This window comes from Pseudomonas fluorescens (assembly GCF_001902145.1).
Lineage (GTDB): Bacteria > Pseudomonadota > Gammaproteobacteria > Pseudomonadales > Pseudomonadaceae > Aquipseudomonas > Aquipseudomonas fluorescens_BV.
This window is the reverse complement of sequence record NZ_MRST01000026.1, coordinates 229357-452516: the sequence shown is the minus strand read 5'-3', so window position 1 is coordinate 452516 and position 223160 is coordinate 229357. Positions and strand designations below refer to the sequence as shown.

Below are 223160 nucleotides of genomic sequence, written 5' to 3'. Positions count from 1 at the left end.
ACAGTTCTACCACCCGCCAGGAACGGTCCGGATCCCGAAGCATCGCGCGTATGACCTGCGCTGATTTCGGTTTGAAGAAAGACTTAAGTTCTCTGTGCTCCGAGAGCGGCTTGTCAGCTACCTGATGATCAATGAATACACCATCGAACGAGATCCAGGCATTACCTTCCAGATCCAAATATCCCACACCCTTTTCCCGACACAGTTGTCTTGCTACGGGTGAAAGATAGGGTGCTACCACGATAGGCGTAGCCTCTGGTCTTTGCTCGCTCACGTAGTCGCGAAGCTGAAGTATGGCCGCGTTTATGAATCGGGGCTGGCCGTTTGCTTTTACCTCGCACACCAGGGGATTTGATTTCCCTGCTGCGTCAGTCTCGATAATGAAGTCGGGAGTCCAGCCTTTTGAAGGCTGCATAGATTTGAGGCTTTTAATCTCGAGAATCGGTATTTTGCTCAGGAGGCTTCGCAGCGCATCTCTAGAGTGAGTTTCGAGTTCTTTCATTGATTAGGCCCTTTTCAGCGAATGTTGAAAATAGCTACCTCGATGAAAAATGTCGAGTAATTTCAGTGTTTATACATATTTCAGCGAATGTTGAAAGGCCAGTTAGTACTGAAAACCCCTCGGCCGCCTTTTCGTGATCACTGTTGGAGGCTGCGTTTCCATTACGCATAAAAAACCGCAGATTCTACTTTGCCTTACGAAGGTTCCGTACATGGGTACGTATTGTCGTAGGCACCGTAGAAAACTGCGGTCTTTTGGTGCTTTATAAATCAGGGACGCTTGCGGTTACTGATCAACGTACCCACACCGGTATCGGTGAAGATTTCCAACAGGATTGCATTTGGCACGCGGCCATCCAGAATCAGCGAGCTGCCGACGCCGCCCTGCACCGCTTCCAGCGCGCAGCGGATCTTTGGCAACATGCCGCCGTAGATAGTGCCGTCGGCGATCAGGTCATCCACCTGTTGGGTGGTCAAGCCGGTCAGTACCTTGCCTTCCTTGTCCATCAGGCCGGCGATGTTGGTCAGCAGCATCAGCTTTTCAGCCTTCAACGCTTCCGCCACTTTGCCCGCCACCAGGTCGGCGTTGATGTTGTACGACTCACCATTGGCGCCCACGCCGATCGGCGCGATCACCGGGATGAAGTCACCCTTGACCAGCAGGTTGAGCAGGTCGGTGTTCACGCCCACCACTTCACCCACCTGGCCGATATCGATGATTTCCGGCTGGGTCATCTCGGGTGTCTTGCGGGTAACGGTGAGCTTTTTCGCACGGATCAGCTCCGCATCCTTGCCGGTCAGGCCGATGGCGCTGCCGCCGTGGCGGTTGATCAGGTTGACGATGTCTTTGTTGACCTGGCCGCCGAGGACCATTTCCACCACGTCCATGGTTTGCGCGTCAGTGACACGCATGCCATCGATGAAGTGACTCTCGATCGACAAACGCTTGAGCAGGTCGCCGATTTGCGGGCCGCCGCCGTGGACGACCACGGGGTTGATCCCCACAGCCTTCATCAGCACGATGTCGCGGGCAAAGCCGGTTTTCAGCTCATCGCTTTCCATGGCATTGCCGCCGTACTTGATCACCAGCGTCTTACCGACGTAGCGTCGAATATAAGGCAACGCTTCGGACAGGACCTTGGCGGTGTTGGCAGCGGCTTCGCGTTCGAGGGTCATTCAGGGCTCCGGGCAAAAAATCAGAACGGTAATTGGAGATCAGGGGCAACACGTTTCAACTGGGCGTGGAACACGTCCTTGATGCGCTGCAACTCAGCCTCGGTATCCGCCTCGAAACGCAGGACCAGCACCGGTGTGGTGTTGGACGCGCGAACCAGGCCCCAGCCTTTGGCGTAATCGACTCGCACACCATCAATGGTGGTCAGGTTGGCGCCATCACCCCATTGCGCATCGTGCAATGCGTCAATGATGCTGAATTTGCTCTCCTCGGTCACATGGATATTGATCTCTGGCGTAGAAATATCATTCGGGAAGGTCTGGAACAGCTCTTCGGCCGTGGATTTCTCCTTGCTGAGGATCTCCAGCAGGCGAGCGGCACTGTAGATACCATCGTCAAACCCGAACCAGCGCTCCTTGAAGAACACGTGGCCGCTCATTTCACCGGCCAGCAGCGCGCCGGTTTCCTTCATTTTCTTTTTGATCAACGAGTGACCAGTCTTCCACATTAGCGGGCGGCCACCGTATTCCTTGATCAACGGCGTCAGGCGGCGAGTGCATTTCACGTCGAAGATGATCTCGGCGTTGGCATTGCGCGCTACCACGTCACGGGCAAACAGCATCAGCAGGCGGTCCGGGAACACGATCTCGCCGGTGTCGGTCACCACGCCTACACGGTCGCCGTCGCCATCGAAGGCCAGGCCGACGTCGGCGCCTACTTCCTTGACCTTGGCAATCAGGTCCACCAGGTTTTCCGGCTTGCCTGGGTCCGGGTGATGGTTGGGGAAGTTGCCGTCCACTTCGCAGAACAGGGGGATCACTTCGCAATTCAGGGCTTCGAGCAGTTGCGGGGCAATCACGCCCGCTGCGCCGTTGCCGCAGTCCACCACGACTTTCAAGCGGCGGGCGAGCTTGACGTCACCGGTGATTTCATCGGAGTAGCGCTGGAGGATATCGACCTTGGTGATGCTGCCGGCGCCGCTGGTCAAGTCGTTGGTCTTCAGGCGAGTGTGCAGGGCCTGGATCTGTTCATTGGCCAGGGTGTCGCCAGCGATGACGATCTTGAAGCCGTTGTAATCCGACGGGTTGTGGCTGCCGGTGAGCATGACCCCGGATTTGCCCGCCAGTACGTTGGCGGCGTAGTACAGCGCAGGGGTTGGCACCAGGCCGACGTCGCTGACATGGCAGCCGCTATCAGCCAGGCCCTGGATCAGTTGCTCGACCAATTCCGGGCCGGACAAGCGGCCGTCACGGCCTACCGAGACGTTGGGTTCGCCTTGGGCCAGGCTCTGGGAGCCGATGGCGCGGCCGATCCAGTAGGCGGTTTCGGCGGTCAGGGTCTTGGGGACCACACCACGGATGTCATAGGCGCGAAAAATGCTGTCGGGAAAGGTAGGGGCTACGCGGGCTGCGGTACTCATCGCGGGGGAAACTCCATCTGAAAGGGGGCAAGGCGGGCCTGATGTGGCTGGTCGGCAGGCTCAAACTGAAGGGTATGACGGCGTTTTCGGCAGAGAGTTCGTGGTGTAAAAATGCCATTGGCGCTTCGGCCTCAGTATTATTCTTGCGTAATCCTTTGATTTAATTACAGAAATATCGATGATTATTTCCGCGCATTCTTTATCTTGAAAGGCTGGGCGGCGGTACGTGGCCGGACGATTGCATCCGGCCACGTTCAGCTTAGTCAGTGACTGCCTGAATGCCCGAAACCGCCTGCACCACGTTGGGTTTCGTCGAATTCCTGTACCAAGTCGAAATGCGCCTGCACCACTGGCACCAATACCAACTGGGCAATGCGCTCGCCGACGGCAATGTTGAAAGCAGTCTGGCCACGGTTCCAGCACGACACCATCAACTCGCCCTGGTAGTCGGAATCGATCAGGCCGACCAGGTTGCCGAGCACGATGCCATGTTTGTGGCCCAGGCCGGAGCGCGGCAGGATCAGCGCCGCCAGGCCAGGATCGCCGACATAGATCGACAAGCCGGTGGGAATCAGGATGGTCTGGCCCGGCTCAAGGACGGTGTCTTGCTTGAGCATGGCGCGCAGGTCCAGGCCGGCGGAGCCCGGTGTGGCGTAGGTCGGCAGGGGAAAGTCGTTGCCGAGGCGTGGGTCGAGGATCTTGGCTTGTAAAGCGTGCATGGACATTAAACCTGGTTCAGCCGTTGGGCGATAAAAGAGATCAGTTGGCGGGCAATCTTGCCCTTGCTGGTCTGGGCGAAAAGGGTGGCGTGCAGTTCACGGTCGATCACGCTGCACGCATTTTCCTCGCTGTTGAAGCCGATGCTCGGGTTGGCGACATCATTGGCAACGATCAGGTCGAGGTTTTTGTCTTTCAGTTTGCGTGCGGCGTAGTCCAGCAGGTGCTCGGTCTCGGCAGCGAAGCCGACGCTGAACGGACGGTCCGCACGGGTAGCGATGGTGGCCAGGATGTCCGGGTTACGCACCATTTGCAGGAGCAGGCCGTCGCCGCTCGTAGGGTCTTTCTTGAGCTTCTGCGGGGCCACGACCTCCGGGCGGTAATCCGCAACCGCTGCCGAGGCGATAAACAGGTCGCAGGGAATGGCGGCTTCGCAGGCCGCCAACATGTCCCGGGCGCTGACTACGTCGATCCGCGTAACGCGATCAGGGGTCGGCAAATGTACCGGGCCGGTGATCAGTGTGACCCGTGCGCCTGCCTCGACCGCGGCTTCTGCCAACGCGAAGCCCATTTTTCCTGAGCTATGGTTGGTGATGTAGCGCACCGGGTCGATGTTTTCCTGGGTCGGGCCGGCGGTGATCAGCACGTGCTTGCCGGTCAGGGCCAGATGCTGGAAGCACTCGGCGGCGCACTGCGCGAGGTCCGTGGCTTCGAGCATGCGGCCCAGGCCGACGTCGCCGCAGGCCTGGCTACCGGACGCCGGGCCGAACACCTTTAGGCCGCGGGTTTGCAGGAGTTGGGTATTGGCCTGGGTGGCCGGGTCGCGCCACATGGCCTGGTTCATGGCCGGTGCGATAGCGACGGTGGCGTCGGTGGCCAATACCAGGGTGGTGAGCAGGTCATCGGCAATGCCCTGGGCCAGGCGGGCGATCAGGTCGGCAGTGGCCGGAGCTATCAGCACCAGGTCGGCCCATTTGGCCAGTTCGATATGGCCCATGGCGGCTTCTGCGGCCGGGTCCAGCAGGTCGAGGTGAACCGGGTGGCCGGACAACGCTTGCATGGTCAGCGGGGTGATGAACTCACTGCCACCACGGGTCATGACCACGCGCACTTCGGCGCCCTGGTCCAGGAGCCTGCGAACCAACTCTGCGCTCTTGTAGGCGGCAATGCCGCCGCCGACGCCGAGAACGATGCGTTTCCGATACAGACGCTGCATTGGTTTGCCTTTCCAGTTCAGTGATGCCAGTTCAGTGACGCCTGCGATGACCCCTCCCCAGGTGAAATCGCAGGCAAAAAAGAGGGCCCTACGATAACACAGCGCCCGCCGGGCAACAGCGGAGCAGATACAGGGAGGTGGGATGAGTATTCGTGATTGGCCCGTGGCGGAGCGTCCACGGGAGAAGTTATTGGAAGGCGGCGCGGCGAGCCTGTCCGATGCCGAGCTGTTGGCGATCTTCCTGCGTACGGGGGTGGCCGGCCGAAGTGCGGTGGATCTGGCGCGCCATCTGTTGGCGCAATTCGGTGGCCTGCGCCCGTTATTGGAGGCCAGCCAGACGCTATTCAGCCAGCATCTGGGGCTGGGGCCGGCGAAGTTTGCCCAGTTGCAGGCGGTGTTGGAGATGTCCCGGCGCCACCTGGCCGAGCGCTTGCGGGCTGACTCTGTGCTGGAAAGCCCGCTGGCCGTGCGCGAGTACCTCAAGGCACTGCTGCGCCATGAGCCCCATGAGATCTTCGGCTGCCTGTTCCTGGACTCCAAGCATCGGGTGCTGGGGTTTGAGGTCATGTCCCAGGGCACCATCGACGCTGCGATTGTCTATCCGCGACAAGTGGTCAAGCGCGCCTTGGCGTACAACGCGGCGGCGTTGATCCTGTGTCATAACCATCCGTCGGGGAGCACGGAGCCCAGCGCGGCTGATCGAAAATTGACCAAGTTGCTGCAAAAGGCGCTGGACGTGGTGGATGTGCGGGTGCTGGACCACATCATCGTGGGCGATGGTGACCCGCTGTCGATGGCTGAATACGGTTGGCTGTAATGGCCCTGACACTGTAGGAGCGAGCTTGCTCGCGAAAAACCTGAGAGCCCCGCAGGGCATCAGGTTTTTTCCACGTCATCGTTGACGATTTTCGCGAGCAAGCTCGCTCCTACAGGGGAGGCGTGTGCCTTAGGGCTTGCGGCTGACTTTCGAATAATCCTGGCGCCCGAACGGGCTTACCTGGTAACCCTCGATGTTCTTGCGGGTCAAGGCAAACGCCGTCGGATGCGCCAGCGGCAACCACAGTGCCTGTTGCTGGATCTGCGCCTGGGCCTGTTGGTACAGCTTGCTGCGCACACCTTGTTCGCTGGTGGTCTTGCCGGCGCTGATCAACTTATCCAGGGTGGGGTCGCAATAGCGGGAAAAGTTGGTGCCGGACTTCACCGCGGCGCAGGAGAACTGCGGCGTCAGGAAGTTATCCGGGTCGCCGTTGTCCCCGGCCCAGCCCATGAACAGCAAGTCGTGCTCGCCGGCCTTGGCGCGGCGAATCAACTCGCCCCATTCGATCACGCGGATGTCGGCCTGGATGCCAACCTTGGCCAGGTCGGCCTGCAACAACTGGGCGCCGAGGTTCGGGTTGGGGTTCAGCAGGCTGCCGGTAGGGCGGGTCCATATCGTGGTTTTGAAGCCGCCCTTGAGCCCGGCGCGGCCCAGCAACGCCTTGGCTTTGGCGAGGTCTTGCGGGTAGCCTGGCAACTCTCTGGCATAGCTCCAGGTGTTCGGCGGGTAGACACCGTTGGCCGCTTCGGCGGTGCCTTCGAACACGGCCTTGAGGTAGCTGTCCTTATCAAAGGCCAGGTTGATCGCCTGGCGCACTTCGGGCTTGTCCAGCGGTGGGTGCTGGCTGTTGATGGCGACGAACGCGGTCATGAATGCGGCGGTTTTTTCCACCTTCAGCGCCGAGTCTTTTTCGGCCTCGCCCACATCCAGGGGCTTGGGTGACAGGGCGATCTGGCATTCATCGCGGTGCAGCTTCTGCAGGCGTACGTTGGCGTCCGGGGTGATGGCGAAAATCAGGTTATCCACCGCCGGTTTGCCGGCGAAGTAGTCCGGGTTGGCCTTGTAACGCACCACGGCATCTTTCTGGAAACGCACGAACACAAACGGGCCGGTGCCGATTGGCTGGCTGTTCAGCTTCTCGGGTGTGCCGGCCTTGAGCAATTTGTCGGCATATTCAGCCGGATAGATCGAGGCAAAGCCCATGCTCAGTGCTGGTAGGAAGGTGGAATCGGCATGGTCAAGGGTGAAGCGCACGGTCAGTGGGTCAAGGGCGTCGATTTTCTTGACCAGTGCCGGCAATTGCAGGGATTGGGCGTGAGGAAAGCCGCTCTGGGCGATCTTGTGCCACGGGTTGGCCGGGTCGAGCATGCGCTCGAAGCTGAAGCGTACGTCTTCGGCGGTCAGGGTGCGGCTTGGGCTGAAATAGCTGGTGCGATGGAATTTCACATCGGGGTGCAGTTTGAAGGTGTACGTCAGCCCATCGGGCGACACTTCCCAACTATCTGCAAGGCTCGGTACCAACTTGCCACTGGCCGCGTCGAATTCCACCAAACGGTTCATCAGCACGTCGGCCGAGGCGTTGGTGGTGGTCAGTGAGTTGTACTGCACCACATCGAACCCTTCGGGGCTAGCCTCGGTGCATACGCTCAAATTGGTGGCCGCAACGGCCATCGGCGCAATAAAGAGAGGGGCAAGCAATAGCGGTAGGGCAGCGAGGCGCATATTCGGTTTCCTGTGCAGATCGAAGGCCCATCTGCGAGTGCAGTCTGGAAAAAGCCTACCGTAGAGGTCTGATTGATAAATGACTAGCCCATTTTTGCCTGTGCTTTTGGCCAAAATGCTGTTTTGATGGCGCCTGCGCGTGTTTCGCCGTGCACTTCCCTGTGACCGCAGGCGTTGTAAATCATTCTGTGCGACGAGCGGTCGGTTGTTACAGCGGCCCCTCCTGGCAGCGGTTCAGGCACTTGTGGTCACGATTTACGCTGCTAAAAGTACACAGGTTGTTGTTGCACTGGGGTCTTTCTGGTATAAAGCAGCGCTCTTTTCTAGGGGCCCGGTTCCTTCACTGTAGGTGTAGCCGGTAAGACCCTAAAGAAACGCGGCGCCTGGCGCCAAATGACTGAGAGATTAAGCGGCCAACCCATGCCGGGTTGGGCATGTGGTTTTAGAGGGCTGAGGCATGTCGAGAGTCTGTCAAGTTACCGGTAAGGGTCCGGTGACTGGGAATAACATTTCCCACGCAAATAACAAAACCCGTCGTCGTTTCCTGCCGAACCTGCAGCATCACCGCTTCTGGGTTGAAGAAGAGAAACGTTTTGTTCGCCTGCGTGTATCTGCTAAAGGCATGCGTATTATCGACAAGCGTGGCATCACTGTCGTGCTGGCCGAAATCCGCGCCGCTGGCAAGATCTAAGGAGCTCTATCATGCGTGAATTGATTCGAATGATCTCTAGCGCCGGTACTGGTCACTTCTACACTACCGACAAGAACAAGCGTACTACCCCGGACAAGCTCGAAAAGAAAATGTTCGACCCGCGCGTTCGCAAGCACGTGATCTACAAAGAAGGCAAAATCAAGTAATTGATTTTCTTCCTTGTGAAAAAAAGCCCGTATCTCACGATGCGGGCTTTTTTTTGCCTGGGGTTTGGTGATCAGGCTTTCTGTTCAAACACCACGTAGATCTTGCGGCACGCTTCCAGCACTTCCCAGGTACCGCTGAAACCTGCGGGAATCACAAAGCGGTCGCCGGCTCGCAGGGTCTTGGCATTCCCCTCGGCATCGCGCAGCACCGACACGCCTTGCACGATCTCGCAGTACTCATGCTCGGTGTAATTGACCTTCCACTGGCCCACTTCACCTTCCCAGACGCCAGCGTTCATCTGGCCGCATGGGCTGTTGTAGTGGTTGTAGAGTGTCTGTTCGGGATCGCCCTTGAGGATTTTTTCGGCGGCAGGGCGGTAGCGTTCGGGGGCGGTGTTGGCTTGGCTGAAATCGACGATGTCCTGGATGCTCATGTGCATTTCCCGTCTGGCCTGCGGTTGGAGAGTCCAAAGTCTATGTTTATTAAAATGAACATCGCAAGGGCGTTTACTGCCGTTATGTCAAATATATTGAAACATCCCCAGCCGCTGGTTTAGGGTGGCAGCTGCCTTGCGCCGAACAGATGGCTGGCGGGCAAGAATTCTTTGAGGCTGCCGGGGGGACATCCGCCTGGCCCTCTATTCAATAAGAGGAGGACACTCGCATGACCACCCTGACCCGTGCCGACTGGGAACAACGCGCCAAGGATCTGAAGATCGAAGGCCGCGCCTATATCAATGGCGAGTACACCGCCGCCGTTTCCGGTGACACCTTCGAATGCATCAGCCCGGTGGATGGGCGCTTGCTGGCGACTGTCGCCAGCTGTGATGCCAGCGACGCCCAGCGCGCCGTGGAAAATGCGCGTGCCACCTTCAACTCCGGTGTGTGGTCGCGCCTGGCGCCGGCCAAGCGCAAGTCCGTCATGATCCGTTTCGCCGCGCTGCTCAAGGCTAACGCCGAAGAGTTGGCGCTGCTCGAAACCCTGGACATGGGCAAACCCATCAGCGATTCCCTGAACATCGACGTCCCCGGCGCGGCGCAAGCCCTGAGCTGGAGCGGCGAGGCGATCGACAAGATCTACGACGAAGTCGCCGCCACGCCTCACGATCAACTGGGCCTGGTGACCCGCGAGCCCGTCGGTGTCGTTGGCGCCATCGTGCCGTGGAACTTTCCGTTGATGATGGCCTGCTGGAAACTCGGTCCGGCGCTGTCCACCGGTAACTCTGTCATCCTGAAACCGTCCGAAAAATCCCCGCTCACCGCCATCCGCATCGCCGCGTTGGCCGTTGAGGCTGGTATTCCAAAAGGCGTCTTCAACGTGCTGCCTGGCTATGGCCACACCGTGGGCAACGCCCTGGCGGTGCATATGGACGTCGATACCCTGGTGTTCACGGGCTCGACCAAGATCGCCAAGCAACTGTTGATCCGCTCCGGCGAATCGAACATGAAGCGTGTCTGGCTGGAGGCTGGCGGCAAGAGCCCGAACATTGTGTTTGCCGATGCGCCGAACCTGCAAGCGGCGGCCGAATCTGCCGCCAGTGCCATTGCCTTCAACCAGGGCGAAGTCTGCACCGCCGGCTCGCGGCTGCTGGTCGAGCGCTCGATCAAGGACACCTTCCTGCCGCTGGTGATCGAGGCCCTCAAGGGCTGGAAACCCGGCAACCCACTGGACCCAGCCACCACTGTGGGTGCATTGGTGGATACGCAGCAGATGAACACCGTGCTTTCGTACATTGAAGCTGGCCACGCCGATGGCGCCAAGCTGGTCGCGGGTGGCAAGCGTACCCTGGAAGAGTCCGGCGGCACCTACGTCGAGCCGACGATTTTCGACGGCGTGACCAATGCCATGAAGATCGCCCAGGAAGAGATCTTTGGCCCGGTCCTGTCGGTGATCACTTTCGACAGCGCCGAAGAAGCCATCGCCATCGCCAACGACACCCAATACGGCCTGGCTGCGGCGGTGTGGACGGCGGATATCTCCAAGGCACACCTGACGGCCAAGGCTCTGCGCGCCGGCAGCGTGTGGGTTAACCAGTACGACGGCGGCGACATGACCGCACCGTTCGGTGGTTTCAAGCAGTCGGGTAATGGCCGCGACAAGTCGCTGCATGCATTCGACAAGTACACCGAGCTGAAGGCGACCTGGATCAAGCTCTAAGCAACACTGCTGATCCCCTGTAGGAGCGAGCTTGCTCGCGAAGAACCTGAAGGCGCCGCGTTTATCCAGCATGAACGCGTCATCGTTAACGTTTTTCGCGAGCAAGCTCGCTCCTACAGTTCGTTTTGCGAACCAGAATTATCCACAGGAGCGTGGCAATGCGTTGGGGGACTTATTTCGCCGTGCTGGCCTCGGTACTCAGCGTTGGCCTGGCCCTGGGTGTCAGCATGCCGTTGGTATCCCTGCGTCTTGAAGGCTGGGGTTATGGCAGTTTCGCCATCGGCGTGATGGCGGCGATGCCGGCATTCGGCGTACTGCTGGGCGCCAAGGTCTCCAGCCGCATGGCGTCCTGGCTCGGCACTGCCAACTTGATGCGCCTGTGCCTGTGGGCCGGTGCGGTGTCCATCGGCTTGCTGGCGATCCTGCCCAGCTACCCGGTGTGGCTGGTGCTCAGGCTGATGATCGGGGTGATCCTGACCATCGTATTTATCCTGGGTGAAAGCTGGATCAACCAATTGGTGGTGGAGCAGTGGCGTGGCCGCCTGGTGGCGCTGTATGGCTGCACCTATGCCTTGAGCCAGCTGTCGGGTCCGTTGCTGCTGGGCCTGATGGGCACCGATCATGATTACGGTTTCTGGGTAGGCGTTGGTCTTTTGGTGGTGGCGCCGCTGCTGTTGCTGGGGCGATCCGGGGCGCCGACGGCTGATGCGTTCAGCGTCACGTTCAACGAGCTGTGGCGCTTTTGCCTGAGCCTGCCGGCGATTGCCTGGGCGGTGGCGTTATTCGCCGCGTTTGAAGCGATGATCCTGACGCTGTTGCCGGTGTACTGCCTGCAACAGGGATTTACCGCCGAGATCGCCTTGGCGATGGTCAGCACGGTGGTGGTGGGCGATGCGTTGCTGCAATTGCCCATTGGCGCCCTGGCCGACTACTTGCCGCGCCGCACGTTGTTCCTGGGATGTGCGCTGCTGTTGCTGGCGTCGAGCCTGGCGATTCCGTTATTGATGCACACGTTGCTGATCTGGCCGGTGTGGGTGCTGTTCGGCGCCAGTGCCGGCGGGTTGTTTACCTTGTCGCTGATTTTGATTGGCGAGCGCTACCGCGACGATGCGTTGGTGCGTGCCAACGCTCATGTGGCGCAGCTGTGGGGCATTGGCTGCCTGATCGGGCCGCTGGTGGCGGGGGCGGGCAGCCAGTGGATCAGTGGGCATGCGCTGGCGCTGCTGATGGCGGCCGGGGCGCTGGGGTTGGTGGTGCTGTTGCTGCGCCAGGGGGCTTTCGGTGTTACACAGCCGGCCTGACCTTGAAATGCAATCAATTGTGGGAGCTGGCTTGCCTGCGATAACGGTTTCTCAGCGGCTTATGTGTTGCCTGGCACACCGCTATCGCGGGCAAGCCCGGCTCCCACAGGTGATCTGGAGTGTTCTTAGAGCATGCGTTCCAGGCCAACTGAAGTAGCGAACCAGGCATTGAAGCGGCGCCACCAGCTGCCGGGCTCACGGGTCAGGGTGTGCAGTTGCCCGTTGTCCTCGGTCACCCACACCACATTGCCATCCTGCAATTTCGCCTCATAGCTCAGCGCCGGCGCCATACCTTCCAGCGCCAGGTTGCGCACGTGTTCCGCCAGTTCAGGGCTGTCCACCAGTACGCCGACTTCGGTGTTCCACAGCACCGAACGTGGGTCGAAATTGAACGAGCCGACAAATGACTTCTCGCGATCAAAGATCATCGCCTTGCTGTGCAGGCTGGAATCCGAACCATAGAAGCTGCCATGCCGAAACAGGTGTGGGCCGCTGCTGGCACTGGGGTCGCCCGGTTGTCGGCGCAGCTCATAGAGTTTGACCCCATGCTTCAGCAACGCCTTGCGATACGGTGCGTAGCCACCATGCACGGCCGGTACATCGGTGGCTTCGAGGGCGTTGGTCAGCAGGCGCACCGAAACACCCGCATCGGCACGCCCTGTGAGGTAGACCAGCCCAGGTTGGCCCGGTACGAAATAAGCCGAAATCATGATCAGTTCATGGCTGACCCCCGCCAGCTCTGGCGCCAGCTGAGTGGTCAGCAACAGTCGCGGGTCGGGGTCGGCCTTGGCCAGTACCTTGCTCGGCGCGTCCCACAGCGCCTGGTTCCAGGCCCAGATCAACTCGCGGCGCCAGATGTCCATGCGGGGCTGGGTCTGGTAAGTGCGCAGGCGGTTATACAGCGCGTGGTTCTGCTGACGGGACTGGGCCAGTGAGGCTTCAAGGCGCCCGCGGGCGATGGCGAGGTCGACCTTGGAGGGTTTGTTCGAGACGAAGTCATCGATAGGCTTGCTCAGGGCGCTGTTCCAGTACTGGTCGAAGCTGTGACCCAATTGCTCGGCCACCGGCCCGACGCTGAGCATGTCGATGTCGGTGAAATTCAAATTGGGTTCGGCGTCGAAATACTCGTCGCCCAGATTGCGCCCGCCAACGATGGCCACGCTGTTATCGGCCAGCCACAGCTTGTTATGCATGCGTCGGTGTTGCAGTGACAGGTTGAATACACGGCCCATGGCGCGTGTAACGCCGGTGCTGCGTCCCAGGTGCAGCGGGTTGAACAGGCGGATTTCGATCTTGGGGTGAGCGGCGAGAGTGGCGATGATCTGATCGAGGCCGTCGCTGGTGGTGTCGTCCAGCAGAATGCGCACGCGCACCCCGCGGTCGGCGGCCTTGAGCAATTCGTCCACGAGCATGCGTGTGCTGATGCCGTCGTGCACGATGTAGTACTGCAAGTCGAGACTGGTCTGGGCGTTGCGGATCAACTCGGCGCGAGCCATGAAGGCTTCACTGCTGTTGGGCAGCAAGCGGAAGCCCGAACGCCCTTGGTAGGGGGCCGCCTGGGCCTGGATCGAGCGACCGAACGAGGAGTCCGTCGCGGGCAGGGCATCGCTGGGGATGCGCGATGTGTCGACCGTGGCGCAGCCGCCCAGGGCCAGTGCGCCCAGCAGGCAAAACGGTAAAAGCCGTCGAATCATCAAGGAAACTGCTTCCAGGTCAGGTCGGTTGTGGCATATGACGGCAATTGCTCGGGAAAGGTCAGTCCGCCGTCTCTTTCAGCATCTTGCCTGCGGCCGCCCCCACCTTGCGCACAGCCTCTTCAATCTGCGGCGTTGGCTTGGCAGCGTAGTTCATGCGCAAGCAGTTACGGTACTTGCCGGAGGCGGAAAAGATACTGCCTACCGCCACCTGTACACCTTGTTCCACCAGCACGCGGTTGAGCTTCAAGGTGTCGAAGCCCTCCGGCAGCTCGATCCATAACATGAAGCTGCCCTGGGGCCGGCTGGCGCGCGTGCCAGCGGGGAAGTAGCGGCTGACCCAATCAAGCATCAGGTCGCGATTACGTTGGTATTGAGTGCGCATCCTGCGTAAGTGGGGCTCGAAATAGCCGCCTTTGAGAAATTCGGCAATGGCGATCTGCGGCTGCGTGGCTGTTGAACCGGTGCTGATGTATTTCATGTGCAGCACCCGTTCCAGGTAGCGTCCCGGTGCGACCCAACCAATGCGCAGGCCGGGCGCCAGGGTTTTGGAGAACGAGCTGCAAAGCAGCACACGGCCGTCTTCATCGAAGGATTTGATGGTGCGCGGGCGTGGGTAGCTGTAGGCCAGCTCGCCATACACATCGTCTTCGATTATCGCCACGTCAAAGCGCTGGGCCAGGGTCAGCAAGGCGCGTTTGCGCGCTTCCGGCATGATGTAGCCCAAGGGGTTGTTGCAGTTTGGGGTGAGCTGGATGACTTTGATCGGCCACTGTTCCAGCGCCAGCTCCAGGGCCTCCAGGCTGATGCCGGTGAGCGGGTCGGTGGGGATTTCCAGGGCTTTCATGCCCAGGCCCTTGAGGGTCTGCATGGCGCCGTGGAAGCTGGGCGAATCCACCGCGACGATATCGCCGGGCTCACAAATCGCGTGAATGCTGGCCGAAAGAGCCTCGTGACAACCGGTGGTGATCACGATGTCTTCGGCGCTCAGTTGGCAACCGGAGTCCAATGACAGCCGGGCGATTTGCTCACGCAGTTCCATACAGCCGAGGATATTGTCGTAATACAGCCCCGGCAGATCTTGGCGACGGCTGACACGGGCGAGGCTACGCAGCAGCGGCTTCAAGGTGGGTGACAGTACATCCGGCATGCCGCGGCCCAGCTGTATGACGTCCTTGCGTGGCACGGCGCGAATCAACTCCAGCACCAGATCCCATTGGGAAATTTCCACCGGCCGCTGAGCCGGGCGACCGACCTCGGGCAGCGCCGGCAGCTCGCGGCCGGCTGGCACAAAGTAACCAGACTTGGGCTTAGGCGTCGCCAGGCCGTTGTCTTCGAGCAACCGGTAGGCTTGCTGTACGGTGCTCAGGCTGACCCCATGTTCCACACTCAAGGCCCGCACCGAGGGCAGTCGATCGCCCGGACGATAGAAGCCCTGTTCAATGCGGGTGCCGAGCAATTCGGCGAGGTTGACGTAAAGGGTCATGGTGGTCGCTCCCGAGGGACCAGTACAGATAGGGGGAAAATACAGGATTCAGCCACCCAAAGACAGTATCTGTATGGGTCAAATAAAAGTAGGGTGAATCTGTAATGGTTCTGGCCGCCCGCGCATGCTGGTCACTCAAGGCAACAGGCCAATGAGGGGCAGTCAAATGAGTGGCATGAGCGATGTACGGCTGGCGTTACACAGTCAGGAACTGGAAGCGGGGCAGGAGCAGGTGATCACTGCCCCGGCGCCTGGCCGCTGGAGTCTGTTCTGGCGTCGTCGTCATACGCGCAAGACCCTGCTGGGCCTGACCCGCGAGCAGTTACGCGACATTGGGCTGACCGCCGAGCAGGCGCGCCGTGAGGGCTTGAAACCCTTCTGGCGCGATTGATCAGAGCAGTTCCTTGAGGCGATGCCAGAGCATCCCCAAGGCCAGCAGCGGCGAACGCAGGTGTTTGCCGCCGGGGAAGGTGATGTGCGGCACTTGGGCGAACAGATCGAAGCGCCCCTGTTGCTGGCCGCTGATGGCCTCGGCCAGCAGCTTGCCTGCCAAATGCGTGGCATTGAGGCCATGACCAGCATAGGCCTGGGCGTAATACACGTTGGGCTGATCGGCCAGGCGGCCAATCTGCGGCAGGCGGTTGGCACCGATGCCGATCATGCCGCCCCATTGGTAGTCGATCTTTACGTCGGCCAATTGAGGGAATACCTGCAGCATCTTCGGCCGCATGTAGGCGCCGATGTCCTTGGGGTCTCGACCGGAGTAGTGGCAGGCGCCGCCGAACAACAGGCGACGGTCGGCGGACAGGCGGAAGTAGTCCACCGTCACGCGCTGGTCGCACACGGCCATGTTCTGCGGTAACAGGCGGGTGGCTTGCGCTTCGCTCAAGGGCTCGGTGGCAATGATATAGCTGCCGGCCGGCAGCACCTTGCCGCTCAGTTGTGGGTTGAGCCCGTTCAGGTAGGCGTTGCAGGCCAGTACCAGGGTCTTGGCGCGCACAGTACCTTGGGCGGTATGCACCTTGACCTCAGGACCATAGTCGATGCGGGTCACTTGGGATTGCTCGTACAGCGCCACGCCCAGCTGCTGGGCAACGGCAGCCTCACCCAGTGCCAGGTTCAGCGGGTGCAGATGGCCGGAACCCATATCGATCATGCCGCCTACATAGCGATCAGAGCCGATTACCGTGCCCATCTCGCTGGCTTGCAACAGGCGCACTGGGTGGCGGTAACCCAGGCTGTGCAGCTCTTCGGCATCCTCGGCCAAGCCCTGCAGGTCGCGGGGTTTGTTGGCCAGGTCGCAGTAGCCCCAGGTCAGGTCACAGGGGATCTGGAAGCGCTCCACACGCTCGCGCACGATCTCCACGGCTTCCAGGCCCATCAGCTTCATCTGGCGCACGCCGTCGCTGCCGATTACCTGGGTGAACTGATCCAGCCCGTGGCCGACACCGCGAATCAACTGGCCACCATTGCGCCCGCTGGCGCCCCAGCCGATTTTGCGCGCCTCCAGCAACACGACGCGAAAGCCGCGCTCGGCCAATTCCAGGGCGGTGTTGAGCCCGGAGAAACCCCCGCCGATCACACAGACATCGGCGTTCACCTCACCCGTCAGCGTCGGGTAATCCGGTTGCGGCACGCTGCTGGCGGCGTAGTAGGAAGCGGTGTGCCGGGCGCTGGCGGTCATGGGGAACCTCCCTGTCTGGAAAATTTGACGCAGGATACAGTGGTCGCACGACGCTGTCTGCGCGGGGCGTTTTGCGTCAGAATCCACGTCTATTCGCCGTTCGGTATGGGTTTCGATGAGTTGCAACAGTCAGAAAATCAGCGCGCTGCGTCGCCAGATTCCTTCGTTCGAGTGCGTCCCCGGTTGCCACGACTGCTGTGGGCCGGTGACCACCTCGCCCGAGGAAATGTCGCGCCTGCCGCGCAAGACCGCTGCCGAGCAAGAGGCGGCGATGGACGAGCTGAACTGCGTGCACCTGGGCCCCAAGGGGTGCACGGTGTATGACGAGCGGCCGCTGATCTGTCGCCTGTTCGGCACCACCAAGACCTTGCCGTGCCCTAATGGCCGGCGGCCAGTGGAGCTGATTCATCCGCGGGTGGAGAAGCAGATTCATGAGTACATGGCGAGTACCCGGCAGGTGTTGGTCTGACGCGATCATCCTGTAGGAGCGAGCTTGCTCGCGAAGACCGTCAACGATAACGCAGCGCATCTGGTTTAACGCGGTGCCCTGCGGTTTTTCGCGAGCAAGCGCGCTCCTACAGGGTCGCATTCAGTCAGGGATCGGCAGGTTCAGGCTCTCTTTCACCTCTTCCATCACGATATAGCTCTTGGATTCCCGCACATGAGGGAGTTTGAGCAGGATATCGCCCAGCAATTTGCGGTACGAAGCCATCTCCGAGATTCGCGCTTTCACCAGGTAGTCGAAATCACCCGACACCAGATGGCACTCCAGCACATGGGGCAGTTTCAGCACGGCCCGGCGAAATTCTTCAAAGGTGTCACCCGACTTGTAATCCAGGCTGATCTCGACAAATACCAGCAGACTTCCCTTCAAATGCTGGGGATTGAGCCGTGCGTTATAGCCCATGATGATCCCTTCGCGCTCCAGGCGTCGCACGCGCTCGGTGCAGGGCGTGGTGGACAGCCCGACCTTTTCCCCCAGCTCCGTGAACGAGATGCGCCCGTCGGTTTGCAGGATGCGCAGGATATTGCGGTCGATCTTGTCCAGCTCCCGCTTGGTCTGGGTGTTGGTACGCATAGGGGATACGCCTCTGTCAAAAGGGTTTTTGCCAAGAATTGTCGCCAAATATAGGCATTTATATAGTGAAATGCACTGCTGATTGTTTTTTACACTGCGCCCATCATTGCTCGAATAACACACGTCAGCGGCTGAGCCCGCGATGAGGATATAAAAATGCGCGTTCTGGTCTTGGGTAGCGGCGTCATTGGGGTGACCAGTGCCTACTATTTGGCGCGGGCCGGCTTCGACGTCGTGGTGGTTGATCGTCAGCCTGCCGCTGCCATGGAAACCAGTTTCGCCAACGCCGGCCAGGTGTCCCCTGGCTACGCCTCGCCATGGGCCGCGCCGGGCGTGCCGCTCAAGGCGATCAAGTGGCTGCTGCAACGCCATGCGCCGCTGGCGATCAAGGCCACTGCCGATATCGACCAATACCTGTGGATGGCGCAGATGCTGCGCAACTGCACGGCCAGCCGCTATGCGGTGAACAAGGAGCGCATGGTGCGCCTGTCCGAGTACAGCCGCGACTGCCTCGACGAATTGCGCGCCGAGACCGGCATTGCCTACGAAGGGCGCAGCCTCGGGACCACCCAACTGTTCCGCACCCAGGCCCAGCTCGATGGTGCCGCCAAGGACATCGCCGTGCTGAAAGAGTCCGGTGTGCCGTTCGAATTGCTCGACCGCGTCGGCATTGCACGGGTTGAACCGGCCCTGGCCAGCGTCACCGATATCCTCGCTGGTGCCTTGCGCCTGCCCAACGACCAGACGGGCGATTGCCAGATGTTCACCACGCGCCTGGTCGAAATGTGCAAACAATTGGGCGTGGAATTCCGCTTCGAACAAGACATCCAGCGCCTGGACTACGCAGGCGACCGCATCAATGGTGTGCTGATCGACGGCAAGCTGGAAACCGCCGACCGCTACGTCCTGGCCCTCGGTAGTTACTCGCCCAAGCTGCTCAAGCCATTGGGGATCAAGGCGCCGGTGTACCCGCTCAAGGGTTATTCGCTGACCGTGCCGATCACTAACCCGGCAATGGCGCCGACCTCGACCATTCTTGATGAGACCTACAAAGTCGCGATCACCCGTTTCGACAACCGCATTCGCGTCGGTGGCATGGCCGAAATAGCCGGTTTTGACCTGTCGCTGAACCCGCGGCGACGTGAAACCCTGGAGATGATCGTCAACGACCTTTATCCTCAGGGCGGCGATCTGGCCCAAGCCAGTTTCTGGACCGGCCTGCGCCCGACCACCCCAGACGGCACGCCGATTGTGGGTGCCACGCCGTTCAAGAACCTGTTCCTGAATACAGGCCACGGTACCCTCGGTTGGACCATGGCCTGTGGTTCGGGTCGCTTGCTGGCCGACCTGATGGCGAAGAAAGCTCCGCAGATCAGCGCCGCAGGCCTCGATATTTCCCGTTATGGCAACCACCAGGAGTCCGCACAACATGTCAATCCAGCGCCAGCTCACCAATGAGCGCATGAGCCAGATCGTTGTCCACAGCGGTACCGTGTATCTGGCAGGGCAAGTCGGCGACGACATGAACGCCGGGATTGAACAGCAGACCCGTGAAACCCTGGTCAATATCGAGCGCTTGCTGGACCTTGCCGGTACCGACAAGTCCAGGTTGCTGTCGGTAACGATCTATTTGAAGGATATCGACGCCGACTTCGCCGGCATGAACGCGGTATGGGACAAGTGGCTGCCTAAAGGCGTCGCCCCGGCCCGAGCCACCGTGCAAGCCAAGCTGTGCGAACCCGAGATTCTGGTAGAGCTGTCCGTCGTGGCTGCGCTGCCTTGACAACGATCCCTCTCCCGGCGCCGACGTGGTTGGTCGGCACCGGTTTTTTCTTCACTTTGCTGCCTAGAAGCCTGCCTCCATGCGCCCAGCCCGTGCCCTGATCGACCTCCAAGCCCTGCGCCATAACTACCAATTGGCCCGAGAAGTCACCGGGGCCAAGGCCCTCGCCGTGATCAAGGCCGATGCCTACGGCCATGGCGCGGTGCCCGTGGCCCAGGCACTGGAGGCGCAAGCCGACGGGTTTGCGGTGGCGTGCATCGAGGAAGCACTGGAACTGCGCGCCGCCGGCATTCGTGCGCCGGTGTTGCTGCTGGAAGGTTTTTTCGAAGCCGACGAGTTGCCGCTGATCATCGAGCAGGATTTGTGGTGCGTGGTGCATTCGTTGTGGCAGTTGGAAGCCATCGAACAGGCGCGCCTGAACAAACCGCTGACGGTGTGGCTCAAGCTGGACTCGGGCATGCACCGTGTGGGCCTGCACCCCAAGGATTACCAGGAAGCGTATCAGCGCCTGCTGGCGAGTGGCAAAGTGGCGAAAATCGTGTTGATGAGCCATTTTGCCCGTGCCGATGAGCTCGATTGCGTCAGCAGCAACGAACAAGTAACGGTGTTTGAGGCGGCGCGCCAGGGGCTGGCGGCTGAGGTCAGCCTGCGCAACTCACCGTCTGTATTGGGCTGGCCGAGCGTGTCCAGCGACTGGGTGCGCCCGGGTATCATGCTTTACGGCGCAACGCCCTTTGGCGAAGACCAGGCCCTCGCCGCGCGCTTGCAACCGGTGATGACCCTGGAGTCCAAAGTGATCTGCGTGCGCGAACTGCCGGCCGGAGAGCCGGTGGGCTATGGCGCCAGGTTCGTCACGCCCAAGCCGATGCGCATTGGCGTGGTTGCCATGGGTTATGCCGACGGTTACCCACGTCATGCGCCGACAGGCACCCCGGTGCTGGTCGCTGGCCAGCGCAGTCATTTGCTGGGGCGCGTATCCATGGACATGCTGTGTGTCGACCTCACCGACGTGCCCCAGGCTGGCCTCGGTTCCACTGTGGAGCTGTGGGGCAAGCACATCCTTGCCAGTGATGTTGCCGTCGCCGCCGAGACCATCCCCTATCAGATTTTCTGCAACCTGCGCCGAGTGCCAAGGCTCTATTGCGGCGCTTAGCCGCCGGCAACGAACCGAGCAGGCCGGGATTTAGGCCCAAGTGTTGTAAATACTGAACGCTGTCGCCATGATAACGCTCAATTACAACAAAGCCTGAATCCTAGGAGGCTCCTGCATTGGACGTCGGCGAACGACTGCAATCCATCCGTAAACTCAAAGGTCTTTCCCAGCGTGAGCTCGCCAAACGTGCGGGCGTCACCAACAGCACCATTTCGATGATCGAGAAAAACAGCGTCAGCCCCTCGATCAGCTCCCTGCGCAAGGTGCTGGGCGGTATCCCCATGTCCATGGTCGAGTTCTTCTCCGAGGAGGTCCTCCAGGAAATACCGACGCAGATCGTCTATAAAGCCAATGAGCTGATCGACATCTCTGACGGTGCCGTCACCATGAAACTGGTGGGCCGGGCGCGCCCAAGCCGGGCCATCGCATTTCTCAACGAGATCTACCCGCCAGGTGCCGACACGGGCGAAGAAATGCTCACCCATGAAGGCGAGGAAACCGGGATTCTGGTGGAAGGGCGCCTGGAGTTGGTGGTCGGTCTTGAAACTTTTGTGCTCGAGGCTGGCGATAGCTACTACTTTGAAAGCACAAAGCCCCATCGTTTTCGCAATCCGTTCGACGTGCCGGCGCGACTAATCAGCGCAGCCACACCGGCGAACTTTTAAGAATAGAGGCGCCCTGCCAGCGTTGCAGAGGTTCCCGCAGCTGTACACCGTGAAGCCGAATCTCCCTTTATTTAATAGGGTTGTTTCGGCCTGGCGGGCTAACCGTTATACTTTCGCCGCCTGCGAAACCGTGGCCGCAGGCGTGAATAGCCACCATTGAGGGTGAACGCGTGAACCTAATTATGAAAATGCTGGCTGCACCAGCAACCGTACTGGCCCTATGGGCTGTCAGCGCTCAAGCTGCGACCAATGATGACATTGCCAAGCGCCTGGAGCCTGTGGGCCAGGTTTGCGTCCAGGGCCAGGAATGCAAGGGCATGGAAGTCGCCGTGACAGCGGGCGGCGGCGGTGCGAGAACCCCGGACGAGATCATCGCCAAGCACTGCAATGCATGCCACAGCACGGGCTTGTTGGGCGCGCCGAAAATTGGCGATACCGCCGCGTGGAAAGAACGCGCCGATCATCAAGGTGGCCTCGATGGCATCCTGGCCAAGGCCATCACCGGTCTCAATGCCATGCCGCCCAAAGGCACCTGCGCGGATTGCTCGGATGACGACCTCATGGGTGCGATCAAGAAGATGTCCGGGCTGTAATCGGCCGATCTTCGCCAAAAATGCCGCTTACGAGCGGCTTTTTTGTGCCCGCGATTTGCGTTTCGGCGCTGGTCTTTGCAGCAAAGACCCGGCAAGCTCGGTCCAACCCCTAATTCATGGAATGTTCGGGAGCAGTCGGATGGTGCAGTTGTGTTCAATCGAGCAAGCAGTTGACGACGTACTGGAGCGCCTGCCGGCGCATATCCATATGGGCATGCCGCTGGGGCTGGGCAAGCCCAACCTGTTCGTCAACGCGCTGTACCGGCGCATCGCGCAGTTGCCCGAACGGGCGCTGACGCTTTATACCGCGCTGAGCCTGGGTCGGCCTACGCAGGGTGACGGTCTTCAAAAGCGCTTTCTCGAACCCTTCATCGAACGGGTGTTTGGCGACTACCCCGAGCTGGATTTCCTCGCGGACCTGCACAAGGGCAGCCTGCCGAAGAATATCCGTGTGCAGCAATTCTTCATGCAGCCCGGCAGCTTGCTCCACAGCGCCGCGGCGCAACAGGATTACGTCAGCAGCAACTACAGCCATGCGGCCCGCGACATCAATGCCGCCGGCCTGAACCTGGTGGCGCAATTGGTTGCCAGTAGCAGCGAGCATCCAGACCGCCTGAGCCTGAGCTGCAACCCGGATATCACCCTCGACCTGATGCCCATGATCGCCAAGCGCCGCGCGGCCGGGGAGACCATCCTGGTCGTCGGCCAGGTCCATAGCGACTTGCCCTACATGCCCGGCGATGCGGAGCTGGGCATGGATGAGTTCGACTACCTGCTGGATGAAAAAGACAGCACCACGCTGTTCTCCACCCCGAACATGCCGGTGGGCTTCCAGGATCATTTTATCGGCCTGCATGCCAGCACCCTGGTACGTGATGGCGGTACGTTGCAGATTGGCATCGGCTCCATGGGCGATGCCCTGACGGCTGCCTTGCTGGCGCGCCAGGCCGACAACGAAGCCTATCGCCTGTTGCTCACTGACTTGGATGTGTACCAGTGGGCGCCATTGATCAGCCGCGAAGGCGGCGTCGAGCCGTTTGCCCGTGGCCTTTACGGTTGCAGCGAGATGTTCGTCAACGGCCTGCTGGTATTGGCCGATGCCGGGATCGTGAGGCGCAAGGTCTACCCGGATGTGGCGACCCAGATGCAGGCCAACGCGGGCACCCTGGACGACGCGGCGCAACCCGATGGCGTGTCGATCCATGGCGGTTTCTTCCTGGGGCCGCGCAGTTTTTACCAGCGCCTGCAGGAAATGACCCACACCAAGCGCCAGGCATTCAACATGACCCGCATCAGCTACATCAACGAGCTGTACGGCCAGGAAGAACTCAAGCGCCTGCAGCGCCTGGATGCGCGGTTTATCAACAGCGCCATCATGGTCACCTTGCTCGGTGCTGGCGTGGCCGATCAGTTGGAAGACGGTCGCGTGCTCAGTGGTGTGGGCGGGCAATACAATTTCGTGGCCCAGGGGCATGCGCTGGAAGGTGCACGCTCAATTCTGATTTTGCGCAGCTGGCGTGAGTCGGCGGGGGAGGTCAGTTCCAATATCGTCTGGGAATATGGCCACTGCACCATTCCCCGGCACCTGCGGGATATTGTCATTACTGAATACGGCATTGCCGACTTGCGCGGTCAGACGGATGCCAAGGTGATCGAAGCGTTGCTGAACATCACTGATTCCAGGTTCCAGCACGACTTGATTGAACAGGCCCAAAAGGCCGGAAAACTGCCCAAGGATTTCCAGCTGGACCCGCGTTTTGCCGACAACACGCCGCAGCGGCTCCAGGCGATTCAGGCCAGGCACCGTCGCTTGTTTCCCGAATACCCCCTGGGCAGTGACTTCACGGATGAGGAGCGGGACTTGTTGCGGGCGCTGAACTGGCTCAAGAGCAAATTCAAGCTCACGGAAATTCTGGAGTTGGGCAAGGCGGCACTCGACGCGCCGGAGCCGGAGGCGTTTCCCGAGCATTTGAAGCGGATGCGCTTGGATAAGCCGGAGGGCATCAAGGAAGACCTGTATCAACGCTTGCTGCTGGCCGGACTGCATGCCACCACGGATTGAAATTCAGTGCAAAACCAAGTGTGGGAGCGGGCTTGCTCGCGAATGCGGAGTGTCAGTTGATACATTTATCACTGACCCACCGCATTCGCGAGCAAGCCCGCTCCCACATGTTTAACTGTGTTCAGGCAGACGTTATTCGATGAAAGTGACGACCCCACCGGCCAGCGACTTCACCCGCGCCAGCGACTCAACCCGATAACCCTGCGCATCCAGCTCCGCACGCCCGCCCTGAAACGACTTCTCGATCACGATCCCCAGGCCCGCAACCGTCGCGCCGGCCTGCTTGATGATCGAGATCAGCGCCTGGGACGCCTTGCCGTTGGCCAAAAAGTCATCGATCACCAGCACGCGGTCGCTGCTGGTCAGGTGGCGCGGGGAGATCGCCACGGTGCTTTCGGTTTTCTTGGTGAAGGAATACACCGTGGCCGACAGCAGGTTCTCCGTGAGCGTCAAGGATTGCTGCTTGCGGGCGAAGATCACCGGCACACCCAGGTTCAGCCCGGTCATGATCGCCGGGGCAATGCCCGAGGCTTCGATGGTGACGATCTTGGTGATGCCCGAATCCTTGAACAGTGCGGCGAACTCATCGCCGATCAGTTTCATCAGCGCCGGGTCGATCTGGTGGTTCAGAAAGGCGTCAACCTTGAGGACCTGATCGGAAAGCACGATGCCTTCTTCGCGAATTTTCTTGTGCAGTGCTTCCACGGAAAGCTTCCTCTAATGGCGTGTTGTGCGCCGAAAGTAGATTAAAAAGTAGTCGATTCTAGCGCTTTAACATCGCGCGTATATCCGCCAAGGCGCTGTTGCCGCGAACGGCCTTCACCTCGGTGGGGGTGTCGTCATTGCCTTCCCAGGCCAGGTCGTCCGGCGGCAGCTCATCCAGGAACCGGCTGGGGGCACAGTCGATGATTTCACCGTATTGCTTGCGCTTGGCGGCAAAGGTGAAGGCCAAGGTCTGACGTGCGCGGGTGATGCCCACGTAGGCCAGGCGCCGTTCTTCCTCGATGGTGTCGGCTTCGATGCTGGAGCGGTGCGGGAGGATTTCCTCTTCCATGCCCATGATGAACACGTAGGGAAACTCCAGGCCCTTGGACGCATGCAAGGTCATCATCTGCACGCCTTCGGCGCCGTCTTCCTCTTCCTGCTGGCGCTCGAGCATGTCGCGCAACACCAGCTTGCCGATGGCGTCCTCGACGGTCATCTCGCCGTCTTCGTCTTTTTCCAGGGTGTTCTTCAGCGCTTCGATCAGGAACCAGACGTTGCCCATGCGGTAATCCGCGGCCTTGTCGCTGGAACTGTTGGTGCGCAGCCAGTTTTCATAGTCGATGTCCATGACCATGCTGCGCAGGGCGCTGATCGGGTCTTCGCCGGCGCACTGCTCGCGCACCTTGTCCATGAAGCGCTTGAAGCGTGACAGGCGATCAGTGAAGCGCGTGTCCAGGTGTTCGCCCAGGCCGATTTCGTCGGTGGCGGCGTACATCGAGATCTTGCGTTCGGTGGCGTAGTTACCGAGCTTTTCCAGGGTCGTCGAGCCGATTTCCCGGCGCGGCACGTTGATCACGCGCAGGAAAGCGTTGTCGTCGTCCGGGTTCACGATCAGCCGGAAGTAGGCCATCAGGTCTTTTACTTCTTGGCGTCCGAAAAAGCTGTTGCCGCCCGACAGGCGATACGGCACCTGGTGATGCTGCAGCTTCAGCTCGATCAGTTTGGCCTGGTAGTTACCGCGATACAGGATCGCAAAGTCGCTGTAGGGCCGGTCGGTGCGCAAGTGCAGGCTGAGGATTTCCACGGCCACGCGTTCGGCTTCGGCGTCTTCGTTGCGGCAGCGGATCACACGGATCTCGTCGCCATGGCCCATCTCGCTCCACAGTTGTTTTTCAAACTCGTGGGGGTTGTTGGAGATCAGCACGTTGGCGCAACGCAGGATGCGGCTGGTGGAGCGGTAGTTCTGCTCCAGCATCACCACTTTCAAGGAGGGGTAGTCTTCCTTGAGCAGCATCAGGTTTTCCGGGCGGGCGCCGCGCCAGGCGTAGATCGACTGGTCGTCGTCGCCCACCACGGTGAACTGGTTGCGCGTGCCGATCAGCAACTTCACCAGCAGGTATTGGCTGGCGTTGGTGTCCTGGTATTCGTCCACCAGCAGGTAGCGCACCTTGTTTTGCCACTTCTCCAGAATGTCCTTGTGCTCCTGGAACAGCTTGACCGGCAGCAGGATCAGGTCGTCGAAGTCCACTGCGTTGAACGCCTTGAGCGTACGCTGATAGTGGGTGTAGACGATAGCAGCGGTCTGCTCCTTGGGGTTGCGTGCAGCTTCCAGGGCTTCGGCGGGCAGGATCAGGTCGTTTTTCCAGGCGCCGATCATGTTCTTGATCTCGTCGACGCCGTCGTCGCCCGCGTATTCCTTCTGCATGATGTCGGTCATCAGGGCCTTGACGTCGGTCTCGTCGAAGATCGAGAAGCCCGGTTTGTAGCCCAGCCGCACATGCTCCTTGCGGATGATGTTCAGGCCCAGGTTGTGGAAGGTACACACGGTGAGGCCACGGCCTTCGCCACCCTTGAGCAGGGTGCCGACCCGCTCTTTCATTTCCCGCGCCGCCTTGTTGGTGAAGGTCATGGCGACGATGTACTGGGCGCGGATGCCGCAGTTCTGGATCAAGTGCGCGATCTTGCGGGTGATCACGCTGGTCTTGCCGGAGCCTGCACCGGCGAGCACCAATAGAGGGCCGCCGACGTAGTTCACGGCTTCTTGCTGCCGGGGATTGAGTCGGGACATACGGAAATTTCAGGGGTCGTAGTTCAAAAGGGCGGGCATTTTAACAGGCTGGAAAGATTCTGCTGCCATAGAACGACGGTGTGACGTACCACTCGATCTAAATTTGCCGGTTTTGCTACTTTGCCGCAGGATGTTAAGGATTATTCGAGACTAATATTTACAGTCTACGTGTTTGATAACACCTATCATTTGTCATCCTTTGTCATTGTCAGGCCGCACGTCATAATGGCACCGCTAATGAAATTTTGCAGAGTCTAGGGAGTTAGCGTGTCTACGCCTGTCGAACCCTTGCGTTTGCTGCTGCTGGCCGATGAGCCCGAGTGGGCAGCGTTGTTGCGCGAGTGCCTGGCGCCGATGGGCGAAGGGGCTGTGCTGATCAGTGCGCCCAACTGGGACTCGGTGAGCCGCCTGTTCGATGACGACCAGGGTGCTGTGTTATTGACCACGCCCAGCCTGCAGCCCGGCCCCGGCCGGTGCAGCCTGCCGTGTGTATTGCTGCTGGAGCAGGAGCCACTGGTGTCGCCGCTGGGTGTCAGCGATTGGCTGGTGCTGGATGCATTGGACGCCGACACATTGCGCCGCTGCCTGCGCCATGTGCGCGAGCGCGGCGTGCTGGAAAACACCTTGCAGCGCCTGGCCGAGCAGGACCCGCTCACCGGTATTGCCAACCGCCAGGGCTTCCAGACCTTGCTGGCCGCACGGTTGGCAGAAAACGAAGGCCGCGGCCTGGCCCTCGGTCACTTGGACCTGGACAACTTTCGTCACGCCAACGATGCCCTCGGCCATCAGGCGGGCGACCGTTTGATCCTGCAAGTGGTGTCGCGGCTCAAGAGCCAGCTCGAAGCCGGGGACCAACTGGCGCGCCTGGGCAGCGATGAGTTTGCCTTGTTGATCGATACCCGCCGGGCGCCCCAGCGCGCCGAATGGATGGCCGAGCGCATCACCGAAGTGATGGCCGAGCCCTACTGGGTGGATGGCGAAAGCCTGTTGATCGGTTGCAGCCTGGGCATGGCCCATGCTCGTGCCCGGGCTGGTGCCGACCCGTTGATGTGGCATGCCCACATCGCCATGCAACAGGCCAAAAGCACCCAGGGCTGCACCTTTCATATCTTCAACGAACGCATCAACCGCAACGCCCGCAGCCTGGCCGACCTGGAAAGTGAACTGCGCCGGGCCTTGCGTCGCGATGAGTTGGAGCTGCATTACCAGCCGCGACTGGACCTGGACGACGGTCATATCGTTGGCCTCGAAGCCCTGGTGCGCTGGCGCCACGGCGAGCGCGGCTTGTTGCCGCCCAGTGAATTCGTGCCGCTGGCCGAGCAGAGTGGCCTGATCGTGCCATTGGGCTACTGGGTGATTTCCCGAGCCCTGCGCGACATGCAAGACCTGCGCGAACGCGGCCTGCCGCCGCTGCACATGGCGGTCAACCTGTCGTTTCGCCAGTTCCAGGACAGCCAGTTGCTGTCTACCCTCAGCCGCCTGATTGCCGAGCGCGGTGTGGAAGCCCAATGGCTGGAGTTCGAACTGACCGAAACCGCAGTGATGCGTCGCAGCGACCTGGTCAAGCAGACCATGGACGCCCTTGGCCGACTGGGTGTGCGGTTTTCCCTGGATGATTTTGGCACCGGTTTTTCGTCGTTTGTGCACCTCAACAGCCTGCCGATTGCCTTGTTGAAGATCGACAAGAGTTTTGTGGGCGGCATGGAAGAGCGCGAAGAAAACCGCAAGCTGGTACACGCCATGATCAACCTGGCCCACAACCTCAACCTGGAAGTGGTCGCTGAAGGCGTGGAAACCCCTGAGCAGCTTGAGCTTTTGCGCTTGTTTGGATGCGATCAGGTCCAGGGTTACCTGATCAGCAAGCCGTTGCCGCTGCCAGAACTGGTGGAATACCTGATGTTCGGGCAAAGCCAGCAGGCGCTGTTGGGTTAAGCCTTCAAAGTGGTTCAAATGTGGGAGCTGGCTTGCCTGCGATAGCGGCCTGCCAGCCGACGCCTATCTACCTGACACCCCACAATCAAACTGTGGGAGCGGGCTTGCTCGCGAAGGCGGCCTGGCAGTCAACACAGTTGGATTGTGTGTATATCCATTGCTGCGGTAACGGCCACTTAGGGTTCCGCCCTGACGGCGGCTCACTTTTGAAAAGCGCAAAAGTAAGCAAAACGCTCTTGCCCCACCACTCGGCACCTCGCTCAGGCTCGGTGTGCCCGTAATCCGCCAGTGATTTGGGGGGCCGCCGCCACGCGCCATCCATGGCGCGGGGCGGCTAAACCGGCATCCCTGCCGGTTTACCCCCCAAATCCCTGTCGAATTCCGGCCAGCGTGGTTTAACGGGGCGCCTAAGATCAAAAGCAGATCAAGAGCAATATCAAGAGCGACTCGCTTCGCATCGTGGTTACCGTCTGCTGTTACAACCCACAAAGTTGTGTAGATCCTATGCTGCGATGGCGGTGTTGGATTCACTACCGCTATCGCAGGCAAGCCAGCCGCCACATGGACCGCGTGCATTCGCTAGTCAGGCAGGGCCGCTCGGAATCCAACAGGAGCATCCGGCTCCTGCCGAATCATCCGCTTCATCTTCGCCTCAAACGCCCAGGTCAGGCTCACCGCCGCACACGCCAGACCCAGTGCCAGTCCCCACCAGACGCCGGTTGGCCCCCAGCCCAGGGTGAACGCCATCAACCAGGCCGACGGTGCGCCAATCAGCCAATAGCAACCCAGGCCCACCAGGAAGGTGGTCTTGGCGTCCTTCAAGCCACGGATACAACCCATGGCGATGGTCTGCACGCCGTCGAACAATTCGAACCAGGCGGCGACGGCCAGCAGGCTAACGGCCAGGACGATGACGTCATGGAACGCCGGGTCGTCATGGTCGAGGAACAATCCGATCAGCGGGTCGGAAAACAGCCACAGCACCGCTGCAAACCCCAGCATCACCATGGCGCCGAATCCTATGCCGACCCGCCCGGCCATGCGTGCCATCAGCAACTGCCCGGCGCCGTAGTGCTGGCCGATGCGCATGGTCACCGCGTAGGACATCCCCGCCGGCACCATGAAGGCCACCGAGACAATCTGCAGGGCGATCTGGTGCGCAGCCAACTGCGTGCTGCCCATGGTGCCCATGCACAACGCCGCAAAGGCAAACAACCCGACCTCTACCGCATAGGTGCCGCCAATCGGCAGGCCCAGGCGCCACAGCTCGCGCAGGTAATGGGTATTCAGGCGCAGCAGGCCGGTGCTCAGGGGGTAGGCGGCGTAGGCGCGGTTGCTGCGGATGTACCACATCAATGCCAGCGCCATGCCATTGGCGACGATGGCAGTCACCAGGCCGATGCCCATCAGGCCAAGTTTCGGCAGGCCGAACATACCCTCGATCAACGCGTGGTTGAGCAGGTAGTTGACCACGGTGCCGCACAGGCTGATCACCATCACCGGAGTGGCCTTGCCGATGGCGCTGGTAAAGCCGCGCAGGGCCATGAAGCTCAGGTAGCCGGGCAGGGCAAAGGGCAGGATCGTCAGGAATTGCCCGGCCGCATGCACGTTGGTTTCGGTCTGGCCGAACATCAGCAGCACCGGCTTCAAGCTCCATAACAGCAGCGCCGCCGCCAGGGCCATCAACCACGCCAGCCACAGCCCGGCCTGGGTCAGGCGAGTGGCGCCGTCGATATCGCCCGCGCCATGACGAATGGCGACCAGGGTGCCCACGGCTGCGATCACACCGATGCAGAAGATCGCCACGAACGAATAGCTCGCCGCGCCCAGGCCTCCGCCGGCCAGTGCTTCGGGGCTCAAGCGCGCCATCATCAAGGTGTCGGTCAGCACCATCAGCATGTGCGCCAACTGTGAGGCAATCAACGGCCCCGATAGCCGCAGAATGGCCCAGAGTTCGGTACGTGCCGGATGTTGCATGATCATCACACTCGAATGGTCAGGAAGGTGGGGAAGGGTTGATTCTCGGCGCATTCAGCGCATTGCACAAAAGGATAAAAGCGATCGTTGGCATGATTAAAACTCATGCATGAGCGATTCTGGTAGGGTTTCCAGATTGCGCAGTCGGAGCTTGCAGAATGTCTCGTCGCCTTCCTCCTCTTTACGCCTTGCGGGCATTTGAAGCCGCCTCCCGCCACCACTCCTTTACCCGCGCGGCGGAGGAATTGTCGATTACCCAAAGTGCGATCAGCCGGCATATCCGTACGCTCGAAGATTATTTCGCCTGCCGATTGTTCCAGCGCAGCGGTCGCACGTTGCAGCTCACGGAAGCGGCGCGTTTGTTGCTGCCTGGCGTACGGGAAGGCTTCGCTGCCCTGGAGCGTGCTTGCCATACCTTGAATGCCGAAGATGACATCCTGCGTATGAAGGCGCCGTCTACCTTGACCATGCGCTGGTTGCTGGCGCGGTTGAGTCGCTTCCGCGCATTGCAGCCAGGCAATGAGGTGCAGCTCACAAGTGCGTGGATGAGCATTGATGAAGTGGACTTCAACCAAGAACCGTTCGACTGTGCGGTGTTGCTCAGCAACGGGCACTTTCCGGCGGACTGGGAGGCCAGTTATCTGTTCGCGGAAATGCTGATCCCGGTGGGAGCGCCGAATCTGTTGGACGACGGTCCCTGGGACGTGACGCGGCTGGCAACCGCCGAACTGCTGCACCCGACACCTGACCGCCGCGACTGGCGTTACTGGCTGCAGCGCATGGGGCTGTCGTCTCACGTTTCACTCAAGGGTGGGCAGGTGTTCGACACGCTTGAGCTGGGCATGATCGCCGCCGCCCGAGGCTATGGCGTCTCCATGGGTGATTTGCTGATGGTGGCCGAAGACGTGGCGCAGGCACGCTTGAGCTTGCCGTGGCCTACGGCGGTCGCCAGTGGGGAAAGCTACTACCTGGTGTGGCCGAAAACCCGCCCCGGCGGAGAGCGTTTGCGACGGCTGGCCGAATTTCTTCAAGGTGAAGTCAAGGCGATGGAATTGCCCCAGGTCGAACGCCTCGATTGAGTGGGGCGTTAGTGCAATCGTTTGCGGGATACCCCTGTGATTCGCTCAAGTATTGCCAAATTCCGCCGAAGAAGGGTGTTGGAACCCTCGTGCATCAACGTTTCCCACTCGATAATTTGCCGAGCAGCGCTATGAGATCAGGATGATCCTGGCCTCGGCCAGGAGCTGTCATGTCTCAACCTCGTGCCCGGATTGCCTCCCAGTTAGGCCTTGCACTCGCCGTGATTCTGGCTGTCGTCATCAGCGGCAGTACGGTCTTTGCCCTGCGTACCCTCGACTCCGCCAACCTCGCCACCCGCGAGGAACACTTGGCCAGCGAGGCGCGTTTGCTCGCCGACCAACTCAACACCTTCCACAGCACGTTGCGCGAAAGCACCCAGCGTTTGAGCGGGCTGTTTGAAAAGCGCTTCGGCGCCGGCTTGAGTGTGCGTGCGGACCAGCCCGTGGCCGTGGCCGGCGTGCAGACGCCGAGCCTCTACCTGGGCAACGAGGTGCTGAACAACAACTTCGAAGAAGTGGATGAGTTCAAGCAGATGTCCGGTGGCGTGGCCACGGTGTTCGTGCGCAGCGGCGACGACTTTATCCGCGTCAGCACCTCCCTGACCAAACAGGATGGCAATCGCGCCATTGGCACCGTGCTCGACCGTCAGGGCGCGGCCTACCAGCGCGTTGTGAGCGGCCAGACCTACATCGGCCGTGCCGTGTTGTTCGACCGCTCCTACATGACCCAATACAGCCCCGTACGTGACAGCAATGGGCAGGTCATCGCCGTGCTGTTCATCGGTTTCGATTACACCGATGCCCAGAACGCCCAGTTTGAAAACCTCAAGCGCTTCCGCATCGGCCAGACCGGCTCCCTCGCGCTGCTGGATGAGCAAAAGCACTGGCTGGTGCCGCCGGCTGGCGTGCAAGCGCCGGATCAGGCGATTGCGGTGATGCTCGACCTGGCGAAAAAGCCGGGTGCAGGCCATTTCTGGAGCGACAAGAACGAAGATTTCTATAGCGTCTCGGTGCCGTTCGAAGGCGGCCCTTGGGCGGTGGTAGCGAGCATGCCCAAGGCTGAGATTCGTGCAGTGACTTGGGAAGTCGGCATCCGCCTGGTGATCGGCAGTGTGCTGGCGATGTTGCTGGCAGTGGGCGCCACGGTGTGGCTGTTGCGCAGCAAGCTGGCGCCATTGAGCGAACTGGTGCGCCAGGCCCAGGCCTTGGGCGCGGGCGATTTGAGCGCGCGTCTCAACGTGTCCAGCCATGACGAAATCGGCCAGCTGGCGCGCAGTTTCAACCAGATGGGTGAAGCGCTGTCGACCATGGTGTCGCATATCCGTACCGCCGCTGAACAGGTCAACAGTCGCGCCCAGGCGCTGTCGGGCTTGTCCGGTGGGGCCTACGAAGGCATGGAACAGCAGTCCGGCGAGATCACCAGCATGGCCGGTGCGGTTGAAGAGTTCAGCGCTACCTCGCTGAATATCGCCGACAACATGGGTAATACCGAGCGCCTGGCTCAAGAGAATGCCCAGCAAACCCGTATCGGCCGCACCTCGATGCAAGAGGCGTCATCGTCCCTGGAGCATATCGCCACTGCACTGAACAGCACCGCGGCAGTGATCAACACCCTGGGCCAGCGTTCCCAGGAAATCGGCGGGATTGTCGGCGTGATTACCGCCATCGCTGAACAGACCAACCTGCTTGCGCTCAACGCCGCCATCGAAGCCGCCCGCGCCGGTGAGCAAGGCCGTGGTTTTGCCGTGGTCGCCGACGAAGTGCGCAACCTGGCTTCGCGCACCCGCCAGGCCACCGATGAAATCTCCGGCATGATTCAGAGCATCCAGCAGGAAACCGGCAACGCCATCAGCACCATGGAACACGGCAATGCGCTGATGCAGGAAGGCCTGAAGCGCAACGCCGACGTGGCCTCGGCCCTGGCGCGTATCGACGAGCAAAGCCGCTCGGCCGGCCAGCAATTTGCTGCGATCACCACCGCCACCCAGGAACAGAGCAGCACCGCGACCTTGCTCAGCAGTAACCTGCAGAGCATTGCGCTGGCCAACAGCGAGCAACGGGAAGTGGTTTCCAACCTGGCGGTTACCGCCAAGGAACTGGAGACCTTGGCGGCAGGTTTGCGCCATGAGGTGGATCGGTTTCGTTGAGGCTCAGGGTTCTCCAAGCCCTGGGTCTACGCGCTTGCCAATGTCCTTGAGCCGCGCCAGTTGGTCGACCATGCCTGGCGCTTCGTCCAGGCTGGTGACGAAGGTCCACAGATAGGTCATGACGGCGTAGATGTGGCCGGCCTTGACCGCTGGGGACATGGCCAATTGGCTGATCGCAACCACGAACAGTAAGGCCGCGGTCATGCCGATAAACAGGAACGCCGCAGCCTCGCGGTCTGACAGCCAGATGCGTAAGCGCGACAGCACCTGGTAGTGGCGTCGCAGGGTCGGCGCGCCGACCTTTTCGACCAGGCCGATTTCTTTTTCCAGGCGGTTGTTCAGACGTTCGTGCAGCGCCTGATTGCGCTGGGCAAAACGTGGCAACAAGGTGCTGCACAGCAACAGGGCAGCCAGGCACGCCATGCCTACCCATGGCTCAATCACGATCAGCATCACTGCCGCGCCCACAATCGACACCAACGCCGTGGCGATGATAGGCACGTGCTTTTCAAAGAAGTCGACAAACTCCCGAGCAAGTACCACCCGTGCCGCCGATTTCGAGGTGCTGTGGTTCTGCTGGCGCTGGTTGAGAATGACCGGCACCGCAAGGTCTGCGTAGATGCGCGTGAACGTGCGTGTGTCCAGCGCCCGTCGCGCGGCCCCGACGGCCCAGAACGCCATGACCACGGCGGCATAGAGCAACGCACTGGTGGTATCGCCACGGATAATCGAATCCACCGCGAACCCGGCAAACAGTGGGTAAGCCAACAACAGTGCGTTCTCCAGCGCCACCAGCGACAAGGTGCAAGACAGCTTGCCGGGATAGGCTCTGGCAATAGCCTTGAGGGTTTGGCTGGCAGACTGTTGGCCGATTTTCTTGCTTTCTTCGATCAGAATTTGTGGCGTGACGGATGTCATGGGTGCACCAGATGAGTAATAGACGCTATTATTGAGCGACTGCTCAAGTATCTTTGAGCGATCGCTCAAAAAGCAAGCGCCGCTTATCTGCTCGTGCTCGAAGGAATTGCTCATGTCGCGTATCGACCGTAAAGACCAGATCATCGCCGCCGCCCTGGAGCTGTTTCGCAGCAAGGGGTTCGCCGATGTATCCACCCGTGACCTCGCCGAACATGCCGGCTTGTCGCGCAGTCATGTCTATCACTACTTCAGCGACTGGAATGAACTGCGTCGCGAAGCTTTTGTGCGCTTTGCCAATGAGCAACTGGATGAAGTGCGCGGGCCGTTGGCCGATGCGCCTCCGCTGGAGGCGCTCGTGGGTTTTTTGCGCGACTGCCTGCCCAGCACCGCTGATGCCGGCTGGGCGCTGTGGCTCGACGCCTGGGACGAGGCCATGCACGACGCGCCAATGGCTCAGGCTTATCTGGTGATCAACGCCCAATGGCAAAGCATGCTTGCCGAGGTGATCGAGCGGGGCGTTGCCGATGGCGTCTTTCGCTGCGAGTCGTCTCAACGCGCTGCACGGCAGATCTTCGCCCTGGCGATGGGCTATGCCGATGACCTGATGCTCAAGCCTTCCGCAGAGTCCGCAGAAGCGGTGCTGCAAGAAGTGCTGGAAGTGGCGAGGCTGCTGCTGGATTTTGCCTGACAAGTGCTAGCCATTTGCGGCTGGTCGGTACTGCAAGGCCTCCGCCAAATGATGGCGGGCGATGCCTTCCACTTGCTCAAGGTCCGCCAGGGTGCGAGCCACCTTGAGCAATCGATGGGCTGCGCGCAGGGATAATGTCAGCCGTTCACATGCGCTTTCCAGCCAGCTTTCATCGGCTTTGGCCAACTGGCAGTGTTCGCGCAGCCGTGGCAGATCGAGGAATGCATTGGCACAACCCTGGCGCTGGTGCTGGCGTTCACGGGCTTGCGCCACTTGAGCGGACGCATGCGCGGTGGTGTCACCGGCTTGCTGGGCTGGGCTCAGCGCAGTGACCTCCCGCGCGACTGTCAGGTGCAAATCAATCCGGTCCAGCAGCGGCCCGGAGAGCTTGTTGCGATAGCGCTGAACCTGTTCCGGCGTACACCGACAACGCCCGCTGGGTTCGCCCATGTAGCCGCAAGGGCAGGGGTTCATCGCTGCGACCAGTTGAAAGCGCGCTGGGAAGCTCACACGGTCTCGGGCTCGGGAGATCACGATATGCCCCGACTCCAATGGCTCGCGCAGCACCTCCAGTACCTTGCGGTCAAACTCTGGCAGTTCATCCAGGAACAACACACCGTGATGGGCCAGGGTGATTTCCCCCGGTTGTGGCTTCGAGCCGCCACCCACCAGCGCCGGCCCGGATGCCGAGTGGTGCGGCTGGCGAAACGGGCGGTTTGGCCAATGGCTCAGCGGTGCCAGGCTGACCACGGATTGGATTGCGGCCACTTCCAGCGCTTCCTGCTCGCTCAACGGCGGCAGCAAGCCCGGTAGCCGGCTGGCCAATAAAGTCTTGCCGGTACCCGGTGGCCCGCTGAACAACAGGTTATGCGCGCCCGCCGCCGCGATCAGCAATGCTCGCTTGGCCGCGAGTTGGCCCTGCACTTCACTCAGGTCTGGGTAAGGCTTGTTTAAGTACAGCAAACCGTCGGACCTGTAGGGCTCAATCGGCACGTGCCCATTCAGGTGCGCCACCACTTGCAGCAGATGGTCCACCGCAATCACTTTGAGCCCCGACGCCAAGCACGCTTCCTCTGCATTGGCGCGCGGCACTATCACAGTGCGCCCGGCCTTGCGCGCCGCCAGTGCGGCCGGCAACACCCCCTTCACCGCACGCACCTCGCCGGACAGCGCCAATTCTCCAAGGCATTCCACGTCATCGAGCATCAACGCCGGCACTTGCACACTGGCTGCCAGGATGCCCAGGGCAATCGCCAGATCAAAACGCCCGCCGTCCTTGGGCAGGTCGGCGGGCGCGAGATTCAGAGTGATGCGGCGGGCCGGGTATTGCAGCGCCGAGTTGAGGATGGCACTGCGCACGCGGTCCTTGCTTTCCTTCACTGCGGTTTCGGGCAAACCCACCAGGGTGAGAGACGGCAGGCCATTGGCCATATGTACTTCGACAGTGACGGCGGGCGCTTCTACACCGACCTGGGCGCGGCTGTGGACGATGGCGAGGGACATGCTCGTTCCTTGAATGGGAGGGCCGCTTCCTGCGGTTTTTTCAAGGGTAGACGAGGTGGGATGGAGCGGGGCGGGGGAGGTTTTACAGAACGTATCCACCGTAGGAGCGAGCTTGCTCGCGAAAAGCGTCAACGATAACGCGTAAAGCCAGAATAAACGCGGCGCCCTTGAGATTTTCGCGAGCAAGCTCGCTCCTACAGGTATGCCGATTTATTCCTGATTTGGCGCCAACCGGGCTTCAAGCTCAGCCACCTTCGCCTCCAGGCTCTCCAGCCGCGCACGTGTGCGGGCCAGCACTACCATCTGGCTGTCAAACTCTTCCCGGCTGACCAGGTCGAGCTTGCTGAAGCCACTCTGTAGCAAAGCCTTGAACTGGCTTTCGATTTCATTGCGGGGCAGCGGGGTGTCGCCGCTGAACAGGCGAGAGGCGTGGCCGCTCAGGGCGTCGAGGAAGTCTTTGGGCGCGAGCATTGGACATATTCCGGAAAACAGTTGGCCGGCAGTGTATCACGCAGCGTCTATAGTCATTTTCACGCCCCGCTGTGCACGGTTTTCGCGCATCGGGGCGGGCGCCAGCGCACTGTTTTGATGCGCATTGCGGCCGCGCAGGCGCCCCGTAGATGGGCACAAGCGGGCAAAGGATTGATTTCGGTGGTTTTTACGGAGCTGGCAAGGTTTCTGCTTAGACGATCATGACCCATGCACTGATGCAGTCGCTGTGACGAATGCAGTGCGCCGACGGATCCGGGGTACAGGGCTCGTCACCAGTGGTTCGCTGGCGTCGCGACGGCAAATGCCGAGGCGACGATGCGTTACAAAGCCAGGCACTGCGCTTAGACTTGAGACGGGTTTGTTTTCCTGGGGCAAGTCCACCAAATTCGGGAGAGAGTTTTCATGAAGCTAGTCACTGCCATCATCAAGCCGTTCAAGTTGGACGATGTACGCGAGTCACTGTCCGAGATCGGCGTGCAGGGCATTACCGTTACTGAGGTCAAGGGCTTCGGTCGGCAGAAGGGTCATACCGAGCTGTATCGCGGCGCGGAATATGTGGTCGATTTCCTGCCGAAGGTGAAGATCGATGTCGCCATTGACGACAAGGATCTTGACCGGGTTATCGAGGCGATAACCAAGGCGGCCAACACCGGCAAGATCGGTGACGGCAAGATCTTCGTGGTCAATCTGGAACAGGCTATTCGCATCCGTACCGGCGAAACCGATACCGACGCAATCTAAGCCGCCAAACCCCAACGCCCCAGGAGAAAACAATATGACTCTGCGTAAATTCGCAGGGCTCGGAGCCCTGCTGTCCATCGTAATGCCAAGCCTGGCCATGGCGGCAGATGAAGTGGCTGCTCCAGTCCTCAATTCCGGCGACACCGCCTGGATGCTCACTGCCACCGCGCTGGTGCTGTTCATGACCATCCCTGGCCTGGCGCTGTTCTACGGCGGCATGGTCCGCTCCAAGAACATTCTGTCGGTGATGATGCAGTGTTTCGCCATCACTGGCCTGATCAGCATCCTCTGGGTCGTCTACGGTTACAGCATCGCGTTCGATACCACCGGTATGGAACAAGGCGTGGTCAACTTCAATTCCTTCTTCGGCGGCATGGGCAAGGCGTTCCTGGCGGGTGTCACCCCGGCCAGTATCACCGGGCCGGCGGCGCTGTTTCCGGAAGCCGTGTTCATCACCTTCCAGATGACCTTTGCCATCATTACTCCGGCGCTGATCGTCGGTGCTTTCGCTGAACGTATGAAGTTCTCCGCGATGCTGATCTTCATGGCTATCTGGTTCACCCTGGTCTATGCGCCGATTGCGCACATGGTCTGGAGCGGCAATGGCGGCCTGATGTGGGACTGGGGCGTGCTGGACTTCGCTGGCGGCACCGTCGTGCACATCAACGCGGGTGTGGCTGGCCTGGTGGCGTGTATCGTGCTCGGTAAGCGCAAAGGCTTCCCGACCACCCCGATGGCCCCGCATAACCTGGGCTATACCCTGATGGGCGCGGCCATGCTGTGGATCGGCTGGTTTGGCTTCAACGCCGGTTCCGCCGCGGCGGCCAACGGTACCGCGGGCATGGCGATGCTGGTAACTCAGATCGCTACCGCAGCTGCGGCCCTGGGCTGGATGTTTGCCGAGTGGATCACCCACGGCAAGCCCAGCGCACTGGGTATCGCCTCGGGTGTGGTCGCCGGCCTGGTCGCCGTGACGCCAGCGGCTGGCACCGTGGGCCCGATGGGCGCCCTGGTGATTGGCCTGGTTGCCGGTGTGGTGTGCTTCTTCTGCGCGACCAGCCTCAAGCGCAAGCTGGGTTATGACGACTCCCTGGACGCTTTCGGCGTGCACGGTATCGGCGGCATCGTCGGTGCGATCCTTACCGGTGTGTTCGCAGCTCCTGCTCTGGGCGGCTTCGGCACCGTGACCGACATCGCGGCCCAGGTCTGGATCCAGTGCAAAGGCGTGGGCTTCACCGTGATCTACACGGCGATCGTGACCTACGTCATCCTCAAGGTGCTCGACATGGTCATGGGCCTGCGTGTCACCGAAGAAGAAGAGGCGGTTGGCCTCGACCTGGCGCAACACAACGAGCGCGGCTACAACTTGTAACTACGCGAAAAAAACATGCCCGGCTTGCCGGGCATTTTTTTGCCTGGCGTTTGTCTGTGGCTAAAGGTGTGTGGGTTTTTGTCGACTTTGTGATGGGATCCACACAGCACTTTTAAGGGTGCAAATGTCTTACAGGCATGAAGGCGTATTAGGCACTTTGTTTTTTCCCAGAGCGCGCTAGAATGCGCGCCGATGGGCGGAGAACTGTATGTGGCAACAGACCCTGATTACCCTGCGGGCCAAGCCCCGGGGCTTTCACTTGGTAACGGACGAGTTGCTTGCCGGCTTGCCTGAATTGAAGGCGTGCCGTGTGGGCCTGTTGCATCTGTGGCTGCAGCACACCTCGGCCTCGTTGACCGTCAACGAGAATGCCGACCCGGCGGTTCGCCGTGACTTCGAGCGTTTTTTCAACCTGCTGGTGCCACAAGGTCGCGCAGGGTTTGAACATAACGACGAAGGTCCGGATGATCTGCCGGCGCACTTCAAGGCCAGTCTGCTGGGCTGCCAGCTGAGTTTGCCGGTCAAGGCCGGCCGCTTGGCGATAGGGACCTGGCAAGGTGTTTATCTGGGCGAGCACCGTGATCATGGCGGTGCTCGTAAAGTCCTCGCCACCTTGCATGGTGAAGGGGCATAAGCCACTGGTGATCCAGTGGATGTTGATTTTTTTCCGGCAACCTCGACAGAGGGTGAAGCTGGGCTATAACTAATCTGCTTTTCGCAAGTCATGAGGTAGAACATGAGCGACGATGATCTGGAACAAGACGACCTCGAAGTAGGTGATGAAGACGACACCGAAGAAGGTCTTGAAGTAGCGGCCGAAGACGTTGCTGACGACGCCGATGACAGTGTGGGCGACGACGCGGCTCCCAAAGCCAAAGGCAAAGCCAAGGCGGCTGTTTCGGTAGACGAGTTGCCGAGCGTTGAAGCCAAGAACAAAGAGCGCGATGCCCTGGCCCGTGCGATGGAAGAGTTCCTCGCTAAAGGCGGCAAAGTGCAGGAAGTCGAGGCCAACGTGGTGGCTGATCCACCGAAGAAGCCGGATAACAAGTACGGCAGCCGACCTATCTGAGGTCTGCATCCTGCTTGTAAGAAAAAGCCCGCCGTCGCTGCGGGCTTTTTCATGCCTGGAGCAATTTACCGGTTTGCTGCAATACCCTGTGGGAGCTGGCTTGCCTGCGATAGCGGTCTATCTGCGAGCCCTGTGTTAATTGGCCCACCGCTATCGCAGGCAAGCCAGCTCCCACATTGGGGTCAGTGTTAGCTCCAGCGACTCAGCAGTGGCGGTAACTCCGTCAGGCTGCGAATCTGCGCATCCGGGCGCTTGTCACCCTCCCAGGCCTTGCCCGTGGGGTTGAACCACACCGCCCGCAGTCCCGCCTGCTGCGCGCCGGCGATGTCATCCCCAGGATGATCGCCCACATGCACTGCCGCGCTGGCGTCCACACCGCCACGTTGCAGTGCTTCATGAAACAGCCGTGCATCCGGCTTGGCGATGCCGATATCTTCAGCGCGCAGGGCAAAGTGAAAGTAGTCCGCCAGGCCCACACGCTGCACATCGGCATTGCCATTGGTGATCACACCGAGCAGGAAGTGCTGGCGCAGCGCGTTGAGCATCGGCTCGGCTTCCGGAAACACGGTGAGTTGGTGGCGTGCGAGGATGAACGCTTCGAAGCAGACATCCGCCATCTCTGTGGCCTCAGGCTGGGGATAACCGGCTTCCTCGAACGCATGCATCAACACGCGATGACGCAGCAGGCTGATACGGTGTTTGAGTTCGGGATGACGCTGCAGCACCTGCTGGCGCAGGCTGGCAAAATGCTCAAGGGGCAGGTCGCCGACCTTGGACGCGTGGGTCACCAGCCATTCGCGCATCGACGCTTCGGCGCTGATGATGACGGGTACGTTGTCCCAGAGGGTGTCGTCCAGGTCGAAGGTGATCAGCTTGATACTCATGAGTCGCCGCCCTTGATGCGTTTGGCCCGTGGATGGGCGCTGTCGTACACCGTTGCCAGGTGCTGGAAGTCGAGGTGGGTGTAGATTTGCGTGGTCTTGATATCCGAGTGCCCGAGCAGCTCCTGCACGGCGCGCAGGTCCTGGGAGGATTCGAGCAGGTGGCTGGCAAAGGAATGACGCAGCATGTGCGGGTGCAGATTCTGCCCCAGCTCGCGCTCGCCGGCAGCCTTGACCCGCAGTTGAATCGCCCGCGGCCCCAGGCGCCGGCCTTGCTGGCTGACAAACACGGCGTCGTCTGCCGGGTTGGTCAAGAGACGTAGCGGCAGCCATAGCTGCAAGGCTTCGCGGGCTTTCCTGCCCACGGGCAGTACGCGGGTCTTGCTGCCTTTGCCGAGCACTTGCACCAAGCCATCGGCGAGGTCCAGCTGATCAAGGTTCAGGCCCGTCAGCTCCGACAGGCGCAGGCCCGAGGAATAGAACAGCTCGAGGATTGCCTGGTCGCGATGAGCCAGGAAGTCATCCTCGACGGCACCGTCGAGCAATTGCAGGGCGCGGTCTGTGTCCAGGGTCTTGGGCAGGCGCCGTTCGCCTTTGGGCGGTGACAGGCCATTGGCCGGGTCGTGGTCGCACAGGCCTTCGCGATTGAGGTAGTGATAGAGGCCGCGCACCGCCGATAGCAGGCGAGACAGGCTGCGGGAGGATTGGCCCTGCTGGTGCAACCGGGCGATCAGGCTGCGCAGGGCCTGGATGTCCAGGGCCTTCCAACTGCTGACGTGCTGTTTTTCGCAATAGGCCAGGACCTTGTTCAAGTCCCGCCGATAAGCTTCCAGCGTGTGGGACGACACCTGGCGCTCATTGCGCAGGTGAGCGCAGTAAGCGTCCAGTTGCCGCTCCATGATCAGCGCACCGCGCGCAGGGTGGTGGTGTGGCGTGGCAGGACGCGGCCCAGTACCTCGGCGATATAGGTCAGGAACAACGTGCCCACCGAGCTTTTGTAGTGCGCCGGGTCACGGCTGGCGATGGCCAGTACCCCGTGCAAGCCTTGATGGCTGAGGGCGATAACGGCCGTAGAGCCGATCTGCTTGCGCTGTTCGGCGCCAAACAGGAAGTCCAGCTCATGCTCGCGCAAGGTGCCGCTGACGGTCTTGCCTTCGGACAGCAGGCCGCCGATGGCCGTCTGCGCCTCGCCACCTGTGACCCAGCGGCCCACCGGCATCGGGTTGTCGCTGAACAGGATCAGGCTGACGAAGGGCACCTGGAAATCCTCACGCAGGCTGTCTTCCACGGCGATCACCGTTTCTTCCAGGCTGGTGGCATCCATCAGGGTCAGAATCAGGCGGCGCGTCTTGTCGAACAAGCGGTCGTTGTCGCGGGCCACGTCCATCAGATGAGAGAGCCGATGGCGCATTTCAATGTTGCGCTCGCGCAGGATCTTCATCTGCCGCTCCACCAGCGACACGGTATCGCCGCGCTGGTGGGGGATGCGCAGGGCCGGCAGCAGTTCTTCGTGCTCGACGAAGAAGTCCGGATTAGCCTCAAGGTACGCCGCGACAGCAGCGGCCTCCAGGCTTTCACTCGGGGTAGCGTGTGCGGGTACTTGAGGCTTATCGGTCATTAGCTTGGCTCACTCATAGACGGACCTGTCCTTCGTATACACGCGTGGCTGGCCCGGTCATCATCACCGGGTGGCCAGGGCCTGCCCACTCGATGGACAAACGTCCGCCGGGCAGGTCGATCAACAGTGGCGAATCCATCCACCCCTGGCTGATCGCGGCCACGGCAGCGGCGCAAGCACCGGTGCCGCAAGCCTGGGTTTCGCCGGCGCCGCGTTCCCATACGCGCAATTGCGCACGGTTACGGTCGATCACCTGCAGGAAGCCCACATTGACCCGTGCCGGAAAGCGCGGGTGATGTTCGATCTTCGGCCCCAGTTCATGCACGGGGGCGTTATTGATGTCGGTCACCCGCAGCACCGCATGGGGGTTGCCCATGGACACGGCGGCGATCTCCACGGTTTTGCCATCCACATCCAGCGGGTAACTGAGGGCCTGCTCGGTGGCCTGGAACGGAATATCCGCCGGCACCAGGCGTGGCGCGCCCATGTTGACGCTGATCTGGCCATCATTGCGGATGTCCAGTTCGATCACGCCGCCCTTGGTTTCGACGCGAATCTGGCGTTTGGCAGTCAGGCGTTTGTCGAGCACAAAGCGCGCAAAGCAGCGCGCGCCGTTGCCGCACTGTTCCACTTCGGAACCGTCGGAGTTGAAGATCCGGTAACGGAAATCCACCTCCGGGTTACTCGGCGCCTCGACCAGCAGCAACTGGTCGAAACCGATCCCGGTGTGGCGATCGCCCCACTGTTTGGCGTGCTTGGGCAGGATGTGCGCGTGCTGGCTGACCAGGTCGAGGACCATGAAATCATTACCCAGCCCGTGCATCTTGGTAAAACGCAGCAGCATGGCTTACTCCGGCAGCAGGCTTTCGCCAGCATACAACTCGGCTACCGTCTCGCGGCGACGCACTTCAAATGCTTGATCACCGTCCACCAGCACCTCGGCGGTGCGCCCGCGGGTGTTGTAGTTGGAACTCATGACAAACCCGTAGGCACCGGCCGAATGCACGGCCAGCAGATCACCTTCTTCAAGCGCCAACTCACGATCCTTGGCGAGAAAGTCGCCGGTCTCGCAGATGGGCCCGACGATGTCATAGGCGCGGGAGTCGCTTGTGCGCGGCGTCACGGCGGTGACATCCATCCAGGCCTGGTACAGCGCCGGGCGGATCAGGTCGTTCATCGCCGCATCGACGATGGCGAAATCCTTGTGCTCGGTGTGCTTGAGGTACTCGACCTGGGTCAGCAGCACGCCAGCGTTGGCGACGATGTAGCGGCCTGGCTCGAACATCAGCGTCAGGTCGCGGCCTTCGATGCGTTCGCGCACGGCCTGGATATAGTCGGCAATCAGCGGCGGCTCTTCATCGCGATAACGCACGCCCACGCCACCACCGAGGTCGATGTGGTGCAGGTAGATGCCACACTCGCCCAGGCGGTCGATCAAGGCCAGCAGGCGGTCGAGGGCATCCAGGAACGGTGGCAGGGTGGTCAGTTGCGAGCCGATATGGCAGTCGACACCCAGCACTTCCAGGTTCGGCAGTTGGGCGGCGCGGATGTACACGTCCTCGGCGTCGGCGATGGCAATGCCGAACTTGTTCTCTTTGAGACCGGTGGAGATGTACGGGTGGGTGCCGGCGTCGACATCCGGATTGACGCGCAGTGAGATCGGCGCACGCACGCCCATCTCGGCGGCGACCATTTGCAAGCGTTCCAGCTCGTCGGTGGATTCGACGTTGAAGCAATGCACGCCGACTTCCAGGGCGCGGCGCATGTCTTCGCGGCTCTTGCCGACGCCGGAGAAGACGATTTTGTCCGCCTGGCCGCCGGCGGCCAGTACGCGTTCCAGCTCGCCACGGGACACGATGTCAAAACCAGCGCCAAGACGCGCCAGGACATTGAGTACACCCAGGTTGGAGTTGGCCTTGACTGCGTAGCACACCAGGTGCGGCACGCCGTCTAGGGCGTCGGTGAACGAGCGGTATTGAGCTTCGATATGCGCACGCGAGTACACATAGGTCGGGGTGCCGAAGCGCTGGGCAATCGCGGACAAGGCCACGCCTTCCGCGAACAGCTCGCCGTCCCGGTAGTTAAAAGCGTCCATAAGGTTCCCTTAACTTAGTAGGTGTCGTGCTTATGGGCTTTTGACGGCTTTTGCGACGATTGCGCCTGTTCGTTTGGATCTTTGCTGTCATCCGGCAGGTACAACGGGCCTTTCTGGCCACAGGCACTAACGAGGCAAGCGACCGCGACGAGCGCAGCAAGGGAAGAGATCAGGCGCTTCATGGCGAAATCCTTGAATATGCATTAATTGCGCCCGAGTATACCGACCACCCGCCAGCTTGCCTATGCGCCGCACCACCCGTCCGGCGGGGGTTTGCCGAGACGGTAGGGAAGCAGGCTACGATGCCTGGGGATATTTCGTACCGTCATCCGTGATGAAATCAGTATCCTTTGCAATCGGCGAAGCTCGCCCGTATCGTGCGGCGCTTGAGCAAAACCAGACACTTTTGAGGTTGCCACAATGAGTTTGACCGAAGCCCGTTTTCACGACCTGGTGGATGCTACCCAGCAGGGGCTGGAAGATATTTTCGACGATAGCGGCCTGGATGTGGATCTGGAAAACTCGGCCGGTGTGCTGACCGTCAAGTTCGAGACTGGCCAGCAATTGATCTTCAGTCGCCAGGAGCCGCTGCGTCAGTTGTGGCTGGCGGCGCGCTCCGGTGGCGTTCACTTCGACTACGACGAAGAAAGCGGCAAATGGCAGTGCGACAAGAGTGAAGAGTTGCTGGGTGAGATGCTCATGCGCCTGGTTCAGGAATACGCCGGCGTCGAGCTGGATTTCGACGAGATCTGATGGTGAGTGAGCCTGTAGCCGTACGCCCGCCCAAGCCGCTGTTCAGCAATGTCAGCCCGGCGGTGCCGTCACCTTGTATCAGTTTGTGTCGCCTGGACGAGCAAAAAGTCTGCCTGGGTTGCTTGCGCCACGTGGAAGACATCCGGGAATGGCGTTCTGCCGACGATGCCAGGCGTCGCGTGATCTGCACTGAGGCCGAGCTGCGCAGGCGCCACAGCTGAGGCCATCTTGTTTATTTGTGTCGCTGTGGTAGTGTCCGGATACGCCTCCATTCATTGAGGTCCGTGAGAACCCCGCCTTTTCCTGGCGGGGTTTTGCTTTTCTGTGGAGAAAAAAGGAGTCCGCCTGAATCATGACCACCGCACCGTCCATCATTCTTACCCGTCTTGACGTGCAGCGTCTGGAGCAACTGATCGACCGCTTGGGCGACGAGTTTCCCGGCGCCCGAGCGTTGCAAGCCGAACTCGACCGCGCCGAAGACGTGGTTGGTCACGATGAAGTGCCTGCGGGTGTCGTGACCATGAATTCCAGCGTGCATTGCCGTGAACAAAGCAGCGGCAAGGACTATCACCTGACGCTGGTCTACCCCAAGGATGCGAACGCAGACGAAGGCAAGATTTCGATCATGGCGCCCGTGGGCAGCGCATTGCTTGGCCTGCAAGTGGGCCAGCACATCGACTGGCCGGCGCCAGGCGGCAAGACCCTTAAGCTGGAATTGCTCAGCGTCGAAGGCCAGCCCAAAGATGGCGGCGCCTTCCCGCTCTAAACCTGATCCAAGGCCGCATTGAGCGACTGTTCCAGTTCGGCTTTATAGCGCAGGTACAGATTGCTTGGGCTTTGCACATCACCGAGCAGTCCCGACAGATCCAGATCAGTGATATAGCAGCGGTAACGCTCGGTTTCCCGACGTTGCCCGACGATCTCCCGGGCGACCACTGCAAACAGCTGGTCGCCAAATTCCAGTTCGGAAAACTCCCGCTGATTACAGTACAGGGTGATCCCTACCTGGCCTGGCGCGCCTTTACCGATGATGGCCTGCACGTCATAAAACGCCTTGTTGGCCGGGTCTTGCGGGGCCGGCCGTGGCTCCACACCCCGCGCCCGGCCGTTGCCCGATGGCAACAGTTGGTAGTACAGGATCTGTACCTCGCCCGCGGGTTGCTGGGTGTCCAGAGACGCTAGCGCTTCCCGGCGGTACAGGATCGATTGCACAAAGCGTTGCAGCGGGGCCAAGAGGCTTTGCTCATCATGAAACGGCAAGCGCTGTTGCCAGAGCGCGTTGAATTCGTCGAGCACATAGACGTCGGCGAAGCCTTCATTGACCCGGTAGAACACCTGCACACACTCGGCTTGGCCCATGGGCAGCAGCAGCGCCAGGTCGTGGTCTTCCAAGGCCATGGCGTCCAGGTGCCACGGGCTGTAGCTGGCCAGCTCCTCGCTGAGGTAGGCGATCAGCGCGTCCTGAGTCGGCAGTGATACATGGGTGGCTTGGCCCGGTACCAGTTCCATGACGTGATAATGCTGCTGCACCTGGAGCAGGTAGCGATGATTGCCCTGGCCGAGCAGCAGATGCTGCGCGGTGTCGAATACCTCTTCCACCCGCTGGGCAATGAACTGTGCCCGGTTGTGACAAAAACAACGCACTCGCAGGCGTGGCAGATGGTTTGATGGCAGTTGGTTGAGGTAGTCGCGCAGGCAGTCGAGCAGGGCGTGTGGGCCGTCATAGCGGCTGACCATCACCTCGTTCCAGCTGTTGAGTGTGACTTGGTCCAGGGTCAGCACCAGGTTGTCGCGTACGCCGGCATAGCTCAGGGAGTCGGTGCGCTCCGTGGTCATCAGGATATTCAGGTCGCGATGATGCTTGAGCGGGTCAACCCCGACGTTGATCAGCAGCAGCACCTCTTCTGGCACTGCCGGTCGCAGCAAGCGGACCTCGTCGACACTGGACAGGGGCAGGGTGATGGTCTGTTGCAGGCTGCCCAGCAGGTTGAACAGCTCGAACTCGGTCATGTCGCTGGTGCCGGGGTGCAGCGCCAGGCGGGTGCTGCTGTCGATCACGCCGTTGCGATGGCACCAGGTGAGCATTTCCAGCAGGTCGCGGCTGCGTTTGATCGGTGCAAAGTGTTCCCATTCGAGAGCGGTAAGGTTGCCGTTATACAGGCCCCAATGGTGTTGGCCCGGCTCCTTGCGGTTGGGCGACTGCACCAGGGTCAAGGTATCTTCGGCCAGGTCTGGGGCGATGCCGGGGTTGATGAACTCGACCTTGCCGGCCTTGCGCTCGAACGCCGCGTACAAGCGGCGGCCCAGTACATTGAGTTCGCGCTTATTGACCGCGCTTGCGGTCTGTTCGCTGCGGGTGAACTGGGTGAGGAAGCGGTAGCTGTAGTTCAACTCATTGACTAGGGCGCGGCGCTCGGAGGCGACCTGGCGCACTTTCCATTGGCTGCGGCTGTCCAGCAGGGCCAGTTGGCGCGTGTCCCAACCCCATTCATGCGCCAGGCGTTCCAGCAGCTGCCGTTGCCAACCGGCGGTGCGCTGGCCGGCGCTGAGCTTGCGGTTGACCTTCAGGTACAGGCTGCGCCGCACCAGTTCCAGGCGCTCCAGCTCGTTGCGGGCCTTGAGGTATTCCTCGATACGGCGGTAGACCATGATGTACGGATCCAGCTCATCCAGGTCTACCTGATGGCTGAACACCGCCTGTTTGAAGCGCAGGCTCAGGCAGTGCACGTTCGGGTGTTCGCTGGCGTAGACCTCAGTCAGCAGCAGCTTGAGCACCGACTTGTAGGGCGACTCGATGCCCTTGAACAGTTGCCACAGCCCGGCACCAATAAACTCCCCCGGAGGAATATGAGCCAGATGGCCGAGGTCGAGGGTTTCATCGGCGCGAATAAAACGCTTGGATACCAGAGTGTGAGTAAATTCGGCGTAGCGGCTTTCTTCGTAGACCGGCACCAGCCACCAGATGGGCGTGCGCCCGGCCAGCCAGATCGCGGTGCGATAGAACTCATCCAACAGCAGGTAGTGCTGGGTGGTGCCGCAGTCGTCGGAGCTCAGTTGCGTATCGCGATCACCCAACACAAAGCGCGTCGGGTCGATCAGGAAGAAATGCGCCTCGGCGCCCATGCCCAAGGCCCAGGCTTCCAGCAGTTGGCACTTTTTGCGCAGCTCGGCCAGCTCGGTTTCGCTCAGGTCGGGAGCGTGGCACACCCACACGTCCATGTCGCTTTGGTCGGCCTGTGCCAGCGTGCCAAGGCTGCCCATCAGGAACAAACCGTGGATCGGCCGAGGCGGGTTGCCGTGGCGGGGTTTATAGGAGAACGAGCGGGTCAGGCGCTGGGCATCGGCCAGGACCTGGGCGTCCGGTTCGAAATTCGACAGCCCGGCCGGCGTGCTGCTAGAGACATAGCCCGGCAAGAGCGGGTGATTGACGTGGAAAAACAGCGGCAACAAGGCCAGCACGCTTTGCTGGCGCGGCGTCAGCCCCTCGACGGCCCGGGCCATGCGGCCTTGATTGAGGGTCATGAAACGCGCGCGCAGTTGGGTCAGCACCTTGCGGTCGATGCCTTCGTCCAGATCGGGGCGGATTTCATGGGTGCGGGTCATGTCGAACTCGTTGGCTCGCAGGGCCCGACGCGGGCGGCCATGCAGGAGTTTACAGACAGTAGAGTAGGAGTTTTAGAGGGAAATGGCTCTTTGGCGTCAGAATTCTGTATGCGGCGCAGCAATGCCCGCGGAATCCGCAGGCGGCGGACTCCATGGGCGGTAATCAGGTATCAGGCGGCTTCTTTGGTGCTGGCAGTGGTGAGGATGGTCAGCAGGGTTTGGGCTTGCTCGGCAGCGTCCCGGCCAAGGCTTGTCAGGTAGCCCCCGTCCGGTTGGTCGATCAGCCCTTTGGCATGGAGGCGCTTGGCAGCGGCGATGGCAGTAGGGGCGGCAGTCTGATGGACTTTCAAGCCTTCCTTGGTGCTGTCCAAGGGGAAGAGTACAAGGATTTCCAGTTCGGCAACCAACTCAGGGGTATACGACATAAGGACTCCAGACTTTCTAAAATTTATTAGAGGCTAGCAGGCCATAAGGTGAACGCACTTTGCCGAACTGTCCAGCGTGTTGCTGCGTGCCGGGGTTATTCCTTTTCCGGCGGCAGCTCGGGCAGTGCCCGCAGTGCCGTTTCATACCACTCGGTATTGAAGGCGCGGTCCTCGTCCAGCATGGCGTCGATCTCGAACGCCAGCACGTGAGCCATCAGATTGAGGATATCTTCGCGCTCGTAACCCACCAGGGTCAGTTTGTTGAACGTAGCCTTGGCCGCTGGCGGGTTATCGCTCTCGATCTGGTTCTCGATGGCTTCGATCAGCGTGGTCTCGGTAAATTCTTCTTCGTCGTTGTCGATATCGGTCGGCTCGCTCATGGCAGGCTCCTCAAGGAAAGGGCGTCAGTCTACCCCCATTCAGGTGGGTGATGCTGCTGGTCAGGGTGCCCCCCGAGGATCTATAACTCTTGCAGCCAACCCCACACCCGGCCTGGAGGCTTTGCGATGCTCAAGCTTTACGGATTTTCGGTCAGCAACTACTACAACATGGTGAAACTGGCGCTGCTGGAGAAAGGGCTGCCTTTCGAAGAGGTACCTTTTTATGCCGGGCAATCCCCCGAGGCCTTGGCGGTAAGCCCGCGAGGCAAAGTGCCGGTGCTGGGTGTGAAGCAGGGGTTCATCAACGAAACCAGCGTCATCCTCGAATACCTCGAGCACACCCAGGAAGGCCCTGCGCTACTGCCCGCCGACCCGTTTGCGCGGGCTCAGGTGCTGGCGCTGGGCCGTGAGATCGAGCTGTACATCGAACTGCCTGCGCGGGCGTGTTACGCCGAGGCTTTCTTTGGCATGACGGTGCCGGAGGCGATCAAGGAGAAATCCAAGGCCGAGCTGCTGCTTGGGATCGGTACGTTAGGTCGGCACGGTAAGTTCGCGCCTTATGTGGCGGGGGAGAATTTCACGATTGCGGATTTGTATTTCATGTACAGCCTGAACCTGGCCTGCGGCGTGGGCGAGAAGCTGTTTGGGCTGGACCTGCTGGTGCAGTTGCCGCAGGCGAAGGCGTTGTTGACGCGCCTGAATGAGATGCCCAATGCGCAGAAGGTAGAGGCGGACAGGCAGGCGGCGATGCCGGCATTCATGGCGATGGTTGCGGCCAAGAAATAACCAATGTGGGAGGGGGCTTGCTCCCGAAGGCGGTGGGTCAGCTAAGATTTTCTTGTCTGATCCACCGCCTTCGGGAGCAAGCCCCCTCCCACAATTTTAGCGGCTTGCGAGCAATGCCTTGCCGCGCACGACCGCTGCTTTGACCTGTGCCGGCGCAGTACCGCCCACATGGTTACGGGCGTTCACCGAGCCTTCCAGGGTCAGCACGGCAAACACATCCTGCTCGATCTGGTCGCTGAACTGGCGCAGTTCTTCCAGGCTCATTTCCGCCAGGTCCTTGCCGGTGTCCACGCCATATTTCACCGCGTGGCCGACGATTTCGTGGCAGTCACGGAACGGCAGGCCGCGCCGTACCAGGTAATCCGCCAGGTCGGTCGCGGTGGAGAACCCTCGCAGTGCCGCTTCACGCATGATCGCGTGCTTGGGCTTGATCGCCGGGATCATGTCGGCAAAGGCACGCAGCGAGTCGCGCAATGTGTCGGCGGCGTCGAACAGCGGTTCCTTGTCTTCCTGATTGTCCTTGTTGTAGGCCAGGGGTTGGCCTTTCATCAGGGTCAGCAGGCCCATCAGTGCGCCAAATACCCGGCCGCTCTTGCCACGTACCAGCTCTGGCACGTCGGGATTTTTCTTTTGCGGCATGATCGAGCTGCCGGTGCAGAAGCGGTCCGGCAGGTCGATGAACTGGAATTGCGCGCTGGTCCATAGCACCAGCTCTTCGGAGAAGCGCGACAGGTGCATCATCGCGATGCTGGCGGCGGCGCAGAATTCGATGGCGAAGTCACGGTCTGACACGCCGTCCAGGGAGTTGCCGCCCACGGCGTCAAAGCCCAGCAGCTGTGCGGTGTATTCACGGTCGATCGGGTAGGTGGTGCCGGCCAGTGCAGCGCTGCCCAGCGGCATACGGTTGGCGCGCTTGCGGCAGTCGACCAGGCGCTCGTAGTCGCGGCTGAGCATCTCGAACCAGGCCAACAGGTGGTGGCCGAAGGTCACGGGTTGTGCGGTCTGCAGGTGGGTGAAGCCGGGCATGATGGTGTCCGATTCACGCTCGGCCTGCTCCAGCAAGCCTTTTTGCAGGCGGGTGATTTCGCCCAGGATCAGGTCGATCTCATCGCGCAGCCACAGGCGGATATCGGTGGCGACCTGGTCGTTACGGCTACGGCCGGTGTGCAGTTTTTTGCCGGTCACGCCGATGCGATCAGTGAGGCGTGCCTCGATGTTCATGTGCACGTCTTCGAGGTCGACGCGCCAGTCGAACGTCCCTGCCTCGATCTCACCGCGGATGGTGGTCAGGCCGTCGATGATGCTGTCACGCTCGGCGTCGGTCAGCACGCCGACCTTGGCCAGCATCGTGGCGTGGGCGATGGAGCCCATGATGTCGTGGCGGTACAGGCGTTGATCGAAGGTGACGGAGGCGGTGAAGCGCGCGACGAAGGCGTCGACGGGTTCACTGAAGCGGCCGCCCCAGGACTGGTTGGTCTTGTCGGTGCTCATGGATTCGCTCGTGATCTGCTTAAAAGAGGCATGAAGGTGTGCCGGCGATCATAACAGGGTTGCCCGTGGAGGCGGTGCTGCGGGTGGTCGGCAATTTTATTTGTGTAAGAGATGGCTAAGTGCCTTGCCGCCGACCGCATCCGGGACGAGACTGGTGACAGGTACTTATTGAAACGATATTTGACGATTGAGCAATGTCGCCTCAGTGAGCGTCTACAGTTGGACTGATAGTTTGTGAATGCACCAAAGTCGGGTGATGCGGTCATAACCAGACTATCCATTAAACAGGGGGGTATTCGGATTGTTTATCAGTGAACCCTACGACGATGCCCGAAGGCAGCGGGTCTTGGGCGCTATTGAACAGGTCCGGGTAAATTTGGGTGCCATTCTCAGGGCACTTTTTGCCGCTCGCGCTAGTCTTAGCGTGGATCGCTGTGACGTCAGTCACCGCACCTGTCTACGCTATCCTTGTGCGAGACTCACGCAGGAATCCAGCGCAATATGAATGTCCTGATCGTTGATGACGAACCCCAAGCCCGCGAGCGACTGAGCCGTCTGGTCAGTGAACTCGAGGGTTATACAGTCCTTGAACCGAGTGCCACCAGTGGCGAGGAGGCGTTGACGCTGATCGACAGCCACAAGCCGGATGTAGTGCTGCTCGATATCCGCATGCCGGGCTTTGATGGCCTGCAGGTCGCCGCCCGCTTGAGCGAACGCGAATCGCCGCCTGCCGTGGTGTTGTGTGCGGCGCAGGATGAGTTTTCTGCACAAACGCTGGAAGACAGCGGTGTCAGTTTTCTCGTCAAGCCGGCCACTGCCGAAGCCTTGCTCAAAGCCTTGAAAAAAGCCGAGCGTCCCAGCCGCGCCCAACTGGCTGCCTTGACGCAGCCGGCTGCGCAAAGTGGTAACGGCCCACGCAGCCATATCAGTGCGCGTACCCGCAAGGGCATCGAGCTGATCCCACTCGGCCAGGTGGTCTACTTTATTGCCGACCACAAATACGTGACCTTGCGCCACGAGACCGGTGAAGTGTTGCTCGATGAGCCGCTCAAGGCCCTTGAAGACGAGTTTGGCGAGCGTTTCGTGCGCATCCATCGCAACGCGCTGGTCGCCCGTGAACGCATCGAGCGCCTGCAGCGCACGCCGCTGGGGCACTTTCAGCTATTCCTGAAGGGGCTCAATGGCGATGCGTTGATCGTCAGCCGACGCCATGTCGCCGGCGTGCGCAAGATGATGCAGCAGCTTTAGCCCAAGGGCTGCGGCGCGGTCTGCATTCCTTATCCCGGTGCGACGTGGCCAGGGAGGCCCCGCACTGCTGATTCAAATCAAAGCGTATTTGCCTGAGCTGTTATTATCCGCCGTATCTATTCAGTACGGATTGATCCATGTCCTCTCGCGAAATCCGCATCGCCACCCGTAAAAGCGCCCTGGCCTTGTGGCAGGCCGAATACGTCAAAGCACGCCTTGAACAGGCCCATTCCGGCCTCAAGGTCTCCCTGGTGCCCATGGTCAGTCGCGGCGACAAGCTGCTGGACTCGCCGCTGTCGAAAATCGGCGGCAAGGGCCTGTTCGTCAAGGAATTGGAAACTGCGCTGCTGGACAACGAAGCCGACATCGCCGTGCATTCGATGAAAGACGTGCCCATGGACTTCCCTGAAGGCCTGGGCCTTTTTTGTATCTGCGAGCGCGAAGATCCGCGCGACGCCTTCGTTTCCAACACTTTCGCGTCCCTGGACGAACTGCCGCTGGGCAGTATCGTTGGCACCTCCAGCCTGCGTCGCCAGGCCCAGTTGCTGACGCGGCGTCCCGACCTGCAGATCCGCTTTTTGCGTGGCAACGTCAACACGCGCCTGGCCAAGCTCGACGCCGGCGAATACGACGCGATCATCCTCGCCGCTGCCGGCCTGATCCGCCTGGGCTTTGAAGACCGCATCACCTCGGCCATCAGCGTCGAAGACAGCCTGCCCGCTGGCGGGCAGGGCGCAGTCGGCATCGAATGTCGCACCGCCGACAGCGAAATTCACGCACTGCTCAAGCCTCTCGATCACGCGGACACCGAAGTGCGTGTTACCGCCGAGCGTGCCTTGAACAAACACCTCAACGGTGGCTGCCAAGTGCCCATCGCCTGCTATGCCGTACTCGAAGGTGAGAATCTGTGGCTGCGTGGCTTGGTCGGTGATCCGGACGGCGGTAACCTGCTGACCGCCGAGGTGCGTGGGCCGCAGCGTGATGCCACGGCCCTGGGGATTCAGGTCGCCGAGGAACTGCTGAAAAAAGGCGCGGGTGCCATTTTGCAAAAAGTCTATGGCGAGGCCGGCCCGCAGTGACCAAATGGCGAGTGCTGCTGACGCGGCCTGCCGAGGAGTCGACGGCCGTGGCGGCGTTATTGGCCCAGAGCGGTATTCACAGCAACTGCCTGCCTTTGCTGGAGACTGAAGCCTTGCCGGTGACCGCAAAGCAACACGCGGTGTTCGGCGCGCTGCCGCGCTATTGCGCTGTCATCGTGGTGAGCAAGCCGGCTGCACGCCTGGCGTTGCAGCGGTTGGGGGGCAGTGTGCCGCCAATGCCCTGGTTCAGTGTCGGCGCGGCGACGGCACAGATACTGGCCGATCATGGCCTCAAGGTTCACTATCCAGCCACTGGCGACGACAGCGAGGCCTTGCTTGAACTGCCCGCCTTGCGCGAGGCTATTGCACTGCCGGGTGCCCGGGTGTTGATCCTGCGCGGCGAGGGCGGGCGTGAGTTGCTGGCAGAGCGTTTACGCGAGCAAGGTGCTAGTGTCGATTACCTGGAATTGTATCGGCGTTTTCTTCCGGTGTATGAGAAGGGCGCGTTGATGCAACGCATCCAGTTGGAACGCTTGAACGGCCTGGTGGTCAGCAGTGGGCAGGGTTTTTTACACCTGCACGCGTTAGCCGGCCCCGATTGGCCAGAGGTGGCACAGCTGCCGTTGTTCGTGCCCAGCCCGCGTGTATATGAAATGGCGCGGGCCGCGGGTGCAGAAAAAGTTGTGGATTGTCGCGGCGCGAGTGCCGCGGCTTTGTTAGTGGCGTTAGGGAGCTATCCCGTTCCCACTCTCTGATACGCAAAGGACGGATACGTGAGCGAAACAGCCTTGCCTAAAGATGAAGCTCAGCCCGCGCTTGATGCGCCGGTCGAGACACCGGTCAGCGCGCCACGCCGTGGCAATGGCCTGGCAGTCGTCGCCTTGCTGTTGGGCGCTGCGGGCGTAGCCGCCGGCGGCTGGGGGATCTGGCAGGTCCGTGCCCTGCAAGCCAGCAGCCAGCACCAACTGGGCCAGGTGCAGGCCCTGGATGACCAGTCCCAGAGCCTCAAGCAAGGCCAGCAACAGCTGGCCGCCCGCCTGGCGCAGTTGCCGGGTGCGGATGAGCTGGAAGAGCGTCGCCGCCTGGTCACGCAGTTGCAGGGTGATCAGCAGCGTCTCAACCAGCGTCTGGAAACCGTGTTGGGTGCCAGCCGCAAGGATTGGCGCCTGGCCGAGGCCGAGCACCTGATCCGTCTGGCCAGCTTGCGTTTGTCCGCCTTGCAAGACATCAACAGCGCCCAGTCGCTGGTCCAGGGGGCCGACGAGATTCTTCGCGAGCAGAGCGACCCAGGGGCTTTCGCCGCACGCGAGCAATTGGCCAAGAGCCTGGCCGCGCTGCGCAGCACCGAGCAACCGGACCGTACCGGCCTGTACCTGCAATTGGCCGCTTTGCGTGACCAAGTGGTGCAGTTGGCGGCGATTGCGCCGGAGTATCAGCTCACGGAGCCTGCCTCCCAGGGGCGCCCCACCAGCGATACGCAGAACCAGTTGAGCCAGTGGTGGGAACAGATCTCCCGTTATTTCCGCATCGACTTCAACCCGGATGACAACATCCGTCCCTTGCTGGCAGGCCAAGGCCTGAACCAAGTGCGCCTGGCCTTGAGCCTGGCGCTGGAGCAAGCCCAATGGGCTGCGCTTAACGGCGAGGCGGCCGTCTACAGCCGCTCGTTGGGGGAAGCGCGCAGCGTGTTGCAGGACAACTTCAACCAGGACAACCCGCAGAGCAAGGCGATGCTGGCGCGCATTGCCGAGCTTGAGCCCAAGGCCGTGTCCGTGGTCACGCCTGACCTGGCCGCGAGCCTGGCCGCTGTGCAGGCGTACCTTGAGCGTCGTCATCTGTCTGCCGACGAAGCCAAGGCCTCGGCTGGCAAACCGGCGACCCAGGAGTAGAGCTGATGAAGCGTTTCTATGTGATCCTGGTGCTCGCAATTGCGCTCGCCCTGGCCCTGGGTGTAGGCATTTCGAAGCACACCGGCTACGTGTTGATTACCTATCCTCACCTGCTGCATTACGAATCAAGCCTGTGGGCGACATTAGTGGCGGTGTTCGCCATCGGCCTGGCGATTTATCTGGTCCGCGTGTTGTGGAGCCTGGTCGCCACATCCGGTGGCGTGGTCAATCCCTGGTCGCGGCGCAATCGCAGCCGCCGTGTTCAGATCGCTATCGAGCAAGGCCAGATGGACCTCGCCGAGGGACGTTGGGCCAGTGCGGAGCGCCACTTGCACCGTGCCGCCGAAGCAGAGCGTCAGCCGCTGCTGTATTACATCGGTGCCGCCCGTGCGGCCAATGAACAGGGCCGTTATGAGGAATCCGACGGCTTGCTGGAGCGCGCTCTGGAGCGCCAGCCCCAGGCCGAACTGGCCATTGCACTTAGCCACGCGCAATTGCAGATGGATCGAGGTGATACGGAAGGCGCGCTGGTCACTCTTCAGGCGATGCATGAGCGTCACCCGCATAACGCGCAAGTGCTGCGACAGCTGCAACGCCTGCATCAGCAGCGTGGCGACTGGTCGTCTGTGATTCGCCTGCTGCCTGAGCTGCGCAAGGACAAAGTCTTGCCCGCCAATGAACTGGCCGAGCTGGAGCGTCGTGCCTGGGGCGAGAACCTGAGCCTGGCGGCCCAGCGTGAAGAGCAAGGCGAAGCAGGGTTGCAGTCCTTGGAACGCGCATGGGAGCAACTGACCGCTGCCCAGCGCCAACAGCCACAACTGGTGTTGGCGTATGCCGACCAACTGCGTCGATTGGGCGCGGATGCCAAGGCCGAAGAAGTGCTGCGTGGTGCCCTCAAGCGCGGTTATGACAGCCACTTGATCCGGTTGTATGGCCTGCTGCGCGGCAGTGATCCTGCGCGCCAATTGAAGTTTGCCGAAGGCTGGCTCAAGGACCATCCAGGCGATGCCAGCCTGTTGCTGACGCTGGGCCGTCTGTGCCTGCAAAACAGTCTGTGGGGCAAGGCGCGGGATTATCTGGAAAGCAGCCTGCACGTGCAGCGCAATCCCGAAGCCTGCGCCGAATTGGCTCGCCTGCTGGCCCAATTGGGCGACACCGAGCGCAGCAACCAGCTGTTTCAGGAAGGCTTGGGGTTGCTCGACAATCGTCTGCTGTCTTCGCCGCTGCCAGTGCCTGCGCGAGCTTGAAGTAGGAAAGGGTGAGTGGATTGGCTCGGACCGATCCGACACCCGCTCCTTCAAACCCTGAAAACACTCGGTTTAACTGGCCTTGTTACTAATTCCTACTTGTTGTAACTGAATTTCCTCGGGTCCGTGGCGGGATGTCCTTATGTTTTCGAGGAAATGTCTGCTCTAGGGCGTATTGAAAGGGGTTGGGCCTTTCCTCTACCGTAGCGACCTATCTCTTGCAGTGCGGATAAACAATGTCTTTGGCCCCTTTACGCTCTTTGTTTTTCCTGGCGTTCATGGCGGGTGCGCTGACGTTGGGCGCGTCTTTCTACCTTCAATACGGCGCGCTGCTACGACCTTGTTTTCTATGCCAGGTACAGCGCCTGTTCCTCGCGTCTTTTGCATTGATCAACCTGATTGCCGCGCTTCACAGGCCTGGGCGTTCCGGCCATTGCCTCTACGGGCTGGCGAGCATGGCCTGCGCGCTGCTGGGCGCCATCACCGCAGGCAGGCAAGTGCTGTTGCAGAACAGGCCGGCAAGTCAGGTCGGGGATTGCTGGCCCAGCGTGCAGCACATGCTTGAAAACCTGTCTGTCTGGCAGGCAATGCGCTCGGTGTTCAATGGCACGGTCGATTGTGTCGAAATCAACTGGACGCTGTTTGACCTGAGCCTGCCTGAGTGGAGCCTGTTGTTCTTCGTGGCGATGCTGATCCTGGGGTTCATGCAGGTGTCACGGTTGCTGTTCGGCAGGCTTTTGCGCCTCGCAACGCCTTGAAAACGAGACTCAGGTTGTAGGAGCGGATTAAACACTTGTATGAACATTCTCTCCTGCGTACCTTGAAGCCATAGTCATGCGGGCATAATCTGGCCCGCACGCGTTATCCAAACCGCTTGTCAGACGCGGCCTTGTCCGTCTGCTGCTTCATCCTTGAAGTGTTGCGCAGGTACAGAGCTGCGGCGCCCCAATAGGGAAGAGAGATCATCATGTTGGAAAGTTGTCAGAATGCTGAGGAACGCTGGGGTGGGGTGCACAAGCTGATCGACAGCTGGTTGAAGGCACGTCACGAACTGGTTCGGGCCTTTGATGCTCTCGGCGCCAAGCCCGAAGCGTTGGCTGAGAATCGCGAGACATTGCAAGATTTCTGCGCTGCGCTGGTTGACTACGTGTCTGCTGGGCATTTCGGCGTCTATGAGCAACTGACCAAAGAGGCGCAAGCCTTCGATGATCAGCGTGGCCTGAAGTTGGCCGAGACGATTTACCCGCGCATCGATGTGATCACTGAAAAGCTGCTGGCGTTTACCGACCTGTGTGATGCCGGGAAATGTGTCGCGGAAAAATTCAAAGAGTTGGGTGCGCTGTTGCATGAGCGTTTCGAGCTGGAAGATTGCTTGATCGAAGTGCTGCACAACGCTCATAAGGAAGAACCCGCCACCCAGGCTTGACGCTGATGGCGAGGTAAGAAAACGGTGCGCATGTCGCACCGTTTTTTTATGGGTCAGTGGCGAGTGCCGAGCAGTTCGATCTCGAACACCAGCGGCGTATAGGGGGGGATCAACTCACCTGCGCCGTCTGCGCCATAGGCCTGGGCTGAAGGAATCACCAGACGCCATTTCGCACCCACCGGCATCTGTTGCAATGCACTGCTCCAACCGCTGATCACGCTGTTGAGGCGAAACCATTGCGGTTGCGTACTTTTGTCGAAGACAGTTCCGTCAGGCAGTCGGCCCACGTATTTCACCTGCACTTCATCGCTGGCCAACGGCTTGTTGCCAGTGCCCGGTGCCAGCTCGGTGAGCAGGATCCCATCGGCCAACTGACGAACGCCGACGGCGGCTTTTTCCCTTGAGAGAAATTGCTGCTCGGCAGCGAGTGCTTTTTCGCTTTGAGGTCGTTGGGCGTCGGCGGCGTTCTGCGCTTCGTGCTGCGCGAGGATCTGTTCGATGCGCGCGTTATCCAGCGCTAGTGGCTTGCCTTGGTAGGCTTGCTTGAGTCCGTCAAGCAGCGCCTGTATCTGCAGGCCGGGGACTTCCTGGCGCAACCGTTCGCCAAGGCTTGCGCCCAGGCTATAGGCAAGATCGTGCGGGGTTGCGACGGTGGTGTTTGAAGAGGGTTGTTCGCTTGCATCGGCCACGCAGATCGCCAAGCTGAACACTAGAAAAAGGTAACGCGACATGGGCATTCTCCCGGCGAAAGTGCGACGGATTATGCCAGTGCGGGTGCGTAAAAAGTGACGTGGTTTTCCGTTATATCGATAAGAATTTTCGCACGTTGCAACGCAACGCAAAGGATACTGTCAACATGCCCTAGCGGCGGTAAGAGCAGAGGGCTAGTATGAGCCGCACCCACGTCAGCCAGGAGGTAAACCATGTCGGCCAAACAGAAGCCTGTAAATACCCCGTTGCACTTGCTCCAACAACTTTCGGGCAGCCTGCTCGAACATCTGGAAAGCGCGTGCTCCCAAGCCTTGGCTGATGCAGAAAAACTGCTCGCCAAACTGGAAAAGCAACGCGGTAAAGCGCAAGAAAAGCTGCACAAGTCCCGCACCAAACTGCAAGACGCCGCCACTGCCGGCAAGTCCAAGGCGCAAGCCAAAGCCAAAGGCGCGGTAAAAGAGCTTGAAGAGCTGCTGGATGCTCTCAAGGATCGCCAAGCCGAAACCCGCAGCTACATTTCCCAACTCAAAAAAGACGCTCAAGAAAGCCTGAAACTGGCCCAAGGCGTTGGTCGTGTGAAAGAAGCCGTAGCTAAGGCACTGGGCGCTCGTACGCCTGCAAAAGTAGCCGCTAAGCCAGTCGCTAAAACTGCTGCTTCCAAACCAGCCGCCAAGCCAGCTGCTAGAACCGCTGCTGCCAAACCAGCCGCTAAGCCAGCTGCTAAAACTGCTGCTGCCAAACCAGCCGCTAAGCCAGCTGCTAAAGCCGCTGCTGCCAAACCAGCTGCCAAGCCAGTTGCTAAAACCGCAGCTGCCAAATCAGCCGCGAAGCCAGTTGCTAAAACTGCTGCTGCCAAACCAGCCGCGAAGCCAGTTGCTAAAACTGCTGCTGCCAAGCCGACAGCGAAGCCAACTGCTAAAACCGCAGCTGCCAAACCAGCCGCGAAGCCAGTTGCTAAAACCGCAGCTGCCAAACCAGCTGCCAAGCCAGCTGCTAAAACCGCAGCCGCCAAACCAGCGGCTAAGCCAGCTGCTAAAACTGCTGCTGCCAAACCAGCTGCCAAGCCAGTCGCTAAAACTGCGGCCGCCAAACCAGCTGCCAAGCCAGTCGCGAAAACTGCGGCTGCCAAACCAGCTGCCAAGCCAGTCGCTAGAACAGCAGCTGCCAAACCGGCCGCTAAGCCAGCCGCTAAACCTGCTGCTGCCAAACCGGCCGCTAAGCCTGCTGCCGCAAAACCGGCCGCAAAGCCAGCTACTCCAGCAGCACCCACTACCACCCCGGCAGCAGCCACCGCTCCAACTGCATCGGCCAGCAGCACCCCTGCACCGGTAGCGCCAAGCACCACCCCAACCAGCGCTTCCTAAGTGTTGGTGGCCATGGCGCGCAATTGCAGCAGCGCGTCGTGGTCAAGGTTGGCGGCTTCGGTCGCCAGGCCTTCAAGCCATTCTTGCTGAGCCGGCACCTCCTTGATCGGCCATGTCTGCGCCAGCGCTTCCAAGCGCGCCAGCAGCGTTCTTTCGGCCTCCAGTTCCAGTGTCTGGACCTGCTCTCGTAGCGATGCCAATTGCGCATCCTGCTGGGCCAAGGCCCGCCATTGCACGCGCATTTGTCGCAAGGGTTCGACAACCTGCACCCGCCACGGTTGGGCAATCTGTTGCAGTGCCTGAACGCGTTCGGGCTTGTACGCCACACCTCGCCATTCCAGCCACGCACCACACAACAACAGGCACACGTCTGCCCCTTGCTCCTGCAAGCGCAGGCAAGCGGCCTCCACACCCGGGCGGGTATAGGTCGAAAGGGCAAAGCTCCACAGGTCAGCGCACATATTCACACCCAAGCCAGCGGCCAACGAAGCTGGTAGACTCCGCCGCCATTATGATCCGACTTCAAAGCCTAACATTACAGCGTGGCCCGCAACGTCTTCTTGAAGACGCCGAGCTGACCCTGCACGCCGGTCACAAAGCCGGCCTGATTGGTGCCAATGGCGCCGGCAAATCCACGTTGTTCGCCTTGTTGCTGGGTGAGCTGACTCCGGATTCCGGGGACTGCCTGCTGCCGGCCGACTGGCGCATAGCCCATATGCGCCAGGAGATCGACACCCTGGACCGCATCGCCATCGACTACGTGCTCGATGGCGACCTGCGCCTGCGCCAGGTGCAACACGACCTGACCGAAGCCGAAAAAGCCCAGGACGGTGCCGCCCTGGCGCGCCTGCACTCGGAGCTGGACAGCGCCGACGGTTACACCGCCGACGCCCGCGCTCGAAAGATGCTCGCCGGCCTTGGGTTTACCAACGAACAGATGGACCGTCCGGTCGCCGACTTCTCCGGCGGCTGGCGCATGCGCCTGAACCTGGCCCAAGCGCTGATGTGCCCCTCGGACCTGCTACTGCTCGACGAGCCGACCAACCACTTGGACCTCGATGCGATCCTGTGGCTGGAAGACTTCCTCAAGAGTTACCAGGGCACCTTGCTGCTGATTTCCCACGACCGGGATTTCCTCGACGCCGTGGTCGATAACATCGCCCATGTCGAACAGAAGAAAATCACCCTTTACCGTGGCGGCTATACCGCATTCGAACGCGCGCGTGCCGAACGCCTGGCCCAGCAGCAACAGGCCTTTGAAAAGCAACAGGCGCAACGTGCGCACATGGAAAGCTACATCGCAAGGTTCAAGGCCCAGGCGACCAAGGCCCGCCAGGCCCAGAGCCGGATCAAGGCCCTGGAACGCATGGAAGAGCTGTCGGCGGCCCACGTCGATTCGCCGTTCGACTTTGTCTTCCGTGAGTCGGTGAAGATCTCCAGCCCGCTGTTGGACCTCTCGGACGCGCGCCTTGGCTATGGCGACAAAACCATCCTGGAGAAGGTCAAGCTGCAGCTCACGCCGGGTGCACGCATCGGTTTGCTCGGCCCGAACGGCGCGGGTAAGTCGACACTGATCAAGAACCTCTCGGGTGAGCTTGAGCCGCTGGCCGGCCGCCTGACCCGTGGCGAGAACACGGTGGTGGGTTACTTCGCCCAGCACCAACTGGACTCGCTGGACGCCAAGGCAAGCCCGCTGTTGCACCTGCAACGCCTGGCACCGACCGAGCGCGAGCAGACCCTGCGCGACTTCCTTGGCGGTTTCGACTTCCGTGGCGCGCGTATCGACGAACCCGTGCTGAATTTCTCCGGTGGCGAAAAAGCCCGACTGGCCCTGGCCCTGATCGCCTGGGACCGGCCCAACCTGCTGCTGCTCGACGAACCGACCAACCACCTGGATCTGGAGATGCGCCTGGCGTTGACCATGGCCCTGCAGGAATTCAGCGGTGCGGTATTGGTGGTGTCTCACGACCGTCACCTGCTCAAGAGCACCACCGACAATTTCCTGCTGGTGGCCGACGGCAAGGTCGAAGAATTCGACGGCGACCTGGACGACTACGCGCGCTGGCTGACGGAATACCGCCTGCGCAATGCGCCGGCCAGCAACACACCGGTCAACCCGGACAAGACTGACAAGAAAGCCCAGCGCCAGGCCGCCGCCGCGCTGCGCCAGCAGTTGGCGCCGCACAAGCGTGAGGCCGACAAGCTGGAAGCCGAACTGGGCAAGGTGCATGAGCGCCTGGCCAAGATCGAAGCCAGCCTGGGCGACAGCGCCGTGTACGAGGCGGCGCGCAAGGACGAGCTGCGTGACCTGCTGGCCGAACAGGCCAAGCTCAAGGTGCGCGAGGGGCAATTGGAGGAAACCTGGATGGAGGCCCTCGAACTGCTCGAAACCCTGCAAGCGGAGCTGGAGGCGCTGTCCTGATGGAAGCTTTGCAACTGCCATTATCGGTGCAATTGATCGAGCTCATTTGGATCGGCGTGCAAATCCTGCTGATCCTGCTGGCCGGCTACCTGGCCCAGCGCTTCGTCGCCAAAGGCCTGACCCGCCTGGGTGAGCGCTACCCGTTCCCCCCGCAATTGCTGATGCCCCTGCGCGGCGGCTTGCGCTGGCTGATCATGGGCAGTGCGCTGATACTTGTGCTGGGCCGCCTGGGTGTGTCCGCCACGGTGCTGTGGACGGCCCTGTCGGGCTTTGTCGCGGTAGCAGCCGTGGCGTTCTTCGCCATGTGGTCGGTGCTGTCCAACCTGCTGTGCGCGATCCTGATCTTTACCGTCGGGCCGTTTCGCCTGGGTGATATCGTCGAGTTGGTGGACACCGTCGACAAGCCGGGCGTGAAGGGCCGGGTCGTGGCGATCAACTTGCTCTACACCACGCTGATCGAAGTCGAGGAAGCCGGGACCAACAGCGCGATGGTGCAGGTGCCCAATAGTTTGTTCTTCCAGCGTTCGGTCCGCCGTTGGCCCGGGTCTGGCACCAATATCCTGTAGGAGCGAGCTTGCTCGCGAAGACCGTCAACGATAACGCAGCGCTTGCAGTCAGCCCGCATCGCCTGTGCATTTTTCGCGAGCAAGCTCGCTCCTACAGAAATCTATAGCCAGCCTTTGGTCGCTGGAGTTAGCTTAAGGCACAACCGCTAACTCCCTTGCGAGGTGTGCAAATGGCTCTCGACACATGGCTGGCCTTTTTCCTGGCCAGTTGGATCATCTCCCTTTCCCCTGGCGCCGGTGCCATCGCCTCGATGTCCAGCGGCCTGCAGTACGGTTTTGTGCGTGGCTACTGGAACGCCATCGGCCTGCAACTGGGTTTGGCGATGCAGATTGCTGTGGTCGCCGGTGGTTTGGGGGCCATTCTGGCGGCCTCGTCTACAGCGTTCTATGCGATCAAATGGTTCGGCGTGGCCTACCTCGTGTACCTGGCCGTCAAGCAATGGCGCGCTTTGCCCATGGACATGACCGATGACGCCGCCGTACGTCCGATCGGCAAACCGATGGCGATGATGTTCCGCGGCTTCTTGGTCAACGCCAGCAACCCCAAGGCGTTGGTGTTCATGCTGGCGGTGCTGCCGCAGTTCGTGAACCCGCAGGCGCCGTTGTTGATCCAGTACCTGATCCTCGGTGCGACCATGATCAGCGTCGATATGATCGTGATGGCGGGCTACACAGGGTTGGCGTCGAAAGTCTTGCGCCTGTTGCGTACGCCTAAACAACAAAAACGTGTAAACCGCACCTTTGCTGGCTTGTTTGTCGGCGCTGCCGGTTTCCTGGCGAGCCTGCATCGCGCCACGGCGTAACTGAACAAGCCGGATCAAAATGTGGGAGGGGGCTTGCCCCCGATAGCAGGGTGACAGTCAGCTAATTTCTAGCTGAACCACCGCTATCGGCGGCAAGCCACCTCCCACATTGGTTTTGTGGCGATATTAAATAACACCTTGAGTCCAAGCTCTTTAAGCTCAACAATAGTGTTACTTCGTATTTCCACTTGAGATTCATTCATGACCGCCCCTTTCCGCTTTCTCGCCTGGCTGCTCTTGCCGGCATTGCTGTCGTGCAGCTTCAATCTGTCGGCCGCGACCGCCGAGGGCGCGCCACAAGCCCTGCATTTGCTCGACTACATTGGCGCCGACTACCCGCCGACGGTGGAAGCGGGCAAGGTGGTGGATGATTCGGAATACCGCGAACAAGTCGAGTTTCTCGGGGTATTGCAGGGGCTGGTGGCGGATTTGCCAGACAAGCATGAGCGCGCCGAGCTGGTAAAGGGCGTTGATGAGCTGCTGGCCGCGGTCACTGCCCACCAGGACGGTGCGAGCGTTGCCCGCCAGGCCCGTCAATTGGGCGCCAAGCTGGCCGTGGCGTATGAAGTGAGCCAGGCCCCGGCCATCACGCCGGACCCCACCCGAGGCACGCCGCTCTACGCCCAGCATTGTTCGGTGTGCCACGGCACAGCGGGCGCCGGCGATGGCCCGGCAAGCGTGGGCATGACCCCACCGCCGGCTAACCTGCGTGATGCCACGCGCCTGGATCGCCTGAGCCTCTACGCGATCTACAACACCCTCGGCCTGGGCGTCGAAGGCACCGACATGCCGTCGTTCGCTGACCAACTGGACGACCGCCAGCGCTGGGACCTGGCAACCTATATCGCCGGCTTCACGGCCGACCCGGCCGCTGCCAAAGGCGAGCAGACGTTCAACCGTGCCGACCTGGCCCGCCAGACCCCCAATGAAGTACTCGCCGCTGACGGCCCTGGCGCTGCGGCGACGTTCCGCGCCCAACGTGCGCAGCCGCCGCAGGTTCAGCGTGGCCCCGCGCAGTTGCTCGACTACACCGCCGCCACCCTGGACAAGAGCCTCGCGGCCTTCCGCAACGGCGACCACGAGCAGGCCTACGATCTGTCCGTCGCTGCCTACTTGGAAGGCTTCGAACTGGTGGAAAGCTCCCTGGATAACGTCGATGCCAATGTGCGCAAAGACACCGAGAAGGCCCTGATGGCCTATCGGCAATCGTTGCAGGACGGCTTGCCTATCGAGCAGGTGCAGCAGCGCTTGGACGCGGCCAAAGGCAAACTCGCTGAGTCGGCCGGTTTGCTGGGCGGCGATGGCCTGAGCTGGTCGTTGAGCTATATCTCCGGCTTGCTGATCCTGCTGCGTGAAGGCCTGGAAGCGATTCTGGTGCTGGCAGCGATCCTCGCCTTCCTGCGTAACACCGGCCAGCAATCGGCGGTGCGCAGCGTCAACGTCGGCTGGGGCCTGGCGCTGTTGGCAGGCTTGGGTACCTGGGCCTTGGCGGCCTATGTCATTGACGTCAGCGGTGCCCAGCGTGAGTTGCTTGAAGGCTGCACGGCGTTGTTTGCCAGTGTGATGGTGCTGTGGCTCGGCGTGTGGATGCACGACCGGCGTCACGCGGCGGCCTGGCAGGACTACATCAAGAGCAGCCTGGTGGGCGGCGGTGGGCGTTTCGGGTTTGCCGTGCTGGCGTTCTTCTCGGTGTATCGCGAGCTATTCGAAGTGATCCTGTTCTACGAAACCCTGTGGCTGCAGGCCGGCCCTGCCGGGCACAACGCGGTGCTGGCCGGTGGTGCCACGGCGCTGGTGCTGTTGGTGGGCCTGGCCTGGGTGATCTTGCGTGGTTCGGCGAAGTTGCCCCTGGCGCTGTTCTTCGGCATCAACGCCGCGTTGCTATGCGCGCTGTCGGTGGTGTTCGCCGGGCACGGTGTGAAAGCCTTGCAGGAAGCGGGCATCTTCGGCACGCGCCCGGTGGCGTTCTTTGACTTCGATTGGCTGGGCATTCACGCCGATGCGTACTCGTTGGGGGCACAGGCCGTGGCGATCCTGGCGATTGTGGTGTTGTATGGCCGTAGCCGCCTGACCGAAAAGCGCCGGGTGGCGGCGTAGCATGCGCGTGTGGATCGACGCCGACGCCTGCCCCAGGGCGGCCAAGGACCAAGTGCTGAAGTTCGCCCTCAAGCGCCAGTTTGAGGTGGTGCTGGTGGCAGGGCAAAGCCAGATCAAGCCCAGCTTTGCCTGTGTGAAGTTGATCGTTGTACCCAGCGGGCCGGATGCCGCCGATGATTACCTGGTGGAGCACGCCGTGCCCGGCGAACTGGTGATTTGCAGCGACGTGCCCTTGGCCGACCGCCTGGTGAAGAAGGGCGTGACGGCCCTTGACCCGCGTGGCAAGGAGTTCAGCCCGGCGAACATGAGCGAGCGGTTGGCGGTGCGTAACCTGTTTACCGACCTGCGCGAGCAAGGCCAGATGGGCGGCGGCCCGCCGCCCCACAGCGAAAAGGACAAGCAGGCGTTTGCCAATGCGCTGGACCGCATCCTCACCCGCTTGATGAAGCCAGCCTGACCTGTGGCGAGGGAGCTTGCTCCCGCTGGGCTGCGTAGCAGCCCCAAAGCCGTCGTCAGTGTTTTATCTGAATCACCGCGTCAGCTTAGATGGGGCGGCTTCGCCACCCAGCGGGAGCAAGCTCCCTCGCCACAGGTGCATCCCCCATCAGTCGTTCTCGTGGGTCAATTCCAATACCCGATCCACCAGCTTGTTGATGCCTGACGCCACCTCGCTGATGTTCTTGCCCAGCATATAGGCCGGTGTACTCACCAGCTTGCGCGCCTGGTCCTCGACGATGTCCTCCACGGTGCATTCGACGTGGGTGGCGCCCATCTTGTCCAAGGCTGCGGCGGTGCTGGCATCGTTGCCGATGGTGCAGGTCACGCCAGGGCCATAGATCTTGGCGGCCAGGGCCGGCGAGATGCAGATCAACCCCACCGGCTTGCCCGCCTCGGCAAAGGCTTCAGCCAGTGCCAGCACCTGGGGGTTGATGATGCAGCCGGCGCCTTCCACGGCAAAGTTCGACAGGTTCTTTGCCGCGCCAAAACCGCCGGGCACGATCAGCGCGTCAAAGTCTGCGGCGTTGGCTTGGCCAATATCCTTTACTGCACCGCGGGCGATGCGCGCGGATTCCACCAGCACGTTGCGCGATTCGGGCATTTCTTCACCCGTTAGGTGGTTGATCACGTGCAACTGCGCAACGTCGGGTGCAAAGCATTCCACTTGAGCGCCGCGCTGGTCCAGGCGCAGCAGGGTGATCACGCTTTCATGGATCTCTGCGCCGTCATACACGCCACAGCCGGAAAGGATCACTGCAATCTTTTTGCTCATGGGCATTTCTCCTGATTCATGGCGTTAAATGTCTACTAATTTGTAACCTGTTGCCAATGGGATCTCACGTCGCTGCACCTAATCTTGATGTAACAAAAATAGACCGGACTAGCCCATGGACTTTGTGCCTTACGCAGTACCGTTTTTTATTGCCCTGATCGTGGTGGAGTTGCTGGCCGACCGTTGGCGTGGCGTGCGCAACTACCGAGTGGCGGATGCCATCAACAGCCTCAGCACCGGAGTGCTGTCCACCACCACCGGCTTGCTTACCAAGGGCGTGGGCCTGCTGACCTACGCGTTCGCCCTCGAGCACCTGGCGCTGTTCGAATTGCCGGCCCAGAGTGCCTGGACCTGGGTGTTTGCCTTTGTGTTCTATGACTTCTGCTACTACTGGCTGCACCGCATGGGTCATGAGCGCAACATCCTGTGGGCCGCGCATTCGGTGCATCACCAGAGCGAGGACTACAACCTCAGCACCGCCTTGCGCCAGACCAGTACGGGCTTCCTGCTGAGTTGGATCTTCTACCTGCCGCTGGCGGTGGCCGGCGTGCCACTGGTGGTGTTTATCAGCGTGGCGTCGCTCAACCTGCTGTATCAATTCTGGGTCCATACACGCCATGTTCCCAAGCTCGGCTGGTTCGAATGGTTTTTCGTCACACCGTCCAATCATCGGGCCCACCATGCACAGAACGCTCTCTACATGGATCGCAACTACGGCGGGGTGTTCATTATTTGGGACCGACTGTTCGGCACCTTCCAGGAGGAAGACGATAACGAACCGGTGATTTTCGGCGTGACCACACCCCTGGCCAGCTGGAACCCGCTGTGGGCCAACCTGCAGTTTTATGCGCAACTCTGGAGTGACGCCCGGCGTACTGAGCGTTGGTGGGACAAGCTGCGTATCTGGTTCATGCGCACCGGCTGGCGCCCGGCAGACGTCAAGGCCCAGTACCCGATGGCCAAGCCGGACCTGAGGCAGTTCCGCAAATTCGAGGTGCCGCTGGATGTGCGCCAACAGGTCTACATCGCCTTGCAGTTTGCGGCTTATGTAGGGTTTGGCAGCTATCTGATGAATTTCGGTGAGGGCTTGCCCGCCACGGCGCTGGTCCTTGGCTGGGGCACGATGGCGCTGGGGTTGTTTACCCTGGGGGTGGCGCTGGAGAATCGCCCATGGGCACTGAAGGCCGAGCTGGCGCGCCTGGCGCTGAATGTTCCCTTGGTATGGCTGGCGCCGCTGGTGGGGTTGTGGCCCGCCAGCAACCTGGGCTGGCTGGGCCTGGCGAGCTACAGCCTGCTCAGCATCATCGGCCTCTACTGTTGCAGAAGCCGGCTTACTCGGTTGGCGTCTTAGTCGTTTCGACCGGGGCCGGCTCGTTAGCCAGCCGAGCCTTGGCCTCGGCACAGGCTTGGCGGGCGATGCGGGCATTCTTGAAGCGACGGCGCAGCCACAGGCCAAAGCCCAGCACCAGCAAGGCGCCCAATACCCACAACTCGTATTTCTTGACGCTGCCGAGCATCCCTTCAAGCACCGCGCCAAAGTGGTAGGCCGCCGCCCCCAGTGCCGCGGCCCAGATCGCCGCGCCAATACCGTTGAGGACCAGGTAGCGCAACGGTGGGTAGCCGGACAGGCCAATCGCCACGGGCATCACCGTGCGCAAGCCGTAGACGAAGCGGAAACTCAATACCCAGATATCCGGATGCTTGCGGATATGTTCCAGTGCCTTGTCGCCCATCAATTGCCAGCGTGGCTTGCGCGCCAGCAACTTGCGGCCGTGCTTGCGCCCCATGTAGTACCAGAGCTGGTCGCCGGCGTAGCTGCCAAAAAAGGCAACGACCACCACCAGGTTGATATCCATGTAGCCACGAAACGCCAGGAAGCCTGCGAGTACAAGGATGGTCTCGCCTTCGAAGAACGTGCCGAGAAAGAGGGCAAAGTAGCCGAAGTCATGCAGAAATTGTTGAAGCATGGTCTAGGGTGCTGGCGAAATGAACGCGCAGCCTACGCCTTCACGAAGATTCATGAAAGTATCGAGATGTGTCACGAAGTGAACAATTCCTACGCAAATGACGAATGGGACTACAGGTCGCGTCGATAAGCACAACTGTCATTCATTCGTCATAATGGCCGCTTATAACTGCAACGCTCGCCCGTAAATACGGGCTCAGGAGTCTGTCGTGAGCTTTACCCCTGCCAATCGCCTGTTCCCCGCCACCCGTCTGCGTCGCAATCGTCGTGATGATTTTTCTCGTCGCCTGGTACGTGAAAATGTACTGACCACGAATGATCTGATCCTGCCGGTTTTCGTGCTCGACGGTGAAAATCGCCGGGAAGCGGTGGCGTCGATGCCGGGTGTGGAGCGTCTGACCATCGACCTGTTGCTTGAAGAGGCGGCGAAGTGGGTCGAATTGGGCATCCCGGCGCTGGCGCTGTTCCCGGTGACCCCGGCCGAACTCAAGACCCTGGACGCCGCCGAAGCCTGGAACCCCCAGGGGATTGCCCAGCGCGCCACCCGTGCCCTGCGCGAGCGTTTCCCGGAGCTGGGCGTGATCACCGACGTGGCCCTGGACCCTTTCACCACCCACGGCCAGGATGGCATTCTTGACGAAGACGGTTATGTTCAGAACGACATCACCGTCGATGCACTGGTCAAGCAGGCGTTGTCCCACGCGGCTGCGGGCGCCCAGGTGGTTGCACCGTCGGACATGATGGACGGGCGCATCCAGGCGATTCGCGAAGCCCTTGAGCTGGCCGGTCACGTCAATGTGCGGATCATGGCCTACTCGGCCAAATACGCCAGCGCCTACTACGGCCCATTCCGCGATGCGGTAGGCTCGGCGCTGAACCTGGGCAAGGCCAACAAGGCCTCGTACCAGATGGACCCGGCCAACAGCCACGAAGCCCTGCACGAAGTGGCCGCCGACCTGGCCGAAGGCGCCGATATGGTCATGGTCAAGCCCGGGATGCCCTACCTGGACATTCTTTACCGGGTCAAAGAGGAATTCAAAGTGCCGACCTTTGTCTATCAGGTCAGCGGTGAATACGCCATGCACATGGCGGCAATCCAGAATGGTTGGTTGAGTGAAGGGGTGATCCTCGAATCCCTGACTGCCTTTAAACGTGCCGGCGCTGATGGCATTCTGACCTACTTCGCCGCCCGCGCCGCCCAATTGCTTAGAGAGCAACAATAGCCCTCACAGGAACACTCGATGAATACCGAAGGACTCTCAGAAGTTGCCGTAAAAGACGCTCATCCGGTGGTTGAACAAGTCGCCGAGACCCCGCCGGAGCTGGAGCCCGCACCGCCTGCGGTGGTTGCCGAAGCACCTGCGCCGGTGCCCGTGGTCACCAACCTGGATGACAGCAGCCTGTACATCCACCGCGAGTTGTCACAACTGCAATTCAACATCCGCGTGCTCGAGCAGGCGCTGGATGAGTCCTACCCCTTGCTGGAACGGCTGAAATTCCTGCTGATCTTCTCCAGCAACCTGGACGAGTTCTTCGAGATCCGTGTTGCCGGCCTCAAGAAGCAGATTACCTTCGCCCGTGAACAAGCCGGTGCCGACGGCCTGCAACCGCACCAGGCCCTGGCGCGCATCAGTGAGCTGGTGCACGGCCATGTGGACCGCCAGTACGCGATCCTCAATGACATCCTGCTGCCGGAGCTGGAAAAGCATCAGGTCCGCTTCATTCGTCGTCGTCACTGGACCGCCAAGATCAAGACCTGGGTGCGCCGTTACTTCCGGGACGAGATTTCGCCGATCATCACGCCTATCGGCCTCGACCCGACGCACCCGTTCCCCTTGCTGGTGAACAAGAGCCTCAACTTCATCGTCGAACTCGAAGGTATCGACGCTTTCGGCCGCGATTCTGGCCTGGCGATCATCCCGGCGCCGCGTCTGTTGCCTCGGATCATCAAGGTACCGGAAGAGGTAGGGGGCGCTGGCGACAACTATGTATTCCTGTCGTCGATGATCCACGCGCACGCCGATGACCTGTTCCAGGGCATGAAGGTCAAGGGCTGCTACCAGTTCCGCCTGACTCGTAACGCCGACCTGGCGTTGGACTCCGAAGACGTCGAAGACTTGGCCCGTGCCCTGCGCGGCGAACTGTTCTCGCGGCGCTACGGCGACGCGGTGCGCCTGGAAGTGGCGGACACCTGCCCGAAACATCTGTCGGACTACCTGCTCAAGCAGTTCAACCTGGCAGAATCGGAGCTGTACCAGGTCAACGGCCCTGTAAACCTGACGCGCCTGTTCAGCATCACCGGCTTGGACAGCCATCCTGAGTTGCAATACAAGCCGTTCACCCCGCAGATCCCGAAACTTTTGCAAAACAGCGAGAACATCTTCAGCGTGGTGAGCAAGCAGGACATCCTGCTGCTGCACCCCTTCGAGTCGTTCACCCCGGTGGTCGACCTGTTGCGCCAGGCCGCCAAAGACCCGCATGTCCTGGCCGTGCGCCAGACCCTGTACCGCAGCGGTGCCAACTCGGAAATCGTCGATGCGCTGGTGGATGCGGCGCGTAATGGCAAGGAAGTCACCGCGGTGATCGAGTTGCGTGCGCGTTTCGACGAAGAGTCCAACCTGCAACTGGCCAGCCGCCTGCAAGCGGCCGGTGCGGTGGTGATCTACGGCGTGGTCGGTTTCAAGACTCACGCCAAGATGATGCTGATCCTGCGCCGTGAAGCCGGTGAGATCGTGCGCTACGCCCACTTGGGTACCGGCAACTATCACGCCGGCAACGCCAAGCTCTACACCGATTACAGCTTGCTGACGTCCGATGACGCGCTGTGCGAAGACGTCGGCAAGTTGTTCAGCCAGTTGATCGGCATGGGCAAGACCCTGCGCATGAAGAAGCTGTTGCACGCGCCGTTCACGCTCAAGAAGGGCATGCTCGACATGATTGCCCGTGAGACCCAGTTTGCCCTCGACGGCAAACCGGCGCACATCATCGCCAAGTTCAACTCGCTGACCGACCCGAAGATCATCCGCGCGCTGTACAAGGCCAGCCAGTCCGGTGTGCGCATCGACCTGGTGGTGCGTGGCATGTGCTGCCTGCGCCCCGGCATTGTGGGCGTGTCGCATAACATCCACGTGCGCTCGATCATCGGCCGCTTCCTGGAGCACACACGCGTGTTCTACTTCCTCAACGGCGGCGAAGAGCAGATGTTCCTCTCCAGTGCCGACTGGATGGAGCGCAACCTCGACAAGCGCGTGGAGACCTGCTTCCCGGTGGAAGGCAAGAAGCTGATCATGCGGGTCAAGAAGGAGCTGGAAAGCTACCTGACCGACAACACCCATAGCTGGAGCCTGCAGTCGGATGGGCGCTACGTGCGTAATACCCCGACCGGCAACCAGAACCCGCGCAGCGCGCAGGCGACATTGTTGGAGAAGTTGGGTAGCCCGATTCTGACGGTGAACTAACACCCAACTCAGTTCAAAAAGTGGGAGCGGGCTTGCCCGCGATAGCGGTAGGTCAACCAAAGATGCATTGGCTGACACTCCGTCATCGCGGGCAAGCCCGCTCCCACATTTGTTTTGCAGAATGCTTTTAGGTTTGCTTAGCGCAGGTTCAGGCTGAACCCTACCCGCGTCAGCCACTCCGCTTCCTGGGCGAAGTCCGCCTGGGTCAGCTGGTTCTCATCCAGCCAGCCTTTGGGGAACATCACTTCCAGGCTGTCGCCATCGGCGTGCAGTTTGACTTGGGGCATTTCCTGGGTACCACGGATGTGGTGGAACAGGATTGCAAAGCGCAGCAGCGCACACAGGCGGATCAGCTTGATGCCGTCTTTACCGAACTCGGCAAACTTGTCCTTGGGAATATTGCGACGATGGCCGCGTACCAGCAGCGCGAGCATCTGTTGGTCTTCCCGCGAGAAACCGGCCAGGTCCGAGTGTTCGATCAGGTACGCGCCGTGCTTGTGGTAATGGTAGTGGGCGATGTCCAGGCCGACTTCATGCACCTTGGCTGCCCAGCCGAGTAACTCGCGCCAGACGCCGTCTTCCAGGTCCCAGTCCTCGGCCACCTGGTCGAAGGCGTGCAAGGCTTTGCGCTCGACGCGGGCGGCTTGCTCCAGGTCGACGTGATAACGCTCCATCAGCGAGCTGAGGGTGCGCTCTCGCACGTCTTCATGGTGGTGCCGGCCCAGCAGGTCGTAGAGCACACCTTCGCGCAGGGCGCCGTCACAGTGGTCCATGCGTTGCAGTTCGAGGGCGTCAAAGATGGCTTCGAGAATCGCCAGGCCCGCAGGGAAAATGGCGCGACGGTCGGGCTTGATGCCGTCGAAGTCGATTTTCTCTGCATCCCCTAGCTTGAACAGCTTGCGCTTGAGCCACGCCAGGCCTTCGGCGTTCACCTCACCGGTGCCATGGCCACCGGCCTTCAAGGCCAGGCCAATGGCACGGATGGTGCCGGACGAGCCGATGGCTTCATCCCAGGTCAGGCGGTGCAAGGCATGTTCGATGCTCATGATTTCCAGGCGCGCTGCGGTGTAGGCCTGGGCATAGCGCGCCGGGGTGATCTTGCCATCCTTGAAATAACGCTGGGTGAAACTCACGCACCCCATCTGCAGGCTTTCACGCAATAGCGGTTCGAAACGCTGGCCGATGATGAACTCGGTGCTGCCACCGCCAATGTCCGCCACCAGGCGTTTGCCGGGCGTATCGGCCAGGGTGTGGGACACGCCGAGGTAGATCAGGCGTGCCTCTTCACGGCCCGAGATGACTTCCACCGGATGCCCGAGGATTTCCTCGGCGCGATGGATGAATTCGTTGCGGTTACGCGCTTCGCGCAAGGCGTTGGTGCCAACGATACGCACCGCGCCAGGGGGCATGCCGTTGATCAGTTGCGCGAAACGCTTGAGGCAATCGAGCCCGCGCTGCATGGATTCTTCATTGAGCTTGCGCTCGTCGTCGATCCCGGCGGCCAGTTGCACCTTCTCGCCGAGCCGCTCAAGGATGCGGATCTCGCCGTTCTGGGCCTTGGCCACGACCATATGAAAGCTGTTAGAGCCCAGGTCGATGGCGGCGATCAAGGACAGATTCTTGGCTTGGGATTGCGGCATGGTTTGGGGGTCTCGGTCGATAACCTTGCCATCGTGCCACGATCGACGGCTGGCGCCAACGCGTAGTGCCAGAGGAATTTTCCCCAATCACTCATCAGAAATTGTGAATGCCGCTTGTAGGAGGGGGTTGCGATAGCTGTGTTATTTGGTCGCGAGTCGCTGTAGTTCATAACTTGCAGTGTGCGTAATTTCTGGGTGATCAACTTAATCCTACACATGTATGCATATTTGTCTTGGTTTTTTGTGTTTGCTCCTACAGTAAGCAATCTAAATGTAAGCCGTGTTTGCAGAGCTGTCTTACGTTGACTGAGGGGTTTTTCCGGCTTAATTATTTCTGTGTGGCACCGATACTGCCGATCGGCAATTAAGTCGTGGCGGTAATTATTTGTCGCTCAGGGCTTATGCAAGGGGGGTAGTTATGCGTGTGGGGTTTAAACAAGTTAACGCCTCACATAGCTGACTATAGGTGCTGTTTTTCTGAGTCAGGAAATTAAGATGGTCAGATGAAAAACAAAGTGTCAGTGCCGGCGGGATTGCTTCTGGTTGCTGTAGATTTAAGTGTCGAAGCAGCCAATCTACGAGTGAAGGGTATTGATGGCCCCGCCCGTTGCAGCTTAACACTATGAGCTCGATGGCAAGCAGCCTACGCTAGAGCTGTGTAATTTCCGATAGTTTTTGTGTCGGCAGTTTTAGTGATGAGCGATATTGGTTTTTTGCTAGCGAATCCATTTCTATGTCTATGCAGGATATAAAATCATGAAAATTAAGTTTGTTTTGGTGGCAAGTATGGTGCTTTCGGTGGCTAGTCTGAGTGCTCAGGCCTCAGAGTTGCGCGTAAAGGGGGCCATTGTTCCTGCCAGTTGCAGTTTTACAATGACTAACGCCGTTTTCGATTATGGTGATATCCGGCCGTCGAGCCTAAGCGAAACTCAGTATACGCGTTTGACGGCGAAGTCTACACCGTTCGCTATTAAATGTGAGGGAACTGCACTCACTGCGGTTGGGCTCAAGGCAGTGGACAATCGCTCATCCAGCAAAGTGCCAGGTATCGTTAGCTCAATAGACCAGGGCTACACTGATAACTACAACTATGGATTGGGTTTGTCGTCCAAAGGACAAAAAATAGGCGGTTATGCCGTACATGTCCAAAACTCTATTGCTGACGGGCGAGCCGTCCGTACATTGACTTCCGCAGACAATGGCAATACATGGAAGAACTATCGAAGCAACGCGTTGGGTCAAGGCGGCGATGTCATTGCCTGGTGGAGTGGTTCAGGCGCGCAAACACCACTTAAGGTTAACTCCGTATCGGGGAATATCCAGATTGTAACCTTTATTAATAAAAAGTCCGCGCTTGATGTGGGCAGCAAAGTCGAGTTGGACGGTCACGCAACCTTGGAGCTTCGTTACCTCTAGGCTCCTATTGTACTTCTTTGATCAGATAATTCGTATCGGTATGCGGGTGATAGCGCAGGCCTAATTATCATTGGGTTCGATCTGATATTTATCGTTATGTTGAGAGTACTAAAAGTGAATAAGACGATGTTTGTAATGAGTGTCGCGTGCTTGGCGTCCCTTGGTTTTCATGCTCAAGCTGCTGACCTGAGCGTGAAAGGGACGATTGCCCCCGTCAGTTGCAGTTTCACAATAACCAATTCGGTCTTCGACTACGGAAGGATTGATCCGAATTCCCTGAGTCCGACCCGTTATACACAGTTGGCTAAAAAGACAACGCCTTATTCGATCAAGTGTGCCAGCAATGTCAAGACAACGGTGGCAATCAGGGCGTCGGACAATCGCGCAAGCTCTCGAATTCCCGGCATGATGCTCAGTCTTTTTGGCAGTAACTATAAAGATTTTTATAACTTCGGATTGGGTGCTACGTCTCAGGGGCAAAAGATTGGTGGGTATCTGATCCACCTACGTAATTCGGTGGCGGACGGTGTAGCGGTGGGGATTGTTGGTTCCGAGAGTAATGGCGGATATTGGCATGCGAATAGCACCCAAGCCGTCGGCCATACCTCCAACCTTACGGCTTGGCGGGCAGGAAATGTCTATGCACCTATCAAGCTTAATACGGTGGCAGGCCAAATTGAAGTGTTGCCTGTTATCAATAAAACATCAGAGTTAAATATGAGTCATCAGATTAATCTGGACGGTCAGGCTACTTTAGAGCTGCGCTATCTATAACTAGGTGCGGAAAGGGGCCGAGCAGAGCCACGCTTTATTAAACGGGCTTTGTGTCGGCCAATATTTCTTTCGCAAAGCCTGTGCGCACAAGTGGGTAGTGAAGTGATGGTTAAAAGATTTCTTGAATCATGCTTGTTAATAGGTTTTTTCTTGCCGGCGATGCTGTTCGCCGACGGTATGCGTCCTGATACCACCGTCATTGTGCTACATGAGGCAGAAGGTGAAGTCAGCATTAACGTCACCAACACGGATAGCAGTCCGGCACTACTGCACTCGGTTATTGAGGATGTCCCGGAAGATACCGAGCAACTGATTGTTGTCACCCCACCGGTCACACGTGTGGATGCAGGAGAGCGTCAGATGGTGCGGTTTCTTTCAATAGGCACCGAACCACTCAAGACCCAGCGCCTGAAGCGTGTGTCCTTCGAAGGAATTCCTCAGGCGCAACCTGGTTCAGGTGCGACCATTGGTATCAGCCTTCGGCAGAACCTTCCGCTGATCCTGCATCCCAAAGGCTTGCCAAAAAACGATGCGCCTTGGGAACTACTGACCTGGCATCAGGCCAACGTCTTGAGTGTGCGCAACGACAGCCCCTACGTAGTTCGCTTGGCGGCAGACGTCCGTCTTAATCCGCAACGAGTGACGGCCAGCCTTGCTCGTACCTACGTGCTGCCTGGCGAAGTGTTGCAGGTGGCCTTGGACAAGCCTGTACCCGGTGCGACCTCGGTCACCCTTGAACCCGCGACCGTCTACGGCTTCGCTGTCGACAGCTACGATGCGCTGCTCATCACGAATGCGCCGTGACCGTTCATGAACACAGCCAATGGCAATTTCGGTGCAGTTCCCGACGACTTGAATCATGTACAAAAGCGTGAGGCGCTTTTCAGGCGAAGCGGGCTGAGCCTGTCGGTGTGCATGGCACTGATGGCGGGGGTGGCCACGGAGGCTTCTGCCGCCCGGGTATCGAGCATTTCCGGATTCGACTTGGAAACGCTGCAGGCGCGGGGTATCAGCCCTTCGGTTGCCCACTATTTTCGTCATGCGCCACGTTTCAGTGAAGGTGTGAGGGTCGTGGACCTGCACGTCAACGGTGAGCGGATAGGCTTGACGGATGCTCGGTTCGACAAAGAAGGCGAGCTATGCTTTACCCGTAGCTTGCTTGATCGTGGCAGCTTGCGGGTCCCTTCCTCGGTGATCGACAAAAGTGTCCCACCCGAGCAAGCCTGTCATGACTTCAAGGCCGACTACCCTGAGACAGTAACGACTTTGCGTCCCGGCAACGAAGAGGTGTCGTTGGTGGTGCCTACGCAAGCGCTGCGAGACCCTCAGCGAGGCTCCGGCAGCTATGCGCGCGGCGGCACCGCAGCACTACTCAATTACGACGTCCAGGCAATCAACAGTCATTCCAGGGCGGATACCTATCGCTATCTTTCCGCCTCCACCGAAGTGGGATTCAATTTTGGCGACTGGATTGCCCGCAGCCGCCAGCTTTATATTTCCAACGATCGCCGTACAACGGCCGAGCACCTTTTCGCCTATGCACAAAGGGATTTCTTGCCTTTGGCCTCAACCTTCCAGGTCGGTCAGATATCGAGCAATAGCCCGGTGTTCGGGGGAGTACAACTGACGGGCGCGCAGCTTTTTCCCGATGGTATTGAAAGCGGTGGCAGTCACAATGGCGTGGTGGTCGAGGGGCGAGCCCTGAGCCAATCACGGGTGGAAGTCCGGCAGTCCGGCGCGTTGATCTATACCACGGTCGTTCCTGAGGGGCCTTTTACGCTGACCAACCTGCCCTTGCTCAACGGCACCAGCGACCTTCAGGTCACGGTGATCGAGACTCAGGGCGGGCAGCGCAGTTTTGTCGTGCCGGCTGCTACGTTCCGCGCAGTGGTCCCAGTGAAGTCTGGATATACAGCTTCTTTGGGCAAGGTCCGCGAGGTGGAGGGGAGAGGTGCCAAAGAGCCCCTGCTGGCCATGGCCAGTGGTACGTGGGCAGTGGGCAAGGACAGCGCGGTCAGCGCTGGGGTACAAGGTACCGATAGCTACAATGCGGTGGGGCTTGCCCTGGACAGCAGCTTTTCCCAGCGCTTTTCCCTGGGGGTGCGTAACAACTTGTCCCGGGATCATTCAACAAACGTACAAGGCGCGCGCAACAGTGTGTCTGTGAGCGTCGGCCTGCCTGCGAATGTACAGATGTCCTTGAGTGCCACTGCGCAGACACCGGGCTATCGTGACGTCATCGATACAGTGACGCCTCATGTGAACGATGTGGATGGCTCGCGATTCAAGAACCAGTACACCGCAGGATTCAGTTGGGCGGACCCTCAGTTGGGTGGCTTCTCAATCGGTTATAACCGGGGGGCCGATTTCAAGAGCCGGATTACCCAGAATATCTACGGCACGTGGAACAAGAGCTTCAGATACGCCAGTGTCGGTGTGACCGTGGACTCTCAGATTGGCCAGTCCAACAGTGCGGATGACCGGAACGATGACGGACTGGGTATTCGACTGCAGGTCAGTGTTCCCCTGGGTCGTGATCGGAGCCTCAGCGCATTCGCTCGACGTCAGGGGGAGCGCTCCAGTATCGGCACTGCCTATGATGAACGTATCGACGAGACGCTGAACTACCAGATACGCAGCGACAGAGACTTCGCAGGGCACCGTGAGCACACCCTGGGCGGCACGCTCAACGCGTCTTCACGTTACGCGCAAGTGGGGCTGGGGCTGAATCGTGATTCATCCAGCACCAGTTACTCCGGGCAATTGCAAGGGGCGGTGGTCGCCCATTCTGAGGGTTTCACGCTGTCGCCGTATCGGGTTGAGGACACGTTTGGCGTGGTCTCGGTGGGCGAGGTTGCCGGTGCTCGTCTTACCACACCTCAAGGGCCGGTTTGGACCGACCCGTGGGGCAAGGCTGTGATCGCCAGTTTGCCGGCTTATCAGTCGAGCGTGTTGGAACTGGAAGGCAAAAGCCTACCTCGCCAGATGGATATCAAGAACGGTACCAAGGTCCTGGAAGCGGGCCGTGGGTCCTTCAACAGGGTCGATTTCGAAGTAATCAATGTGCGCCGGGTACTGCTGCGCGCTACGGATATACACGGCAAACCATTGCCTCAGGGCGCTGCCGTGCTGGGGCCAGAAAATGCATTGCTGACCACGGTGGTTGGGGATGGGATGATTTTTCTCAGCAACGTCGACGCGCCGCAGGCCCTGAAAGTCTCTTCCAACGCAGTGACCTGCGCGCTGCAGCTCGACCTTCCGGAGCAAACCTATGATGGCAAATTCTACGAAACCGCGTCGGCGGTCTGTCGGTGAGGCCGCCTGTATGAACGAGTGGGGTAGCGGGTGTCTCAAAGGCTTGGGGCTGTTGTTGAGCTGCCTTTTACTGGCAGCGCCGGCAAGTGCTGCGAACTGCCGCCTATCCCTGAGCCAGCCCGTCATCGATTACGGCCTGCTTCGCCCAGGCGAACAGCTCGAAAACCGGGGTGCTTCGCTGGGAAAGCGTATGGTACGCCTGAACGTGATCTGCGTGGAGGCTGCGGTGATTGCGCTACGTTTTCAAGGCGTGCCGGCCGATGAGACTGGCTACAGGTTTGGCCGCCAGGGCTTTTTCAACCTGACGCTTGAGCATCCTCAACTCGACGGTAAACCCATCGAGTTAGCGCAATGGCACAACCCTACCGAACGGGACGCCCAGCTACGCCCAGGCCAATCTCTGGTAGTGCTGGTCGGCGGAGTTCCTGGCAGAGGCCACGCTTTTTCGGCGCAGGTGCAAGTAGACACCTGGCTGTCGAGCGCAGCCACTGCTGTTGGCGATAAAACCACATACGAGGGCAATGGGCGTTTCGAGCTGGTGTCCGGTGGCTGAGTCCTCAGGCAGGTGATCCATGGCTGCCGATGAAGTTTGCCAGCTCGGCAGATTGCGGATGTGCAAACAGCACTTTCGGGTCGCCCACTTCATGCACCTTACCCTGGTGCATGAACACCAGCTTATCCCCAACCTCCCGGGCAAAACGCATTTCGTGGGTCACCATGATCAGGGTCATGCCGTCTTTAGCCAGTTGGCGCACCACGCTGAGCACTTCATTGACCAGCTCCGGGTCCAGGGCCGATGTGATTTCATCGCACAGCAGCACTTTGGGTGACATGGCCAGTGCGCGGGCAATGGCGACTCGCTGTTGCTGGCCACCGGACAGTCGATCAGGGAAAGCGTCGAACTTCTCGCCCAGGCCGACCCGTTCCAGCATCTGCTTTGCCAACTGCACCGCTTTGGCCTTTGGCACTTTCTGCACCACTTGCGGCGCCAGCATCACGTTCTCGCCCACGGTCAGGTGCGGGAACAGATTGAATTGCTGGAACACCATGCCGACCTTCTGCCGCAGGCTGCGCAGGTCGGCGCGGGCGGCGTCGAGGTATTCACCATCGACTTCAATGACGCCGTCGTTGATCGACTCCAAGCCATTGAGGGTGCGCAGCAAGGTGGATTTGCCCGAGCCGCTGCGGCCGATGATCGCCACCACCTGGCCTTCGTCCACCGTCAGGTCGATGCCCTTGAGCACGTGGTGATCGCCGTAATACTTATGCAGGGCAGAAATTCTAAGCAGAGGCATGCAGTCTCCTTTCCAGGTAGCGCGCACTGAGGGACAAGGGGTAGCAAAGCAGGAAGTAACCGAGGGCCACCAGGCCATAGACCATGAAGGGTTCGAAGGTGGCGTTGGCGAGCATGCCGCCCGTCTTGGTCAGTTCGGTGAAGCCGATGATCGAGGTCACGGCGGTGCCTTTGACCACCTGCACCGAAAAGCCCACTGTCGGCGCGACAGCAATGCGTAGCGCCTGGGGCAGGATCACATAGCGCAGTTGTTCAAGCGGGTTGAGGGCCAGGCTGGCCGAGGCCTCCCATTGGCCGTGGGCAATGGAGTCGACGCAGCCGCGCCATATTTCAGCCAGGTAGGCGCTGGTAAACAGGGTCAACGCAATCGCAGCTGCCAGCCAAGGCGATATGTCCACACCAAGCAGGGCAACGCCGAAAAACACCAGGAACAGCTGCATCAGCAGTGGCGTGCCCTGGAACAGTTCGATATAGGTGCGGGCAATATTGCGCGGGAACGCTTTGCGGCTGATGCGCAGGGTCATCACCAGCAAGCCGATCAGACCGCCGCCCACAAACGCCACCAATGACAGCAGCAACGTCCATTGCAGGCCGGTAAGCAGGTTGCGCACGATGTCCCAGAACGAAAAATCACTCATCGGCTGTTCCTCATGACAAACCGTCGGCCGATCCAGTTGAGCAACTGGCGAATCATCAGCGCCATGCACAGGTACACCAAGGTGGTCAGGGCATAGGTTTCAAAGGCACGGAAATTACGCGACTGGATAAAGTTGGCGGCAAAGCTCAATTCTTCGGTCGCGATCTGCGAACACACCGCCGAACCGAGCATCACGATGATGATCTGGCTGCTCAGGGCTGGCCACACCTTGCCCAGGGCCGGTAGCAACACCACATGGCGAAACGCTTCAAAGCGCGTCATTGCCAGCGCCGCAGCCGCCTCCAGTTGCCCCCGTGGGATGGCCTGGATGCCGGCACGGATGATCTCGGTGGAGTACGCCCCCAGGTTGATTACCATCGCCAGCACGGCGGCTTGCCACTCGGTGATTTTCAACCCGAGGGACGGCAGGCCGAAGAAGATGAAGAACAGTTGCACCAGGAACGGCGTGTTGCGGATCAACTCGACATACACACCAAAGAGCCACGCAAACGGCTGGATCTTCCACGCCCGTACCACGGCGCCGACAGTGCCCAGTGCCACGCCGAGGATGGCGCCAATGGCCGTCAGCTCAAGGGTGAACAGCGCGCCACGCAGGAGCAGGTCGGTATTGGCCAGCACCGGCACAAAGTCGAATTGATAGGCCATAGTTGAGCTCCGCGTCAGAGGTCGGCAGGCAGCGGTTCTTTGAGCCACTGCATGGCGTTTTTCTCCAGGCTACCGTCAGCCTTGGCCGCGACCAGGATCTGGTTGACCTTTTCCAACAGCGCCGGCTCGTTCTTGTTCACGCCCACGTACACCGGCGAGTCCTTGAGCTTCACCTTCAGCGCGGGTACGCGTTTGGGGTTGCGTTCGCTGATGGCCACCATGACCACGTTGCCGCTGGCGATCAGGTCGACCTGGCCGGCCAGGTAGGCGGCGATGGTGGAATTGTTGTCTTCAAAGCGCTTGATCGTGGCTTCCTTGGGCGCTACCGCTGTCAGCTCGATGTCCTCGATGGCGCCACGGGTCACGCTGATGGTCTTGCCCTTGAGGTCGTCGAGGCTGGCGATGGCGGCGTCAGGCGGCCCAAACACGGCGAGATAGAACGGTGCGTAGGCGCTGGAGAAGTCGATGACCTTTGCGCGTTCGGGGTTCTTGCCCAGGCTGGAAATCACCAGGTCGACCTTGCCGGTGGTGAGGAACGGGATGCGGTTGGTGCTGTTCACCGGGGTCAGTTCCAGCTTGACCTTGAGTTGGTCGGCCAGCAGCTTGGCGGTGTCGATGTCCAGGCCACGGGGTTGCATGTCAGGGCCGACCGAGCCAAACGGCGGGAAGTCCTGGGGGACGGCAACCTTCAGGGTGCCACGGGCGACGATGTCATCCAGACCATTCGCCTGGGCGGGTGCCTGGCTCAGCATCAGGCTGGCAAACAGGGCAGTGAGCAGGGCGCTGTAGCGCTTGGTCATGGCGACTCTCCGAAAAAGGCGAAGGAATTTTCTGAGTTTGCCCAGTGCACAGCCCATGCCAGCACCGTTTGGATCGTCTGCAAGGCTGATGTTTGTTGAGGTGCACAGGTCTTACTGGTCTGAACAGTTGCCAGGGTTTTCGCACCCTTTTCGAGCGTTGACAAAAAGCCGCGAGCCCCTTTGGGGCGTGGCTTGCAGCCGGCCGTAAATAGTTTTACAACGGGTCACGCAGCTATCGGGAACCTGAGCTTTTTATGAATTTCATTGCCCAAGCCGTACCGGAAGCGGCCTTGCAGGCCATCCGCAAATTGATCAAGGAGCAAGGCTTCGTGCCGGGCGACGCGTTACCGTCCCAGCGCGACCTGGCGCTGCAATTGGGGGTGAGCCGGGCTTCGTTGCGTGAGGCGCTGTCATCCCTTAGCGCCTTGGGCGTGGTCAGTGTGCAGCCGGGCAAGGGCGTGTTCGTGCAGGACGTGCAAGAAGCGCCAGGGTTCGCCTGGCCCTTCGGGGCGCAGGCTACGCCGCCGGATATCTTCCAGCTGCGCTACGCATTGGAGGGGTTTGCGGCGGGGTTGGCAGCAATGACACTGACCGTCGAGGCGCTGGACAGCCTGGAGGATAATGTCGAAGCCATGCACAGAGTGCTCAAGGCGGGCGACTTCGAAGCAGCCGCTCGCCTGGACTTCGAATTTCACCAGTGCATTCTGCTGGCCAGCGGTAACCAGGCAATGGTGAGCATCCTCAGTGCCAGTGCCGAAGTGTTTTTGGAGAGTCAGAAACTACCGTTCATCCGGCCGGAACGGGCCATGGAAACCTGGCAGGAACATCGCAGGATCCTGCGCGCCCTGGCCCGCCGCAGCAGTACGGCGGCGCAGAAAACCATGCAGGAACATATACGTAATGCTGCGTTGCGCACGGGCATTGCGTTCGTGACGCCCGTTACGCCTTGAGTGGGTCATGCCCACACTCATTCAACTTCATAGCAAGACTCAATCAGACGTGGCTTCCTGAACAGGGGAAGGGCGGCTATGATGGGCAACGTTTTTTTTGCTTACAATCCGGAGACATCCATGAGCAACGATCTTATCAAGCACGTCACCGACGCGACCTTTGAGGCCGAAGTACTCAAGGCTGCCGGCCCGGTGCTGGTTGACTACTGGGCTGAATGGTGCGGCCCTTGCAAAATGATCGCTCCGGTCCTGGACGACATTGCAACCACCTACGAAGGCAAGCTGACCGTTGCCAAGCTGAACATCGACGACAACCAGGAAACTCCGGCCAAGCATGGCGTACGTGGTATTCCTACGCTGATGCTGTTCAAGAACGGCAATGTTGAAGCGACTAAAGTGGGCGCGCTGTCGAAGTCCCAGCTGCAAGCTTTCCTCGACGCGAACATCTAAGCGTCGTCAAAAAAGCCCCGCAAATAGCGGGGCTTTTTCGTAAAGCAGGGCTAGACGCTCCGAAATCCAGGTGGTACATTCGGCCCCGCAGTGGTTTCTCCACTGCCCCCTGCAAGCCGTCGCCGACGCATTCCTTTTCGATTAGTACGCGATCCTGTCGCCTTCTCTGCGGCGCGGCCTCATTAAGCCAAAAGCTTAATTTCCCCCCTCCATAAATGATTACGTCATTCCTATATGAATCTGACTGAACTCAAGCAAAAGCCGATTACCGACCTGCTCCAATTGGCCGAAGAAATGGGCATAGAAAATATGGCCCGTTCGCGCAAGCAGGACGTGATTTTCTCCCTGCTCAAGAAGCACGCGAAAAGCGGCGAGGAAATCTCCGGTGATGGCGTGCTGGAGATCCTCCAGGACGGCTTCGGCTTCCTCCGCTCTGCAGACGCGTCCTATCTCGCCGGCCCAGACGATATCTACGTCTCGCCGAGCCAGATCCGTCGCTTCAACTTGCGCACTGGTGACACCATCGTTGGCAAGATCCGTCCTCCGAAGGAAGGCGAGCGTTACTTCGCCCTGCTCAAGGTCGACACGATCAACTTCGACCGCCCAGAGAACGCGAAAAACAAGATTCTCTTCGAGAACCTGACCCCGCTGTTCCCGACCGTGCGCATGAAGATGGAAGCCGGTAACGGCTCCACCGAAGACTTGACCGGTCGTGTGATCGATCTCTGCGCTCCGATCGGCAAAGGCCAGCGTGGCCTGATCGTCGCACCGCCGAAAGCCGGCAAGACCATCATGCTGCAGAACATCGCCGCAAACATTGCACGTAACAACCCTGAAGTTCATCTGATCGTGCTGTTGATCGATGAGCGTCCGGAAGAAGTGACCGAAATGCAGCGCACCGTGCGCGGCGAAGTGGTTGCCTCGACGTTCGATGAGCCGCCAACCCGCCACGTGCAGGTTGCCGAAATGGTGATCGAAAAGGCCAAGCGCCTGGTCGAGCACAAGAAAGACGTGGTGATCCTGCTCGATTCCATCACGCGTCTGGCCCGTGCCTACAACACTGTGATCCCGAGCTCCGGCAAGGTACTGACCGGTGGTGTCGATGCCCACGCCCTGGAGAAACCGAAGCGTTTCTTCGGCGCTGCGCGGAACATCGAAGAAGGCGGCTCGCTGACCATTATCGCCACCGCGCTGGTTGAAACCGGCTCGAAGATGGACGAAGTGATCTACGAAGAGTTCAAGGGTACCGGCAACATGGAACTGCCTTTGGACCGCCGCATCGCAGAAAAGCGTGTGTTCCCGGCGATCAACATCAACCGCTCCGGCACCCGCCGTGAAGAGTTGCTGACCGCAGACGACGAACTGCAGCGTATGTGGATCTTGCGCAAGCTGCTGCACCCGATGGACGAAGTCGCTGCCATCGAGTTTCTGATCGACAAGCTGAAAACCACCAAGACCAACGACGAGTTCTTCCTGTCGATGAAACGCAAGTAATACAGCGTTTCAGGTCCAAAAAAATGGCGCCCTTAATGGGGCGCCATTTTTTTTGCGTCGAGATTCTGCGATTTTTGTGGCATAAGTATCCGTTAAGTAACAAAAATTGACGCGTGACTTCGCTCATCCCTTTCGTCGCAGACTGACCACATTCTTATGACCACCCTTGCTTACCGCAGAGACATCGATGGCCTGCGTGCCATTGCTGTCCTTGCAGTCGTGTTGTTCCACTTTGGTGTCCCAGGCATTACTGGCGGTTTTGTTGGCGTTGACGTCTTCTTCGTCATCTCGGGTTTCCTGATCACGTCAATTATCTGGCGTGAGCGTCAAGCTGGACGCTTCAGCTTCATCGACTTCTGGGCTCGTCGCGCCCGGCGTATCTTGCCGGCCCTCTTTGTGATGATCGCCGCGACACTGGCAGTGGGTTGGTTTCTGTTGGCGCCCAAGGACTATGAGGAGTTAGGGCGGTCTGCGCACTATCAGGTGACCTTTACGTCGAACCTGTTGTTCTCGCGCCAGCATGGCTACTTTGATGCCTCATCCGACATCAAGCCCTTGCTGCATACCTGGTCGCTCGCAGTAGAAGAGCAGTTCTATATTTTCTTCCCATTGCTGCTGACGTTGCTTTCCAGTCGGTTGAAGCACTGGCGCCTGGCATTGTTCGCGATACTGTTGGTGTCGTTTGGCATGAGCGTCTGGGCGGTTCAGCATGAGCCGCAGAAAGCCTTCTTCCTGTTGCACCTGCGGGCCTGGGAGCTACTGGCCGGTGCAATGCTGGCAGTGCAGCCCAAGCGTGAATGGCGCGCCTCGCCGGCCTTGGCCCAAGGGGTCAGCCTGGTTTCCTTGGCATTGATCCTCATCGCTGTGCTGGGCTACGACGCGAAAACGCCGTTCCCAGGTGCGACCGCGTTGTTGCCCGTGCTGGGGGTGGTCGGGTTGATCTGGGCCAACGGTCAGCAACAGACCTGGGTCGCTCGCCTGTTGGGCACACGGATCATGGTGGGTATCGGGCTGATCTCTTATTCCTGGTACCTCTGGCACTGGCCGGTGTTCGTGTATGCCAACTATGCCGCGGTGGATGGCTTGAGCACGCTGGAGCTGGCGGGGCTTATGCTGCTTTCGCTGGTGCTGGGCTACCTGTCCTGGCGCTTCGTGGAAACGCCGTTCCGGGAAAAACGTTTGCTGGCTTCGCGTAAGGCGATTCTGGCGTCAGCCTTGGTCGGCATTCTGGGGCTTGGTTTCACTGGGCTGACGATCCGTGAGTTCGACGGCGTGCCTTCGCGCTTGTCCGAACAGGCGTTGCGCTTTGCCCAGGCCAAGAAGTGGAGCCCTGACCTGCTGGCGTGCATGGCCGACAAAGATACGCCCGATGAACGCTTGTTCTGCCATTTCGGCCCGAAAGGCCAATCTGTTTCAGCGCTGGTATGGGGTGACAGTCACGCCACCGCGCTGATACCCGCACTCAAAGAGGGTGCTGATCGCCACGATATCAGCCTGGTCGAAGCCAGTTTTGCCGGCTGTATTCCCCTCGATGGCCTGGAAAATATTGCCCGCTGCGCGCATTTCAATCGTCGCGTCGAGAAGGCCATGTCCGAGCAGACTTTCAGCGATGTGGTGTTGGCCGCCCGCTGGAGCCTGTACGTGTACGGGCAAATGTCCGGTGACAAGGAGCATGCGCTCAAAGACCCGGGCACCGGCCAGTATGTGCGTGCCGTCGCCGAGCAACGCTTTGCCCAGGGCCTGCGCGAGCGCATCCAGGGCTTGCGCGCTGCCGGGCACAAGGTCTGGCTGGTCAAGGAAGTGCCGCTGCAGGAAATCATCGTGCCTTACCGTCTCAGCCGCCTGGCCATGATGAACCGCCCCGTGGACGGTGAGGGGCTCGCCGTGGCCGAGCATGTAAAGCGCCAGGCCTTTATCACGCACTTGTTTGATGAGTTGGCGGCGGCCGACAGCGGTGTCGCGGTGCTGGACCCTGCGCCTTTGCTGTGTGGCACCGACGGTGTATGCCGGGTCGAACTCGATGGCCGAGCGCTGTATACCGACGATAACCACCTTTCAGACGTCGGCGCGCGACACATCGAAGCCTTCCTGGAGCCGTTGTTCAGTTCGTTGCAATCACGCGGATTGACGGCCAATTAAGCTGCCAGCCGCCCTCAGAGCAGGTAGGATGTACGCCTATTTTACGGGTGGCATGGTTAATGAAATTCAAGGATCTTCGGGATTTCGTGCAGCAACTTGAGCAGCGCGGAGAGTTGAAACGTATCCAGATGCCGATTTCTCCGGTGCTGGAAATGACTGAGATTTGCGACCGCACCTTGCGCAACAAGGGCCCGGCGCTGTTGTTCGAAAACCCGACCGGCTTTGATATCCCGGTGCTGGGCAACCTGTTCGGCACTCCCGAGCGCGTGGCCTTTGGCATGGGCGCCGAGTCCGTCAGCGAACTGCGCGAGATCGGCAAGCTGCTGGCCTTTCTCAAGGAGCCCGAGCCGCCCAAGGGCTTGAAGGACGCTTGGTCCAAGCTGCCGATCTTCCGCAAGATCATTGCCATGGCCCCCAAGGTGGTCAAGGACGCGGTGTGCCAGGAAGTGGTCATTGAAGGCGATGATGTCGACCTGGCCATGCTTCCGGTGCAAACCTGCTGGCCCGGCGACGTCGGCCCGCTGATCACCTGGGGCCTGACCGTCACCAAAGGCCCGAACAAGGACCGCCAGAACCTCGGTATCTACCGTCAGCAAGTCATTGGCCGTAACAAAGTGATCATGCGCTGGCTGAGTCACCGTGGCGGCGCCCTCGACTTCCGTGAGTGGTGCGAGAAGCATCCCGGCAAGCCGTTCCCGGTATCCGTGGCCCTGGGTGCTGACCCGGCGACCATCCTCGGCGCGGTCACGCCCGTACCTGACAGCCTCTCCGAATACGCCTTCGCCGGTTTGTTGCGCGGTAATCGCACGGAGTTGGTGAAGTGCCGCGGTAATGACCTGCAAGTGCCGGCCACCGCCGAAATCATTCTTGAAGGCGTGATTCACCCAGGTGAAATGGCCGATGAAGGCCCGTATGGCGACCACACCGGTTACTACAACGAAGTCGACAGCTTCCCGGTGTTCACCGTCGAGCGCATCACCCATCGGGTCAAGCCGATCTACCACAGTACCTACACGGGCCGTCCGCCCGATGAACCGGCCATCCTCGGCGTGGCGCTCAACGAAGTGTTCGTGCCGATCCTGCAAAAGCAATTCCCGGAAATCACCGACTTCTACCTGCCGCCCGAGGGCTGTTCTTACCGCATGGCCATCGTGACCATGAAGAAGTCGTATCCGGGGCATGCCAAGCGGGTAATGCTCGGCGTATGGTCGTTTTTGCGACAGTTCATGTACACCAAGTTCGTTATCGTCACTGACGACGACATCAATGCCCGGGACTGGAACGACGTGATCTGGGCCATCACTACGCGCATGGACCCCAAGCGCGATACGGTGATGATCGACAACACGCCTATCGACTACCTCGACTTCGCGTCGCCGGTATCGGGCCTTGGCTCAAAGATGGGCCTGGATGCCACGCACAAATGGCCGGGCGAAACCACGCGTGAGTGGGGCCGGGTGATCGTCAAGGATGAAGCCGTCACTGCGCGGGTCGATGCGATCTGGAAAGAATTGGGAATAGATTGATGCGTGTAACCCTGCAACCTTCCGGTGCTGTGCTGGAGCTGGCTCCTGGCGAGCGAATCCTCGAAGGCGCACGCCGCCTGGGCTATGAGTGCCCCCAAGCCTGTCGCAATGGTGTGTGCCATGTCTGTGCGGCGTTGCTGGTGGAGGGCCGCGTACAGCAAGCCGGGGAGGTGCGCGATCATGGTGAGTTCTACACCTGTATCGCCGAGCCACTGGAGGACTGTGTGGTGTTGTGGGATGGCGTTCTGGCGCCGGGAGAGCTGCCGTTGCGCAAATTGTCGTGCCAATTGATCGAGTGTCTGGAAGTGGGTGGCGATGTGTGGCGTGTGCGCCTGCGCGCCCCGGCTGGCAAGGCGGTGCGCTACCACGCCGGGCAATACTTGATGCTCGAGCGGGAGAACGGCGAGAAATCAGCGTTTTCCCTGGCCTCTGCACCCCATGCCGGGCGTGAGCTGGAGCTGCACGTGCTGGTCCGCGAGGACAGTGCACGCAACCTTATCGAACAATTGCAGCGCAACCAGATGGCCCGGGTGGAACTGCCGTTCGGTGACACCCATCTGGCCGAGTTGCCGGACGGGCCGCTGGTATTGATGGCCGCCGGTACTGGTATGGCGCAGATGCACAGTCTGATCGAGCACTGCCGGGCTTCGGGCTTCAAGCACCCCGTGCACCTGTACTGGGGCGTACGGCGCCCGGAAGATTTCTACCAGATCGAGCACTGGGATCAGTGGCAGCAACTGCCCAATCTGTTCCTGCACAAAGTGGTCAGCGACCTGTGTGGTTGGGAAGGGCGCTGCGGTTTGCTGCATGAGGTGGTGTGCGAAGACATTGCCGACCTCAATAGCGTGCACGTCTACGCCAGCGGTTCGCCGGCGATGATCTACGGCACCCTGGACGCACTGGTCAACGCCGGCATGGATGCGCACCGGATGCGCGCCGACGTCTTCGCCTATGCCCCAAGACCCTGAAACCTTACGCTGAATAATGTGGGAGCAGGCAAGCCAGCTCCCACAGGGGACGGTGTCGTGTCAGAAGCGTAAGCCAGTCGTCACCATCGCCGCGTTGAACCCCAGCAGCACCAACTCCGCCGCCACTGGCCCGTAATGAGCGCCCACCGACGGAATGATCACCGGCGCCACGCCGAATCGGTTCAACGGAATCTTGTCGCGGTAATCGCCGCGATAACCCTGGAGCAGCCCGCCGGTCAATTTTGCATACACCGGATAGTCGGCCATGTCATAGCGCTTGCCCGCATAGGCGTAGTACGAGCGCTGGCGAAACGAGTTGCGAAAAGTCACCCCGCCATACAACAGGCCCGACGCCTCGTTGCGTTCCAGGCCGATCAAGTCCTGCTTGTTGTTGTGCTCAGGGTCGGGTGCGAAGTGCCGGGTGTAGACGCTGGTCTGGGCGTACCAGAAGCCTTTGTCGTCGTTGGCGGGTGGGGTTTCGCTCGCCAGCGCGGTGGTGGCTTGGGCCAGGAACAACAGCCCAGGCAATCGAAATTTTTTCATGGGGCGACCTCGATAGTCGATGTGATGAACGGCTAAGTGGGTCGTTATGTGCGCGCTAGTTTGACGGCATGGCGCCCGCCCAGGCTGAACCGGGGCTGACAGTAATTGGATTAACCGTCCAGATCCTGACGAGTGGCGGCATTGATTAATGCCCAGTGGTACTTTTTCGCCGTACGGTTACAGCGCTGCGTTTTATTACGGTAAAGTCGCTCACAACTGGTAACACTCAGGAGGCGCACCGCATTTCGCCATGACCGCCATTGAAACCGATCTTCTGCAATTGGCTTACCCTCCGCGCCTCGATCTTGGGCCGCAACTCACACACGAACAGTTAATGAGCTCGATGCAAGCCACCATGGCGCGGCATAAGGGCGGGCCGGTGTGGCTATTTGCTTATGGTTCGCTGATCTGGCGTCCTGAATGTTCATCCACCGAGCGCGTACGGGCGCGGGTCCACGGTTATCACCGGGGCTTGTACCTGTGGTCCCATGAGCATCGGGGTACGCCGGAGTTGCCTGGGTTGGTGTTCGGGCTGGATCGTGGTGGTTCCTGCAGCGGATTCGCCTACCGTTTGCCGGAAGATCAGCTGGAGGCTTCGCTTTACGCCCTGTGGCAGCGCGAAATGCCTTACCCCTCTTACCGGCCGCACTGGCTCAGCTGCCGATTGGAAGATGGCAGCACCGTGCAGGCGTTGGGGTTTGTGTTGGAACGGCATTTGCCCAGCTATGCTGGCAACTTGCCCGATATCGTGCTTAATCATGTACTGCAAAGCGCTTGCGGGCGTTACGGTACCACTCGCGATTATGTCGAGCAGACCGTGAACGCCCTGCGTAGCCACGCCATGCCAGATAAAAACCTGGAGGCGCGGCTCAAGCGTTGTGCCAAGGGCCGCCCGGGCGATTAACGCGCCGAGCTGACACTGTTGGTGTGCCACAGCGTAGGGATGAGGAACGCGATCGCCAGCACACAGGCGCTGATCAGCAGTACGAACCCACCGTCCCAGCCGAAATGGTCGACCGTGTAGCCCATGGCCGCACTTGCCGCTACCGAACCGCCCAGGTAACCGAACAAACCGGTGAAGCCCGCTGCGGTGCCGGCGGCCTTCTTCGGAGCCAGTTCCAGTGCCTGCAGGCCGATCAGCATCACCGGGCCGTAGATCAGGAAGCCGATGGAGAACAGCGCAATCATGTCGATCATCGGGTTGCCCGGCGGGTTGAGCCAGTAAACCAGGGTTGCCACTGTCACCAGGGCCATGAACACGATACCGGTCAGGCCGCGGTTGCCACGGAAGATCTTGTCCGACATCCAGCCGCACAGCAGCGTGCCGGGGATACCTGCCCACTCGTAGAAGAAATACGCCCAGGACGACTTATCGACCGTGAAGTGCTTGGCTTCTTTCAAATAGGTCGGTGCCCAGTCCAGTACGCCGTAGCGCAGCAGATAGACAAACACGTTGGCGAAGGCGATGTACCAGAGCATTTTGTTGCGCAGCACGTACTTGACGAAGATTTCCTTGGCGCTGAACTCGTCTTCGTGGCTGGCATCGTAGCCTTCCGGGTAATCGTTCTTGTACTGCTCGATAGGCGGCAGGCCCACCGATTGCGGGGTGTCGCGCATGGTGATGAAGGCAAACGCCGCCACCGCCAGGGCCACGGTGGCCGGCACATAGAACGCCGCATGCCAGTCGTTGAACCACGCCATGCCCAGCAGGAACAGCGGGCCGATCAAGCCACCGCCGACGTTATGCGCCACGTTCCACACGGACACCACGCCGCCGCGTTCTTTCTGCGACCACCAGTGCACCATGGTCCGCCCACTTGGCGGCCAACCCATGCCCTGGGCCCAGCCGTTGATGAACAGCAAAATGAACATCATGGTCACGCTGGACGTTGCCCAAGGTGCGAAACCGAAAATGAACATCACCCCCGCCGAAACCAGCAAGCCGAAGGGCAGGAAGTAGCGTGGGTTGGAGCGGTCGGACACCAGGCCCATCAGGAATTTGGACAAGCCGTAGGCAATCGCGATCGCCGACATCGCCAGGCCCAGCTCACCGCGGGTGTAACCCTCGTCGATCAGGTAGGGCATGGCCAGGGAGAAGTTTTTACGCAGCAGGTAGTAACCGGCGTAACCAAAGAAAATACCCGCGAAGATCTGCCAGCGCAGCCGTCGGTAGGTACTGTCTATTTTTTCTTCAGGCAGGGGCGCCTGGTGTGCGGCAGGACGAAAGAAAGCAAACATTCAAGAGCTCCAAATTTCTTGTTTTGACTGCGGATGCGAATGTTACAGTTTCGTTACCGAAAATAGCATCGCCTCTTATCCGCAAACACAGGAAACGCGAGCAATTGCATGTTCTTTTACGAACATGTCGCTAATAGATAAGTTGTGGTCGTAACGAATTTTTCAGAGCCAACACAGATCAACTGTGGGAGCTGGCTTGCCTGCGATGGCGGTAGGTCAGACACCACATCTGCACCTGTCAGACCGCTATCGCAGGCAAGCCAGCTCCCACACTGAGCGCATTTCAAATCTGTCAGCGCGTTTGGACGACGACCTTGCCGACCGCCTTGCGCTGCCCCAGATCATTGATCGCCTGTGCTGCCTGTTCCAGCGGATACACTTGCGACACCAGTGGCTTGAGCTTGCCCTCGCCATACCAGGTGAACAATTGCTGGAAATTCGCTGCATTGTCCTGTGGCTGACGCTGGGCAAACGAGCCCCAGAACACCCCGACCACCGCCGCGCCCTTGAGTAATGCCAGGTTTACCGGCAGTTCAGGAATACGCCCGCTGGCGAACCCCACCACCAGCAGCCGACCATTCCAGGCGATCGAACGAATGGCCTGGTCAAACAGGTCGCCACCCACCGGGTCGTAGATAACATCGGCGCCATTGCCATCGGTCAGGCGCTTGACCTCATCCTTGAGGCTGGCTTCGCTGTAGTTGATCAACTCATTGGCGCCGGCCGCCTTGGCCACTGCGAGCTTGTCGGCGCTGCTGGCGGCGGCAATCACCCGGGCGCCCATGGCCTTGCCGATCTCCACGGCGGCCAGGCCCACGCCGCCGGACGCACCAAGCACCAGCAAGGTCTCGCCGGGTTGCAGGTTGGCGCGTTGTTTCAGCGCGTGCATGGAGGTGCCGTAGGTCATGCTGAAGGCGGCGGCGGTGTTGAAGTCCATGCTCGGCGGGATCGGCAGCACGTTATAGCCGGGCACCGCGACCTGTTCGGCGAAGCTGCCCCAGCCGGTCAACGCCATCACACGGTCACCGACTTTCAGGTGGCTGACTTTCTCACCCACCTCGCTGACCACGCCTGCCGCTTCGCCACCGGGTGAGAACGGAAAGGGCGGCTTGAACTGGTATTTGCCTTCGATGATCAGCGTATCCGGGAAATTCACCCCGGCCGCATGCACGTCCAACAGGACTTCATTCTTCTTGATCGCCGGGCTGGCGATCTCTTCCAGCACCAGGGTTTCGGCGGGGCCGAAGGCTTTGCACAGCACAGCTTTCATCGGACTATTCCTTTTGGCGTCGTGGCCGATAAGTGTAGGAGGGTACGCCCGTGGGTCAACGAGCATGCCCACGCCTGATAAGCCCCCATAAGCTTGTGCTCAGCCTTGCTAGCGTTATGCTACCCGGCAACCGAATTCGAGGAATGAACTGTGAAAGCGTGGATCTTGTTGATGCTGGCCCTGACCTTGCCGATGGCAGCCCAGGCCGAAGAGGCCAAAGAGGGCGAGGCGCCGAAGGTCAGCTATATCAGCCTGAGCCCGCCGTTCGTGGGCAATTACGGTCTGGATGGCACCGCCAAGCTCAAGGTCTACAAGGCCGACATTGCCCTGCGCGTGACCGGTGATGAGGCGGCGAAGTTGGTCAAGGCCAACGATCCGTTGATTCGCAACCAACTGGTGGCGCTGTTTACCCAGCAGACCAACGAGACCATGAGCAGTGTGGAAGGCAAGGAAAAGCTGCGCCAAGAGGCGTTGAAGCAAACGCAGCAAGTGATGAACGATGAAACCGGCAAACCGGTGGTGGAAGACCTGCTGTTCAACAACCTGATCATCCAGTAGGAGCGAGCTTGCTCGCGAAAAACGTCAACGATAACGCGTGCTTCCTGAATACACGCGGTGCCTGTGAGTTTTCGCGAGCAAGCTCGCTCTTACAAAAGCCAGTGTCAATTAAAGCAACTGAAGGACCGCTGCCCACTGCTCCGGTGTGACCGCCATGACCGAAAGCCGGCTGCCCTTTTGCACCAGCGGCATTTCGGTGAGCGCAGTTTGCTGCTTTAGATAGCCCAGGCCCAGCACCTTGGGGAAGGTTTGCACATGGGCGACATCGATCGCGCTCCACGGGTTTTTGTCCGGGGTGGCCTTGGCGTCGAAATAGTGGCTTTCTGGCTCCAGCGCGGTGGGGTCCGGATAAGCGGCCTGGATGATTTTGCCGATACCGGCAATACCGGGCTCCGGGCAACTGGAGTGGTAGAAGAAAAATTCATCGCCCACCGCCATGGCACGCAGAAAGTTGCGCGCCTGATAGTTGCGCACCCCGTCCCAGCGCGCTTCGCCGAGCTTTTCCAGGCTGTTGATGGAGAGTTCGTCGGGCTCGGATTTCATCAGCCAGTAGGCCATTGTTGGGCTCCTGAAAAAGGCGTTGGGCAAGTTGTCGGGCAATTGCATGACAAACCGACAGTCGGTTGACGTCAAGGTTTGCGTGTTGGTTCACGTTACCGCAGAATGCGCGCTTTTAAGCTTGACGCAGCTGCAACGGACTACTTTGGAACGTTGTTGTCATCGTGTACGAGGTGCCTGAAAGGGGGGCAATCGATGCAACGTAAGCCGGATTTACTATGGATTTTGGTTATTTTGTTTGGTCTGGGCGTCGTGACCACCGGTTACGCCCAGAGCCTGTGGTCGAACAAGACCGAGGCTCCCGTTGAACTGGCTCAGCAGCAGCTACAACCGTTCAAGCGTTAACTCAAGCACCCACTAAGGCGCCGCTGTTTCTAGCGGCGTTTCTGCGACATACCACTGCTTATCGGTCACCGTCCCGGCCAACGGCACATCCCAGCTTGCTTGCGCCAGGCGTTCGACTTTCTGGCATTCATGGGCCAGCCCCAGCAGCGTTGGCTTGCGCCAGCTCTGGCGGCGGGCAAGATAGGCCAGGCTGCGATCATAGAACCCGCCGCCCATGCCCAGGCGCCCACCTACATCGTCGAACCCCACCAGCGGCAACAACACCAGGTCCAGCGCCCAGACCTGGCGCTGACGATGGGCATTGACCCGTGGTTCAAGGATACGAAAGCGGTTGGGCAGCAACTTATCCCCAGGGCGTACGCGCTGAAACACCATCTTGGTGCGCGGCCAGGCGCTGAGCACCGGCAGGTAAGTGGCCTTGCCGCGACGCTGGGCCGCACGCAGCAGCAGGCGCGGATCGATTTCACCGTCCGTGGGCAGATATAAAGAGATATGTTTGGCCCGGCGAAACAGCGGGTGCTGTGCCAGTTGTCGGTACAGACCCTGAGCGGCCTGGCGCTGCTCGCTTGGCGTGAGGGCGCGGCGGGACTTGCGCAACATGCGTCGAAGTTGCGGACGAGATAACGGCGCAGGTTCGGTCATGATTTTCGGCTCATAAAACAATGCCAGTCCGGGGACTGGCATTGAGTTTGGGAATTCAGGCTCCCCGACAGAGCCGCTGTCGACTTAGCCCTTGAACCCGAAAGTTCAAGGTGGAAGAAGCAGTAGGCTTTAAGGCTTTCCGTCTAGCGGACATGCACACCAGCCCAACGTGCAACTTCCAGGGTAGTGCGAATCGGCTCAGGGACATCGCCGACTGGCAAACACGCCAGGGAGTGGGGCGAGTATACCTTAAACCCGCTCGGCAATCAGCCCTTGGGTGTGTCTGAATCGGTGGAAAGCACCGAGTCCACGCGATCCAGCAGGTCACGCACCTGATCGCGCGTCGAGCCACTGGCCTGTACGTCAGGGCGCTCCTGCTTATGCAGCAGGTCGTGGGTGATATTCAGCGCGGCCATCACCGCGATGCGGTCGGCGCCGATCACTTTGCCGCTGCTGCGGATTTCGCGCATCTTGCCGTCCAGGTAGCGGGCAGCGCTCACCAGGTTGCTGCGTTCTTCCTGGGGGCAGATGATCGAATATTCTTTGTCGAGGATCTGCACGGTAACGCTATTGCTTGAACTCATGAGTCTTGCTCCAGGGCCTTCAGGCGCGAAATCATCGATTCGACCTTACGCCGGGCGATTTCGTTTTTTTCAATGAGGTGAGCGCGTTCCTCGCGCCAGGTCTTTTCCTGAGCTAATAGGAGTCCGTTTTGACTCTTAAGTTGCTCGACCCGATCAATTAGCAGTTCGAGTCTGGCCATCAGCGCTTGCAGGTCGGTGTCTTCCATTGGGTTCCACTGGATTTGTCTGATGAATGGCAACTGCAGGATAAACGATCTGACGCCCTCGATAGTCTTGGTGCGTCTGCCGGTGCTAGGATACAGCGCTCCATTCTAGACATTGCGCCGTCTGGCGCCTAGCTCACCATGCCCATTCAGAATTCCCCGTACGACGCTTTTTCCAAACTGCTGAGCACCAGCGGTCACCCATGCTCGCCTGCCGAACTGCACGGCGTGCTGTTGGGCCGCAGTTGCACCGGCGTGGGCTTTGATGCCGACAACTGGCTGGCTGATGTAGCCGAGCTGCTGGAAACCGAACCCAACGAAAACGTGCGCAACGCGTTGATTGGCCTGCAAGAAATGGTCAAGGGCGAGCTGACCGGTGACGACGTCACCGTGGTCCTGCTGCTGCCGACCGATGACGCGCCGCTCACCGAACGCGCTGCCGCCCTGGGCCAGTGGTGCCAGGGTTTCCTCCACGGTTTCGGCGTTAACGCCGGCGGCCTGGAGCTGAGCACCGACGCCAAGGAAGTGCTGCAGGACCTGGCGGCCATCTCCCAGGTGCAAGACGCCCTGGAAGAGTCCGAGGACGGCGAAGGCGACTATATGGAAGTCATGGAATACCTGCGCGTCGCGCCGCTGCTGCTGTTCACCGAGACCCGCAAGTCCGCTGAGCCCGCCGCTCCCAAGCCGTCGCTGCACTGAGAAAGGAAGCCCGTCTGCCCATGATCCACATCCCCAAAGCGGAATACACCCGGCGCCGCAAGGCGCTCATGGCGCAGATGGAACCCAACAGCATCGCGATCCTGCCGGCCGCCGCCGTGGCCATCCGCAACCGCGATGTCGAGCATGTTTACCGCCAGGACAGCGATTTCCAGTACCTGAGCGGTTTCCCCGAGCCTGAAGCTGTGATCGTGCTGATGCCCGGTCGCCAGCACGGCGAGTACGTGCTGTTCTGCCGCGAACGCAATGCCGAGCGCGAATTGTGGGACGGCCTGCGTGCGGGCACCGAGGGCGCGATTCGCGACTTTGGCGCTGACGACGCATTTCCCATTACCGATATTGACGACATCCTGCCCGGCCTGATCGAAGGCCGCGACCGTGTGTATTCAGCCATGGGCAGCAATGCCGAGTTCGACCGGCATGTGATGGAGTGGATCAACGTGATCCGCTCCAAGGCGCACCTGGGCGCCCAGCCGCCGAACGAATTCGTTGCCCTGGATCATTTGCTCCACGATATGCGCCTGTATAAATCGGCGGCAGAAGTGAGGGTGATGCGCGAGGCGGCGCGAATTTCCTGTGCGGCCCATGTGCGGGCGATGCAGGCCAGCCGTGCCGGCCTGCATGAGTTCAGCCTGGAGGCCGAACTGGATTACGAGTTTCGCAAGGGCGGTGCGAAAATGCCGGCCTATGGCTCCATCGTCGCCGCCGGGCGCAACAGCTGCATCCTGCATTACCAGCAGAATGACGCAGTGCTCAAGGACGGCGACCTGGTGCTGATCGACGCCGGGTGTGAGATCGATTGCTACGCCAGTGACATCACTCGTACCTGGCCGGTCAACGGCACGTTTTCGCCCGAGCAAAAGGCGATCTACGAGATTGTGCTGGCCTCCCAGGAAGCCGCCTTCAAGCAGATCGCGCCGAACAAACATTGGAACCAGGCCCACGAGGCGACCGTGCAGGTCATCACCGCCGGCCTGGTGAAGCTGGGGTTGTTGCAAGGTGACGTTGACGAGCTGATCGCCAGCGAAGCCTACCGCGGCTTCTACATGCACCGTGCCGGCCACTGGCTAGGCATGGATGTGCATGATGTGGGCGAGTACAAAGTGGGCGGTGAATGGCGCGTGTTGGAAGTGGGCATGGCCTTGACCGTGGAACCGGGCATCTATATTTCCCCGGACAACCAGAACGTGGCAAAAAAATGGCGTGGCATTGGCGTGCGCATCGAGGACGACGTGGTAGTGACCAAGCAAGGCTGTGAAATCCTGACCGGCGGCGTGCCCAAGACCGTTGCCGAGATCGAAGCGTTGATGGCGGCTGCCCGATGAGCCGGGTCAACCTGGCGATTATCGGCGGTGGCCTGGTGGGCGCCAGCCTGGCCCTGGCATTGCAAGCGGGGGCCAAGGCGCGGGGTTGGAAGATCGTGCTGATCGAACCCTTTGCACCGGGCGACAGCTACCAGCCGAGCTACGATGCGCGCTCTTCCGCGCTGTCGTTTGGCGCGCGCCAGATTTACCAGCGGCTGGGCCTGTGGCAAGCCATTTCCCGACGTGCAGAGCCGATCAAGCAGATCCATGTGTCGGACCGTGGGCGTTTCTCCACCGCGCGCTTGTCCGCGATGGAGGAGGGCGTGCCGGCCCTGGGTTATGTGGTGGAAAACGCCTGGCTCGGCCAATGCTTGTGGCAAGGCTTGGACAAGGATGTGGTGAGCTGGCGCTGCCCGGCGGAAGTCACGCGCATGGAGCCGCTGCCCGATGGCTATCGCCTGACCCTCAACGATGAAACCGTGCTGGAATGCGACCTCGCGGTACTGGCCGATGGCGGCCGTTCCGGCTTGCGTGAGCAACTGGGCATTGGCGTGAAAACCCGGCCCTACAACCAGAGCGCGCTGATCGCCAACATCACCCCGAGCGAAGCCCACAATGGAGAGGCGTTCGAGCGCTTTACCGATGAAGGCCCCATGGCCTTGCTGCCGTTGCCGGACAACCGTTGCGCGCTGGTCTGGACGCGCATCGGCATGGACGCCCAGCGCCTGGCCAGCCTCGACGAGCGTAGCTTCCTGAGCGAACTGCAGGGTGTATTCGGGTATCGCCTGGGTACCCTCAAGCAAGTAGGCGCCCGCCACCTGTACCCGTTGACCCTGGTGGAAGCCGAAGAGCAAGTGCGCTCGCACCTGGCTGTTCTCGGCAATGCCGCCCACAGCCTGCATCCGATTGCCGGGCAGGGGTTCAACCTGTCCCTGCGCGATGCCAATGCCTTGGCCGAAGCCCTGTTGGCCGGCCCGGCAGTGCCAGGTGACCTGGCGACCTTGCAAGGCTATCGTGACCGTCAGCGCCTGGACCAACAACTGACCGTAGGCTTCTCCGATCAGGTCACGCGCCTGTTTGGTAGCGGCCAGCCATTAATGGCGCTGGGCCGTAACCTGGGCCTGCTCGGCCTGGATCTGTTGCCGCCGGCTAAACGCTGGTTCGCCCGCCAGGCCATGGGGCTGGGCACGCGCTCCGATGTTTGAACCGGCCCATCATTTTATTTGCGGCCTGTGCCGCACACGAGACAAGGCTTAAAGCATGGACATGCGCGCAGATGTGCTGATTGTCGGGGCCGGAATGGTCGGAAGCGCCCTGGCGCTGGCGTTGCAGGGCAGTGGCCTGCAAGTGCTGCTGCTCGACGGTAGCCCGTTGAGCGTCAAGCCCTTTGAGCCGGCCGCAGCGTTTGAGCCGCGGGTGAGCGCGTTGTCAGCGGCCAGCCAGCGCATTCTTGAGCGCCTCGGCGTCTGGGAGGGCATCGCTTCGCGTCGCGTCAGCCCCTACGGCGAAATGCAGGTATGGGACGGTAGCGGCACCGGCCAGATCCACTTCTCGGCGGCCAGTGTGCATGCCGAGGTGCTTGGGCATATCGTCGAGAACCGCGTGGTGCAGGATGCCTTGCTCGATCGCCTGCATGACTGCGACCTCGGCCTGCTGGCCAATGCGCGCCTGGAGCAGATGCGCCGCTCTGGCGACGACTGGTTGCTGACCCTGGCCGACGGCCGCAAGCTGCGCGCGCCGCTGGTGGTGGCCGCCGACGGTGCCAACTCCGCTGTACGCCGCCTGACCGGTACAGCCACCCGCGAATGGGATTACCTGCATAACGCCATCGTCACCAGCGTGCGAAGCGGCCAGCCGCACCAGCGCACCGCGTGGCAACGCTTTACCGACACCGGCCCGTTGGCGTTCCTGCCGCTGGTGCGCGATGGGCAGGAAGACTGGTGTTCGATTGTCTGGTCGACCACGCCCGCTGAATCCGAGCGCTTGATGGCGCTGGATGATGAGAGCTTTTGCCGGGAACTGGAACGTGCCTTCGAGGGGCGCTTGGGCACCGTGATCAGTGCCGACCCGCGTGTGTGCGTACCGTTGCGCCAGCGCCATGCCAAACGCTATGTCGCCGAAGGCCTGGCGTTGATCGGCGACGCCGCCCACGTCATCCACCCGTTGGCGGGGCAGGGCGTCAACCTGGGCTTCCTCGACGCGGCCGTGCTGGCCGAAGTGCTGTTGGCGGCGACCGAGCGCGGCGAGCGCCTGGCGGATGTGAAAGTGCTGAGCCGTTACGAGCGGCGCCGCATGCCCCACAACCTGGCGCTGATGGCGGCGATGGAAGGCTTTGAGCGCTTGTTCCAGGCCGACCAACTGCCACTACGCTGGTTGCGTAACGCGGGTTTGAAAATCGTCGATCAGATACCCGAAGCCAAGGCAGTATTTGTGCGACAGGCGCTGGGATTGACTGGTGATCTCCCCGAACTCGCCAAACCCTGAACTGAAATGCGTCCGTTCGGGCTTGTGTGGGAGCGGGCTTGCTCGCGAAAGCGGCGTGTCAGTGATAGAACTATCGACTGACCCACTGCATTCGCGAGCAAGCCCGCTCCCACAAAGGCGAATGAAGCACCTGCAACATCTGGTAACGCCTCCATCAAGCGTTACCAAATGTGAGTCCCTATCATTTGCCTTCCATTTGCAAATGAGAGACCGCACCCATGTTGGCACCCAAGCGCCTCCTGACTGCCCTGGCACTCACCCTGATCGGCAGCACCACCGTGCAGGCGGCCGACGAAGTCGTGGTCTACTCCTCGCGTATCGACGAGCTGATCAAGCCCGTATTCGACGCCTACACCAAAAAGACCGGCGTGCAGGTCAAGTTCATCACCGACAAGGAAGCCCCGTTGATGCAGCGCATCAAGGCCGAGGGCGAGAACGCCACCGCCGACCTGCTGCTGACCGTTGACGCCGGCAACCTCTGGCAGGCCGAACAGATGGGTATCCTGCAACCCTTCACCTCCCCTGTCATCGACAAGAACATTCCTCTGCAATATCGCTCATCGGCCCACGCCTGGACCGGTTTGAGCCTGCGTGCGCGGACGATCGCCTATTCCACCGACCGGGTAAAACCGGGCGACCTGACCACCTACGAAGCCCTGGCCGACAAGCAGTGGGAAGGCCGCCTGTGCCTGCGCACGGCGAAAAAAGTCTACAACCAGTCGCTGACCGCCACGTTGATCGAAACCCATGGCGCGGCCAAGACCGAAAAAATCATCAAGGGCTGGGTGAATAACCTGTCCACTGACGTGTTCTCCGATGACATCGCCGTGCTGGAGGCCATCAACGCCGGGCAGTGCGACGTGGGTATCGTCAATACCTATTACTACGGTCGCCTGCACAAGCAGAAGCCAGAGCTGGCGGTGAAGTTGTTCTGGCCGAACCAGGGCGACCGCGGCGTGCATGTGAACCTCTCCGGCATCGGCCTGACCAAGCACGCACCGCACCCGGAAGCGGCCAAGGCGCTGGTGGAGTGGATGACCACGCCTGAGGCACAGCAGATCTTCGCCGACGTCAACCAGGAATTCCCGGCCAACCCAGCGGTATCGCCATCGGCGGAAGTGGCGACCTGGGGCAAGTTCGTGGCCGATACTTTGCCAGTGGAAGTGGCAGGCAAGCGCCAGGCCGAGGCGATTCGCCTTATGGATCGCGCTGGCTGGAACTGAGTACAATTTGTAGGAGGCAAGCCCTAACGCCTGTAGGAGCGAGCTTGCTCTCGAAAAACGTCAACGATAACGCGTGCTTCCTGAGTAAACGCGGCGTCTGTGAGTTTTTCGCGAGCAAGCTCGCTCCTACAGCCGTTAGTGTTTGCCCCCTCCCACAGTTTTTTGCCTGCCTTTAGATAGCCTGTTTACAGAGAGTTTGCTCTTGGCCCACCCCGCCCAACGTCGCTGGTACCTGCCGGTTTTCAGCGTCGCCGCCCTGGTGCTGTTGCCGCTGAGCGTGCTGCTGCTGTCCTGGCAAAGCATTGACCCACAGATCTGGTCGCACCTCTGGGACACTCAGATGCCCCGCTTGTTGGGCAACACCTTGACCCTGGTGCTCGGTGTCGGCCTGGGCGTGACGCTGCTGGGCGTCAGCCTGGCCTGGTTGACCAGCCTGTGCGAGTTCCCCGGGCGGCGCTGGCTCGATTGGGCACTGATGTTGCCCTTTGCAATCCCTGCCTATGTGCTGGCCTTCGTGTTTGTGGGCCTGCTGGATTTTGCCGGCCCGGTGCAAACCCTGCTGCGCGAGTGGTTTGGCACCGGGCTGCGTTTGCCACGGGTGCGCTCCACCAGCGGCGTGGTCATCGTGTTGGTGCTGGTTTTCTACCCCTATGTCTACTTGTTGGCGCGCAGCGCGTTCCTGGCCCAGGGCAAAGGCTTGATGGAAGCGGCGCGGGTGCTGGGGCAATCGCCATGGCAAGCGTTCTGGCGTGTGGCATTGCCGATGGCGCGGCCAGCGATTGGTGCCGGTGTAGCCTTGGCGTTGATGGAGACGCTGGCGGATTTTGGCGCGGTCTCGGTGTTCAATTTCGATACCTTCACCACCGCTATCTATAAAACCTGGTACGGCTTTTTCAGCCTCTCCAGCGCCGCGCAGCTGGCCAGCCTGTTGCTGCTGGTAGTGATGCTGGTGCTGTATGGCGAGCGACGTGCACGCGGGGCCAGCCGACCGAGCAATGAGCGCCCACGGGGCAAGGCGTTGTACCACCTGCGCGGGTTCAAAGCCGTGGCGGCCAGTGCGTGGTGCAGCCTGGTCTTCTCTTGTGCGTTCGTGATTCCGATGCTGCAACTGGTGGCCTGGTTCTGGCAGCGTGGCCGCTTCGACCTGGATGAACGTTACACCGGGCTGATCGTCCATACCCTCTACCTGGGCGGGATCGCAGCCCTGATCACGGTCAGCGTGGCGCTGATACTGGCCTTTGCCAATCGTCTGGCGCCGACCCGGGCGATTCGCTCCGGTATCAGCCTGGCCAATGTCGGTTATGCCTTGCCAGGCTCGGTGCTGGCGGTGTCGATCATGCTGGCGTTCAGCTACTTGGACCGCGAGCTGGTGATACCGCTTTCTGGTTGGTTGGGCGGGGCGGGCAAGCCTTTGCTGCTGGGCAGCCTGTCGGCACTGGTGCTGGCGTACCTGGTGCGGTTTCTGGCAGTGGCCTATGGGCCGCTGGAAAGCAGCCTGGCGCGAATCCGTCCGTCATTGCCCGAAGCGGCACGTAGCCTTGGGGTGAGCGGCCCACGACTGTTTTGCAAAGTGTATCTGCCGTTGTTGCTGCCTGGCACGTTGAGCGCAGCGCTGCTGGTGTTCGTGGATGTGCTCAAGGAAATGCCCGCCACCTTGCTGATGCGCCCGTTTGGCTGGGACACCCTGGCGGTCCGGATCTTTGAAATGACCAGTGAAGGCGAATGGGCACGAGCGTCTTTGCCGGCGCTGACCCTTGTGCTGGTCGGCCTGTTGCCGGTCATCGGGCTGATTCGTCGCTCTGCCCGGCAAATCGGTTAGGTGCCAGTCCTACGGCTTGAGGCTACAATGCGCGGCATTCGGTGCGCTCCGTCTTTCGGATCGACCTGCTGTATGTGGCTGGGGGCCTTGTAATACAAGGTGTTCGGTGCAAGTGGCAGCTCTGCGCGCCTTCGCCAAGCCCGGAAGGAGAAACCCATGGGACAGCGTACGCCTCTGTATGACCTGCATCTCGCCCTCGGCGCGAAAATGGTCGATTTTGGCGGTTGGGATATGCCTTTGCATTATGGCTCGCAAGTTGAAGAGCACCACCAGGTGCGACGCGACTGCGGGGTCTTCGATGTATCTCATATGACCGTGATCGATGTCACCGGCCCCCAGGCCAAGGAATGGCTCCAGTACCTGCTGGCCAATGATGTCGACCGACTGCACGGCTGTGGCCGTGCGTTGTACAGCGCCATGCTCAACGAGCAGGGCGGGGTGGTGGACGACATGATCGTCTACCGCACCGAAACCGGTTACCGCCTGGTGGTCAACGCCGCCACCCGCGACCAGGACATGGCCTGGATGCAGGCGCAACTGGGCACCTACTCAGTACAACTGCATGAGCGGTCAGAGTTGGCCATGCTCGCCATCCAAGGCCCCCACGCCCGGCAGAAAATCGCCGAACTGGTGACCCAGTCCCGTGGCACCCTGATCCATCAGCTCAAGCCGTTCGAAGGCCGAGCCGACGGCGACTGGTTTATCGCCCGCACCGGCTATACCGGCGAAGACGGCCTCGAAATCGTGCTGCCGGCCGATCAGGCACCGGGCTTTTTCAACGACCTGGTGGGTGCCGGCATTTCCCCCATCGGTCTCGGTGCGCGCGACACCTTGCGCCTTGAGGCCGGCATGAACCTGTATGGCCAGGATATTCACCAGGCCGTCTCGCCCCTGGCGGCCAACATGGCCTGGAGCATCGCCTGGGACCCTGTCGAGCGTAACTTCATTGGCCGCGCTGCGCTGGAAGCAGAAAAAGCAGCCGGCGTGCAGTTCAAGCTGGTGGGGCTCGTCCTTGAAGAGCGTGGGGTGCTGCGTGCTCACCAGGTGGTTCGTATCGCCAATGTTGGCGAAGGAGAGATCACCAGTGGTAGTTTCTCGCCTACGCTAAGCAAATCCATTGCGCTGGCGCGCGTGCCGACGGCGACTGCCGACCGGGCCGAAGTGGAAATCCGCGGCAAGTGGTATCCGGTTCGAGTGGTCAAGCCGACCTTCGTGCGTCATGGCAAAACCCTGATCTAACCAATTCCGGCAGGCCAATGGCCGCTGACATTTCATCTTGAGGACACAGACTATGAGCAATATCCCTGCCGAACTGCGTTTTGCCGAAAGTCACGAATGGGCCCGTCTGGAAGCTGACGGTACCGTGACCGTCGGGATCTCCGACCATGCACAGGAAGCTTTGGGTGATGTGGTGTTTGTTGAGTTGGCGGAAGTGGGTGCCAATTTTGAAGCGCAAGGCCAGGCGGGTGTGGTTGAGTCGGTGAAAGCAGCCTCGGATATCTACTCGCCGGTTGCCGGCGAAGTGATTGCTGTCAACGAAGAGCTGAGTGGCAGCCCTGAGCTGCTGAACTCTGACCCGTACGGCGCGTGGATCTTCAAGCTCAAGCCAAGCGACAAGGCCGAGCTGGACAAGCTGCTGGATGCCGCCGGCTACAAAGCCGCCATCGGCGAATAAACGCCTGCCCCAATACAGGCGCGGGCTAATGTGGGAGCGGGCTTGCTCGCGAATGCGGAGTGTCAGTCAATACATCAATGACTGAACCACCGCATTCGCGAGCAAGCCCGCTCCCACACTGTACTGCATCAACCTTGAGTGTTCAGTACGGTTTTAACCGCCGCTACAGCCCGCTCCACATCCGCCTCTGTCATCGCTGTGAACATCGGCAACGACACGATCAAACGCCCAACACGCTCCGCCACCGGGAACATGCCTTCCTTGAAACCCTGTGCCCGATACAGGCTCAGCAGATGAATCGGGGGGTAGTGATAGCCGATACCCACGCCGTGGGCCTGCATCTGTTCCATGAATGTCGCACGGGCCGGCAGGCCATCCTGGCGTTCCGGCAACACCAGTTGGAACAGGTGCCAGTTGCTGTTTTCGAAGTCGGCCGGCGGCAGTTGCGCGCCGTACTGAGCTTCGAAATCGCTGCCCAAGCATTTGAAGTAGTGCCGTGCCAGGTTCTGACGATGTGCGGTGATCTTCTCGATGTGCGCAAATTGCCCCAGGCCGATGGCGGCGGCAATGTCGGTCATGTTGAACTTGCCACCCAGCACATCCACATCCAGGCCATCGAAGCCGCTGCGGGTGACGCCTTGCAGTCGGTACTTCTCTGCCAGACGGGCCTCCTCGGCATTGTTCAACACCAGGCAGCCGCCTTCGGACGACGTGATGTTCTTGTTCGCCTGGAAGCTGAAGGACACGAAGTCGCCGGTTGCGCCGATGCGTTCTCCATCCCAGCTGGAACCCAGGGCCTGGGCGGCATCTTCGACAATGCGCAGGTTGTACTTGTTGGCCAGCGCGTAGAGCATCGGCATATCCAGGGGCAAGCCGGCCAGGTAGACCGGGATGATCGCCCTGGTGCGCGGGGTAATGGCAGCTTCTACCTGGGCCAGGTCGATATTGCGCGTCACCGGGTCGATGTCGGCAAAGACGGGAGTGGCGCCGACTTCGAGAATCACGTTGGCCGTGGCAACCCAGGAGATTGGGGTGGTGATGACTTCATCCCCTGGCCCGATCCCGGCGATGCGCAAGGCGATCTCCATGGTGCAGGTGCCCGAGTTGAAGGTGCGCACCGGACGGCCGCCAAAATAGTCCGAGAGCTGTGCTTCGAACGCCTGCACCTTTGGTCCGCTGGTGATCCAGCCGGAACGCAGAACATCGCCGACCGCCGAAATGGTGGCTTCATCAATGGTCGGTTTGGAAAACGGCAGGAAGGGCTGTTGGCTCATGACGAAGAAGGCATCCGTTTCGGGTAGGCGATGAAAAGTAGGCGTGTCAGTAGGGCATGGTTGCACGGTGAGACTGAATATAGCCTGTCATCCATGAACGATTCGTCATGCAGCAGGCAAAAAAATGCCGCTTGAGAAAGCGGCATTTTTTATGAAGGCAGTTGTTACTCGGTTACAGCATTCTTCGCCAGGATGGCGTTAGCCAGTTCCATGTCCGTGGCTTGGAGGCCAGGGTTATCGGCGCGGACCTTCTGCATGGCCGCTTCCAGATACGGGCCGCGAATGCCGCCGTCGCTGGCGACGAAGCTGCCCGCGTCGTCCTGGGCGGCGACCACCAGCTTGTGGTCCTTGAACGTCAGGTAAGTCGAGCCAGTGGTGGCGCCCGACGAGATGACATTACGCCAGAAGCTATCGGCCATGGCTGAGCCGACAGGTAGGGAAAGCACAGCGAGGGTTGCGACAGCATATTTGAGACGCATGATGGGTGACTCCGGTGGGTTATCTGTACGTTTTGATTGTAGTTAACCCGATCCAGTTCCATCACTGACTAAACAGTTTCAACCTTTAGAATCACCCCATCCTGGCCAACCACGCGGACTTGAGCGCCCACCGGGGCGTCTGCACCGGTGACCATCCACACGCCATCGCCGACTTTGACCTTGCCGCGACCGTCCACAATGGCTTGATGCACCATGAAAGTGCGCCCCACCAACTCTGAACCGCGCTCGTTCAACCCCGGTTGGTCGCTGGCCTTGGCACTGCTGCGTTGGCGTTTCCACCAGTACACGGCGGTCAGTATCGACAACACCGCAAACAGCAGAAGTTGCCATTCCAGCCCCAGCGGTGGGAACAGGAACTTGATCACGCCCACGGCTGCGGCGGCGATGCCCATCCAGAGCAGGTAGCCTCCGGCACCGAACACCTCGAGAATCAACAGCACGGTGCCCAGCGCCAACCAGTCCCAGAACGACAAATGCAGCAGGAAGTCCCACATGGTGATGGCCTCAGCCTTTCTTGTTGTCGAAAGTGGCTTTGACGATCTCGCCGATACCACCCACGGCGCCAATCACCTGGCTGGCTTCCAGCGGCATCAATATGACCTTGCTGTTGTTGGCCGAGGCGAGTTTGCCCAGGGCGTCGATGTATTTTTGCGCGACGAAGTAGTTCACCGCTTGCACGTTGCCCGACGCAATGGCTTCGGACACCACTTGTGTCGCCCGCGCTTCGGCTTCGGCCTGGCGCTCGCGTGCCTCGGATTCCAGGAACGCTGCCTGGCGGCTGCCTTCGGCTTCAAGGATTTGCGCCTGCTTTTTGCCTTCTGCTGTCAGGATCGCCGAAGCACGCAGGCCCTCTGCTTCGAGGATCTGTGCACGCTTGATCCGCTCGGCTTTCATTTGGCCGGACATGGCGGCCATCAGGTCGGCGGGAGGGCTGATGTCCTTGATTTCGATGCGGGTGATCTTGATGCCCCATGGCGCAGTGGCTTCATCCACGGTGCGCAGGAGTTTTTCGTTGATGCCGTCACGCTGGCTCAGCATGGCGTCCAGTTCCATGGAGCCGAGTACGGTACGGATATTGGTCTGCAGCAGGTTGCGGATAGCATGTTCGAGGTTGTTGACCTCATAGGCGGCCTGGGCGGTGTTGACCACTTGGAAGAAGCACACGGCATCGATCTGCACGGTGGCATTGTCGGCGGTGATGACTTCTTGAGGCGGGATATCCAGCACGCTTTCCATCACGTTGATCTTGCGACCGATGCGGTCCATGACCGGGATGATGATATTCAGGCCGGGTTTTAAAGTGTTGGTGTAGCGGCCGAAACGTTCGACGGTCCATTGGTAGCCCTGGGGCACCACTTTGAATCCCATGAAGAGGATGGCGATGGCCAAGCCTACGAAAAGAAGCAGTACGGTTCCGATCTGCATAGCGATTCCCTATCTGAAGGTGTCAGTGAACGACATTAGGCCGATTGTAACGGTCTGGTCACGGATAAGGACGGTTTCATGGCCTAACAAACAAAGGATTTGTTTCTGAATCCCCTGGTGTGACCCGCAATACCTCCGTCATCGTGGTCAGGCCGGCCTTCACTTTCTCGATGCCGGCCATGCGCAGGCTGCTCATGCCTTGTGCCAGTGCCTCACGGCGCAGGGCTTGCACGTCCGCACCCGGGGTGACCAGCGCCTGGAGTGTCGGGTCCATGAGCATGATTTCATACAGCCCGGCCCGGCCTCGATAACCGCTGTCACGGCATTGCGCACAGCCGACGGCTTCGCAGCCTCCAGCGTCCTCCTGGCCCAGCGGGCGCATGCAGTGGCTGCACAGAAGCCGCACCAGGCGCTGCGCCATCACGCCTATGAGCGTGGCTTTGATCAAATAGTGAGCAATGCCCAGCTCCTGCAAGCGGCTGATAGCACTGGGTGCATCGTTGGTGTGCAGGGTCGAGAGCACCAGGTGCCCGGTCAGCGCGGCCTGGATAGCCATCTCTGCGGTCTCCTGGTCGCGGATTTCGCCGATCATGATGATGTCCGGGTCCTGGCGCAGCAGGGCGCGGATGCCGCTGGCGAACGTGAGGTCGATGTTGTGCTGGACCTGCATCTGGTTGAAGGCCGGCTCGACCATTTCAATCGGGTCTTCCACCGTGCACAGGTTGACCTCGCGGGTCGCCAGTTGCCTGAGGGTGGCGTAGAGGGTGCTGGTCTTGCCTGAGCCGGTGGGGCCGGTGACTAGGATGATGCCGTGGCTGCGTCGCGTCATGGCGTGCCAGCGCTGCTGGTCGGCGTTGGACAAACCCAACTGATCAAAATCCTTGAGCAGCACCTGTGGGTCGAAAATTCGCATCACCAGCTTTTCGCCGAATGCCGTGGGCAGGGTCGAAAGCCGCAATTCCACTTCGACACCCGCAGGGTTCCTGGTCTTGACGCGGCCATCCTGGGGTTTGCGTTTTTCGGCCACGTTCATTCGCCCCAGGCTTTTCAGGCGGCTGACTACGGCCATGGTGACCTGCGGGGGAAATTGATAGACGTCATGCAGCAGCCCATCAATGCGAAAGCGCACCCGACCCTGGTCGCGGCAGGGCTCGATATGGATATCGCTGGCTCGTTGGCCAAAGGCGTATTGCAGCAGCCAGTCGACGATGTTGACGATATGCGCGTCGTTGGCATCCGGCTCCTTGTCGCTGGCGCCGAGGCTGAGCAAGTCGACATTGCCAGGCGTCGTCATCTTTTGATCCGCACCGCTGACGGACTTGGCTAAACGGTAAAACTCGTTGATAGAGCGCTGGATATCGCTGGGGTTGGCAACCACGCGCTTGATCGTGCGTCTGAGCACCTGGGACAGCCCGGCTTCCCAGGTGGTGACATGGGGTTGGGCACTGGCGATCGTCACGCTGCAGGCATCGACGGCGACTGCAAGAATGCCGTGGCGCTGGGCAAAGGCATGGGACATCAAGGGCACCACGGCTGCCACATCAATCTTCAATGGGTCGATGCGCAGGTAAGGCTGGCCTACCTGCCGGGCCAGCCATTGTGTCAAGGTCTCAAGGCAAAGGCCCTGGGCTGCGATGCATTCCAAGGGATGCTGGCTGCCGGACGCTGGTGATACCTTTTGCGCCGCCTGCGCCGTGATCAGCCCTTGCTCGACCAGCGCCGGCAACAATTGCTGCAGTTCCAAGGGGTGATCGTGAGCGGCGGCGTGCATGCAGGCTTTCCTGGGGGCTTGGGGGGTAATCCCAGGCTAGCCAGCCGCTGAAGATCCTGCTGGCGCGTGTATTGCCGGTTTTTACTGCGCCATCGCTGCCAACGCTTGAGGCCGCTCGGAATCAGCTGACCACAGCTCCAGGGTGCAGACGCTGATCAGGTTTCGAATCTTTTCACCGATCACCTGGGCGCGGTGCCAGCTCAGGCCGGTCATCACGATATCGATGCTCAGCAGGTCGGCTTCCCGGTTCATGCTGACCTGGGTGGGCGTGAGCAATTGCAGCGCGAAGTAGTTCAGCACCCGGCACAGCACGTCCGGTTCAGCCTCGGCGACGATGCGATAGTGCGCCTGGCAGTGGCTGCTATTGGCGGCCCACGCATCGGCGCGGGTGGCGGGGTAGGCGGTTTCGACGGCATGCATGCTGAATCTCCAGTTTCGACTGGAGAAATTTTTACATTCGCCTCGGGAGATTTCTTATCTAAAATGAGCCTGTTTGGCGATAAATCGACTTAAGCAATTCAATATCAGCCTATACATGGGTACGTTTATGCACAGTGAGTTGGACGTCTACGACCGCCGCATCCTGGCCTTGCTGCAAGAGGATGCCTCGCTCTCCAGTGCACAGATTGCCGAACAGGTCGGCCTGTCGCAGTCGCCGTGTTGGCGGCGCATTCAGCGGCTCAAGGAGGAGGGTGTGATCCGCGGCCAGGTCACGCTGCTGGACCGCAAGAAAATCGGGCTCAACACGCAGATTTTCGCCGAGGTCAAACTCAACGCTCACGGTCGCTCCAATTTCACTGAGTTCACCGAGGCGATTCGCGGGTTTCCGGAAGTGTTGGAGTGCTATGTGCTGATGGGAGCGGTGGATTTTCTGCTGCGTATCGTCACCTCGGATATCGAGGCGTACGAGCGGTTTTTCTTCGAGAAGTTGTCGATGGTGCCGGGGATTCAGGAGGTAAACTCGATTGTGGCGCTGTCGGAGATCAAGTCCACCACCAGCCTGCCAGTATTGCGCTGACAGGCATGCCATTGACTGTAGGAGCGAGCTTGCTCGCGAAGATCGTTAACGATGACGCGGGAAGCCTGGCTCCCCACATCGCTCTCGGGTTTTTCGCGAGCAAGCTCGCTCCTACGGGGTAACTGGACCTACAGGCGCAGAAGAGTCTTCCAGGCACGATTCTGATAAACCGCAATCGCCTGGTGCATACGCGCATCCAGCGATTCATCGGTAATCGGCTGGTTGGCCAGGTGCGCCAGCTTGTTCAGCTCGCCATACAAACGGTCCAGTTCAGGAATGTCCACCACATGGCGCGCATGGTGCAGCCAGGCCTGGATGCGTTCGATGCGCGGCAGTTGCTCGGCCAGATCTTCCGGCTGTTGCTGGTAGCGCTGCAGTTGCAGGGCGACGGCGTCATCGGCCAACAGGCGTGGCAGCCAGTTGGTAATTTGTGCAGCGCCCTGACGGTTGCCACGCACGTTACGTTCGGCCGTCCAGGTGCGAGCCAGCAACCAGCGCGAGAGGTTGAGTGAGAACAGACCCCAGCGCACGTCTTGCAGCTCTTCGATGAACTGTTCCGGCGCGGCTTTGCGAATGTCTTCATCGTCGTCACCGGCCTGGACCAGCGGGCGCCAGTCTTCCAGCAGTGCATCCAGGGCGCTGCGCAGTTCGCTGGTGGATTGGCGCGGCGCGGCCTGGCCGAGGCTGCCGATCAGGGCGCGCAATTCACCGAGGTTCTCGACCCAGTCCTGCAGCAGGCGCCAGTGGCCATTGAAGCGGTATTGCTCGGCCAGGCGCTGGCTGCTGCCCAGCAGGTGCCACAGGATCGCGGCGAAGGTGTCGTCCAATGGCATTTCGGCGTGGATCTGTGGCGCCGGCAGGCTCAGCGAGTAGCTGCTGGCGTCATACAGGCGATAGCCGCGTTCGGCCTTGCTAATGTCGCACGGCATCAGGGCCAGGGTTGCGGCCAGCTCGGCGGCCAGCTCCAGCAGGGCTGCCGGTTCACCTTCGCGCAGTTCCAGTTCCAGCTCGCAGATTTCTTCTTTCTGCTTGCCGACCACCACGTGGCCCAGGTCCAGGGCGGCTTCGATCACCACCTTGGCCTTGCCACGGCCCCAAGCGATCTCGGCGCGTTCACGCACGAAGTCGGTGGTGAAGATCGGCTTGAGGGTCTTTTTGTCCAACTCGGCCAGTTGCTCGGGCCAGCACTCGCCGTCGAGTTTCTTCACATCGAGCTTGGCTTTGGGCAGGTCCCAGTTGTATTCGTTGCGTTCCGACAAGCCGGCGACGCTTTGGCCACGGGTCTTGAGGGTCTGGATGATGTCGTCACCGTCCTTGCGCAGGCGCAGGGCAACCTTGGCCTGGGCCAGGTCACGCTCGGGGGTGTCGAAGTACTGGTTCATCAACTCACGGCGTTCCCAGCCACTTTTGTTGCGTTTTTTCAGTAACGGGTGCTCACGCAGCGCGGCGAGTGTTTCGCGGCTGACGCGTAGCTTGATTTCGGTTTCTTTCTGCATGGCCGGAAAATCCAGGATCGGGAGCGCAGCCGGGGAAAAGTGTGGCTGCCAAGGTCGTGCAGTGTACAGGACTGAGCCCGGCAACGTGCCGCAACGGTTTATTGTGTTGCGCAGATGCCTCTATAGTGAGGTTCATCCGGGAAGTTGGGAGACCGCGCATGCCGTTACCGTCCATGAAAGAGCAGTTCGCCGCCTTGATCGCCGCACCGTCGGTGAGCTGCACCCAGGCGTCTCTCGACCAGAGCAACCGCCCGGTGATCGACCTGCTCGCCGCTTGGCTGGGCGACCTGGGCTTTGCCATCGATATCCAACAAGTCAGCCCCGGCAAGTTCAACCTGTTGGCCAGTTTCGGCAGCGGCCCCGGTGGCCTGGTGTTGGCGGGGCATAGCGATACCGTGCCGTATGACGCGGCGCTGTGGAAAACCGACCCGCTCAAGCTGACGGAGGTCGATGGCCGCTGGGTAGGGCTGGGCAGCTGTGACATGAAGGGTTTTTTCGCCCTGGTCATCGAAGCGGTGTTGCCGCTGCTCGACCAGCCCTTCAAGCAACCGCTGTTGATCCTTGCCACCTGTGACGAGGAAAGCTCTATGTCCGGTGCCCGTGCGCTGGCCGAGGCGGGGCGTCCATTAGGTCGTGCAGCTGTGATCGGCGAGCCGACCGGGCTCAAGCCAATCCGTCTGCACAAAGGCGTGATGATGGAGCGCATCGAGATCCTTGGGCGCAGCGGCCACTCGTCGGACCCCAGCCTGGGCCACAGCGCCCTGGAAGCCATGCATGACGCCATCGGCGAACTGCGCGGCCTGCGTCTGGCGTGGCAGCGCGAGTATCGCAATGCGCAATTCAGCGTGCCGCAGCCGACGATGAACTTCGGCTGCATTCACGGCGGCGACAACCCCAACCGCATCTGCGGCCAGTGCTCGTTGGAGTTCGATCTGCGCCCCCTGCCGGGCATGGATCCCGAAGTGCTGCGCGCCGCGATCCGCCAGAAGCTCGAACCTCTGGCCGAGCGGCATAAGGTCAAGATCGACTACGCGCCGTTGTTCCCCGAAGTGCCACCCTTCGAGCAGCCCGAAGACGCCGAGTTGGTGCGGGTGGCGGAACGTTTGACCGGTCATCGTGCCGAAGCAGTAGCGTTCGGCACCGAAGCGCCTTATCTTCAGCGCCTTGGGTGTGAAACCCTGGTGCTTGGCCCTGGCGATATTGCCTGCGCCCACCAGCCTGGCGAATACCTTGAAATGTCACGCTTGACGCCTACAGTGCGTCTATTGCGGGAACTGATCGAACACTACTGCCTGAAACCTGCATAAATTTGCCCCTGCCCATTCGTACATAAGGAGAGTGAGCGTGTCGCCAAGCCTGTTCCGACGATAACCATCAGCCGCTGTGCGCTTTCACGATTGATCCTTTATTTGGCTGCTTTTTATTACAGGCCCAGGTGTTATGCCCGAATACGTCAATTGGCTTCGTCACGCTTCGCCCTACATCAACGCCCACCGCGACTGCACCTTTGTGGTCATGCTGCCCGGCGATGGTGTGGACCACCCTAATTTCGGCAATATCGTCCACGACCTGGTGCTGCTCCACAGCCTGGGTGTGCGCCTGGTGCTGGTGCACGGCTCGCGCCCGCAAATCGAAACCCGCCTTGAAGCACGCGGCCTTACCCCGGCTTACCACGAAGGCTTGCGCATCACCGATGCCGCGACGCTGGAGTGTGTGATCGACGCGGTGGGTCATCTGCGTATTGCCATCGAGGCGCGCTTGTCCATGGACATGGCGTCCTCGCCGATGCAGGGCTCGCGTCTGCGCGTGGCCAGCGGCAACCTGGTCACCGCACGGCCAATCGGCGTGCTTGAAGGCGTGGACTACCACCACACTGGCGAAGTGCGTCGGGTCGACCGCAAGGGTATCAACCGCCTGCTGGACGAGCGCTCTATCGTGCTGCTCTCGCCCCTGGGGTATTCGCCCACCGGCGAGATCTTCAACCTGGCCTGCGAAGACGTCGCCACCCGCGCCGCCATCGACCTGGGCGCCGACAAGTTGCTGCTGTTCGGTGCCGATCCCGGTCTGATCGATGAGAACGGCCGCCTAGTGCGTGAATTGCGCCCACAACAAGTACCCGCGCACCTGCAACGCCTGGGCAGCAACTATCAAGCCGAACTGCTCGATGCCGCTGCCGAAGCCTGTCGGGGTGGCGTAGGGCGCAGCCATATCGTCAGCTACGCCGAAGATGGCGCCTTGCTTACCGAACTGTTCACCCGCGATGGTGGCGGTACGCTGGTGGCCCAGGAACAATTCGAACTGGTGCGCGAAGCGGCGATTGAAGACGTCGGCGGCTTGCTGGACCTGATCAGCCCGCTGGAAGAGCAGGGCATTCTGGTACGCCGTTCGCGGGAAGTGCTGGAGCGTGAGATCGAACAGTTCAGCGTGGTCGAGCGCGAAGGCATGATCATCGCCTGCGCGGCGCTGTATCAGATCGCGGATTCGGATGCGGGGGAGTTGGCGTGCCTGGCAGTGAACCCGGAGTACCGCCACGGCGCGCGAGGCGATGTGTTGCTCGAACGCATCCAGACCCGGGCACGAGCGCAGGGCTTGAAAACCCTCTTTGTACTCACCACCCGCACGGCCCACTGGTTCCGCGAACGCGGCTTTGTACCCAGTAGCGTGGATCGCCTGCCGTCGGCGCGGGCGTCGCTGTACAACTATCAGCGCAACTCCAAGATCTTTGAAAAGGCGCTGTAAACCCGGCCCTTAAGAACGTTGCAGATCAAAATGTGGGAGCGGGCTTGCTCGCGAAAGCGCAGTGTCAGTCAATACATCAATGACTGGACCACCGCATTCGCGAGCAAGCCCGCTCCCACACTGGACCGCGTTTTTATTCTGTGATGAATTTGTCAGTCACATAGGCCGAATAATCCGGCAGCACCGTCTCCACTTTCCCCTGTTCCTTCAAGAACTTCGCCGTCTCCCCAATCGCCTTCGCCGTGCCGCCCTTGAGCAACGCAGCGGTTTGCTGTGCCTGTGCATCCGGAAACGTCGTGCCCGCCAACAGTTCCGGAATGTCGTCGGCATTTGAACCTGTCAATTTGGCGATTTTCTGTACCGGCTCCGAATCCACCGTCCAACTGTCCTTATGGGCGGCATAGTCGGCAAAGGCATCCAGGGTGACCTTGGCGAACTTGGCCACGATGTCAGGATGTTTTTCTGCAAAATCCTTGCGCGCCACCCACACCTCAAACGTCGGCGCGCCCCATTGGCCCACCTGCGCCGCGTCTGTCAGGGTCTTGCCGGTCTTGCGGATTTCGCCCAGGGCCGGGGACCACACGAAAGCCCCATCAATATCGCCACGCTTCCAGGCGGCGGCGATTTCGGCCGGTTGCAGGTTCACCACTTTGACTTGTTTGGTGTCCAGTCCCCAATGTTTGAGCGCGCCGAGCAGGCTGTAATGGGAGGTCGAGACAAACGGAGTGGCGATGGTTTTGCCGATCAGGTCCTGGGGTTTGTCGATGCCACTGCCGTTGCGCACCACCAGGGCTTCAGAAGCGTTGATCTGTGCCGATACGATAAACGCCACAATCGGCAGGTTGCGCGACGCCGCCGCCGCGAGTGGGCTGGAGCCGAGGTTGCCGATTTGTACATCACCCGAAGCGATGGCCGTGACCACCTCCGGCCCGCTGTTGAAGCGGCGCCAGGCGATTTTTTCGCCGATGGCTTTTTCGTACAGGCCGTCGGCCTGGGGAACCTTGCTGGGATCGATGCCGGTCTGGTAGCCCACCGTCAGGTCGGCGGCGTTGACACCAAAAGAAAGTAATAGCGATACAAAAACTGTAACAAATTGACGGGAGGATGTGCGTTTGGCCATGATGGCGTCGCCTTTTTGATCGTGAGTGACGTATGCAACCGTACGGCCACACTAATCGATCTAAAAAAGCACCAGTAAATACCCTTTAGGAATTAGCTTATGGAGCGGCGCGTCTATCCTGACCGGCCAGCTTCACGGAAGGTCTTATTCCTGGATCGTATGAAAAAGAATGAAATAATTCTTTTTGGGTGTATGAAAAACTCATTACCCTGCAGGGACCAAATCAACTGCGATTAGACGAAGGTAGTAGACACACAAGGTTACGATTGACTTGGTGGTCACTATCTGGCGCTAATCGCGCATCTGTGGATCGAGGGCGTCAGACCCGAGACCAAAGAAATACAAAAATTAGAAATGAGAGGAGCGGTACATGAAGAAGTCCACCTTGGCTGTGGCTGTAGCTTTGGGCGCAATCGCCCAGCAAGCAGGCGCTGCCGGTTTTATCGAAGACAGCAAGGCCACACTGGGCCTGCGTAACTTCTACATCAACACCGATAACCGCGAAGGCGCTGGTGCGAACAAGAACGAAGAGTGGGGCCAAGGCTTCGATCTGCGTTTCATCTCCGGTTACACCCAAGGCACCGTTGGCTTCGGTCTTGACGCAATCGGCCTGTTGGGTGTTCGCCTAGATTCGGGCGGTGGTACCAACGGCGCGACTGCCAGCTCCTACGGCGGCACCATCTTCCCGAGCAAGTCCAATGGCGAAGCCGTTGATAACTACTCGAGCCTGGGCCTGACGGCCAAGGCCAAGATCTCCCAGACCGAACTGAAGCTGGGTACCTTGCAGCCCAAGCTGCCGGTCATCGTCACCAACGACGGTCGTATGCTGCCGCAGACCTTCCAGGGTGGCCAGATCACCTCCAGCGACATCAAGGACCTGACCCTGGTTGCCGGCCAGATCGAAAAGGCCAAGGGCCGTAACTCCAGCAACAACGAAAGCCTGTCCATCTCCGGCGCCAACAGCCGTGGCGTGAACTGGCGCTCGAGCAACAAGTTCTACTACGCCGGTGGCGACTACAAGATCACCAAGGATCTGACCGCCCAGTACTACTACGGCAACCTGGAAGATTTCTACAAGCAACACTTCCTTGGCCTGACCCACAACTGGGCTATCGGCCCTGGTGTGTTGAAGTCTGACCTGCGTTACTTCAACAGCTCCGACGATGGCAACAACGGTAACCAGTCCGCTTACTTCTCGACGGGCAACTATGGCGGCGTGAACTCTGGCCGTGGCAAAGTCGACAACAACCTGTACAGCGGCCTGTTCCTGTACTCGGTGGCCGGTCACACCTTTGGTGGCGGTTATCAGGTCAGCAACGGCAGCAGCGACTTCCCTTGGCTGAACCAGGGTGACGGGTCGTCGGCTTACATCACCACCGACATGCAAATCCAGAAGTTCGCCCGTGCCGGCGAGCGTACCTGGCAAGCTCGCTACTCCTACGACTTCGCCAAAGTCGGCGTACCTGGCCTGACGGCGGGTGTGGTTTACCTCAAGGGTGATCATATCGACACCGTCGCCAGCAACCGTACCGAATTCACCGGCCAGTCCGAGTGGGAACGTGACATCACTGTTGCCTACGTTGTACCGGAAGGTCCGCTGAAGAACGTCGGCGTGGCGTGGAAAAACGCTATGTGGCGCAGCGACATCGCCAACGCGCGTAACCAGGACGAAAACCGCTTGATCGTCAGCTACTCGATCCCGCTGTTGTAAGACTGTAAAACCTTGCCCGGCGCAATGCCGGGCAAGGTGTCTTGCTGTTCAAGTCGGGCTCAACCCCCGCAAGCCCTTCCTGAATCCCTCTTTTTTGCAGCGTCTCAAGGCCTTCTCGAACCTTGAAAGCGATGTTGGCCTCAGGCCGTTCCCAAGTCCAATGAACTGATTTTTAATATTCTTTTATCGTCTAAATAAATCGATATTTATTCTTTTTAAGTCAACAAAAATCCATGCACAGTGGGCTCCATAAGCACTCACCAGGAGCCACACCCATGAGCCTAAGACTGGGCGACATCGCCCCCGACTTCGAACAGGATTCCAGCGCCGGCAAGATTCGTTTCCATGAATGGCTGGGCGACAGCTGGGGTGTGTTGTTTTCCCACCCTGCGGACTTCACGCCGGTGTGCACCACCGAGCTGGGTTTCACCGCCAAGCTCAAGGATGAATTCGCCAAGCGTAGCGTCAAGGCCATCGCCCTGTCGGTAGATCCGGTGGACTCGCATCACAAGTGGATCGACGACATCAACGAGACGCAGAACACCGTGGTCAACTTCCCGATCCTGGCCGATGCAGACCGCAAGGTCTCGGACCTCTACGACCTGATCCACCCGAATGCCAGCGATACCCTCACCGTGCGCTCCTTGTTCGTGATCGACCCGAACAAGAAGATTCGCCTGACCATCACCTACCCGGCCAGCACCGGGCGTAACTTCCATGAAATCCTGCGGGTGATCGACTCGCTGCAACTGACCGACAACCACAAGGTGGCGACGCCGGCCAACTGGCAGGATGGGGATGAGGTGGTGATCGTGCCGTCGCTCAAAGACGAGGAAGAGATCAAGAAACGCTTTCCCAAGGGCTACCGCGCGGTGAAGCCGTACCTGCGTCTTACCCCACAACCCAATCGTTAAGGCGTCACGGATCATCCCTCTGTAGGAGCGAGCTTGCTCGCGAAAAACGTCAACGATAACGCGTGCTTCCTGAATGAACGCGGCGCCTGTGAGTTTTTCGCGAGCAAGCTCGCTCCTACCAAAAAGCACTGACTCACAGCAGGGGTTTTCAGGCCGTTTCCACGGCCTTTTTTTTCGCCTGGGGATTGATAATTCGCTTATGTGTTTATGGAATAAACAAATGAATAAATAAGATTTATAGATATATAAATCTGCTGATAAGGTCTATCCCATCTTGGCGCCATCGCCGCACAGCGAACCGCCGACACTTGCCCAAGGAATCTCCTGCATGCTGGTCGTAACACTTGGAGGCAGTCCCAGCCAGCGTTCCCGCTCTGGGGTCTTGCTGGATAAAACCCGTCAGTGGCTGCAACAGCAGGGCGTGGAAGTGGTGAGTTACCAGGTACGGGACTTCCCGGCTGAAGATTTGCTGCATGCGCGCTTCGACAGCCCCAAGGTCATCGACCTGCTGCAACAAGTCGCCAATGCCGACGGCCTGGTGATCGCCACGCCGGTGTACAAGGCGTCGTTTTCCGGGGCGTTGAAGACCGTACTGGACCTGCTGCCAGAACGCGCCCTGGCCCATAAGGTGGTGCTGCCGATGGCGACCGGCGGCAGCATCGCCCACATGCTGGCGGTGGACTACGCCCTGAAGCCGGTGCTGTCGGCCCTCAAGGCCCAGGAATTGCTCCACGGTATTTTTGCCGAAGACAGCCAGATCGCCTATGGCGAAGGCAGCGTGCAGGCGCAGTTGGTGCCGGTACTCGAACAGCGTCTGCACGAAGCCCTGGAGCAGCTCTACAGCGCCATGGCGCGCCGGCCAAAACCGCTGGACCCTGACGTATTGAATGAACGTTTGTTGAGTGCTCGCTGGAGCATTTGAGCCTCACCCCAGAAACCTGGAAACACTCACCTTACTCAGCCGACAACGGCCAAGCAGGTGCAGCCAAAACCCTAATCGCACAGTTGGAGAGAGCGCCATGCGCACTGTCATCTTGCGTCGTGGTCTGGTCGCACTCTTTGCTGCGGCTGTGTCCTTCGGCGCCATCGTTCAAGCCCAAGCCGCCGAGACCTTGCGGATCGGTTATCAGAAGTACGGCACCCTGGTGCTGCTCAAGGCCAAGGGCACCCTGGAAAAACGCCTGGCCGACCAAGGCGTGCAGGTGCAGTGGACCGAGTTCCCCGGTGGCCCGCAATTGCTCGAGGGCCTGAACGTCGGCTCCATCGACTTCGGCGTTACCGGCGAAACCCCACCGGTGTTTGCCCAGGCGGCTGGCGCCGATCTGCTCTACGTCGCCTACGAACCACCCGCGCCTACCAGCGAAGCGATCCTGGTGCCCAAGGACTCGCCGATCAAATCGGTGGCCGAACTCAAGGGTAAAAAGGTCGTGCTCAACAAAGGCTCCAACGTGCACTACCTGCTAGTGCGTGCCCTGGAAGATGCCGGCCTCAACTACACCGACGTGAAGACCGTGTTCCTGCCCCCCGCCGATGCCCGTGCTGCGTTCGAGCGTGGCAGCGTGGACGCCTGGGTGATCTGGGACCCGTACCAGGCCGCCGCCGAGAAGCAACTGCAAGCGCGCACCCTGCGAGACGGCACCGGGATTGCCGACAACCATCAGTTTTACCTGGCCACCAAACCCTACGCCGAACAACACCCGCAAGTGATCAAGGCGTTGGTGGAAGAGGTGCGCGCGGTAGGCGAATGGTCCAAGGCCAACCCGCAGGAAGTGACTGAGCAGGTCGCCCCACTGCTCGGCCTGCCAGCAGATATCACCCTCACATCGGTGAAACGCCAGGGCTACGGCGCGCTGTTCCTGACCCCGGAAGTGGTCGCCGCCCAGCAGAAAATCGCCGACAGCTTCTACCAACTCAAATTGATCCCCAAGCCCTTGAGCATCAAGGACGTGATCTGGACGCCACCCGCTGCGGTTGCCAAAGCGCCGTAATTCGACTTCATTCAGGAGACAACTCCATGAGCCTCAATATTTTCTGGTTCCTGCCCACCCACGGCGACGGTCATTACCTTGGCACCGCCGAAGGCGCCCGCGCTGTCGACCACGGTTACCTGCAACAGGTGGCCCAGGCCGCCGACCGCCTGGGTTTCGGTGGGGTGCTGATCCCTACGGGTCGCTCTTGCGAAGACTCGTGGTTGGTGGCCGCCTCGCTGATTCCCGTGACCCAGCGCTTGAAATTCCTGGTTGCCCTGCGCCCTGGGATCATCTCCCCGACCGTGGCCGCGCGTCAGGCCGCGACCCTGGACCGGCTGTCTGGTGGCCGTGCGCTGTTCAACCTGGTCACCGGTGGCGATCCGGAAGAACTGGCTGGCGACGGTTTGTTCTTGAGCCATGAAGAACGCTACCAGGCGTCGGTGGAATTCACCCGCATCTGGCGCCGTGTACTGGAAGGCGAGACCGTGGACTACGACGGCGAGCACATCAGCGTCAAAGGCGCCAAATTGCTCTACCCGCCCGTCCAGCAGCCGCGCCCGCCGCTGTATTTCGGTGGCTCCTCCGAAGCCGCCCAGGACCTGGCGGCCGAACAGGTCGAGATGGTGCTGACCTGGGGCGAGCCGCCGGCAGCCGTTGCGGAAAAGATCGCGCAGGTACGCGCCAAGGCCGCAAAACTGGGTCGCACGGTGCGCTTCGGTATTCGCTTGCATGTGATCGTGCGCGAAACCAACGACGAAGCCTGGAAAGCCGCCGACAAACTGATCTCCCACCTGGACGACGAGACCATCGCCCGCGCCCAGGCGTCCCTGGCGCGCTTCGATTCGGTGGGCCAGCAACGCATGGCAGCCTTGCACGGCGGTAGCCGTGACAACCTGGAAGTCAGCCCCAACCTGTGGGCCGGCGTCGGCCTGGTACGTGGCGGCGCAGGGACGGCGCTGGTGGGTGATGGCCCAACGGTTGCGGCGCGGGTCAAGGAGTACGCGGACCTGGGTATCGATACCTTTATCTTCTCCGGTTATCCACACCTGGAAGAGTCGTATCGGGTCGCCGAGCTGTTGTTCCCGCACCTGGATATCGAACGTCCCGAGCTGCCCAAAAGTGCCGGCTACGTCAGCCCGTTTGGCGAGATGGTTGCCAACGACATCCTTCCCAAAGCTGCGTCACAGAGCTGAGGTGCCGTTATGGACTTAGAAAAAATCAGCCATCGCGTGGCGCCCTGGGTGCTGCCGATCTTATTGCTGGCGGTGTGGCAGTTGTCGGTGTCGGCGGGTTGGTTGTCGACGCGCATTCTGCCAGCGCCGAGTGCGGTGATCGAAGCCGGGGTGAACCTGGTGGTCAGCGGCGAAATCTGGACGCACCTAGCCATCAGCGGCTGGCGCGCCGGCCTGGGCTTTGTGATCGGCGGCAGCATCGGTCTGGCCCTGGGCTTTATCACCGGCTTGTCGAAGTGGGGCGAACGCTTGCTCGACAGCTCCGTGCAGATGATCCGCAACGTGCCGCACCTGGCGCTGATTCCGCTGGTGATCCTGTGGTTCGGCATTGATGAGACCGCGAAGATTTTCCTGGTGGCCCTGGGGACGTTGTTCCCGATCTACCTGAACACTTACCACGGCATCCGCAATGTCGACCCGGCGCTGGTGGAAATGTCGCGCAGCTATGGCTTGTCCGGTTTCAGCCTGTTCTGGCAAGTGATCCTGCCGGGCGCGCTGCCGTCGATCCTGGTGGGGGTGCGCTTTGCCCTGGGCTTCATGTGGCTGACGCTGATCGTGGCGGAAACCATCTCGGCCAGCTCCGGCATCGGATACCTGGCGATGAATGCCCGTGAATTCCTGCAAACCGACGTGGTGGTGCTGGCCATCGTCATGTACGCCATCCTCGGCAAACTGGCCGACCTGGCCGCCCGTGGGCTGGAACGTGTGTGGCTGCGCTGGCACCCGGCTTATCAAGTGAAAGGAGGTGCGGCATGACGGCTCAACAACCTCCGCGTCTGCTGAAGGGCATCCCGCTGGCGGTGCACAAGTTGCGCAAGGCGTTTGGTACGCGGGAAGTGCTCAAAGAGATTGACCTGCATATTCCCGCGGGGCAGTTCGTGGCTGTGGTCGGCCGTAGTGGTTGCGGCAAAAGTACCTTGCTACGCCTGTTGGCGGGGCTGGACAAAGCCAGTGGCGGCGAGCTGCTGGCCGGCTCCGCGCCACTGCACGAAGCGATTGAAGATACGCGGTTGATGTTCCAGGAAGCGCGCTTGCTGCCCTGGAAAAAGATCATCGATAACGTCGGCCTTGGTCTAAAGGGCGACTGGCGCCCCAAAGCGCTGGATGCGCTGGAAGCGGTTGGCCTGGCCGAGCGCGCCAATGAATGGCCGGCGGCGTTGTCCGGCGGCCAGAAACAGCGCGTGGCGCTCGCCCGGGCGTTGATCCATCAGCCGCGCCTGTTGTTGCTCGATGAGCCGCTTGGCGCACTGGATGCCCTGACCCGTATCGAGATGCAGCAACTGATCGAGAACCTGTGGCGCAAGCACGGTTTCACGGTGTTGCTGGTGACCCACGACGTCAGCGAAGCCGTGGCGATTGCCGACCGCGTGATCCTGATTGAAAACGGCGAAATCGGCCTCGACCTGAACATCGACCTGCCACGCCCACGGGCCCGTGGCTCACACCGCCTGGCCGCGCTGGAAGCCGAAGTGCTCAACCGCGTGCTGGCGCTACCCGGTTCCCCACCGGAACCCGAACCTGTTTCACCGCTGCCGACGCAATTGCGTTGGGCTCAATAACTCACACAGGAAAAACACCATGACTATTAAAGCCATCAACGTGCGTAACCAGTTCAAAGGCACCATCAAGGAAATCGTGGTCGGCGACGTGCTGTCGGAGATTGACGTGCAGACAGCGTCCGGCATTGTCACCTCGGTGATCACTACTCGTTCGGTCAAGGAATTGGAATTGGTGATCGGCAGTGAAGTGATTGCCTTTGTGAAATCCACTGAGGTGTCGATTGCCAAGTTGTGATTGGCGTCGCCCTTGAGACTGCTATCGCAGGCAAGCCAACTCCCACATTTTGATGTGTGAACGCATTCAAATGTGGGAGCTGGCTTGCCTGCGATGAGGCCGGCCCAGACAACACTGCATTCAGCGCTTGGGCAAGTAGGCCGGCAAATATAGCCCCACATACGCATCAAACACCCGCATCCCTTCCTCCGCCATGCGCGGCGTAATCAGCCCATGCTGATGCACCGAGCGCGCGTACACGCGGTCGCTCAACTCCAACGCCAGGGCAAACACATCCACATCGCTCGGTAGCGTTGGCACTTCAAAGTGGCGATTGAACACCGCCAGCATCAAGTCGCCCAATTCCAGATCATGCTGGCGATCGGCCTGGGTCACTTCGGTCAACCCGTGCTGGGCCAGGATCAACTGGCGCGCCGCGGCATCGTTGCTGTAGATGCTGAGCATGCGTTGTTCAACTATGTAGGACAGGTCGCGCCAATGCTTGAGCGATTCATGCTCGATGGGCGCCTGGATGGCAGCGCGAAAGGCTGCGTGAACATCAGCGGTCAACGCCTCCAGCAACGCGGGCACACTGGCGAAAAAGTGGTACACCGATGACGGCGGAATCTGTGCCCGTTCGGCCACGCTGTAGATCGACAAGCTCGCCACGCCTTCGGTGGCCAGCAAGGTGCGGGCGGCGTCGAGGATCGCATCGATCCGGGCCTGGCTGCGGGCGCGGGGTTTGCGAGGGGCGGCGGGGCGGGTGGTCATGGATGTCTCCTACAAGGCAGCGGGCATTGTATGAGCAGGAGTCTGTGTTGTCTGCCAGGCCGCCTTCGCGAGCAAGCCCGCTCCCACATTTAACTGCATTCCAAAGTTGAAACCCGACCCCTGTGGGAGCGGGCTTGCTCGCGAAGAGGCCAACTCGGTCTACCGGTAGAAACCCATAAAAAAACGCCACTGACCAAAGCCAGTGGCGTTCCTTCAACCGCTGCAACCGTTTACACGGTATGCAGGTACCAGTTGTACTCAAGGTCAGAAATGGAGTGTTCAAACTCCTCCAGCTCACTTTCCTTACAGGCGACGAAGATATCGATGTATTTAGGATCGATGTACTTGGCCATCACCTCGCTGTCGTCCAACTCGCGCAGGGCATCGCGCAGGTTGTTCGGCAGGCTTTGCTCGTTCTGCTCGTAGCTGTTGCCTTCGACCGGAGCGTTCGGCTCGATCTTGTTGGTCAGGCCGTGGTGTACGCCCGCCAATACCGAGGCCATCAGCAGGTAAGGGTTGGCATCGGCGCCAGCCACACGGTGTTCGATACGCACGGCATCGGACGAGCCGGTGGGTACGCGAATCGCCACGGTGCGGTTATCCAGGCCCCAGCACGGCGAGTTCGGCACGTAGAACTGTGCGCCGAAACGACGGTAGGAGTTGACGTTGGGGCACAGGAACGCCATTTGGGCGGGTAGGGTCTCCAGCACACCGCCGATCGCGTGACGCAATGCGGCGTTCTGCTCGGGATCCTCGCTGGCAAAGATGTTCTTGCCGTCCTTGTCCAGAATGGAGATGTGTACGTGCAGCCCGTTGCCTGCCTGGCCTGGGTAAGGCTTGGCCATGAAGGTGGTGTCCATCTCATGGTCGTAGGCGATGTTCTTGATCAGGCGCTTGAGCAGTACCGCGTAATCGCAGGCCTTGATCGGGTCGGCGACGTGGTGCAGGTTCACTTCGAACTGCGCCGGGGCACTTTCCTTGACGATGGCATCGGCCGGAATGCCTTGCTCCTTGGCACCTTCCAGAATGTCCTGGAGGCAGTCGACGTATTCGTCGAGGTCGTCGATCAGGTAGACCTGTGTCGAGTGCGGGCGTTTGCCGGAGATCGGCGAGCGGGGCGGTTGTGGCCGGCCGTTCACGTTCTCCTGGTCGATCAGGTAGAACTCAAGCTCGAAGGCGGCGCAGATGGTCAGACCGAGGTCATCAAACTTGGTGACAACTTGGCGGAGCACTTCGCGCGGATCGGCGAAGAAAGGTTCACCTTCAAGTTCGTGCATGGTCATCAGCAGTTGCGCGGTAGGGCGCTTTTGCCAGGGTTCATTGCACAGGGTGTCGGGGATTGGATAACAGATTCGGTCAGCATCACCGATGTCCAGGCCCAGGCCGGTGCTTTCCACCGTAGAGCCGTTGATATCCAGGGCAAATAAAGAGGCAGGCAGGTTAATGCCCTTCTCGTAAACCTTGTGGAGGCTGGTGCGTTCGATGCGCTTACCGCGCACCACACCATTCATATCCGCAATTAGAAGGTCTACGTACAGAACCTCAGGATGATCCTTAAGGAACGCGTTCGCTTCGTTAAGCTGAACGGCACGCGGGGGTACCGACATGATGCAACACCTTTGTTGTTAAAAATATCAATCATTGATCTTTTCTGGTTTCAGTCAACCCGAACGGCTTGCCGAAGTCAAGCGAGGCATTTTTTGCCCTAAAAAAGCGCCACGAAGCCTTTTTTGCGGGGTTTTGGGGCGGTTTTTTGGGTTTTAGGGGCTTGGGACCTGCAGGCTTGAGCGGGCCGTGTAGGATTTTTTACGGGGGTGTTGTGTAAAAAAATGAACAAGGCTAAGCTCGATTCAAACCCATAACAGCAATAATACCGGGGTGCTTCATGTTTCACCTGCCGCCAATCGGCGTCTCTGCCTGCTTCAGCCAGGCTTTGTCCGCAGCTCGTTCGCCCCGCGTGAATGCCCAGGCACCGGCCAATATTCTTGACGGCCTGGCCGATCTTCTTTTTGCCCTCTCTTACGCCACTGACCGACCCTCATCCGCCGTGCCGATCATAATTGCGCACAACTTTGGCCTGAGGAATGCAACCCATGGGCAAATGGCAGGTAAGCTCCTACCCTGAATGAAAAAACGACGCGGATGCTGCGTCAACCAACGCCTGGCCTTTAATGGATGCCAGGAAACCCAGCCCAGAGGCATTTATGAGTAACAACCTCGACCAGCTCACCGATTGGTTGAAAGACCACAAGATCACAGAAGTCGAATGCATGATTGGCGACCTCACCGGCATCACCCGGGGCAAGATCTCGCCGACCAACAAGTTCATTGCCGAAAAAGGCATGCGCCTGCCCGAGAGCGTTCTGTTGCAGACCGTGACCGGCGACTATGTCGAAGACGACATCTATTACGAATTGCTCGACCCGGCCGACATCGACATGATCTGCCGCCCCGACCAGAACGCGGTATTCCTGGTGCCCTGGGCCATCGAGCCGACCGCCCAGGTGATCCACGACACCTACGACAAGCAAGGCAACCCGATCGAGCTGTCGCCGCGCAACGTGCTCAAGAAAGTCCTCAAGCTCTACTCCGACCGCGGCTGGCAGCCCATCGTGGCACCCGAGATGGAGTTCTACCTGACCAAGCGCTGCGAAGACCCGGACTTCCCGCTGCAACCGCCGATTGGCCGCTCCGGCCGCCCGGAAACCGGTCGCCAGTCCTTCTCTATAGAAGCGGCCAACGAATTCGACCCGCTGTTCGAAGACGTCTACGACTGGTGCGAACTGCAGGAGCTGGACCTCGACACCCTGATCCACGAGGACGGCACCGCGCAGATGGAAATCAACTTCCGTCACGGCGATGCCCTGTCCCTGGCCGACCAGATCCTGGTGTTCAAGCGCACCATGCGCGAAGCCGCGCTCAAGCACGACGTGGCCGCCACCTTCATGGCCAAGCCCATGACCGGCGAGCCCGGCAGCGCGATGCACCTGCACCAGAGCATCATCGACATTGCCACCGGCAAGAACGTCTTCTCCAATGAAGACGGGACCATGAGCCAACTGTTCCTCAACCACATTGGCGGCCTGCAGAAATTCATCCCTGAATTGCTGCCTTTATTCGCCCCCAACGTGAACTCGTTCCGCCGCTTCCTGCCCGACACCTCGGCGCCGGTGAACGTGGAATGGGGCGAAGAAAACCGCACCGTCGGCCTGCGCGTACCGGATGCCGGCCCGCAGAACCGCCGCGTGGAAAACCGCCTGCCGGGCGCCGACGCCAACCCGTACCTGGCGATTGCTGCCAGCCTGTTGTGCGGCTACATCGGCATGGTCGAAGGCCATAACCCGAGCGCGCCGGTGGTGGGCCGTGGTTACGAACGACGCAACCTGCGCCTGCCGTTGACCATCGAAGACGCCCTGGAACGCATGGAAAACAGCAAGACCATCGAGAAATACCTGGGGCAAAAATTCATCACAGGCTACGTCGCGGTCAAGCGGGCCGAGCATGAAAACTTCAAGCGCGTGATCAGTTCGTGGGAGCGGGAATTCCTGCTCTTCGCCGTCTGATGCGCCGGGCGCGCCCTTCAAACGGCGCGCCTTCACTGAAAAGTCTAGGAGATTGGTATGTCCAGCAACAACCCGCAAACCCGTGAATGGCAAGCCTTGAGCAATGATCACCACCTGGCGCCGTTCAGCGACTTCAAGCAATTGAGAGAGAAAGGCCCAAGGATCATCACCAAAGCCCACGGCGTTTACCTGTGGGACAGCGAAGGCAACAAGATCCTCGACGGTATGGCCGGCCTGTGGTGCGTGGCGATCGGTTACGGTCGCGATGAACTGGCCGATGCCGCCGCCAAGCAGATGAAAGAACTGCCTTACTACAACCTGTTCTTCCAGACCGCACACCCGCCGGTATTGGAGTTGGCCAAGGTCATTTCCGATGTCGCGCCGGCTGGCATGAACCACGTGTTCTTCACCGGCTCTGGCTCCGAAGGCAACGACACCATGTTGCGCATGGTCCGCCACTACTGGGCGATCAAGGGCCAGCCCAACAAGAAAACCATCATTGCCCGCAAGAATGGCTACCACGGCTCTACCGTGGCCGGCGCCAGCCTGGGCGGCATGACCTATATGCACGAGCAGGGCGACTTGCCGATCCCGGGCATTACCCACATCGCGCAGCCGTACTGGTTTGGCGAAGGCGGCGACATGAGCCCCGAGGAATTCGGTGTGTGGGCGGCCAACCAGTTGGAAGAGAAAATCCTGGAGCTGGGCGTGGACAACGTCGGTGCCTTTATTGCCGAGCCGATCCAGGGCGCCGGTGGCGTGATCGTGCCGCCTGCCACGTACTGGCCGCGCATCAAGGAAATCCTCGCCAAGTACGACATCCTGTTTGTCGCCGACGAAGTAATCTGCGGCTTCGGCCGTACCGGTGAATGGTTCGGTAGCGATTTCTACGACCTCAAGCCGCACATGATGACCATCGCCAAGGGCCTGACCTCGGGCTACGTGCCCATGGGTGGCCTGATCGTGCGTGACGAAGTGGTGGCGGTGCTCAACGAAGGTGGCGATTTCAACCACGGCTTTACCTACTCCGGCCACCCGGTCGCTGCGGCCGTGGCCCTGGAAAACATCCGCATCCTGCGCGATGAAAAAATCGTTAGCCGTGTGCACGACGAAACGGCACCGTATTTGCAGAAACGTCTGAGGGAACTGGGCGATCATCCGCTGGTGGGTGAAGTACGCGGCGTCGGTATGCTCGGTGCGATCGAACTGGTGCAGGACAAGGCGACGCGTAAGCGTCACGAAGGCAAAGGCGCCGGCATGATCTGCCGAACCTTCTGCTTCGAAAATGGCCTGATCATGCGCGCCGTGGGCGACACCATGATCATTTCGCCGCCACTGGTCATCAGCAAGGCTGAAATCGACGAGCTGGTAACCAAGGCCCGTCATTGCCTGGACCTGACTTTGGCTGCCTTGCAGGGCTAAGTGCTAGGCTCAGTGCGCGGTGCACTGGGCAGTTAAAAATGCAGGGGCTTTGGTTGAAAGCCGGCCCCTGAACTTGCCAGACTGTCGCCCTGTTTTGTTGCCCTTCGGTTGGGCCGTAAAACATACAACGCTTGTGGCCCAAAAAAGAAAAAATTGGAGCATCACCAAATGAAGGCATTAGGTTTGAAGAACGCTGGCAAGACCCTGCTCGCCTTGTCCCTGATGGGCGCAATGGCGGGCGCGGCCCAGGCAGACAATAAAGTGCTGCACGTCTACAACTGGTCCGACTACATTGCACCGGACACCATCGCCAACTTTGAAAAAGAGTCGGGCATCAAAGTGGTGTACGACGTGTTTGACAGCAACGAAACCCTGGAAGCCAAGTTGCTGGCAGGCAAGTCCGGCTACGACATCGTCGTGCCGTCGAACAGCTTCCTCGCCAAGCAGATCAAGGCCGGTGTCTACCAGGAGCTGGACAAGTCCAAGCTGTCCAACTATGACAACCTGAACAAATCCCTGCTCAAGGCCGTATCGGTCAGCGACCCGGACAACAAGCACGCCTTCCCGTACATGTGGGGCTCGATGGGCATCGGCTACAACCCGGAGAAGGTCAAGGCCGCACTGGGCGTGGACAAGATCGACTCCTGGGACGTACTGATGAAGCCGGAAAACATCGCCAAGCTGAAAAGCTGCGGCGTGAGCTTCCTCGATTCGCCAACCGAAATGCTGCCGGTAGCGCTGCATTACCTGGGCCTGCCGACCGACACTACGAAGAAGGCTGATCTGAAACAGGCCGAAGACCTGTTCATGAAAATCCGTCCTTCGATCGGCTACTTCCACTCGTCCAAGTACATCTCCGACCTGGCCAACGGCAACATCTGCGTGGCTGTGGGCTACTCGGGTGACATCGAACAGGCCAAAACCCGCGCGGCTGAAGCCGGTGGCAAGGTCAAGATCGCCTATGACATTCCCAAGGAAGGTGCTGGCAGCTTCTTCGACATGGTCGCCATTCCCAAGGATGCCGAAAACGTCGACGCTGCCTACGCATTCATGAACTACCTGCTCAAGCCAGACGTCATGGCCGCGATCACCAACAGTGTGCGTTTCCCGAACGGTAACGAGAAAGCCACCGCCCTGGTCGATAAAGACATCACCAGCGACCCGGGTATTTATCCGTCGGCCGAAGTGCAATCCAAGCTCTACGCCATCGCCGACATGCCGGCGGCAACTCAGCGTGAAATGACCCGTAGCTGGACCAAGATCAAGTCCGGTAAATAACGCCAGAAACCTGTAGGAGCGAGCTTGTGTGGGAGCGGGCTTGCTCGCGAATGCGGAGTGTCAGCCAGCATATGTATCAACTGATACGCCACTTTCGCGAGCAAGCCCGCTCCCACACAAAACAGCTCTCACAAATTAAATGACAGAAAGTTTTGCCGGATCGGTTTATCGAAGGTAAGTTGCGCGCCGGTTTTGTTGCCGGGCAACAACTTCAAGGCCCCAACTATTCAAGAGGACCTCCACTTGCCAATTTCTTTATTTCGCAAAGCCATGCTGGTGGGTGCAGGTATCACGCTGGCTGCCAGCGTACAGGCCGCACCGACGGTGCATATTTATAACTGGTCGGACTACATCGGCCCCGACACCCTGGCCAACTTCGAAAAGGCCAGCGGTATCAAGCCCGTGTATGACGTGTTTGACTCCAACGAAACCCTGGAAGGCAAGTTGCTCGCCGGGCGTACCGGCTACGACGTCGTGGTACCGTCCAACCATTTCCTGGGCAAGCAGATCAAGGCTGGCGCATTCCAGAAGCTCGACAAGTCGCTGCTGACTCACTACGCCAACCTCGACCCGGTACTGCTCAAGCGCCTGGAAAAGAACGACCCGGGCAACCAGTACGCGGTGCCGTACCTGTGGGGCACCAACGGCATTGGCTACAACGTCGACAAAGTGAAGCAAGTGCTGGGTGTCGACAAGATCGACTCCTGGGCCGTGTTGTTCGAACCGGAAAACATGAAGAAGTTGGCCACTTGCGGCGTGTCGTTCATGGACTCGGCCGATGAAATGCTGCCGGCGGTACTCAACTACATGGGCCTGGACCCCAACAGCACCAACCCGGCCGACTACAAGAAGGCCGAGGAAAAACTGCTGAAAGTGCGGCCCTACGTGACCTACTTCCATTCCTCCAAATACATCTCGGACCTGTCCAACGGCAACATCTGCGTGGCGGCCGGTTTCTCAGGCGATGTGTTCCAGGCCAAGGCCCGTGCGGCGGAGGCGGGCAAAGGCGTGAACATCGCCTACGCGATACCCAAAGAAGGCGGCAACCTGTGGTTCGACGTTCTGGCGATTCCCAAGGATGCCAGCAACGTCAAGGAAGCCCACGCCTTCATCAACTATTTGCTGCAGCCTGAGGTGATCGCTCAGGTCAGCGATCAAGTCGGTTACGCCAACCCTAACCCAGGGGCGGACAAACTGATGGAGCAATCGATACGCACCGACGCAGCGGTTTACCCACCGCAGGCGGTTCTCGAGCGGACATTCGTCAACTTTGAGCTACCCCCGAAAGTGCAGCGTTTAATGACCCGTAGCTGGACCAAGGTCAAGACGGGCAAGTAAGGCTAAAACTATCCAAGGCTGGCCTGCATTGGGCCGGCTGCACAGTTTTTTTTGGGAGTTTCGTAAATGGCAGTTGCCTCCGGCGCCTATAAGAAAGCCCTCGAGGGCGACCAGACACCGAAAAAGGTGCTGGTCAAAATCGACCGGGTCACGAAGAAGTTCGACGAGACGATTGCCGTGGACGATGTGTCCCTGGAAATCAAGAAAGGCGAGATCTTCGCCTTGCTCGGCGGTTCGGGTTCGGGCAAATCCACCTTGCTGCGCATGCTTGCAGGTTTCGAGCGCCCAACCGAAGGTCGCATCTACCTCGACGGTGTGGACATCACCGACATGCCGCCCTACGAGCGGCCAATCAACATGATGTTCCAGTCCTACGCCTTGTTCCCGCACATGACCGTGGCGCAGAACATCGCCTTCGGCCTGCAACAGGACAAGATCCCCAAGGCTGAAGTCGACGCACGCGTGGCCGAGATGCTCAAGCTGGTGCAGATGAGCCAGTACGCCAAGCGCAAGCCGCACCAATTGTCCGGCGGCCAGCGCCAGCGTGTGGCCTTGGCCCGCTCCTTGGCCAAGCGCCCGAAACTGCTGCTGCTCGATGAGCCAATGGGCGCACTGGACAAGAAGCTGCGCTCGCAGATGCAACTTGAGTTGGTGGAGATCATCGAGCGCGTTGGGGTGACCTGCGTGATGGTGACCCACGACCAGGAAGAAGCCATGACCATGGCCGAACGCATCGCGATCATGCACCTGGGCTGGATCGCCCAGATCGGCAGCCCCATCGATATCTACGAAACCCCCACCAGCCGCCTTGTGTGCGAGTTCATTGGCAACGTCAACATCTTCGACACCCAAGTGGTGGACGACGCCGAAGGCCACGCGGTGCTCAAGTGCCCGGACCTGGACCACGACATCTACGTGGGCTACGGCATCGCCACCTCGGTGGAAGACAAGTCGGTGACCTACGCCATTCGCCCGGAAAAGCTGCTGGTGACCACCGAAATGCCGACCTGCGAGCACAACTGGTCCAGCGGCAAGGTGCACGACATCGCCTACCTGGGCGGCCACTCGGTGTTCTACGTGGAGCTGCCGAGCGGCAAGCTGGTGCAGTCCTTCGTCGCCAACGCCGAACGCCGTGGCCAGCGCCCAACCTGGGGTGACCAGGTGTACGTGTGGTGGGAAGACGACAGCGGCGTGGTACTTCGCTCATGAACATGAAGAAATTCAAGCGGCGCTTGGATCGCATCGTGCCCAATGGCAAGCAGGTGGTCATCGGGATTCCCTTCCTCTGGCTGTTCATGTTTTTCGCACTGCCGTTTTTCATCGTGCTGAAAATCAGCTTTGCCGAAGCCGATGTGGCGATCCCGCCCTATACCGAGATCTATACCTACGTCGAGCAAAAGCTGGAGGTGGTGCTGAACCTGGCCAACTACAGCTTGCTGGCGGGCGACGAGTTGTACATCGCCGCCTACCTGGGCTCGCTGAAGATGGCGTTTTTCAGCACGCTGCTGTGCCTGCTGATTGGCTACCCGATGGCCTACGCCATCGCCACCGCGCGCAAAGAGATGCAGACCGTGCTGGTGCTGCTGATCATGATGCCCACCTGGACCGCGATCCTGATCCGGGTGTATGCGTGGATGGGCATCCTCAGCAACAACGGCCTGCTCAACGGCTTCCTGATGTCCATGGGCTTGATCAACGAGCCGCTGCAGATCCTCAACACCAACATCGCGGTGTACATCGGTGTGGTCTATTCGTACCTGCCGTTCATGATCCTGCCGCTGTACGCCAACCTGGTGAAGCACGACCAGAGCCTGCTGGAAGCCGCCTCCGACCTGGGGTCGAGCACCTTCAACAGCTTCTGGAAAATCACCGTGCCGCTGTCCAAGAACGGCATCATCGCCGGTTGCATGCTGGTCTTCATCCCGGTGGTGGGCGAGTTCGTGATTCCTGAACTGCTCGGCGGCCCGGAAACCCTGATGATCGGTAAGGTGTTGTGGCAAGAGTTCTTCAACAACCGTGACTGGCCGGTGGCGTCTGCCCTGGCGGTGGTGATGCTGGCGATCCTGATCGTGCCGATCATCCTGTTCAACCGCAGCCAAGCCAAAGAGCTGGAGGGCAAGATATGAAGCGCTTTCGTTTCTCCAGCTTCATGCTGGTCGCAGGCTTGTTGTTCATCTACCTGCCGATGTTGATCCTGGTGATCTACTCGTTCAACGAATCCAAGCTGGTGACAGTGTGGGGCGGTTGGTCGATCAAGTGGTACGTGGGCCTGTTGGACAACACCCAGTTGATGGGCTCGGTGGCCCGCTCCCTGGAAATCGCCTGCTACACGGCGGTGGCGGCGGTAGCGTTGGGTACCCTGGCGGCGTTCGTGCTGACGCGCATCAGCCAGTTCAAGGGCCGCACGCTGTTCGGTGGCCTGGTGACGGCACCGTTGGTGATGCCCGAAGTGATCACCGGCCTGTCGCTGTTGCTGCTGTTCGTGGCCATGGCGCAGATGATCGGCTGGCCCCAGGAGCGTGGCATCGTCACCATCTGGATCGCCCACACCACCTTCTGTGCGGCGTATGTGGCGGTGGTGGTGTCGGCGCGCTTGCGTGAGCTGGACCTGTCGATCGAAGAAGCGGCGATGGACTTGGGCGCACGGCCGTGGAAGGTGTTCTTCCTGATCACCATCCCAATGATCGCGCCGTCGCTGGCGGCGGGCGGCATGATGTCGTTCGCGCTATCGCTGGACGACCTGGTACTGGCCAGCTTCGTGTCGGGCCCCGGTTCCACCACCTTGCCGATGGAAGTGTTCTCAGCGGTGCGTCTGGGGGTTAAACCCGAGATCAACGCCGTGGCGAGCCTGATTCTGTTGGCGGTGTCGCTGGTGACGTTCCTGGTGTGGTTCTTCAGTCGCCGGGCCGAAGAGCATCGCAAGAAGGCCATCCAGCAAGCCATCGAAGAAGCCGCGGCGGATGGCTGGCAACAGCCGGACAAGCGTCGCGCTCCAGCGCCGGTCTAACTGCCGACGCGATCCACTGTAGGAGCGAGCTTGCTCGCGAAGAACGTTAACGATGACGCTGGGTACCTGACACCCAGCGGCGCTCTCAGGTTCTTCGCGAGCAAGCTCGCTCCTACAGTGGGGCTTAGCTATGCAGCCCACGGCGACGTGCGAATCACCTCGACAAAATTCCTCGGCTTGAACCCAGGCTCCTGGTCCACCAGCACATCGGTCTTCACGTTGCCAAACGTAGTCTGCGGGCGATGGCGCAAGCCGTCGGCGAACGCGCAGATGATGCACTCCTTGAACGCTTCACCGCGTGGATGCGCATGCACCACCGCTTCGCGCTGCACGCTGCTGAACGCGGCGTAGTCCATGCCCAGCACGTCCATCTCCACACCGGCGGTCACCAGCGCTACGGTGGGGCGCAGGTGTTTCGGCACGCCCGGCGTGGTGTGCAGGGCGATGGACAACCACACTTGTTCGATATCGTCATCGCTCAACCCATAGGGCTTGAGAAATGCGGCGGCGGCGTTGGCGCCGTCTACTTCGAAACGCTCGTCGTCACTGCGGTGGCCTTCCACCAGGCCCAGGTCATGGAACATCGCGCCGACGTAGAGCAACTCCGGGTTGTAGGCCAATTGTTTGCGCTCACCGCTCAAGGCGCCGAACAGGAAGACGCGGCGCGAATGGTGGTAGAGCAGGTCCGATTCGACGTCGCGGATGTATTCGGTGGTGGCCCTGGCCAAGGCGCTGTCAGGGATCTGGATACCGGCTATGGTGATGCTCATGGTGGATCTCCTCTGGAAAGATTCCAGTCTGGTCCCCTGACCCTGAAGCGGCTATCGCCACAGGGAGGCGATCCCAGCCAATGTGCCGCCACATCGCGCCAAGTGGAGTAGCCCTTTAAGGCTTAAGGAGATCAAATGTGGGAGCGGGCTTGCTCGCGAAAGCGGCCTGTCAGTTGATGCATGTGTCGGCTGGGCCACCGCGTTCGCGAGCAAGCCCGCTCCCACAAGGGATTTGCGCTCATTCAGTTAGAGAGGTGTTTGTGAGCATGGGCAAAACCGTCGCCATCCTGATCTTCCCCGGTGTCCAGTCGCTAGACGTGACCGGGCCGATGGATGTGTTCTGCGAGGCCAACCGCTTCCTGGCGCCCGAGAATCACTATCGGCTGGAAGTACTCGGCTTTGGCCACGGCGCCATGGCGGCCTCCAACGGTTTGTCATTGCAGGCCCACAAGCACTACAGCGAAGCCCGGCAACCCTACGACCTGTTGCTGGTCGCCGGTGGCCCGCAGTTACCCTTCGAAGATTTCGGCCCCGAGTTTGACGCCTGGCTGCGCGCGGCCGCCGCGAAGGCGCAGCGCTTTGGCTCGATCTGCAATGGCGCCTTCATGCTGGCCCGTGCAGGTCTGCTGGACGGCAAGACCGTCACTACCCATTGGAACGATGCCGCCAGCCTGGCGCGCCTGTGCCCCTCGGCCCAGGTCGAAGCCGACCGTCTCTATGTGCAGGACGGCAAGCTCTACACCTCCGCCGGGGTCACGGCAGGTATCGACCTGTCGTTGTACTTGCTGGCCCAGGATCACGGCCCGGAAGTGGCCCTGAGCGTGGCCAAGCGCCTGGTGGTGTTCACCCAACGCTCGGGCGGGCAATCGCAGTTCAGCCCGTTCCTCACGCCCCACGCCGAAACCACCTCGGCGGTGGCGCTGGTGCAGCTGTACGTGCTGGCCAACCTGACGGGAGACTTGACCATTGCCGACCTGGCCAAGGCGGCCAATATGAGTGCGCGCAATTTCTCCCGGGTGTTTGCCCGTGAAGCGCGGATTACGCCGGCGGAATTTGTCGAGAGGGCGCGCGTGGATGCGGCGCGGGTGATGCTTGAAAGCAGCCATGCACCGCTTAAAACCGTGGCCTATCAATGCGGCTTTCGCGACGCCCAGCACATGCGCAGTGTGTTCAACCGCCGGCTGGGCGTCACGCCGCAACAGTTCAGGCTTAACTTTGCGGCGCCGGTGTAGCGATAAACAGCTATCTGGCAGGCAACAGTTTCAAGGTGCCACGGGTATTGGCCGTCACCTCTTCATCACTGAAGTGCGCCTGCTCATACCCACCTTCGATATAGCTTTGCGCCTGATCGCCATAGTGCGTATCAAACGGCACGCCGCTTTGCCCCACGGGGTTGATGGTCAGTGCGTGGGCAGGGTCGGCGAAGTCGATCAGGCGCCGTGTCGAAGGCCCATAGGTCACCGGCCAAGGCGCCGGGCCGATCACGGCGGTCTGGTTGTTCGGCACTTCGTGGCTGCCGGGTGCGGGGAACGGGCCGACGTTGAAGAGCTTATCCAGCGGTTTTTGCAGGCCCAGCGGGTGGCCGTGGGTCAGGGTGTGCGCCTTGCCCCATTGCCATTGTGCCGGGTCATCGCCGAACGTAGCCTTGAGGTGGGCCAGGCTATTGTCCCAGGCGAGCTTGACGGTGTCGGCCCGATTGCCGTTCCACCAGGGTGAGTCTGCCGATTCGGCCAGGCGGGGCAATGCGGCGTCGATCACGCGGGTGCCGAGCAGGGTCTTGAACAAGGCATCGCCGAGTTTTGGGTGAAAGGTTGCGTCGCTGAGGTTGAACAGCAACTGGTTGAACAGCGTGGCATTGGTGGAGTCCAGCGGGTAGTCACCCTTCCAGTTGGCAAGCTGTTCCACCAGTTTGAGTTGCGCCGGGTCCTTGACCACCTCGCGCAGCACCGGCAACAGCGGCGCCAGCAGGCGCGGGCCATAGGCGGTGGTGGTGCCCAGTTGCAGGGCCTGGCTGTTGGTCACATCCCACTTCACGCTTGTGTCGCTCAACTGCGCGTTCAACTGCTGGCCACGGTCAGCCAGGTTGTAATAGCCGGGGATCGGCATGCCGGTGGGCGATGCCGGCTGGGCATTGGCGGACACCACGTAGCCGCGCGGCGGGTTTTCTTCCTGGGGGTTGGCACTGAAGGGGTAGAAACCCAGCTTGTCGGCCTGGGTAGTACTGCCGTCGAGGATGAACGCAGGGTTGACGCCGGCCGGGCGGATCGGCAACTGCGCTGCCGCCCACCAGCCGATATCGCCCTTGGCATTGGCCCACACGATGTTCAGGCCCGGCGCCGAGACCTTGGCGGCCGCGGCACGCGCCTTGGCCAGGGTGTCGGCACGGTTGAGCTGATAGAAACCATCGAGGATCGGGTTTTCACTGTCCAGGAACGCCCACCACATGGCAATCGGCGTGCTGCCGGCGTTCTCACCGAGCACGTCGTTGATGATCGGGCCATGGGGCGAACGGCGCAGGGTGAGGGTTACCGGCGCTTGGCCCTTGACCTGGATCTGCTGCTCGCTGCTGCTCATGTCCACCCATTGGCCGTGATACCAGACCTGGTTGGGGTTGTCCGGGTTGACCTTTTCGGCGACCAGGTCGAGGTCGTCGTTCTGGAACATGGTCAGGCTCCAGCCGAAGTCCAGGTTGTGCCCCAGGAACGCCACCGGTACCAGCGCGTTGTGGTAGCCGTACAACTCGAAGCCTGGCGCCGACAGCTGCGCCTCGTACCAGACCGAAGGCACCGAGAAACGGATATGAGGGTCACCCGCCAGCAACGGTTTGCCGCTTTGGGTATGGCTGCCGCTGACGGCCCAGGCATTGCTGCCTTCGAACTGCGGCAGGCCGTTGTCGGCCAGGGCCTGTTCGCTCAGGGCGGCGATGGCGCCAAGGGTCTGCCAATCGCTGGCCGCCAGGTTGAGGGCGCCCTTGGGTCGCCAGTCGAGGTCGAAGACGCTCAAGTAGTCGCTGCCCAGCCGGTCACGCACATAGGTCAGTACCGGCTCGGTACGAAAGGCTGCGGCGAAGCTGTAGGCCATGTACCCGGCGACGCTGATGCTGTCTTCGGCGGTAAACGGGCGCTTGGCGATGCCCAGCACATCGAATTCCATGGGGCTGGCGTGGCTGTCCTGATACTGGTTGATCCCGTCCAGGTAGGCTTGCAGGGCCTTGGACGAGGCTGAGCCAGGGTCCATGTGCTCCACATAGCTCAAGGCACGCTCGCGAATGCGCAGGCTGCGAAACAGTTTGTCGGTCTCCAGCAGCTTGGGCCCGAGTACCTCGGCCAGTTCGCCACGGGCCAGGCGCCGCATGATCTCCATCTGGAACAGGCGGTCCTGGGCATGCACATAGCCCAGGGCGCGGTACAGGTCGGCTTCGTTTTCGGCACGGATATGCGGTACGCCACGGTCGTCGTAGCGCACCGTGACCGAACCTTGCAGGTGCGCCAGCGTCACCGTGCCCTGGCGCGTGGGTTGTTTGCTGTAGACGTACCAACCGACGCCCAGGGCGACCAGCACAATCAGCACCGCAAAAACCTGCAAGACGCGCTTCATGAACATTCCTTACGAGAGTGGACGGGACTACAGATCCTTAGGCCACGAACAATAGCAGCCTACCGCAAGGGTGTGAGTGGCACTCACTTCGCGTCCGGCGCCAAGGGCCTTGAGGATTGGCTCGATAAAGCTGTTGCTGGCGTTGCACGTCAGGCCTTCGCTGTAGGGGCCGAAATACGCCAGCTTGCCGGTGCGATCCCAAATGCCCACGGCCGGGCTGGCGGGCATTTTGTCGGCGCCGGGCAGAGCATCAAGAATATTCAGGTGGCGCAGGTTCTCGGGCAACTGGCCGTGGCTGCCGGGTTTTTGCAGGGCATAGAACTCCACCCCTTGGGGCGCGTACTGCTCGATCAACTCGCCCAGGTGTTGCTGGTTACCTACATTGCACGGGCAGGCCGGGTCCCAGAAGTGCACCAGGCGAATCGGGCCAGGGCCGCTGAGGGCGGCGGGCAGTTGCAGCGCATCGCCGGAAAATACCGCGGTGTGTTCGCTGAAGGCGCGCAGGTAGCGGCCCTGGAACCAGTCATAGGCCGCCCACAGCACCCCGGCGCAGATAACCAGGGTCAGGCTGGCGAACAGGGCGTTACGGAAGGGCGGTCGCATTGGATGTATCCTCGCAGGTCGCGTAGCTTGCCATGCTTGTCCTGACAGATGAATATCGCAGCTCGATATTCATCTTCACCGCAAGTCTGGAAGCCTTTATGCCTGTCACCTTTGACCCTGATCATCTGCGCGAAAGCTTGCGCCCCCTGTTGGATGCGCAGCCGCTGTCAGCCGAGGCGAGGGTTTACCAGCGTTTCTATGGGCTCGACCTGGCCGCACGCCAGGTGCCGGCGGTGAGCCGCCTGGGGCGCTTGCAGGTGGATGGGTTCGAGGTGGTGGCCCAGGTCTGGTGGCCGCCGGTGCCGGTGGCGACCATGTTCCTGTTCCACGGTTTCTACGATCACATGGGGCTGTATCGCCATGTAGTGGATTGGGCGTTGGACCAGGGCTTCGTGGTGATCGCCTGCGACCTGCCCGGCCATGGCTTGTCCAGCGGCGTGCGCGCCAGCATCGATGACTTTGCGGTGTACCAGAGCGTGGTACAGGCGTTGTTCGTCGAGGCCAAGGCGCTGCAATTGCCGCAACCGTGGCACCTGTTCGGGCAAAGCACCGGCGGCGCCATCGTGGTGGACCACCTGCTCAACCACGGCGCCCAAAGCCCGGCCCAGGGCAAGACCTTCCTGCTGTCGCCGTTGGTGCGGCCGCGTGCCTGGGGTTGGTCGCAGGTCAGCTATTACCTGCTGCGCCCGTTCGTCAAAGGCATCGCCCGGCGTTTCAGCGATAACTCCAACGACCCTGCATTCAAGCCGTTCCTGGAAGCCGACCCGCTACAGCCCCGCCAACTGCCTACCGCCTGGGTGGGGTCGCTGGCGCGCTGGATCAAACGCATCGAAGCCGCACCACGCAGCCCCCGGCGCCCGGTGATCGTGCAGGGTGAGGAGGATATGACGGTGGACTGGCAGCACAATCTGCAGGTGTTGCGGGGTAAGTTCGACCGGCCTGAGGTGTTGATGCTCAAGCGGGGTCGGCATCACTTGGCCAATGAAATTCCGCAGATTCGCGAAGCATATTTTAACTTCCTCACGGATCACCTGAAATAACGCAGTCCAAATGTGGGAGCTGGCTTGCCTGCGATAGCGGTGTCACTGACAGATCGCAATCGCAGGCAAGCCAGCTCCCACAGGGTTTACTGCGTCAGGCTTGAGGTGCTTTGACCAACAGCAAGCCCTGCGCGAATGGCTGCAAGGGCGGCCTGGTAATACGCCTTGCCCTCCGGCGACTCGGCAAAGGTGGCAAACTCTTCCAGCTCCGGGTCGGACAAATCCCGATAGACATACAGCAAGGTATTGTTCAAATCCTTGTCGATCTGCTGCATCAGCCGCTCACGCTGCCCATTCAACATGCCTTGTGCCTGACCGCCACCGAGCAAACCGGGGATCATCTGACTCAAGCTGTCGGCCGCCACGCCAGCAATCGCCAGGCTGACCTCGGCGCCGGCCTCGCGGGCGGGCAGGGCCTGGGCCAAGTGGCCGATGATCAGGCTGCGGGTGGCATCGGCTTCGAGTTTGGGCAGGCCTTGGGCGTTTTTTGCCAGTTGGTCGCGGCGCGTGGCCAACAACTCGGCGGCGACGATCTTGCGGCCCAGGGGCGATTGGAAAAACGCCAGGGCAGGTTTCGGGTCGGGCAAGTGCTTGCGCAGTTGCGCCTCGGCACGCTGGTCCATGGCCTGGGCGGCAAAGCGTTTATTGCTGTTGTCCACCAGCGCCTGGTACACCACCGGCGGCAGGCTATTGCGGTAGCGCTGCTGGGCTGCACTGAGGGCGTCATTGAAGTGCGCACGTTGTTCGGCCCAGCCGGCGACCTTGTACAGCTGGTCATGGCCGTCTGCCCAGGCGGGCAAAACGCAGAACATCAACACAGAAAAAAACAAACGACGCATAAGGACTCCTGTCAGTCGGCCACTATTGTCCGTGTCGGGCGTAGGATTTGTCGAGAAGTCCTATCAGTCACCTGACTAAAGTGTATTCAGACGCTCAACGGCGCTGTCGGATTTTCAGGCGTATGGATACTATGCGCGCCATGCAAATACCCCTCGATCACCCGCTGCTGCAACGCATCGTCGACGACCTGGCCGAAAAAGGCTGGTCGCAGCAAAATGGCTTCCTGCCCCAGGCTCTGACCCTGGAGCTGGCGGCTGAGTGCCGTAAACGCGCGGCGCAGGGTGAACTGGCACCCGCAGCGGTAGGGCGTGGGCCGGCCCAGGAGATTCGCGAAGGTATTCGCGGTGACCATATCCAATGGCTGGAGGAGGGGGACGCGCCTATCTGCGACACCTACATGGGCGTGATGGACGGCCTGCGCCTGGCGATGAATCGCAGCCTGTTCCTGGGCCTGGAAGATTTCGAAAGCCACTTTGCGATGTACCCGCCGGGGGCGTTTTACCTCAAGCACGTAGACCGTTTTCGCGACGATGACCGGCGCATGGTCTCGGCGGTGATCTACTTGAACGACGCCTGGCTGCCCGAGCATGGCGGCCAACTGCGCATGTACCTCAAGGGCGGTGTCGAATACGACGTGGTGCCCACGGGGGGTTGCCTGGTGGTCTTCCTGTCGGGCGAGGTGCCCCACGAAGTCCTGCCCGCTACGCGCGAGCGCCTGTCCTTGACGGGCTGGTTTCGCCGGCGGGGCAACGAGCCGTTTTAAGCATGGAAAAGATTCTGGTCAGCCGCTGCCTGCTCGGGCACAAGGTGCGCTATGACGGCGGCGCCAGCGGCCCATTCGATCAGTTGGCAGCGTGGCAAGCTGAAGGCCGCGTGGTTGCCATCTGCCCGGAAGTGGCGGGTGGCTTGCCCACACCGCGGCCGTCGGCCGAAATACCTGGAGGGCAGGGCATCGACGTGTGGGAAAGCCGCGCCCAGGTGCTGACGGCCGCGGGCGAAGACTTCACCAGCGCCTTCCTCGACGGTGCCCGCCAAGCCTTGGCGCTGGTGCAACGCCATCACATCCGCATCGCCATTCTCAAGGCCAACAGCCCATCCTGCGGCAACCTGTTGACCTATGACGGCACCTTCAGTGGGGTGAAGGTCAGTGGTGAGGGCGTCACGGCGGCGCTGCTCAAGCGTCATGGTGTGCAGGTATTCAGTGAGTTGGAGTTGCCAGAGGCGGCGACGGCCCTCATGCAGCTTTAGAGACTTGAATAAATCAAATGTGGGAGCTGGCTTTCCTGCGATGGCCATAGGTATCTACACAACTCTGTAGCGCTCAACGGTAATCACGATGCGAAGCGAGTCGCTCTTGCTCTTGCTCTGCTTTTGATCTTGATCTCAGGCGGCCCCCCCAAATCACTGGCGGATTACGGGCACACCGAGCCTGAGCGAGGTGCCGAGTGGTGGGGCAAGAGCGTTTTGCTTACTTTTGCGCTTTTCAAAAGTGAGCCGCTGTAAGAGCGGAACCCTAAATGGCCGTTACCGCAGAAATGGATATGTACACGGTCCAACTGTGTTGACTGCCAGGCCGCCTTCGCAGGCAAGCCAGCTCCTACATGTCGAACCATTTCTGCGACAGCGCCTTCAACCGGCCATCGCCCTTCACCCGCTTCAACGCCCCGTTCAAACTGCTCTTGAACGCCGGGTTGCCCTTCTGGAACGGGATCGCCAATGTCGGCTTCTGGTGATAAGCCTCACTGAAATCGAAACGATCCTCAAGCTCGGCAGTCATAGCGATATGGTTAATGGCCACGTCGTACTTGCCGGTTTCCACACCGGAAAGCAGGTCCGCGTGATCGGTGGTGATAAACGAGGCGCGCACCTCCATTTCCTTGGCCAGCAGTTCACCCAGCTCCACTTCAAAGCCGGCGAGTCTGTCGCCCTCCTTGAAATTGTACGGCGGGGTGTTGGCTTCCAGGACGATGCGCAGCTCACCGCGATCATTGACGTCGTCAATCAGTTCGGCATGAGCCAAGGGGCTCAGAAGAGGAAGCAACAGCAACAGGCCAGGCGAAAAGCGCATGGTCACTCCTAAATAATTCGTACAGGCGAGGCGCCGTTCAGCAACGTTTTGTTATGGTGTCGGGTGCCTTGGACCGCAATTTATCGCGAAGTTGTCATAACCCTACAGATTTCACAGAAAAACTGGAGAAGCGAATGAAAGCCCTTTTGTCCCGTGCAACGATTGCCAGCCTTCTGCTGGGTACCTCGATGTTGGCCAGCGCCGCAGACCTTCCCCGTACGCCTGCGCCTGAAGGCGCTGAAGTGTTCATCGTCTCGCCGAAAGATGGCGCCACCGTCGACAAAACCTTCACCGTCAAATTCGGCGTCAAGAAGCTGGACCTGGAGCCGATCGACAAGCAAGTGCCTAACGCTGGGCACCACCACCTGCTGGTTGACCAGAAAGTGGAGTCGCTCAACGCAAACGAGGCGATCCCAGCCACCGCCACCTCGATTCACTTTGGCAAGGCGCAGACCGAAACCGAGCTGACCCTGACGCCAGGCAAGCACACCCTGCAACTGGTGGCCGGCGATAACGTGCATCGCCAGTTCGAACCCACAGTCGCCTCGAAAGTGATCACCGTTAACGTCAAATAAGCGTTGTTCGGGCAAAAAAATGGGAGACCCCTGCGGGTCTCCCATTTTTTATCCGGCGTTTGAAGCGTTAGAACAACACGCGGCTACGAATAGTGCCGTTGATGTGCTGCAGCTTCTCTTGCGCCAGGTCCGAGTACTCGGCGTCGACGTCGATCACCACGTAACCGACCTTCTCGTTGGTCTGCAGGAACTGACCGGAGATGTTGATGCCGTTTTCCGCGAAGACCTTGTTGATCTCCATCATCACGCCCGGGATGTTCTGGTGGATGTGCAGCAGGCGGTGCTTGCCCGGGTGAGCCGGGAGGGCCACTTCCGGGAAGTTGACCGACGATACTGAAGTACCGTTGTCGCTGTACTTGACCAGTTTTTCCGAGACTTCCAGGCCGATGTTGGCTTGGGCTTCAGCGGTGGAGCCGCCGATGTGCGGGGTCAGGATCACGTTGTCCAAGCCACGCAGCGGGCTTTCGAAGATGTCATCGTTGGAGCGTGGCTCCACCGGGAACACGTCGATGGCGGCGCCGATCAGGTGCTTGTCCTTGATCGCGTCGGCCAGGGCGTCCAGCTCGACCACGGTGCCGCGTGCGGCGTTGATCAGGATCCCGCCTTTCTTGATCGCGCGGATTTCCTTCTCACCGATCATCCACTGGGTCTCGGCCGTTTCCGGGACGTGCAGGGTGACGATGTCGGACATGCCCAGCAGCTCGGTCAGGCTGGCCACTTGGGTGGCGTTGCCCAATGGCAGCTTGGTCAGGGTGTCGTAGAAGAACACCTGCATGCCCAGGCCTTCAGCCAACACCGACAGTTGCGTGCCGATCGAGCCGTAGCCGACGATACCCAGCTTCTTGCCGCGGATTTCGAAGGAGTTGGCCGCGCTCTTGATCCAGCCGCCACGGTGGCAGGAAGCGTTCTTCTCAGGGATACCGCGCAGCAGCAGGATGGCCTCGGCCAGCACCAGCTCCGCAACGGAACGGGTGTTGGAGTACGGTGCGTTGAACACCGCGATGCCGCGCTCGCGCGCTGCATTGAGGTCGACCTGGTTGGTGCCGATGCAGAAACAGCCGACAGCCACGAGTTTCTTGGCGTGGTCGAAGATCTCTTCGGTCAGCTGAGTGCGGGAGCGAATGCCGATAAAGTGCGCGTCGGCGATCTTTTCCTTGAGCTGGGCTTCCGGCAGAGAACTGGTGATGTACTCAATGCTGGTGTACCCGGCGGCTTTCAGAACGTCGACAGCCGATGGGTGGACGCCTTCCAGAAGAAGGAACTTGATCTTGCTCTTATCGAGAGAAGTCTTGCTCATCTGCGTAAACCTGTATCCCGGAGAAAATTGGCAGGGAGTCGAGCAGCGCAAGCTGACCCGGACGGCAGGAAAGCCGTCACCGCAGAAACGCCCTTTGGGTCTGTCCTGCGGGGGCGGTATGCTAGCATACGCACCCCGCTAAACACCTATTCCTGCGACGTGAAGCGTTCTCAGGATGACCATGAATTGTTCGAGAGTTCTGTCGATGACCCATCCTGCCCTGATTGATGAGCTAAAGACCCTGGTTGAGCCCGGCAAAGTGCTGACCGATGCCGACTCCCTGGAGGCTTACGGCAAGGATTGGACCAAGCACTTCGCCCCCGCACCCACCGCCATCGTGTTCCCCAAGACCACCGAGCAGGTGCAGGCCATCGTCCGGTGGGCCAATGAGCACAAGGTGGCGCTGGTGCCATCGGGTGGGCGCACGGGCTTGTCGGCTGCTGCCGTTGCCGCCAATGGCGAAGTGGTGGTGTCGTTCGACTATATGAACCAGATCCTCGACGTGAACCTCACCGACCGCACCGCCGTGTGCCAGCCGGGTGTGGTCACCAAGCAACTGCAAAACGTCGCTGAAGAAAACGGCCTGTATTACCCGGTGGATTTCGCCTCGTCCGGTTCCAGCCAGATTGGCGGCAATATCGGCACCAATGCCGGCGGGATCAAAGTAATTCGCTACGGTATGACTCGCAACTGGGTGGCCGGCATGAAGGTTGTCACCGGCAAAGGCGATGTGCTGGAGCTGAACCGCGACCTGATCAAGAACGCCACCGGCTACGACATGCGCCAACTGTTTATCGGCGCCGAGGGCACCCTGGGCTTTGTGGTCGAAGCCACCATGCGCCTGGACCGTGCGCCGAAAAACCTCACGGCGATGGTGCTCGGTACGACTGATTTCGACTCGATCATGCCGGTGCTGCATGCCTTCCAGAGCAAGCTGGACCTGACCGCCTTCGAATTCTTCTCCGACAAGGCCCTGGCCAAAGTCCTTGGCCGTGGCGACGTGCCGGCGCCGTTCGAAACCGAGTGCCCGTTCTACGCCCTGCTGGAGTTCGAAGCCACCACCGAAGAAGTCGCCAACCACGCCCTGGAAACTTTCGAACATTGCGTGGAGCAGGGCTGGGTGCTCGATGGCGTGATGAGCCAGAGCGACACCCAACTGCATAACCTGTGGAAACTGCGCGAGTACATCTCCGAAACCATTTCCCACTGGACGCCGTACAAGAACGACATCTCGGTGACCGTGTCGAAAGTGCCGGCGTTCCTCAGCGAAATTGACGCGATCGTCGGCGAACACTACCCAGACTTCGAAATCGTCTGGTTCGGCCATATCGGTGACGGCAACCTGCACCTGAACATTCTCAAGCCGGAAAACCTGAGCAAGGATGAATTCTTTGCCAAGTGCGCCACCGTGAACAAGTGGGTATTCGAGACCGTTGCCAAGTACAACGGCTCGATCTCCGCCGAACACGGGGTGGGCATGACCAAGCGCGATTACCTGACCTACAGCCGTTCACCGGTTGAAATCGAATACATGAAGGCCGTCAAAGCGGTGTTCGACCCTAACGGGATCATGAACCCCGGCAAGATCTTCGCTGTTTAATCGCACCTTAAAGGAGTCGTTCCATGAGCTACCAGCACAAGTATGTCGACGGCACCAACATCCACTTCCCGGTGGGTAAAGTGGTGTGCATCGGGCGTAACTACGTCGAACACGCCAAGGAACTGGACAACCCGGTGCCCACCGAGCCGTTGCTGTTCATCAAGCCCGGCAGTTGCGTGGTGCCGTTGGAAGGCGGTTTTGCCATACCGACCGAACGCGGTTCGGTGCACTACGAAGCGGAAATCGCCGTATTGATCGGCAAGCCCTTGTCCGCCAAGCCGAGCCGGGAAGAAGTGCTGGACGCCATCTCCGGCTTCGCCCCGGCCCTGGACCTGACCCTGCGCGACAAACAGGCCGAGCTCAAAGCCAAGGGCCTGCCGTGGGAAATCGCCAAGTCGTTCGATGGCGCGGCGGTGATTGCCCCCTTCGTAGTCAGCAGTACCTTTGCGGACGTGACCGATATCGGCATTCGCCTGAGTATCAACGGCCAAGTGCGCCAGGACGGCAACAGCGCGCAGATGCTCAACCCGATTGTGCCGATGATCCAGTACATGGCGGGTTGCTTCTCCCTGCAAGCGGGCGACGTGATCCTGACCGGCACCCCGGCGGGCGTTGGCCCTTTGAATGTGGGGGATGAAGTGGTGCTGGAGCTGGCGGGTGTCAATCGCTTCGAAAGCGTCGTGCGCTAAATCACTGCCAAACTGCGATCAAACTGTGGGAGCGGGCTTGCTCGCGAATGCGCAGTGTCAGTCAATGCATCAACGACTGGACCACCGCATTCGCGAGCAAGCCCGCTCCCACATTGGATCTTCATTACATCCTGAATCTGCTTTTGCATTTTTTTCACACACTATCGGGATAATTCCCTGCTCTTGCGCGCGGGGCCATGAATCCTGTGCTATCCCCTACAGCTGACTTTCCGGAAAAGCGCTCAATGGCCGTGCCTCTGCCCACTTCGAAAACCTCGCTCCGCTCTCGCTTGTCCATGCGCTGGTATTCCTGGGTATTTTTGGCCGGTGCCATTTTGTATGGCGTCGCCTGGGCCATGCACTGGGACGATCGCGGTGTGCTGTGGGTGCTGGAGCGTTTCGAGAGTTCGGCCGAGCGCCGGGAAAGTGTGTGGCTGCCCGACTATCACGCGGTGATCGACGCCAAGTTGCTGCCCGGTATGGAGAAGGACGAGGCATCAGACCTGTCCTATAACCCGCAGACCAAAACCCTGTTTTCGGTGATGGGAAAGAACCCCTTCCTGGTCGAGCTGAGCCTGCAAGGCGATGTGTTGCGCAAAATGCCGCTCAACGGCTGGAACAATCCGGAAGGCGTAGCGGTGATGGAAAACGGCTTGATGGCGGTGGTCGATGAGCGTGATCACAGCCTGACCGTCGTCAAGGTGGACGCCGCCACTACTGCGCTGAACAAGGCCGACTTCCCCAGCCATGACCTGGGCCCGTCCAAAGATCAGAACAAAGCCTTTGAAGCCGTCACCTGGGACAAGCGTAACCAGCAGCTGGTGCTGGGCGAAGAGCGCCCGCCGGCACTATTCACCTGGAAAAGCGATGGCAACACGCTGACCGGCGACAAGCAAAAACTGGCCAGCACCGAACTGGATGTGCGCAACCTGTCGGCCTTGTCCATCGACCCACGTACCGGGCATTTGCTGGTAATGTCGGCCGACTCCCACCTGCTGTTGGAACTGGATGAAACGGGCGAGCAAGTCAGTTTCATGACCTTGCTTGGCGGCTTCAACGGCCTCAAGGACACGATCCCGCGTGCCGAAGGCGTGACCATGGACGAGAGCGGCAACCTGTACATGGTCAGTGAGCCAAACCTGTTCTATCGTTTTGAAAAGCAGAAATAATCGACGAATTACGTCGGACTTGTCTTGAATAAGCGGCATTCGCCAGACAGTCCGGTGCGTTTAAGTTTAAATTCAGGTGACCTTGATATCTATTCGCCAGTTTTTTCTCTGAGCCCGCCCCGATGCGTCGACTTGCCCGCCCCAAACCTGCTGTTTTCATACTGCTGTTGCTCGCCCTGGTAGCTGCCGGGCTGGTTGCACAGCAGTTCCGTCTGTTCGAGCGCGCCTGGTTCAACTGGCGGGTGTGGTACCAGCCTGCCGATGAGCGCGCCATTGGCTTGGCGGACTACCGCGTCACCCTCGAAGGCCAGGCGATCGAAGGGCTCGACGACGATGTCTCGGCCCTGACCTACGACCCTGTGCGCAAAAGCCTGTTTACCGTCACCAATAAAAACGCCGAACTGGTCGAGTTGTCGCTGGAGGGCAAGATCCTGCGGCGTATTCCCCTGGTGGGCTTTGGCGATGCCGAGGCGGTGGAATTTATCAGCGACAACATCTACGTCATCAGCGATGAGCGCCAGCAGCGCTTGATCAAGGTGCATGTGGACGATGACACGAAGTTCCTCGACGCCGCCGATGCGGAACAAATGACCCTGGGCGTGCACGTCGGCGGCAACAAGGGCTTTGAAGGCTTGGCCTACGATTCGGTGGGCAAGCGCCTGTTCGTGGCCAAGGAGCGCGACCCCATGCTGATTTACGAGGTCCATGGGTTTCCCCATTTCAAACCGGAAAAAACCTACTCGGTGCATGTGGTCAACAACCCCAAGCGCGATGCCGGGCTGTTTGTGCGCGACCTGTCGAGCCTGCAATACGACGAGCGCAGCGGCCACCTGTTGGCGCTGTCGGATGAGTCGTTCCTGGTCTTGGAGCTGGATATCGACGGTCGCCCTCTAAGCAGTCTGTCGTTGCTTAAAGGGCGCCATGGCCTGAGCAAGCGCGTGCCCCAGGCCGAAGGGATCGCCATGGATGACGACGGCACGCTGTATATGGTCAGCGAGCCCAACCTGTTTTACGTGTTCAAAAAACCCTGATCAGAACATCCATTGCACGCCCAGCGAATAACCGGTCTGGCTGCCTTCAGCATGCCCGAAGCGGCCATTGACCTCGGCAAACACCCCCAACTGTGGGGTGATCGCCAGTTGGCTGCCAAGTTGTGCACGAGCAAAGCTCTTATCCACTGAGCCCAGCCTGGCGGTGCGGGCCTGGCCATCGGCGCGTGCGTTGAGTTGCAGGTCGTCCAGGCGGCCGTCGGCCAGTTCCTTGACCCAGGCGATGTCGCCGTAGGGCATCAGGCTCAGGCCATAGGGCAGGGCAACAGCGCCGCGCACGCGCCAGCCGAGGCTGGCTTCCAGGGAGTCGAAAGACTGCTCTTCGTATTCCAGGGCTGTGCGCAGGTTCTGCTTTTCGTGGAACTTGTCGATGCGGTAATGGCTGTAGTCCAGGCCGGCGAACGGCCCGCTCTTGATCGCGCCAAAGTCAAAGTCATAGCCACCCAGCACCCGTGCGCCCAGCGCCAGGGCATCGGTGTCGCCCGTCAGTTGCTGGTTGAGCAGGATCGGCCCGCCATTGGCCTGGATGACCAGGTTGCGCTTGGAATCGAAGCGCGTGTGGCCCACGCTCAGGTCACCGGCCAACCAGCTCGGCCCGCCATCGTTGAGCAGCGCATAGACGGCTGCCTGCCAGGTGTCGCTGTCGAGCTTGCCGCGATGCTCAAGTTTGTCGCGCCCATTGAGGTAGCTGAGGCTGGCGCCGATATTCAGGCTTGAAGTCAGTTGGTAGTCGCCGAGGGCATGCAGGCCCAGGCGCCGGGCTTCGGGGTTGGGGGCAGTGTCGAAGCCGCTGTCCGGGTTGTATTCGCCATCTACACCGATCTCGCCATCAAAGCTTGCGACCTCGCGGCTGGTCGCTTGCAGGGTCAGCCAACGGCGATCATGCAGGCGCACCAGGGCCTGATGCTGGCGCTGCAGGTTGTCTTGCATATTGCGCGCAACGGCACCACCGGAAGCGGTAGATGCCATCAGGTCGGCGTTGGTCAGTTCCAGCACCAGGCGGCTGAGCAGGCGTGAATAGTCACGCAGGCGCTGGTCGATGCGTGCCTGGCCGAATGCATCGGTCAGCACGGCTTTGTTGTCTTCGTTCGGGTCGTGCCAGGTCGAGCCGCCGGGGATTTTCGGGTTGTCGGTCTGGGTGTAGCCGTCCAGGTCGCCCAGTTCCCAGTTGGTGGCCTCTATATAAAGGATCGGGATATTCAGCGGTTCAAACGCCTCACCATCGCTGCAGCAGCCGGTGCCCTTCGGGTACTGCGGGTCCAGGCCGGGGTTGGTGAACAATGGGATGTTCAACTCCCTGGCGATCTGGAAGGTGTGCTCGCGCAAGGAGGCCAAGGCCGGGTTGGCGGTGCTGTTCTGGCCGGCGTGGGCGTACATCATGTCGCCGGTGATCAGGCTGTCGAGGTTGATCATCGCGAGCATGTTGGCGCGCTGGCTGGCGCTGAGTGAGTCGACAAAGGCACGGGAGCCGCGCAGGCCCTCTTCTTCGGCGCCGAAGCCGACGACCTGCAGGCCATTTTCCAGCGAGAGGCCGCCGAGGTTCTTTGCCACCTCGGTCAATACGCTGGCGCCGGAACCGTTGTCATCCAGGCCTTGCAGGGCCGGGCGGCCGAAGTAAGTGTCGAAATGCGCGCCAATCACCACGTACTGGGCCTTGGTACCAGCGGCAGAGGCCACCACGTTTTGCGAAGCCCGGCTGCCGTTGTTCCAGGTGAAGTCCTGGCGGCTGATGCTATAGGCCGTGCCCATCTGGCTCTGCATCCAGTCGGCTGCCCCGGCAAAATTTGCCGTGCCGCGATATCGGCCAGGGTAGTCGTTGATCAGTTTTTCCAGGGTGGTGTTGGCGTGCTGGCCGTAATCGTAGGCCTGGGTATGCGTGGACAGCAGGGCACCGGCAACGCTGATGGCGAGGGCTAGAGGCTTTATCACAAGGTCTTCCTTGAGGTGAGGGGGACGTTCAAGCCCAGACCCTTTGCACAATGCGCGCCTCATTCCATGGGCGGCTGCGAATTGGCGCATTGTTAAACGCGTGGGTCGCGTGGCTGTAATTTGTATCCGATTGGATACCAGGCGGGGCAGGGGATGCCGTGACAGAGCGCACGGTTTTGGCGAGGAGTGCTGCGAAAAGTAGCGTTTTTGTTACATCGCTTATAGTCGAACGCCTGACAAATGTGGGAGCGGGCTTGCTCGCGAATGCGGTGTGTCAGTAACAAAAATAGTGACTGACACACCGCATTCGCGAGCAAGCCCGCTCCCACACTAGCCCGGTTTGTTCTTAAGCTTTAAGGGTTTTCACGCCTTCCGGGGTGCCCAGCAGCAATACATCCGCCGGGCGCGCCGCGAACAGGCCGTTGGTGACCACGCCCACAATGGCATTGATCTGCGTTTCAAGCTCCACCGGGTTGGTGATCTGCATATTGAACACGTCGAGGATGATGTTGCCGTTGTCGGTCAACACACCTTCGCGGTACACCGGGTCGCCGCCCAGTTTCACCAGCTCGCGGGCCACGTGGCTGCGGGCCATGGGGATGACTTCCACCGGCAGCGGGAACGTGCCCAGCACGGGGACCAGCTTGCTCGCGTCGGCGATGCAAATGAAGGTCTTGGCCACGGCCGCGACAATCTTCTCGCGGGTCAGGGCCGCGCCGCCGCCTTTGATCAGGTTCAGGTGCTCGTCGCTTTCATCCGCGCCGTCGACGTAGAACTCCAGGTCGCTCACGGTGTTGAGCTCGTACACCGGAATGCCATGGCCCTTGAGGCGGGCAGCAGTGGCTTCGGAACTGGCCACGGCGCCGTCGAACGCGCCCTTGTGCTGGGCCAGTGCGTCGATAAAGCAGTTGGCGGTGGAGCCGGTGCCGACACCGACGATGCTCTTGTCGTCGAGTTTAGGAAGGATTAAATCGACAGCGGCCTGGGCCACTGCCTGTTTGAGTTGATCCTGGGTCATGCGGGCTCCGGAACGGGCGGGGAATTAACGAGGGCGGCGAGTATAACCCAACAAAACCTCGGGATTCGTGTGGTCGCCCGGCCAAACGCTGGGTTAGACTCCTTGGCCCTGCCCAACCCGTGAAGTAGATGCCTGCCGATGCTTGAACACTACGTCAAAAAAATCCTCACCTCGCGCGTTTACGACATCGCTGTCGAAACTCCCTTGCAGACTGCCCGCCAGCTCTCCGAGCGGCTGGGCAACAAGATTTGGCTCAAGCGCGAAGACTTGCAGCCGGTGTTCTCGTTCAAGATTCGCGGCGCCTACAACAAGCTGACCCAGCTCAGTGCCGAAGAACGTGCGCGCGGCGTCGTCACCGCGTCGGCGGGCAACCATGCCCAGGGCCTGGCCTTGGCGGCCAAGGTGCTGGGGGTGAAAGCCACCATCGTGATGCCCAAGACCACTCCGGAGATCAAGGTCGAAGGCGTGCGCTCCCGTGGCGGCAAAGTGGTGTTGCACGGTGATTCCTTTCCGGAAGCCCTGGCCTACTCGCTCAAGCTGGTCGACGAAAAAGGCTACGTGTACATCCACCCCTACGATGATCCGCACACCATTGCCGGGCAGGGCACCGTGGCGATGGAAATCCTGCGCCAGCACCCAGGGCCGCTGGACGCGATTTTCGTACCGGTGGGCGGCGGCGGCCTGATCGCCGGGATTGCGGCGTATGTGAAATACCTGCGCCCGGAGATCAAGATCATCGGCGTGGAGCCGGACGATTCCAACTGCCTGCAAGCCGCCATGGCGGCGGGCGAGCGCGTGGTATTGCCGACCGTCGGCCTCTTTGCCGACGGCGTGGCGGTGGCGCAGATCGGCCAGCACACCTTCGACATCTGCAAGGACTATGTGGATGAAGTGATTACCGTCAGCACCGATGAAATCTGTGCGGCGATCAAGGACATCTACGACGACACTCGCTCCATCACCGAGCCGGCCGGCGCGCTGGGCGTGGCCGGGATCAAAAAGTACGTCGAGACCCGCGGTGTCAGCGGCCAGACCTTTGTCGCCATCGACTCGGGCGCCAACGTCAACTTCGACCGTTTGCGCCACGTGGCCGAGCGCGCCGAACTGGGTGAGGGACGTGAGGCCATCATCGCGGTGACCATCCCCGAGCGGCCGGGCAGCTTCAAGGCCTTCTGCGAAGCGGTGGGCAAGCGCCAGATCACCGAATTCAATTACCGCTACCACTCCGGCAGCGAAGCGCACATTTTCGTCGGCGTGCAGACCCACCCGGAGAACGACCCGCGCAGCGCGTTGGTGGCCAGTTTGACCAGCCAGGGTTTTCCGGTGCTGGACCTTACCGAGAACGAGCTGGCCAAGTTGCACATTCGCCATATGGTCGGCGGGCATGCGGCCAAAGTCAGCGACGAGTTGGTGTTTCGCTTCGAATTCCCGGAGCGGCCGGGGGCGTTGTTCAACTTCCTCCACAAGCTCGGCGGGCGCTGGAACATCTCGATGTTTCACTACCGCAACCACGGCGCGGCTGACGGCCGAGTGGTGGCAGGCTTGCAAGTGCCGGCAGACGAGCGCCACCTGGTGCCCGCGGCTTTGGCGCAAATTGGCTATCCGTACTGGGATGAAAGCGAAAACCCGGCTTACCAGCTGTTCCTCGGTTGAGCGACTACGCTGACTGAGCGGCCTATAAGGAATAGAGACCATGGAAACGCTGACCACCCTCAAGGTGATCCACATCACCGCCACCGTATTGCTGCTGCTCAGCGGCCTGGGCCTGGCTGTATTGGCGTGGCGTAAACGCAGCGCCGGCCCGGCCGTGACCGTGCAACGCCCCTGGGCATTCGTATGGCTGCTGATGGGGATTTGCCTGCTGAGCATGCCCTTCACCGGGTGGTGGCTGGTGCACCTGATCGGCTGGCCGTTGGGGCAAACCTGGATTCTGGGCTCCAGCATCCTCTACACCGTGGCGGCGCTGGCCTGGTTCTGGCTGGTGGCGCGGCTCAATCGGCTGCGCAAGGGCGAGGGCGGGAGCCTGAATTTCACCCTGGTGCTGGCGGTGGTCAGCCTGGTGGGGTTTGTGGCGATTGCAGGGCTCATGGGCGCCAAGCCTGTTTGATTCCCTGTAGGAGCGAGCTTGCTCGCGAAAAACTCAAGGGCGCCGCGTTCATTCAGGATGACCGCGTCATCGTTGACGATTTTCGCGAGCAAGCTCGCTCCTACAGGTGAAGTCGGTCAGCTGCGCAGTGTAATCACCGGCCAGCCACGCTTCTCAGCCTCAGCGCGCAAATTCGGGTCCGGGTCCACTGCCACCGGATGCGTCACCTGCTCCAACAACGGCAAATCATTCATCGAGTCGCTATAGAAGTAGCTGCCCTCCAGGCTATACCCCGTCTCTTCCAACCAACGGTTCAAGCGCGTCACCTTGCCCTCGCGAAAGCACGGCACATCGGTGCTGCGCCCGGTATAGCGGCCATCCACCATTTCGCATTCGGTGGCGATCAGGGTCTCGACGCCCAGGCGTTCGGCAATCGGCGCGGTGACGAAGCGGTTGGTGGCGGTGATGATCACCAGCTTGTCACCGGCGGCGCGGTGCTTGGCCAGCAGTTCAACGGCCTTGGGGAGCATGATGGGCTCGATGCAGTCGCGCATGTAGTCGTTGTGCCACGCGTCCAGCTGGGCCATCTCGGTGCGGCCGAGGATTTCCAGGCAGAAGTTCAAGTAGGCGGCGTTATCCAGCGCGCCGGCCAGGTAGTCCTGGTAGAACTCGTCGTTGCGGGCCTTGTAGGCTACCGCGTCGAGAATCCCGCGTTCACACAGGTAATCGCCCCAGGCGTGGTCGCTGTCACCGCCAAGAAGGGTATTGTCCAAGTCGAATAAAGCCAGGCGCATTGCAGTTACTCGCTGAAAAGTCTGTAAAAAGGCGTCCAGAATACGGTCTTTTCACAAGAGTGCACATAAGGTAAGAAGCCTCGTTGCCGCTGGAACAACCTTTGTGGAACAATGCGGCGACATGCGTTTGCGAGGTTGTTGCCGTGATCGACCCCGATGGTTTCCGTCCTAATGTCGGCATTATTCTGACGAATGATGCCGGACAGGTGCTATGGGCTCGCCGAATCAACCAAGATGCCTGGCAGTTTCCCCAAGGTGGAATCAACCCCGACGAAACCCCTGAAGACGCCTTGTACCGTGAGTTGAACGAAGAAGTCGGCCTTGAGCGCGAAGATGTGCAAATACTGGCCTGTACCCGTGGCTGGTTGCGCTATCGTTTGCCGCAACGCCTGGTGCGTACCCACAGCCAACCGCTGTGCATCGGCCAGAAGCAGAAATGGTTTCTTTTGCGCCTGATCTCCAACGAGCAGCGGGTGCGGATGGATTTGACCGGTAAACCGGAGTTCGATGGCTGGCGCTGGGTCAGCTATTGGTATCCGTTGGGCCAGGTGGTGACATTCAAGCGCGAGGTTTATCGTCGCGCTCTCAAAGAGCTTGCCCCGCGCCTTTTAGCGCGCGACTGACGACGGAGTTCGACCCCGAGCCATGCTCAATACGCTGCGCAAGATCGTCCAGGAAGTTAACTCCGCCAAGGATCTCAAGGCGGCGTTGGGGATTATTGTGTTGCGCGTCAAGGAAGCCATGGGCAGCCAGGTCTGCTCGGTTTACCTGCTGGACCCCGAGACCAACCGTTTTGTGCTGATGGCCACGGAGGGCTTGAACAAGCGCTCCATCGGCAAGGTCAGCATGGCGCCCAATGAAGGTCTGGTGGGCCTGGTGGGGACGCGTGAAGAACCCCTTAACCTCGAGAACGCGGCCGATCACCCGCGTTATCGCTACTTTGCCGAAACCGGTGAAGAGCGCTACGCCTCGTTCCTTGGCGCACCGATCATTCACCACCGCCGTGTTGTCGGCGTGTTGGTCATCCAGCAAAAAGAGCGTCGCCAGTTCGACGAAGGCGAAGAAGCCTTCCTGGTGACCATGAGCGCGCAACTGGCCGGGGTTATCGCCCATGCCGAAGCGACTGGCTCGATTCGCGGACTGGGGCGCCAGGGCAAAGGCATCCAGGAAGCCAAGTTCGTCGGCGTACCGGGTTCGCCAGGCGCCGCGGTGGGTACCGCGGTGGTCATGCTGCCGCCAGCCGACCTCGATGTGGTGCCGGACAAGAGCGTCAGTGACATCGACGCCGAGATCAAACTGTTCAAGACCGCCCTCGAAGGCGTGCGCGCCGACATGCGCAACCTGTCGACCAAGCTGGCGACCCAGTTGCGCCCCGAAGAGCGTGCGCTGTTCGATGTGTACCAGATGATGCTCGACGACGCGTCCCTGGGTAACGAAGTCAAGACCGTGATCAAGACCGGCCAGTGGGCCCAGGGCGCGTTGCGCCAGGTGGTCACCGATCACGTCAACCGTTTCGAAATGATGGACGACGCCTACCTGCGCGAGCGGGCATCGGATGTGCGCGACCTGGGTCGCCGTCTGTTGGCGTACTTGCAGGAAGACCGCAGCACCAACATGGTCTTCCCCGATAACACCATCCTTGTCAGTGAAGAATTGACCGCCACCCAGCTTGGCGAAGTGCCTGAAGGCAAGCTGGTGGGCCTGGTCTCTGTACTGGGTTCGGGTAACTCCCACGTGGCGATCCTGGCCCGGGCCATGGGTATCCCGACGGTGATGGGCTTGGTGGACCTGCCGTATTCCAAGGTCGATGGCATCGACATGATCGTCGACGGGCATCGCGGCGAGGTGTTCACCAACCCCAGCGACGTACTGCGCAAGCAATACGCCGAGGTGGTGGAAGAAGAGAAGCAACTGGCCCAGGGCCTGGATTCGCTACGCGAGCTGCCGTGTGTCACCCCCGACGGCCACCGCGTACCGCTGCTGGTCAACACCGGCCTGCTGGCGGATGTAGCCCGTGCGCAACAACGCGGCGCCGAAGGGGTGGGGCTGTACCGCACCGAAGTGCCGTTCATGATCAACCAGCGTTTCCCGAGCGAGAAGGAGCAGCTGGCGATTTATCGCGAGCAACTGCAAGCCTTCCACCCGTTACCGGTGACGATGCGCAGCCTGGACATTGGCGGCGACAAGTCACTGTCCTATTTCCCGATCAAGGAAGACAACCCCTTCCTTGGCTGGCGTGGCATCCGCGTTACCCTCGACCATCCCGAAATCTTCCTCGTCCAGACCCGCGCCATGCTCAAGGCCAGCGAGGGCTTGAACAACCTGCGTATCCTGCTGCCGATGATCTCCGGCACCCATGAACTGGAAGAAGCCCTGCACCTGATCCACCGTGCCTGGGGCGAAGTGCGCGACGAAGGCGCCGATGTGCCGATGCCGCCGATTGGCGTGATGATCGAAATCCCGGCGGCGGTGTACCAGGCCAAGGAACTGGCGCGGCAGGTGGACTTCCTGTCGGTAGGCTCCAACGACCTGACCCAGTACCTGCTGGCCGTGGACCGTAACAACCCACGGGTGGCCGACCTCTACGACTACCTGCACCCGGCGGTTCTGCAAGCGCTGCAACACGTAGTGCGCGACGCCCATGCCGAAGGCAAGCCGGTGAGTATCTGCGGCGAAATGGCCGGCGACCCGGCGGCGGCGGTGCTGTTGATGGCGATGGGCTTTGACAGCCTGTCGATGAACGCCACCAACTTGCCGAAAGTGAAGTGGATGCTGCGCCAGGTGGAATTGAGCAGGGCCAAGGATTTGCTCGCCGAGTTGATGACCATCGACAACCCGCAAGTTATCCACAGCTCGCTGCAATTGGCGCTGAAGAACCTGGGGTTGACCCGGATGATCAACCCGGCCTCGGCCAAAACCCTGTAGGAGCGAGCTTGCTCGCGAAGAACGTCAACGATAACGCGGGAAGCCTGAATTCCCGCGGCGTTCTCAGGTTTTTCGCGAGCAAGCTCGCTCCTACAGGTTGATTTCGACCTCACCCAGCCGCCCACCGTGCGGGCCAAAACTACGCTCCAGCATCCTGCGCGTCCCATCGGCATTCACAATCAGCGCTGTGCTCGCCCGTGTCCCATAACTGGGGCTGGCGATAAACACGCTCGACAGCAGGCTTTCGGTCGCCAGGCCTACGCCGGTGTCCGGCAGTTCAGCAAACGGGGCAGTCTGCGGGTCGCTGAGAATTCCCAGCAGTGCCTCAGGCTCGGGGTTTTCCAGCACTGTGCTGAACGCCGCCTTGGTTTTCACCAACTTCGGCCAGGGCGTATCCAGCCCGGCATTGGACAACCCGTACACCCCAGCCTTCAACCGCGTCGGTTCGGTGTCGTTGGCGTTGTAGTGCCACAGCTCATCCCGCGTGCCCACCAGCAGGTTGAACCCGGCATATTCAATCGAGCGTCCATTCACATCGGCTAAATAATCTTCAATCGGCAGCGAACCACTGAGAAACCGCGCGACCAGCTCGCCACGAGACCTGCGCGCCGGTGGCTGGTGCGGGTCGCGGATGTTGGTCAGGGCGGCAAAGCGGCCATCGGCGTTCACCCCAAGCCACGTACCTCCCGCTTCCTGATCGCGACCGGCATAGACCTGCGGCGCATCCGCCCATTGAGCCAGTGGCAGGCTGGGGCGGGCGTAGAACTCATCGCGGTTGGCCGCGACGATCAGCGGTTGGGCATGGCCCGGTCGCCAGGCGAAAACAATCAGGCACATCGGGTGACCCCTTTTGTGTTTTTGCCACTCTACCCACAGACGCGCAGGTGTTCCATCGTCTCGAAGTTGGGCCGAGCGCCTCTCATCCGTTAACATGCCGGGCTGTTTGGTGTGTATGTGAACTTCTTAATTTGATCTCGCAGCTGTAACGCAGGCTTAATCGCACATCGGCATGGTCCGGTGCGTCATGACTAAATGTTTTAACGAGGAGTCGCAATGCTGCCTTACCCGCAGATCGACCCGGTGGCGCTGGCCATCGGTCCGCTGAAAATCCATTGGTACGGGTTGATGTACCTGATCGGCATCGGCGGTGCCTGGCTGCTGGCTTCCCGGCGCCTGAACCGTTTCGACCCGACCTGGACCAAGGAGAAGCTCTCCGACATGGTGTTCTGGATGTCGATGGGCGTGATCGTCGGCGGGCGCCTGGGGTATGTGCTGTTCTACGACCTGTCTGCATATCTCGCCAACCCGACCCTGATCTTCGAAGTGTGGAAGGGCGGCATGGCGTTCCACGGTGGGTTTATCGGCGTGATGATTGCCGCTTGGTGGTTTGGCCGGCGCAATGGCAAGTCGTTCTTCCAACTGATGGATTTCGTCGCCCCCTTCGTGCCGATCGGCCTGGGCGCCGGGCGCATTGGTAACTTTATCAACGCCGAGCTGTGGGGCAAGCCGACCGACGTACCGTGGGCGATGGTGTTCCCGCCGTTCAGCGACCCGGCGCAACTGCCGCGCCACCCGTCGCAGCTGTACCAGTTCGCGTTGGAAGGTGTGGCGCTGTTCCTTATTCTCTATATCTTCTCGCGCAAGCCACGCCCAACCATGGCCGTGTCGGGCATGTTCGCGCTGTTCTACGGGATTTTCCGCTTTATCGTCGAATTCGTACGGGTACCGGATGCGCAGTTGGGCTACCTGGCATGGGGCTGGCTGACCATGGGGCAAGTGCTTAGCTTGCCGATGATCCTGGCGGGCCTGGGCATGCTGTGGTGGGCGTACAATCGCCCGCAGCCGCTGAAGAACGCCGCGCTTTAAATTCGAATGCCAAGACCAGGAGGTCTTGGCTTCAACGATACGGGTAAAAACATGAAGCAATATCTCGAACTGCTGCAGGACGTCGTGACCAATGGCCTGACCAAGGGCGACCGCACGGGCACCGGCACCAAGGCTGTGTTTGCGCGTCAGTATCGGCATAACCTGGCCGAAGGCTTCCCGCTGCTGACCACCAAGAAGCTGCACTTCAAAAGCATCGCCAACGAACTGATCTGGATGTTGAGCGGCAACACCAACATCAAGTGGCTCAACGAAAATGGCGTGAAGATCTGGGATGAGTGGGCCACCGAAGACGGCGACCTGGGCCCGGTCTACGGCGAGCAGTGGACCGCCTGGCCGACCAAGGACGGCGGCACGATCAACCAGATCGATTACATGGTGCACACGCTCAAGACCAACCCCAACAGCCGTCGCATCCTGTTCCACGGCTGGAACGTCGAATACCTGCCGGACGAAACCCAGAGCCCGCAGGAAAACGCGCGTAACGGCAAGCAAGCCCTGCCGCCGTGCCACTTGCTGTACCAGGCGTTTGTGCATGACGGCCATCTGTCGATGCAGTTGTATATCCGCAGCTCCGACGTATTCCTGGGCCTGCCGTACAACACCGCTGCGCTGGCGTTGCTGACCCACATGCTGGCCCAGCAATGCGACCTGATCCCCCACGAGATCATCGTCACCACAGGCGACACCCACGCCTACAGCAACCACATGGAACAGATCCAGACCCAGTTGGCGCGTACGCCGAAAAAACTGCCGGAACTGGTGATCAAGCGTAAGCCTGCGTCGATCTACGACTACAAGTTCGAAGACTTTGAAATCGTGGGTTACGACGCCGACCCAAGCATCAAGGCAGAAGTGGCGATCTAACAGCCTGTCTTGGTCAGAAACTGTGGGAGCTGGCTTGCCTGCGATGGCGGAGTATCAGGCGACATCAATGTTGCTGGTCCACTGCTATCGCAGGCAAGCCAGCTCCCACATGGGTTGCGCGTTCGCTTTAGTTTAGTGGCCGTGGCTGCGGCCTACATGTGAAGGTTCTGCCTCGCTGGCCGCAACCCCTCCGCTGACTTCCAACTGCTGCAGGATCCCGCACTGGTTCCCACCGCCGCAACGTTGGCGCAGGTCCAGCAGTTGCTCCTGCAAGGCCAGCAATCCGTCGATCCGCGCTTTCACATGATGGATATGCTCGTCGATCAACGCATTCACGCTTTCGCACTGGTCCTGGGGACTGTCGCGCAGCCCCAGCAGGCTGCGGATCTCTTCGAGGGTCATGTCCAGGCTGCGGCAGTTGCGGATAAAGGTCAGCCGCTCGGTGTGCGCCTGGGTGTACACGCGGTAGTTGCCGTCGGTGCGTGCCGGGGGCGGCAGCAGGCTTTCCTTCTCGTAATAACGGATGGTTTCCACCGGGCAATCGGTGAGTTTGGCCAGTTCGCCGATCTTCATCGCAGCAATCTCCAAATGGGTGCTTGACCCTATAGTGGCTACAGGGTCTTTACTTGGCAACAGGCACCTTTACGGACGCGACCTGATGAGCCATTCCATTCATACCCCGCACAAGCACGACCACAAGCACGACCACGCTCATGATCACAAACATGACCATGGGCCAGCCAAACTCACGCCTGTGGATAACCACGGCCATTCCGGCTCCTGCTGCTCCGGCGCTGCCGGGCCTGCCATCGTGACCCTGAGCGAGGCGCCCACCGCCGGCTCGCGCCTGAGCACCTTCCGCATCGAAGCCATGGACTGCCCTACCGAGCAGACGCTGATCCAGAACAAGCTGGGCAAGCTCGTTGGCGTGCAGCAACTGGAATTCAACCTGATCAACCGCATCCTTGGCGTCACCCATGACCTGCCGAGCACAGCGCCGATCATCGATGCGATCAAGTCCATCGGCATGCAGGCCGACCCTATCGAAGAAGGCAGCCCCGCCGCTGCCCCGCCCGCCAAGAAACATTGGTGGCCATTGGCAGTATCTGGCGTGGGTGCCCTGGGGGCCGAGGTGTTGCACTTCACTGGCGTGGCGCCCACCTGGGTAATCGCGCTGGTAGCGTTGGTGTCGATCCTCAGCGGCGGCCTTACCACCTACAAAAAGGGCTGGATCGCCCTGAAGAACTTCAACCTCAATATCAATGCCTTGATGAGCATCGCGGTGACGGGCGCGATCCTGATTGGCCAGTGGCCGGAAGCGGCGATGGTGATGTTCCTGTTCACCGTGGCCGAGTTGATCGAGGCCAAGTCCCTGGACCGGGCGCGCAACGCCATCAGCGGCCTGATGCAGATGACCCCGGAACAGGCCACGGTGCGCCAGGCCGACGGCTCCTGGTTGGAACAGGAAGTCAAAAGCATTGATCTTGGCGCGATTGTGCGGGTAAAGCCCGGCGAGCGCATCGGCCTCGACGGTGAAGTCACGGCCGGCCAGTCCACCATTGATCAGGCACCGATCACCGGGGAAAGCCTGCCGATCGAAAAAACCGTGGGCGATAAAGTGTTTGCCGGCACCATCAACCAGGCCGGCTCCCTGGAGTACAAGGTCACCGCCGCGGCCAACAACTCCACGCTGGCGCGGATCATCCACGCCGTGGAACAGGCTCAAGGTGCACGCGCACCGACCCAGCGGTTTGTCGACAGTTTCTCCAAGGTCTACACCCCGGCCGTCTTCCTGTTTGCCCTCGGTGTGGCGGTAATTGCGCCGCTGTTCATGGCGGGCGTGTGGTTTGACTGGATCTACCGCGCCCTCGTGCTGCTGGTGGTGGCCTGCCCTTGTGCCTTGGTGATCTCCACCCCGGTGACCATTGTCAGCGGCCTGGCAGCGGCGGCGCGCAAAGGCATCCTGATCAAAGGCGGCGTGTACCTGGAGGGCGGCTACAAGCTCGACTACCTGGCCCTCGACAAGACCGGCACCATCACCCACGGCAAACCGGTGCAAACCGACTACCTGCCGCTCTTCCCGAACATCGAAGACAGTGCGCCTGCCCTGGCTGCCAGCTTGGCATCGCGTTCCGATCACCCGGTGTCCCTGGCGATTGCCAACGCGGCTGTGGATAAAAACCTGTCGACTCACGCTGTGGATAACTTCGAGGCCCTGGCCGGGCGCGGTGTGCGTGGTGATATCAACGGCCAGACCTATCACCTGGGTAACCACCGCCTGGTGGAAGACCTCGGCCTGTGTTCCGAGGCGCTGGAAGAAAAACTTTTCGCCTTGGAAAAACAAGGCAAGTCCGTGGTGCTGCTGTTGGACAAGTCCGGCCCGCTGGCGCTGTTTGCCGTGGCCGACACGGTCAAGGAGAGCAGTCGCGAAGCCATCCAGCAATTGCACGACCTGGGCATCAAGACCCTGATGCTCACCGGCGACAACACCCACACCGCCCAGGCCATTGCGGCCCAGGTCGGTATCGACCAGGCCCAGGGCGATCTGTTGCCCACCGACAAACTGCAAGCCATCGAAACCCTCTATGGCCAGGGCCATCGGGTAGGCATGGTCGGTGACGGTATCAACGACGCCCCGGCCCTGGCCCGTGCCGAGATCGGCTTTGCCATGGCCGCAGCGGGCACCGACACCGCTATCGAGACCGCCGACGTGGCGCTGATGGACGATGATTTGCGCAAGATTCCGGCTTTCATTCGGTTGTCGCGGCAAACGTCGAGTATCCTCAAGCAGAACATCGCCCTGGCGCTGGTGATCAAGGCGATCTTCCTGGCCGTCACATTCATGGGCATGGCGACCATGTGGATGGCGGTCTTCGCCGACATGGGCGTGAGCCTGCTGGTGGTGTTCAATGGCCTGCGCCTGGTGCGCAAATAGCGGATGAGAGGGTGGTGTGCTGAGTGCTGAGTTAAAGGCGTTTTTCATGGTCGCCCGCCTGGGCAGCATTACCCAGGCGGCGAAGAAACTCGGCCTGAGCCAGCCCACGGTGACCACCCAGATTCGCAACCTGGAAAGCCAATACGGCGTTGAGTTGTTCTACCGTGGCGGCCGCCGTCTGACGGTCAGCGACGAAGGTGCGCGGCTGTTGCCCATGGTCAAGGCGCTGTTGCAGCAGGAAGCGGATATCGAGTTTTTCCTGCGCAACAACGGCCAGGTCCAAGGTGCGCTGAGGATTGCCGCGACGGCGCCGTATTACATCCTCGACCTGGTCAAAGCCTTTCGCGAACGCCTGCCCCAGGTGGACGTGTCGGTGGAAATCGGCAACTCCCAGCAGGTGCTTGAGGCGCTGGACGATTACCGCGTCGATGTCGCGGCCTCATCGCAATTGCTGGAAGACGCCCGTCTGATCCGTCGCGTGCTGGGCACGGACCCGCTGGTGCTGGCGGTGCACCGCAATCACCCGTTGGCCAAGCTTGATCACGTACCGTTGAGCGCGCTAGTCGGGCATACCTTGCTGATGCGTGAAGCGGGCTCCACTACCCGCAGGCTGACCGAAGAGATGTTGAAGAACGCGGGCGTGGGGTATGGGCCGCTGCTGGAGATTGGCAGCCGTGAGTCGATTCGCGAGGCGGTACTGCGCAATATCGGCATCAGCATCATTGCTCGCCAGGAAGTGCCCCACGACCCGCAGTTGCGCGTGCTGACCATCGAGAATGCGCCGCAGATTCCGGAGTACCTGTATTGCCTCAAGGAGCGCAAAGGTGCGCGGTTGCCGGCGGCTTTCCTTGGCTTGGCTCAGGAAATGTCACCCCTCTGAATTTTTCGCTGGCTTTGAGGGCCTCTTCGCGAGCAAGCCCGCTCCCACATTTGATCGCGTTTCAACATGAGAATGCGGTCAGCCTGTGGGAGCGGGCTTGCTCGCGAAAGCGGTAGGCCAGGCAGCTCATTACCATGAGTCCTACACAAATCCACCAATACCACTATCACCTGCTTTTGCCTTTCTGCCACACCACCTACGCATTGCCCCCCTAGCATGGCCTTCATCCGTTCGATGAGGTGCCACCATGCACACAGCCCTGACCCAACCCGGCGCACCGATGAAAGTGCGCGGGATCCAGAAACGCTTTGGCGCCTTCACCGCGCTGGACAACGTCTCCCTGGACGTCGCCGCTGGCGAGCTGGTGTGCCTGCTGGGCCCTTCCGGCTGTGGCAAGACCACACTGCTGCGCTGCATCGCCGGCCTGGAGCGCCAGGACAGCGGTGAGCTTTACCTGGGCGAGCGAGACGTGTCCCTGCTGCCACCCCAGGCGCGGGACTACGGCATCCTGTTCCAGTCCTACGCGTTGTTTCCCAACCTCAGCGTTGAAGCGAACATCGGCTACGGCCTCACCGGCAGCGGCCGCGATGAAGTGCGCAAGCGTGTCGCGCAGATGCTCGAACTGGTCGGCCTGGTGGGCAGCGAAAAGAAGTACCCCGGCCAACTCTCCGGCGGCCAGCAACAGCGCGTTGCCCTGGCCCGCGCACTGGCGCCGGCGCCGTCGTTATTGCTGCTGGATGAGCCGATGTCGGCCCTCGATGCCCGCGTGCGTGAGCACCTGTGCACCGAACTGCGCCAACTGCAGCGGCGCCTGGGCATCACCACCTTGATGGTGACCCACAACCAGGACGAAGCCATGTTGATGGCCGACCGCATTGCCGTGATGAACAACGGCAAGGTCGAGCAGTACGCCACTCCCCAGGAAATCTACGACCGCCCGGCCACGCCGTTCGTGGCGGAGTTTGTCGGCCAGGGCAACTGGTTGCCGTTCAGCCGTAACAGCGCCAGCCATGCCCAGGTGGGTGGGTTGAACATGCGCCTGGCTGAGGATGCGGGTGTTGCCCAGTCCGGCCGCTTGTTCTGCCGCCCGGAAGCCATCTGCGTCAACCCGCCGGTGCATGAAGAAAACCTGTTCCCGGCCAAGGTTCGCGAGATTACTTTTCTCGGCAATCGCTGCCGCATGAGCTTTGAGCTGGAACAACTGCCGGGCCATCCGTTGCTGGCTGAACTGGCGCCGGAAGCGATGCCGCGCCTGGGCGCCCAGGACATCTGGGTGGCCTTGCCGCCGCGCAGCCTGCAGGTGTTTGCCTGAGATGGGGGCTGTGATGACATTGCCGGTACCGCGTCAGGTGTCCCGCGCCGAGTGGGGCGACCGCCTCTTCGTGGTCGGCGGCAAATGGCTCTGGCTGGGCTTGTTAGTGGTGGCGGTGCTGTTGCCGCTGTTGGCGATCTTCTGGCGCGGCTTCAGCAGCGAAGCCGGGCAGGGCGGTGGCTTGGTAGCCGCACGCGAACTGCTGGGCAGCGCCAACTTCCACTGGTTGCTGGGCAATAGCCTGAAAGTTTCCCTCAGCGTCGCGGCCATCGTCGTACCGCTGGCCTACTTGTTTGCCTACGCCCTGCAACGCACGCTGATCCCCGGCAAGTCCATCTGGCGTGGCCTGTCGTTGCTGCCGTTGATGGCGCCGTCGATGCTGCCGGGCATTGCCCTGGTTTATCTGTTCGGCAACCAGGGCCTGCTGCGGGGCCTGTTCTCGGAGAATATCTACGGCTTCTGGGGCATTGTGCTGGGGGAGGTGATCTACACCTTTCCCCATGCCTTGATGATTTTGTTGTCGGCGTTGTCCCTGGCGGATGCGCGTTTGTTCGACGCCGCTTCGAGCATGGGCGCCAGCCCGGCGCGGGCGTTTCGCAGCATTACCTGGCCGGCCACGCGCCAGGCGGTGTTCGCCGCATTCTGCCTGGTGTTCACCCTGACCATCACCGACTTTGGGGTACCGGTGGTGGTGGGCGGCGATTACCAGGTGCTGGCGCTGGAGGCCTACAAGGCTGTGGTGGGCCAGCAACAGTTCGGCCGGGGCGCGTTGATCGGCATGGTGTTGCTGCTGCCGGCACTGTTCAGCTTTGGCGTGGATGCGTGGTTGCGTCGTCGGCATGGCGACGCGATGAGCGGTCGCGCCCAGGTGTTCCAGCCGGCGCCGTCGCGGCTGCGTGACGGGTGCTACCTGGCCATCGTGCTGCTGATCTGCGCGGCGTTGCTGCTGGTGTTCGGCATGGCGGTGTACTCCTCGCTGGTGAAGTTCTGGCCGTACAACCTGTCGCTGTCGCTCAACCACTACCAGTTCGAAGACACCGCCGGCGGCGGCTGGCTGGCCTATCGCAACAGCCTGACCATGGCGCTGTGCACGGCGTTGATCGGCAGCGTGCTGATTTTTACCGGCGCCTACCTGATGGAAAAGACCAAAGGCCAGAAAAACCTGAACCTGGCGCTGCGCATGCTCAGCTTCGTGCCGATGGCCGTGCCGGGCCTGGTCCTGGGGCTGGGCTACGTGTTCTTCTTCAACCTCAACGGCAACCCGTTGCACGTGTTGTACGGCAGCATGGCGTTGCTGGTGGTGTGCACCATTGCGCACTACCTGACCACTGCGCAGATGACCGCGACCACCGCCCTGCGCCAGCTGGATGCCGAATTCGAAGCCGCCGCGCTGTCCCTCAAGGCGCCTTTGTACCGCCATTATCTGCGCGTCACGGTGCCGATCTGCCTGCCGGCGCTGTTGGACATCCTGCGCTACCTGTTTGTGTCGGCGATGACCACCGTGTCCGCCGCGATCTTCCTCTACAGCCCCGACACCATCCTCGCCGCCGTCGCCGTGCTGAACATGGACGACGCCGGCAATGTGGGCGGCGCGGCGGCCATGTCGACGCTGATCCTGTTCACCTCGGCCAACGTCTCGCTGCTGCTGGCGTGGGCCTCACGTGGCGCACTGCGCCGCTCCCAAGCCTGGCGCCAGCGCGCACCCGGCCAATAAAACATCCCTGAAAGAGGTGCTCCATGTTCAAGCCCCTGGCGCTGGTCGCTGCAGTCCTCACGGCATTCAGCCTGAATGCCTTCGCCAAGACCGAGTTGACCGTGTACACGGCCCTTGAAGCCGAGCAATTGAAGACCTACAAAAAAGCCTTCGAACAGGCCAACCCCGACGTCGAGATCAAGTGGGTGCGCGACTCCACCGGCATCATCACCGCCAAACTGCTGGCCGAGAAAGACCGCCCCCAGGCTGACGTGGTGTGGGGGCTGGCCGCTTCCAGCCTGGCAATCCTCGATCAGCAAGGCATGCTCGACAACTACGCGCCCAAGGACCTGGACAAGATCGGCAAAAACTACCGCGACGCCGCCAACCCTCCGGCCTGGGTGGGTATGGACGTGTGGGCCGCCACCATCTGCTTCAACACCGTCGAAGCCCAAAAGCAGGGCCTCACCAAACCGGTGAGCTGGCAGGACCTGACCAAGCCCGAATACAAGGGCAAGATCGTGATGCCCAACCCGGCGTCTTCGGGCACTGGTTTCCTGGATGTCAGCGCCTGGCTCCAGACGTTCGGCGAGAAGCAAGGCTGGCAGTACATGGACGACCTGCACCAGAACATCGGCCAGTACGTTCACTCCGGCTCCAAGCCGTGCAAGCTGGCGGCATCCGGTGAGTTCCCGATTGGCATTTCCTTCGAATACCCGGCGGTTCAGCTCAAACGCCAGGGCGCGCCGCTGGAGATCATCCTGCCCAAAGAGGGCCTTGGCTGGGAGATCGAAGCCACCGCTGTGATCAAGGGCACTGCCCATGCCGACGCAGCGAAAAAACTCGCCGACTTCTCTGCCAGCACCGCGGCGATGGACCTGTACAAGGAAAACTTCGCCGTGCTCGCGCAACCGGGTATCGCCAAGCCGCAGACCGAATTGCCGGCGGACTATGAGCAACGGTTGATCAAGAACGACTTTGTCTGGGCTTCCAGGAACCGTGACAGCATCCTGGCCGAATGGCGTAAGCGTTATGACGGTAAGTCGGAAAAACAATAACTTTTACCTCAACCTGTAGGAGCGAGCTTGCTCGCGAAAAACCAACAGGCGACGCGGGTGATCAGACGCACTGCGTCATCGTGGGCGACTTTCGCGAGCAAGCTCGCTCCTACAGAGGGCTGCATACTCCATGACAGATTTACTGATCGTCGGCGCCGGCATCCTCGGCCTCTCCCACGCCTATGCCGCCGCCAGGCGCGGCCTCAAGGTCAAGGTGTTCGAGCGCAGCGCCACGCCATTGGGCGCCTCAGTGCGCAACTTCGGCCAGGCCCTGGTCACCGGCCAACCACCGGGGCCAATGCTGGACCTTGCGCGGGAAAGCCGCGAGATCTGGGGCCAGTGGGCGCAAGCGGCGGGCTTGGCGCTCAAACGCAATGGCTCCTACCTGTTCGCCCGCACCGAAGCCGAAGAACATCTGCTCGAAGCCTTCTGCGCCGGGCGCGCGCGGGAGCACGGCTACAACGTCGAGCTGCTGCAGGGCGCTGCCATGAACGAGCTGTACGCCGGCCAGTTCCGTCATCACCGCGCCGCGCTGCATGGCAAGGACGACCAGCAACTGTATTCCCGCGAAGCCATTCCGGCGCTGATCCATTACCTGAGCCAGGCGCTGAACGTGGAGTTTCATTTCTCCACCCTGGTGCGCGAGGTTGAACCGGGCCAAGTGCACAGCACGGCGGGCAGCTTTCGCGGCGCGCAGATCATCGTCTGCTCCGGCCACGACTATCAGACCCTGCTGGCTGACGCCATCGCTTCGCTCAACCCGCAAACCTGTCGCCTGCAAATGCTGCGCGCCCGGCCGCAGCTCAACCTGAACCTGCAACATGCCTTGCTCACAGGTCTAAGCTGCGTGCACTACGGCGCCTTTGCCGACCTGCCGCAAGCGGCCGCGGTGCAGGCGCAGATCCTGCGGGACGCGCCGCACCTGCACGAGCACGGCATTCACCTGTTGATCAGCCCTACGCCCCATGGCGAGTTGATCATCGGTGATTCCCACCATTACGACAGCGATCCGTCGCCCTTCAATGCCGAGCAGGTGGATGACTGGCTGATCGAACTGGCGCAGCAGACCCTGGGTTGCAAGGTCCAGGTGGTCGAGCGCTGGCAGGGTGTCTATGGTTCGCGCGGGCCTGGGCCGTTTTCGTTTGTACAGGCGGCACCCGGCGTCAGCGCTGCATTGATGCACACCGGCGTAGGCATGAGCGTGGGGCCGGCGATGGCCGAGCGCAACATCCGCACCCTGTGGGGAGAAGGACAATGAACCCGGAACAGGCGGCTTAGGTTTGATCGAGGCGCTGGGCCAGGGCTTCGACCTGTTCCTGACGCTCTGCCTGGCTCAGTTTGGCGTGGGGGTTGAGGGATGACCATTGCGGATAGGCGCGGGCCTTGTTCAAGGCGTCCGGCAGTTTGCCTTCGCGCCAGGTTTTGTCCTGGGGCGTATCGACCTTGATGCTATGCATTGCCGCGTGGCCGCGCAGGTTCAGGGCCTTGAGCAGTTGGCGTTGGCGCAGGGCGAGCAGGCGCAGCACGCTGTCATCGACGGTGAGTTCACGTTGGCCCTTGATCTTGCCCAGCAGGCGGCTGCCATAACTGCGTGCGGTTTGCAGCGCGCCGCCGGCAATCGCACCGGCGATGGCTGCCGCGCCCAGGGTTAAGCCGCCGACCAGCAGGTCTACACCGGCACCGGCCGCCGCGCCTGCGGCAATCCCGCCACCGACGCGAACGCCAAGTTGCTTGAGGGTTTCGGGGTTGAACAAATCATCGCCCCACCGACCATCCAGCAGTGGCAAGTCACTGGCGGCGGCATCCTGCGGGCGGAAGCCGAACAGCTTGAGCAGGGCCTCCACGCACTTTTGCTCGCGCTGGCGCACGGCCTTGCGCAAGTCGCTGATGGCTTGGGGTTCATCTTCGGTCACTACACTGCGCCGGCATGCGGCGCAGTCGATCAACAGTTCTGCGATCAAGCGTGCGGCGCTGAGCTGTCGAGCCTGGCGCTGGGCCTCTTGATCAAGGATCAACCGTTCCAACTGCGGCCGAGCGTTTTCCAGCAGCAAGGCCAAGCTCTCATACAGCCGGCGTTCGCCGTCTTCGGGCGGCGCCACGCTGTCGAAACGCACCAGCGCATGCAGGCCGAGGCGGGCCAGGGCTTCGCGCCAGTCCGGTTCGCGGTGGTCGCTGCTGCTGACGAAATTGAGCACCGGCAACAACGGCTTGCCGCAACTGGCCAGCACTTGCAGCTCGTCGCGGTACTTGGCCAGCACCGGCTCCCGGGCGTCGATCACATACAGGCCGGCATCGGAGGCCAGCAATTGGCGCAACACCTTGGCTTCCTGTTCGAAACGCTGGCGCGCCTCGCTGCCTTCCAGGAAACGCGCCAGCCGCGCAGGGCCGTCCAGGCGTTCGCCGGGGCGGTCGAGGCGTTCCAGGAAATCGAGCAGGGCGATGGCATCTTCCAGGCCGGGAGTGTCGTACAGCTCCAGCAAGGCTTCGCCATCTACCGATAGACGTGCACCTTCCACATGCCGCGTGGTACTGGGGCGATGGGACACTTCGCCAAAACCGACATCGCGGGTGAGGGTGCGCAGCAATGAGGTTTTGCCCACATTGGTATGGCCGACCACGGCGAGTTTCAGCGGTTTAGTCATGACCGGTCTCCAGCCAATTGAGCGGCGCGCAATCGGCAAACGACACCTCAAGCTGTTGCAGAGCGGCATGCCAGTCGCCCAGGCGCTCGGCGTCCAGTGCCTGGCCCGGTGGCGCCTGCAGCAGCCATACGCGGGTGTCGCTGGCGCTGCGTGCCAGCTCGGCAATCAGCGCCAGGCTGCCACGGTCGGGCGAGCGGCGCGGGTCACAGGCGATGGCCAGGCGCGCGGGCGGGAAACGGCTGAGTTGCTCCAGCAGTTTGTTGCGTGATTCGCGGCTGTCGAGGATGCCGGCGTTCTTGATGTGGGCAGGCAGTTTGGGGGGCCAAGGGTGTTGGTCATCGAGTTCGATGGCGACCAGCAAGGCGCCATCACTCTCCAGCTCACTTGCGCCGCCGCTGATCGGGTGCAGGTGTTCGGGCGCCACATCGTTGACCCCAAGGCGCTCGCTGCTGGGCATCAGGCGTTCGCGCAACTGGGCGTAGCCGGGCAGGTTGAGGTCCAGGCGCAACGCTGCGCGCCCGCGTTTCCATCGCCACAGGCACAGCAGGGCCAGGATCAACCGCGGCAGCAGGCCGTAGACCAGCAACACGCCCACTAGCCAGGCCGCCCAGGCCTGGCGGGCGCTTTCGATATTCAGCGCGGAGTCGCCGCTGGCGCGGATCATCTCCACGGTGGGCACATTGAAACCGAGCAGGGCCGGGAGGCTGCCGAGGGCCTGGGTCACGGCAACAAAGGTATCGGCGCCGAGAATGGTGGTTTCCCACACAAACCCATAGCGGCGGGTGGCGAGCAGGGTCAGCAGGATCACCAGGGCGCTGAGCAAGGCCAGCAACCACAAGCTGTTGACCAGCACACCCACCGCCCAGCGATTGAGTTTTTGCCGTTGCAGCAACAGCAACAGCGCCGGGGCCAGTTGCGCGGCCTTGGCGTCACGCGCCAGTTTCTCGCTGAGCCACAACCACAGTCGGCCAAGGCTGGCGCTGTGTTCGCCGGCAAACAGCAGGCCCAGGGCCCAACTGATCAGCAAGATCAGGTTCAGGCCGAGCAGGCTGCCCAAGGCCCAGAACACGTTCACCGGCGTCAGGCCATTGCCCAGCGCAGCAAACGCCAGACCGGCGCCGCTGATGGCGGCGACCACCGCCAGTAACATCAGCGCCAGGCGTGCGCCTTGCAGCCAGCGGCTGAGCGCGGCGGCCAAACCATCGCGCTCGGCCAGGTGCAGCGCACGCTGCTGGATGCGCGTGGCCAGGTCGCCCCCGGCGGTGCGGGCCAAGCGGTTGGCTTCCTGGTCTTCCAGGGGGCCGGCGTGTTCTTCGCGCAGGCGCACGGTTTCTGTCAGCCAAAGTCTGTGCAGCGGGTTCAGTGCAGTCACGCGCCGTCCTGTCGTGTCGATGAGGTTGGAGCATAACCGCTGGCTCGCCGCTCTGGTATTCTCGTCGCCATGAAAAAAACTCTCCCTTTAAGCCTGATCGCAGCCCTCGGTGAAAACCGTGTGATCGGCGTCGACAACAGCATGCCCTGGCATTTGCCGGGGGATTTCAAATATTTCAAGGCCACCACCCTTGGCAAGCCGATCATCATGGGACGCAAGACCTGGGATTCCCTGGGCCGACCGCTGCCGGGGCGCTTGAACCTGGTGGTCAGCCGTCAGACCGATCTTGTACTGGAAGGTGCGCAAGTTTTTCCGTCACTGGACGCGGCGGTAGAGCGCGCTGAGGAGTGGGCCAAGGCGCAGGGCGTGGACGAGTTGATGCTGATCGGCGGCGCGCAGTTGTATGCGCAGGGGCTGGAACAGGCCGATCGCTTGTACCTGACCCGCGTGGCGCTGAGCCCGGAAGGGGATGCGTGGTTTCCGCAGTTTGATGGGAACCAGTGGAAGCTGGTGTCGAATGTCGAGAATCCGGCTGAAGGTGATAAGCCGGCCTACAACTTCGAGGTGTGGGAGCGCAACTAATGTAGGAGCGAGCTTGCTCGCGAAAAACCTGAGGGCGCCGCGTTTATCCAGGGTCCACGCGTCATTGTTCACGTTTTTCGCGAGCAAGCTCGCTCCTACAGTTGATTGGCTTCAGACCTGCGCTAACTCGGCATGCTCATCGGCATCCAGCAAGGCCTTATCCGTCTGCCCCATGATCTGGCTGGTAATCGCCCCCGCCGTCATCGAACCATTCACGTTCAACGCCGTGCGGCCCATGTCGATCAGCGGTTCCACGGAAATCAACAGCGCCACCAGTGACACCGGCAAACCCATGGCCGGCAGCACGATCAGCGCGGCAAAGGTCGCACCGCCGCCGACGCCGGCAACGCCCGCCGAACTCAAGGTCACGATCGCCACCAGGGTCGCGATCCACAGCGGGTCCAGCGGGTTGATGCCCACGGTCGGTGCGACCATCACCGCCAACATCGCAGGGTAAAGACCGGCACAACCGTTCTGGCCGATGGTCGCGCCAAACGAGGCGGCGAAACCGGCGATGGATTGCGGGATGCCCAGGCGACGGGTCTGCGCTTCAATGCTCAGCGGGATGCTTGCAGCGCTGGAGCGGCTGGTAAAGGCGAAGGTCAGCACCGGCCACACCTTGCGGAAGAAGCGCAGCGGGTTTATCCCGGCCAGGGACAGCAGCAGGCCGTGCACCACGAACATCAGGCCCAGGGCCAGGTACGACACCACCACGAAACTGCCGAGCTTGATGATGTCTTGCAGGTTGGAACCGGCGACCACTTTGGTCATCAGCGCCAGCACACCGTAGGGGGTCAGCTTCATCACCAGGCGTACCAGGCGCATCACCCAGGCTTGCAGGGTGTCGATGGCGTTGAGGACTTTCTGGCCTTTTTCCACGTCGTCCTTGAGCAGTTGCAGCGCGGCAACCCCAAGGAACGCGGCGAAAATCACCACGCTGATGATCGACGTCGGCTTGGCCCGGGCCAGGTCGGCGAACGGGTTGGCCGGTACGAACGACAGCAGCAACTGCGGGATATTCAGGTCGGCGACCTTGCCTGCGTAATCACTCTGGATCACTTGCAGGCGCGCCATTTCCTGGGTGCCGGCCACCAGGCCTTCGGCGGTGAGGCCGAACAGGTTGGTCAGGCCGATACCGATCAGGGCCGCGATGGCCGTGGTGAACAGCAGCGTGCCGATGGTCAGGAAGCTGATCTTGCCCAGGGACGAGGCGTTGTGCAGGCGCGCCACGGCACTGAGGATCGAAGCGAACACCAGCGGGATCACGATCATTTGCAGCAGCTGCACATAGCCGTTGCCGACCAGGTCAAACCAGCCGATCGAAGCTTTGAGCACCGGGTTGCCGTCGCCGTAGATCGTATGCAACGCCGTACCGAACAGCACGCCAAGCACCAGGGCGAACAGCACCTTCTTGGCGAGGCTCCAGTTGGTACGGCGGGTTTGTGCCAGGCCCAGCAACAGGGCCACGAACACCAATAAATTGAGAATCAGGGGCAGATTCATTGAAGCTCCGTTGAGTAGGCAGCCAATCGCGTGAGCCTGCGATTGCGAACCGGGAAGCCTAACAGCTTGAAATATATTGATTTAATACCGATATGGAATGGCGGCTGTCGTTTTTGGAATAAGCGTTTGACGCCCAGGCGTATGCCCGTGGCGTGATCACGACGTCCTTGGTCGCGCTCGGGCGATAACTGTCATACGGATTTGTTAGCGTCGATGTCTTTCACTTGAGGGAGACAACGCCTATGAAGCTCGCGCCGAAACTATTGGTATCCGCCGCCTTTTGCCTCGGGCTCGCCAGCCAGGCGTTTGCCGCCACCGAGTTGAAACACTGGCCGGCACCCGCCGCCAAACAACTCAACGAAATGATTGCCGCCAACGCCAACAAGGGTAACTACGCGGTGTTCGACATGGACAACACCAGCTACCGCTACGACCTCGAAGAATCCTTGCTGCCGTTCATGGAAAACAAGGGTCTGATCACCCGCGACAGCCTCGACCCGTCGCTCAAGTTGATGCCGTTCAAAGACACCGCCGAGCATAAAGAGAGCCTGTTCAGTTACTACTATCGCCTTTGCGAAGTCGATGACATGGTCTGCTACCCGTGGGTGGCCCAAGTGTTTTCTGGCTTCACCCTCAAAGAGCTCAAGGTCCAGGTGGATGAGCTGATGGCCTCAGGCAAGCCGGTGCCGGTCAGTTATTTTGAAGGCGACGCGGTGAAGAAATCCGAGGTGCAGCCGCCAAAAGTCTTCACCGGCCAGGCCGAGCTGTACAACAAACTGATGGAAAACGGCATCGACGTGTATGTGATGACGGCCGCTTCCGAGGAGCTGGTGCGCATGGTCGCCGCCGATCCGAAGTACGGCTACAACGTCAAACCTGAAAACGTCATCGGCGTGAGCCTGCTGCTCAAGGACCGCAAGACCGGCGAGCTGACCACCGCGCGTAAACAGATTGCCGCCGGCAAGTACGATGAAAAAGCCAACCTCGGCCTGGAACTGACCCCCTACCTGTGGACCCCGGCCACCTGGATGGCCGGCAAGCACGCGGCGATCCTCACCTACATCGACGAGTGGAAAAAACCAGTGATCGTCGGCGGTGACACACCGACCAGCGACGGCTACATGCTGTTCCACGATGTGGACGTGGCCAAGGGCGGCATCCACTTGTGGATCAACCGCAAAGATAAATACATGACCCAACTCAACGGCATGATCGCCACGCACGCGGCGGCGCAAGCCAAGGAAGGGTTGCCGGTGACGGCGGACAAGAACTGGGTGATCGTCAAGCCCGAACAGATCCAGTGACCACGCGGCTACGCCGGTAAATGTGGGAGCTGGCTTGCCTGCGATGCAGACACCACGGTGTACCTGATTCGCGTCGATGCCATCGCAGGCAAGCCAGCTCCCACAGTTGATCGTCGGTGTTGTGGAGGTTTTCTGCGGGCAAAAAAATGCCCCGCACCTGGCGGGGCATTTTTATGCGCGGGGCTTACAGGCCGTCGAGCATGGCTTTGTTGCGTACCGCACCTTTGTCGGCGCTGGTGGCCAACAGCGCGTAGGCCTTCAACGCGGTAGTGACTTTACGCGGCCGCTTTTCAACCGGCTTCCAGCCTTTCTTGTCCTGCTCAACCCGGCGTGCTGCCAGTTCTTCATCGCTGATCAACAGGTTGATCGAGCGGTTCGGAATGTCGATCAGCACCTTGTCGCCATCCTGCACCAGGCCAATCGCGCCGCCGGCAGCAGCTTCCGGCGAAGCGTGGCCGATGGACAAGCCCGACGTGCCGCCGGAGAAGCGGCCATCGGTCAGCAGGGCACAGGCTTTGCCCAGGCCTTTGGATTTCAGGTAGGACGTGGGGTAAAGCATCTCCTGCATACCCGGGCCGCCTTTGGGGCCTTCGTAGCGGATGATCACGATGTCGCCTTCCTTGACTTCGTCAGCGAGGATGCCGCGTACCGAACTGTCCTGGCTTTCGTAGATCTTGGCGCGGCCTTCGAAGACGTGGATGGATTCATCCACACCGGCAGTCTTGACCACACAGCCGTCGAGGGCGATGTTGCCGTACAGCACGGCCAGGCCGCCTTCTTGCGAGTAAGCGTGCTCAACACTGCGGATGCAGCCGTTTTCACGGTCGTCGTCCAGGGTGTCCCAACGGGTCGACTGGCTGAAGGCAGTCTGGGTCGGGATACCGGCCGGGCCGGCCTTGAAGAAGGTGTGCACGGCTTCGTCGTCAGTCTGGGTGATGTCCCACTTGGCGATGCCTTCGGCGATGGACTTGCTGTGCACGGTCGGCAGGTCGGTGTGCAGCAGGCCGCCACGGGCCAGGGAGCCCAGGATCGAAAAGATCCCGCCGGCGCGGTGCACGTCTTCCATGTGGTACTTCTGGATATTCGGCGCGACTTTGCACAGTTGCGGCACATGGCGGGACAGGCGGTCGATGTCGCGCAGGTCGAAGTCGATCTCGGCTTCCTGGGCGGCAGCCAGCAAATGCAGGATGGTGTTGGTGGAACCGCCCATGGCGATGTCCAGGGTCATGGCGTTCTCGAACGCCTTGAAGTTGGCGATATTGCGCGGCAACACCGACTCATCGTTCTCGCCGTAGTAACGCTTGCACAGCTCGACGATGGTACGGCCGGCCTGCAGGAACAACTGCTCGCGGTCGCTGTGGGTGGCCAGTGTCGAGCCGTTGCCCGGCAGCGCCAGGCCCAGGGCTTCCACCAGGCAGTTCATCGAGTTGGCGGTGAACATGCCGGAGCACGAACCGCAGGTCGGGCAGGCGCTGCGCTCGTATTCCGCGACCTTCTCGTCAGAAGCGCTGGAGTCGGCGGCGATCACCATGGCGTCAACCAGGTCGAGGCCGTGGGAAGCGAGCTTGGTCTTGCCGGCTTCCATCGGGCCACCGGAGACGAAGATCACCGGGATGTTCAGGCGCAAGGCAGCCATCAACATGCCAGGGGTGATCTTGTCGCAGTTGGAAATGCACACGATGGCGTCGGCGCAGTGGGCGTTGACCATGTACTCCACGGAGTCGGCGATGATCTCGCGGCTCGGCAGGGAATACAGCATGCCGTCATGGCCCATGGCGATGCCGTCGTCCACGGCGATGGTGTTGAATTCCTTGGCCACTCCACCGGCGCGTTCGATCTCGCGGGCGACCAGTTGGCCCAGGTCCTTGAGGTGGACGTGGCCGGGTACGAACTGGGTAAAGGAGTTGGCAATCGCGATGATCGGCTTCTTGAAGTCGTCATCTTTCATCCCCGTGGCACGCCACAGCGCGCGCGCACCGGCCATATTGCGGCCGTGGGTGGATGTTTTCGAGCGGTAATCAGGCATTGGAGCACTCCGGGCGGCTAATCAAGTACTAAAGGGGAGTGAGCTTCTAATTGACGACTGGAACACTCAGAAAATGGCCGTGTGTCCGGAAGTTGCCACTCGCATCGCGGGATCGCCGCATGCTTGGGCCTCGAGCTCATAAACCCGCCGGGGGATGACTGGCGATGAATAGGGCCGATTCTACACCGACTTCTTGTAGGAGCGAGCTTGCTCGCGAAAATCGTCAACGATGACGCAGTGCTATCAGGGAGCCCGTGTCGTCTGTGGGTTTTTCGCGAGCGAGCTCGCTCCTACAGAAGAGGGAGACATATCCAGAACAATTGTTTAAACGCTAGTTGGTGCTTCAGCTCCTACCGTTTCTCTTCCAATCACAGAAGAGGACGAAGGAATGTCCACCCAGCAAAATGCTCATCGACTGCGTAAAGGGCGCTATTCGGAGTCGGGTCGTATTTACCTGATCACTGCGGTTACCCATCAGCGGCAGCCCATTTTTCAGGACTGGCGCACGGGGCGCTTGCTTGTTAGTGAGTTCAGGAAAGCTCAGGAGGGCGGTGAGGCGACGTCACTGGCCTGGGTGGTCATGCCAGACCATTTCCATTGGCTGGTGCAATTGCATAACGGCGATTTGCCTAGACTGATGCGTATCACCAAATCGCGAAGTGCCCGTGCAGTCAATAAGGAAAGACAGTCCTTCGGAGTGCTTTGGCAAAAAGGCTATTTCGACCGGGCGTTGCGCCGTGAAGAAGACTTGAAGGCAGTGGCTCGCTACATCGTCGCAAACCCCTTGCGCGCAGGCTTGGTCGAGCACATTGGCCAATACCCACTATGGGACGCCATCTGGCTATAAGGCACCTTCCCCTGTAGAAGCGAGCTTGCTCGCGAAGATCGTCAACGATAACGCAGCGCTATCAGGTAGCCCGTGGCGTCTATTCGTTCTTCGCGAGCAAGCTCGCTCCTACAGGTGAGGTGTCAGCGATTGGTCCTGACATTCGTCAGCCAGCCCCACAGGCTGAAAACAATGAAGCTGGCAGCGATGGTCATTAGTAGATGGGGGCCTGTTTGCGCAAGCGCAGCACTGCTAATGGCGGCGGTGAGGAACATGATGCTGTTACCCGCTGATGCCGCCGTCCCTGCGCGGTTTGAAAACAGCAACATCGCCGCCGAAATCGCCGCCGGGCGCACCAAGGTCACGGCCAGGGCACTGATCAGCATCGGAATCAGCAGGGTGATGCTGGTAATGGCTTGCAGGCTGACGATCAGCGTCAACAACACACCGGCGATGAGCAATAAACCGAGGCCGATATTGATCTGCCGGGACAGCGTAATGCGCTTTTGCAGGTAAAAGGCGACTACGCCGCCGAGCAGATAGGCAACGCCGTACGCCATCAACACCAACGCGTACTCGTACTCAGAGAGCTTCAGCGCATCCATGAAAATCAGCGGTGTCACACTGATCAAGGCGAAGTAGCAGGCGAACACCAGCGCAGCGATCCACCAGTAACGCAGGAAGTCGCGATTGGCGGCGACGGCCCTGAGTGTGCCGATGATGGACACCGGTGCCCGATGCGCACTGGCGGATTTGGCGGGCAGGATGCACAGCGCATGGATCAACATGCCCGTAGCCATCAGCGCGAAGCCATAGAAACTGCCTTGCCAGTCGAATGTGGTTTGCAGCCAGGAGCCGATCAGTGGTGACAGCGCGACGAATGAGCCACTCAAGGTCATGTAATACAGGCGTACGCGGGCACGGTCTTGCTCTTCGAACAGGTCTTCCACCAGCGCATGGCCTAGCACGAAGAAACCACAACCCATGGCCTGCACTGTGCGAAACACCAGGAACATCAGGTAATCAGGGGCCATCGCGCAGCCCATGGCGCCAATGATTGATAGCGTGATGCAGCCAAGCAGAACTTCCTTGCGCCCCCATTTGTCCGACAGCGGGCCGGCGACCAGTTGCGAGATCGAAAACACCAGGGTGAACAGGCTGATGGACAGCGCAATGTCTGCGCTGGGCGTGTCGAATCGAGCAGATAGGGCAGGGAACGAGGGAAGCAGGATATTGATCGGGAAGAAGCTGATCAGTGAAATGCAGGTGATGAGGATGAAGCGGGAGAGAGTGGGCCCAGACATTGTTTTTGTTTTCCGGAGTAAAACCAGAAACCGATACTAGTCTGCGAAAAATGGAATTCAATCAATACCGCTGTAGGAGCCTTCCCGTATTGATGTGCGCCATCATTGTAGGAGCGAGCTTGCTCGCGAAGATCGTCAACGATAACGCAGCGCTATCAGGTAGCCCGTGGCGCTAGTTCGTTCTTCGCGAGCAAGCTCGCTCCTACAGAGGATTTGGTTTCAATCAGCTATTGGGCAACAACCGGCACGTAATGCTCTTGATATACCGCGTCTCGGCAATCGCCGGGTGCACCGGATGATCCGGGCCTTGGCCGCCACGCTCCAGCATCTGGATATTGCGGTCCAGGTGGCGGGCGCTGGTGAGCAGGATGTTTTGCAGGTCGTCTTCCGGCAGGTGCATGGAGCACGAGGCGCTGACCAGGATGCCGTCCTTGCTGAGCAGGCGCATGGCTTGCTCGTTGAGGCGGCGGTAGGCGCCTTCGCCGTTTTTCATGTCTTTTTTGCGTTTGATGAAGGCCGGTGGGTCGGCGACGATCACGTCGAAGCGTTCTTCGCTGGCTTTCAATTCTTTAAGCGCTTCAAAGACGTCGCCTTCGATGCAGGTCATCTTCTCGGCAAAGCCGTTCAGCGCGGCGTTGCGCTCTACGCCGTCGAGGGCGAAGGCCGAAGCGTCGACGCAGAACACTTCACTGGCGCCAAAGGCTGCAGCTTGCACGCCCCAGCCGCCGATGTAGCTGTACAGGTCAAGTACGCGCTTGCCCTTGGCATACGGGGCCAGGCGTGCGCGGTTCATGCGGTGGTCGTAGAACCAGCCGGTCTTTTGGCCCTGGATCACCGGGGCTTCGAATTTCACGCCGTTTTCTTCCAGCGCCACCCACTCCGGCACCAGGCCGAACACGGTTTCGACGTAGCGGTTGAGGCCTTCGGCGTCGCGCGCGGCGGAGTCGTTCTTGAACAGGATGCCGCTGGGCTTGAGCACTTGGGTCAGCGCGGCGATCACGTCTTCTTTATGGGCTTCCATGGTCGCCGAGGCGATCTGTACCACCAGGATGTCGCCGAAACGGTCGACCACCAGGCCCGGCAACAGGTCGGAATCACCGTAGACCAGGCGGTAGAACGGCTTGTCGAACAGGCGATCACGCAGGGACAGGGCTACGTTGAGGCGGTGCACCAGCAGCGATTTGTCCAGCGGCAACTTGATGTCGCGCGACAGCAGGCGGGCGCAGATCAGGTTGTTCGGGCTCATGGCCACGATGCCCAGGGTCTTGCCGCCGGCTGCTTCCAGGATAGCCTGGTCGCCTGCCTGGAAGCCGTGGAGTGGGGTGGCGGCCACGTCGATTTCGTTGCTGTAGACCCACAGGTGGCCGTTGCGCAAACGACGATCGGCGTTGGCTTTGAGACGCAGGCTTGGCAGGGACATGACGTCGCTCCGGAAAAAAGAGCGGGAGTATACCGTGTTGTATGACCTTTCGCGGCTTAGCCTGATGGACTGTAGGAGCGAGCTTGCTCGCGAAAAACGTTAACGATGACGCGGGCATCCAGGATTGACGCGGCGCTCTTAAGTTTTTCGCGAGCAAGCTCGCTCCTACAGGGTAGAATTCGCGCCTAGCCCAGAGTGTGTACTTATGTCCCAAGAGCTTTCCGCCGAGCAGATCCAACAGGCCCTGCAAGGCATCAGCGTGCCGCCCCAGCCGCAAATCATGGTGGATTTGCAGATGGAGCAGTACATGCCCGACCCGGACCTGGAAGCGATCGCCCGGCTGATCGCCCAGGACCCGGGCTTGTCCGGCGCGTTGCTGAAAATCGTCAATTCGTCGTATTACGGCCTGAGCAACAAGATTGCCTCGATCCAGCGTGCGGTGAACCTGCTGGGCAGCCGCTCGGTCATCAACCTGATCAATGCGCTATCGATCAAGGGCGAGATGAGCGACGACACCATTGTCACCCTCAACCGCTTCTGGGACACGGCCCAGGACGTGGCCATGACCTGCTTGACCCTGGCCAAGCGCACCGGCTCCCAGGCGGTCGACGAAGCTTATGCATTGGGGCTGTTCCACGATTGCGGCGTGCCGTTGATGCTCAAGCGCTTCCCCAATTACATGGCGGTGCTGGAGCAGGCCTATGCCAATGCAGGGCCGGAGTGCCGCGTGGTCGACACCGAAAACAAAGCGTTCCACACCAACCATGCGGTAGTCGGCTACTACACCGCCAAGTCCTGGCGCCTGCCGGAGCATGTGACCGACGCCATCGCCAATCACCACAACGCCCTGGCGATTTTCAGCGATGAGACGTCGCGCAACCCGCAGCTCAAGAACCTGCTGGCCATTTTGAAGATGGCCGAGCATATCTGTTCGTCCTATCGCGTACTGGGTAACCAGGCGGTGGACCATGAGTGGAATGCCATCGGCCATCTTGTACTGGATTACGTGGGCCTGTCGGATTACGACTTCGAAAGCCTGAAGTTGTCGATCCGCGAACTGGGCGCGCACTGACCCGTCATTCAAGAGGTACACATGCCCGAGTTACCAGAAGTCGAAACCACGCGGCGCGGGATTGCCCCGCACCTGGAAGGCCAGCGCGTCAGCCGCGTGGTAGTGCGTGAGCGGCGCCTGCGCTGGCCGATTCCGGAAGACCTGGATGTGCGCCTGTCGGGGCAGCGCATCGTGCTGGTGGAGCGCCGGGCCAAATACCTGTTGATCAATGCCGAAGTGGGCACCTTGATCAGCCACCTGGGCATGTCGGGCAACTTGCGCCTGGTGGAAGTCGGCATGCCGGCGGCCAAGCATGAACATGTGGATATCGAGCTGGAATCGGGTATGGCCCTGCGCTACACCGACCCGCGGCGCTTCGGCGCGATGCTCTGGAGCCTCGACCCGCACAACCATGAGCTGCTGATGCGGCTGGGGCCGGAGCCGTTGACCGACCTGTTTGATGGCGAGCGCCTGTTCCAGCTGTCTCGCGGCAAGTCCATGGCGGTGAAGCCGTTCATCATGGACAACGCAGTGGTGGTGGGCGTGGGCAATATCTATGCGACAGAGGCGCTGTTTGCAGCGGGGATTGACCCGCGCCGCGCCGCCGGGGGTATTTCACGCGGGCGTTATTTGAAGCTGGCGATTGAGATCAAGCGGGTGCTGGCCGCTGCCATTGAGCGGGGCGGTACCACGTTGCGGGACTTTATCGGCGGCGATGGGCAGCCTGGGTATTTCCAGCAGGAATTGTTCGTATATGGCCGCGGCGGCGAGGCGTGCAAGGTCTGCGGCACTGAGCTGCGCAATGTGGTGCTGGGGCAGCGGGCGAGTGTGTTTTGCCCCAAGTGCCAGAGCTGAGTGTTGTGTGATGGCTGATATCGCCATCGGGGGCAAGCCCCCGATGGGGCCTCACAGGCACTAAAGACGTTCAAGCCTTGCCGGTAATCTTGCGGTATTTCTCCATCAACTGCTCTTCAGTCTCAGGGTGTGCTTCATCCAGCGGGATGCAATCGACCGGGCAAACCTGCTGGCACTGCGGTTCGTCGTAGTGGCCGACGCACTGGGTGCACAGGTTGGGGTCGATCACGTAGATCTCTTCGCCTTGGGAAATGGCGGCGTTCGGGCACTCGGGTTCGCAGACGTCGCAGTTGATGCAATCGTCGGTGATGATCAGGGACATGGAAACTCCTGCCAGGGCACTCTGCCAAGGCATCTGAAAACTAATGCGCGCAATTGTGCCGCATTGGCGCCCGCAGTGCGAGCAGGCACCGACCGAGCAGCCTTACTTCTTGAAGCGCAGCGTCAGCGCATCGGCCACGGCTGGGTGCACGAACTTGGTGATATCTCCGCCCAAAGCGGCGATTTCACGAACCAACGTCGAGGAAATGAACGAATAACGCTCCGACGGCGTGAGGAACAGGCTTTCCACGTCCGGCGCCAGTTGGCGGTTCATGTTGGCCAGCTGGAATTCGTATTCGAAGTCCGACACCGCGCGCAGGCCACGCAGGAACACATTGGCGTTCTGTTCCTTGGCGAAATGCGCCAGCAATGTCGAAAAGCCCACTACTTCCACATTCGGCAGGTGCTTGGTGACCTCTTGCGCCAGCTCCACGCGCTGTTCCAGGGGAAACAGCGGGTTTTTCTTGGGGCTGGCCGCGACCGCGATGATCACATGGTCGAACAGGCGAGAGGCGCGCTCGACCAGATCGCCATGGCCTTTGGTAATCGGGTCGAAGGTACCTGGGTACAACACTCGGTTCATCGCGTCGTCCTGGCGGAGTCCGTTGGGGAACCGGATGGTATCGCAGCATTACCGGTGGGCCAAGTCGACTTATGTAGATAGATACCGTGAATACCCTGTCTTTTCATGCCGTTTTCAGACGTTCGGCCAATGCTGTCGCCAGTTGCGCGGTCAATCCGTACACCGACAATTGCGGGTTTGCGCCAATGCTGGTGGGGAACAGCGAGCCGTCGTGGATCGACAGGTTACGCAACTGATGATGGCGACCCAGGCTGTCGGCAACGGCATTTTTCGGTTCTTCACCCATGGCGCAACCGCCCATCACGTGGGCGCTGCCCAGGGTGGTGCGATGCAGTTCCAGGTTCAGACCGTCGATCACGCTGCGCGCTTCGGCCAAGTTGTTCACAAAGCGCGCGTCGTGATGCAGGGGCTTGACCGATTTGGCCCCCGCCGCGAACTGAATCTCGGCCATGCTGTGGAAGGCCCGGCGCAGGCCGTCCCAGGCATAGGGCGAGACCTGATAGTCGAGCACTGGGGTGCCGTCACCGCGTAATTCCACCGTGCCGCCCGGGCTGTCGGGGTGAAAGCCGTCGCGCAGCAGGGCGAGCATGGCGTGGGTGTGGGGTAATTGGTTCATATCCAAGGCGTTCTGGTTGCCATAGCCACCAAACAGGGTGCTCGCCAGGCCTGGATGCAGGGGCGGTGCTTCCAGTTTGTAGGACATTTTGCCGGTAGTGCCGTCCTGCCATTGGAAATGGTCGGAGTAGATGGATTGCGGCGCACCGTAGAAGGGGTTGATCACCTCGTCGAACAGCCCTGCGGAGAAATTGACCAGGTGCAGGAAGGTGCGCTTGCCCAGCCGCGAGTGCGGGTCGGGTGCGTCCGAACGCATCAGCAGGGCCGGGCTGTTGATGCCGCCACCCGCCAGCACATAGTGCTTGGCTTTCACGCTGATCTTGCGCCCTGTAGGCGCTACGCAGCGTTCGTCCATGGCCACGCATTCGAGGCTGCTAATGGTGTCGCCGCTGTATGTGAGCCGTTCGGCGCGGGCCAGGTAAAGCAGTTCGCCGCCCTTTTCCAGCGTGGACGGGATGGTCGTTACCAGCATCGACTGCTTGGCGTTGACCGGGCAGCCCATGCCGCAATATCCCAGGTTGAAGCAGCCGCGCACATTGCGCGGGATCACATGCCAGCTGTAGCCGAGCTTTTCGCAGCCTTTGCGGATCACATCGTTGTTGGCATTCGGCGGCAGCGCCCACGGCGCGATGCCTAGGCGCTGTTCCATTTTTTCGAACCAGGGCGCCATTTCGGCGCTGCTGTGGCCTTTGACCGCATATTCGCTGGCCCAATGCGAGAGGGTAGCGTCAGGGGTGCGAAAGCTGGAGGTCCAGTTGATCAAAGTGGTACCGCCCACGGCCCGGCCCTGCAGGATGGTGATAGCGCCGTCCTTGCTCATCCGCCCGATGCCTTCCTGGTAAAGGCTGGCGTAGGCTTCGTCTTCCAGCAGCTTGAAGTCACTGCTGGTCTTGAGCGGGCCTTCTTCGATCAGCAACACTTTATAGCCGGCGGCGCTGAGGATTTCGGCGGTGGTACCGCCCCCGGCGCCGCTGCCGATGATGGCGACATCCGCTTCCAAGGTCAGGTCGTTATCCAGGGCGGCGCCATTGTGGGTTTTCCAGCCACGGGCCAGGCCGTCGCGGAACAGATCGGGTACGGGCATAGGTGTGCTCTCTTATTCTTGTAGGAAGATGCAATCTTGGGGGATTGCCCAGGCTAGATCTTGGGCGGGCCGGGGTAGCCGCAATGGGCCCAGGACTCGGGCCGGAAGTACCAGGCCATGATCACCAGCTTGAGCAGCGAGCCCTGGCCCATGCGCAAAAGGTTCAGGTAACTGTTTTCCCAGCGGTGCAAGAAATTGCGGATCTGTTCGCTGTTGGCGTTTTCCCAACTGCCCCAGATACCGGTCAGGGGGCCGCGGGTGATGCCCATGCCCAGTACGTCGAATAATTGCTGGGTGAGCTTGAACATCTCGGGTGACAAGTGCTGCAGGCTGTAATCGAGCTTTTTCAGGGTGCCCTCAATACCGGCAAGCACTTGTTCGGCACTGGCCGCGCCTTCCAGCAGCACCGGGATCACCGCCCGCAAGAACGGCAAGTCGCTGGTGCGCAACATTGCAAAGCCGCTGGCCGGCGTACTGCTGGAGCAACCGCTGAGGCTGGCACCCAACCCGGCGGTGGCGAGGAAGGCGCTGGCACACAGGCCGATTTTCAAGACGCCGCGCCGTGACAGCGCGGGTGAATCAGTCAGGCTGGGGTTCATTGTTTTTATTGTCCCGAAGGTGGCGGTTATCAGCGGATAAACAGCTTCTGGATCAGCTTCTGGATTGACTTGCCATAGGGCGGGTAGATCAACTTCGCCGCGTTCAGGCGCTGTTTGACCAGCACACCCTTGGCCTTGCTGAACGTCAGGAAACCTTCGTGACCGTGGTAATGGCCCATGCCTGACGGGCCGATGCCACCGAACGGCATATCGTCCTGGGCGACGTGCAGCAAGGTGTCGTTCAGGCATACACCGCCGGAATGGGTTTCGTGGAGCACCCGCGCTTGTTCGCCTTTGTTGTAGCCGAAGTAATACAGGGCCAGTGGGCGTGGGCGCTGGTTGATGTAGGCAAAGGCTTGGTCAAGGCCGCGATACGGCACGATGGGCAGGAGCGGGCCGAAGATTTCGTCCTGCATCACGGTCATGTCGTCGCTGACATTCAACAGCAGGCTGTGGGCCATTCGTCGAGCCTGGCCTTGCTCGTACAGCGGGATCAGGGTGGCGCCTTTGTCGGTGGCGTCCTTGGCGTAGGCATTGAGCCGGGCCAGTTGGCGTTCGTTGATGATGGCGGTGTAGTCCGGGTTGTCGGCCAGCGTCGGATAAAACCCGCGCACGGCTTCGGAATACGCCTCGACAAAGCCCTCCACGCGATCTTCCGGTACCAGCACATAATCTGGCGCCACGCAGGTTTGTCCGGCGTTCAAGGTTTTGCCGAAGGCGATGCGTTCGGCAGCATCCTTGAGCGGTACGTCGGCCGAGACAATGGCTGGCGATTTGCCGCCCAGCTCCAGGGTCACCGGCGTGAGGTTTTCGGCCGCCGCACGCATCACGTGCTTGCCTATGCTGGTCGCGCCGGTGAACAGCAGGTGATCGAAGCGCAACTTGGAAAACGCCATACCCACGTCAGCCTCGCCCAGCACGACGCACACCAGGTCCTCGGGGAAGATCTTGGCCAGCAACGCCTTGAGCAGCTCACCGGTGGCCGGCGTGGACTCGCTGAGCTTGAGCATTACTCGGTTACCGGCAGCCAACGCCCCCACCAGCGGGCCGATGGCCAGGTACAGCGGGTAGTTCCACGGCACGATGACGCCGACAACGCCCAGTGGCTGGTAAATGACTTTGGCTGAGGCAGGCTGGAAGGCAATGCCTACAGCGCGGCGGGAAGGTTTCATCCAGCCCTTGAGGTGTTTGCTCGCGTAGTGAATGCCATGCAGGCTAGGCATCAATTCGGCAAACAGGGTTTCGTCGGCACTGCGATGGCTGAAATCCTGGCTGATGGCATTGATCAGCGCCTGGCGTTCGTCGCTCAGCAGATCCCGCAGGGCCTTGAGCCATTGCTGGCGCTGCCCGGCCGGCGGCATCGGGTTGGCGGCATAGGCGCGGCGTTGGGCGTCGAACAGGTCCTGGAGTTGATCCAGCACCTGGGAATCTTGCAGGTAGGCAACGTTGGCAGACATGGCGCGGCACCGATTGTTATTGGTCTGCCTGGATTTTTAGAGTCATTGCTCTAAGTTGTCAAATAACATTGCAGTAACATCCGGATTTATCCTGGTCGGGTTAGGCCGTAAGATGCCCCATCCCGTGTATAGAAGCTGATCCCCTATGGCACCACGAGTAAAGACCAGCGAGCGCATTGTGCAAACCAGCCTGGAGCTTTTTAACCAGCAGGGCGAGCGCAGTGTCAGTACCAACCACATTGCCGCCCACATGGAAATTTCCCCGGGCAACCTGTACTACCACTTCCCTAACAAGCAGGCGATCATCGCCGTGCTGTTCCGCGAATATGAAGCGTTGGTAGACAGTTTCCTGCGCCCACCCCAGGGACGCACGATGGTGGTGGAGGACAAACGCTTTTACCTGCAAGCCGTATTGGCCGGTATGTGGCGTTATCGCTTCCTGCACCGCGACCTCGAACACCTGCTGGAGAGCGACCCGGAACTGGCGACCGGCTACCGGCGTTTTTCCCAGCGTTGCCTGATCCAGGGCGGCGCGATCTACCAGGGCTTTGTCGATGCCGGCATCCTGAATATGGACCCGGTGCAAACCGAAGCCCTGACCCTGAATGCGTGGATCATCCTCACCTCGTGGGTGCGCTTTTTGTGTACCACCAATGAAAAATCCACCCATCTGAGCGCCGAGGCGATCAAGCGCGGGGTCTATCAGGTGCTGGTGCTGGAGGCGGGGTTTGTCACGCCGCAGGCCAAAGAGGCGGTGGACGCCTTGTTCAAAGAGTTTTACGTGCCGTTGAATCAGGCACTGGAAGAAGTGAAGTAAGACCTTTCCCCTTTGTATTCACAGGAGTCAGTCATGCCGCTTGCCCAACTGATCAGCCCCCAGCAATTGGCCGAGCGCCAGCAGTCGAGCGGGTGGGTGATCCTGGACTGCCGCTTTGCCCTGGAAGACCCGGACTACGGCTTGTGCAGTTACGCCGAAGGGCATATCGAGGGCGCGCAATACGCCGACCTTGAGCGCCATCTGAGCAGCCCGGTGATCAAGGGCGTGACCGGTCGTCATCCTTTGCCGGCGGCGGACACGTTCGCCAGGCAACTGCGGGCCTGGGGTATCAGCGCCGACACCGATGTGGTGCTGTATGACGACGGCCCCGGTGCCTACGCCGCCCGTGCCTGGTGGTTGCTGGCCTGGCTGGGCAAGCGTGATGGCGTGTTTATTCTGGATGGTGGCCTCAAGGCCTGGCATGCCGCCGGTTTCCCCCTGAGCCTGGACGCGCCCGTGGTTGAGCCAGGTGCCTTCGCCGGTACGCCGGATCATCGGTTGCTGCTGGATGCCGAACACCTGCAAAAGCGCCTGGGCCAACCCGGCCTGACCTTGATCGACGCCCGCGCCCAGCCGCGCTTTCGTGGCGAAGTGGAGCCCATCGACCCGATTGCCGGGCATATCCCTGGCGCGCAATGTGCGGCTTTCAGTGAAAACCTGGGCAGCGACGGCCGCTTCCTGCCGGCCGAGCAGCTCAAGCAGCGCTTTGCCGCGCAGTTGCAAGGGCGCCCGGCGCAGGAATTGGTGGCGTATTGCGGGTCTGGGGTGACAGCGTGCCATAACCTGTTTGCGTTGAGCCTGGCGGGGTACCCGTTGGGCAGGTTGTATGCGGGGTCGTGGAGTGAGTGGATTACTGATCCAGCCCGGGAAATAGCAACGGGCGACTAAGGCTCGATCTGCAAACCCAATCAAGTGTGGGAGCGGGCTTGCTCGCGAATGCAGGGTATCAGTCGATACAGGTGTGACTGATACACCGCATTCGCGAGCAAGCCCGCTCCCACATGTTTAACCTAGTTGTGTCAGTAACCAGGCAGGGATCCGGCGCTCCAGGTAGTAACCAGGGCGCTTCAGCGAACCCTCCACAAACCCCACATGTCCGCCTTTTGCCAACAGTTCAAACTCAGTGCAAGCCGAGAGCTCACTCGCCTCTGGCAAGCTGTGCGCAAACACAAACGGGTCATCGGCCGCCTGGATAATCAACGTGGGCGTACGGATATCGCCCAGGTAATAGCGGCTCGATGCGCGGCGATAGTAGTCTTCGGCACTGACGAAACCGTGCAGCGGCGCGGTTACCCGCCCGTCGAAGTCCCAGAACGTGCGCATCTTTTCCAGGGAGCCAAGGGCCTCCAGGGTTTTGAGCCCATCCTCACGACCGTCCTGCAGGAATTGGCGTTGCTTGACGCGGATATACGCCAGCATCTCGCGCATGAAGTGCTTCTGATACACCCGCGAGAACCCCAGGCCGATGCGATCGGCGCATTGATCCAGGCGAAACGGCACCGACACCGCTGCTGCCCCCTGCAAGCCCGAGGCCTTGCCGGTTTCCCCCAGATGCTTGAGCAACACATTGCCACCCAGGGAATAACCCACCGCATACAAGGGCGCCAACGGCCGCTTGGCGCGCAGATGAGCAATCGCCGCCGCCAGGTCCTCGCTGGCACCGGAGTGATAGCTCCGAGCCAGTAAGTTGGGCTCGCCCGAGCAGCCGCGCCAGTTCAACGCGGCACTGGCCCATCCTTGGGCGGCAAGGGCTTTTTGCAGACCTGCCACGTAGGGCGAATTGGACGAGCCGGTCAGCCCATGCAGCACCAGCACCAAGGGCGCTTGCACGTCATGGGGGCCATGCCAGTCGAGGTCGAGAAAGTCGCCGTCATCCAGCCACAGGCGTTCGCGTTGGCGCTCGATATGCGTCGTCGGGCGCCACAACGGCCCCCACAGTGTCTGCAAGTGGGGGTTGCCGAGGCCGAAAGCGGGTTTGAAGCGGTCTGTAGATGGAATCATGAATTACCCGCTGCCGTGTAGGAGCGAGCTTGCTCGCGAAAAACGTTAACGATAACGCAGCGCTATCAGACAGCCCGTGTGGCCTGTTCGATCTTCGCGAGCAAGCTCGCTCCTACAGGGTGCGATGCCACAACGCGTAATACACCCGCCCGGACTTCTGCTCCCGGTGCAGGCGCCAGCTGCCCGGCAGGCCGAGCGTGGAGGGCGCGGTCTCGCTCTCAGTGTAGATCCAGGCATCCGGTGCCAGCCACTGGCGTTCTTCCAGCAGCGTGCAGACGGCCGGCAGCAGGTTCTGGTTGAACGGTGGGTCGAGGAACACTACGTCGTATTCAGTCGCCGCCTGGGTTTCCAAGTAGCGCAGCGCGTCGGCCGTCTGCACCTGGCCGGTGGTGCAACGCAGCGTGCCCAGGTGCTCCTTGAGGCTGGACACTGCCACATTGCTGGCGTCCAGCGCCTGGCCCTGGGCCGCGCCACGGGACAGCGCCTCCAGGAACAGCGCGCCGCTGCCGGCGAACGGGTCCAGCACTTTGGCCCCGCCTATGTACGGCGCGAGCCAGTTGAACAGGGTCTCACGCACGCGATCGGGCGTCGGGCGCAGGCCCACGACGTCGGGGAAGCTCAGCTTGCGGCTGCCCCATTCACCGCCAATGATGCGCAGTTGGCCCACACCGTTATGCACGTTGTGGACAGGTTTTTTCGGGCGAGATGAACTGGCCATTAATGCTCCGGAACCCCGAGCGGCTGCTCGGCAGGTTTATCAGTGGGGGGCGGTAGTGGCTTTTGCGCAATCGTCGGGCCGGCGGTCACGATGACCATCTTGTCGGCGCTCAAGTGTTTGTTCATTGCAGCCTTGACCTGATCGACGGTCAGGGCCTGGGATTGTTTCATGAAATCTTCCAGATAGCTCAGCGGCAGGTTGTAGAAACCCATGGCGCCCAACTGCCCGACGATATCGGCGTTGCTGGCGGTGGACAGCGGGAAGCTGCCGGCCAGCTCGCGCTTGGCGTCATCCAGTTCCTTTTGCGTCGGGCCGGTCTTGAGGTAGTCAGCCAGCACGTCCTCCACCAGGCGCAAGGTACCACCGCTCATTTCGGCGCGGGTCTGCAGGTTGATCATGAACGGGCCGCGCACCTGCATCGGCGAGAAACCGGAGTACACGCCGTAGGTCAGGCCGCGTTTCTCCCGCACTTCGCTCATCAAGCGGGTGCCGAAGCCACCGCCGCCAAGGATCTGGTTGCCCAGGGACAAGGCTGCGTAGTCCGGGTCTGCACGGTCAATGCCCAACTGCGCAAACAGCAGGTGGGTTTGCTTGGACGGGAACTCGATACGGCTCAGGCCTGCTTTTGGCTCGGTCGGCTGGGCAATCTTGGCCATGGCCGGGCCTTTGGGCAGCGAGGCTGACACCTTGGCCGTCATGGCTTCGGCTTCGGCGCGGGTCAGGTCGCCCACCACCGCAATCACCGCGTTACCCGCCGCATAGGCCTTGGCGTGGAACGCCTGCAACTGCGCCAGGGTAATCTTCGGCACGCTCTCGGGGGTGCCTTCGCTCGGATGGGCGTAAGGGTGGTCGCCGTACAGGCGCTTGAACAGCTCGATGCTCGCCAGCTTGCCGGGGTTCTGCTTCTGGTACTCGAAACCGGCCAGGATCTGGTTCTTGATGCGTGCCAGGGAGTCTGCCGGGAAAGTCGGCTGGCCGATCACCTGGTTGAACAGTGACAGGGCTGCGTCGCGCTTGGCGCTGTCGCTCAGGCTGCGCAGGGTCACCAGCGCCATGTCGCGGTAGGCGCCGTTGCCAAAGTCGGCCCCCAGGCCTTCGAACCCACTGGCGATCTGGCTGACGTCCTTGCCCGGCACGCCTTCGTTGAGCATGGCGTTGGTCATCAGCGCCAGGCCTGGCACGTCGCCATCCTGGCTGCTGCCGGCGGCGAACAGCAGGCGCATGTCGAACATCGGCAATTCGTGGGCTTCGACGAACAGCACCTTGGCGCCTTCGGCAGTGGTCCAGGTTTGTACGTCGAGCTTGCGGTTGGTGGGTGCCTTGCCATCCAGTTCCGCCAGGGACTGCAGGGTGCTGGCCGTTTGAGCCTTGTCCAGGGCCTGGCTGGCGACCGACTCGCTGGGGCGCAAAAAGTACACGGCACTGGCGGCCATCAGGGTGACGGCGATCAGGCCGGGCAGGATCAGGCGGCTGTTTTTGCGATCACTCATGAGCGGTCTCCTGTGGCAAAACATGGGCGACGCTCAGACGTTTGCGGGTGAAATAGGTGCGTGCAGCCTTCTGGATATCGTCCGGAGTCACGCTTTGCAGGTCGGCAAGCTCAGTGTCCATGAGTTTCCACGACAGGCCGACGGTTTCCAGGGAGCCGATGGCCGTGGCCTGGCTGGTGATGGAATCACGCTGGTACACCAGGCCGGCAATCACCTGGGCACGGATGCGCTCCAGTTCTTCGGCGGTCGGCGGCTTGGCCTTCAACTCATCGAGCAGGCGCCACAGGCCGGCTTCGGCTTGGGCAACGGTCTTCTTCTTTTGCTGGTTCGGCGTGGCCGACAGGGTGAACAGGCTGTCGCCACGGGTGTAGGCGTCGTAGTTGGTGGAAGCGGCGGACACAAGCTCCTCACCGCGTTCCAGCTGCTCGGAGATCCGCGCACTGTAGCCGCCGTCCAGCAGGGCCGAGATCAGGCGCAGGGCCTGCACCGAACGTTTGTCTTCGGCGGTGGCCAGGCCGGGCACGTTGAAGCCCAGAAACACGCTTGGCAGTTGGGTCTGCACGTGCAGGGTCAGCAGGCGCTCGCCGGGCTCGGCCAGTTCCATCGGGATTTTTGCCGGCGGCACGTCACGCTTGGGGATCGGGCCGAAGTAACGTTGGGCGAGGTTTTTCACCTCGTCCGGGGTCACGTCGCCGACCACCACCAGGGTGGCGTTGTTCGGCACGTACCAGGATTGGTACCAGTGGCGCAGTTCCTCGACCTTCATGCGGTCCAGGTCGGCCATCCAGCCGATGGTCGGCGTGTGGTAGCCACTGGCCGGGAACGCCATGGCCTTGAAGCGCTCGAACGCCTTGGACATGGGGTTATCGTCGGTGCGCAGGCGACGTTCTTCCTTGATTACCTCGATTTCACGGCTGAACTCGTCGGCCGGCAGGCGCAGGCTGGCCATGCGATCAGCTTCCAGCTCGAAGGCCACACCCAGGCGGTCACGGGCCAATACCTGGTAGTACGCGGTGTAGTCGTCGCTGGTGAAGGCGTTTTCTTCGGCGCCCAGGTCGCGCAGGATCAGCGAGGCTTCGCCGGGGCCTACCTTGGCGCTGCCCTTGAACATCATGTGTTCCAGGGCGTGGGACAAACCGGTCTGGCCCGGGGTTTCGTAGCTTGAGCCGACCTTGTACCAGACCTGGGAAACCACCACCGGCGCACGATGATCTTCGCGCACGACCACTTTGAGGCCGTTATCGAGGGTGAATTCATGGGTGGGTTGTGGATCGGCAGCCAAAGCTGAGAGAGGCAGACAAACTGTGCTGAACAGCAGGCCTGCGGCGCGGCGGGCTAGAGCATTCATTCGTTTTTAAACCTGTTGGGCTGCCCGCTTGGTCTTAGCGTCGGCGGGCGAGGAGGTGCTAGGATACTGATCCGACTTAAGGACGGCCACTGCGGCTGTCTTGTTGAGGCCCGATTTAGGCCTTACAAAATGTTGCGCATGAACGAGCTGGCTAAAAAACAGTCTGTTACGCATCGAATTTTATTTACCGACGCGCCCTGTGGCGCGTCGCTACCTTGAGATAGCCGTCTCCATGTTTGGTTCCAACGACGACAAGAAGACCCCAGCTGCGGCTGGCGAGAAGAAAGGCCTGTTCGGATGGCTGCGCAAAAAGCCGCAGGAAACCGTCGTCGAACAGCCACAGGTTCAGGCTGAACCGACCCCTGAACCCTTGATAGAAGCCGAGCCGGTTGCCGAGACGCCAGTTCCGGTGGTGTTGCCGATGGCTGAGCCGGTGTTGCAGCCGGTCGTCGAGGCCGAGCCGGAACCTGCGCCTGCTCCCGAGCACAAGCCCTGGTTGGAGCTGCCGGTGGCCGAAGAACCCGTGGCGTTGGTGGAGGATGTTCAGGCCGAGCACGTCGTGCCGCTGATACCTGCGGTGGTTGAGCCGGCGCCGGTAGAGGTTGCGGCTGAAGTACCGCCCGTTGTTGAAGCGCCTGCACCGGTTGTTGCCGCACCTGCCGTCGTCGAGCCAGAGCCTGCCGTCGCCACCACCGAAACCAGCAAAACCGGGTTCTTCACCCGCCTCAAGCAGGGCCTGAGCAAGACCAGCGCCAGCATCGGCGAAGGCATGGCCAGCCTGTTCCTGGGCAAGAAAGTCATCGATGACGAACTGCTGGAAGACATCGAGACCCGCCTGCTCACCGCCGACGTTGGCGTCGAAGCCACCGCCGTGATCATCCAGAGCCTGACGCAGAAGGTCGCGCGCAAGCAGTTGACCGACGCCGATGCGCTGTACAAATCCCTGCAGGCTGAGCTGGCCGCCATGCTCAAGCCGGTTGAAGCGCCGCTGGTGATCTCGCCGAAAAAGCCGTTCGTCATCCTCGTTGTGGGGGTCAACGGCGCCGGCAAGACCACCACCATCGGCAAGCTGGCCAAGAAGCTGCAGGGTGAGGGCAAGAAAGTCATGCTCGCCGCCGGTGACACCTTCCGTGCCGCAGCCGTCGAGCAGTTGCAGGTGTGGGGCGAGCGCAACAAAATCCCGGTGATCGCCCAGCACACCGGTGCCGACTCTGCGTCGGTGATCTTCGATGCCGTGCAAGCCGCCAAGGCGCGCAACATTGATGTGCTGATCGCCGATACAGCCGGCCGCCTGCATACCAAAGACAATTTGATGGAAGAGCTGAAGAAAGTGCGCCGCGTGATCGGCAAGCTTGACGCCGATGCACCCCACGAAGTCTTGCTGGTGCTCGACGCCGGTACCGGCCAGAACGCTATCAGCCAGGCCAAGCAATTCAATCAGACGGTGCAGCTGACCGGCCTGGCATTGACTAAGCTCGACGGCACGGCCAAGGGCGGTGTGATTTTCGCCCTGGCCAAACAGTTCGGGTTGCCGATTCGCTATATCGGCGTCGGTGAAGGCATCGACGACCTGCGCACCTTTGAAGCCGAACCCTTTGTACAGGCACTGTTTGCCGAGCGGGAGCGTTCATGATTCGATTCGAACAGGTCGGTAAACGCTATGCCAACGGGCATGTGGGCTTGCATGAGCTGAGCTTTCGAGTGCGTCGCGGTGAATTCTTGTTTGTCACCGGCCATTCGGGCGCGGGCAAAAGTACGCTGTTGCGGCTGTTGCTGGCCATGGAACGCCCGACCACCGGCAAGTTGCTGCTGGCGGGCCAGGACCTGGCCACTATCAGCAATGCGCAAATTCCATTCCTGCGCCGCCAGATCGGCGTGGTGTTCCAGAACCACCAGTTGCTGTTCGACCGCACGGTGTTCAACAACGTGGCCCTGCCGTTGCAGATCCTCGGGCTGTCCAAGGCCGAGATCGTCAAACGCGTGGACTCGGCCCTGGAGCGCGTGGCCTTGTCGGACAAGACCGACCTCTTCCCCGGCGATCTGTCCACCGGCCAGCAACAGCGTGTCGGTATCGCCCGCGCCATCGTCCATCGCCCGGCCTTGCTGCTGGCAGACGAACCCACTGGTAACCTCGACCCGCGCCTGGCGGCCGAGATCATGGGGGTATTCGAAGACATCAACCGCCTGGGCACCAGCGTCTTGATCGCCAGCCACGACCTGGCCTTGATCGCTCGCATGCGCCATCGCATGTTGACCCTGCAACGCGGCCGCCTGATCGGCGATGGGGAGGCTGGCGTATGAGTGCTACACGCAGCCCTAAAGTATCCGAACGCGTGGCGCCGAAACCGGCCGACCCGCAACCGAAAAAGAAAAAACACGACGACGACGACGGCCCGGACTTCGGCACCCTGGTGCACGCCTGGATCGAAAGCCATCGCGCCAGCCTGCTGGACAGCCTGCGTCGCCTGGGCAAGCAGCCGATCGGCAGCTTTTTCACCTGCCTGGTCATGGCGGTGGCCTTGAGCCTGCCGATGGGCTTGTCGCTGTTGCTTAATAATGTGGAGCGCCTGGGCGGCTCCTGGCAGCGGGCGGCGCAGATTTCGCTGTACCTGAACCTGGATACCAGCAGCAAGGAAGGCGAAGCGCTGCGTGACGACATCAAGAACATCCCGGGGGTAGCCGAGGCCGAGTACATCAGCCGCGACCAGGCCCTCGAAGAGTTCCAGCAGCAATCGGGCCTGGGCGAGGCGCTCAAGGAACTGCCGCAGAACCCGCTGCCGGGCGTGGTGCTGGTAACGCCGAACGAGGTCGACAAGCCGGCGTTGGAAGCCCTGCGACAAAAACTCGCAGAGATGCCGAAGGTGCAACAGGCGCAACTTGATCTAGTCTGGGTGGAGCGCCTGGCCGCGATCCTCAAGCTGGGTGACCGCTTTGTGTTCGGCCTGACGGTGTTATTAGTGTCTGCATTACTTTTGGTGATAGGTAATACCATTCGTCTTCATATTGAAAACCGCCGCACCGAGATAGAAGTGATTAAACTGGTGGGCGGCACAGACAGCTATGTGCGCCGGCCTTTCCTGTACATGGGCGCGCTGTATGGCCTGGGTGCGGGGATCTTGTCCTGGGGCGTACTGGCGTTTGGCCTGGATTGGTTGAACGACGCGGTTGTCGGCTTGGCCGGGCTCTACGGCAGTGATTTCGCTCTGGCCGGTGTGCCGGTAGCCGATGGTCTGAGTCTCTTGCTTGGCGCGGTCTTGTTGGGGTATATCGGTGCGTGGATTGCAGTGGCACGGCATTTACGCGAGCTGGCGCCGAAGTAGTTAATGCCAGATTAATGTGGTTTCGTTTGTATTGACCGTATCAGCGGTTTAGGGAACTTGTCCTACGGTTCCCAGGTCAATTTTCGCAGTGCTGAACTGCACGAGTTATGTGAGTCGGAGGTTTTTTCGTATGACCACTTCTTTGCAACCTGCTTATGCCTTGGTCCCGGGTGCGAACCTGGAAGCCTATGTGCACACGGTCAACAGCATTCCATTGCTGACGCCCGAGCAGGAGCGTGAACTGGCCGAGAGTCTCTACTATGAGCAGGATTTGGGGGCGGCTCGGCAGATGGTGCTCGCCCACCTGCGTTTTGTCGTACATATCGCCCGTAGCTATAGCGGCTACGGTCTGGCCCAGGCCGACCTGATTCAGGAAGGCAACGTTGGCCTGATGAAGGCAGTGAAGCGTTTCAACCCTGAAATGGGCGTGCGCCTGGTGTCGTTTGCCGTGCACTGGATCAAGGCGGAAATCCACGAGTTCATCCTGCGCAACTGGCGCATCGTGAAAGTGGCCACCACCAAGGCCCAGCGCAAGCTGTTCTTCAACCTGCGCAGCCAGAAAAAACGCCTGGCGTGGCTGAACAACGAAGAGGTCCACCGCGTGGCCGAAAGCCTCGGTGTGGAGCCGCGTGAAGTGCGCGAGATGGAAAGCCGCCTGACCGGCCATGACATGGCCTTCGACCCAGCCGCCGAAGCGGATGACGACAGCGCCTTCCAATCGCCGGCCAACTACCTGGAAGACCACCGGTACGACCCGGCGCGTCAGCTCGAAGACGCCGACTGGAGCGACAACTCCAACCACAACCTGCACGAAGCGCTGGAAGTACTGGACGACCGCAGCCGTGACATCCTCTACCAGCGTTGGCTGGCAGAAGAAAAAGCCACGCTGCACGACCTGGCGCAGAAGTACAACGTGTCGGCCGAGCGGATTCGTCAGCTTGAGAAAAGCGCGATGAACAAGCTGAAGTTGTCGATCGCCGCCTAAAACGCAGCGAGCAAAAAATGCCCCGGTCGAAAGATCGGGGCATTTTTGTATGTGCTCGAGAAGTTTCAAACCCAACTCGGTTTAATGTGGGAGCTGGCTTGCCTGCGATGAGCATAGGTATCTACACAACTTTGTAGGCCGTAGCCGCCGACGGTAACCACGATGCGAAGCGAGCCGCTCTTGATCTTGATCTGCTTTTGATCTTAGGCGCCCCGTTAAACCACGCTGGCCGGAATTCGACAGGGATTTGGGGGGTAAACCGGCAGGGATGCCGGTTTAGCCGCCCCGCGCCATGGATGGCGCGTGGCGGCGGCCCACCAAATCAATGTCGGATTACGGGTACACCGAGCCTAGGCGAGGTGCCGAGTGGTGGGGCAAGAGCCTTTTGGTTACTTTTGGGCTCTTCAAAAGTGACCCGCTGTAAAAGCGGAACCAATAGCAGTCATTACCGAAGGAACGGATATGTACGCGGTCTGATCCGAGATCCTGCTCGGTTTTCAGGCCGTCTTCGCAGGCAAGCCAGCTCCCACATTAGATCGCGGGGCATCAGTTAGATCAGCGTCGGCTGCCAGGCCGTCGCGGGAGCAAGCTCCCTCGCCACAGGTCCTGCGTCGCATTAAAGTTGCGTAGATACTTATGCTGCGATGAGGCCGTGTCAGCTAAAGCATGGGTTACTGACCCACCGCTATCGCAGGCAAGCCAGCTCCCACAGGGGCCGTGTCGGGTCAGTCGGACCAGGGGGCTTTGCGGGTAGTGTTCAGCTCCACCAGGTAACCCTCCCCACCCAACTGGCTCATCTGCTGGCGAATCCACGCCGCCCGCCGAGCCACATAAGCCGTCGGATGGCTGGCACTCCACACCCGTGGATTGGGCAACACCGCCGCCAGGTAACTGGCTTGCTGCCGCGAAAGCCCCTTGGCGCTCACGCCAAAATGGTGCCGCGCCGCTGCCTCTGCGCCAAACACACCTTCATCCCATTCCACGCTGTTGAGGTACACCTCAAGAATCCGCTGCTTGGGCCACAATACCTCGATCAAGCCGGTAAACCACGCCTCCAGGCCTTTGCGCAAATAGCTGCGGCCGGCCCACAGGAACAGGTTTTTCGACACCTGCTGGCTCAGGGTGCTGGCACCGCGAATCGAGCCGCCGCGTTCGTTGTGCAGAATCGCCGCCTGGATCGCGCCGAAATCAAAACCCCAATGTCGCGGGAAGCGCTGGTCTTCACCGGCCATCACCGCCACTTTCAGGTCATCGGAGATTTCATCCCACGGCACCCAGCTGCGTTGCAGGTCGATAGGCTCACCGTCGACCCAGGACTCAACCTTGCGCTCCACCATCAGTGCAGTGAACGGTGGCGGCACCACACGAAACAGCAGCACCAGCAACACACTGCCGATGGCAAACCATTTCACGACGTTGAGAAAGCGTTTGAAGAGGACACGCAGCATAGAGATGGCTTGGCCGAACCCGTTGAGCGGGCCATTATACAGACCCTGCCCGATGAGTCTGACTGGAGTTCCCCATGCTGCGTAGCTTTCTGATGCTGGCTGCCTTTTTCGGCTTTACCGGTGTCGCCCTGGGCGCGTTCGCCGCCCACGGCCTGAAAAACCGCCTGAGCACCGACTACCTGGCGATCTTCCATACCGGTGTGACCTACCAGTTGGTGCATGCCCTGGCACTGTTCGGCGTGGCCTTGCTGGCGGCGCATATTCCGGGCCGACTGGTCACTTGGGCGGGTATTTCGTTTACCGTCGGTATCCTGCTGTTCTCGGGCAGCCTGTATGTGCTGACGCTGACCGGCATCAGTAAACTGGGGATCATCACGCCGTTTGGCGGGCTGGCGTTCTTGCTCGGCTGGTTCTTCCTGGGCCTGGCGGCGTGGCGCTTGCAGCTTTGACCGCTTGACGCTTGGAGCTGACCTTCAGGTTCCAATCGCGCTAGAATGCGGGCCCCTAAAAACGATGGCGGCCCGTGGCATGCGCATTCAGTTGAACGGCGAACCCTTTGAACTGCCCGACGGCGAAACCGTTGCGGCCCTGCTGACCCGCCTGGACCTGACCGGGCGTCGCGTCGCAGTAGAGCTCAACCTGGATATCGTCCCGCGTAGCCAGCACGCCGAGACCTCGCTGAAAGAAAACGACCAGGTCGAAGTGGTCCACGCCATCGGCGGCGGCTAGCCCGCCACGGCCGCAACGCATTCTGCAGAACCTCATCCAACCAGAGGATTTCCCATGAGCATCGTTCGTAGCGACAAGCCTTTCGTCCTGGCCGGTCGTACCTACCAGTCCCGTCTGCTGGTCGGCACCGGCAAGTACCGCGACATGGAAGAAACCCGCCTGGCCATCGAAGCCTCGGGTGCCGAGATCGTCACCTTCGCGGTGCGCCGCACCAACCTCGGCCAGATCGAGGGCGAGCCGAACCTGCTCGAAGTGCTGTCGCCGGAGCGCTACACCTTTCTGCCAAACACCGCTGGCTGCTACGACGCCATCGAAGCCGTGCGCACCTGCCGCCTGGCCCGTGAGCTGCTTGACGGCCACAACCTGGTGAAGCTGGAAGTGCTGGCCGACCAGAAAACCTTGTTCCCCAATGTGATCGAAACCCTCAAGGCCGCCGAAACCCTGGTCAAGGAAGGTTTCGACGTGATGGTCTACACCAGCGATGACCCGATCATCGCGCGCCAACTGGCAGAAATCGGCTGCATCGCGGTGATGCCGCTGGCCGGTCTGATCGGTTCCGGCCTGGGGATCTGCAATCCGTATAACCTGCAGATCATCCTCGAAGAAGCCAGGATTCCGGTACTGGTGGATGCGGGTGTGGGCACAGCCTCCGACGCGACCATCGCCATGGAGCTGGGTTGCGACGCCGTACTGATGAACTCGGCCATTGCCCATGCCCAGCAACCAATCATGATGGCCCAAGCCATGAACCACGCCATCGTCGCGGGCCGCCTGGCCTACCTCGCCGGGCGCATGCCGAAAAAACTCTATGCCAGCGCCTCTTCGCCGCTGGATGGTCTGATCAAGTAAGAGCTATTGATGACTGAATCAAACGAAACGCCGAACACCGTGGAAGAAGGCGACGAGTCCAAGCACCGCCGCATCAAGAGTTTTGTGATGCGCGCCGGCCGCATGACCGAAGGCCAACAAAAGGGTCTGGAACAGGGCACGCCGCTGTTCGTCTTGCCCCTGGCCGACGCGCCGGTGGACTATGACCAAGTGTTCGGCCGTTCGGCCCCACGCTCCCTGGAAATCGGTTTCGGCATGGGCCATTCCCTGCTGGAAATGGCTGCGGCCGCCCCGGAGCAGGATTTCATCGGCGTGGAAGTCCACCGCCCAGGCGTCGGCGCACTGCTCAACGGTGTACTGACCCAGGGGCTGAAAAACCTGCGGGTCTACGACTGCGACGCGATTGAAGTACTCAACCGCTGCATCGCCGACAACAGTCTCGACCGCCTGATGCTGTTCTTCCCCGACCCATGGCACAAGGCCCGTCACCACAAGCGCCGCATCGTCCAGGCCTCCTTCGCGGAACTGGTGCGCAGCAAGCTGAAAGTGGGCGGCATCCTGCACATGGCCACCGACTGGGAACCGTACGCGGAATACATGCTGGAAGTGATGAACGTCGCCCCCGGCTACCGCAACCTGGCCGAAGACGGCAAATGCGTGCCACGCCCGGCCGAACGGCCGATCACCAAGTTCGAGCGCCGTGGCGAGCGATTGGGGCATGGGGTGTGGGATTTGAAGTTTGAGAAGCTGGCTTAAACAGTCATCAGCTTGAAACGCAATCTAATGTGGGAGCTGGCTTGCCTGCGATAGCATCACCTCGATATCACTGATACACCGAGGTGTCTGTATCGCAGGCAAGCCAGCTCCCACATTTGTTTTGTAGTGCCTGCTGGGTCAGCGGCGGTCTGCCACTACCCCAATCAACACCAGCACCACGATCAACACCGGCGCCAGGCTGTAGTTATTGAACTGGCTCAACCCCCGCACAATCCACGGCGTGGCATAGATCAACGCCGCACCGCTGCCGATCAGGCACAGCAGGGCCATCAAGGGTACGCGCAAGGCGCCGGCGATGCTGCCCAGGCGCGCTTCGACCCAGCCCTTGATGTCGGCGCCGAACAGCACCAGCAAACAGCCCACAAGGGCCAACGAGATTTCCGACAGGTTGCTACGGCTCCAGCGGGACACGGTGGCGAGCAGGTCGAGTACCAGATCCATTCGATTTCCTTAAGAGCTATCAGCTCAAAAACTTCTGCAACAGGTCATTGAGAAAAAGTTGCCCGCGGTCGGTGGCCGCCAGGCGTGACGGTTCGACCTGCATTAATCCACTTTGTTCTGCGTCGCGGCGGCCTTCATCGAGGCTTGCCAGGTCAAGGCCGGTGCGCTCGGCGTAGAGCTTGGCATCAACCCCTTCGGTGAGGCGCAGCGCGTTCATCAGGAACTCGAACGGCAGTTCATCGTTGGTCAGTTCTTTCGCACCGGCCTGGAAGCTTTTGGCCGGGTTGAGGTAGTCCTTCGGTGCACGGGTTTTCCAAGTGCGCACGATGCGCCCGTCCGGGTGGCTGAGCTTGCCGTGGGCGCCTGCGCCGATGCCGATAAAGTCGCCAAAGCTCCAGTAATTGAGGTTATGCCGCGCCGGCCGCCCCGGTTTGGCGTAGGCCGAGACTTCATATTGTGCGTAACCGTGTTCGGCGAGCAGTGCCTGGCCGGCTTCCTGGATATCCCACAGCGTGTCGTCTTCCGGCAGCGCGGGTGGCTGGTTCCAGAACACGGTGTTGGGTTCCAGGGTCAGTTGGTACCAGGACAGGTGCGTCGGCTTGAGTGCAATGGCCTGGCGCAGGTCGCCCAAGGCGTCCTCCAGGGATTGGTTGGGCAGGCCGTGCATCAAGTCCAGGTTGAAGTTGTCGAACCCGGCCTGGCGCGCCATGCCGGCTGCGTGCACGGCTTCATCGCCATTGTGGATGCGGCCCAGGGCTTCAAGCTTCTCTTGCTGGAAGCTCTGGATGCCGATGGACAGGCGATTGATCCCCAGTTTGCGGTACGCCACGAACTTTTCTTGTTCGAACGTCCCGGGGTTGGCTTCCAGGGTGATCTCGATATCGTCGGCAAACGGGATGCGCGCTTGAACGCCCTTGAGCAGGCGGCCCAGTGCAGCCGCGCTGAACAGGCTGGGCGTGCCGCCGCCAAAGAAGATCGAACTCAGCTTGCGGCCATATACGGCGTGCAGGTCTTGGTCCAGGTCGGCCAGCAGGGCGTCCACGTACTCTTCTTCCGGCAGCACTTTGCTCGCGGTGTGGGAGTTGAAGTCGCAATACGGGCATTTGCGCACGCACCACGGAATATGGATGTACAGCGCCAGGGGCGGCAGAAGGGGCAGGGCCGCCCGTGGTGTTTGCGCGCCACCGTGGATCAGCGGCTGCGCAGAGGTGCTCTGGGTCATTTCAAACCCAGGCGCTGGCGCAGCAACGCCATGGCGCGGGCGCGGTGGCTGATCTGGTTCTTGTCGGCCGGGCTCAGTTCGGCGCTGGAGACATTGCGCTCCGGCACCCAGAACAGCGGGTCATAGCCAAACCCATGCTCACCGCTGGCCGCCTGCAGGATGCGCCCGTGCCACAGGCCTTCGCACAGGATCGGCAACGGGTCATCGGCATGCCGCACCAAAGCCAGCACGCAGACGAACTGCGCACCACGCTCGGCCTCCGGCACGTTCTTGAGGGCGTCGAGCAGCTTGGCGTTGTTGGCTGCGTCGCCCTGGCCGTCGGCGTAACGGGCCGAGTAGATGCCAGGGGCGCCGCCGAGGAAATCCACGGCCAGGCCCGAATCATCTGCCAGGGCCGGCAGGCCAGAGATACGCGCAGCATTGCGGGCCTTGAGGATGGCATTCTCGACGAACGACAGGCCGGTCTCTTCCGGTTCGACCTGGCTGAACTCGCCGATCGAACGCAGTTGCACAGACTCACCGAGCATGGCCTGCAGTTCTTTGAGTTTGCCGGCGTTATGGCTGGCGAGTACGAGTTGGGTAAGGTTCATCATTGGGCCGGGAACAGTTCTTGGTTGAATTGGAAGCCATGGGCCTTGCCGCCGGTTTCAACGTTGATGGTGAAGGTCTTGTATTCCCGCTGGGTCACGGTGTAGGGCGCAAGGTAGCTGATGCCACTTTTTTCTTCGATCTGCTTGAACGTCAGTATCTCGCTTTTGCCGCCCAGGTCCTTGATAGTGCCGGTGACCTGCGCGGCCACCGGGCTTACGCCCTTGATCACGGTCACGTTGATCAACCCCTTCTCCTTGCTGCGCACCACGCCGACTTTCTGGGCGGTCTCGGGTGGCAGGAAGCTTGAAGTGAAGGTGTTGTAATGAACGGTGATATCGCCAAAGTCTTTCTTGCGATTAGCGTCGATAGTGTCGGCGGCCATGGCGCTGGCGCCCAGGCATGCGGTCAATAGAAAAATAGCCAAACGACTCATGAACGTCCCTCTTGAAGATGATTAGACGGCAACTTTGTGGTCGGTCAGGCCAGGACTGCTGACCCGGTAGATACCAATTTCGCCCAACAGGTTGGGCCATAGCTTACTCGCCCAGCCGTGGCGGTGCTGTTGATCGACGGCAAGGCGGTTGATCACCTTGGCTTCACGCTCGCCACACAGGGCTTCGAAGTCTTCGAAGGTGCAGAAGTGGATGTTCGGCGTGTTGTACCAGGTGTACGGCAGGAAGTCGGAGACCGGCATGCGCCCCTTGGTGGCCAGGTACCAGCGGCAGCGCCAGTGGCCAAAGTTGGGGAAGGTGATGATGCATTGGCGGCCCACGCGCAGCATTTCGTCGAGGATGCGGTCCGGGTAGTGCACCGCTTGCAGGGCTTGGGTCATCACCACGATATCGAAGCTGTTGCTGGCAAAGTTGCCCAGGCCCTTGTCCAGGTCCTGCTCGATCACGTTGATGCCCTTGGCCACGCACTGGGCGATGTTGTCCGGGTCGTTTTCCAGGCCGTAGCCGGTGACTTGCTTGTGGTCGCGCAGCCAGCTCAGCAGTTCGCCGTCGCCGCAGCCCAGGTCGAGCACGCGGCTGCCGGCGGGGATCCAGTCTTGGATGATTTCCAGGTCGGCTCTCATGGCGTTCTCACAAGCGAAATACGGTTCATGTAGTTACTGAACGCCTGCAGGTAGCGTGGGATCGGAATCAGGAAGGCGTCGTGGCCTTGCGGTGCATCGATCTCCAGGTAGCAGACGTCTTTCTTGGCGGCCATCAGGGCGTCCACCAGCTCACGGGAGCGGGCCGGCGAGAAGCGCCAGTCGGTGGTGAATGACATGACGCAGAACTTGGCCGTGGCGTGCTCGAAGGTTTTCGCCAGGTCGTCATCGTGATTGGCGGCCGGGTCGAAGTAGTCCAGGGCCTTGGTCATCAGCAGGTAGGTATTGGCGTCGAAACGCCCCGAGAACTCCTCGCCCTGGTAACGCAGGTAGCTTTCCACCTGGAACTCGACGCTGTGGAAGTCGTAGTTGAGCTTCTCGCTCTTGAGGCCGCGGCCGAATTTCTCGCCCATGGAGTCGTCGGACAGGTAGGTAATGTGGCCGACCATTCGCGCCAGCATCAAGCCGCGCTTGGGGATCACGCCGGCTTCCTGGAACGAACCGCCGTGGAACTCGGGGTCGGTGAGGATCGCCTGGCGCGCCACTTCGTTGAAGGCGATGTTCTGCGCTGACAACTTGGGCGCCGAGGCGATAGCCAGGCAATGGCGCACACGGTCCGGGTAAGTGATGGTCCATTGCAGGGCCTGCATGCCGCCCAGGCTGCCGCCAATCACGGCGGCCCACTGGCTGATGCCCAACAGGTCGGCGAGGCGTGCCTGGCTGTGCACCCAGTCCTCTACTGTCAGCACCGGGAAGTCGGCGCCGAACGGCTTGCCGGTTTCCGGGTTGAGGCTGCTGGGGCCGGTGGAGCCGTTGCAGCCGCCGAGGTTGTTCAGGCTGACCACAAAGAACTTGTTGGTGTCGATGGGTTTGCCGGGGCCGATGCAACTGTCCCACCAGCCGGGCTTGCGGTCGTCAACGCTATGGAAGCCGGCGGCGTGATGATGGCCGGACAAGGCATGGCAGATCAGCACGGCGTTGCTCGCCGTGGCGTTCAGTTGGCCATAGGTTTCGTAGATCAGGTCGTAGGCCGGCAACGAACGGCCGCAGGCCAGGGCCAGCGGTTCGCGAAAGTGCGCCACTTGTGGCACGACCAGTCCAACAGAATCGGGGGGGAAGGCAGCTGGCATCGACCCTGCTCTCGTTTAAATGAGGCGTAAGTCTAAAGAGCGGGGACCCTAGCGGCAAGCAATGGTCGGGGGGTTAAGCGCATTGCTGTGTGTAGGAGCGAGCTTGCTCGCGAAAAACCTGAGAACGCAGTTGGGTATCAGCTTTCCCGCGTTATCGTTCACGTTCTTCGCGAGCAAGCTCGCTCCTACAGGTCAGATCAGGCCGAACAGCTCTTTTGGCATGAACGCAAAGTACGCCAGGCGTGGAATTACCCAGCTCTGGATCAGCTGAATCACGATAAACGCAAAGATCGGCGAAATATCCAGGCCACCCAGGTTCGGGATCAGGCGACGGAAGGGTGCCAGCACCGGTTCGGTGATCTGAGCCACTAATTCGGCGCCCGGGCTACGGCTGCCGGGTGCGACCCACGAGAGGATCACGCTGATGATCATCGACCAGAAAATGATCTTCAGGAACAGCGAGAAAATCCCGATCAGGCCCCACGGCAACAGCAATACGGTGAACGCCTGGTAGCCGTTGAGCATCAGGATCACTACGAACAGCAGGATCTGCAGCAGCAACGCCAGCACCAGCGACGACATGTCCAGGCCGAATACGCTGGGGATCACCCGGCGCAGGGGCTTGAGCAGCGGTTGGGTGGCCTTGACCACGAATTGGCACAGCGGGTTGTAAAAATTCGCCCGCACCAGTTGCAGGATAAAGCGCATCAGCACGATCAGCAGGTACAGGCTGCCCAGGGTCTGGATGATGAAAATGGCAGCGTCATTGATTCCGAGCATGTTTGATTACCTTGGTAAGGGACGACTATTTGCCCAGTTGCTCAGCCATCTCGGCTGAACGATGTGCGGCGGCACCCAGTGCTGTTTCCACCAAGGCTTCAAAGCCCCCGGCCTGGAACGACTCGATAGCCGCTTGTGTGGTGCCACCTGGCGAGGTGACGCGACGGCGCAGTTCGGCGGCATCCACCTCGCTGCCGACCGCCATTTTCGCGGCGCCCAGGGCGGTTTGTTCCGCCAGTTGCTCGGCCACGTCGTGGGGCAGGCCCAGCTTGACGCCGGCGACCGTCATGGCCTCGATCAACAGGAAGAAATAGGCCGGGCCGCTGCCGGAGACGGCGGTGACCGCGTCCAGTTGCTGTTCCTGCTCCAGCCACACGGCGATGCCCACCGCAGACAGCAGTCCCTGGGCCTGGTCACGTTGCTGCGTGGTGACTTCGCCGGTGGCATACAAACCGCTGACGCCCTGGCGCAGCAGCGCCGGGGTGTTGGGCATGCAGCGCACGATGGGCTGGGCGCCGAGCCAGTTGGTCATGCTGGCGCAGGTGATGCCAGCGGCAATCGACACCACCAGTTGGTGAGGTTGCAGGCTCGGGCGCAGGCTCTCGCACACGGCCTTCATGGCCTGGGGCTTGACCGCCAGCACGATCACATCGACGCCGTGGATGGCCTCGGCGTTATCGGCGAAGGTCTGGATGCCGTGTTCGGCGCTGACGCGCTCGCGGGTCTCGGCGCCCGGGTCGCTGGCGCGGATCTGCTCGGCGTCCAGGCCCTTGGCCCGCAGGCCACCGATCAGGCTGGCCGCCATGTTACCGGCGCCGATAAAGGCAATACGCGTGTTGCTCATGACAGGTCCTTATTTTCGAGGGATGTCAGCCATTTTACGGCTGGCCGTAGTCGCGGGCGCCAAACAGCGCGGTACCGATCCGCACCCAAGTGGCGCCTTGGGCAATGGCCGACTCAAGGTCATGGCTCATGCCCATGGAAAGTGTGTCCAGCGGCAGGTTCAGGCTGGCTTGCAGGTCGCGCACCGTGGCAAACGCGGCATCCTGCTCCGCCCGGTCTTCAGTCGGCTCGGGAATCGCCATCAAACCCCGCAGCTTCAGGCGCGGCAGGGCGCTGATCGCGGTGGCCAGGGCCGGCAGGTCGGCGGGTGTGCAGCCGGACTTGCTGGCTTCGCCACTGACATTGACCTGGATGCAGATATTGAGCGGCGGCAGGTCGGCCGGGCGTTGTTCGGACAGGCGTTGTGCGATTTTGAGGCGGTCCACGGAATGCACCCAAGCGAAGTGCTCGGCGATGGCGCGAGTCTTGTTCGATTGAATGGGGCCGATGAAGTGCCAACTCAAGGGCAGGTCGGTTAAATCCGCCTGTTTGCCCAGGGCTTCCTGCAGGTAGTTTTCGCCAAAGTCGTGCAGCCCGGCGGCATAGGCTTCGCGTACCGCCTGCGCGGGTTTGGTCTTGCTCACGGCCAGCAGGTGGATGCTGCTTGCGTCACGTTGCACGGCGTCGGCTGCGGCGCGGATGCGCTGGCTAACCAGGCCGATGTTGTCTGCTATCGTCGACATTCAAGATGCGCCCGTGGATATGGAGTCCGCGGCATTCTACTGGAAATGGAAAGCCCTATGGATATCACGCAATTGCTGACGGCCAGCGTAAGCCGAGGCGCCTCAGACCTGCATCTGTCAGCCGGCCTGGCACCGATGCTGCGCATTGATGGCGAGGTTTGGCCGTTGGATGGGCCGGCTTTGAACGCTACCCAAGTGGTCGACTTATTGAGCCCTTTGCTGAATAAACATCAACAAAAGGATTTCGAAACATCTCTTGAAACGGATTTTGCCTTCGAACTGCCAGGCGTCGCCCGGTTCCGGGCGAACGTGTTTCGCCAGGATCGCGGCGTGGGTGCGGTGTTCCGGGCTATCTCGACTGAGGTCCAGAGCCTGGAGGCGCTGGGATTGGGCGAGGTGTTCCAGCGTATCGCCCGCCTTCCTCGCGGCCTGGTGCTGGTGACTGGGCCCACCGGTTCGGGCAAGTCCACGACCCTGGCGGCGATGATCGACGACCTCAACCGGCATCGACGCCAGCATATCCTCACGCTGGAAGACCCCATCGAATTTATCCACAGGCCGAAAATGGCCTTGGTCAACCAGCGTCAGGTGCATCGCGACACCCACAGTTTCTCGGTCGCCCTGCGTTCAGCCCTGCGGGAAGACCCGGATGTGATCCTGGTGGGTGAGTTGCGCGACCTGGAAACCATCCGCCTTGCGCTGACGGCGGCAGAGACCGGGCACCTGGTGTTTGGCACCCTGCACACCGCGTCGGCGGCAAAGACGGTGGACAGGCTGGTGGACGTCTTCCCGGCCGGGGAGAAGGCCATGGTCCGCTCGATGCTATCGGAGTCGTTGCAGGCGGTGGTGTCTCAGGTGCTGGTGAAGAAGGTGGGCGGCGGGCGCGTGGCCGCCCATGAAATCATGCTGGGCACCCCGGCGATTCGTAACTTGATTCGCGAAGACAAGGTGGCGCAGATGGTCTCGGCCATCCAGACGGGTGGGGCGTTGGGGATGAAGACCCTGGATATGAGTTTGAAGGCGTTGGTCGGCGCGGGGCTGGTCAGCCGGGAAGAGGCGCGAGAGAAGGCGAGGGTGCCGGCGGACATCTAAATGCACAGCTCCCACATTTGATTGCATTTCAAATGGGGAGCTTTAGTGACGCCTGACTTAGCGCTGCACGATCCGCAGGTTACTGTTCTGCTCTTTAGGCAGTACCCGCTTGGCAATCACGTAGTTCTTGTCCCAGAACGGCTTTTTCAGTGTGTCGATGCTCACCGACTTGCCACGGCGCGGTGCGTGGATAAAGCGGTCATTGCCCAGGTAGATGGCAACGTGATTGACCTGGCGGCTCTTGAGTTTGAAAAACAACAGGTCGCCCGGTTTCAGGTCTTTGCGATCAACCTTCAACCCATGGCCGGCCGCCATGGCGTTGGAGGTGCGTGGCAGGTCCACCGCTTTTACATCGTTAAATGCATATTTCACCAGGCCGCTGCAGTCGAACCCTTTACTTGGGCTGCTGCCGCCCCAACGATAAGGTGTACCGAGCACGTTGACGGCACGGCTCAAGACGTTGCTGCTTTGCTTGGTGTTCACGGCCAGCTGGGTGGAAAGCGCTTTGCCGTGGGCCTTGCTCAGTTGAGTCGGGCGGCTGACGGTCGGCTTTGCCGATTTGGCAGTGCTGGGCGTGCTATGGACTTTAGGGGTGAAACCGTTAACGTTCGGAAGTCGTTGCTCACGATTGGTGGCGTGGGCGGCCAGTGGCATTAATAGGCAAATGGTTAGCCATGTCTTGAAAAATGGTCGCATTAGGCGTGGCTCTTATGGGTTTGCGCGCAACTTTATAACAGCTTTTTGTGCTGTTCTCAGGCCGTTTGTCGACTGAACCTTGGGGTCAAATTCAGGAAAAACGCGACGATTCGCCGCAATTGTCCTACACAAGTCAGGTGGTACAAGGCTTTGAGGGCAGGAAGATACCATTTACCGTACGTCGGGCGCCCGTAAAAAAGTCACAAAGAAAATGAAAAAATTTATCTATCGAAGCAAAAGAGGTCCTTCATGAACACCTATCAACAGGTTGCTCAGCAGCAAGACACGCACAGCAAGGCGATTGGTTACCTGCTGTGGATTTTCGGTTTTACCGGGGCTCATCGCTTTTATTACGGCAAGCCCGTGACCGGTACGATCTGGTTTTTCACCTTCGGCTTGCTGGGTATTGGCTGGCTGATCGACTTGTTCCTGATCCCGGCCATGGACCGTGAGGCCGACCTGCGTTTTACCGCTGGGCCCATCGAATACAACGTGGCCTGGATACTGTTGGCATTTCTGGGGGTGTTCGGTGTGCACCGTATGTATCAGGGCAAATGGATCACCGGCCTGATCTACCTGCTGACCGGTGGCTTGTTCCTGATTGGGGTGTTGTATGACTTCTGGACGCTGAACACGCAGATCTCGATCCGCAATGCCGAGCGCAACAGCGGGCGCTGAATAACCTGTAGGAGCGAGCTTGCTCGCGAAGAACGTCAACGATGACGCAGTGCTGACAGGCAGCCCTCGTCGCCTATACGTTTTTCGCGAGCAAGCTCGCTCCTACAGTTTTGCCGGCATCAGGCCTGGTAAGTCACCCGCCCATCCATCAAGGTATACCGCACCGTCGCCGGCAGGCTGTGGCCGATGAACGGGCAGTTTTCGCCCTTGGACAACCAACGCTCACCAGCCACCGTCGAGCTTGCCAGGTCGAACAGCACCAGGTCCGCCGGTGAACCCACCGCCAACTGGCCCGCCGGCAAGCGCAGGGCCTCGGCCGGGCCGGCGCTCAGGCGTGCCAGCAGTGTCGGCAGGTCCAGCAAGCCGTCTTCCACCAGCGTCATCGCCAATGGCAGCAACAACTCCACGCTGCTGATGCCCGGCTCGGTCGCGCCAAACGGTGCCAGCTTGGCGTCTCGCTCATGGGGCTGGTGATGGCTGGAAATCGCCGACACCACACCCGACTTCACTGCTGCACGCAAACCGTCACGGTCAGCCTTGGTGCGCAGCGGGGGCTGTACGTGGTAAAGGCTGGAGAAGTCGATCAGCGCCTCATCCGTCAGGATCAGTTGGTACAGGGCGACATCCGCGGTTACCCGCAAGCCACGGGCCTGGGCCTGGGCGATCAGGGCCACGCCCCGGGCGCTGGTCAACTGGCTGAAATGCGCACGCACGCCGCTTTGTTCTACCAGCAACAGGTCACGGGCAAGGGCCACGGTTTCTGCGGTTTCCGGAATGCCCGGCAGGCCGAGGAAGCTGGCTACCGCACCTTCATGGGCCAGGCCGCCTTCGGCCAGGTCGCGGTCCTGGGAGTGAAAGATCACCGTCAGGTCGAAGGTGGCCGCGTATTCCAGGGCGCGGCACAAGGTGCGCGTGCTGCGAAAGCTTTCCAGGCCATTGCCGAAGGCCACGCAACCGGCGTCACGCAGGGCGATCAATTCGGCGAGTTGTTCGCCATCCAGGCCCTTGCTCAAGGCACCAATGGGAAACACTTTGCAATTGCCGGCTTCGCGGGCGCGGTCGAGGATCAGCTCGGTCACGGCCGACGTGTCCAGCACCGGCTTGGTGTTGGGCGGGCAACACAGGCTGGTCACGCCACCGGCTGCCGCGGCCTGGGTTTCGCTGGCGATATTGCCTTTGCGGCTGTAGCCCGGTTCACGCAGGGCGACATTCAAGTCCACCAGCCCAGGCGCGGCCACCAGGCCCTTGGCGTCGATGCTCTGGCCGGCGTTGAAGCCTGCGGGAGCGGCGCCCATGGCGACGATCTTGCCGGCGTCCAGGTGTAGATCGGTAACTTGGTCCAGGCCACTGGCCGGGTCGATGACTCGGGCACCGAGAATGCTGAGCTTCACTGGGCCTGCTCCTGCTCGAATTGACGTTGCGCGGTTTGCCCGCTCATGGCCATGGACAGCACGGCCATGCGCACGGCGATGCCGTAGGTCACTTGGTTGAGAATCACCGACTGCGGGCCATCGGCCACCGCCGACTCGATTTCCACGCCGCGGTTGATCGGCCCCGGGTGCATCACGATGGCATCCGGCTTGGCCATGGCCAGGCGTGCGGTGGTCAGGCCGAACAGGCGGTAGAACTCACCTTCGCTGGGCAACAAGCCCCCAGCCATGCGCTCGCGTTGCAGGCGTAGCATGATCACCACGTCCACATCCTTGAGGCCCTCGGCCATGTCGGTGTAGACGTTCACGCCATACTGTTCGATGCCGATGGGCAACAAGGTCTTGGGCGCGATCACGCGGATATCCGGGCAACCCAGGGCCTTGAGAGCCAGCATGTTCGAACGCGCCACCCGCGAATGCAGGATGTCGCCGACGATGGCCACCGAGAGGTTTTCAAAGCTGCCCTTGTGCCGACGAATGGTGAGCATGTCGAGCATGCCCTGGGTCGGGTGCGCGTGACGGCCGTCGCCGCCATTGATGATCGCCACGTTCGGGCACACATGCTCGGCGATGAAATGCGCAGCGCCGGAGTCGCCGTGGCGTACCACGAACATATCGGCCGCCATGGCTTCCAGGTTGCGCAGGGTATCGAGCAGGGTTTCGCCCTTGCTCGCCGACGAGGTGGACACGTTCAGCGTGATCACATCGGCGGACAGCCGCTGGGCCGCCAGTTCAAAGGTGGTGCGGGTGCGGGTGGAGTTCTCGAAGAACACGTTGCAGATGGTTTTACCGCGCAGCAGCGGGACTTTTTTCACCGCCCGGCCACCGACTTCCAGGAACGAGTCGGCGGTGTCGAGGATTTCGGTGAGCAGTTCGCGGGGCAAACCGTCGAGGGACAAGAAGTGTTGCAACTGGCCCTGAGCATTGAGCTGCAGCGGGCGCTTGGCATCTAGAGGCGTCATCGCGGGGACTCTTTACAAGGCGGTTTAAAGGGCAAGGTCTTGCAGTTCGAGTTCGAGCGGCGTGGGACCGGACAATTTTACCCGCTGCTGGGGGGCAAGTGTCAGGGTCGCGCCTACGACGTCCGGGCTGATCGGCAGTTCGCCGGCATCCAGGTCCAGCAGGCACACCAGGGTCACGCTGGCCGGGCGGCCATAGTCGAACAACTCGTTCATGGCGGCGCGGATGGTGCGGCCGCTCATCAGCACGTCGTCGATCAGTACCAGGTGCTGGCCTTCGATCTCGAAGGGCAGGGCCGAAGGGCGCACTTGTGGATGCAGGCCGTTCTGGCTGAAATCGTCGCGGTAGAAGGACACGTCCAGGGTGCCCAGGGGCGAATCGCTGCCCAGTGCTTCCAGCAATGCCTGGGCTACCCACACGCCACCGGTGCGTATGCCGATAAAACGCGGTTCGCTAATGGCACGGTGCTCCAGATGCGCCTTGAGGCGTATCGCCATCTGGCTGATCAGTTCGGCAGGGTTCGGCAAGCTCATGGTGGCTCCTTGTTAAGTGTGTAGGAGCGAGCTTGCTCGCGAAAAACGTCAACGATAACGCGTGAAAACCTGGAAGTGCGCGGTGCCTGTGAGTTCTTCGCGAGCAAGCTCGCTCCTACAAAAACGGCGTAGCAGCAAGCCGCGTCAGTCAGGATTCAAATAAAGCGGTGTTTTCATCCAGCCAGCCCTGCAACAGCAAGGCCGCGGCGATGGCGTCTACCGGGTTGTCGCGGTAACTGCCCTTTTGCCCGCCACGGTCACGGCGCTCACCCTTGGCTTCAAAGGTGGTGAGGCGTTCGTCGTGGGTATAGAAGGGCAGGTTGTAGCGGCCATTGAGGCGGCGCGCGAACTTCTCGGCGCGCAGGCACATGTCACTGGGGGTACCATCCATGTTCAGGGGCAGGCCGACCACCACCGCGTCAGGCTTCCACTCTTTAATCAGGGCTTCGACCTGGTTCCAGTCCGGTACGCCGTTCTGGGCCTTGAGGGTGCACAGCTCGCGGGCCTGGCCGGTGATGACCTGGCCAACCGCTACGCCGATCTGTTTGGTGCCGTAGTCAAAACCGAGGATCAGACGCAAGGCCATCAGGCGTGCCCCGCCTGGCTGGTCAGCAGGCTGAGGTTGACCCGCAGCTTGGCTGCTGCCGCTTCCAGGCGTAGTTCGCTGGCGGTGTTGAACAGGATGTCAGCGTCGAACGGGCAGGTCAGCCAGGCATTGCTGGCCAGTTCGGCCTCCAGTTGCCCGGCTTCCCAACCGGCGTAGCCCAGGGTGATCACACTTTGCTCGGGGCCGATGCCGTCGGCGATGGCGAACAGCACGTCCTGGGACGTGGACAGTGACACCCCCTCAAGGTCTACCGTGGCCTGGAACGTCGGCCCGGTGGGGTGCAGCACAAAACCGCGATCGGTCTGCACCGGCCCGCCGATGTAGATCGGTACGCCCTGGCAGCGCGCCGGCGGGTCGATTTCCGGGCGCAGTTGCTCAAGGATATCGGCCAGGTTCAGCTCCTGCGGACGGTTGACCACCAACCCCATGGCACCATTGGCCGTGTGCTCGACGATGTAGGTCAAGGTCTGCGCAAAGTTCGGGTCGGCCATATGGGGCATGGCGATCAGGAATTGGTGCTTGAGGTAGGTCGGGCTGACGTTTTTCATGTCCGCTAGTGTGGCGTTGGAGGGGCGAACTGACAAGTGTAGGAGCGAGCTTGCTCGCGAAGATCGTCAACGATTACGCGGGCATCCTGAATGAGCGCGTCGGTCTGGCGTTTTTCGCGAGCAAGCTCGCTCCTACACGAGGCGAGGCGCTTTAGTTGCTGGACAACCGATCGCCCTTGGCGAACCGCCAGGTGCGGATGATTTCCAGGCGGTCCACGTCGTTCAAGTCGCCGCTGAACGGCGCAAAGGGCGCGGCCAGACGCACGATGCGTTGCGCGGCCTGGTCCAGCAGCGGCTGGCCGGAGGACTCCAGCACCTGCACTTCATACAGCGAGCCGTCACGGTTGATCGACACCAGCAAGCGCAAGTTGCCATAAATCTGCTGGCGTCGCGCCTCGTCCGGGTAATTGAGGTTGCCGATGCGTTCGACCTTCTTGCGCCACTCGTCCTTATACCAGGCACCTTTATCGCGCATGGTTGAGGCGGCATTCAGGCGGTAGATCCGCGGGCGCTTGGCATAAAGCTGTTGCTCATGGGCCAGTTCGGCTTCCAGGCTGGAAATTTCGTCGGACAATGTAGAGCTGTCGAAAGTCGGCGCAGGTTTCACCGGCTCGGGCTTGGGTTCGGTCTTGGCCTTTTCGCGCTGGGTCGGGGCTTTTTGCGGTTTGGGCGCGACGGTGGTCACCGCAGCCTTGGGCGTGGCCTGCCTGACCTCAGGCTTGGGCGCCGGCGGCGGAGTGACCTTCTTGACCTGGTTGTCATGGAAGGGCGCTACCTCGGTGGTCTTGGGCACGGCTTTCTTGTCGAGCGTGCCGCTGCCCTGCTGGTTGTCCTGGGCGAGAAAGTCAGCCTTTTCGGGCTTCTTTTCGCTCTTGAACGTAGCGAGTGTGATTTCAAGGGTCTTGGTGATCTGCTTGGGTTCGACCAGGGTGAACCCCACGCCCAGAAGCAGGGCGAGATGAATCAAAGCAGCGAGAAACAGGGTAAAACCGAGGCGATCAGCCGGGCGCACGCCGCTGGGGGAGAATTCGGGGGGCAGATCGTACGGGAGTGTCATGACAAGAAAACCAACATCGCGCGTTTCACAGGTGGCGCATGATAACGCAATGTTGGTAGGTGTCCGGCTGTTCTATGTCACTTGGCTTGTAGCTTGCGTTCAATGGCGACCATCAGCATTTCGCCGATGTTCGTGCCAAATGCGTTGTCGATCTCGCGAATACAGGTCGGGCTGGTGACGTTGATTTCAGTGAGGTTCTCGCCAATTACGTCTAGTCCGACAAAGAGCAGACCTTTTTCCCGCAGGGTTGGACCGACTTGAGCGGCAATCCAGCGGTCTTTTTCTGACAACGGCCGCGCTTCACCGCGACCTCCGGCCGCCAGGTTGCCACGGGTCTCGCCTGCCGCCGGGATCCGCGCCAGGCAATAATCCACCGGCTCGCCGTCAATCATCAGGATACGCTTGTCGCCATCCTTGATCGCCGGCAGGTAAGCCTGGCCCATGATCTGCTGGGTGCCGAGGGCGGTCAGGGTCTCGAGGATCACTGACAGGTTCGGGTCGCCCGCGCGGTGACGGAAGATCGAGGTGCCGCCCATGCCGTCCAGGGGCTTGAGGATCACGTCGCCATGCTTGGCGGCAAATTCACGCAGTACATCGGCGCGGCGGCTGACCACGGTCGGTGGCGTGCACTGCGGGAACAGGGTGGCGAACAGCTTTTCATTGCAGTCGCGCAGGCTTTGCGGCTTGTTGACGATCAACACGCCTGCACGTTCGGCCTGCTCCAGCAGGTAGGTGGAGTACACAAATTCCATGTCGAACGGCGGATCCTTGCGCATCAGGATCACGTCAAGGTCGCTCAGGGGGCTGTCGATTTCGTCAGAAAGCTCGAACCACTTCTCGGGGTTGGCGAACACCTGCAGCGGGCGCATGCGTGCGCGGGCCTCGCCGTCACCCTGGTAAAGGTCGCGCTGCTCCATATAGAACAAAGTCCAGCCGCGGGCCTGGGCGGCCAGGAGCATGGCCAGCGAACTGTCCTTTTTATAGGAAATGCTGGCGATAGGGTCCATGACAATGCCGACGCGAACGCTCATGGGGGATTTCCTCTAGCAAATTGGGGCGCATAAAAGTGGCGTCAGAGTGGCGCTGCGGCTGTTGTGGGTCAAGGAAAAACCACTGGGTGGGTGCCTCGATAGATTGCGCCAGGAGACT

At 60.7% G+C, this 223160-nt stretch carries 215 protein-coding genes, 1 other RNA gene and 1 pseudogene (1 of these 217 running past the window's edge); 119 read left to right on the top strand and 98 right to left on the bottom strand.

The features are described from left to right. The 5 genes and pseudogenes from BUE92_RS21605 to coaBC form a co-directional block, all read right to left on the bottom strand. Positions 1-502: the 5' end (the start) of a type IV toxin-antitoxin system AbiEi family antitoxin gene (locus tag BUE92_RS21605; RefSeq protein WP_073526178.1), read on the bottom strand. The gene continues 557 nt to the left of window position 1, outside the view; 502 of the gene's 1059 nt are visible here — the first part of the coding sequence; it begins with the start codon at positions 500-502; its stop codon lies beyond the left edge, outside the window. Between the two features lie 269 nt (positions 503-771). Continuing rightward, positions 772-1677 (bottom strand): acetylglutamate kinase, encoded by a 906-nt coding sequence (argB, locus tag BUE92_RS21600; RefSeq protein WP_056790918.1) that lies wholly within the window; start codon positions 1675-1677, stop codon positions 772-774. Between the two features lie 20 nt (positions 1678-1697). Continuing rightward, a pseudogene (locus BUE92_RS21595) lies at positions 1698-3104 on the bottom strand (phosphomannomutase/phosphoglucomutase); the annotation flags it as partial. 254 nt (positions 3105-3358) lie between these two features. Beyond that, entirely contained in the window at positions 3359-3814 is a 456-nt protein-coding gene (gene dut / locus BUE92_RS21590) for a dUTP diphosphatase (protein WP_073526470.1), read from the bottom strand. 5 nt (positions 3815-3819) lie between these two features. Beyond that, positions 3820-5028: a bifunctional phosphopantothenoylcysteine decarboxylase/phosphopantothenate--cysteine ligase CoaBC gene (gene coaBC / locus BUE92_RS21585; RefSeq protein ID WP_054919730.1), complete on the bottom strand. Its 1209-nt coding sequence runs from the start codon at positions 5026-5028 to the stop codon at positions 3820-3822. A 142-nt stretch (positions 5029-5170) separates the two neighbouring features. On the opposite strand from coaBC, the gene radC reads away from it, so the two are divergent. Next, positions 5171-5845, top strand: coding sequence for a RadC family protein (gene radC, locus BUE92_RS21580; RefSeq protein ID WP_073526176.1), 675 nt, complete (start codon positions 5171-5173; stop codon positions 5843-5845). A gap of 129 nt (positions 5846-5974) precedes the next feature. Here radC and BUE92_RS21575 read toward each other — a convergent pair whose 3' ends face one another. Continuing rightward, positions 5975-7567, bottom strand: a complete 1593-nt coding sequence (locus BUE92_RS21575) for an ABC transporter substrate-binding protein (protein ID WP_073526175.1) — start codon at positions 7565-7567, stop codon at positions 5975-5977. A 457-nt stretch (positions 7568-8024) separates the two neighbouring features. Between BUE92_RS21575 and rpmB the strand changes: the two genes are divergently transcribed. After that, complete coding sequence (gene rpmB, locus BUE92_RS21570) at positions 8025-8258, top strand: 50S ribosomal protein L28 (RefSeq protein ID WP_003176907.1); 234 nt, start codon at positions 8025-8027, stop codon at positions 8256-8258. An 11-nt stretch (positions 8259-8269) separates the two neighbouring features. Next, positions 8270-8425, top strand: a complete 156-nt coding sequence (rpmG, locus tag BUE92_RS21565; RefSeq protein ID WP_003176906.1) for a 50S ribosomal protein L33 — start codon at positions 8270-8272, stop codon at positions 8423-8425. Between the two features lie 71 nt (positions 8426-8496). Here rpmG and BUE92_RS21560 read toward each other — a convergent pair whose 3' ends face one another. Beyond that, positions 8497-8859: a cupin domain-containing protein gene (locus tag BUE92_RS21560; protein ID WP_073526174.1), complete on the bottom strand. Its 363-nt coding sequence runs from the start codon at positions 8857-8859 to the stop codon at positions 8497-8499. A 230-nt stretch (positions 8860-9089) separates the two neighbouring features. Here BUE92_RS21560 and BUE92_RS21555 point away from each other — a divergent pair, with 230 nt between their 5' ends. Together BUE92_RS21555 and BUE92_RS21545 are read left to right on the top strand one after the other, a co-directional pair. After that, on the top strand, positions 9090-10583 hold the full coding sequence (locus BUE92_RS21555) for an aldehyde dehydrogenase (RefSeq protein ID WP_073526173.1): 1494 nt from the start codon (positions 9090-9092) through the stop codon (positions 10581-10583). Between the two features lie 158 nt (positions 10584-10741). Then, positions 10742-11884 (top strand): MFS transporter, encoded by a 1143-nt coding sequence (locus BUE92_RS21545; RefSeq protein WP_073526171.1) that lies wholly within the window; start codon positions 10742-10744, stop codon positions 11882-11884. A gap of 125 nt (positions 11885-12009) precedes the next feature. On the opposite strand, the gene BUE92_RS21540 is transcribed toward BUE92_RS21545, so the two are convergent. After that, complete coding sequence (locus tag BUE92_RS21540; protein ID WP_073526170.1) at positions 12010-13578, bottom strand: phospholipase D family protein; 1569 nt, start codon at positions 13576-13578, stop codon at positions 12010-12012. A gap of 61 nt (positions 13579-13639) precedes the next feature. After that, positions 13640-15064, bottom strand: a complete 1425-nt coding sequence (locus BUE92_RS21535) for an aminotransferase-like domain-containing protein (protein ID WP_073526169.1) — start codon at positions 15062-15064, stop codon at positions 13640-13642. A gap of 166 nt (positions 15065-15230) precedes the next feature. On the opposite strand from BUE92_RS21535, the gene BUE92_RS21530 reads away from it, so the two are divergent. Beyond that, positions 15231-15455 (top strand): DUF1127 domain-containing protein, encoded by a 225-nt coding sequence (locus tag BUE92_RS21530; RefSeq protein ID WP_073526168.1) that lies wholly within the window; start codon positions 15231-15233, stop codon positions 15453-15455. On the opposite strand, the gene BUE92_RS21525 is transcribed toward BUE92_RS21530, so the two are convergent. After that, the gene (locus tag BUE92_RS21525) at positions 15456-16748 is read right to left on the bottom strand and encodes an NAD(P)/FAD-dependent oxidoreductase (protein ID WP_073526167.1); all 1293 of its coding nucleotides are present in this window, start codon (positions 16746-16748) and stop codon (positions 15456-15458) included. 115 nt (positions 16749-16863) lie between these two features. On the opposite strand from BUE92_RS21525, the gene BUE92_RS21520 reads away from it, so the two are divergent. After that, entirely contained in the window at positions 16864-17217 is a 354-nt protein-coding gene (locus BUE92_RS21520) for a YkgJ family cysteine cluster protein (protein ID WP_003195461.1), read from the top strand. A 120-nt stretch (positions 17218-17337) separates the two neighbouring features. Here BUE92_RS21520 and BUE92_RS21515 read toward each other — a convergent pair whose 3' ends face one another. After that, complete coding sequence (locus BUE92_RS21515) at positions 17338-17826, bottom strand: Lrp/AsnC ligand binding domain-containing protein (protein WP_003176896.1); 489 nt, start codon at positions 17824-17826, stop codon at positions 17338-17340. A gap of 156 nt (positions 17827-17982) precedes the next feature. On the opposite strand from BUE92_RS21515, the gene dadA reads away from it, so the two are divergent. The 6 genes from dadA (at position 17983) to BUE92_RS21485 (ending at position 24082) form a co-directional block, all read left to right on the top strand. Further along, positions 17983-19284 carry a D-amino acid dehydrogenase gene (gene dadA, locus BUE92_RS21510; protein WP_073526166.1) on the top strand — a complete coding sequence of 434 codons (1302 nt, stop codon included), beginning with the start codon at positions 17983-17985 and terminating at the stop codon, positions 19282-19284. Continuing rightward, positions 19256-19609, top strand: coding sequence for a RidA family protein (locus BUE92_RS21505; protein WP_073526165.1), 354 nt, complete (start codon positions 19256-19258; stop codon positions 19607-19609). The genes dadA and BUE92_RS21505 overlap by 29 nt, the downstream gene beginning before the upstream one ends. 79 nt (positions 19610-19688) lie before the next feature. Beyond that, positions 19689-20762 carry an alanine racemase gene (alr, locus tag BUE92_RS21500; protein ID WP_073526164.1) on the top strand — a complete coding sequence of 358 codons (1074 nt, stop codon included), beginning with the start codon at positions 19689-19691 and terminating at the stop codon, positions 20760-20762. 116 nt (positions 20763-20878) lie between these two features. Then, complete coding sequence (locus tag BUE92_RS21495; protein ID WP_073526163.1) at positions 20879-21427, top strand: cupin domain-containing protein; 549 nt, start codon at positions 20879-20881, stop codon at positions 21425-21427. A gap of 182 nt (positions 21428-21609) precedes the next feature. Then, positions 21610-22020: a c-type cytochrome gene (locus BUE92_RS21490; protein WP_073526162.1), complete on the top strand. Its 411-nt coding sequence runs from the start codon at positions 21610-21612 to the stop codon at positions 22018-22020. Between the two features lie 139 nt (positions 22021-22159). Next, a complete protein-coding gene (locus tag BUE92_RS21485; RefSeq protein WP_073526160.1) occupies positions 22160-24082 on the top strand; it encodes an acetyl-CoA hydrolase/transferase C-terminal domain-containing protein in 1923 nt (640 codons plus the stop codon). A 132-nt stretch (positions 24083-24214) separates the two neighbouring features. Here the strand turns inward: BUE92_RS21485 and BUE92_RS21480 are convergent, their stop codons facing one another. Further along, positions 24215-24787, bottom strand: a complete 573-nt coding sequence (locus BUE92_RS21480; protein WP_003195447.1) for a xanthine phosphoribosyltransferase — start codon at positions 24785-24787, stop codon at positions 24215-24217. Positions 24788-24845: 58 nt separating this feature from the next. Next, a complete protein-coding gene (rep, locus tag BUE92_RS21475) occupies positions 24846-26855 on the bottom strand; it encodes a DNA helicase Rep (RefSeq protein ID WP_073526159.1) in 2010 nt (669 codons plus the stop codon). A gap of 267 nt (positions 26856-27122) precedes the next feature. On the opposite strand from rep, the gene BUE92_RS21470 reads away from it, so the two are divergent. After that, positions 27123-28787, top strand: coding sequence for a putative bifunctional diguanylate cyclase/phosphodiesterase (locus BUE92_RS21470; RefSeq protein WP_057975303.1), 1665 nt, complete (start codon positions 27123-27125; stop codon positions 28785-28787). Positions 28788-29366: 579 nt separating this feature from the next. On the opposite strand, the gene BUE92_RS21460 is transcribed toward BUE92_RS21470, so the two are convergent. Next, the gene (locus BUE92_RS21460) at positions 29367-30770 is read right to left on the bottom strand and encodes a NorM family multidrug efflux MATE transporter (protein ID WP_073526157.1); all 1404 of its coding nucleotides are present in this window, start codon (positions 30768-30770) and stop codon (positions 29367-29369) included. A 152-nt stretch (positions 30771-30922) separates the two neighbouring features. Here BUE92_RS21460 and BUE92_RS21455 point away from each other — a divergent pair, with 152 nt between their 5' ends. Beyond that, the gene (locus BUE92_RS21455) at positions 30923-31843 is read left to right on the top strand and encodes a LysR substrate-binding domain-containing protein (RefSeq protein WP_073526156.1); all 921 of its coding nucleotides are present in this window, start codon (positions 30923-30925) and stop codon (positions 31841-31843) included. 170 nt (positions 31844-32013) lie between these two features. Beyond that, entirely contained in the window at positions 32014-33990 is a 1977-nt protein-coding gene (locus BUE92_RS21450; protein ID WP_073526154.1) for a methyl-accepting chemotaxis protein, read from the top strand. 3 nt (positions 33991-33993) lie between these two features. On the opposite strand, the gene BUE92_RS21445 is transcribed toward BUE92_RS21450, so the two are convergent. Next, positions 33994-34908 carry an ABC transporter six-transmembrane domain-containing protein gene (locus tag BUE92_RS21445; RefSeq protein WP_178380734.1) on the bottom strand — a complete coding sequence of 305 codons (915 nt, stop codon included), beginning with the start codon at positions 34906-34908 and terminating at the stop codon, positions 33994-33996. A gap of 112 nt (positions 34909-35020) precedes the next feature. Between BUE92_RS21445 and BUE92_RS21440 the strand changes: the two genes are divergently transcribed. After that, positions 35021-35596 carry a TetR/AcrR family transcriptional regulator gene (locus tag BUE92_RS21440; protein WP_073526152.1) on the top strand — a complete coding sequence of 192 codons (576 nt, stop codon included), beginning with the start codon at positions 35021-35023 and terminating at the stop codon, positions 35594-35596. 6 nt (positions 35597-35602) lie between these two features. Here BUE92_RS21440 and BUE92_RS21435 read toward each other — a convergent pair whose 3' ends face one another. After that, the gene (locus BUE92_RS21435) at positions 35603-37099 is read right to left on the bottom strand and encodes a YifB family Mg chelatase-like AAA ATPase (RefSeq protein WP_073526150.1); all 1497 of its coding nucleotides are present in this window, start codon (positions 37097-37099) and stop codon (positions 35603-35605) included. A 210-nt stretch (positions 37100-37309) separates the two neighbouring features. Further along, entirely contained in the window at positions 37310-37570 is a 261-nt protein-coding gene (locus tag BUE92_RS21430) for an accessory factor UbiK family protein (RefSeq protein ID WP_073526148.1), read from the bottom strand. A gap of 423 nt (positions 37571-37993) precedes the next feature. Here BUE92_RS21430 and glnK point away from each other — a divergent pair, with 423 nt between their 5' ends. The 4 genes from glnK to sutA all read left to right on the top strand — a co-directional run bounded on the left by glnK (position 37994) and on the right by sutA (position 40773). Next, the gene (glnK, locus tag BUE92_RS21425; RefSeq protein ID WP_002555808.1) at positions 37994-38332 is read left to right on the top strand and encodes a P-II family nitrogen regulator; all 339 of its coding nucleotides are present in this window, start codon (positions 37994-37996) and stop codon (positions 38330-38332) included. Positions 38333-38366: 34 nt separating this feature from the next. After that, positions 38367-39704 (top strand): ammonium transporter, encoded by a 1338-nt coding sequence (locus BUE92_RS21420; RefSeq protein WP_073526147.1) that lies wholly within the window; start codon positions 38367-38369, stop codon positions 39702-39704. 208 nt (positions 39705-39912) lie between these two features. After that, positions 39913-40338 (top strand): secondary thiamine-phosphate synthase enzyme YjbQ, encoded by a 426-nt coding sequence (locus tag BUE92_RS21415; RefSeq protein ID WP_003195429.1) that lies wholly within the window; start codon positions 39913-39915, stop codon positions 40336-40338. 102 nt (positions 40339-40440) lie between these two features. After that, positions 40441-40773 (top strand): transcriptional regulator SutA, encoded by a 333-nt coding sequence (sutA, locus tag BUE92_RS21410; protein ID WP_073526145.1) that lies wholly within the window; start codon positions 40441-40443, stop codon positions 40771-40773. A 188-nt stretch (positions 40774-40961) separates the two neighbouring features. Here sutA and BUE92_RS21405 read toward each other — a convergent pair whose 3' ends face one another. The 6 genes from BUE92_RS21405 to lptM are packed head-to-tail and all read right to left on the bottom strand — an operon-like array spanning position 40962 to position 45549. Then, complete coding sequence (locus BUE92_RS21405; RefSeq protein WP_073526143.1) at positions 40962-41657, bottom strand: HAD family hydrolase; 696 nt, start codon at positions 41655-41657, stop codon at positions 40962-40964. Next, positions 41654-42553 carry a tyrosine recombinase XerC gene (gene xerC, locus BUE92_RS21400; protein WP_014720459.1) on the bottom strand — a complete coding sequence of 300 codons (900 nt, stop codon included), beginning with the start codon at positions 42551-42553 and terminating at the stop codon, positions 41654-41656. The genes BUE92_RS21405 and xerC overlap by 4 nt, the downstream gene beginning before the upstream one ends. A 2-nt stretch (positions 42554-42555) precedes the next feature. Continuing rightward, a complete protein-coding gene (locus BUE92_RS21395; RefSeq protein ID WP_014720458.1) occupies positions 42556-43272 on the bottom strand; it encodes a DUF484 family protein in 717 nt (238 codons plus the stop codon). 13 nt (positions 43273-43285) lie between these two features. Continuing rightward, positions 43286-44116, bottom strand: coding sequence for a diaminopimelate epimerase (dapF, locus tag BUE92_RS21390; protein ID WP_073526141.1), 831 nt, complete (start codon positions 44114-44116; stop codon positions 43286-43288). A 3-nt stretch (positions 44117-44119) separates the two neighbouring features. Continuing rightward, positions 44120-45367 (bottom strand): diaminopimelate decarboxylase, encoded by a 1248-nt coding sequence (lysA, locus tag BUE92_RS21385; protein ID WP_073526140.1) that lies wholly within the window; start codon positions 45365-45367, stop codon positions 44120-44122. A 14-nt stretch (positions 45368-45381) separates the two neighbouring features. Further along, positions 45382-45549 carry an LPS translocon maturation chaperone LptM gene (lptM, locus tag BUE92_RS21380; RefSeq protein ID WP_003195417.1) on the bottom strand — a complete coding sequence of 56 codons (168 nt, stop codon included), beginning with the start codon at positions 45547-45549 and terminating at the stop codon, positions 45382-45384. Positions 45550-45787: 238 nt separating this feature from the next. On the opposite strand from lptM, the gene cyaY reads away from it, so the two are divergent. The 3 genes from cyaY (at position 45788) to rnk (ending at position 46886) form a co-directional block, all read left to right on the top strand. After that, the gene (gene cyaY, locus BUE92_RS21370) at positions 45788-46120 is read left to right on the top strand and encodes an iron donor protein CyaY (protein ID WP_073526138.1); all 333 of its coding nucleotides are present in this window, start codon (positions 45788-45790) and stop codon (positions 46118-46120) included. Further along, positions 46120-46341 carry a DUF1289 domain-containing protein gene (locus BUE92_RS21365; protein ID WP_371915195.1) on the top strand — a complete coding sequence of 74 codons (222 nt, stop codon included), beginning with the start codon at positions 46120-46122 and terminating at the stop codon, positions 46339-46341. The genes cyaY and BUE92_RS21365 overlap by 1 nt, the downstream gene beginning before the upstream one ends. Positions 46342-46472: 131 nt before the next feature. Continuing rightward, positions 46473-46886 carry a nucleoside diphosphate kinase regulator gene (gene rnk, locus BUE92_RS21360; RefSeq protein WP_073526136.1) on the top strand — a complete coding sequence of 138 codons (414 nt, stop codon included), beginning with the start codon at positions 46473-46475 and terminating at the stop codon, positions 46884-46886. Here the strand turns inward: rnk and BUE92_RS21355 are convergent. From BUE92_RS21355 to BUE92_RS21345, 3 genes are all read right to left on the bottom strand, one after another. After that, positions 46883-49723, bottom strand: coding sequence for a class I adenylate cyclase (locus BUE92_RS21355; RefSeq protein WP_073526134.1), 2841 nt, complete (start codon positions 49721-49723; stop codon positions 46883-46885). The genes rnk and BUE92_RS21355 overlap by 4 nt on opposite strands. A gap of 170 nt (positions 49724-49893) precedes the next feature. Next, positions 49894-50148, bottom strand: coding sequence for a TIGR02647 family protein (locus tag BUE92_RS21350; protein ID WP_003195403.1), 255 nt, complete (start codon positions 50146-50148; stop codon positions 49894-49896). A gap of 95 nt (positions 50149-50243) precedes the next feature. Next, entirely contained in the window at positions 50244-50528 is a 285-nt protein-coding gene (locus BUE92_RS21345; RefSeq protein WP_073526132.1) for a hypothetical protein, read from the bottom strand. A gap of 126 nt (positions 50529-50654) precedes the next feature. Here BUE92_RS21345 and BUE92_RS21340 point away from each other — a divergent pair, with 126 nt between their 5' ends. After that, positions 50655-51314: a glutathione S-transferase family protein gene (locus BUE92_RS21340; RefSeq protein ID WP_073526130.1), complete on the top strand. Its 660-nt coding sequence runs from the start codon at positions 50655-50657 to the stop codon at positions 51312-51314. 96 nt (positions 51315-51410) lie between these two features. On the opposite strand, the gene argH is transcribed toward BUE92_RS21340, so the two are convergent. Continuing rightward, positions 51411-52805: an argininosuccinate lyase gene (gene argH / locus BUE92_RS21335; RefSeq protein ID WP_054896011.1), complete on the bottom strand. Its 1395-nt coding sequence runs from the start codon at positions 52803-52805 to the stop codon at positions 51411-51413. 501 nt (positions 52806-53306) lie between these two features. Between argH and BUE92_RS21330 the strand changes: the two genes are divergently transcribed. From BUE92_RS21330 to BUE92_RS21305, 7 genes are all read left to right on the top strand, one after another. Then, a complete protein-coding gene (locus tag BUE92_RS21330; RefSeq protein WP_034134045.1) occupies positions 53307-54053 on the top strand; it encodes a LytR/AlgR family response regulator transcription factor in 747 nt (248 codons plus the stop codon). Between the two features lie 137 nt (positions 54054-54190). Further along, positions 54191-55132: a hydroxymethylbilane synthase gene (gene hemC / locus BUE92_RS21325; protein WP_073526128.1), complete on the top strand. Its 942-nt coding sequence runs from the start codon at positions 54191-54193 to the stop codon at positions 55130-55132. Continuing rightward, the gene (locus tag BUE92_RS29055; RefSeq protein ID WP_075294536.1) at positions 55129-55887 is read left to right on the top strand and encodes a uroporphyrinogen-III synthase; all 759 of its coding nucleotides are present in this window, start codon (positions 55129-55131) and stop codon (positions 55885-55887) included. Before hemC ends, BUE92_RS29055 begins: the two co-directional genes overlap by 4 nt. A gap of 18 nt (positions 55888-55905) precedes the next feature. Then, complete coding sequence (locus tag BUE92_RS29050) at positions 55906-57021, top strand: uroporphyrinogen-III C-methyltransferase (RefSeq protein WP_075294537.1); 1116 nt, start codon at positions 55906-55908, stop codon at positions 57019-57021. 5 nt (positions 57022-57026) lie between these two features. After that, positions 57027-58268 carry a heme biosynthesis protein HemY gene (locus BUE92_RS21315; protein WP_073526127.1) on the top strand — a complete coding sequence of 414 codons (1242 nt, stop codon included), beginning with the start codon at positions 57027-57029 and terminating at the stop codon, positions 58266-58268. 236 nt (positions 58269-58504) lie between these two features. Next, complete coding sequence (locus tag BUE92_RS21310; RefSeq protein ID WP_073526126.1) at positions 58505-59026, top strand: disulfide bond formation protein B; 522 nt, start codon at positions 58505-58507, stop codon at positions 59024-59026. 209 nt (positions 59027-59235) lie between these two features. Then, on the top strand, positions 59236-59694 hold the full coding sequence (locus tag BUE92_RS21305; RefSeq protein WP_073526125.1) for an Rsd/AlgQ family anti-sigma factor: 459 nt from the start codon (positions 59236-59238) through the stop codon (positions 59692-59694). A 53-nt stretch (positions 59695-59747) separates the two neighbouring features. On the opposite strand, the gene BUE92_RS21300 is transcribed toward BUE92_RS21305, so the two are convergent. Further along, positions 59748-60425: an FKBP-type peptidyl-prolyl cis-trans isomerase gene (locus tag BUE92_RS21300; protein ID WP_073526124.1), complete on the bottom strand. Its 678-nt coding sequence runs from the start codon at positions 60423-60425 to the stop codon at positions 59748-59750. Between the two features lie 192 nt (positions 60426-60617). Between BUE92_RS21300 and BUE92_RS21295 the strand changes: the two genes are divergently transcribed. Then, entirely contained in the window at positions 60618-61769 is a 1152-nt protein-coding gene (locus BUE92_RS21295) for an AlgP family protein (protein WP_073526123.1), read from the top strand. On the opposite strand, the gene BUE92_RS21290 is transcribed toward BUE92_RS21295, so the two are convergent. Continuing rightward, a complete protein-coding gene (locus BUE92_RS21290) occupies positions 61766-62230 on the bottom strand; it encodes a TIGR02444 family protein (RefSeq protein WP_178380733.1) in 465 nt (154 codons plus the stop codon). The two genes, BUE92_RS21295 and BUE92_RS21290, sit on opposite strands and share 4 nt — an antisense overlap. Positions 62231-62280: 50 nt before the next feature. On the opposite strand from BUE92_RS21290, the gene BUE92_RS21285 reads away from it, so the two are divergent. The 5 genes from BUE92_RS21285 (at position 62281) to BUE92_RS21265 (ending at position 68114) form a co-directional block, all read left to right on the top strand. Next, positions 62281-64191 carry an ATP-binding cassette domain-containing protein gene (locus BUE92_RS21285; protein ID WP_073526121.1) on the top strand — a complete coding sequence of 637 codons (1911 nt, stop codon included), beginning with the start codon at positions 62281-62283 and terminating at the stop codon, positions 64189-64191. Then, a complete protein-coding gene (locus BUE92_RS21280) occupies positions 64191-64757 on the top strand; it encodes a mechanosensitive ion channel family protein (RefSeq protein WP_073526119.1) in 567 nt (188 codons plus the stop codon). The genes BUE92_RS21285 and BUE92_RS21280 overlap by 1 nt, the downstream gene beginning before the upstream one ends. Before the next feature lie 170 nt (positions 64758-64927). Beyond that, positions 64928-65560: a LysE family transporter gene (locus tag BUE92_RS21275; RefSeq protein WP_073526117.1), complete on the top strand. Its 633-nt coding sequence runs from the start codon at positions 64928-64930 to the stop codon at positions 65558-65560. A gap of 201 nt (positions 65561-65761) precedes the next feature. Further along, entirely contained in the window at positions 65762-67657 is a 1896-nt protein-coding gene (locus tag BUE92_RS21270; protein WP_073526114.1) for an FTR1 family protein, read from the top strand. Between the two features lies 1 nt (position 67658). Next, on the top strand, positions 67659-68114 hold the full coding sequence (locus BUE92_RS21265) for a YaiI/YqxD family protein (protein ID WP_073526111.1): 456 nt from the start codon (positions 67659-67661) through the stop codon (positions 68112-68114). A gap of 147 nt (positions 68115-68261) precedes the next feature. On the opposite strand, the gene elbB is transcribed toward BUE92_RS21265, so the two are convergent. After that, positions 68262-68927: an isoprenoid biosynthesis glyoxalase ElbB gene (gene elbB / locus BUE92_RS21260; RefSeq protein ID WP_073526109.1), complete on the bottom strand. Its 666-nt coding sequence runs from the start codon at positions 68925-68927 to the stop codon at positions 68262-68264. A 115-nt stretch (positions 68928-69042) separates the two neighbouring features. Here elbB and BUE92_RS21255 point away from each other — a divergent pair, with 115 nt between their 5' ends. Further along, positions 69043-70278, top strand: coding sequence for a sterol desaturase family protein (locus BUE92_RS21255; RefSeq protein WP_073526106.1), 1236 nt, complete (start codon positions 69043-69045; stop codon positions 70276-70278). Here BUE92_RS21255 and BUE92_RS21250 read toward each other — a convergent pair. Continuing rightward, positions 70259-70894 carry a DedA family protein gene (locus tag BUE92_RS21250; RefSeq protein ID WP_073526104.1) on the bottom strand — a complete coding sequence of 212 codons (636 nt, stop codon included), beginning with the start codon at positions 70892-70894 and terminating at the stop codon, positions 70259-70261. The two genes, BUE92_RS21255 and BUE92_RS21250, sit on opposite strands and share 20 nt — an antisense overlap. Positions 70895-71102: 208 nt before the next feature. Here BUE92_RS21250 and hemB point away from each other — a divergent pair, with 208 nt between their 5' ends. Further along, entirely contained in the window at positions 71103-72116 is a 1014-nt protein-coding gene (hemB, locus tag BUE92_RS21245) for a porphobilinogen synthase (protein ID WP_073526102.1), read from the top strand. Between the two features lie 18 nt (positions 72117-72134). After that, complete coding sequence (gene ppk1, locus BUE92_RS21240) at positions 72135-74351, top strand: polyphosphate kinase 1 (RefSeq protein ID WP_073526100.1); 2217 nt, start codon at positions 72135-72137, stop codon at positions 74349-74351. A gap of 137 nt (positions 74352-74488) precedes the next feature. Here ppk1 and ppx read toward each other — a convergent pair whose 3' ends face one another. After that, positions 74489-75991, bottom strand: coding sequence for an exopolyphosphatase (gene ppx, locus BUE92_RS21235; protein WP_003195352.1), 1503 nt, complete (start codon positions 75989-75991; stop codon positions 74489-74491). A 756-nt stretch (positions 75992-76747) separates the two neighbouring features. Between ppx and BUE92_RS21230 the strand changes: the two genes are divergently transcribed. From BUE92_RS21230 to BUE92_RS21210, 5 genes are all read left to right on the top strand, one after another. Further along, a complete protein-coding gene (locus BUE92_RS21230) occupies positions 76748-77407 on the top strand; it encodes a DUF1120 domain-containing protein (protein WP_073526098.1) in 660 nt (219 codons plus the stop codon). 114 nt (positions 77408-77521) lie between these two features. Then, complete coding sequence (locus BUE92_RS21225; protein WP_178391344.1) at positions 77522-78181, top strand: DUF1120 domain-containing protein; 660 nt, start codon at positions 77522-77524, stop codon at positions 78179-78181. 90 nt (positions 78182-78271) lie between these two features. After that, on the top strand, positions 78272-78985 hold the full coding sequence (locus BUE92_RS21220) for a fimbria/pilus chaperone family protein (RefSeq protein WP_256673993.1): 714 nt from the start codon (positions 78272-78274) through the stop codon (positions 78983-78985). Between the two features lie 6 nt (positions 78986-78991). After that, entirely contained in the window at positions 78992-81496 is a 2505-nt protein-coding gene (locus tag BUE92_RS21215) for a fimbria/pilus outer membrane usher protein (protein WP_256673992.1), read from the top strand. Between the two features lie 190 nt (positions 81497-81686). Continuing rightward, positions 81687-82049, top strand: a complete 363-nt coding sequence (locus BUE92_RS21210) for a hypothetical protein (RefSeq protein WP_143170011.1) — start codon at positions 81687-81689, stop codon at positions 82047-82049. Positions 82050-82053: 4 nt separating this feature from the next. On the opposite strand, the gene BUE92_RS21205 is transcribed toward BUE92_RS21210, so the two are convergent. From BUE92_RS21205 to BUE92_RS21190, 4 genes are read right to left on the bottom strand one after another with little or no spacing between them, the layout of a single operon-like run. After that, on the bottom strand, positions 82054-82791 hold the full coding sequence (locus BUE92_RS21205) for an amino acid ABC transporter ATP-binding protein (protein ID WP_034129024.1): 738 nt from the start codon (positions 82789-82791) through the stop codon (positions 82054-82056). Then, positions 82778-83428 carry an amino acid ABC transporter permease gene (locus BUE92_RS21200; protein WP_073526089.1) on the bottom strand — a complete coding sequence of 217 codons (651 nt, stop codon included), beginning with the start codon at positions 83426-83428 and terminating at the stop codon, positions 82778-82780. The genes BUE92_RS21205 and BUE92_RS21200 overlap by 14 nt, the downstream gene beginning before the upstream one ends. Next, entirely contained in the window at positions 83425-84093 is a 669-nt protein-coding gene (locus tag BUE92_RS21195; protein ID WP_058426445.1) for an amino acid ABC transporter permease, read from the bottom strand. Before BUE92_RS21195 ends, BUE92_RS21200 begins: the two co-directional genes overlap by 4 nt. 14 nt (positions 84094-84107) lie before the next feature. Continuing rightward, a complete protein-coding gene (locus BUE92_RS21190; protein WP_054896000.1) occupies positions 84108-84893 on the bottom strand; it encodes a transporter substrate-binding domain-containing protein in 786 nt (261 codons plus the stop codon). Between the two features lie 254 nt (positions 84894-85147). Between BUE92_RS21190 and BUE92_RS21185 the strand changes: the two genes are divergently transcribed. From BUE92_RS21185 to BUE92_RS21160, 6 genes are all read left to right on the top strand, one after another. Then, positions 85148-85843 (top strand): FadR/GntR family transcriptional regulator, encoded by a 696-nt coding sequence (locus tag BUE92_RS21185; protein ID WP_073526087.1) that lies wholly within the window; start codon positions 85148-85150, stop codon positions 85841-85843. A 120-nt stretch (positions 85844-85963) separates the two neighbouring features. Further along, entirely contained in the window at positions 85964-86293 is a 330-nt protein-coding gene (gene trxA, locus BUE92_RS21180; protein WP_034129019.1) for a thioredoxin TrxA, read from the top strand. 234 nt (positions 86294-86527) lie between these two features. Further along, positions 86528-87787: a transcription termination factor Rho gene (gene rho / locus BUE92_RS21175; RefSeq protein ID WP_003176825.1), complete on the top strand. Its 1260-nt coding sequence runs from the start codon at positions 86528-86530 to the stop codon at positions 87785-87787. 156 nt (positions 87788-87943) lie between these two features. Continuing rightward, positions 87944-89926, top strand: coding sequence for an acyltransferase family protein (locus BUE92_RS21170; RefSeq protein ID WP_073526085.1), 1983 nt, complete (start codon positions 87944-87946; stop codon positions 89924-89926). Positions 89927-89985: 59 nt separating this feature from the next. Beyond that, positions 89986-91452 carry a 4-hydroxy-3-polyprenylbenzoate decarboxylase gene (gene ubiD / locus BUE92_RS21165; RefSeq protein ID WP_003195329.1) on the top strand — a complete coding sequence of 489 codons (1467 nt, stop codon included), beginning with the start codon at positions 89986-89988 and terminating at the stop codon, positions 91450-91452. Further along, positions 91452-92420: a CDP-6-deoxy-delta-3,4-glucoseen reductase gene (locus BUE92_RS21160; protein ID WP_073526083.1), complete on the top strand. Its 969-nt coding sequence runs from the start codon at positions 91452-91454 to the stop codon at positions 92418-92420. Before ubiD ends, BUE92_RS21160 begins: the two co-directional genes overlap by 1 nt. A gap of 60 nt (positions 92421-92480) precedes the next feature. On the opposite strand, the gene BUE92_RS21155 is transcribed toward BUE92_RS21160, so the two are convergent. Then, positions 92481-92963, bottom strand: a complete 483-nt coding sequence (locus BUE92_RS21155; RefSeq protein WP_073526081.1) for a sn-glycerol-3-phosphate transporter — start codon at positions 92961-92963, stop codon at positions 92481-92483. Between the two features lie 250 nt (positions 92964-93213). On the opposite strand from BUE92_RS21155, the gene BUE92_RS21150 reads away from it, so the two are divergent. Next, positions 93214-93867, top strand: coding sequence for a gamma-glutamylcyclotransferase (locus BUE92_RS21150; protein ID WP_073526079.1), 654 nt, complete (start codon positions 93214-93216; stop codon positions 93865-93867). Here the strand turns inward: BUE92_RS21150 and glpT are convergent. Together glpT and BUE92_RS21140 are read right to left on the bottom strand one after the other, a co-directional pair. Beyond that, positions 93864-95201 (bottom strand): glycerol-3-phosphate transporter, encoded by a 1338-nt coding sequence (gene glpT / locus BUE92_RS21145; protein WP_014720415.1) that lies wholly within the window; start codon positions 95199-95201, stop codon positions 93864-93866. The genes BUE92_RS21150 and glpT overlap by 4 nt on opposite strands. 292 nt (positions 95202-95493) lie before the next feature. Then, positions 95494-96471, bottom strand: coding sequence for an NADPH:quinone oxidoreductase family protein (locus BUE92_RS21140; RefSeq protein WP_073526077.1), 978 nt, complete (start codon positions 96469-96471; stop codon positions 95494-95496). A gap of 150 nt (positions 96472-96621) precedes the next feature. Between BUE92_RS21140 and BUE92_RS21135 the strand changes: the two genes are divergently transcribed. Next, complete coding sequence (locus BUE92_RS21135) at positions 96622-97029, top strand: flagellar basal body-associated protein FliL (protein WP_014720413.1); 408 nt, start codon at positions 96622-96624, stop codon at positions 97027-97029. A 108-nt stretch (positions 97030-97137) separates the two neighbouring features. Here the strand turns inward: BUE92_RS21135 and BUE92_RS21130 are convergent, their stop codons facing one another. Then, positions 97138-97587: an EVE domain-containing protein gene (locus BUE92_RS21130; RefSeq protein ID WP_073526076.1), complete on the bottom strand. Its 450-nt coding sequence runs from the start codon at positions 97585-97587 to the stop codon at positions 97138-97140. A gap of 195 nt (positions 97588-97782) precedes the next feature. On the opposite strand from BUE92_RS21130, the gene BUE92_RS28555 reads away from it, so the two are divergent. Next, positions 97783-97932, top strand: coding sequence for a hypothetical protein (locus BUE92_RS28555; RefSeq protein ID WP_178380731.1), 150 nt, complete (start codon positions 97783-97785; stop codon positions 97930-97932). A 12-nt stretch (positions 97933-97944) separates the two neighbouring features. On the opposite strand, the gene BUE92_RS21125 is transcribed toward BUE92_RS28555, so the two are convergent. The 4 genes from BUE92_RS21125 to BUE92_RS21110 form a co-directional block, all read right to left on the bottom strand. Continuing rightward, complete coding sequence (locus tag BUE92_RS21125; protein ID WP_073526074.1) at positions 97945-98574, bottom strand: 5-formyltetrahydrofolate cyclo-ligase; 630 nt, start codon at positions 98572-98574, stop codon at positions 97945-97947. A gap of 57 nt (positions 98575-98631) precedes the next feature. After that, a non-coding RNA gene (gene ssrS / locus BUE92_RS21120) (6S RNA) lies at positions 98632-98810 on the bottom strand. A gap of 30 nt (positions 98811-98840) precedes the next feature. After that, positions 98841-99158, bottom strand: coding sequence for a cell division protein ZapA (locus tag BUE92_RS21115; protein ID WP_073526073.1), 318 nt, complete (start codon positions 99156-99158; stop codon positions 98841-98843). Beyond that, positions 99155-99364: a TIGR02449 family protein gene (locus BUE92_RS21110; protein ID WP_003177365.1), complete on the bottom strand. Its 210-nt coding sequence runs from the start codon at positions 99362-99364 to the stop codon at positions 99155-99157. The genes BUE92_RS21115 and BUE92_RS21110 overlap by 4 nt, the downstream gene beginning before the upstream one ends. A 138-nt stretch (positions 99365-99502) precedes the next feature. On the opposite strand from BUE92_RS21110, the gene BUE92_RS21105 reads away from it, so the two are divergent. The 8 genes from BUE92_RS21105 to gcvH all read left to right on the top strand — a co-directional run bounded on the left by BUE92_RS21105 (position 99503) and on the right by gcvH (position 108583). Beyond that, complete coding sequence (locus BUE92_RS21105) at positions 99503-100060, top strand: YecA/YgfB family protein (RefSeq protein WP_073526071.1); 558 nt, start codon at positions 99503-99505, stop codon at positions 100058-100060. A 20-nt stretch (positions 100061-100080) separates the two neighbouring features. After that, entirely contained in the window at positions 100081-101403 is a 1323-nt protein-coding gene (pepP, locus tag BUE92_RS21100; protein WP_073526069.1) for a Xaa-Pro aminopeptidase, read from the top strand. After that, positions 101400-102587, top strand: coding sequence for a 2-octaprenyl-6-methoxyphenyl hydroxylase (gene ubiH / locus BUE92_RS21095; protein WP_073526066.1), 1188 nt, complete (start codon positions 101400-101402; stop codon positions 102585-102587). The genes pepP and ubiH overlap by 4 nt, the downstream gene beginning before the upstream one ends. A gap of 61 nt (positions 102588-102648) precedes the next feature. Then, the gene (locus tag BUE92_RS21090) at positions 102649-103866 is read left to right on the top strand and encodes a 2-octaprenyl-3-methyl-6-methoxy-1,4-benzoquinol hydroxylase (RefSeq protein WP_178380741.1); all 1218 of its coding nucleotides are present in this window, start codon (positions 102649-102651) and stop codon (positions 103864-103866) included. Positions 103867-104084: 218 nt separating this feature from the next. Beyond that, entirely contained in the window at positions 104085-105089 is a 1005-nt protein-coding gene (locus BUE92_RS21085) for an extracellular solute-binding protein (protein WP_073526063.1), read from the top strand. A 202-nt stretch (positions 105090-105291) separates the two neighbouring features. Next, on the top strand, positions 105292-106908 hold the full coding sequence (locus BUE92_RS21080) for an ABC transporter permease (protein ID WP_073526062.1): 1617 nt from the start codon (positions 105292-105294) through the stop codon (positions 106906-106908). Positions 106909-107064: 156 nt separating this feature from the next. Continuing rightward, positions 107065-108147 (top strand): glycine cleavage system aminomethyltransferase GcvT, encoded by a 1083-nt coding sequence (gene gcvT, locus BUE92_RS21075; protein WP_073526061.1) that lies wholly within the window; start codon positions 107065-107067, stop codon positions 108145-108147. Between the two features lie 52 nt (positions 108148-108199). Further along, positions 108200-108583 carry a glycine cleavage system protein GcvH gene (gene gcvH / locus BUE92_RS21070; RefSeq protein ID WP_073526060.1) on the top strand — a complete coding sequence of 128 codons (384 nt, stop codon included), beginning with the start codon at positions 108200-108202 and terminating at the stop codon, positions 108581-108583. 128 nt (positions 108584-108711) lie between these two features. Here gcvH and BUE92_RS21065 read toward each other — a convergent pair whose 3' ends face one another. The 6 genes from BUE92_RS21065 to BUE92_RS21040 all read right to left on the bottom strand — a co-directional run bounded on the left by BUE92_RS21065 (position 108712) and on the right by BUE92_RS21040 (position 113973). Next, a complete protein-coding gene (locus tag BUE92_RS21065) occupies positions 108712-109857 on the bottom strand; it encodes a DegT/DnrJ/EryC1/StrS family aminotransferase (protein ID WP_073526059.1) in 1146 nt (381 codons plus the stop codon). Positions 109858-110021: 164 nt separating this feature from the next. Further along, a complete protein-coding gene (locus BUE92_RS21060) occupies positions 110022-110336 on the bottom strand; it encodes a DUF2388 domain-containing protein (protein WP_003176799.1) in 315 nt (104 codons plus the stop codon). A 68-nt stretch (positions 110337-110404) separates the two neighbouring features. Then, positions 110405-110851, bottom strand: a complete 447-nt coding sequence (locus BUE92_RS21055) for an NfeD family protein (RefSeq protein WP_073526058.1) — start codon at positions 110849-110851, stop codon at positions 110405-110407. A gap of 10 nt (positions 110852-110861) precedes the next feature. Further along, on the bottom strand, positions 110862-111782 hold the full coding sequence (locus BUE92_RS21050) for an SPFH domain-containing protein (RefSeq protein WP_003176797.1): 921 nt from the start codon (positions 111780-111782) through the stop codon (positions 110862-110864). Positions 111783-111858: 76 nt separating this feature from the next. Continuing rightward, a complete protein-coding gene (locus BUE92_RS21045) occupies positions 111859-113553 on the bottom strand; it encodes a GspE/PulE family protein (protein WP_073526057.1) in 1695 nt (564 codons plus the stop codon). 81 nt (positions 113554-113634) lie between these two features. Continuing rightward, positions 113635-113973, bottom strand: a complete 339-nt coding sequence (locus BUE92_RS21040) for a hypothetical protein (protein WP_073526056.1) — start codon at positions 113971-113973, stop codon at positions 113635-113637. A 127-nt stretch (positions 113974-114100) separates the two neighbouring features. On the opposite strand from BUE92_RS21040, the gene BUE92_RS21035 reads away from it, so the two are divergent. Continuing rightward, entirely contained in the window at positions 114101-114571 is a 471-nt protein-coding gene (locus BUE92_RS21035; RefSeq protein ID WP_010167872.1) for an Lrp/AsnC family transcriptional regulator, read from the top strand. 128 nt (positions 114572-114699) lie between these two features. Here the strand turns inward: BUE92_RS21035 and BUE92_RS21030 are convergent, their stop codons facing one another. Then, complete coding sequence (locus BUE92_RS21030) at positions 114700-116067, bottom strand: CYTH domain-containing protein (RefSeq protein ID WP_073526055.1); 1368 nt, start codon at positions 116065-116067, stop codon at positions 114700-114702. A 158-nt stretch (positions 116068-116225) separates the two neighbouring features. Here BUE92_RS21030 and argE point away from each other — a divergent pair, with 158 nt between their 5' ends. Both argE and argA read left to right on the top strand, forming a co-directional pair. After that, complete coding sequence (argE, locus tag BUE92_RS21025) at positions 116226-117374, top strand: acetylornithine deacetylase (protein ID WP_073526054.1); 1149 nt, start codon at positions 116226-116228, stop codon at positions 117372-117374. A 133-nt stretch (positions 117375-117507) separates the two neighbouring features. Next, positions 117508-118806, top strand: a complete 1299-nt coding sequence (gene argA, locus BUE92_RS21020; RefSeq protein ID WP_003195273.1) for an amino-acid N-acetyltransferase — start codon at positions 117508-117510, stop codon at positions 118804-118806. Positions 118807-118939: 133 nt separating this feature from the next. On the opposite strand, the gene tauA is transcribed toward argA, so the two are convergent. Beyond that, a complete protein-coding gene (tauA, locus tag BUE92_RS21015; RefSeq protein WP_073526053.1) occupies positions 118940-119926 on the bottom strand; it encodes a taurine ABC transporter substrate-binding protein in 987 nt (328 codons plus the stop codon). 370 nt (positions 119927-120296) lie between these two features. Between tauA and BUE92_RS21010 the strand changes: the two genes are divergently transcribed. From BUE92_RS21010 to BUE92_RS20975, 8 genes are all read left to right on the top strand, one after another. Further along, on the top strand, positions 120297-121637 hold the full coding sequence (locus tag BUE92_RS21010) for an OprD family porin (RefSeq protein ID WP_073526052.1): 1341 nt from the start codon (positions 120297-120299) through the stop codon (positions 121635-121637). A gap of 275 nt (positions 121638-121912) precedes the next feature. Next, positions 121913-122551 (top strand): peroxiredoxin, encoded by a 639-nt coding sequence (locus BUE92_RS21005; protein WP_073526051.1) that lies wholly within the window; start codon positions 121913-121915, stop codon positions 122549-122551. A gap of 328 nt (positions 122552-122879) precedes the next feature. After that, a complete protein-coding gene (gene ssuE, locus BUE92_RS21000) occupies positions 122880-123473 on the top strand; it encodes an NADPH-dependent FMN reductase (RefSeq protein ID WP_014720392.1) in 594 nt (197 codons plus the stop codon). A 97-nt stretch (positions 123474-123570) separates the two neighbouring features. Further along, positions 123571-124539: a sulfonate ABC transporter substrate-binding protein gene (locus tag BUE92_RS20995; protein ID WP_073526050.1), complete on the top strand. Its 969-nt coding sequence runs from the start codon at positions 123571-123573 to the stop codon at positions 124537-124539. Between the two features lie 26 nt (positions 124540-124565). Further along, positions 124566-125714, top strand: coding sequence for an FMNH2-dependent alkanesulfonate monooxygenase (gene ssuD / locus BUE92_RS20990; protein ID WP_073526049.1), 1149 nt, complete (start codon positions 124566-124568; stop codon positions 125712-125714). Between the two features lie 9 nt (positions 125715-125723). Further along, positions 125724-126509 carry an aliphatic sulfonate ABC transporter permease SsuC gene (gene ssuC, locus BUE92_RS20985; RefSeq protein WP_003195258.1) on the top strand — a complete coding sequence of 262 codons (786 nt, stop codon included), beginning with the start codon at positions 125724-125726 and terminating at the stop codon, positions 126507-126509. Further along, on the top strand, positions 126506-127312 hold the full coding sequence (ssuB, locus tag BUE92_RS20980; protein WP_073526048.1) for an aliphatic sulfonates ABC transporter ATP-binding protein: 807 nt from the start codon (positions 126506-126508) through the stop codon (positions 127310-127312). The genes ssuC and ssuB overlap by 4 nt, the downstream gene beginning before the upstream one ends. 19 nt (positions 127313-127331) lie before the next feature. Further along, positions 127332-127547, top strand: coding sequence for a TOBE domain-containing protein (locus BUE92_RS20975; RefSeq protein ID WP_003176783.1), 216 nt, complete (start codon positions 127332-127334; stop codon positions 127545-127547). A gap of 120 nt (positions 127548-127667) precedes the next feature. Here the strand turns inward: BUE92_RS20975 and BUE92_RS20970 are convergent, their stop codons facing one another. After that, on the bottom strand, positions 127668-128297 hold the full coding sequence (locus tag BUE92_RS20970) for a TetR/AcrR family transcriptional regulator (RefSeq protein ID WP_073526047.1): 630 nt from the start codon (positions 128295-128297) through the stop codon (positions 127668-127670). A gap of 230 nt (positions 128298-128527) precedes the next feature. Further along, on the bottom strand, positions 128528-129904 hold the full coding sequence (locus tag BUE92_RS20965) for a glutamine synthetase family protein (protein ID WP_003195252.1): 1377 nt from the start codon (positions 129902-129904) through the stop codon (positions 128528-128530). A gap of 597 nt (positions 129905-130501) precedes the next feature. Between BUE92_RS20965 and BUE92_RS20955 the strand changes: the two genes are divergently transcribed. The 7 genes from BUE92_RS20955 (at position 130502) to BUE92_RS20925 (ending at position 138905) form a co-directional block, all read left to right on the top strand. Further along, positions 130502-131860 carry a glutamine synthetase family protein gene (locus BUE92_RS20955; RefSeq protein ID WP_003195249.1) on the top strand — a complete coding sequence of 453 codons (1359 nt, stop codon included), beginning with the start codon at positions 130502-130504 and terminating at the stop codon, positions 131858-131860. A 57-nt stretch (positions 131861-131917) separates the two neighbouring features. Then, positions 131918-133282, top strand: coding sequence for an aspartate aminotransferase family protein (locus tag BUE92_RS20950; protein ID WP_073526045.1), 1365 nt, complete (start codon positions 131918-131920; stop codon positions 133280-133282). A gap of 183 nt (positions 133283-133465) precedes the next feature. Beyond that, a complete protein-coding gene (locus BUE92_RS20945; RefSeq protein WP_073526465.1) occupies positions 133466-134560 on the top strand; it encodes a polyamine ABC transporter substrate-binding protein in 1095 nt (364 codons plus the stop codon). Between the two features lie 243 nt (positions 134561-134803). After that, the gene (locus BUE92_RS20940; RefSeq protein ID WP_073526464.1) at positions 134804-135898 is read left to right on the top strand and encodes a polyamine ABC transporter substrate-binding protein; all 1095 of its coding nucleotides are present in this window, start codon (positions 134804-134806) and stop codon (positions 135896-135898) included. A 66-nt stretch (positions 135899-135964) separates the two neighbouring features. Beyond that, positions 135965-137107: an ABC transporter ATP-binding protein gene (locus BUE92_RS20935; protein ID WP_073526044.1), complete on the top strand. Its 1143-nt coding sequence runs from the start codon at positions 135965-135967 to the stop codon at positions 137105-137107. Then, positions 137104-138024: an ABC transporter permease subunit gene (locus BUE92_RS20930; protein WP_073526043.1), complete on the top strand. Its 921-nt coding sequence runs from the start codon at positions 137104-137106 to the stop codon at positions 138022-138024. Before BUE92_RS20935 ends, BUE92_RS20930 begins: the two co-directional genes overlap by 4 nt. Continuing rightward, positions 138021-138905, top strand: coding sequence for an ABC transporter permease subunit (locus BUE92_RS20925; RefSeq protein ID WP_003195236.1), 885 nt, complete (start codon positions 138021-138023; stop codon positions 138903-138905). Before BUE92_RS20930 ends, BUE92_RS20925 begins: the two co-directional genes overlap by 4 nt. Before the next feature lie 128 nt (positions 138906-139033). On the opposite strand, the gene BUE92_RS20920 is transcribed toward BUE92_RS20925, so the two are convergent. After that, positions 139034-139675, bottom strand: a complete 642-nt coding sequence (locus BUE92_RS20920) for an HD domain-containing protein (RefSeq protein WP_073526042.1) — start codon at positions 139673-139675, stop codon at positions 139034-139036. A 266-nt stretch (positions 139676-139941) separates the two neighbouring features. On the opposite strand from BUE92_RS20920, the gene BUE92_RS20910 reads away from it, so the two are divergent. Next, positions 139942-140907 (top strand): GlxA family transcriptional regulator, encoded by a 966-nt coding sequence (locus BUE92_RS20910; RefSeq protein WP_073526041.1) that lies wholly within the window; start codon positions 139942-139944, stop codon positions 140905-140907. Positions 140908-140917: 10 nt separating this feature from the next. Here BUE92_RS20910 and BUE92_RS20905 read toward each other — a convergent pair whose 3' ends face one another. After that, a complete protein-coding gene (locus tag BUE92_RS20905; protein WP_073526040.1) occupies positions 140918-143272 on the bottom strand; it encodes a penicillin acylase family protein in 2355 nt (784 codons plus the stop codon). A 27-nt stretch (positions 143273-143299) separates the two neighbouring features. Further along, positions 143300-143875 (bottom strand): DUF6436 domain-containing protein, encoded by a 576-nt coding sequence (locus BUE92_RS20900; RefSeq protein WP_073526039.1) that lies wholly within the window; start codon positions 143873-143875, stop codon positions 143300-143302. A 98-nt stretch (positions 143876-143973) separates the two neighbouring features. On the opposite strand from BUE92_RS20900, the gene BUE92_RS20895 reads away from it, so the two are divergent. After that, positions 143974-144915, top strand: a complete 942-nt coding sequence (locus BUE92_RS20895; protein WP_073526038.1) for an alpha/beta hydrolase — start codon at positions 143974-143976, stop codon at positions 144913-144915. A gap of 86 nt (positions 144916-145001) precedes the next feature. Here the strand turns inward: BUE92_RS20895 and BUE92_RS20890 are convergent, their stop codons facing one another. Further along, on the bottom strand, positions 145002-145754 hold the full coding sequence (locus tag BUE92_RS20890; RefSeq protein WP_003195224.1) for a DUF2059 domain-containing protein: 753 nt from the start codon (positions 145752-145754) through the stop codon (positions 145002-145004). Positions 145755-145885: 131 nt separating this feature from the next. On the opposite strand from BUE92_RS20890, the gene BUE92_RS20885 reads away from it, so the two are divergent. Beyond that, positions 145886-146518: a 2OG-Fe(II) oxygenase gene (locus BUE92_RS20885; protein WP_003195222.1), complete on the top strand. Its 633-nt coding sequence runs from the start codon at positions 145886-145888 to the stop codon at positions 146516-146518. Between the two features lie 2 nt (positions 146519-146520). Next, positions 146521-147003 carry a DUF523 domain-containing protein gene (locus BUE92_RS20880; protein WP_073526037.1) on the top strand — a complete coding sequence of 161 codons (483 nt, stop codon included), beginning with the start codon at positions 146521-146523 and terminating at the stop codon, positions 147001-147003. Between the two features lie 349 nt (positions 147004-147352). On the opposite strand, the gene BUE92_RS20875 is transcribed toward BUE92_RS20880, so the two are convergent. Beyond that, the gene (locus BUE92_RS20875; protein ID WP_073526035.1) at positions 147353-147823 is read right to left on the bottom strand and encodes a transporter substrate-binding domain-containing protein; all 471 of its coding nucleotides are present in this window, start codon (positions 147821-147823) and stop codon (positions 147353-147355) included. Between the two features lie 134 nt (positions 147824-147957). Between BUE92_RS20875 and BUE92_RS20870 the strand changes: the two genes are divergently transcribed. After that, a complete protein-coding gene (locus BUE92_RS20870) occupies positions 147958-148398 on the top strand; it encodes a DUF4399 domain-containing protein (protein WP_073526033.1) in 441 nt (146 codons plus the stop codon). Positions 148399-148465: 67 nt separating this feature from the next. On the opposite strand, the gene serA is transcribed toward BUE92_RS20870, so the two are convergent. Further along, positions 148466-149695: a phosphoglycerate dehydrogenase gene (gene serA / locus BUE92_RS20865; RefSeq protein WP_003195214.1), complete on the bottom strand. Its 1230-nt coding sequence runs from the start codon at positions 149693-149695 to the stop codon at positions 148466-148468. Between the two features lie 205 nt (positions 149696-149900). Between serA and BUE92_RS20855 the strand changes: the two genes are divergently transcribed. The 4 genes from BUE92_RS20855 to BUE92_RS20840 all read left to right on the top strand — a co-directional run bounded on the left by BUE92_RS20855 (position 149901) and on the right by BUE92_RS20840 (position 154184). Then, positions 149901-151295, top strand: a complete 1395-nt coding sequence (locus tag BUE92_RS20855; protein ID WP_073526032.1) for an FAD-binding oxidoreductase — start codon at positions 149901-149903, stop codon at positions 151293-151295. 23 nt (positions 151296-151318) lie between these two features. Beyond that, positions 151319-151984, top strand: coding sequence for a fumarylacetoacetate hydrolase family protein (locus BUE92_RS20850; RefSeq protein ID WP_073526031.1), 666 nt, complete (start codon positions 151319-151321; stop codon positions 151982-151984). A gap of 245 nt (positions 151985-152229) precedes the next feature. Further along, positions 152230-153153, top strand: a complete 924-nt coding sequence (locus tag BUE92_RS20845; protein ID WP_073526030.1) for an SdiA-regulated domain-containing protein — start codon at positions 152230-152232, stop codon at positions 153151-153153. Between the two features lie 122 nt (positions 153154-153275). Then, complete coding sequence (locus tag BUE92_RS20840) at positions 153276-154184, top strand: SdiA-regulated domain-containing protein (RefSeq protein ID WP_073526029.1); 909 nt, start codon at positions 153276-153278, stop codon at positions 154182-154184. Here BUE92_RS20840 and BUE92_RS20835 read toward each other — a convergent pair whose 3' ends face one another. Further along, positions 154185-156131: an autotransporter domain-containing protein gene (locus tag BUE92_RS20835; RefSeq protein WP_073526028.1), complete on the bottom strand. Its 1947-nt coding sequence runs from the start codon at positions 156129-156131 to the stop codon at positions 154185-154187. It abuts the gene before it with no gap. Positions 156132-156477: 346 nt separating this feature from the next. Beyond that, complete coding sequence (gene rpiA / locus BUE92_RS20830) at positions 156478-157149, bottom strand: ribose-5-phosphate isomerase RpiA (protein WP_003195201.1); 672 nt, start codon at positions 157147-157149, stop codon at positions 156478-156480. A gap of 138 nt (positions 157150-157287) precedes the next feature. On the opposite strand from rpiA, the gene ilvA reads away from it, so the two are divergent. Beyond that, entirely contained in the window at positions 157288-158802 is a 1515-nt protein-coding gene (gene ilvA / locus BUE92_RS20825) for a threonine ammonia-lyase, biosynthetic (protein ID WP_034128978.1), read from the top strand. 40 nt (positions 158803-158842) lie between these two features. Next, positions 158843-159256: a DUF2269 family protein gene (locus BUE92_RS20820; RefSeq protein WP_073526027.1), complete on the top strand. Its 414-nt coding sequence runs from the start codon at positions 158843-158845 to the stop codon at positions 159254-159256. Positions 159257-159372: 116 nt separating this feature from the next. On the opposite strand, the gene BUE92_RS20815 is transcribed toward BUE92_RS20820, so the two are convergent. Then, positions 159373-160029 carry an HAD family hydrolase gene (locus BUE92_RS20815; protein WP_073526026.1) on the bottom strand — a complete coding sequence of 219 codons (657 nt, stop codon included), beginning with the start codon at positions 160027-160029 and terminating at the stop codon, positions 159373-159375. Between the two features lie 143 nt (positions 160030-160172). On the opposite strand from BUE92_RS20815, the gene BUE92_RS20810 reads away from it, so the two are divergent. Together BUE92_RS20810 and ptsP are read left to right on the top strand one after the other, a co-directional pair. After that, the gene (locus tag BUE92_RS20810; RefSeq protein ID WP_003176750.1) at positions 160173-160652 is read left to right on the top strand and encodes an RNA pyrophosphohydrolase; all 480 of its coding nucleotides are present in this window, start codon (positions 160173-160175) and stop codon (positions 160650-160652) included. Positions 160653-160674: 22 nt separating this feature from the next. Further along, entirely contained in the window at positions 160675-162954 is a 2280-nt protein-coding gene (gene ptsP, locus BUE92_RS20805) for a phosphoenolpyruvate--protein phosphotransferase (protein WP_003195193.1), read from the top strand. A 90-nt stretch (positions 162955-163044) separates the two neighbouring features. Here ptsP and BUE92_RS20800 read toward each other — a convergent pair whose 3' ends face one another. Next, on the bottom strand, positions 163045-163791 hold the full coding sequence (locus BUE92_RS20800) for an NRDE family protein (RefSeq protein ID WP_073526025.1): 747 nt from the start codon (positions 163789-163791) through the stop codon (positions 163045-163047). Between the two features lie 216 nt (positions 163792-164007). Between BUE92_RS20800 and lgt the strand changes: the two genes are divergently transcribed. Next, entirely contained in the window at positions 164008-164820 is an 813-nt protein-coding gene (gene lgt / locus BUE92_RS20795; protein ID WP_003195189.1) for a prolipoprotein diacylglyceryl transferase, read from the top strand. A 51-nt stretch (positions 164821-164871) separates the two neighbouring features. Beyond that, the gene (locus BUE92_RS20790; protein ID WP_073526024.1) at positions 164872-165705 is read left to right on the top strand and encodes a thymidylate synthase; all 834 of its coding nucleotides are present in this window, start codon (positions 164872-164874) and stop codon (positions 165703-165705) included. Positions 165706-165837: 132 nt separating this feature from the next. Here BUE92_RS20790 and cadR read toward each other — a convergent pair whose 3' ends face one another. Next, a complete protein-coding gene (cadR, locus tag BUE92_RS20785) occupies positions 165838-166278 on the bottom strand; it encodes a Cd(II)/Pb(II)-responsive transcriptional regulator (RefSeq protein ID WP_073526023.1) in 441 nt (146 codons plus the stop codon). 85 nt (positions 166279-166363) lie between these two features. On the opposite strand from cadR, the gene BUE92_RS20780 reads away from it, so the two are divergent. The 6 genes from BUE92_RS20780 (at position 166364) to BUE92_RS20755 (ending at position 174841) form a co-directional block, all read left to right on the top strand. Further along, positions 166364-168640, top strand: a complete 2277-nt coding sequence (locus BUE92_RS20780; RefSeq protein WP_073526021.1) for a heavy metal translocating P-type ATPase — start codon at positions 166364-166366, stop codon at positions 168638-168640. A 16-nt stretch (positions 168641-168656) separates the two neighbouring features. Beyond that, positions 168657-169520: a LysR family transcriptional regulator gene (locus BUE92_RS20775; RefSeq protein WP_073526020.1), complete on the top strand. Its 864-nt coding sequence runs from the start codon at positions 168657-168659 to the stop codon at positions 169518-169520. Between the two features lie 247 nt (positions 169521-169767). After that, positions 169768-170832: a putative 2-aminoethylphosphonate ABC transporter ATP-binding protein gene (locus tag BUE92_RS20770; RefSeq protein ID WP_032894664.1), complete on the top strand. Its 1065-nt coding sequence runs from the start codon at positions 169768-169770 to the stop codon at positions 170830-170832. A gap of 1 nt (position 170833) precedes the next feature. Next, positions 170834-172546, top strand: a complete 1713-nt coding sequence (locus BUE92_RS20765) for a putative 2-aminoethylphosphonate ABC transporter permease subunit (protein WP_073526019.1) — start codon at positions 170834-170836, stop codon at positions 172544-172546. Between the two features lie 23 nt (positions 172547-172569). Beyond that, positions 172570-173583, top strand: a complete 1014-nt coding sequence (locus BUE92_RS20760) for a putative 2-aminoethylphosphonate ABC transporter substrate-binding protein (RefSeq protein ID WP_073526018.1) — start codon at positions 172570-172572, stop codon at positions 173581-173583. Positions 173584-173713: 130 nt separating this feature from the next. Beyond that, a complete protein-coding gene (locus BUE92_RS20755) occupies positions 173714-174841 on the top strand; it encodes a TIGR03364 family FAD-dependent oxidoreductase (protein WP_073526017.1) in 1128 nt (375 codons plus the stop codon). A gap of 16 nt (positions 174842-174857) precedes the next feature. Here the strand turns inward: BUE92_RS20755 and BUE92_RS20750 are convergent, their stop codons facing one another. Together BUE92_RS20750 and BUE92_RS20745 are read right to left on the bottom strand one after the other, a co-directional pair. After that, the gene (locus BUE92_RS20750) at positions 174858-176225 is read right to left on the bottom strand and encodes a DUF3482 domain-containing protein (RefSeq protein WP_073526016.1); all 1368 of its coding nucleotides are present in this window, start codon (positions 176223-176225) and stop codon (positions 174858-174860) included. Continuing rightward, a complete protein-coding gene (locus BUE92_RS20745) occupies positions 176218-177597 on the bottom strand; it encodes a DUF2868 domain-containing protein (protein WP_073526015.1) in 1380 nt (459 codons plus the stop codon). Before BUE92_RS20745 ends, BUE92_RS20750 begins: the two co-directional genes overlap by 8 nt. A 69-nt stretch (positions 177598-177666) precedes the next feature. Here BUE92_RS20745 and BUE92_RS20740 point away from each other — a divergent pair, with 69 nt between their 5' ends. After that, positions 177667-178179, top strand: coding sequence for a dihydrofolate reductase (locus BUE92_RS20740; protein ID WP_073526014.1), 513 nt, complete (start codon positions 177667-177669; stop codon positions 178177-178179). Between the two features lie 111 nt (positions 178180-178290). Here the strand turns inward: BUE92_RS20740 and BUE92_RS20735 are convergent, their stop codons facing one another. Then, positions 178291-179682 (bottom strand): L-cystine transporter, encoded by a 1392-nt coding sequence (locus BUE92_RS20735; protein WP_073526013.1) that lies wholly within the window; start codon positions 179680-179682, stop codon positions 178291-178293. Between the two features lie 242 nt (positions 179683-179924). On the opposite strand from BUE92_RS20735, the gene BUE92_RS20730 reads away from it, so the two are divergent. After that, positions 179925-180986, top strand: a complete 1062-nt coding sequence (locus BUE92_RS20730) for a phosphorylcholine phosphatase (protein ID WP_073526012.1) — start codon at positions 179925-179927, stop codon at positions 180984-180986. A 184-nt stretch (positions 180987-181170) separates the two neighbouring features. On the opposite strand, the gene ilvD is transcribed toward BUE92_RS20730, so the two are convergent. Next, positions 181171-183012 (bottom strand): dihydroxy-acid dehydratase, encoded by a 1842-nt coding sequence (ilvD, locus tag BUE92_RS20725; protein ID WP_003195159.1) that lies wholly within the window; start codon positions 183010-183012, stop codon positions 181171-181173. 388 nt (positions 183013-183400) lie between these two features. Between ilvD and BUE92_RS20720 the strand changes: the two genes are divergently transcribed. Then, positions 183401-183859, top strand: a complete 459-nt coding sequence (locus tag BUE92_RS20720) for an REP-associated tyrosine transposase (RefSeq protein WP_073526011.1) — start codon at positions 183401-183403, stop codon at positions 183857-183859. A gap of 122 nt (positions 183860-183981) precedes the next feature. On the opposite strand, the gene BUE92_RS20715 is transcribed toward BUE92_RS20720, so the two are convergent. Both BUE92_RS20715 and BUE92_RS20710 read right to left on the bottom strand, forming a co-directional pair. Then, a complete protein-coding gene (locus BUE92_RS20715; RefSeq protein WP_073526009.1) occupies positions 183982-185142 on the bottom strand; it encodes an MFS transporter in 1161 nt (386 codons plus the stop codon). 223 nt (positions 185143-185365) lie between these two features. Beyond that, on the bottom strand, positions 185366-186562 hold the full coding sequence (locus tag BUE92_RS20710; RefSeq protein WP_003195152.1) for a class I SAM-dependent rRNA methyltransferase: 1197 nt from the start codon (positions 186560-186562) through the stop codon (positions 185366-185368). 259 nt (positions 186563-186821) lie between these two features. Between BUE92_RS20710 and BUE92_RS20705 the strand changes: the two genes are divergently transcribed. Both BUE92_RS20705 and mutM read left to right on the top strand, forming a co-directional pair. Beyond that, the gene (locus tag BUE92_RS20705; protein ID WP_178380738.1) at positions 186822-187634 is read left to right on the top strand and encodes an HDOD domain-containing protein; all 813 of its coding nucleotides are present in this window, start codon (positions 186822-186824) and stop codon (positions 187632-187634) included. A 21-nt stretch (positions 187635-187655) separates the two neighbouring features. Then, positions 187656-188468 carry a bifunctional DNA-formamidopyrimidine glycosylase/DNA-(apurinic or apyrimidinic site) lyase gene (gene mutM, locus BUE92_RS20700; protein ID WP_044269621.1) on the top strand — a complete coding sequence of 271 codons (813 nt, stop codon included), beginning with the start codon at positions 187656-187658 and terminating at the stop codon, positions 188466-188468. A 70-nt stretch (positions 188469-188538) separates the two neighbouring features. On the opposite strand, the gene BUE92_RS20695 is transcribed toward mutM, so the two are convergent. From BUE92_RS20695 to BUE92_RS20675, 5 genes are all read right to left on the bottom strand, one after another. Continuing rightward, positions 188539-188790 carry a YfhL family 4Fe-4S dicluster ferredoxin gene (locus tag BUE92_RS20695; RefSeq protein WP_003195146.1) on the bottom strand — a complete coding sequence of 84 codons (252 nt, stop codon included), beginning with the start codon at positions 188788-188790 and terminating at the stop codon, positions 188539-188541. A gap of 102 nt (positions 188791-188892) precedes the next feature. Beyond that, entirely contained in the window at positions 188893-189372 is a 480-nt protein-coding gene (gene coaD / locus BUE92_RS20690; RefSeq protein WP_003195136.1) for a pantetheine-phosphate adenylyltransferase, read from the bottom strand. 103 nt (positions 189373-189475) lie between these two features. Beyond that, a complete protein-coding gene (locus tag BUE92_RS20685) occupies positions 189476-191071 on the bottom strand; it encodes a GMC family oxidoreductase (protein ID WP_073526007.1) in 1596 nt (531 codons plus the stop codon). Between the two features lie 53 nt (positions 191072-191124). Continuing rightward, complete coding sequence (locus BUE92_RS20680) at positions 191125-191670, bottom strand: twin-arginine translocation pathway signal protein (protein ID WP_073526006.1); 546 nt, start codon at positions 191668-191670, stop codon at positions 191125-191127. Positions 191671-191699: 29 nt separating this feature from the next. After that, positions 191700-193127 carry a coniferyl aldehyde dehydrogenase gene (locus BUE92_RS20675; RefSeq protein ID WP_073526005.1) on the bottom strand — a complete coding sequence of 476 codons (1428 nt, stop codon included), beginning with the start codon at positions 193125-193127 and terminating at the stop codon, positions 191700-191702. Positions 193128-193272: 145 nt separating this feature from the next. Between BUE92_RS20675 and BUE92_RS20670 the strand changes: the two genes are divergently transcribed. Then, positions 193273-193944 (top strand): TetR/AcrR family transcriptional regulator, encoded by a 672-nt coding sequence (locus tag BUE92_RS20670; RefSeq protein ID WP_005792294.1) that lies wholly within the window; start codon positions 193273-193275, stop codon positions 193942-193944. 33 nt (positions 193945-193977) lie between these two features. Further along, complete coding sequence (locus BUE92_RS20665; protein WP_073526004.1) at positions 193978-194832, top strand: sulfurtransferase; 855 nt, start codon at positions 193978-193980, stop codon at positions 194830-194832. A gap of 117 nt (positions 194833-194949) precedes the next feature. Here BUE92_RS20665 and BUE92_RS20660 read toward each other — a convergent pair whose 3' ends face one another. From BUE92_RS20660 to BUE92_RS20645, 4 genes are all read right to left on the bottom strand, one after another. Next, positions 194950-195945: a hydrolase gene (locus BUE92_RS20660; RefSeq protein WP_073526003.1), complete on the bottom strand. Its 996-nt coding sequence runs from the start codon at positions 195943-195945 to the stop codon at positions 194950-194952. Between the two features lie 112 nt (positions 195946-196057). Next, positions 196058-196663 (bottom strand): 16S rRNA (guanine(966)-N(2))-methyltransferase RsmD, encoded by a 606-nt coding sequence (gene rsmD / locus BUE92_RS20655; protein ID WP_073526002.1) that lies wholly within the window; start codon positions 196661-196663, stop codon positions 196058-196060. Then, positions 196663-198153: a M16 family metallopeptidase gene (locus tag BUE92_RS20650; RefSeq protein WP_032894697.1), complete on the bottom strand. Its 1491-nt coding sequence runs from the start codon at positions 198151-198153 to the stop codon at positions 196663-196665. The genes rsmD and BUE92_RS20650 overlap by 1 nt, the downstream gene beginning before the upstream one ends. Beyond that, positions 198146-199501 (bottom strand): M16 family metallopeptidase, encoded by a 1356-nt coding sequence (locus BUE92_RS20645; protein ID WP_073526001.1) that lies wholly within the window; start codon positions 199499-199501, stop codon positions 198146-198148. The genes BUE92_RS20650 and BUE92_RS20645 overlap by 8 nt, the downstream gene beginning before the upstream one ends. Before the next feature lie 232 nt (positions 199502-199733). Between BUE92_RS20645 and ftsY the strand changes: the two genes are divergently transcribed. From ftsY to rpoH, 4 genes are all read left to right on the top strand, one after another. Further along, positions 199734-201134 (top strand): signal recognition particle-docking protein FtsY, encoded by a 1401-nt coding sequence (ftsY, locus tag BUE92_RS20640; RefSeq protein WP_073526000.1) that lies wholly within the window; start codon positions 199734-199736, stop codon positions 201132-201134. Continuing rightward, entirely contained in the window at positions 201131-201802 is a 672-nt protein-coding gene (gene ftsE, locus BUE92_RS20635) for a cell division ATP-binding protein FtsE (RefSeq protein ID WP_003195112.1), read from the top strand. Before ftsY ends, ftsE begins: the two co-directional genes overlap by 4 nt. Beyond that, complete coding sequence (ftsX, locus tag BUE92_RS20630) at positions 201799-202821, top strand: permease-like cell division protein FtsX (protein ID WP_054897584.1); 1023 nt, start codon at positions 201799-201801, stop codon at positions 202819-202821. The genes ftsE and ftsX overlap by 4 nt, the downstream gene beginning before the upstream one ends. A gap of 130 nt (positions 202822-202951) precedes the next feature. After that, on the top strand, positions 202952-203806 hold the full coding sequence (gene rpoH / locus BUE92_RS20625; RefSeq protein ID WP_003176698.1) for an RNA polymerase sigma factor RpoH: 855 nt from the start codon (positions 202952-202954) through the stop codon (positions 203804-203806). A gap of 725 nt (positions 203807-204531) precedes the next feature. Here rpoH and mtgA read toward each other — a convergent pair. Further along, complete coding sequence (gene mtgA, locus BUE92_RS20620; RefSeq protein WP_073525999.1) at positions 204532-205254, bottom strand: monofunctional biosynthetic peptidoglycan transglycosylase; 723 nt, start codon at positions 205252-205254, stop codon at positions 204532-204534. 74 nt (positions 205255-205328) lie between these two features. On the opposite strand from mtgA, the gene BUE92_RS20615 reads away from it, so the two are divergent. The 4 genes from BUE92_RS20615 (at position 205329) to trmB (ending at position 207567) form a co-directional block, all read left to right on the top strand. After that, the gene (locus tag BUE92_RS20615) at positions 205329-205703 is read left to right on the top strand and encodes a DUF423 domain-containing protein (RefSeq protein ID WP_073525998.1); all 375 of its coding nucleotides are present in this window, start codon (positions 205329-205331) and stop codon (positions 205701-205703) included. Between the two features lie 79 nt (positions 205704-205782). Beyond that, positions 205783-205983 (top strand): sulfur carrier protein ThiS, encoded by a 201-nt coding sequence (gene thiS, locus BUE92_RS20610; RefSeq protein ID WP_032878918.1) that lies wholly within the window; start codon positions 205783-205785, stop codon positions 205981-205983. 54 nt (positions 205984-206037) lie between these two features. Further along, positions 206038-206832 carry a thiazole synthase gene (locus BUE92_RS20605; protein WP_054897581.1) on the top strand — a complete coding sequence of 265 codons (795 nt, stop codon included), beginning with the start codon at positions 206038-206040 and terminating at the stop codon, positions 206830-206832. Positions 206833-206841: 9 nt separating this feature from the next. Next, entirely contained in the window at positions 206842-207567 is a 726-nt protein-coding gene (gene trmB, locus BUE92_RS20600; RefSeq protein WP_003195101.1) for a tRNA (guanosine(46)-N7)-methyltransferase TrmB, read from the top strand. A 138-nt stretch (positions 207568-207705) separates the two neighbouring features. Here trmB and BUE92_RS20595 read toward each other — a convergent pair whose 3' ends face one another. The 9 genes from BUE92_RS20595 to BUE92_RS20555 form a co-directional block, all read right to left on the bottom strand. Beyond that, positions 207706-208029: a DUF3392 domain-containing protein gene (locus BUE92_RS20595; RefSeq protein WP_003195099.1), complete on the bottom strand. Its 324-nt coding sequence runs from the start codon at positions 208027-208029 to the stop codon at positions 207706-207708. Between the two features lie 19 nt (positions 208030-208048). Then, entirely contained in the window at positions 208049-209251 is a 1203-nt protein-coding gene (gene hemW / locus BUE92_RS20590; protein ID WP_073525996.1) for a radical SAM family heme chaperone HemW, read from the bottom strand. After that, a complete protein-coding gene (gene rdgB, locus BUE92_RS20585) occupies positions 209248-209844 on the bottom strand; it encodes an RdgB/HAM1 family non-canonical purine NTP pyrophosphatase (RefSeq protein WP_073525994.1) in 597 nt (198 codons plus the stop codon). Before rdgB ends, hemW begins: the two co-directional genes overlap by 4 nt. Then, positions 209841-210275 carry a DUF4426 domain-containing protein gene (locus tag BUE92_RS20580; RefSeq protein ID WP_073525992.1) on the bottom strand — a complete coding sequence of 145 codons (435 nt, stop codon included), beginning with the start codon at positions 210273-210275 and terminating at the stop codon, positions 209841-209843. The genes rdgB and BUE92_RS20580 overlap by 4 nt, the downstream gene beginning before the upstream one ends. A 21-nt stretch (positions 210276-210296) precedes the next feature. Then, complete coding sequence (metW, locus tag BUE92_RS20575; RefSeq protein WP_003195091.1) at positions 210297-210917, bottom strand: methionine biosynthesis protein MetW; 621 nt, start codon at positions 210915-210917, stop codon at positions 210297-210299. Continuing rightward, the gene (metX, locus tag BUE92_RS20570; RefSeq protein WP_073525990.1) at positions 210914-212065 is read right to left on the bottom strand and encodes a homoserine O-succinyltransferase MetX; all 1152 of its coding nucleotides are present in this window, start codon (positions 212063-212065) and stop codon (positions 210914-210916) included. Before metX ends, metW begins: the two co-directional genes overlap by 4 nt. Before the next feature lie 192 nt (positions 212066-212257). Then, the gene (locus BUE92_RS20565; RefSeq protein ID WP_073525987.1) at positions 212258-212845 is read right to left on the bottom strand and encodes a YggT family protein; all 588 of its coding nucleotides are present in this window, start codon (positions 212843-212845) and stop codon (positions 212258-212260) included. A gap of 25 nt (positions 212846-212870) precedes the next feature. Beyond that, entirely contained in the window at positions 212871-213689 is an 819-nt protein-coding gene (proC, locus tag BUE92_RS20560) for a pyrroline-5-carboxylate reductase (protein WP_073525985.1), read from the bottom strand. Positions 213690-213723: 34 nt separating this feature from the next. Next, complete coding sequence (locus tag BUE92_RS20555) at positions 213724-214410, bottom strand: YggS family pyridoxal phosphate-dependent enzyme (protein ID WP_073525983.1); 687 nt, start codon at positions 214408-214410, stop codon at positions 213724-213726. A gap of 57 nt (positions 214411-214467) precedes the next feature. Here BUE92_RS20555 and BUE92_RS20550 point away from each other — a divergent pair, with 57 nt between their 5' ends. Continuing rightward, on the top strand, positions 214468-215502 hold the full coding sequence (locus BUE92_RS20550) for a type IV pilus twitching motility protein PilT (protein ID WP_073525982.1): 1035 nt from the start codon (positions 214468-214470) through the stop codon (positions 215500-215502). 57 nt (positions 215503-215559) lie between these two features. Here BUE92_RS20550 and BUE92_RS20545 read toward each other — a convergent pair whose 3' ends face one another. Beyond that, a complete protein-coding gene (locus BUE92_RS20545) occupies positions 215560-216198 on the bottom strand; it encodes a C40 family peptidase (RefSeq protein WP_060763954.1) in 639 nt (212 codons plus the stop codon). A gap of 249 nt (positions 216199-216447) precedes the next feature. On the opposite strand from BUE92_RS20545, the gene BUE92_RS20540 reads away from it, so the two are divergent. Next, positions 216448-216876: an NINE protein gene (locus tag BUE92_RS20540; RefSeq protein ID WP_073525981.1), complete on the top strand. Its 429-nt coding sequence runs from the start codon at positions 216448-216450 to the stop codon at positions 216874-216876. Positions 216877-216995: 119 nt separating this feature from the next. Here the strand turns inward: BUE92_RS20540 and BUE92_RS20535 are convergent, their stop codons facing one another. The 7 genes from BUE92_RS20535 to gshB form a co-directional block, all read right to left on the bottom strand. After that, a complete protein-coding gene (locus tag BUE92_RS20535; RefSeq protein ID WP_073525980.1) occupies positions 216996-218267 on the bottom strand; it encodes a dihydroorotase in 1272 nt (423 codons plus the stop codon). After that, a complete protein-coding gene (locus BUE92_RS20530) occupies positions 218264-219268 on the bottom strand; it encodes an aspartate carbamoyltransferase catalytic subunit (RefSeq protein WP_073525979.1) in 1005 nt (334 codons plus the stop codon). Before BUE92_RS20530 ends, BUE92_RS20535 begins: the two co-directional genes overlap by 4 nt. Positions 219269-219292: 24 nt before the next feature. Continuing rightward, positions 219293-219799 (bottom strand): bifunctional pyr operon transcriptional regulator/uracil phosphoribosyltransferase PyrR, encoded by a 507-nt coding sequence (gene pyrR, locus BUE92_RS20525; protein WP_073525977.1) that lies wholly within the window; start codon positions 219797-219799, stop codon positions 219293-219295. Positions 219800-219947: 148 nt separating this feature from the next. Then, the gene (gene ruvX, locus BUE92_RS20520) at positions 219948-220385 is read right to left on the bottom strand and encodes a Holliday junction resolvase RuvX (RefSeq protein WP_003195067.1); all 438 of its coding nucleotides are present in this window, start codon (positions 220383-220385) and stop codon (positions 219948-219950) included. Further along, positions 220385-220954, bottom strand: coding sequence for a YqgE/AlgH family protein (locus BUE92_RS20515; RefSeq protein WP_073525976.1), 570 nt, complete (start codon positions 220952-220954; stop codon positions 220385-220387). Before BUE92_RS20515 ends, ruvX begins: the two co-directional genes overlap by 1 nt. 151 nt (positions 220955-221105) lie before the next feature. Continuing rightward, positions 221106-222011 (bottom strand): energy transducer TonB, encoded by a 906-nt coding sequence (locus BUE92_RS20510; protein ID WP_073525975.1) that lies wholly within the window; start codon positions 222009-222011, stop codon positions 221106-221108. A gap of 77 nt (positions 222012-222088) precedes the next feature. Further along, positions 222089-223042 carry a glutathione synthase gene (gene gshB / locus BUE92_RS20505; protein ID WP_054897572.1) on the bottom strand — a complete coding sequence of 318 codons (954 nt, stop codon included), beginning with the start codon at positions 223040-223042 and terminating at the stop codon, positions 222089-222091. Positions 223043-223160: the final 118 nt, after the last annotated feature.

What these genes read in the sequence shown, in the direction of transcription:
- argB (WP_056790918.1), bottom strand. Translation starts at nt 1,677, where the DNA reads ATGACCCTCGAACGCGAAGCCGCTGCCAACACCGCCAAGGTCCTGTCC.
- dut (WP_073526470.1), bottom strand. Translation starts at nt 3,814, where the DNA reads ATGCACGCTTTACAAGCCAAGATCCTCGACCCACGCCTCGGCAACGAC.
- coaBC (WP_054919730.1), bottom strand. Translation starts at nt 5,028, where the DNA reads ATGCAGCGTCTGTATCGGAAACGCATCGTTCTCGGCGTCGGCGGCGGC.
- radC (WP_073526176.1), top strand. Translation starts at nt 5,171, where the DNA reads ATGAGTATTCGTGATTGGCCCGTGGCGGAGCGTCCACGGGAGAAGTTA.
- BUE92_RS21575 (WP_073526175.1), bottom strand. Translation starts at nt 7,567, where the DNA reads ATGCGCCTCGCTGCCCTACCGCTATTGCTTGCCCCTCTCTTTATTGCG.
- rpmB (WP_003176907.1), top strand. Translation starts at nt 8,025, where the DNA reads ATGTCGAGAGTCTGTCAAGTTACCGGTAAGGGTCCGGTGACTGGGAAT.
- rpmG (WP_003176906.1), top strand. Translation starts at nt 8,270, where the DNA reads ATGCGTGAATTGATTCGAATGATCTCTAGCGCCGGTACTGGTCACTTC.
- BUE92_RS21560 (WP_073526174.1), bottom strand. Translation starts at nt 8,859, where the DNA reads ATGAGCATCCAGGACATCGTCGATTTCAGCCAAGCCAACACCGCCCCC.
- BUE92_RS21555 (WP_073526173.1), top strand. Translation starts at nt 9,090, where the DNA reads ATGACCACCCTGACCCGTGCCGACTGGGAACAACGCGCCAAGGATCTG.
- BUE92_RS21545 (WP_073526171.1), top strand. Translation starts at nt 10,742, where the DNA reads ATGCGTTGGGGGACTTATTTCGCCGTGCTGGCCTCGGTACTCAGCGTT.
- BUE92_RS21540 (WP_073526170.1), bottom strand. Translation starts at nt 13,578, where the DNA reads ATGATTCGACGGCTTTTACCGTTTTGCCTGCTGGGCGCACTGGCCCTG.
- BUE92_RS21535 (WP_073526169.1), bottom strand. Translation starts at nt 15,064, where the DNA reads ATGACCCTTTACGTCAACCTCGCCGAATTGCTCGGCACCCGCATTGAA.
- BUE92_RS21530 (WP_073526168.1), top strand. Translation starts at nt 15,231, where the DNA reads ATGAGTGGCATGAGCGATGTACGGCTGGCGTTACACAGTCAGGAACTG.
- BUE92_RS21525 (WP_073526167.1), bottom strand. Translation starts at nt 16,748, where the DNA reads ATGACCGCCAGCGCCCGGCACACCGCTTCCTACTACGCCGCCAGCAGC.
- BUE92_RS21520 (WP_003195461.1), top strand. Translation starts at nt 16,864, where the DNA reads ATGAGTTGCAACAGTCAGAAAATCAGCGCGCTGCGTCGCCAGATTCCT.
- BUE92_RS21515 (WP_003176896.1), bottom strand. Translation starts at nt 17,826, where the DNA reads ATGCGTACCAACACCCAGACCAAGCGGGAGCTGGACAAGATCGACCGC.
- dadA (WP_073526166.1), top strand. Translation starts at nt 17,983, where the DNA reads ATGCGCGTTCTGGTCTTGGGTAGCGGCGTCATTGGGGTGACCAGTGCC.
- BUE92_RS21505 (WP_073526165.1), top strand. Translation starts at nt 19,256, where the DNA reads ATGTCAATCCAGCGCCAGCTCACCAATGAGCGCATGAGCCAGATCGTT.
- alr (WP_073526164.1), top strand. Translation starts at nt 19,689, where the DNA reads ATGCGCCCAGCCCGTGCCCTGATCGACCTCCAAGCCCTGCGCCATAAC.
- BUE92_RS21490 (WP_073526162.1), top strand. Translation starts at nt 21,610, where the DNA reads ATGAAAATGCTGGCTGCACCAGCAACCGTACTGGCCCTATGGGCTGTC.
- BUE92_RS21485 (WP_073526160.1), top strand. Translation starts at nt 22,160, where the DNA reads ATGGTGCAGTTGTGTTCAATCGAGCAAGCAGTTGACGACGTACTGGAG.
- rep (WP_073526159.1), bottom strand. Translation starts at nt 26,855, where the DNA reads ATGTCCCGACTCAATCCCCGGCAGCAAGAAGCCGTGAACTACGTCGGC.
- BUE92_RS21460 (WP_073526157.1), bottom strand. Translation starts at nt 30,770, where the DNA reads ATGATCATGCAACATCCGGCACGTACCGAACTCTGGGCCATTCTGCGG.
- BUE92_RS21455 (WP_073526156.1), top strand. Translation starts at nt 30,923, where the DNA reads ATGTCTCGTCGCCTTCCTCCTCTTTACGCCTTGCGGGCATTTGAAGCC.
- BUE92_RS21450 (WP_073526154.1), top strand. Translation starts at nt 32,014, where the DNA reads ATGTCTCAACCTCGTGCCCGGATTGCCTCCCAGTTAGGCCTTGCACTC.
- BUE92_RS21445 (WP_178380734.1), bottom strand. Translation starts at nt 34,908, where the DNA reads ATGACATCCGTCACGCCACAAATTCTGATCGAAGAAAGCAAGAAAATC.
- BUE92_RS21440 (WP_073526152.1), top strand. Translation starts at nt 35,021, where the DNA reads ATGTCGCGTATCGACCGTAAAGACCAGATCATCGCCGCCGCCCTGGAG.
- BUE92_RS21435 (WP_073526150.1), bottom strand. Translation starts at nt 37,099, where the DNA reads ATGTCCCTCGCCATCGTCCACAGCCGCGCCCAGGTCGGTGTAGAAGCG.
- BUE92_RS21430 (WP_073526148.1), bottom strand. Translation starts at nt 37,570, where the DNA reads ATGCTCGCGCCCAAAGACTTCCTCGACGCCCTGAGCGGCCACGCCTCT.
- glnK (WP_002555808.1), top strand. Translation starts at nt 37,994, where the DNA reads ATGAAGCTAGTCACTGCCATCATCAAGCCGTTCAAGTTGGACGATGTA.
- BUE92_RS21420 (WP_073526147.1), top strand. Translation starts at nt 38,367, where the DNA reads ATGACTCTGCGTAAATTCGCAGGGCTCGGAGCCCTGCTGTCCATCGTA.
- BUE92_RS21415 (WP_003195429.1), top strand. Translation starts at nt 39,913, where the DNA reads ATGTGGCAACAGACCCTGATTACCCTGCGGGCCAAGCCCCGGGGCTTT.
- sutA (WP_073526145.1), top strand. Translation starts at nt 40,441, where the DNA reads ATGAGCGACGATGATCTGGAACAAGACGACCTCGAAGTAGGTGATGAA.
- BUE92_RS21405 (WP_073526143.1), bottom strand. Translation starts at nt 41,657, where the DNA reads ATGAGTATCAAGCTGATCACCTTCGACCTGGACGACACCCTCTGGGAC.
- xerC (WP_014720459.1), bottom strand. Translation starts at nt 42,553, where the DNA reads ATGGAGCGGCAACTGGACGCTTACTGCGCTCACCTGCGCAATGAGCGC.
- BUE92_RS21395 (WP_014720458.1), bottom strand. Translation starts at nt 43,272, where the DNA reads ATGACCGATAAGCCTCAAGTACCCGCACACGCTACCCCGAGTGAAAGC.
- dapF (WP_073526141.1), bottom strand. Translation starts at nt 44,116, where the DNA reads ATGCTGCTGCGTTTTACCAAGATGCACGGGCTGGGTAATGATTTCATG.
- lysA (WP_073526140.1), bottom strand. Translation starts at nt 45,367, where the DNA reads ATGGACGCTTTTAACTACCGGGACGGCGAGCTGTTCGCGGAAGGCGTG.
- lptM (WP_003195417.1), bottom strand. Translation starts at nt 45,549, where the DNA reads ATGAAGCGCCTGATCTCTTCCCTTGCTGCGCTCGTCGCGGTCGCTTGC.
- cyaY (WP_073526138.1), top strand. Translation starts at nt 45,788, where the DNA reads ATGAGTTTGACCGAAGCCCGTTTTCACGACCTGGTGGATGCTACCCAG.
- BUE92_RS21365 (WP_371915195.1), top strand. Translation starts at nt 46,120, where the DNA reads ATGGTGAGTGAGCCTGTAGCCGTACGCCCGCCCAAGCCGCTGTTCAGC.
- rnk (WP_073526136.1), top strand. Translation starts at nt 46,473, where the DNA reads ATGACCACCGCACCGTCCATCATTCTTACCCGTCTTGACGTGCAGCGT.
- BUE92_RS21355 (WP_073526134.1), bottom strand. Translation starts at nt 49,723, where the DNA reads ATGACCCGCACCCATGAAATCCGCCCCGATCTGGACGAAGGCATCGAC.
- BUE92_RS21350 (WP_003195403.1), bottom strand. Translation starts at nt 50,148, where the DNA reads ATGTCGTATACCCCTGAGTTGGTTGCCGAACTGGAAATCCTTGTACTC.
- BUE92_RS21345 (WP_073526132.1), bottom strand. Translation starts at nt 50,528, where the DNA reads ATGAGCGAGCCGACCGATATCGACAACGACGAAGAAGAATTTACCGAG.
- BUE92_RS21340 (WP_073526130.1), top strand. Translation starts at nt 50,655, where the DNA reads ATGCTCAAGCTTTACGGATTTTCGGTCAGCAACTACTACAACATGGTG.
- argH (WP_054896011.1), bottom strand. Translation starts at nt 52,805, where the DNA reads ATGAGCACCGACAAGACCAACCAGTCCTGGGGCGGCCGCTTCAGTGAA.
- BUE92_RS21330 (WP_034134045.1), top strand. Translation starts at nt 53,307, where the DNA reads ATGAATGTCCTGATCGTTGATGACGAACCCCAAGCCCGCGAGCGACTG.
- hemC (WP_073526128.1), top strand. Translation starts at nt 54,191, where the DNA reads ATGTCCTCTCGCGAAATCCGCATCGCCACCCGTAAAAGCGCCCTGGCC.
- BUE92_RS21315 (WP_073526127.1), top strand. Translation starts at nt 57,027, where the DNA reads ATGAAGCGTTTCTATGTGATCCTGGTGCTCGCAATTGCGCTCGCCCTG.
- BUE92_RS21310 (WP_073526126.1), top strand. Translation starts at nt 58,505, where the DNA reads ATGTCTTTGGCCCCTTTACGCTCTTTGTTTTTCCTGGCGTTCATGGCG.
- BUE92_RS21305 (WP_073526125.1), top strand. Translation starts at nt 59,236, where the DNA reads ATGTTGGAAAGTTGTCAGAATGCTGAGGAACGCTGGGGTGGGGTGCAC.
- BUE92_RS21300 (WP_073526124.1), bottom strand. Translation starts at nt 60,425, where the DNA reads ATGTCGCGTTACCTTTTTCTAGTGTTCAGCTTGGCGATCTGCGTGGCC.
- BUE92_RS21295 (WP_073526123.1), top strand. Translation starts at nt 60,618, where the DNA reads ATGTCGGCCAAACAGAAGCCTGTAAATACCCCGTTGCACTTGCTCCAA.
- BUE92_RS21290 (WP_178380733.1), bottom strand. Translation starts at nt 62,230, where the DNA reads ATGTGCGCTGACCTGTGGAGCTTTGCCCTTTCGACCTATACCCGCCCG.
- BUE92_RS21285 (WP_073526121.1), top strand. Translation starts at nt 62,281, where the DNA reads ATGATCCGACTTCAAAGCCTAACATTACAGCGTGGCCCGCAACGTCTT.
- BUE92_RS21280 (WP_073526119.1), top strand. Translation starts at nt 64,191, where the DNA reads ATGGAAGCTTTGCAACTGCCATTATCGGTGCAATTGATCGAGCTCATT.
- BUE92_RS21275 (WP_073526117.1), top strand. Translation starts at nt 64,928, where the DNA reads ATGGCTCTCGACACATGGCTGGCCTTTTTCCTGGCCAGTTGGATCATC.
- BUE92_RS21270 (WP_073526114.1), top strand. Translation starts at nt 65,762, where the DNA reads ATGACCGCCCCTTTCCGCTTTCTCGCCTGGCTGCTCTTGCCGGCATTG.
- BUE92_RS21265 (WP_073526111.1), top strand. Translation starts at nt 67,659, where the DNA reads ATGCGCGTGTGGATCGACGCCGACGCCTGCCCCAGGGCGGCCAAGGAC.
- elbB (WP_073526109.1), bottom strand. Translation starts at nt 68,927, where the DNA reads ATGAGCAAAAAGATTGCAGTGATCCTTTCCGGCTGTGGCGTGTATGAC.
- BUE92_RS21255 (WP_073526106.1), top strand. Translation starts at nt 69,043, where the DNA reads ATGGACTTTGTGCCTTACGCAGTACCGTTTTTTATTGCCCTGATCGTG.
- BUE92_RS21250 (WP_073526104.1), bottom strand. Translation starts at nt 70,894, where the DNA reads ATGCTTCAACAATTTCTGCATGACTTCGGCTACTTTGCCCTCTTTCTC.
- ppk1 (WP_073526100.1), top strand. Translation starts at nt 72,135, where the DNA reads ATGAATACCGAAGGACTCTCAGAAGTTGCCGTAAAAGACGCTCATCCG.
- ppx (WP_003195352.1), bottom strand. Translation starts at nt 75,991, where the DNA reads ATGCCGCAATCCCAAGCCAAGAATCTGTCCTTGATCGCCGCCATCGAC.
- BUE92_RS21230 (WP_073526098.1), top strand. Translation starts at nt 76,748, where the DNA reads ATGAAAATTAAGTTTGTTTTGGTGGCAAGTATGGTGCTTTCGGTGGCT.
- BUE92_RS21215 (WP_256673992.1), top strand. Translation starts at nt 78,992, where the DNA reads ATGAACACAGCCAATGGCAATTTCGGTGCAGTTCCCGACGACTTGAAT.
- BUE92_RS21210 (WP_143170011.1), top strand. Translation starts at nt 81,687, where the DNA reads ATGGTACGCCTGAACGTGATCTGCGTGGAGGCTGCGGTGATTGCGCTA.
- BUE92_RS21205 (WP_034129024.1), bottom strand. Translation starts at nt 82,791, where the DNA reads ATGCCTCTGCTTAGAATTTCTGCCCTGCATAAGTATTACGGCGATCAC.
- BUE92_RS21200 (WP_073526089.1), bottom strand. Translation starts at nt 83,428, where the DNA reads ATGAGTGATTTTTCGTTCTGGGACATCGTGCGCAACCTGCTTACCGGC.
- BUE92_RS21195 (WP_058426445.1), bottom strand. Translation starts at nt 84,093, where the DNA reads ATGGCCTATCAATTCGACTTTGTGCCGGTGCTGGCCAATACCGACCTG.
- BUE92_RS21190 (WP_054896000.1), bottom strand. Translation starts at nt 84,893, where the DNA reads ATGACCAAGCGCTACAGCGCCCTGCTCACTGCCCTGTTTGCCAGCCTG.
- BUE92_RS21185 (WP_073526087.1), top strand. Translation starts at nt 85,148, where the DNA reads ATGAATTTCATTGCCCAAGCCGTACCGGAAGCGGCCTTGCAGGCCATC.
- trxA (WP_034129019.1), top strand. Translation starts at nt 85,964, where the DNA reads ATGAGCAACGATCTTATCAAGCACGTCACCGACGCGACCTTTGAGGCC.
- rho (WP_003176825.1), top strand. Translation starts at nt 86,528, where the DNA reads ATGAATCTGACTGAACTCAAGCAAAAGCCGATTACCGACCTGCTCCAA.
- BUE92_RS21170 (WP_073526085.1), top strand. Translation starts at nt 87,944, where the DNA reads ATGACCACCCTTGCTTACCGCAGAGACATCGATGGCCTGCGTGCCATT.
- ubiD (WP_003195329.1), top strand. Translation starts at nt 89,986, where the DNA reads ATGAAATTCAAGGATCTTCGGGATTTCGTGCAGCAACTTGAGCAGCGC.
- BUE92_RS21160 (WP_073526083.1), top strand. Translation starts at nt 91,452, where the DNA reads ATGCGTGTAACCCTGCAACCTTCCGGTGCTGTGCTGGAGCTGGCTCCT.
- BUE92_RS21155 (WP_073526081.1), bottom strand. Translation starts at nt 92,963, where the DNA reads ATGAAAAAATTTCGATTGCCTGGGCTGTTGTTCCTGGCCCAAGCCACC.
- BUE92_RS21150 (WP_073526079.1), top strand. Translation starts at nt 93,214, where the DNA reads ATGACCGCCATTGAAACCGATCTTCTGCAATTGGCTTACCCTCCGCGC.
- glpT (WP_014720415.1), bottom strand. Translation starts at nt 95,201, where the DNA reads ATGTTTGCTTTCTTTCGTCCTGCCGCACACCAGGCGCCCCTGCCTGAA.
- BUE92_RS21140 (WP_073526077.1), bottom strand. Translation starts at nt 96,471, where the DNA reads ATGAAAGCTGTGCTGTGCAAAGCCTTCGGCCCCGCCGAAACCCTGGTG.
- BUE92_RS21130 (WP_073526076.1), bottom strand. Translation starts at nt 97,587, where the DNA reads ATGGCCTACTGGCTGATGAAATCCGAGCCCGACGAACTCTCCATCAAC.
- BUE92_RS28555 (WP_178380731.1), top strand. Translation starts at nt 97,783, where the DNA reads ATGCAACGTAAGCCGGATTTACTATGGATTTTGGTTATTTTGTTTGGT.
- BUE92_RS21125 (WP_073526074.1), bottom strand. Translation starts at nt 98,574, where the DNA reads ATGACCGAACCTGCGCCGTTATCTCGTCCGCAACTTCGACGCATGTTG.
- BUE92_RS21115 (WP_073526073.1), bottom strand. Translation starts at nt 99,158, where the DNA reads ATGAGTTCAAGCAATAGCGTTACCGTGCAGATCCTCGACAAAGAATAT.
- BUE92_RS21110 (WP_003177365.1), bottom strand. Translation starts at nt 99,364, where the DNA reads ATGGAAGACACCGACCTGCAAGCGCTGATGGCCAGACTCGAACTGCTA.
- BUE92_RS21105 (WP_073526071.1), top strand. Translation starts at nt 99,503, where the DNA reads ATGCCCATTCAGAATTCCCCGTACGACGCTTTTTCCAAACTGCTGAGC.
- pepP (WP_073526069.1), top strand. Translation starts at nt 100,081, where the DNA reads ATGATCCACATCCCCAAAGCGGAATACACCCGGCGCCGCAAGGCGCTC.
- ubiH (WP_073526066.1), top strand. Translation starts at nt 101,400, where the DNA reads ATGAGCCGGGTCAACCTGGCGATTATCGGCGGTGGCCTGGTGGGCGCC.
- BUE92_RS21090 (WP_178380741.1), top strand. Translation starts at nt 102,649, where the DNA reads ATGCGCGCAGATGTGCTGATTGTCGGGGCCGGAATGGTCGGAAGCGCC.
- BUE92_RS21085 (WP_073526063.1), top strand. Translation starts at nt 104,085, where the DNA reads ATGTTGGCACCCAAGCGCCTCCTGACTGCCCTGGCACTCACCCTGATC.
- gcvT (WP_073526061.1), top strand. Translation starts at nt 107,065, where the DNA reads ATGGGACAGCGTACGCCTCTGTATGACCTGCATCTCGCCCTCGGCGCG.
- gcvH (WP_073526060.1), top strand. Translation starts at nt 108,200, where the DNA reads ATGAGCAATATCCCTGCCGAACTGCGTTTTGCCGAAAGTCACGAATGG.
- BUE92_RS21065 (WP_073526059.1), bottom strand. Translation starts at nt 109,857, where the DNA reads ATGAGCCAACAGCCCTTCCTGCCGTTTTCCAAACCGACCATTGATGAA.
- BUE92_RS21060 (WP_003176799.1), bottom strand. Translation starts at nt 110,336, where the DNA reads ATGCGTCTCAAATATGCTGTCGCAACCCTCGCTGTGCTTTCCCTACCT.
- BUE92_RS21055 (WP_073526058.1), bottom strand. Translation starts at nt 110,851, where the DNA reads ATGTGGGACTTCCTGCTGCATTTGTCGTTCTGGGACTGGTTGGCGCTG.
- BUE92_RS21050 (WP_003176797.1), bottom strand. Translation starts at nt 111,782, where the DNA reads ATGCAGATCGGAACCGTACTGCTTCTTTTCGTAGGCTTGGCCATCGCC.
- BUE92_RS21045 (WP_073526057.1), bottom strand. Translation starts at nt 113,553, where the DNA reads ATGCACGCCGCCGCTCACGATCACCCCTTGGAACTGCAGCAATTGTTG.
- BUE92_RS21040 (WP_073526056.1), bottom strand. Translation starts at nt 113,973, where the DNA reads ATGCATGCCGTCGAAACCGCCTACCCCGCCACCCGCGCCGATGCGTGG.
- BUE92_RS21035 (WP_010167872.1), top strand. Translation starts at nt 114,101, where the DNA reads ATGCACAGTGAGTTGGACGTCTACGACCGCCGCATCCTGGCCTTGCTG.
- BUE92_RS21030 (WP_073526055.1), bottom strand. Translation starts at nt 116,067, where the DNA reads ATGCAGAAAGAAACCGAAATCAAGCTACGCGTCAGCCGCGAAACACTC.
- argE (WP_073526054.1), top strand. Translation starts at nt 116,226, where the DNA reads ATGCCGTTACCGTCCATGAAAGAGCAGTTCGCCGCCTTGATCGCCGCA.
- argA (WP_003195273.1), top strand. Translation starts at nt 117,508, where the DNA reads ATGCCCGAATACGTCAATTGGCTTCGTCACGCTTCGCCCTACATCAAC.
- tauA (WP_073526053.1), bottom strand. Translation starts at nt 119,926, where the DNA reads ATGGCCAAACGCACATCCTCCCGTCAATTTGTTACAGTTTTTGTATCG.
- BUE92_RS21010 (WP_073526052.1), top strand. Translation starts at nt 120,297, where the DNA reads ATGAAGAAGTCCACCTTGGCTGTGGCTGTAGCTTTGGGCGCAATCGCC.
- BUE92_RS21005 (WP_073526051.1), top strand. Translation starts at nt 121,913, where the DNA reads ATGAGCCTAAGACTGGGCGACATCGCCCCCGACTTCGAACAGGATTCC.
- ssuE (WP_014720392.1), top strand. Translation starts at nt 122,880, where the DNA reads ATGCTGGTCGTAACACTTGGAGGCAGTCCCAGCCAGCGTTCCCGCTCT.
- BUE92_RS20995 (WP_073526050.1), top strand. Translation starts at nt 123,571, where the DNA reads ATGCGCACTGTCATCTTGCGTCGTGGTCTGGTCGCACTCTTTGCTGCG.
- ssuD (WP_073526049.1), top strand. Translation starts at nt 124,566, where the DNA reads ATGAGCCTCAATATTTTCTGGTTCCTGCCCACCCACGGCGACGGTCAT.
- ssuC (WP_003195258.1), top strand. Translation starts at nt 125,724, where the DNA reads ATGGACTTAGAAAAAATCAGCCATCGCGTGGCGCCCTGGGTGCTGCCG.
- ssuB (WP_073526048.1), top strand. Translation starts at nt 126,506, where the DNA reads ATGACGGCTCAACAACCTCCGCGTCTGCTGAAGGGCATCCCGCTGGCG.
- BUE92_RS20975 (WP_003176783.1), top strand. Translation starts at nt 127,332, where the DNA reads ATGACTATTAAAGCCATCAACGTGCGTAACCAGTTCAAAGGCACCATC.
- BUE92_RS20970 (WP_073526047.1), bottom strand. Translation starts at nt 128,297, where the DNA reads ATGACCACCCGCCCCGCCGCCCCTCGCAAACCCCGCGCCCGCAGCCAG.
- BUE92_RS20965 (WP_003195252.1), bottom strand. Translation starts at nt 129,904, where the DNA reads ATGTCGGTACCCCCGCGTGCCGTTCAGCTTAACGAAGCGAACGCGTTC.
- BUE92_RS20955 (WP_003195249.1), top strand. Translation starts at nt 130,502, where the DNA reads ATGAGTAACAACCTCGACCAGCTCACCGATTGGTTGAAAGACCACAAG.
- BUE92_RS20950 (WP_073526045.1), top strand. Translation starts at nt 131,918, where the DNA reads ATGTCCAGCAACAACCCGCAAACCCGTGAATGGCAAGCCTTGAGCAAT.
- BUE92_RS20935 (WP_073526044.1), top strand. Translation starts at nt 135,965, where the DNA reads ATGGCAGTTGCCTCCGGCGCCTATAAGAAAGCCCTCGAGGGCGACCAG.
- BUE92_RS20930 (WP_073526043.1), top strand. Translation starts at nt 137,104, where the DNA reads ATGAACATGAAGAAATTCAAGCGGCGCTTGGATCGCATCGTGCCCAAT.
- BUE92_RS20925 (WP_003195236.1), top strand. Translation starts at nt 138,021, where the DNA reads ATGAAGCGCTTTCGTTTCTCCAGCTTCATGCTGGTCGCAGGCTTGTTG.
- BUE92_RS20920 (WP_073526042.1), bottom strand. Translation starts at nt 139,675, where the DNA reads ATGAGCATCACCATAGCCGGTATCCAGATCCCTGACAGCGCCTTGGCC.
- BUE92_RS20910 (WP_073526041.1), top strand. Translation starts at nt 139,942, where the DNA reads ATGGGCAAAACCGTCGCCATCCTGATCTTCCCCGGTGTCCAGTCGCTA.
- BUE92_RS20905 (WP_073526040.1), bottom strand. Translation starts at nt 143,272, where the DNA reads ATGAAGCGCGTCTTGCAGGTTTTTGCGGTGCTGATTGTGCTGGTCGCC.
- BUE92_RS20900 (WP_073526039.1), bottom strand. Translation starts at nt 143,875, where the DNA reads ATGCGACCGCCCTTCCGTAACGCCCTGTTCGCCAGCCTGACCCTGGTT.
- BUE92_RS20895 (WP_073526038.1), top strand. Translation starts at nt 143,974, where the DNA reads ATGCCTGTCACCTTTGACCCTGATCATCTGCGCGAAAGCTTGCGCCCC.
- BUE92_RS20890 (WP_003195224.1), bottom strand. Translation starts at nt 145,754, where the DNA reads ATGCGTCGTTTGTTTTTTTCTGTGTTGATGTTCTGCGTTTTGCCCGCC.
- BUE92_RS20885 (WP_003195222.1), top strand. Translation starts at nt 145,886, where the DNA reads ATGCGCGCCATGCAAATACCCCTCGATCACCCGCTGCTGCAACGCATC.
- BUE92_RS20880 (WP_073526037.1), top strand. Translation starts at nt 146,521, where the DNA reads ATGGAAAAGATTCTGGTCAGCCGCTGCCTGCTCGGGCACAAGGTGCGC.
- BUE92_RS20875 (WP_073526035.1), bottom strand. Translation starts at nt 147,823, where the DNA reads ATGCGCTTTTCGCCTGGCCTGTTGCTGTTGCTTCCTCTTCTGAGCCCC.
- BUE92_RS20870 (WP_073526033.1), top strand. Translation starts at nt 147,958, where the DNA reads ATGAAAGCCCTTTTGTCCCGTGCAACGATTGCCAGCCTTCTGCTGGGT.
- serA (WP_003195214.1), bottom strand. Translation starts at nt 149,695, where the DNA reads ATGAGCAAGACTTCTCTCGATAAGAGCAAGATCAAGTTCCTTCTTCTG.
- BUE92_RS20855 (WP_073526032.1), top strand. Translation starts at nt 149,901, where the DNA reads ATGACCCATCCTGCCCTGATTGATGAGCTAAAGACCCTGGTTGAGCCC.
- BUE92_RS20850 (WP_073526031.1), top strand. Translation starts at nt 151,319, where the DNA reads ATGAGCTACCAGCACAAGTATGTCGACGGCACCAACATCCACTTCCCG.
- BUE92_RS20845 (WP_073526030.1), top strand. Translation starts at nt 152,230, where the DNA reads ATGGCCGTGCCTCTGCCCACTTCGAAAACCTCGCTCCGCTCTCGCTTG.
- BUE92_RS20840 (WP_073526029.1), top strand. Translation starts at nt 153,276, where the DNA reads ATGCGTCGACTTGCCCGCCCCAAACCTGCTGTTTTCATACTGCTGTTG.
- rpiA (WP_003195201.1), bottom strand. Translation starts at nt 157,149, where the DNA reads ATGACCCAGGATCAACTCAAACAGGCAGTGGCCCAGGCCGCTGTCGAT.
- ilvA (WP_034128978.1), top strand. Translation starts at nt 157,288, where the DNA reads ATGCTTGAACACTACGTCAAAAAAATCCTCACCTCGCGCGTTTACGAC.
- BUE92_RS20820 (WP_073526027.1), top strand. Translation starts at nt 158,843, where the DNA reads ATGGAAACGCTGACCACCCTCAAGGTGATCCACATCACCGCCACCGTA.
- BUE92_RS20815 (WP_073526026.1), bottom strand. Translation starts at nt 160,029, where the DNA reads ATGCGCCTGGCTTTATTCGACTTGGACAATACCCTTCTTGGCGGTGAC.
- ptsP (WP_003195193.1), top strand. Translation starts at nt 160,675, where the DNA reads ATGCTCAATACGCTGCGCAAGATCGTCCAGGAAGTTAACTCCGCCAAG.
- BUE92_RS20800 (WP_073526025.1), bottom strand. Translation starts at nt 163,791, where the DNA reads ATGTGCCTGATTGTTTTCGCCTGGCGACCGGGCCATGCCCAACCGCTG.
- lgt (WP_003195189.1), top strand. Translation starts at nt 164,008, where the DNA reads ATGCTGCCTTACCCGCAGATCGACCCGGTGGCGCTGGCCATCGGTCCG.
- BUE92_RS20790 (WP_073526024.1), top strand. Translation starts at nt 164,872, where the DNA reads ATGAAGCAATATCTCGAACTGCTGCAGGACGTCGTGACCAATGGCCTG.
- cadR (WP_073526023.1), bottom strand. Translation starts at nt 166,278, where the DNA reads ATGAAGATCGGCGAACTGGCCAAACTCACCGATTGCCCGGTGGAAACC.
- BUE92_RS20780 (WP_073526021.1), top strand. Translation starts at nt 166,364, where the DNA reads ATGAGCCATTCCATTCATACCCCGCACAAGCACGACCACAAGCACGAC.
- BUE92_RS20770 (WP_032894664.1), top strand. Translation starts at nt 169,768, where the DNA reads ATGCACACAGCCCTGACCCAACCCGGCGCACCGATGAAAGTGCGCGGG.
- BUE92_RS20765 (WP_073526019.1), top strand. Translation starts at nt 170,834, where the DNA reads ATGGGGGCTGTGATGACATTGCCGGTACCGCGTCAGGTGTCCCGCGCC.
- BUE92_RS20760 (WP_073526018.1), top strand. Translation starts at nt 172,570, where the DNA reads ATGTTCAAGCCCCTGGCGCTGGTCGCTGCAGTCCTCACGGCATTCAGC.
- BUE92_RS20755 (WP_073526017.1), top strand. Translation starts at nt 173,714, where the DNA reads ATGACAGATTTACTGATCGTCGGCGCCGGCATCCTCGGCCTCTCCCAC.
- BUE92_RS20750 (WP_073526016.1), bottom strand. Translation starts at nt 176,225, where the DNA reads ATGACTAAACCGCTGAAACTCGCCGTGGTCGGCCATACCAATGTGGGC.
- BUE92_RS20740 (WP_073526014.1), top strand. Translation starts at nt 177,667, where the DNA reads ATGAAAAAAACTCTCCCTTTAAGCCTGATCGCAGCCCTCGGTGAAAAC.
- BUE92_RS20735 (WP_073526013.1), bottom strand. Translation starts at nt 179,682, where the DNA reads ATGAATCTGCCCCTGATTCTCAATTTATTGGTGTTCGTGGCCCTGTTG.
- BUE92_RS20730 (WP_073526012.1), top strand. Translation starts at nt 179,925, where the DNA reads ATGAAGCTCGCGCCGAAACTATTGGTATCCGCCGCCTTTTGCCTCGGG.
- ilvD (WP_003195159.1), bottom strand. Translation starts at nt 183,012, where the DNA reads ATGCCTGATTACCGCTCGAAAACATCCACCCACGGCCGCAATATGGCC.
- BUE92_RS20720 (WP_073526011.1), top strand. Translation starts at nt 183,401, where the DNA reads ATGTCCACCCAGCAAAATGCTCATCGACTGCGTAAAGGGCGCTATTCG.
- BUE92_RS20715 (WP_073526009.1), bottom strand. Translation starts at nt 185,142, where the DNA reads ATGTCTGGGCCCACTCTCTCCCGCTTCATCCTCATCACCTGCATTTCA.
- BUE92_RS20710 (WP_003195152.1), bottom strand. Translation starts at nt 186,562, where the DNA reads ATGTCCCTGCCAAGCCTGCGTCTCAAAGCCAACGCCGATCGTCGTTTG.
- mutM (WP_044269621.1), top strand. Translation starts at nt 187,656, where the DNA reads ATGCCCGAGTTACCAGAAGTCGAAACCACGCGGCGCGGGATTGCCCCG.
- BUE92_RS20695 (WP_003195146.1), bottom strand. Translation starts at nt 188,790, where the DNA reads ATGTCCCTGATCATCACCGACGATTGCATCAACTGCGACGTCTGCGAA.
- coaD (WP_003195136.1), bottom strand. Translation starts at nt 189,372, where the DNA reads ATGAACCGAGTGTTGTACCCAGGTACCTTCGACCCGATTACCAAAGGC.
- BUE92_RS20685 (WP_073526007.1), bottom strand. Translation starts at nt 191,071, where the DNA reads ATGCCCGTACCCGATCTGTTCCGCGACGGCCTGGCCCGTGGCTGGAAA.
- BUE92_RS20680 (WP_073526006.1), bottom strand. Translation starts at nt 191,670, where the DNA reads ATGAACCCCAGCCTGACTGATTCACCCGCGCTGTCACGGCGCGGCGTC.
- BUE92_RS20675 (WP_073526005.1), bottom strand. Translation starts at nt 193,127, where the DNA reads ATGTCTGCCAACGTTGCCTACCTGCAAGATTCCCAGGTGCTGGATCAA.
- BUE92_RS20670 (WP_005792294.1), top strand. Translation starts at nt 193,273, where the DNA reads ATGGCACCACGAGTAAAGACCAGCGAGCGCATTGTGCAAACCAGCCTG.
- BUE92_RS20665 (WP_073526004.1), top strand. Translation starts at nt 193,978, where the DNA reads ATGCCGCTTGCCCAACTGATCAGCCCCCAGCAATTGGCCGAGCGCCAG.
- BUE92_RS20660 (WP_073526003.1), bottom strand. Translation starts at nt 195,945, where the DNA reads ATGATTCCATCTACAGACCGCTTCAAACCCGCTTTCGGCCTCGGCAAC.
- rsmD (WP_073526002.1), bottom strand. Translation starts at nt 196,663, where the DNA reads ATGGCCAGTTCATCTCGCCCGAAAAAACCTGTCCACAACGTGCATAAC.
- BUE92_RS20650 (WP_032894697.1), bottom strand. Translation starts at nt 198,153, where the DNA reads ATGAGTGATCGCAAAAACAGCCGCCTGATCCTGCCCGGCCTGATCGCC.
- BUE92_RS20645 (WP_073526001.1), bottom strand. Translation starts at nt 199,501, where the DNA reads ATGAATGCTCTAGCCCGCCGCGCCGCAGGCCTGCTGTTCAGCACAGTT.
- ftsY (WP_073526000.1), top strand. Translation starts at nt 199,734, where the DNA reads ATGTTTGGTTCCAACGACGACAAGAAGACCCCAGCTGCGGCTGGCGAG.
- ftsE (WP_003195112.1), top strand. Translation starts at nt 201,131, where the DNA reads ATGATTCGATTCGAACAGGTCGGTAAACGCTATGCCAACGGGCATGTG.
- ftsX (WP_054897584.1), top strand. Translation starts at nt 201,799, where the DNA reads ATGAGTGCTACACGCAGCCCTAAAGTATCCGAACGCGTGGCGCCGAAA.
- rpoH (WP_003176698.1), top strand. Translation starts at nt 202,952, where the DNA reads ATGACCACTTCTTTGCAACCTGCTTATGCCTTGGTCCCGGGTGCGAAC.
- mtgA (WP_073525999.1), bottom strand. Translation starts at nt 205,254, where the DNA reads ATGCTGCGTGTCCTCTTCAAACGCTTTCTCAACGTCGTGAAATGGTTT.
- BUE92_RS20615 (WP_073525998.1), top strand. Translation starts at nt 205,329, where the DNA reads ATGCTGCGTAGCTTTCTGATGCTGGCTGCCTTTTTCGGCTTTACCGGT.
- thiS (WP_032878918.1), top strand. Translation starts at nt 205,783, where the DNA reads ATGCGCATTCAGTTGAACGGCGAACCCTTTGAACTGCCCGACGGCGAA.
- BUE92_RS20605 (WP_054897581.1), top strand. Translation starts at nt 206,038, where the DNA reads ATGAGCATCGTTCGTAGCGACAAGCCTTTCGTCCTGGCCGGTCGTACC.
- trmB (WP_003195101.1), top strand. Translation starts at nt 206,842, where the DNA reads ATGACTGAATCAAACGAAACGCCGAACACCGTGGAAGAAGGCGACGAG.
- BUE92_RS20595 (WP_003195099.1), bottom strand. Translation starts at nt 208,029, where the DNA reads ATGGATCTGGTACTCGACCTGCTCGCCACCGTGTCCCGCTGGAGCCGT.
- hemW (WP_073525996.1), bottom strand. Translation starts at nt 209,251, where the DNA reads ATGACCCAGAGCACCTCTGCGCAGCCGCTGATCCACGGTGGCGCGCAA.
- rdgB (WP_073525994.1), bottom strand. Translation starts at nt 209,844, where the DNA reads ATGATGAACCTTACCCAACTCGTACTCGCCAGCCATAACGCCGGCAAA.
- BUE92_RS20580 (WP_073525992.1), bottom strand. Translation starts at nt 210,275, where the DNA reads ATGAGTCGTTTGGCTATTTTTCTATTGACCGCATGCCTGGGCGCCAGC.
- metW (WP_003195091.1), bottom strand. Translation starts at nt 210,917, where the DNA reads ATGAGAGCCGACCTGGAAATCATCCAAGACTGGATCCCCGCCGGCAGC.
- metX (WP_073525990.1), bottom strand. Translation starts at nt 212,065, where the DNA reads ATGCCAGCTGCCTTCCCCCCCGATTCTGTTGGACTGGTCGTGCCACAA.
- BUE92_RS20565 (WP_073525987.1), bottom strand. Translation starts at nt 212,845, where the DNA reads ATGCTCGGAATCAATGACGCTGCCATTTTCATCATCCAGACCCTGGGC.
- proC (WP_073525985.1), bottom strand. Translation starts at nt 213,689, where the DNA reads ATGAGCAACACGCGTATTGCCTTTATCGGCGCCGGTAACATGGCGGCC.
- BUE92_RS20555 (WP_073525983.1), bottom strand. Translation starts at nt 214,410, where the DNA reads ATGTCGACGATAGCAGACAACATCGGCCTGGTTAGCCAGCGCATCCGC.
- BUE92_RS20550 (WP_073525982.1), top strand. Translation starts at nt 214,468, where the DNA reads ATGGATATCACGCAATTGCTGACGGCCAGCGTAAGCCGAGGCGCCTCA.
- BUE92_RS20545 (WP_060763954.1), bottom strand. Translation starts at nt 216,198, where the DNA reads ATGCGACCATTTTTCAAGACATGGCTAACCATTTGCCTATTAATGCCA.
- BUE92_RS20540 (WP_073525981.1), top strand. Translation starts at nt 216,448, where the DNA reads ATGAACACCTATCAACAGGTTGCTCAGCAGCAAGACACGCACAGCAAG.
- BUE92_RS20530 (WP_073525979.1), bottom strand. Translation starts at nt 219,268, where the DNA reads ATGACGCCTCTAGATGCCAAGCGCCCGCTGCAGCTCAATGCTCAGGGC.
- pyrR (WP_073525977.1), bottom strand. Translation starts at nt 219,799, where the DNA reads ATGAGCTTGCCGAACCCTGCCGAACTGATCAGCCAGATGGCGATACGC.
- ruvX (WP_003195067.1), bottom strand. Translation starts at nt 220,385, where the DNA reads ATGGCCTTGCGTCTGATCCTCGGTTTTGACTACGGCACCAAACAGATC.
- BUE92_RS20515 (WP_073525976.1), bottom strand. Translation starts at nt 220,954, where the DNA reads ATGAAAAACGTCAGCCCGACCTACCTCAAGCACCAATTCCTGATCGCC.
- BUE92_RS20510 (WP_073525975.1), bottom strand. Translation starts at nt 222,011, where the DNA reads ATGACACTCCCGTACGATCTGCCCCCCGAATTCTCCCCCAGCGGCGTG.
- gshB (WP_054897572.1), bottom strand. Translation starts at nt 223,042, where the DNA reads ATGAGCGTTCGCGTCGGCATTGTCATGGACCCTATCGCCAGCATTTCC.